General features: G+C 43.4%; 176 protein-coding genes and 1 pseudogene (1 of these 177 cut by a window edge). 101 read left to right on the top strand and 76 right to left on the bottom strand.

The features are described 5' to 3' along the window. A protein-coding gene (locus DSL64_RS01580) for an ABC transporter permease (protein WP_262512400.1) crosses the window boundary here: on the top strand, nucleotides 1-2,311 show its 3' portion. 347 nt of this gene lie to the left of the window's left edge; the window shows 2,311 of its 2,658 coding nt (coding positions 348-2,658); its start codon lies off the left edge, out of view; its stop codon occupies nucleotides 2,309-2,311. A gap of 103 nt (nucleotides 2,312-2,414) precedes the next feature. After that, entirely contained in the window at nucleotides 2,415-2,753 is a 339-nt protein-coding gene (locus DSL64_RS01575; RefSeq protein WP_229216915.1) for an alpha/beta hydrolase, read from the top strand. Nucleotides 2,754-2,846: 93 nt separating this feature from the next. Here DSL64_RS01575 and DSL64_RS01570 read toward each other — a convergent pair whose 3' ends face one another. From DSL64_RS01570 to DSL64_RS01560, 3 genes are all read right to left on the bottom strand, one after another. Next, nucleotides 2,847-3,731 (bottom strand): hypothetical protein, encoded by an 885-nt coding sequence (locus DSL64_RS01570; RefSeq protein WP_229216914.1) that lies wholly within the window; start codon nucleotides 3,729-3,731, stop codon nucleotides 2,847-2,849. A 313-nt stretch (nucleotides 3,732-4,044) separates the two neighbouring features. Next, nucleotides 4,045-4,368: a nuclear transport factor 2 family protein gene (locus DSL64_RS01565; RefSeq protein ID WP_115828875.1), complete on the bottom strand. Its 324-nt coding sequence runs from the start codon at nucleotides 4,366-4,368 to the stop codon at nucleotides 4,045-4,047. 21 nt (nucleotides 4,369-4,389) lie between these two features. Continuing rightward, entirely contained in the window at nucleotides 4,390-5,181 is a 792-nt protein-coding gene (locus DSL64_RS01560) for an SDR family oxidoreductase (protein WP_115828874.1), read from the bottom strand. A 141-nt stretch (nucleotides 5,182-5,322) separates the two neighbouring features. Here DSL64_RS01560 and DSL64_RS01555 point away from each other — a divergent pair, with 141 nt between their 5' ends. Together DSL64_RS01555 and DSL64_RS01550 are read left to right on the top strand one after the other, a co-directional pair. After that, nucleotides 5,323-5,703: a winged helix-turn-helix transcriptional regulator gene (locus DSL64_RS01555; RefSeq protein ID WP_115828873.1), complete on the top strand. Its 381-nt coding sequence runs from the start codon at nucleotides 5,323-5,325 to the stop codon at nucleotides 5,701-5,703. Nucleotides 5,704-6,365: 662 nt separating this feature from the next. Beyond that, complete coding sequence (locus DSL64_RS01550; protein ID WP_115828872.1) at nucleotides 6,366-7,304, top strand: TraB/GumN family protein; 939 nt, start codon at nucleotides 6,366-6,368, stop codon at nucleotides 7,302-7,304. Nucleotides 7,305-7,310: 6 nt separating this feature from the next. Here DSL64_RS01550 and DSL64_RS01545 read toward each other — a convergent pair whose 3' ends face one another. After that, entirely contained in the window at nucleotides 7,311-7,739 is a 429-nt protein-coding gene (locus DSL64_RS01545; protein ID WP_115828871.1) for an EthD family reductase, read from the bottom strand. Between the two features lie 319 nt (nucleotides 7,740-8,058). On the opposite strand from DSL64_RS01545, the gene DSL64_RS29235 reads away from it, so the two are divergent. From DSL64_RS29235 to DSL64_RS01510, 8 genes and pseudogenes are all read left to right on the top strand, one after another. After that, nucleotides 8,059-8,307 (top strand): hypothetical protein, encoded by a 249-nt coding sequence (locus tag DSL64_RS29235; RefSeq protein WP_229216913.1) that lies wholly within the window; start codon nucleotides 8,059-8,061, stop codon nucleotides 8,305-8,307. Continuing rightward, nucleotides 8,238-9,556: pseudogene (locus DSL64_RS29460) on the top strand (choice-of-anchor I family protein). Before DSL64_RS29235 ends, DSL64_RS29460 begins: the two are co-directional and overlap by 70 nt. 174 nt (nucleotides 9,557-9,730) lie before the next feature. Next, complete coding sequence (locus DSL64_RS01535) at nucleotides 9,731-10,993, top strand: YdcF family protein (protein WP_199539313.1); 1,263 nt, start codon at nucleotides 9,731-9,733, stop codon at nucleotides 10,991-10,993. 475 nt (nucleotides 10,994-11,468) lie between these two features. Then, complete coding sequence (locus tag DSL64_RS01530; protein ID WP_115828869.1) at nucleotides 11,469-14,831, top strand: SusC/RagA family TonB-linked outer membrane protein; 3,363 nt, start codon at nucleotides 11,469-11,471, stop codon at nucleotides 14,829-14,831. Nucleotides 14,832-14,841: 10 nt separating this feature from the next. Next, nucleotides 14,842-16,383, top strand: a complete 1,542-nt coding sequence (locus tag DSL64_RS01525) for a RagB/SusD family nutrient uptake outer membrane protein (protein WP_115828868.1) — start codon at nucleotides 14,842-14,844, stop codon at nucleotides 16,381-16,383. A 308-nt stretch (nucleotides 16,384-16,691) separates the two neighbouring features. After that, the gene (locus tag DSL64_RS01520; RefSeq protein ID WP_115828867.1) at nucleotides 16,692-17,261 is read left to right on the top strand and encodes a Crp/Fnr family transcriptional regulator; all 570 of its coding nucleotides are present in this window, start codon (nucleotides 16,692-16,694) and stop codon (nucleotides 17,259-17,261) included. Between the two features lie 77 nt (nucleotides 17,262-17,338). Then, the gene (locus DSL64_RS01515) at nucleotides 17,339-18,202 is read left to right on the top strand and encodes an SDR family oxidoreductase (protein ID WP_115828866.1); all 864 of its coding nucleotides are present in this window, start codon (nucleotides 17,339-17,341) and stop codon (nucleotides 18,200-18,202) included. A gap of 391 nt (nucleotides 18,203-18,593) precedes the next feature. Continuing rightward, nucleotides 18,594-18,923 carry a DUF2834 domain-containing protein gene (locus DSL64_RS01510; RefSeq protein ID WP_115828865.1) on the top strand — a complete coding sequence of 110 codons (330 nt, stop codon included), beginning with the start codon at nucleotides 18,594-18,596 and terminating at the stop codon, nucleotides 18,921-18,923. Nucleotides 18,924-18,998: 75 nt separating this feature from the next. Here the strand turns inward: DSL64_RS01510 and DSL64_RS01505 are convergent, their stop codons facing one another. The 5 genes from DSL64_RS01505 to DSL64_RS01485 form a co-directional block, all read right to left on the bottom strand. Further along, a complete protein-coding gene (locus DSL64_RS01505; protein WP_115828864.1) occupies nucleotides 18,999-19,460 on the bottom strand; it encodes a VOC family protein in 462 nt (153 codons plus the stop codon). 12 nt (nucleotides 19,461-19,472) lie between these two features. Next, nucleotides 19,473-19,847 (bottom strand): DoxX family protein, encoded by a 375-nt coding sequence (locus DSL64_RS01500; protein WP_115828863.1) that lies wholly within the window; start codon nucleotides 19,845-19,847, stop codon nucleotides 19,473-19,475. Nucleotides 19,848-19,856: 9 nt separating this feature from the next. Continuing rightward, nucleotides 19,857-20,264, bottom strand: coding sequence for a VOC family protein (locus tag DSL64_RS01495; RefSeq protein ID WP_115828862.1), 408 nt, complete (start codon nucleotides 20,262-20,264; stop codon nucleotides 19,857-19,859). Between the two features lie 133 nt (nucleotides 20,265-20,397). Continuing rightward, on the bottom strand, nucleotides 20,398-20,952 hold the full coding sequence (locus DSL64_RS01490; RefSeq protein ID WP_115828861.1) for a DJ-1/PfpI family protein: 555 nt from the start codon (nucleotides 20,950-20,952) through the stop codon (nucleotides 20,398-20,400). A 62-nt stretch (nucleotides 20,953-21,014) separates the two neighbouring features. Then, nucleotides 21,015-25,136 (bottom strand): hybrid sensor histidine kinase/response regulator transcription factor, encoded by a 4,122-nt coding sequence (locus DSL64_RS01485; RefSeq protein WP_115828860.1) that lies wholly within the window; start codon nucleotides 25,134-25,136, stop codon nucleotides 21,015-21,017. A gap of 604 nt (nucleotides 25,137-25,740) precedes the next feature. On the opposite strand from DSL64_RS01485, the gene DSL64_RS01480 reads away from it, so the two are divergent. The 11 genes from DSL64_RS01480 to DSL64_RS01430 all read left to right on the top strand — a co-directional run bounded on the left by DSL64_RS01480 (nucleotide 25,741) and on the right by DSL64_RS01430 (nucleotide 47,966). Further along, on the top strand, nucleotides 25,741-28,881 hold the full coding sequence (locus tag DSL64_RS01480) for a SusC/RagA family TonB-linked outer membrane protein (protein ID WP_115828859.1): 3,141 nt from the start codon (nucleotides 25,741-25,743) through the stop codon (nucleotides 28,879-28,881). 12 nt (nucleotides 28,882-28,893) lie between these two features. Next, entirely contained in the window at nucleotides 28,894-30,849 is a 1,956-nt protein-coding gene (locus DSL64_RS01475; protein WP_115828858.1) for a RagB/SusD family nutrient uptake outer membrane protein, read from the top strand. A gap of 205 nt (nucleotides 30,850-31,054) precedes the next feature. Further along, nucleotides 31,055-32,095, top strand: coding sequence for a glycoside hydrolase family 43 protein (locus tag DSL64_RS01470; protein WP_115828857.1), 1,041 nt, complete (start codon nucleotides 31,055-31,057; stop codon nucleotides 32,093-32,095). 153 nt (nucleotides 32,096-32,248) lie between these two features. Further along, nucleotides 32,249-34,723, top strand: a complete 2,475-nt coding sequence (locus DSL64_RS01465) for a glycoside hydrolase family 95 protein (RefSeq protein WP_115828856.1) — start codon at nucleotides 32,249-32,251, stop codon at nucleotides 34,721-34,723. 35 nt (nucleotides 34,724-34,758) lie between these two features. After that, nucleotides 34,759-36,444, top strand: coding sequence for a glycoside hydrolase family 43 protein (locus tag DSL64_RS01460; RefSeq protein WP_115829140.1), 1,686 nt, complete (start codon nucleotides 34,759-34,761; stop codon nucleotides 36,442-36,444). A 128-nt stretch (nucleotides 36,445-36,572) separates the two neighbouring features. Next, the gene (locus tag DSL64_RS01455) at nucleotides 36,573-38,498 is read left to right on the top strand and encodes an alpha/beta hydrolase-fold protein (protein ID WP_115828855.1); all 1,926 of its coding nucleotides are present in this window, start codon (nucleotides 36,573-36,575) and stop codon (nucleotides 38,496-38,498) included. A gap of 240 nt (nucleotides 38,499-38,738) precedes the next feature. Then, nucleotides 38,739-39,827 (top strand): endo-1,4-beta-xylanase, encoded by a 1,089-nt coding sequence (locus tag DSL64_RS01450; protein ID WP_115828854.1) that lies wholly within the window; start codon nucleotides 38,739-38,741, stop codon nucleotides 39,825-39,827. Nucleotides 39,828-40,000: 173 nt separating this feature from the next. Continuing rightward, nucleotides 40,001-42,667: a sialate O-acetylesterase gene (locus tag DSL64_RS01445; RefSeq protein ID WP_115828853.1), complete on the top strand. Its 2,667-nt coding sequence runs from the start codon at nucleotides 40,001-40,003 to the stop codon at nucleotides 42,665-42,667. A gap of 81 nt (nucleotides 42,668-42,748) precedes the next feature. Further along, nucleotides 42,749-44,878 (top strand): alpha-glucuronidase family glycosyl hydrolase, encoded by a 2,130-nt coding sequence (locus DSL64_RS01440; RefSeq protein ID WP_115828852.1) that lies wholly within the window; start codon nucleotides 42,749-42,751, stop codon nucleotides 44,876-44,878. Nucleotides 44,879-45,191: 313 nt separating this feature from the next. Next, nucleotides 45,192-46,808, top strand: a complete 1,617-nt coding sequence (locus DSL64_RS01435) for a sodium:solute symporter family transporter (protein WP_115828851.1) — start codon at nucleotides 45,192-45,194, stop codon at nucleotides 46,806-46,808. A gap of 339 nt (nucleotides 46,809-47,147) precedes the next feature. Continuing rightward, nucleotides 47,148-47,966: a hypothetical protein gene (locus DSL64_RS01430; protein WP_115828850.1), complete on the top strand. Its 819-nt coding sequence runs from the start codon at nucleotides 47,148-47,150 to the stop codon at nucleotides 47,964-47,966. Between the two features lie 120 nt (nucleotides 47,967-48,086). Here DSL64_RS01430 and DSL64_RS01425 read toward each other — a convergent pair whose 3' ends face one another. Continuing rightward, entirely contained in the window at nucleotides 48,087-51,122 is a 3,036-nt protein-coding gene (locus tag DSL64_RS01425) for a T9SS type A sorting domain-containing protein (RefSeq protein ID WP_115828849.1), read from the bottom strand. Nucleotides 51,123-51,614: 492 nt separating this feature from the next. Between DSL64_RS01425 and DSL64_RS01415 the strand changes: the two genes are divergently transcribed. Then, entirely contained in the window at nucleotides 51,615-51,950 is a 336-nt protein-coding gene (locus DSL64_RS01415) for a tRNA-binding protein (RefSeq protein WP_115828847.1), read from the top strand. 36 nt (nucleotides 51,951-51,986) lie between these two features. Here the strand turns inward: DSL64_RS01415 and DSL64_RS01410 are convergent, their stop codons facing one another. The 3 genes from DSL64_RS01410 to DSL64_RS01400 all read right to left on the bottom strand — a co-directional run bounded on the left by DSL64_RS01410 (nucleotide 51,987) and on the right by DSL64_RS01400 (nucleotide 53,783). Beyond that, nucleotides 51,987-52,337: a DUF4260 domain-containing protein gene (locus DSL64_RS01410; RefSeq protein WP_115829139.1), complete on the bottom strand. Its 351-nt coding sequence runs from the start codon at nucleotides 52,335-52,337 to the stop codon at nucleotides 51,987-51,989. 73 nt (nucleotides 52,338-52,410) lie between these two features. Further along, entirely contained in the window at nucleotides 52,411-52,992 is a 582-nt protein-coding gene (locus DSL64_RS01405; RefSeq protein WP_115828846.1) for a Crp/Fnr family transcriptional regulator, read from the bottom strand. A 53-nt stretch (nucleotides 52,993-53,045) separates the two neighbouring features. Further along, entirely contained in the window at nucleotides 53,046-53,783 is a 738-nt protein-coding gene (locus DSL64_RS01400) for an NUDIX hydrolase (protein ID WP_115828845.1), read from the bottom strand. A gap of 198 nt (nucleotides 53,784-53,981) precedes the next feature. On the opposite strand from DSL64_RS01400, the gene DSL64_RS01395 reads away from it, so the two are divergent. The 8 genes from DSL64_RS01395 to DSL64_RS01360 all read left to right on the top strand — a co-directional run bounded on the left by DSL64_RS01395 (nucleotide 53,982) and on the right by DSL64_RS01360 (nucleotide 64,014). Then, entirely contained in the window at nucleotides 53,982-54,941 is a 960-nt protein-coding gene (locus tag DSL64_RS01395; protein ID WP_115828844.1) for a TolB family protein, read from the top strand. Nucleotides 54,942-54,963: 22 nt separating this feature from the next. Further along, complete coding sequence (locus DSL64_RS01390) at nucleotides 54,964-56,364, top strand: Gfo/Idh/MocA family protein (protein WP_115828843.1); 1,401 nt, start codon at nucleotides 54,964-54,966, stop codon at nucleotides 56,362-56,364. Nucleotides 56,365-56,538: 174 nt separating this feature from the next. Next, a complete protein-coding gene (locus DSL64_RS01385; protein WP_115828842.1) occupies nucleotides 56,539-57,114 on the top strand; it encodes an RNA polymerase sigma factor in 576 nt (191 codons plus the stop codon). 27 nt (nucleotides 57,115-57,141) lie between these two features. Next, nucleotides 57,142-57,801, top strand: a complete 660-nt coding sequence (locus DSL64_RS01380) for a hypothetical protein (RefSeq protein ID WP_115828841.1) — start codon at nucleotides 57,142-57,144, stop codon at nucleotides 57,799-57,801. Beyond that, nucleotides 57,801-58,988, top strand: a complete 1,188-nt coding sequence (locus DSL64_RS01375; protein WP_115828840.1) for a DUF4374 domain-containing protein — start codon at nucleotides 57,801-57,803, stop codon at nucleotides 58,986-58,988. The genes DSL64_RS01380 and DSL64_RS01375 overlap by 1 nt, the downstream gene beginning before the upstream one ends. Before the next feature lie 84 nt (nucleotides 58,989-59,072). Beyond that, the gene (locus DSL64_RS01370; RefSeq protein WP_199539312.1) at nucleotides 59,073-60,377 is read left to right on the top strand and encodes a PepSY-associated TM helix domain-containing protein; all 1,305 of its coding nucleotides are present in this window, start codon (nucleotides 59,073-59,075) and stop codon (nucleotides 60,375-60,377) included. Nucleotides 60,378-60,382: 5 nt separating this feature from the next. Beyond that, nucleotides 60,383-62,764, top strand: a complete 2,382-nt coding sequence (locus DSL64_RS01365; protein WP_147300312.1) for a TonB-dependent receptor — start codon at nucleotides 60,383-60,385, stop codon at nucleotides 62,762-62,764. An 11-nt stretch (nucleotides 62,765-62,775) separates the two neighbouring features. Further along, the gene (locus DSL64_RS01360) at nucleotides 62,776-64,014 is read left to right on the top strand and encodes a DUF4374 domain-containing protein (RefSeq protein ID WP_115828838.1); all 1,239 of its coding nucleotides are present in this window, start codon (nucleotides 62,776-62,778) and stop codon (nucleotides 64,012-64,014) included. Between the two features lie 81 nt (nucleotides 64,015-64,095). Here DSL64_RS01360 and DSL64_RS01355 read toward each other — a convergent pair whose 3' ends face one another. Further along, nucleotides 64,096-65,394 carry a M20/M25/M40 family metallo-hydrolase gene (locus tag DSL64_RS01355; protein ID WP_115828837.1) on the bottom strand — a complete coding sequence of 433 codons (1,299 nt, stop codon included), beginning with the start codon at nucleotides 65,392-65,394 and terminating at the stop codon, nucleotides 64,096-64,098. Between the two features lie 239 nt (nucleotides 65,395-65,633). On the opposite strand from DSL64_RS01355, the gene DSL64_RS01350 reads away from it, so the two are divergent. The 4 genes from DSL64_RS01350 (at nucleotide 65,634) to DSL64_RS01335 (ending at nucleotide 69,944) form a co-directional block, all read left to right on the top strand. Then, nucleotides 65,634-66,203 carry a Crp/Fnr family transcriptional regulator gene (locus DSL64_RS01350; protein WP_115828836.1) on the top strand — a complete coding sequence of 190 codons (570 nt, stop codon included), beginning with the start codon at nucleotides 65,634-65,636 and terminating at the stop codon, nucleotides 66,201-66,203. 166 nt (nucleotides 66,204-66,369) lie between these two features. After that, complete coding sequence (locus DSL64_RS01345) at nucleotides 66,370-67,755, top strand: TolC family protein (RefSeq protein ID WP_115829137.1); 1,386 nt, start codon at nucleotides 66,370-66,372, stop codon at nucleotides 67,753-67,755. A gap of 26 nt (nucleotides 67,756-67,781) precedes the next feature. Further along, a complete protein-coding gene (locus tag DSL64_RS01340) occupies nucleotides 67,782-68,741 on the top strand; it encodes an HlyD family secretion protein (protein ID WP_115828835.1) in 960 nt (319 codons plus the stop codon). A 24-nt stretch (nucleotides 68,742-68,765) separates the two neighbouring features. After that, entirely contained in the window at nucleotides 68,766-69,944 is a 1,179-nt protein-coding gene (locus DSL64_RS01335; RefSeq protein ID WP_115828834.1) for an ABC transporter permease, read from the top strand. 38 nt (nucleotides 69,945-69,982) lie between these two features. Here DSL64_RS01335 and DSL64_RS01330 read toward each other — a convergent pair whose 3' ends face one another. Continuing rightward, nucleotides 69,983-70,858, bottom strand: a complete 876-nt coding sequence (locus DSL64_RS01330) for a helix-turn-helix domain-containing protein (protein ID WP_115828833.1) — start codon at nucleotides 70,856-70,858, stop codon at nucleotides 69,983-69,985. A gap of 173 nt (nucleotides 70,859-71,031) precedes the next feature. Between DSL64_RS01330 and DSL64_RS01325 the strand changes: the two genes are divergently transcribed. The 6 genes from DSL64_RS01325 to DSL64_RS01300 all read left to right on the top strand — a co-directional run bounded on the left by DSL64_RS01325 (nucleotide 71,032) and on the right by DSL64_RS01300 (nucleotide 77,980). Further along, nucleotides 71,032-73,215, top strand: a complete 2,184-nt coding sequence (locus DSL64_RS01325; RefSeq protein ID WP_115828832.1) for an alpha-galactosidase — start codon at nucleotides 71,032-71,034, stop codon at nucleotides 73,213-73,215. A 90-nt stretch (nucleotides 73,216-73,305) separates the two neighbouring features. Further along, on the top strand, nucleotides 73,306-73,647 hold the full coding sequence (locus DSL64_RS01320; protein ID WP_115828831.1) for an L-rhamnose mutarotase: 342 nt from the start codon (nucleotides 73,306-73,308) through the stop codon (nucleotides 73,645-73,647). A 30-nt stretch (nucleotides 73,648-73,677) separates the two neighbouring features. Next, a complete protein-coding gene (fucP, locus tag DSL64_RS01315; protein ID WP_115828830.1) occupies nucleotides 73,678-74,931 on the top strand; it encodes an L-fucose:H+ symporter permease in 1,254 nt (417 codons plus the stop codon). Between the two features lie 44 nt (nucleotides 74,932-74,975). Next, complete coding sequence (locus DSL64_RS01310; RefSeq protein WP_115828829.1) at nucleotides 74,976-75,764, top strand: SDR family oxidoreductase; 789 nt, start codon at nucleotides 74,976-74,978, stop codon at nucleotides 75,762-75,764. A gap of 28 nt (nucleotides 75,765-75,792) precedes the next feature. Continuing rightward, nucleotides 75,793-76,809 (top strand): zinc-binding alcohol dehydrogenase family protein, encoded by a 1,017-nt coding sequence (locus DSL64_RS01305; protein WP_115828828.1) that lies wholly within the window; start codon nucleotides 75,793-75,795, stop codon nucleotides 76,807-76,809. A 91-nt stretch (nucleotides 76,810-76,900) separates the two neighbouring features. Then, nucleotides 76,901-77,980, top strand: coding sequence for an AI-2E family transporter (locus DSL64_RS01300; protein WP_115828827.1), 1,080 nt, complete (start codon nucleotides 76,901-76,903; stop codon nucleotides 77,978-77,980). A 16-nt stretch (nucleotides 77,981-77,996) separates the two neighbouring features. Here DSL64_RS01300 and DSL64_RS29220 read toward each other — a convergent pair whose 3' ends face one another. The 7 genes from DSL64_RS29220 to DSL64_RS01265 all read right to left on the bottom strand — a co-directional run bounded on the left by DSL64_RS29220 (nucleotide 77,997) and on the right by DSL64_RS01265 (nucleotide 88,989). Beyond that, nucleotides 77,997-82,352: a PAS domain S-box protein gene (locus DSL64_RS29220; RefSeq protein WP_115828826.1), complete on the bottom strand. Its 4,356-nt coding sequence runs from the start codon at nucleotides 82,350-82,352 to the stop codon at nucleotides 77,997-77,999. A gap of 242 nt (nucleotides 82,353-82,594) precedes the next feature. Continuing rightward, complete coding sequence (locus tag DSL64_RS01290) at nucleotides 82,595-84,469, bottom strand: monovalent cation:proton antiporter-2 (CPA2) family protein (protein ID WP_115828825.1); 1,875 nt, start codon at nucleotides 84,467-84,469, stop codon at nucleotides 82,595-82,597. After that, nucleotides 84,466-85,065, bottom strand: a complete 600-nt coding sequence (locus DSL64_RS01285) for an NAD(P)H-dependent oxidoreductase (RefSeq protein WP_115828824.1) — start codon at nucleotides 85,063-85,065, stop codon at nucleotides 84,466-84,468. The genes DSL64_RS01290 and DSL64_RS01285 overlap by 4 nt, the downstream gene beginning before the upstream one ends. A 26-nt stretch (nucleotides 85,066-85,091) precedes the next feature. Next, nucleotides 85,092-86,087 (bottom strand): bestrophin family protein, encoded by a 996-nt coding sequence (locus tag DSL64_RS01280; protein WP_115828823.1) that lies wholly within the window; start codon nucleotides 86,085-86,087, stop codon nucleotides 85,092-85,094. 129 nt (nucleotides 86,088-86,216) lie between these two features. Continuing rightward, entirely contained in the window at nucleotides 86,217-86,990 is a 774-nt protein-coding gene (locus tag DSL64_RS01275) for a LytR/AlgR family response regulator transcription factor (protein WP_115828822.1), read from the bottom strand. Continuing rightward, entirely contained in the window at nucleotides 86,987-88,033 is a 1,047-nt protein-coding gene (locus DSL64_RS01270) for a sensor histidine kinase (protein WP_115828821.1), read from the bottom strand. The genes DSL64_RS01275 and DSL64_RS01270 overlap by 4 nt, the downstream gene beginning before the upstream one ends. Further along, nucleotides 88,030-88,989: a GAF domain-containing protein gene (locus tag DSL64_RS01265; RefSeq protein WP_115828820.1), complete on the bottom strand. Its 960-nt coding sequence runs from the start codon at nucleotides 88,987-88,989 to the stop codon at nucleotides 88,030-88,032. Before DSL64_RS01265 ends, DSL64_RS01270 begins: the two co-directional genes overlap by 4 nt. A gap of 530 nt (nucleotides 88,990-89,519) precedes the next feature. On the opposite strand from DSL64_RS01265, the gene DSL64_RS01260 reads away from it, so the two are divergent. The 23 genes from DSL64_RS01260 to DSL64_RS01150 all read left to right on the top strand — a co-directional run bounded on the left by DSL64_RS01260 (nucleotide 89,520) and on the right by DSL64_RS01150 (nucleotide 120,525). After that, on the top strand, nucleotides 89,520-90,347 hold the full coding sequence (locus DSL64_RS01260) for a type 1 glutamine amidotransferase domain-containing protein (protein WP_115828819.1): 828 nt from the start codon (nucleotides 89,520-89,522) through the stop codon (nucleotides 90,345-90,347). Then, a complete protein-coding gene (locus DSL64_RS01255; RefSeq protein ID WP_115828818.1) occupies nucleotides 90,337-92,043 on the top strand; it encodes a thiamine pyrophosphate-binding protein in 1,707 nt (568 codons plus the stop codon). Before DSL64_RS01260 ends, DSL64_RS01255 begins: the two co-directional genes overlap by 11 nt. A 95-nt stretch (nucleotides 92,044-92,138) precedes the next feature. Next, nucleotides 92,139-92,564, top strand: coding sequence for a hypothetical protein (locus DSL64_RS01250; protein ID WP_115828817.1), 426 nt, complete (start codon nucleotides 92,139-92,141; stop codon nucleotides 92,562-92,564). 83 nt (nucleotides 92,565-92,647) lie between these two features. Further along, nucleotides 92,648-93,493, top strand: a complete 846-nt coding sequence (locus tag DSL64_RS01245; protein WP_115828816.1) for an MBL fold metallo-hydrolase — start codon at nucleotides 92,648-92,650, stop codon at nucleotides 93,491-93,493. A 30-nt stretch (nucleotides 93,494-93,523) separates the two neighbouring features. Next, the gene (locus tag DSL64_RS01240) at nucleotides 93,524-93,916 is read left to right on the top strand and encodes a nuclear transport factor 2 family protein (RefSeq protein ID WP_115828815.1); all 393 of its coding nucleotides are present in this window, start codon (nucleotides 93,524-93,526) and stop codon (nucleotides 93,914-93,916) included. Nucleotides 93,917-93,937: 21 nt separating this feature from the next. Next, nucleotides 93,938-96,823 carry a molybdopterin-dependent oxidoreductase gene (locus tag DSL64_RS01235; protein ID WP_115828814.1) on the top strand — a complete coding sequence of 962 codons (2,886 nt, stop codon included), beginning with the start codon at nucleotides 93,938-93,940 and terminating at the stop codon, nucleotides 96,821-96,823. Continuing rightward, nucleotides 96,820-97,650 carry an FAD binding domain-containing protein gene (locus DSL64_RS01230; RefSeq protein ID WP_115828813.1) on the top strand — a complete coding sequence of 277 codons (831 nt, stop codon included), beginning with the start codon at nucleotides 96,820-96,822 and terminating at the stop codon, nucleotides 97,648-97,650. Before DSL64_RS01235 ends, DSL64_RS01230 begins: the two co-directional genes overlap by 4 nt. 18 nt (nucleotides 97,651-97,668) lie before the next feature. Continuing rightward, nucleotides 97,669-98,010 carry a hypothetical protein gene (locus DSL64_RS01225; RefSeq protein ID WP_115828812.1) on the top strand — a complete coding sequence of 114 codons (342 nt, stop codon included), beginning with the start codon at nucleotides 97,669-97,671 and terminating at the stop codon, nucleotides 98,008-98,010. Between the two features lie 93 nt (nucleotides 98,011-98,103). After that, nucleotides 98,104-98,859: a DJ-1/PfpI family protein gene (locus DSL64_RS01220; RefSeq protein WP_115828811.1), complete on the top strand. Its 756-nt coding sequence runs from the start codon at nucleotides 98,104-98,106 to the stop codon at nucleotides 98,857-98,859. A 99-nt stretch (nucleotides 98,860-98,958) separates the two neighbouring features. Continuing rightward, nucleotides 98,959-99,528 carry a DJ-1/PfpI family protein gene (locus DSL64_RS01215; RefSeq protein ID WP_115828810.1) on the top strand — a complete coding sequence of 190 codons (570 nt, stop codon included), beginning with the start codon at nucleotides 98,959-98,961 and terminating at the stop codon, nucleotides 99,526-99,528. 10 nt (nucleotides 99,529-99,538) lie between these two features. Beyond that, nucleotides 99,539-99,961, top strand: coding sequence for a VOC family protein (locus tag DSL64_RS01210; RefSeq protein WP_115828809.1), 423 nt, complete (start codon nucleotides 99,539-99,541; stop codon nucleotides 99,959-99,961). A gap of 64 nt (nucleotides 99,962-100,025) precedes the next feature. Beyond that, entirely contained in the window at nucleotides 100,026-101,849 is a 1,824-nt protein-coding gene (locus DSL64_RS01205; RefSeq protein ID WP_115828808.1) for an AGE family epimerase/isomerase, read from the top strand. A gap of 54 nt (nucleotides 101,850-101,903) precedes the next feature. After that, nucleotides 101,904-102,242 (top strand): STAS domain-containing protein, encoded by a 339-nt coding sequence (locus DSL64_RS01200; protein WP_115828807.1) that lies wholly within the window; start codon nucleotides 101,904-101,906, stop codon nucleotides 102,240-102,242. 3 nt (nucleotides 102,243-102,245) lie between these two features. After that, a complete protein-coding gene (gene glgX, locus DSL64_RS01195; RefSeq protein WP_115828806.1) occupies nucleotides 102,246-104,366 on the top strand; it encodes a glycogen debranching protein GlgX in 2,121 nt (706 codons plus the stop codon). Nucleotides 104,367-104,450: 84 nt separating this feature from the next. Further along, nucleotides 104,451-104,771 (top strand): anti-sigma factor antagonist, encoded by a 321-nt coding sequence (locus DSL64_RS01190; protein WP_115828805.1) that lies wholly within the window; start codon nucleotides 104,451-104,453, stop codon nucleotides 104,769-104,771. A gap of 11 nt (nucleotides 104,772-104,782) precedes the next feature. Further along, a complete protein-coding gene (locus tag DSL64_RS01185) occupies nucleotides 104,783-105,208 on the top strand; it encodes an ATP-binding protein (protein ID WP_115828804.1) in 426 nt (141 codons plus the stop codon). Between the two features lie 97 nt (nucleotides 105,209-105,305). Further along, complete coding sequence (locus DSL64_RS01180; protein WP_115828803.1) at nucleotides 105,306-108,482, top strand: WD40 repeat domain-containing protein; 3,177 nt, start codon at nucleotides 105,306-105,308, stop codon at nucleotides 108,480-108,482. 11 nt (nucleotides 108,483-108,493) lie between these two features. After that, nucleotides 108,494-111,154, top strand: coding sequence for a TonB-dependent receptor plug domain-containing protein (locus DSL64_RS01175; RefSeq protein WP_158547838.1), 2,661 nt, complete (start codon nucleotides 108,494-108,496; stop codon nucleotides 111,152-111,154). A gap of 41 nt (nucleotides 111,155-111,195) precedes the next feature. Continuing rightward, entirely contained in the window at nucleotides 111,196-111,750 is a 555-nt protein-coding gene (locus DSL64_RS01170; RefSeq protein ID WP_158547837.1) for a GNAT family N-acetyltransferase, read from the top strand. A 1-nt stretch (nucleotide 111,751) separates the two neighbouring features. Beyond that, nucleotides 111,752-114,592 (top strand): MFS transporter, encoded by a 2,841-nt coding sequence (locus DSL64_RS01165; RefSeq protein ID WP_115828800.1) that lies wholly within the window; start codon nucleotides 111,752-111,754, stop codon nucleotides 114,590-114,592. Nucleotides 114,593-114,622: 30 nt separating this feature from the next. Continuing rightward, nucleotides 114,623-118,378: a sensor histidine kinase gene (locus DSL64_RS01160; protein WP_115828799.1), complete on the top strand. Its 3,756-nt coding sequence runs from the start codon at nucleotides 114,623-114,625 to the stop codon at nucleotides 118,376-118,378. 29 nt (nucleotides 118,379-118,407) lie between these two features. After that, nucleotides 118,408-119,310 (top strand): sensor histidine kinase, encoded by a 903-nt coding sequence (locus DSL64_RS01155; RefSeq protein WP_115828798.1) that lies wholly within the window; start codon nucleotides 118,408-118,410, stop codon nucleotides 119,308-119,310. A 33-nt stretch (nucleotides 119,311-119,343) separates the two neighbouring features. Further along, nucleotides 119,344-120,525, top strand: coding sequence for a PP2C family protein-serine/threonine phosphatase (locus DSL64_RS01150; protein ID WP_115828797.1), 1,182 nt, complete (start codon nucleotides 119,344-119,346; stop codon nucleotides 120,523-120,525). A gap of 64 nt (nucleotides 120,526-120,589) precedes the next feature. Here the strand turns inward: DSL64_RS01150 and DSL64_RS01145 are convergent, their stop codons facing one another. Next, nucleotides 120,590-122,404, bottom strand: coding sequence for a glycosyltransferase (locus tag DSL64_RS01145; RefSeq protein ID WP_158547836.1), 1,815 nt, complete (start codon nucleotides 122,402-122,404; stop codon nucleotides 120,590-120,592). Between the two features lie 301 nt (nucleotides 122,405-122,705). On the opposite strand from DSL64_RS01145, the gene DSL64_RS01140 reads away from it, so the two are divergent. The 3 genes from DSL64_RS01140 to pgi all read left to right on the top strand — a co-directional run bounded on the left by DSL64_RS01140 (nucleotide 122,706) and on the right by pgi (nucleotide 126,613). Then, nucleotides 122,706-123,908 (top strand): DUF5009 domain-containing protein, encoded by a 1,203-nt coding sequence (locus tag DSL64_RS01140; protein ID WP_229216910.1) that lies wholly within the window; start codon nucleotides 122,706-122,708, stop codon nucleotides 123,906-123,908. Nucleotides 123,909-124,013: 105 nt separating this feature from the next. Next, nucleotides 124,014-124,856 carry a sugar phosphate isomerase/epimerase family protein gene (locus tag DSL64_RS01135; RefSeq protein ID WP_115828795.1) on the top strand — a complete coding sequence of 281 codons (843 nt, stop codon included), beginning with the start codon at nucleotides 124,014-124,016 and terminating at the stop codon, nucleotides 124,854-124,856. A 107-nt stretch (nucleotides 124,857-124,963) separates the two neighbouring features. Continuing rightward, the gene (gene pgi / locus DSL64_RS01130; protein ID WP_115829135.1) at nucleotides 124,964-126,613 is read left to right on the top strand and encodes a glucose-6-phosphate isomerase; all 1,650 of its coding nucleotides are present in this window, start codon (nucleotides 124,964-124,966) and stop codon (nucleotides 126,611-126,613) included. On the opposite strand, the gene DSL64_RS01125 is transcribed toward pgi, so the two are convergent. Then, nucleotides 126,592-126,966: a VanZ family protein gene (locus DSL64_RS01125; protein ID WP_115828794.1), complete on the bottom strand. Its 375-nt coding sequence runs from the start codon at nucleotides 126,964-126,966 to the stop codon at nucleotides 126,592-126,594. The two genes, pgi and DSL64_RS01125, sit on opposite strands and share 22 nt — an antisense overlap. A 143-nt stretch (nucleotides 126,967-127,109) precedes the next feature. Here DSL64_RS01125 and DSL64_RS01120 point away from each other — a divergent pair, with 143 nt between their 5' ends. Further along, nucleotides 127,110-127,760 (top strand): response regulator, encoded by a 651-nt coding sequence (locus tag DSL64_RS01120; protein ID WP_115828793.1) that lies wholly within the window; start codon nucleotides 127,110-127,112, stop codon nucleotides 127,758-127,760. On the opposite strand, the gene DSL64_RS01115 is transcribed toward DSL64_RS01120, so the two are convergent. The 15 genes from DSL64_RS01115 to menB form a co-directional block, all read right to left on the bottom strand. Then, the gene (locus DSL64_RS01115; protein ID WP_115828792.1) at nucleotides 127,757-130,702 is read right to left on the bottom strand and encodes a ligand-binding sensor domain-containing protein; all 2,946 of its coding nucleotides are present in this window, start codon (nucleotides 130,700-130,702) and stop codon (nucleotides 127,757-127,759) included. The two genes, DSL64_RS01120 and DSL64_RS01115, sit on opposite strands and share 4 nt — an antisense overlap. A gap of 343 nt (nucleotides 130,703-131,045) precedes the next feature. Next, complete coding sequence (locus DSL64_RS01110; RefSeq protein WP_115828791.1) at nucleotides 131,046-131,873, bottom strand: SDR family oxidoreductase; 828 nt, start codon at nucleotides 131,871-131,873, stop codon at nucleotides 131,046-131,048. Then, nucleotides 131,870-132,082, bottom strand: a complete 213-nt coding sequence (locus tag DSL64_RS01105; protein ID WP_199539311.1) for a hypothetical protein — start codon at nucleotides 132,080-132,082, stop codon at nucleotides 131,870-131,872. The genes DSL64_RS01110 and DSL64_RS01105 overlap by 4 nt, the downstream gene beginning before the upstream one ends. A gap of 188 nt (nucleotides 132,083-132,270) precedes the next feature. Beyond that, nucleotides 132,271-134,178 (bottom strand): molecular chaperone DnaK, encoded by a 1,908-nt coding sequence (gene dnaK / locus DSL64_RS01100; RefSeq protein WP_115828790.1) that lies wholly within the window; start codon nucleotides 134,176-134,178, stop codon nucleotides 132,271-132,273. 266 nt (nucleotides 134,179-134,444) lie between these two features. Then, complete coding sequence (locus tag DSL64_RS01095) at nucleotides 134,445-136,964, bottom strand: phosphocholine-specific phospholipase C (RefSeq protein WP_115828789.1); 2,520 nt, start codon at nucleotides 136,962-136,964, stop codon at nucleotides 134,445-134,447. Between the two features lie 191 nt (nucleotides 136,965-137,155). Next, nucleotides 137,156-137,770 carry a hypothetical protein gene (locus tag DSL64_RS01090; protein ID WP_115828788.1) on the bottom strand — a complete coding sequence of 205 codons (615 nt, stop codon included), beginning with the start codon at nucleotides 137,768-137,770 and terminating at the stop codon, nucleotides 137,156-137,158. Nucleotides 137,771-137,870: 100 nt separating this feature from the next. Further along, nucleotides 137,871-138,215: a 50S ribosomal protein L20 gene (gene rplT / locus DSL64_RS01085; RefSeq protein ID WP_115828787.1), complete on the bottom strand. Its 345-nt coding sequence runs from the start codon at nucleotides 138,213-138,215 to the stop codon at nucleotides 137,871-137,873. Nucleotides 138,216-138,320: 105 nt separating this feature from the next. After that, nucleotides 138,321-138,515, bottom strand: coding sequence for a 50S ribosomal protein L35 (gene rpmI / locus DSL64_RS01080; RefSeq protein ID WP_115828786.1), 195 nt, complete (start codon nucleotides 138,513-138,515; stop codon nucleotides 138,321-138,323). 134 nt (nucleotides 138,516-138,649) lie between these two features. After that, nucleotides 138,650-139,201 carry a translation initiation factor IF-3 gene (infC, locus tag DSL64_RS01075; protein ID WP_115828785.1) on the bottom strand — a complete coding sequence of 184 codons (552 nt, stop codon included), beginning with the start codon at nucleotides 139,199-139,201 and terminating at the stop codon, nucleotides 138,650-138,652. Nucleotides 139,202-139,316: 115 nt separating this feature from the next. After that, a complete protein-coding gene (gene thrS, locus DSL64_RS01070; RefSeq protein ID WP_115828784.1) occupies nucleotides 139,317-141,260 on the bottom strand; it encodes a threonine--tRNA ligase in 1,944 nt (647 codons plus the stop codon). 122 nt (nucleotides 141,261-141,382) lie between these two features. Next, complete coding sequence (locus tag DSL64_RS01065; protein WP_147300311.1) at nucleotides 141,383-142,591, bottom strand: tetratricopeptide repeat protein; 1,209 nt, start codon at nucleotides 142,589-142,591, stop codon at nucleotides 141,383-141,385. 1 nt (nucleotide 142,592) lies between these two features. Beyond that, on the bottom strand, nucleotides 142,593-143,480 hold the full coding sequence (locus DSL64_RS01060) for a class I SAM-dependent methyltransferase (protein WP_115828782.1): 888 nt from the start codon (nucleotides 143,478-143,480) through the stop codon (nucleotides 142,593-142,595). A gap of 74 nt (nucleotides 143,481-143,554) precedes the next feature. Further along, the gene (locus tag DSL64_RS01055) at nucleotides 143,555-145,075 is read right to left on the bottom strand and encodes a hypothetical protein (RefSeq protein ID WP_229216909.1); all 1,521 of its coding nucleotides are present in this window, start codon (nucleotides 145,073-145,075) and stop codon (nucleotides 143,555-143,557) included. A 52-nt stretch (nucleotides 145,076-145,127) separates the two neighbouring features. Next, nucleotides 145,128-145,535, bottom strand: a complete 408-nt coding sequence (locus tag DSL64_RS01050) for an EVE domain-containing protein (RefSeq protein ID WP_115828780.1) — start codon at nucleotides 145,533-145,535, stop codon at nucleotides 145,128-145,130. 138 nt (nucleotides 145,536-145,673) lie between these two features. Then, nucleotides 145,674-146,498: a 1,4-dihydroxy-2-naphthoyl-CoA synthase gene (gene menB / locus DSL64_RS01045; protein ID WP_115828779.1), complete on the bottom strand. Its 825-nt coding sequence runs from the start codon at nucleotides 146,496-146,498 to the stop codon at nucleotides 145,674-145,676. 201 nt (nucleotides 146,499-146,699) lie between these two features. Here menB and DSL64_RS01040 point away from each other — a divergent pair, with 201 nt between their 5' ends. Then, nucleotides 146,700-147,797 carry an AMP-binding protein gene (locus tag DSL64_RS01040; protein ID WP_115829133.1) on the top strand — a complete coding sequence of 366 codons (1,098 nt, stop codon included), beginning with the start codon at nucleotides 146,700-146,702 and terminating at the stop codon, nucleotides 147,795-147,797. Then, entirely contained in the window at nucleotides 147,790-148,563 is a 774-nt protein-coding gene (locus DSL64_RS01035) for a hypothetical protein (RefSeq protein WP_115828778.1), read from the top strand. Before DSL64_RS01040 ends, DSL64_RS01035 begins: the two co-directional genes overlap by 8 nt. A 43-nt stretch (nucleotides 148,564-148,606) precedes the next feature. Here DSL64_RS01035 and DSL64_RS01030 read toward each other — a convergent pair whose 3' ends face one another. Then, nucleotides 148,607-149,617 (bottom strand): helix-turn-helix transcriptional regulator, encoded by a 1,011-nt coding sequence (locus DSL64_RS01030; protein WP_115828777.1) that lies wholly within the window; start codon nucleotides 149,615-149,617, stop codon nucleotides 148,607-148,609. A gap of 167 nt (nucleotides 149,618-149,784) precedes the next feature. On the opposite strand from DSL64_RS01030, the gene DSL64_RS01025 reads away from it, so the two are divergent. From DSL64_RS01025 to DSL64_RS01015, 3 genes are all read left to right on the top strand, one after another. Beyond that, nucleotides 149,785-151,194 (top strand): aldehyde dehydrogenase family protein, encoded by a 1,410-nt coding sequence (locus DSL64_RS01025; protein WP_115828776.1) that lies wholly within the window; start codon nucleotides 149,785-149,787, stop codon nucleotides 151,192-151,194. 85 nt (nucleotides 151,195-151,279) lie between these two features. Then, the gene (locus DSL64_RS01020) at nucleotides 151,280-151,858 is read left to right on the top strand and encodes a 2'-5' RNA ligase family protein (protein WP_115828775.1); all 579 of its coding nucleotides are present in this window, start codon (nucleotides 151,280-151,282) and stop codon (nucleotides 151,856-151,858) included. 4 nt (nucleotides 151,859-151,862) lie between these two features. After that, nucleotides 151,863-152,252: a DUF1801 domain-containing protein gene (locus DSL64_RS01015; protein WP_115828774.1), complete on the top strand. Its 390-nt coding sequence runs from the start codon at nucleotides 151,863-151,865 to the stop codon at nucleotides 152,250-152,252. A gap of 322 nt (nucleotides 152,253-152,574) precedes the next feature. On the opposite strand, the gene DSL64_RS01010 is transcribed toward DSL64_RS01015, so the two are convergent. The 5 genes from DSL64_RS01010 to topA all read right to left on the bottom strand — a co-directional run bounded on the left by DSL64_RS01010 (nucleotide 152,575) and on the right by topA (nucleotide 160,694). Next, a complete protein-coding gene (locus DSL64_RS01010) occupies nucleotides 152,575-154,980 on the bottom strand; it encodes a serine hydrolase (protein WP_115828773.1) in 2,406 nt (801 codons plus the stop codon). A 93-nt stretch (nucleotides 154,981-155,073) separates the two neighbouring features. Beyond that, nucleotides 155,074-155,655 (bottom strand): helix-turn-helix domain-containing protein, encoded by a 582-nt coding sequence (locus tag DSL64_RS28875; protein WP_158547835.1) that lies wholly within the window; start codon nucleotides 155,653-155,655, stop codon nucleotides 155,074-155,076. 573 nt (nucleotides 155,656-156,228) lie between these two features. Next, entirely contained in the window at nucleotides 156,229-157,110 is an 882-nt protein-coding gene (locus DSL64_RS01000; RefSeq protein ID WP_115828771.1) for a bifunctional 5,10-methylenetetrahydrofolate dehydrogenase/5,10-methenyltetrahydrofolate cyclohydrolase, read from the bottom strand. 292 nt (nucleotides 157,111-157,402) lie between these two features. Then, complete coding sequence (locus tag DSL64_RS00995) at nucleotides 157,403-158,092, bottom strand: SIR2 family NAD-dependent protein deacylase (protein ID WP_115828770.1); 690 nt, start codon at nucleotides 158,090-158,092, stop codon at nucleotides 157,403-157,405. A gap of 178 nt (nucleotides 158,093-158,270) precedes the next feature. Then, nucleotides 158,271-160,694 carry a type I DNA topoisomerase gene (gene topA / locus DSL64_RS00990; RefSeq protein WP_115828769.1) on the bottom strand — a complete coding sequence of 808 codons (2,424 nt, stop codon included), beginning with the start codon at nucleotides 160,692-160,694 and terminating at the stop codon, nucleotides 158,271-158,273. A gap of 435 nt (nucleotides 160,695-161,129) precedes the next feature. Here topA and DSL64_RS00985 point away from each other — a divergent pair, with 435 nt between their 5' ends. Together DSL64_RS00985 and DSL64_RS00980 are read left to right on the top strand one after the other, a co-directional pair. Beyond that, nucleotides 161,130-163,901 (top strand): bifunctional aconitate hydratase 2/2-methylisocitrate dehydratase, encoded by a 2,772-nt coding sequence (locus DSL64_RS00985; protein WP_115828768.1) that lies wholly within the window; start codon nucleotides 161,130-161,132, stop codon nucleotides 163,899-163,901. Between the two features lie 127 nt (nucleotides 163,902-164,028). Continuing rightward, nucleotides 164,029-166,296 (top strand): aconitate hydratase, encoded by a 2,268-nt coding sequence (locus DSL64_RS00980; protein ID WP_115828767.1) that lies wholly within the window; start codon nucleotides 164,029-164,031, stop codon nucleotides 166,294-166,296. A gap of 100 nt (nucleotides 166,297-166,396) precedes the next feature. On the opposite strand, the gene lspA is transcribed toward DSL64_RS00980, so the two are convergent. Further along, nucleotides 166,397-166,909: a signal peptidase II gene (lspA, locus tag DSL64_RS00975; protein ID WP_115828766.1), complete on the bottom strand. Its 513-nt coding sequence runs from the start codon at nucleotides 166,907-166,909 to the stop codon at nucleotides 166,397-166,399. Between the two features lie 16 nt (nucleotides 166,910-166,925). Next, a complete protein-coding gene (locus DSL64_RS00970) occupies nucleotides 166,926-167,414 on the bottom strand; it encodes a GNAT family N-acetyltransferase (RefSeq protein WP_115828765.1) in 489 nt (162 codons plus the stop codon). A 100-nt stretch (nucleotides 167,415-167,514) separates the two neighbouring features. Here DSL64_RS00970 and DSL64_RS00965 point away from each other — a divergent pair, with 100 nt between their 5' ends. Continuing rightward, nucleotides 167,515-169,335: a M61 family metallopeptidase gene (locus DSL64_RS00965; RefSeq protein WP_115828764.1), complete on the top strand. Its 1,821-nt coding sequence runs from the start codon at nucleotides 167,515-167,517 to the stop codon at nucleotides 169,333-169,335. A 306-nt stretch (nucleotides 169,336-169,641) separates the two neighbouring features. On the opposite strand, the gene DSL64_RS00960 is transcribed toward DSL64_RS00965, so the two are convergent. Next, entirely contained in the window at nucleotides 169,642-170,415 is a 774-nt protein-coding gene (locus DSL64_RS00960) for a TIGR03915 family putative DNA repair protein (protein WP_115828763.1), read from the bottom strand. Then, nucleotides 170,415-171,671: a putative DNA modification/repair radical SAM protein gene (locus DSL64_RS00955; protein WP_115828762.1), complete on the bottom strand. Its 1,257-nt coding sequence runs from the start codon at nucleotides 171,669-171,671 to the stop codon at nucleotides 170,415-170,417. The genes DSL64_RS00960 and DSL64_RS00955 overlap by 1 nt, the downstream gene beginning before the upstream one ends. 153 nt (nucleotides 171,672-171,824) lie before the next feature. Here DSL64_RS00955 and DSL64_RS00950 point away from each other — a divergent pair, with 153 nt between their 5' ends. Then, entirely contained in the window at nucleotides 171,825-172,550 is a 726-nt protein-coding gene (locus tag DSL64_RS00950; protein WP_229216908.1) for a TlpA family protein disulfide reductase, read from the top strand. Nucleotides 172,551-172,559: 9 nt separating this feature from the next. On the opposite strand, the gene DSL64_RS00945 is transcribed toward DSL64_RS00950, so the two are convergent. The 5 genes from DSL64_RS00945 to DSL64_RS00925 form a co-directional block, all read right to left on the bottom strand. Then, nucleotides 172,560-173,288: an alpha/beta hydrolase gene (locus DSL64_RS00945; protein WP_115828760.1), complete on the bottom strand. Its 729-nt coding sequence runs from the start codon at nucleotides 173,286-173,288 to the stop codon at nucleotides 172,560-172,562. 111 nt (nucleotides 173,289-173,399) lie between these two features. Continuing rightward, entirely contained in the window at nucleotides 173,400-175,817 is a 2,418-nt protein-coding gene (locus DSL64_RS00940; protein ID WP_115828759.1) for an ABC transporter permease, read from the bottom strand. Between the two features lie 254 nt (nucleotides 175,818-176,071). Then, nucleotides 176,072-177,163 carry a T9SS type A sorting domain-containing protein gene (locus DSL64_RS00935; protein ID WP_115828758.1) on the bottom strand — a complete coding sequence of 364 codons (1,092 nt, stop codon included), beginning with the start codon at nucleotides 177,161-177,163 and terminating at the stop codon, nucleotides 176,072-176,074. 25 nt (nucleotides 177,164-177,188) lie between these two features. After that, nucleotides 177,189-177,875: a hypothetical protein gene (locus DSL64_RS00930; protein WP_115828757.1), complete on the bottom strand. Its 687-nt coding sequence runs from the start codon at nucleotides 177,873-177,875 to the stop codon at nucleotides 177,189-177,191. 51 nt (nucleotides 177,876-177,926) lie between these two features. Next, nucleotides 177,927-179,297: an immunoglobulin domain-containing protein gene (locus DSL64_RS00925; RefSeq protein WP_147300310.1), complete on the bottom strand. Its 1,371-nt coding sequence runs from the start codon at nucleotides 179,295-179,297 to the stop codon at nucleotides 177,927-177,929. Between the two features lie 454 nt (nucleotides 179,298-179,751). Between DSL64_RS00925 and DSL64_RS00920 the strand changes: the two genes are divergently transcribed. After that, nucleotides 179,752-180,663 carry a sugar phosphate isomerase/epimerase family protein gene (locus DSL64_RS00920; RefSeq protein ID WP_115828755.1) on the top strand — a complete coding sequence of 304 codons (912 nt, stop codon included), beginning with the start codon at nucleotides 179,752-179,754 and terminating at the stop codon, nucleotides 180,661-180,663. A 61-nt stretch (nucleotides 180,664-180,724) separates the two neighbouring features. Here the strand turns inward: DSL64_RS00920 and DSL64_RS00915 are convergent, their stop codons facing one another. From DSL64_RS00915 to DSL64_RS00900, 4 genes are all read right to left on the bottom strand, one after another. Beyond that, nucleotides 180,725-181,420 carry a 3-keto-disaccharide hydrolase gene (locus DSL64_RS00915; protein ID WP_115829132.1) on the bottom strand — a complete coding sequence of 232 codons (696 nt, stop codon included), beginning with the start codon at nucleotides 181,418-181,420 and terminating at the stop codon, nucleotides 180,725-180,727. Nucleotides 181,421-181,490: 70 nt separating this feature from the next. Then, nucleotides 181,491-182,033 carry a pyridoxamine 5'-phosphate oxidase family protein gene (locus tag DSL64_RS00910; RefSeq protein WP_115828754.1) on the bottom strand — a complete coding sequence of 181 codons (543 nt, stop codon included), beginning with the start codon at nucleotides 182,031-182,033 and terminating at the stop codon, nucleotides 181,491-181,493. Between the two features lie 11 nt (nucleotides 182,034-182,044). Continuing rightward, nucleotides 182,045-184,030, bottom strand: a complete 1,986-nt coding sequence (locus tag DSL64_RS00905) for a heavy metal translocating P-type ATPase (protein WP_115828753.1) — start codon at nucleotides 184,028-184,030, stop codon at nucleotides 182,045-182,047. Nucleotides 184,031-184,190: 160 nt separating this feature from the next. Next, complete coding sequence (locus tag DSL64_RS00900; protein ID WP_115828752.1) at nucleotides 184,191-185,654, bottom strand: aminotransferase-like domain-containing protein; 1,464 nt, start codon at nucleotides 185,652-185,654, stop codon at nucleotides 184,191-184,193. Nucleotides 185,655-185,751: 97 nt separating this feature from the next. Between DSL64_RS00900 and DSL64_RS00895 the strand changes: the two genes are divergently transcribed. The 3 genes from DSL64_RS00895 (at nucleotide 185,752) to DSL64_RS00885 (ending at nucleotide 187,718) form a co-directional block, all read left to right on the top strand. Beyond that, a complete protein-coding gene (locus tag DSL64_RS00895; protein ID WP_115828751.1) occupies nucleotides 185,752-186,648 on the top strand; it encodes an EamA family transporter in 897 nt (298 codons plus the stop codon). A gap of 18 nt (nucleotides 186,649-186,666) precedes the next feature. Next, nucleotides 186,667-187,128: a DinB family protein gene (locus tag DSL64_RS00890; RefSeq protein ID WP_229216907.1), complete on the top strand. Its 462-nt coding sequence runs from the start codon at nucleotides 186,667-186,669 to the stop codon at nucleotides 187,126-187,128. Nucleotides 187,129-187,259: 131 nt separating this feature from the next. Continuing rightward, the gene (locus DSL64_RS00885) at nucleotides 187,260-187,718 is read left to right on the top strand and encodes a GNAT family N-acetyltransferase (protein ID WP_115828750.1); all 459 of its coding nucleotides are present in this window, start codon (nucleotides 187,260-187,262) and stop codon (nucleotides 187,716-187,718) included. Between the two features lie 96 nt (nucleotides 187,719-187,814). Here DSL64_RS00885 and DSL64_RS00880 read toward each other — a convergent pair whose 3' ends face one another. From DSL64_RS00880 to DSL64_RS00840, 9 genes are all read right to left on the bottom strand, one after another. Further along, nucleotides 187,815-188,117: a hypothetical protein gene (locus DSL64_RS00880; protein ID WP_115828749.1), complete on the bottom strand. Its 303-nt coding sequence runs from the start codon at nucleotides 188,115-188,117 to the stop codon at nucleotides 187,815-187,817. Between the two features lie 5 nt (nucleotides 188,118-188,122). Further along, nucleotides 188,123-188,887: a ParA family protein gene (locus DSL64_RS00875; RefSeq protein ID WP_115828748.1), complete on the bottom strand. Its 765-nt coding sequence runs from the start codon at nucleotides 188,885-188,887 to the stop codon at nucleotides 188,123-188,125. Between the two features lie 330 nt (nucleotides 188,888-189,217). Continuing rightward, nucleotides 189,218-190,471, bottom strand: a complete 1,254-nt coding sequence (locus DSL64_RS00870; RefSeq protein WP_115828747.1) for an MFS transporter — start codon at nucleotides 190,469-190,471, stop codon at nucleotides 189,218-189,220. A 39-nt stretch (nucleotides 190,472-190,510) separates the two neighbouring features. Continuing rightward, the gene (locus DSL64_RS00865; protein WP_115828746.1) at nucleotides 190,511-192,037 is read right to left on the bottom strand and encodes an HsdM family class I SAM-dependent methyltransferase; all 1,527 of its coding nucleotides are present in this window, start codon (nucleotides 192,035-192,037) and stop codon (nucleotides 190,511-190,513) included. Between the two features lie 79 nt (nucleotides 192,038-192,116). Further along, nucleotides 192,117-192,785: a hypothetical protein gene (locus DSL64_RS00860; protein ID WP_115828745.1), complete on the bottom strand. Its 669-nt coding sequence runs from the start codon at nucleotides 192,783-192,785 to the stop codon at nucleotides 192,117-192,119. Beyond that, nucleotides 192,767-193,267 carry a hypothetical protein gene (locus DSL64_RS00855; RefSeq protein WP_115828744.1) on the bottom strand — a complete coding sequence of 167 codons (501 nt, stop codon included), beginning with the start codon at nucleotides 193,265-193,267 and terminating at the stop codon, nucleotides 192,767-192,769. Before DSL64_RS00855 ends, DSL64_RS00860 begins: the two co-directional genes overlap by 19 nt. Before the next feature lie 94 nt (nucleotides 193,268-193,361). Next, a complete protein-coding gene (locus tag DSL64_RS00850) occupies nucleotides 193,362-194,378 on the bottom strand; it encodes an acetate and sugar kinases/Hsc70/actin family protein (protein ID WP_115828743.1) in 1,017 nt (338 codons plus the stop codon). Between the two features lie 50 nt (nucleotides 194,379-194,428). Then, a complete protein-coding gene (locus DSL64_RS00845) occupies nucleotides 194,429-195,445 on the bottom strand; it encodes a coiled-coil domain-containing protein (RefSeq protein ID WP_115828742.1) in 1,017 nt (338 codons plus the stop codon). Nucleotides 195,446-195,453: 8 nt separating this feature from the next. Continuing rightward, complete coding sequence (locus tag DSL64_RS00840; protein ID WP_115828741.1) at nucleotides 195,454-196,131, bottom strand: hypothetical protein; 678 nt, start codon at nucleotides 196,129-196,131, stop codon at nucleotides 195,454-195,456. Between the two features lie 339 nt (nucleotides 196,132-196,470). Between DSL64_RS00840 and DSL64_RS00835 the strand changes: the two genes are divergently transcribed. Beyond that, nucleotides 196,471-197,391, top strand: a complete 921-nt coding sequence (locus DSL64_RS00835; RefSeq protein ID WP_115828740.1) for a sugar phosphate isomerase/epimerase family protein — start codon at nucleotides 196,471-196,473, stop codon at nucleotides 197,389-197,391. Nucleotides 197,392-197,522: 131 nt separating this feature from the next. On the opposite strand, the gene DSL64_RS00830 is transcribed toward DSL64_RS00835, so the two are convergent. Next, nucleotides 197,523-198,686 (bottom strand): MFS transporter, encoded by a 1,164-nt coding sequence (locus tag DSL64_RS00830; RefSeq protein WP_115828739.1) that lies wholly within the window; start codon nucleotides 198,684-198,686, stop codon nucleotides 197,523-197,525. A 408-nt stretch (nucleotides 198,687-199,094) separates the two neighbouring features. Here DSL64_RS00830 and DSL64_RS00820 point away from each other — a divergent pair, with 408 nt between their 5' ends. Further along, nucleotides 199,095-199,727: a hypothetical protein gene (locus DSL64_RS00820; protein ID WP_199539310.1), complete on the top strand. Its 633-nt coding sequence runs from the start codon at nucleotides 199,095-199,097 to the stop codon at nucleotides 199,725-199,727. Nucleotides 199,728-199,963: 236 nt separating this feature from the next. Then, the gene (locus DSL64_RS00815) at nucleotides 199,964-200,587 is read left to right on the top strand and encodes a DUF6134 family protein (RefSeq protein ID WP_115828737.1); all 624 of its coding nucleotides are present in this window, start codon (nucleotides 199,964-199,966) and stop codon (nucleotides 200,585-200,587) included. On the opposite strand, the gene DSL64_RS00810 is transcribed toward DSL64_RS00815, so the two are convergent. From DSL64_RS00810 to DSL64_RS00785, 6 genes are all read right to left on the bottom strand, one after another. Then, the gene (locus tag DSL64_RS00810; protein ID WP_115828736.1) at nucleotides 200,584-201,711 is read right to left on the bottom strand and encodes an efflux RND transporter periplasmic adaptor subunit; all 1,128 of its coding nucleotides are present in this window, start codon (nucleotides 201,709-201,711) and stop codon (nucleotides 200,584-200,586) included. The two genes, DSL64_RS00815 and DSL64_RS00810, sit on opposite strands and share 4 nt — an antisense overlap. 24 nt (nucleotides 201,712-201,735) lie before the next feature. Further along, nucleotides 201,736-204,996 (bottom strand): efflux RND transporter permease subunit, encoded by a 3,261-nt coding sequence (locus DSL64_RS00805; RefSeq protein WP_115828735.1) that lies wholly within the window; start codon nucleotides 204,994-204,996, stop codon nucleotides 201,736-201,738. Nucleotides 204,997-205,058: 62 nt separating this feature from the next. Continuing rightward, nucleotides 205,059-206,447, bottom strand: a complete 1,389-nt coding sequence (locus DSL64_RS00800; RefSeq protein WP_115828734.1) for a TolC family protein — start codon at nucleotides 206,445-206,447, stop codon at nucleotides 205,059-205,061. A 304-nt stretch (nucleotides 206,448-206,751) separates the two neighbouring features. Beyond that, the gene (locus DSL64_RS00795; RefSeq protein ID WP_115828733.1) at nucleotides 206,752-207,174 is read right to left on the bottom strand and encodes a hypothetical protein; all 423 of its coding nucleotides are present in this window, start codon (nucleotides 207,172-207,174) and stop codon (nucleotides 206,752-206,754) included. A gap of 402 nt (nucleotides 207,175-207,576) precedes the next feature. After that, nucleotides 207,577-208,458 carry a bestrophin family protein gene (locus tag DSL64_RS00790; RefSeq protein WP_115828732.1) on the bottom strand — a complete coding sequence of 294 codons (882 nt, stop codon included), beginning with the start codon at nucleotides 208,456-208,458 and terminating at the stop codon, nucleotides 207,577-207,579. Next, the gene (locus tag DSL64_RS00785) at nucleotides 208,455-209,042 is read right to left on the bottom strand and encodes a 3'-5' exonuclease (protein WP_115828731.1); all 588 of its coding nucleotides are present in this window, start codon (nucleotides 209,040-209,042) and stop codon (nucleotides 208,455-208,457) included. The genes DSL64_RS00790 and DSL64_RS00785 overlap by 4 nt, the downstream gene beginning before the upstream one ends. Before the next feature lie 128 nt (nucleotides 209,043-209,170). Here DSL64_RS00785 and nspC point away from each other — a divergent pair, with 128 nt between their 5' ends. From nspC to DSL64_RS00755, 6 genes are all read left to right on the top strand, one after another. Next, nucleotides 209,171-210,328 carry a carboxynorspermidine decarboxylase gene (gene nspC / locus DSL64_RS00780; RefSeq protein WP_115828730.1) on the top strand — a complete coding sequence of 386 codons (1,158 nt, stop codon included), beginning with the start codon at nucleotides 209,171-209,173 and terminating at the stop codon, nucleotides 210,326-210,328. A gap of 429 nt (nucleotides 210,329-210,757) precedes the next feature. Next, the gene (gene pyrG, locus DSL64_RS00775) at nucleotides 210,758-212,404 is read left to right on the top strand and encodes a CTP synthase (protein WP_115828729.1); all 1,647 of its coding nucleotides are present in this window, start codon (nucleotides 210,758-210,760) and stop codon (nucleotides 212,402-212,404) included. Nucleotides 212,405-212,505: 101 nt separating this feature from the next. Beyond that, nucleotides 212,506-214,332, top strand: coding sequence for a membrane protein insertase YidC (gene yidC / locus DSL64_RS00770; RefSeq protein WP_115828728.1), 1,827 nt, complete (start codon nucleotides 212,506-212,508; stop codon nucleotides 214,330-214,332). A gap of 117 nt (nucleotides 214,333-214,449) precedes the next feature. Further along, complete coding sequence (locus DSL64_RS00765) at nucleotides 214,450-216,168, top strand: ABC transporter substrate-binding protein (protein WP_115828727.1); 1,719 nt, start codon at nucleotides 214,450-214,452, stop codon at nucleotides 216,166-216,168. A 90-nt stretch (nucleotides 216,169-216,258) separates the two neighbouring features. After that, entirely contained in the window at nucleotides 216,259-217,554 is a 1,296-nt protein-coding gene (gene hemL / locus DSL64_RS00760) for a glutamate-1-semialdehyde 2,1-aminomutase (RefSeq protein WP_115828726.1), read from the top strand. Between the two features lies 1 nt (nucleotide 217,555). Continuing rightward, the gene (locus DSL64_RS00755) at nucleotides 217,556-218,578 is read left to right on the top strand and encodes a glycosyltransferase family 2 protein (RefSeq protein WP_115828725.1); all 1,023 of its coding nucleotides are present in this window, start codon (nucleotides 217,556-217,558) and stop codon (nucleotides 218,576-218,578) included. 90 nt (nucleotides 218,579-218,668) lie between these two features. Here the strand turns inward: DSL64_RS00755 and DSL64_RS00750 are convergent, their stop codons facing one another. Next, nucleotides 218,669-219,448 (bottom strand): class I SAM-dependent methyltransferase, encoded by a 780-nt coding sequence (locus DSL64_RS00750; protein ID WP_115828724.1) that lies wholly within the window; start codon nucleotides 219,446-219,448, stop codon nucleotides 218,669-218,671. A gap of 58 nt (nucleotides 219,449-219,506) precedes the next feature. Between DSL64_RS00750 and DSL64_RS00745 the strand changes: the two genes are divergently transcribed. Further along, complete coding sequence (locus tag DSL64_RS00745; protein WP_115828723.1) at nucleotides 219,507-219,881, top strand: hypothetical protein; 375 nt, start codon at nucleotides 219,507-219,509, stop codon at nucleotides 219,879-219,881. A 41-nt stretch (nucleotides 219,882-219,922) separates the two neighbouring features. Here the strand turns inward: DSL64_RS00745 and DSL64_RS00740 are convergent, their stop codons facing one another. Beyond that, entirely contained in the window at nucleotides 219,923-220,147 is a 225-nt protein-coding gene (locus DSL64_RS00740) for a hypothetical protein (RefSeq protein ID WP_115828722.1), read from the bottom strand. 156 nt (nucleotides 220,148-220,303) lie between these two features. On the opposite strand from DSL64_RS00740, the gene hisS reads away from it, so the two are divergent. The 9 genes from hisS (at nucleotide 220,304) to DSL64_RS00695 (ending at nucleotide 230,515) form a co-directional block, all read left to right on the top strand. Beyond that, the gene (gene hisS, locus DSL64_RS00735; RefSeq protein WP_115828721.1) at nucleotides 220,304-221,662 is read left to right on the top strand and encodes a histidine--tRNA ligase; all 1,359 of its coding nucleotides are present in this window, start codon (nucleotides 220,304-220,306) and stop codon (nucleotides 221,660-221,662) included. Between the two features lie 73 nt (nucleotides 221,663-221,735). Then, on the top strand, nucleotides 221,736-222,596 hold the full coding sequence (gene hisG, locus DSL64_RS00730; RefSeq protein WP_115829130.1) for an ATP phosphoribosyltransferase: 861 nt from the start codon (nucleotides 221,736-221,738) through the stop codon (nucleotides 222,594-222,596). Nucleotides 222,597-222,640: 44 nt separating this feature from the next. Then, nucleotides 222,641-223,909 (top strand): histidinol dehydrogenase, encoded by a 1,269-nt coding sequence (gene hisD, locus DSL64_RS00725; RefSeq protein WP_115828720.1) that lies wholly within the window; start codon nucleotides 222,641-222,643, stop codon nucleotides 223,907-223,909. Nucleotides 223,910-223,975: 66 nt separating this feature from the next. Further along, nucleotides 223,976-224,404 (top strand): Xre family toxin-antitoxin system antitoxin, encoded by a 429-nt coding sequence (locus DSL64_RS00720; protein WP_115828719.1) that lies wholly within the window; start codon nucleotides 223,976-223,978, stop codon nucleotides 224,402-224,404. A 38-nt stretch (nucleotides 224,405-224,442) separates the two neighbouring features. Then, nucleotides 224,443-224,895, top strand: a complete 453-nt coding sequence (locus DSL64_RS00715; protein ID WP_115828718.1) for an RES family NAD+ phosphorylase — start codon at nucleotides 224,443-224,445, stop codon at nucleotides 224,893-224,895. A 48-nt stretch (nucleotides 224,896-224,943) separates the two neighbouring features. After that, a complete protein-coding gene (gene hisC, locus DSL64_RS00710; protein WP_115828717.1) occupies nucleotides 224,944-226,017 on the top strand; it encodes a histidinol-phosphate transaminase in 1,074 nt (357 codons plus the stop codon). A 52-nt stretch (nucleotides 226,018-226,069) separates the two neighbouring features. Next, nucleotides 226,070-226,600, top strand: coding sequence for a hypothetical protein (locus DSL64_RS00705; protein WP_115829129.1), 531 nt, complete (start codon nucleotides 226,070-226,072; stop codon nucleotides 226,598-226,600). 96 nt (nucleotides 226,601-226,696) lie between these two features. Next, complete coding sequence (locus DSL64_RS00700; RefSeq protein WP_115828716.1) at nucleotides 226,697-230,014, top strand: UvrD-helicase domain-containing protein; 3,318 nt, start codon at nucleotides 226,697-226,699, stop codon at nucleotides 230,012-230,014. Nucleotides 230,015-230,026: 12 nt separating this feature from the next. After that, nucleotides 230,027-230,515 (top strand): GNAT family N-acetyltransferase, encoded by a 489-nt coding sequence (locus DSL64_RS00695; RefSeq protein ID WP_115828715.1) that lies wholly within the window; start codon nucleotides 230,027-230,029, stop codon nucleotides 230,513-230,515. Nucleotides 230,516-230,686: the final 171 nt, after the last annotated feature.

Here is a 230,686-nt window from a genome sequence, read left to right as displayed (position 1 = left end):
TTTTACGTTTGTACAAACTGAACTCTCATACGATACGTATCATACCAAGCGCGATAGGATATACCGCGTTACGCATGGATCAAGGATATCTGAGGATCCAAAGAATCTGTCGAAAGCAGCGCCTTCCTGGGTGTGGGGCAATGCACCTATCGGACCGGCACTGAAACGCGACTTTCCTGAAATAGAAAAAGTAGTTCAGTTTTCCGGCAGGGCAGACATTCTGCTGACTCACGATGATACAAAGTATCAAGAGAATGGCGTTTTCTTCATGGACTCAACTGTGTTTGATGTATTCAGTTGGAATTTATTGCAGGGTGATCCCAAAACTGCATTGGTAAATCCATATAGTATCGTACTGACACAGAGCACGGCCCGAAAATATTTTGGCAATGAAAATGCGCTTGGTAAAACGCTAAGAGGCACTGATGCGCCAGGCAGAGCCTATGCGGGAGAATATTTGGTGACCGGAATCATGGCTGATCTTCCTGACAATTCTCACTTTAAGTTTAATGCCCTTCTGTCCCTGAGTACGTTTAAAAAATCTTTACCTGAAATATTCGATAACTGGGACTACGCTGATTTCTATACTTATTTTCTGGTAAACGAAAAATTCGATGAAGCTGCCTTCAAGCAAAAGCTTCCTGGTTTTGCACAGCGTCAGCTCAAAGACCCGAAAACAAGATATCTTATCGAGTTGGAGTCGTTAAACGATGTATATTTAAAATCCGATGCGGACCGGCAGCCGGGAGAAACCGGAAGTTTATCGAATGTATATGTGTTCTCTATTATCGCGCTTTTCATTCTGGTGATTGCGATGATCAACTTCATGAATTTATCTACGGCGCGTTCTATGGAACGTAGTAAAGAAGTCGGCATCAGAAAGTCAATCGGTGCAGCCAGAGGCAGCTTAATCTCTCAGTTTTTAGGGGAATCGTTTGTGATCGTTTGCCTTTCCATGATTACTGCCGTGTGTCTGGTAGTGATCTCGTTACCCTTTATGACAGGCTTTACCGGAAAAGAATTCAACATAGGTCTTCTGGTTAATTGGAAAAGTATTCCTATCATTTTGGGCGGCATGGTGTTGATTGCTTTTGTGGCAGGTTCTTATCCTGCACTTGTTCTCTCAGGATTCGATCCGGTGCATATCCTAAAAGGTATAAATAAGTCTGCGGCAGGCGTGAACCTCAGAAGAGGCTTGGTAGTTTTTCAATTCAGTCTTTCTATACTGCTCATTGCGGTAACGATTATTGTATATACGCAGATGAATCATTTGCTGGACAAGGATCTGGGTTTTGACAAAGAAAGTATGTTAGTCATCGACTATAATAATGATGAAGCTGTGAATGCTAAATCGCAGCTTTTAAAAACAATCCTGGAGTCAAATCCCTCTATTCTTTCAGCTGCTTTTTCGCGAAGTGTTCCCGGAAGCCATTTTCCTAATGCGGGTACAGAGATAGAAACAAAGGACGGAGAAATGAAAATGATGACACAGCCTATCTTTGAGGTAGGAATTGACTTTATACCTCATTTCGGCCTGGAGCTTGTTGCCGGAAGATCCTATTCCAGAGAGTTTGCTTCGGACTCCAGCAGGGCATTGGTTATCAATGAAGCTGCAGCAAAACAGTATGGATATAAGAATGCCAGAGAAATAATAGGCAAAAAATTCAGTCAGTGGGGTAGAACAGGTGTGGTGATTGGTGTTGTAAAAGATTTCAATTTTACATCTTTGCATCAAAAAATTGAACCGCTGACCCTGCCTTTCCAGGCCTATTCAAGCCGCTACCTTTCAATTAAATTTAAGTCGCAAAACGTGACAAAGACGGTTGAGCAGGTTCGTGCAGTTTGGAGTGAAATAGCGCCGCAGCGGCCTTTCCTTTTCAGTTTTCTCAATGAAGATTTTAATCGCCAGTATCAGGCTGATTTCACCTTCAGAAAGCTATTTACCACATTTTCCTGTCTGGCTATCGGTATTGCCTGTCTGGGGCTGCTTGGATTGGCTACATACATGGCAGAACAGCGCACAAAGGAAATCGGTATACGGAAAGTGCTTGGAGCTGATTTTCGAACCATCGTCATGTTGCTTTCCAGCGACTTCATTAAATTGGTTGTAATAGCTATTTTGATTGCGACTCCGGTGGCCTGGTATGTGATGAACCAATGGCTTGAAAGCTTTGCTTACCGGGTGGAGATTAGTTTCTGGGTTTTTATTTTAGCAGGGCTGATCGCCTTTTTGATTGTTGCACTCACCATCAGCTACCAATCTGTAAAATCGGCATTAATGAACCCGATATCCTCACTTAAGAGTGAATGAAATAATGCGTCCGGTTGTATCAAGGCGACACGGACTGATACAACCGGACCGCTTGCAGCTGGGGCTTGGGTAAACTCCCCTTACTGATGAGCAGATTGCTAAAATGCCGTTTGAGCTGTACCGTGAAGGATATATTTACTACGGTAAAACCCATGCACATCCCAATTCCAGCGGAAAGTACACGATGAGTAGTCTGCTCGATTTAATGACCTTCGATGCTGTTGCCAACATGGATCTTATCCGGCAGCCATTGTTAATGATTGCAGGCAGTAAAGCCGATACCTATTACATGACCGAGGAAGCGTTTAAAAAAGCTCCGGACACAAAGAACAAAGAGTTGTATCTTATTGAAGGTGCAACCCATATTGAAACATACTGGAAACCAGAGTATGTGAATCAGGTAGTTACAAAGTTGGTTAATTTTTTTAATGCCCCTTTATGATCTCAAATCTGACCTTGCAAAGGGAGCCGTTAAAGCAGCTCAGAAAATGGATAAGAGGCAATGCGTCTTGTACATTTTTTCCTGTAGGTGAAATCAGGATTTGTAAAAGGCCGAAAGTTGATCCAATCGCTGCCTGACAAGTGCATTTTTCATAGGTTCAAACCGTGCCAGTTCCACATTGTTTTTAGTAACGACAATATAAAATGGCTGATTTAATTTTGTCGTGAGGTGGTAAATAGTGGCGAGTTCGGCAATATCCTCGGACCACGCCGCCATGGAATACAAAGAAGCAAACGGCGTTTTCGAGAGCTGGCTATAAACATAAGGCGCCATGCTGATCGGTACTGATTTCCCGCTCCGAAAGCGGGTTTGTTCCAGCAGCGTATCTATGTATGCTTCTGCGGGTCTATTCGCTGTATGCCAGATATTTTTTGTGTAAAGAGTCGGCTCGACAATTGTATCGTTTTCGGCAGGATGGGGGGTAATCCCAGTCACTGCATCCACAATGTGCGTGGCCTCGTGCATGAGCACATAAACAATCGCATCCATACTGCCGCCTTCAACGCGGAGCTGATAACTGGAATCGGCAGTAGGGGTGAAGCAGGAATTCTCTTTCCAGGTCGCCCATTGAGAAATGTTTTCTTCCAACAAGCTGGCCCGAAAAGTAATGTTGAACATTTTTGTTGCACCAGAGGTGTCCAGCTGTGAGGTTAATGCCGTGTTTGGCATGTTATCCATGAAGCTGATACTGAGCAAATGTTGTTTCAAAATACGCTGATGCAGTGGTGTCAGATGTGCAAAAGCATTAGATACTTTTTCTTTTTCTGCTGTGGTCAGCGTGCGGTTAACCGGTTTCAGCCCGGCTTCCCGGAACATTTTGAATACGCTTTCCGGCGCAATTTTTACCCTTTGGGACGGCTCTGTTTTGACTAACAAATCTGCAGTTTGTGCCCGGGAAACTGTTTGCGATAACAGCATTGAAAAAAAAGACATTGAAAGTATAAAACGCAATTTTGTGGTCATAAGTGGTTTTATTTTTTTGAGCTGAAAAAGATTCTCAAAAATGTTTGAAACAGATTTTTCAAAAGTATATCTGCGAATTTAAGTACTAAGGTATTATTACATAATCTTCTGCAAACTGATCGCAGAGGCATCCGGTTCAAGATGATAATTCCTGACCAGATGGCCAAATGTTGCCTGCGTATTTTTCATGGCTGTACAATAAATATTATATACCTACCTTCCTGTTGTTATCAGATAAAAAAGGATGGCTTAAATTAGCCATCCCCAGTTATCCGGTAATTCTCAATGACTGTATCAATTTTTCCGTTATTTCCAGATGATAAGTTAATACAATAGGGCTTCCGGGAAAATTTCCCGAAGTTTCAGTTTTTAAAACGCTTTCCGTTTCTTTTTCTTCGAAGCCGAGGGGATTCATTGTCGCCTGGTAACGCTTGTTGGCATCGGCAATCCATTGTTCGATTTCTTTTCTCCCATTGTGCGTTTTGCCCTCATCAAAAACTACGGCTGTTTCGGAGAAACAATTTGCATAGGCGAAGCTGTCAAAGTTGTTTTGCGCTATTACTAAATCTGTTATTATTTTCGGTAAATCCATTTTTCTAAATTTTAAATGTTGTTAAACTGTTGGTACTGTACCGCCATCGATCACGAATTCGGTCCCTGATAAATAACCGGCTCTTGGCGAAACCAGAAAGCCGACAAATTCTGCAACTTCTTCGGGTTCTGCCGGTCTTCCGAAAGGTATTCCACCCAATGCATCCATCACACTTTGCTGGGCTTCTTCTACGGTACTATTCGCGTTTCTTGCAATTTCATCCAACCAGGCTTTTGATGCTGTCGTATTGATCCATCCTGGCGAGACAGTCAGCACCCGGACACCTTTCGGCGTAACTTCATTTGATAAGCTCTTACTATAATTGATCAGTCCTGCCTTTGCAGCAGCGTAAGGCAAAGTAGATTCAAATAGGGGTAGTTTGCCCTGAATGGAAGCGATGTGAACAATAACGCCACTTTTTTGATCTATCATTTGTGGTAAAAATCCTCTGTCTAACCGGACAGGAGCGAGTAGGTTAGCTTGCAAGGTTGATTCCCAATCCTGATCACTTAACACTGCAAAACCGCCAGCGGGTGTTGCCGAAGAACCAAGGTTATTGACGAGAATATCCAGCCGCCCGTAAGTTGATAGTACCTGGTTTACCACTTTTTGCGACCCCTCTGCTTTACTCAAATCGGAAGAAATGAAGTGCAACTTGCTGTTTTCTTTTTCCGGTTCGTTTCTTGCGGTAATAATAACAGTTGCACCTGCTTGTAAAAGCCGTTCTGCAATCGCTCTTCCGGCCCCTTTTGTACCTCCTGTTACCAAGGCAATCTTGCCTGTTAACTCATTGTTGAAATTGAACTGTTCCATTTTTTTTGTCCTGCTTTTTAGAATAATTATAGGACAAAATTGGGGTATAAAAGAAGTTTAGACAAGTACGGAATTACGATTCATATAGGGATAAATTAATCCCCTATTGCAGTGAATGAGGCATAGGTTTAACTTTGTAATATGTATGAAAGAAAGATAATACCTAACCTGAATTGTGGACTTGACCTGATCGGTGAAGTACTTTACGGCAAATGGAAAATTCGTTTGCTGTGGTTTATTCATACCGGTCATAAACGGCCTAGTGAACTGCAACGCAAAATCCCCGATGCTTCACGCAGGGTTTTGAATGTACAGTTGAAAGAATTGGAAGAACACGAACTGGTTACCAGAAAAATTTACCCCGTTGTACCGCCAAAAGTGGAATACAGCCTTACCGAATTTGGTAAAACGGTAATCCCCGTGATAGCCGCCCTGGGGCAATGGGGCGACGAACACGAAGGTCGGTTACGGGATGTTATTTTGAGACAAGTTGCAGGTACTGATGTGGAAGTACCTCTTTAATTAGCGTGATTCGTCAGTTGCGGTTCATCGCTATCACTGTACTCCAGATTGAGGTCAGCGGATGTCTTGGTATTTATTGAAAACTATATTCCACAAATATTAAGAAGAGCGTAATTCTGAAGCAGGGTCATTTGATACTGCCCTCTTTCCCAGAATGCATACAATGAAAAATACGATCAGGATTGCTGCAAAACCGGGTAATGCTAGCAGCCAGACGGTACCCACAGATAGCCCAATGATGTTAACAATGGTAAATGGCCTGGTTTCCCAAAGGTGTCGAAAAGCTATTTTTAGAAATATTCTGAACATTGTTGAGGTTTTAGCCGCTCGAAGAGCATTTCTACTTCATTCATTTTTTTGCGTAAGCAGACATGATTTCTATCCCCTGCATTCGTTCTGAATAGTTAGGAACGTTGAAATTTATTACCACTTCACCGGACTATCTCAGGTCGTTGGTAAAACTTTGTAAATGAATCGTAAAAGATGTTAAATACAGAGATGACAGCGAGAATTGAAATTTTATTGATTGCTCAAATTCCAAAAGCTGCTATTTTGCGTTCGGGCAGATAAAGTTTATTTATTGATATAAGTCTGTTTGATTCACTTTGGTTATTTTTTTGTCTTTATTGTGATGAAAGAATTAATTCCTGTAGCACATTCTTATGCATAAGCGCTTTTTCTTGATTCTGTTCTGGATATTTATCGTTGTTTTACAATCAGCATTGGGGCAGAATATACAAGTTGCTGCGCGTGACTCTGAGCTCAAAACTATTTTGTGGAAGATTACGGGTTTGGATTGTAAACAGCCTTCCTATCTTTTGGGAACGATGCACCTTGCGGATGCTGAATGGTTGCTTGAATATCCGGAATTCCAAAAAGTTATTGACAGCACAGAGTTCATTTTAACGGAGGCTTTTACAACTCAGCCGGAAGTAATGCAACCAAAACGAAAGGATATTTTAAAGGCGATTCCCTTGTTGTCCGTACAACAGTATCAGACTCTCGACTCGTTTTTTGTTGCCAGAGTGGGTGAGGGGATTGTTGGTAACCGTGATGCTGAAAACATGACAGTGGCAGAGATGGGTTCTGCAATACTAACGACGCTTGTTTCGGAAACAACAGGTGCTAACGGGTTGACTAAACTGATGGATCTTGACTTATTCCATCTTTACGGAAAGCTTGGCAGGCAAGGTGATCGTCTGGATCGCGTTGCACCCACTGAGTTTGATTCTACAAATATAGCCCACGCCAAAAATCATCTCGCCAGATCTCTGAATTACATTAAAAACAGTGATAAAGCTGACTGGAACATTTACCAAATGCCGGATCTTGATCAGACTGTCGCAAAATTTAAAAAAATGGACGTTGATTATCAGCTGGATGCCCCGGCCATGACTGTTACTGTTTCGGACGATTTCGATTTTATACCTGTTGAAACACGTAACAGGAATTGGATGGATAAAATAATCAAATGCATCACAACAAAACCTTGTCTGATTGCTGTGGGCCTGGGTCATCTCTATTACAATACCGGAGTAGTGTCGTTATTAAGACAGAAGGGTTATCAGGTGGAACCGGTTCTTTTTAATAATTTACGTTAAGGTGCCTTATCTCACGACCTCACTGACCAGAATAACCGGGGCTGTATTGGTGTAATTTGCAAAATCCGCACGAATTGCCTCTCTGTTGGGAGCTATTGCAGCCTGATATTCGCTCAGGCTTTTTACATAAAATGTGCCAATTGCCATATAAGGTAGGGGTTGGTTTGGAATACCGCTGGCGACTCCCTTTTCAATCGTATATTTAACAAGGTTTGGTCCCAGAAATCCAGCCACCATAGGCATGTGTTTGGTTTCGTAGTATTCCATGTTGAAAGTCTTGCCTTCGGCATAAGGATACATGACTGCTATTTTTACCAGGCCTTTTTCTGTTGATGCAATCCTGTGTTGATGCTCTTTATGGGCCGGCCTGTCCTGACTAAATGCAGCAAAACAAGTGTTTAAAAGTAACAATGTCAATACGGGTTTGAATTTCATGACGTCAAAGCTTTAAGTGATGTAATGTGTAAATTGTTTTGAAATATATATAATAAATCACATTGTTGAGCTATGTCGGGATTGCAGCCTGGCAGATAACGTCTCTTATTTTCAAATGTCTGTTTGTCAAGTGGTTATTTCTGATTAGACCCGATAGATAAAACAAAAGGTAGCATTTTTTCATGTTTAGTCTAAAATGTTTGCTCAAATCTGATGCGGGTCAGGAACGATATGTTATCAGATTGTTAAGCTTAATGTCTTCTCGCTTAGTGGATTACAGTCTTTGGTATTTTTGGGAAAATCTCAATCCCAAACTTTTATGAAATCTCAGTACTCCATTTATGCAGGCGCATTGCTTGCTTTGCTTTTGAATAGCTGTATCAAGGATCATCCGCCTCAGGTGCCCTTAGAAAATGCCAGCGCGTTTACAGAAATCGCCTCCATTGATCTGGGAGGAGCTGCGGCTTCCGAGATTTCGGCTTACGATCCGGCCAAAGATTGTTTACAGTTAATAATGAAAAAAGTCCGTTGGTTGAAGTTCTGGATCTTTCAGGATTACCAGTCATAACAAAGCTTCAGCCCATTGCGGTTTCGTCATTGGGAGGGCTTGCAAACAGCGTTTCGGTATCAAATGGTAAGCTGGCAATCGCTCTGGAAGCCGACAACAAGCAGGCCAATGGCAGTGTTGTGGTTGTGAACACGAGCACCTTATCTGTAATAAAGAAAATTGAAGTAGGTGCTTTGCCTGACATGGTTACGTTTAGCCCTGATGGCAGATATATCGTGACAGCCAATGAGGGCGAACCCAGTGCAGATTACAAGACAGATCCGGAGGGTTCGGTATCGATTATTGATATGCAGAATGACTACAGTATTAAAACGCTTACGTTCGGTGCATTTGCCGGATCTTTGCCACAGCTTGCCGCAGAGGGTTTCCGCATATTCGGACCTGGTGCCAGTTTTGCACAGGATATTGAGCCTGAATATGTAGCAATCTCGGATGATTCAAAAAAGGCTTATGTAACGCTGCAGGAGAACAATGGTATTGCTGAAATTGATCTGACAAGTGGCACTATTCTAAAAATAAGACCGCTGGGCACCAAAGATATGAGTCTTGCGATAAATGCAATGGATCCCAGCGACAGAGATAGCAAAATTGAGCTCCGCTCTGCTGCTGTTAAGTCATTTTATCTTCCGGATGCGATTTCTCATTTTCAACTGGTGGTGCAGCTTATCTGATCACGGCTAACGAAGGAGATGCGCGTGAGTATGCAGCTTTTGATGAGAAGGCGAGGGTAAGTTCGCTGAAGCTTGATTCGAAAGTGTTCCCTAATGCAGCTACCCTGCAATTGCCTGCAAACCTGGGGCGTCTGCGTGTGACTAACACGCTGGGTGATATCGATTCAGATGGAGATTTTGATGTGCTCTATGGTTTTGGTGGACGTGGATTCAGTGTTATCAACGCCGCTTCCGGCCAACTCGTTTATGAATCTGGTAAGAGCCTGGAGCAAGAGGTGATCAGCGCAGGAATCTATGACGACGACCGCTCTGACGACAAGGGTATTGAACCTGAGGGAGTAACTGTCGGATGGATGAACAATAAGCCTGTTGCTTTCATTGCTCTGGAGCGGGTAGATGCCGTTGCTGTATATGATCTCACCAATCCTGCAGCTCCCAAATTTTTACAGATGATCAAAACTGGTGATGCGCCTGAGGGAGTTTTGTTTATATCCGCGGCCAACAGTCCAAATGGAAAGAGTCTGCTTGTAACCAGCAATGAGGGAGATGGTACGGTAAAATTGTATCAGCCTATCTAAATAAAAACGGGTAAAAATTTTTTGAGTTGAAATGGGTGGCATTGTTGCTGCCCATTTTCATTGTTCGTCATTACTATTTTTAAAGGATCACGCCTATTATCCCCGTTTTTTAACGTGTGGGTAATATTAAGGTAATTACAAGCAGCGACATTTATGGTTTTATCAAAAAACCTTATGCGCATAATTCTTCTTCTCTTTTTCTTTCTGATACAGTTTCAGAAAGGATACACGCAGCAAAACAAACTGCCTGATCCAAATTATAAACTCGTTAGCCCGGGTTCTTTCGTTCAATCCAAAAACTACTACCTGCTCACGCTCTTCCAGCAGGTTAAAGACGCCCGCATCATGCTGGAAAAGGATGATTTACTTCAGAAAGTAGCTCAATCAAAATTGAATCACCTCCGGTCATCTGTCAAAGAGTGTAAAACTGATTATCTCTGTTACACTAGTGGAATGAAGTTCTCAGACCAGGAGATCAAGGAGGTTGGAAAACGGTTGAAGGAATTGTACAATCCTCAAAATGCACTCGGAAAAATTGTGAAGGAACACCTTCTTCGATCAGGAAGCTACATTCTTTTATCGGGCGCAAAGCCTGACGAGTTTTTAAGAAAGGTCTGGGAACAGGATGCCAAAGCCGTTAATCATGCCATCGAGGTGTATGCAGAGGGTAAAAGACCCAATTATCCGGCTATTGATTCTATCGCTTTCAATCGCTACCGTAAAAGTTACCCGGTGCTTGTTTATGACTGTGCCGATGTAGTGCGGCAGGAATCCAAGGATACGAGCTTGTTTTTTGGATCCGCGATGCACTTTGCGTTGCAGTTTCTGGAGATCAATGAGCGGAGTGAGGCAGCAGATTATGAACCGATGGAATCCACAGTCAATAAGGCTGCTTTTGATCAGATAAAGAAGACAGATTGGAGCCGCTATAAATATGCCGTGATTCTGGTTCCCGGAGCAGGTCCGGATACCTACGAGCGCGCTTTGAGCGAAGGCGGTATTTTGCGTTGCCGGGTAGCAGCGAAGCGTTATTTCGAAGGTCAGGCCCCTTTCATCATTGTATCAGGCGGTAGAGTACACCCTTTTAAAACGAAATACAGTGAAGCATTTGAAATGAAAAAGTTTTTGATCGAAACGCTGCATGTACCTGAAAATGCCATCATTATGGAACCCCATGCCCGCCATACCACAACCAATATACGGAACGCGGTGCGGTTGATGTTTCGCTATGGCATGCCTATGGACAAACCTTCCCTGGTGTCAACCATGCGCTCTCAGAGTTATATGATCACAAGTGACTCCTTTGCAAAGAGATGCATGCGTGAGATCAATCATATTCCATACAAATCCGGCAAAAGAATCTCTGACACTGATTCGGAGTTCTTCCCTGTGCTGGATGCTTTACAAATTGATGCAGACGAACCCATGGATCCCTGATCATTCTTAAAACGGTTGGTTAAGGCGGGCTGGTGCTATTGTAGCGTCAGCCCGTTTCAGTAATAGATAACATTTTTTACAACTTTAAGTCGTCTACCTTCATATTGGAAAAGTGCATTTTTTTAAATTAATCTGTATTTTTTGTAACCGGTACAGACCAATGGCTTCATTGGTGGTAAGTACGCTCACAACAGTAGTTATATGATTCCTTGAACTGTGCGCCAACATACAAAACCTTACTATTTGCTTATTTCATAAGATTCACATTTATAATAAATTATGCTGTGCGGATAACAGATGGAGCACCTTTTTAAGTACTTCCTTCAACTGTCAAGTTTACATTTTCGTAACATTCCAGTCCTTTTGGCTTAATAGTGCGAACCTACCTTTGCGCACTGTACTAGGCTGCCTGTGTTTCTATTTCTATACCGACCTTTTAAGGCATCCTTAAAAAAATTCAATTCTAAATTCAATTATGAAAAAAAGATTTCTATCAATCATTCCGATGGTAATGGCTGGTGCGATGGTCCTGTATGTGGATCAGCCCTCATGGGCAGCCAGGCCAACCATTTCCGGGGCAGTGCGTGGTGCAAAGATGCATCAGGCGCCAACTATCACTGTGAGAGGAAAGGTAATCGATGATACAGGCGCTGCTTTGTTAGGGGTTACTATTTTGGAGAAAGGGAATTCTAACCGTGGTACAGTAACTGATGCCGATGGTGTTTTTTCCATTGAAACTGCTCAGGGAAATACACTGATTTTTTCTTTTGTGGGCTTTATGGCCAAAGAGGTGGTGGTAACAGATAACAAGCCGCTTACAATTCAGCTTCAGCCAGATGCTATGATGCTCAACGAAGTGGTGGCTGTAGGTTATCAGACTTTGCGTAAAAGTGATCTGACGGGTGCTATTTCAAGTGTAAAGGCGAAAGAATTAAACCTGACTACACCAACTGTAGGGCAAGCGCTTGTCGGAAAAGTAGCAGGGGTACAAATCTCGCAAGTAAGCGGAGCGCCGTATCAGGGAACCAAAATTCGTGTTCGCGGTGTGGGTTCTATTAATGCAAGCTCGGATCCTTTATATGTAATCGACGGATATCCTGCCGGAAACGATGTTTTTATCAATCCTAATGATATCGAATCCATTGATATTCTGAAAGATGCTGCTTCTGCAGCCATTTACGGATCGCGTGCTGCGGGTGGGGTAGTGCTTATTACTACTAAACGTGGTAAAGAAGGTAAAGGTAAATTGGAGTATGATTACCAGTTTGGTGTACATCAGCTTGCCAAAAAAGTGGATATGCTTAATTCCTCTGAATTTGCACAGCTGTTGATCGATGGTCGTAATAATACCTATCGCGATCTGATGGTGAATGGTGGTAAGCAATGGAACGATGCGATGTTCTCTGACGACAATGCAACCAGGATCAGAAATCTTGGAGGAAGTGCGGGTTCGGTTAGTATCCCTACTGATCTTTACGATTTTGCCAATCAGCAACTTATTACGCCCAAGTATAATACCGACTGGCAGAATGAGCTTTATCGTAATGCTCCTGTGAGCCGTCATAATGTCGCTTTCAGTGGAGGGCAGAAAGGACTTCGTTATGCAATCAGCGGAGGGCATTTAGGACAGGAAGGTATCATCCTGAGTACAAAACAAGAGCGTACCAACTTCCGCGCGAATCTGGATGCCGACGTAAATAAAAGACTGAAAGTAGGGGCAAATCTTGCTTTTACGTACAACGAGAACCGTGAAGTTCAGGAAGGTCGTTTTAACCAGGGTCCTATTCTGGGAGCTTTGGTATACATGCCGATCTTCAAAGCTTATAACGAAGATGGTAGTCTTGCTAAAAATGAAGCGGCCGCTTTGAGCTCCGGATACGGTCTGCAGTCTATAGAAAATCCGGTTGCCCTGGCTACAGAAACGCATATCAATCGCCGTGGTCAGCGTGGCACCTACAACGGGTTTGCTTCGTTTGAAATCATTCAGGACCTTGTCTTTAAAGTAAACCTTGGTCTTCAGACATTCAATGAGAAGTATGAATACTATCAGCCTACCAGTTTGAGTTCAGGAGCCAATCCTCCGGGATCTCCTCAGGCGCAGGCTGCAGCATATGCACTTTCGCGCAATGCAGGTTTTATGGACAGACTTGCCGAATTTACACTGAACTATAAAAAAGCATGGGGTAAACACAGCCTGGATGGACTTGTTGGTTACACCAGCCAGAAAAATACGCGAGATGTAGTTTCTGTAACTGCACGTGGTTTTCAGAACGACAGAATTGAAGAGATTACGAGTAAGGGAGCAGATGCAATTTATTTCGGCCTGAATACCGGAAATCCGGAAAATACAGGAACGGGAAAAACCAATTGGACAATGTTGTCGTACCTGGCAAGAGCAGTTTACAATTTTGATAACAAATATTACCTGACCGCTTCGTTCAGAACAGACGGATCTTCGCGCTTCGGCCCTAACAACCGCTGGGGAAATTTTCCGTCCATATCAGCAGGCTGGAACATCTCAAACGAATCGTTTTATGGCGATTGGCTGGGCAAATCTTCAACAATGAAATTACGCGCCAGCTGGGGGCTTAGCGGTAATAACAATATTGGTAACTATAACTTCCTGCAAACGATGGCTACACCTGGCGGAGTAGTTTTCGGAAATGGGACTGTCAACACAGCCATGTGGGCAGAGAGCATCAAAGACCAGAGTTTGGGCTGGGAATCTACTTCCCAATACAATGTCGGACTGGATCTTGGTTTGCTTCAGGATCGTTTGTCAATCATTGCCAACTATTACCTGAGTCGTTCTTATAATCTGCTTTTCAATCAGCCACTTTCCGCAATTTCAGGAACTTCTACAATCCTGACGAACCTGAGAAATTCAAAAGTACAAAACACAGGGTTTGATATTCAGGCAGATGCACGTTTGATCTCTAAGCGCGATTTTCATTTGAATCTTAACGCGAACTTCTCACTGAACCGTAACAAGGTTTTGGATATGGGTGGTGCGAGCACTATTTTTTCAATGGGAGCGGAGCGTTCTTACATCACTCACGTGACCCAGCAGGGCCAGCCGATTGGTATGTTCTACGGTTTTAAAGTGAAAGGTATGGTGCGCGAAGCTGATATGGAAAACCTGGCAGCTGATAACGCAGTCTATAACTCATCTACGCAGAAATTCCCTGAAGGCTATGTGTTGAAAGGGCCAGCGCGCTCTACCGCTTCAACAAACCCAATGCGTCCCGGGGATTTGTATTTTGAGGATGTAAATGGAGATGGTATTGTAAACGATGCTGACAAACAGGTAATTGGTACGCCGCATCCGAAATTTACATATGGCTTTGCCATCTCTGCAAGCTATAAGAATCTGGATTTCAGCTCATCATTCAACGGAGTGTATGGCAGCCAGGTGCTCGACGGACAGGATTATTACATATTCAACATGGAAGGGTCGGGTAACCAATATTCCAAAGTACTTAACAGATATCGCTCCGAAGCACAGCCTGGCGATGGGAAAATCTACCGTGCAGCGCGTGGAGGAACTCAAAGCAACAGTACGCGTCTTTCCACTTTCTATCTGCAGGACGGCTCGTTTCTCAGATGTACGAATTTGACTGTCGGTTATAACTTCCCTGAGATTGCAAAAGTTAGTAAAAATGCGATCAGTAACCTCAGACTGTATGTGGGTGTAGATAACGCTTTCACACTGACCAAATATCTGGGCTATAACCCTGAGGTAGATTACAACGATGGAGCCAATCTGACGCCAGGTGTTGATTACGGTAAATATCCATTGGCACGTGCCTACAATATCGGAGCACGAATCACTTTTTAATTGAGCACTTATGTTTTACAAAAGATATAAAATTAACACAATCATTGCAGCGCTCGGTCTGTCAGTACTCAGCGCTTGTTCTACTGACTTTATTGACCTGGAAGATCCTAATGCAGTTTCGAATGCGTCGTACTACCAGTCGCCTACAGATGTGGAAGCAGCGGTGAATGGCATTTACAATGCTTTGAGGAGCGGTAACGGTATAGGTGAAACGAGCGGGCTTTACAATGAAGAACGCTCCGACAATACCGGAAGGAATGATAACCAGTCTAACGCCGGAGAGCCTTTTCAGTTCAACGATTTCTCATTGTTGCCAAGTAACGCTTATCTGAAAACGCACTGGCTTGCGTTGTATCAGGTAATTTCCAGAAGTAATCAGGTTTTGGAGGGTATCGAAAGGGTTACGTTTGCCGATAACAATCAGAAAGAGAATTATAAGGCTGAAGCCAAGTTCATGCGTGCGATGATTTACTTCAATCTGGTTCGTAAATGGGGAGATGTGCCGTTGGTTACCAAGCCTCTTAACTCTCTGGGTGAAGTACAGGCTAATACTTTCCGTGAAAAACAGGATGTGGTTTATCAGCAGATTGTACAGGATCTGAAAGATGCAGCAGGCAGCACATTGCCAAACACACAAACTGCTGCAACGAAGGGTAAAGTAACCAAAGCTGCGATCAATGCACTGCTGGGACAGGTTTATCTGACAATGGCTACAACTCAGGATCAGGCTAACCGCAATGCCAATCTGAACGAAGCCAAAACTTACCTGACGGCTTGTTATAATATGCGCTCATTTGGGGTGCTGAAAGAAATACCTTACGCTGATGTGTTTGATGTAGCCAAGAAATCGACAGTTCCTGAAATTATCTTCCAGATCGTTAACCGCCAGGGGGATATCAACTTTTCATCTTCCATTGCAAGGAGCAACCAGGCAATCGGGGAAACTGTGAATTCTTTGTTTGCGTCGACTGGTGCGGGAGGAAACGTTACGCCGGATCTTGTTTTGGATTATGAAGAAAAGGATGTGAGAAAAGATTTTTCTGTAAAGTTTGCCAATGCATCCATTGTACGTGATTACTTTATTACCAAATACCGTGATGCGAGCACTGCAGCCGGTGTGCAAGGTTTTGGAGGCAATGACTGGATTTTGATCCGTTATGCAGATGTAATCCTGATGCTGGCAGAGGTGAATATGTATCTTGGCGATGAGCAGACGGCTATCGGATTTCTGGATCAGGTGCGTGAGCGTTCGGGACTTCCTTTGTATGCAGTGTCCATCCAGAATCAAACCTACCGTGCCAAATATCCGACATTGAAACTGGCCATTTTGCACGAGCGTCGTACTGAGTTGGCATTCGAAAATCATCGCTGGTTCGATTTGCTCCGCTTCTTTAACAATGACGAGTTGGTAGCCTACTTCAAAGCGAAAGATCAGGCTAGTTTTGGTCTGGCGAAACTCTCTAATTTCGGCACGAAGGACCGTTACTATCCGATCCCGTTTGATGAACACAAACTGGATCCGATCAAAATGTACCAAAATCCGGGTTATTGATCCGGTTGACTAAAAAAATGAAAAGAGGGTGTTTCAATTCAAAACGGAGACACCCTCTTTTTTTTATGCTTACCTGTAGTTTTGGACACAGCGAAATCCCAGGTACTACTCAAAGCCTGGAGATGTAACGAATGAAGTAGCAAATTTGAAACAGAAAGTTACTCTATTTGAAAAAGCAATTGTACTGTTGTGCTTATCGTTAAGGAAATTACCACTGTTCCGCCTCAGTAATTAATGATTCGGAAATCTGAGCATGCTTTTTACCAAATGTTAAATAACCTGAACTTAATAAATTCGATATTTAGCTCATGGAAGAGTTCATCAATTACATCCTGCAGTTCGGAAATTTGAACAAGCAGCAGACAGATTTCATTATGAGCAAAGCAAAAACGCTGGAGCTCCACAAGGACGAGTATTTTTCTGAGGCAGGAAAGATTCCCAGATATGTCGGTTTTATCCTCGAAGGTGTCCTTCGTTTTTGTTATTACAATAACAGAGGCGAAGAGATAACCCATTCTTTTGTTGATGAAAACAATTTTGTTTCGGATCAGCAAAAATTCGAAGCACAAATGGTTGCTTCTGAATATGTACAGGCTGTGACTAATTGTAAACTACTGGTTTTTTCAAAAAAAGATTGGGATGAAATCGGCAATACCATTCTTGGCTGGGACGCTATTGCAGGATTGATAATGAAAAATTGTCTTTTAAAAACGATCGAAAGAAGAAGCCCTTTGGTCTCAGAGGATGCAACGACCCGCTATTCACTATTCAATGAACATTTTCCAGGCCTTGTAAATCGTATACCGCTTTCGTATGTCGCTTCTTACATGGGTATCACGCAGCAATCGTTGAGCAGGATAAGAAAAAATATTCGTTGAAGTCTCATTTTACCAAATGTTAAATGTTTTTGTTTTTGAGATTCCAAACTTTGCATCACAATCTTTAATCAAAGAAAATGAGTAAAAAAGTAGTTTTAATAACAGGAACAAACAGTGGTTTTGGCTGGCTTACAGCACATAGTGTTGCAGCCCTGGGGCATCAGGTTTATGCTACCATGAGGAATACTAAGGGGAAAAATGCGGACAGAGCCACTGCATTAGCAGCATTAGCTAACGTGACGGTTCTGGATGTTGACCTGACAGATGACGAAAGTGTAAAACAAGCCGTGGAAGGGATTGTTGCAAAGGAAGGCAGAGTCGATGTACTGGTCAATAATGCTGGTGTGTCAATGAATGGTGTTGCAGAGAGCTTTACGTCGGCTGATGTACATGCTCTGTTCGACGTGAACGTCTTTGCACCTTGGAGGTTCATCAAGCAGGTATTGCCTGCTATGCGCCAACAGCAAGAAGGTTTAATAATTAATGTGACCAGCGGGTTCGGGCGCGTATCTTTTCCATTTGCTGCTGTGTACAGTGGATCCAAATTCGGTTTGGAAGGCATTAGTGAAGGCCTGCATTATGAAGTGAAAAGGTTGGGAATCGATGTGGCCATTTTGGAGCCCGGCGCTTTTCCGACTGAGATGGGCCAGAAAACCCAACCAGCCTCGGATCAATCCGTTTTTGAAGGTTATGGTGCAATCGCTGATATGCCGAACAAAATGATCGGTGCAATAGGCGGACTGATAGCAACAAAAAATCCTGATCCGCAGATCGTTGCAGATGCTATTGTCAAACTCATAGAATCGGAAAAAGGAAAAAGACCATTACGAACTGTGGTAGATCCAATAACCGGGGCATATATCGAAGCGGCCAATCAGGCTGTAGCAGAAGAGTTCGGTAAAGGTTTAACATTGTTTGGAATGGGGGAATTGTTAGTCTGACCAGTAGAGGCTATCAGGCTCCTTTAGTAAAGAAAATTAATAGCCAGATTACTTCTGTCAGGCCTTCAAATAAGATCTGGCAGAAGTAACAAAATTAATGAGTAGAAAATCGCCTTCACGCTGTATGCGCTAAATAAATCAGACGCGAAGACTATCTGATTCCATGCAGATTGACAATCAACAGACTTTCTGTTACCCTCCTGGAATCAACCTTTCTCAACTGTCGGATTCCCGTCCGGCTCCTGCAATTCCGATCTTGCAATATTGGGATTAATCAACTTTTGATATATTCTTCACAGGCATGCAGTTTTATCTTCTCGCGTAAATCTGACAATGTTTTGTAATTTCGTCACGATGTTTTCTACTTTACCATAGTCAATAAATCCATCCTATGAAGAATTTGTATCTGCTGTTAGCCATCGTTGGAACTGTGTTACCTCTCTCTCAATTTTACGGTTTTTTGACAGAATTCGGACTGGATTTTCACTCCTTTTTTGAGCAACTATTTGTCAATCACATCTCTTCCTTTTTTGCCTGGGATGTACTGATCTCAGCAGTCGTGGTGATTGTCTTCATCCAGGCGGAAAGGCAAAAAAACTTTATTGGTTATTATTGGATTGCTTACATAGGTTTATTTTTAGCAGGAGTTTCATCAGGTTTACCCATGTTTTTATATCTGAGAGAGCTGAGTAGAAATAGACACAGTTCTACTCAGATGTGATGTTACTGAAAAAATGAAATCGCCAGCCGGAAGGGAAATTATTATGCAGATTCAGCCTTGCCTGTCAAGCCGATTTTAAAAATCGGCAATGACAATTTTTTTCATTCCCATCATTTTTTTGAATGCACCTGGTTTGCTGTTCAGTTCTTCCCAGTTTTCGGGGCACACCTGCCAGCTCAATCCATATTTGTCTTTCAGCCATCCGCAAACACTCTCCTCGCCGCCATTGGCGGTGAGAGTGTCCCAGTAATAGTCTATTTCAGCCTGGTCTTTACATGGTATCATAAAAGAAACAGACTCATTGAATTTGAACAGTGGCCCCGCATTAATACCGATAAACCGCATACCTGCAATTTCAAACTCAACAGTGAGTACCTTACCGGCAAAGTCCTTCTGAAAGTCGGCCAGCCCCTCGGCTTCAGTGAGAGGGTAGTAGGTGGTGTTGATCAGTTTTCCATCGGAAAAAACAGAAACATAATAATCCGCAGCCTCCTGCGCATTACCGTCGAACCAAAGGTTAGGAACTATCTTTTGCATGGCCTGGATACTTTAGATGCTTGAATGAATCTTTTTATTGTAGATGTAGGATACTGCCAGAATTCCAAGGAAAGCCAAAGGCATGAGCATGTAGCCGATATTTTGATCGACACACGCGTGGCTTATGAAAGCGAAAATCAAAGTGTAGGTGAGTCCTGCATAAGCCCATTCTTTAAGCACTGCCGGAGTTTTCGGGTATACAATCGCTATTACTCCCAGCACTTTTGCTATTGCAACAGAGAATCCGAAGTAATCCGGATATAAAAGTGCTCTGGTTCCAACTGTCATGTACTCAGGCGCAAATAGCCAGGTACTTACAGGCATCACAGCCTCCCACAACGCAATGATGATGGTCGCTGTCCAGAAGATAGTTTTATTTCTTTTCATTGGAATGTTCTATTCTGTTGGAAATTTTGACATATCCATAAAGAATATTTCCCAGGTGTGCCCGTCGAAATCTTCTATGGTGCGCTGCTGCATAAATCCGTAATCCCTGATTTCGTTCGGCTCTGTTCCGCCGGCGTCAAGCCCTGCCTGGGTGATACTGTTCACCTCATCGAGGCTGTCAACAGACAGAGAAAACAAACCGGCAACGTTCGACTTTGTATCGGCAATGGGTTTGGTAGCGAAGGATGAGAACTTTTCGTGGGTCAGCAGCATGACATAAATTGCCTCACTCCATACCATGCATTTACCACTGTCATCTGAAAATTGCGGATTATTCGTAAAGCCCAGTTTCGTATAAAAGTCAGTAGACTTAACAAGATCCTTCACTGCCAAATTGATGAAAATTTGCTTTGCCATTTCGTTAAGTGTTTAGATTATGTTGTTTGATTGTCACAAATATATATGCAAGTCATCGTACTTACCTGCCGTATATCTGACAACTTACAGGGGCATTTGAGACAAAACGAATCCCGGAACACAGCCGTATGGTTTATTGCTCCTTTAAACAAGAGAATACTTCCCTGTAAAAGTCGGGGTGCGACTGCCAGGTTTGCCCTGTAACCATGTTTCCGTCGCGAATCGCCTGCTGCGTAGAATATGTGCCTCCACCCATTTCAATTTCTGTACGGACATGTTCGTAAGCAGTCAATTCTTTATTTTTGGCCAGTCCGGCGGTAACCAGAATCTGAATACCGTGACAGATGGCAAAGATCCATTTTTCCTGCCTGTTGAATTCACGAACCACTTCGAGCAGTACTGCGTGGTTACGCAGGTACTCGGGAGCACGGCCTCCCAATAGCAAAATTGCGTCATAATCACTTACTACCACCTCGTCGATTGTCAGATCAGCGTCCAGACAATATCCCGCACGCTCGACATAGGTATCCCAGCCAGGTTCAAAATCGTGCATCACCAGATTAAGTCGCCTCCTGGATGGAGCCGCAATGACGGCAATGTCACCTTCTTCCTGAAAGCGGTGAACGGCATACAGTGTTTCGTAACTTTCGCCACCATCTCCGGTGACCAGTAAAATTTTGCGATTCATTGGAAAAAATATTTAAGATAGTTGGTTAATCATAAGCTGTTTGACACTGGAAGACTCAAATACTATGAACTGGCCGTTGATCCCTGGGAGATCAGCCTTTTCTTTTTAGTCTTATACTCTGTCGGAAGCATATTAAACTTGGCTTTAAAAGACTTTGCAAAGTAATTAGGGGCAGTGAAGCCGGTCATGTATGAAATCTGTGAAATGCTCAGATCGCTGTTTTCAAGTAACACCGCTGCTTTTTCAAGTTTAATTGACCGGATAAATTCAATAGGGGTTTGTCCGCTCATTTCCAGAACTTTGCTGTAAAGTGTACCCCGGCTCATGCCCACATGTTTGCTTAAATTTTCTACGCTGAGCTGAGTACTATGAATGTTATCTTCAATGTAGGACAACATATCTTTGAGAAGTTTCTCCTGGCTGGATTGTATCTGAGGATCCTGCCCTGAGATTTTGATTTGCCGTGAATAAACGCCTTTCAAAAGCCGGTTGAGCAATATCAGGTTGTTAATTTTTGCATTCAGAATGTCAAAATTAAAAGGCTTGGTCAGGTAGTCGTTGGCACCCGAATTGAGACCTTCCAATTGCTGCTGTTCACCGGATGATGCCGTCAGTAAAATAATCGGAATGTGCTTGGTCCGTTTATCTGCTTTGATTTTTTGGCTCAGTGTAATCCCATCCATTTCGGGCATTGCGATGTCGCTCACGATCAGCTCCGGATGATGGCTGAGCGTTTTTTGCCAGCCCTCTTTACCGTTACCAGCCTCAATTACATTGTAATACGGGGTCAGATTTTCTTTAAGATAGTTTCTGAACTCGTCATTATCTTCAATGATCAGTACATTGGAAGGGTCTTCAACATAAGGTTTATCCTTTTTGATACTAATATTTTCAGTACTAATCTTAGATTCAGTACTTTCCTGATCAGAGTGTTGAAGGGCTGGTACCGGTTTGCATTCAGGGCTTATCGGTAAGCTGACTATGAATGTACTTCCGGATCCGGGCTCACTGGTAACGGTGATGGTTCCATTGTGTAAATGAACAAATTCACGTACAATCGAAAGGCCAATCCCGCTGCCCTGATTAAGTACGGACAGATCTGTTTCGTTTTGAAAGAACCGGTCAAATATTTTGTCGTGCTTGTCCTTTGGAATACCCACGCCTGTATCGGAAATGGTAATGGTTAGTGATTGGTTATTATTTTCGTGAACTTGCTGATCGATAGTTAATCTTACCTCACCACCTTTGGCCGTGAATTTAAACGCGTTGGATAGCAGATTAAAAAGTATACGCTCCAGTTTGCCGGTATCAAAATCCATTACAAGCTGACTCAGGCTGTTGTCAATTTTAAACTGAATTCCCTTTCGTATAGAAAGATCACTGAACTGCTCGCAGGTATCCCTGATAAAGGAGACGATGTCTTTTCGGCTCAGATCAAGTGTAAGTTCCTGCTGCTGCATGTTTTTAAAATCCAATAGCTGATCCACCAAATTCAGAAGCCTTTTTGCATTCCTTTTAATGGCTGCCGCAGATGCATGAAGTTCGGTAGCCCTGGTTTTTACCAGAAGGTTTTCAGTGGGCGCAAGAATTAAGGATATTGGTGTTCGGAACTCATGACTTAAGTTGGTAAGAAACTTGATTTTCATTTTGTCCATCTCTTTCGCTCGCTCTGCTTCGGCCTGCTGTTGCTGCTGTTGAAATTGTTTTTTAAGCTTTTGTATACCACGTCGTCTCATGTAGTACACAATCGCGAATGGCGCCAGAAAATACAGCACGTACGCATAAACCGTCAGATAAAACGGTGGCTCTACATGTACAGCCACAGATTTGGTTTGTGGTCCCCAGTTGATCCCATCAGAGCTCGCCTGGACTTCAAATACGTACTTTCCCGGACTCAGGTTGGTATAGCTGGCAATGTTACTGGCGGCGGATTCAGTCCATTCTGTCTGCATTCCCAAGAGCCTGTGACGGTAGTGGACTTGTCTGGGATTGGTGTAATCCAGCGCTGTATAGCCGACAGAAAAATTCTGTTTATAGTCAAGATTGATTGTTTTGGCCACTGAAATATCAGCATCAATAAAGTTTGAATCTGCCGGAGTGATGGTTTTGTTTCCTATTCTGAGATCTTTGAGAATGATGGGCGGAAGGCTTTTACCAGACGGAAGTATGCGTGTGTCAATGTCATTAAAACCAGCAATTCCTCCAAAGAAAAGCATGTTGTCCGATGTACGGATACCGGAACCCAGCACAAACGTTTTGTTTTGAATACCGTTAAAAGAGGTGTAGTTGGTAAACTTTTTACTTTTCGGGTCAAACGTGCTGATTCCCTGGTTAGTACTAAGCCATATACGGCCCTGAGCATCTTCAAGCACCTTATTGACAATGCCGCTAGCCAGCCCTTCCCGCTCCCCGTAAGTTGTAAATTTCCGGGTTTTCGGATTATACAAAGCCAGCCCTTCACCCGATGTCCCAACCCAGATATTGCCGTGGCTGTCCTGTAGCAGCGAGAAAGCAATATTGGTGGGTAAGTCGCTTGTCTGCTTGTTGAGCAAAACAGACTTCTTTGTAGCCGGATTAAAAACCGCAATACCTGTACCGTGAGATGCAATCCAGAGCTGGCCACTGCGATCCTGCATGATATCTCTGATGTATCCGTTAAGAGGGATTATCCTTTGGGAAATAGGGAGGTCAGGTCTGTGATAACGTACTATCTGCTGCGTTTCGCGGTTATAGCGATGCAGACCTCCTCCGTTGCTGCCAATCCATACATTACCATTTCTATCCTTCTGAATACAGAAGATATCATTGTTGGCCAGACTGACAGAGTCTTTGCCACGGGTAAATTGTGTGTAGGCGCCTGTTTGAGGATTGAACCGCAAGAGGCCATCTTGAAATGTGCCAATCCAAAGTTCATTTTCCGAGGCGAGTTCAAGCGCTAAAATAGCAAGACCAGACGAAGCACTTTTGTTTTTTGGATTGATCCGGAATTTTTTAAACAGGTTTGTCTTACGGTTGTATAAGTTGAGCCCTCCGCCATCTGTACCCACAAACAGTTCACCGGATGCCGTCTGTGCGAACGATGTCACAAAAGGTGCGCTCAAACCGTATGGGTCGTTGACGTCTGATCTTGTTAAGCCGAAAATGGCCAGATTTCTGTCATATTTGTTAACTCCTCCTTTGTAAGTCCCCAGCCAGCAAATCCCTTCATTATCGATAAGTATGCTCCTTATCGATTTGTTATTCAGGCTGAACTGTGTTCTGGGGTCAGGCCCGTGCCGTGTAATGGATCCTGTCGCAGTGTCCAAAATATCCAGCCCTGCATCGGTGCAGACCCATAAATACCTGTTGTTTTCCCTGGCCATGGCGAATACCATGTTACTGCTGAGGGAATTCTTGTTCCCTGCTTCGAACCGGAATCTTTGAAGTATCCGTCCGTCTGCATTGAGTTTAAACAGTCCGCTGAAGGTACCTACCCATATGTTGCCCTGGTGGTCTTCCAGGATGGATTTTACAGAGCGTGAGCCAGCCTCATCTGGTAGTGATTGCAGGTAATTCACATGCTCTTCGTATTTATCAAAGGTGTCGATTCTGAACAGGCCTTTGTCTGAGCCTATCCAAACTCTTTGTTTTCTGTCGATGGCTACACTCAGAATCAAACCCTTCGAAATCTGATCGGGAATATGGGCTGAAGAAGAAAAAGTGGTGATCTGACGCGTCCGGGGATTTACACTGATTAGCCCGCCCGAAGTGCCAGCCCATAACCTGCCTTTTGCATCACTGGTTAAACTTGTTACACTATGGGGAGAGGCGATACTTTCAAACGAATCCTTATTCCTGTTATAAAGATGCAGGCCGCCTTCAATTGTACCGACCCAGATACTGCCATGCGCATCCTGATGAAGGCTTGAAATCTCACTCGCTCTCAAAGACGTTGAATCCTTTTTATTATGTCTGTACACCAATACGTCCGTTCCGTCAAATCTGTTCAGGCCGTCTTCGGTCGCAAACCACATCAGACCGTAACGGTCCTTGAGAATAGCAGTAACTGTATTGGAAGACAACCCATCCATGGATGTCAGAGAGGTAAACTTGGGCTCACGGCGTTGCGCCAGAGTAGCAAAAGTAACCCCGATCATTATTGACAGCAAAGAAAGGAGGCGGATGTATGAGTTATTAAAGCACATGGAAAAGATGGGTTAAAATATTACCCGAAAACAAGACAACAGTACCCGCCTGAGCCCGAAAAAAAGTTTAGAATTAATGATGATGTGAAATCCGGATGTTTGATGTCCAAATCCACTGCAAAAACGGTAAATAAATCCAAAAAATGCAAGTTTGTCTCCGAATCCGGCATTTTTTAGTCCAATTTGAACAATAGTACCGTTAAAATGAACAAATGTGCTCACACGGCAGCCTCAATGAATGCTACTTTTGTAGGAAATAAATTAAATAATATCTCAGAAAAGTCATGAATTAAATTTGGTACGGCTGGCAGGTTCATGCTAACGGACAACTGATAAAGGAACACTGAAAAGCAACCGCCCAAAGCGCACCACACGGGGTTCGTCGTGCCAAAATTTAGTATTGTCAAATTGACACTAATTGAGCGGCGTAGCCATAAGTTAATCCTAATCGAAACCATCATCTTAATAATAATGAAATGTTCCTCACCAGTTTATTAAACCCTAAAATCTATGACAAAACCCTGATTGACTCAGCAAATACCGGCTTGCAGAAAGCCCGGCTCTCAAATAAAATTTATCCCAAACATCAAATCATACATCAATTATGCATGACTGTTTATTAAACCGAAATACACTGGCCAGGATTATGGGGCTTTCAAGCCTGCCTATTCTACTGCTGGGTGCTGCCCGGGCAGATGTAATCGCTGCCAGCACAAGCCTTGGCCGGCAGAGTACGCTATCTGTCGCAGACACAGAGATTACAGGTAAGGTAACCGACGAAGACGGCGTAGGTTTGCCCGGCGCGAGCATTCTTGTGAAAGCTACAACGACCGGAACAATTACCGATGCTGACGGAAGTTTCAAATTGAGGGTGACAGAAGGCGCAGACGCCGTTCTGGTCGTATCTCTGGTTGGCTATGTGCCCCGGGAAATAGCGGTGGGTTCACAAAAGACTGTCAATGTTGTTCTTAAATCTGATAGTAAGGTACTCAACGAGGTTGTCGTTGTAGGCTACGGAACTCAGCGCCAGGAAGCTGTGACAGGATCGGTGGTATCGATCACCGGAGACATTATGCGCGAAGTGCCTTCTGCAAACCTGTCGCAGGCCTTGCAGGGACGGGTAGTGGGTGTAGATATTTCACAAACGTCTACCAAACCAGGATCTGCCATGCAGATTCTTATCCGGGGACAACGTTCTTTGCGGGCTGATAATAATCCGTTAATCGTTTTGGACGGTATCCCTTTTGCCGGATCGCTGACGGATATCAACCCCAATAACATCAAGAGTCTTGATATTCTTAAAGATGCATCTGCTACGGCAATCTACGGATCAAGAGGAGCCAACGGTGTAATTCTGATAACAACGAATTCTGGAAAACGTAATCAGAAAGCACTTTTCAGCTATAATGGATTTCACGGGGTCACTTCGGTTTTTGCCAAGTATCCGATGATGAATGGTCCTGAGTTTGCCGCGTTGCGGGCTGCCAGTCTTCAGAGATTTCAAAATACAATCGATGAATCCAATGATGTCGATACTGACTGGCAGGACATGATTTACCGTAACGGTATGATGACCAGCCATGACCTGAGCGTATCGGCAGGTACCGAAAAGGGAAGCTATTCTTTTGGTCTGGGTTACTATAAAGAAAATGCTGTTGTGCCGTTGCAGAACTTTACCCGGTACACACTGCAGGGCTCGGTAGATCAGGATGTTAACAAGTACATCAAACTTGGTTTGTCGACCAACTCAAACTTCACAATTAACAATGGGAATAACATGCCGGCAGTAGGCATGGCGCTTGGAAGAACACCAATAACAAATCCCTACAATGCCGACGGAAGCATGAAAACCCTTGTTCAGGAGCAGACTTCAGGTCCGCAATGGGTTCCTTCACTGGACCGGTTTAACGCGCTGGGAGACAGCTACATTGACCAGTCAAAAGCTTATGGTTCCTACAATACGCTATTCGGAGAGCTGAAGATTCCCGGGGTGACAGGTTTGAAATACCGTGCCAATCTCGGACTTAATTTCAGACATACTACAGGTGGAAACTACCGGGGACAGGGTGTTTTCAGCGGAAACCCGCTTAATGTGTCAGAAGGAGGGATTAATAACTCTCTGACTACAAACTGGGCCATCGAGAACATCCTTAGTTATGATAAGACTATAGGTAAGCACATTATCAACGCAGTAGCTCTTTATTCAGCGCAGCAAAATACATCCAACAATTCCTCTGTTGGTGCCCGCGATATTCCGGCAGATGCTTTTCAGTTTTATAACCTGGGCCGTGCGGATGGTATCATCACTGTCAATCCCGCCAACCAGGGTTACAATCAATGGGGGCTTCTCTCTTACATGGGGCGGGCTATGTATTCCTATGATGATCGTTACATGTTGAGTGTAACCTATCGTGCTGACGGATCATCCCGTTTGGCTTCCGGACACCAGTGGAATGCATACCCTGCTTTTTCAGCTGGCTGGAATATCTCAAAGGAGAGTTTTATGTCCGGAATATCCCAAATAAATCTTCTAAAGCTGAGAGCAGGATATGGGCAGACGTCCAATCAGGCTGTGAATCCTTACGAAACATTAGGTTTACTCTCTACACGACCTTACAACTTCGGAGATGATGTTTATTCAACGGGATTCTATGTTTCCAATGCGCCTAATCCACGGTTAGGATGGGAGTTCTCTAACACTACTAACTTAGGGCTGGACTTTAAACTGCTCAGCAACCGTTTGTCGGGTACTTTCGAATATTACTCTCAGCAAACCAAAAATGTACTGCTTGGAGTAGGCTTACCGGCAACATCAGGTGTGGGCAGTTATACAGCCAATATCGGACAGACCCAGAACCGGGGTATCGAATTTAACCTGAACGGGACAGTTCTCGAAAATGTAAACGGCTGGAGCTGGGATATAGGATTCAATATTTATGCAAACCGCAACAAACTCGTTTCACTTTCATCTGGTCAGCAACGCGACGAAGGAAACTGGTGGTTTGTAGGCCATCCGATTAACTCCATCTTTGACTACGAAAAGGTAGGACTGTGGCAGGAAGGTGATGAGCACCGAAATATCTTAGAGCCGGGCGGTAACGCTGGCATGATCAAAGTGAAATACACAGGCGATTACAATAGTGATGGTGTGCCCACAAGGCCTATTAACGGTACAGACAGACAGATCATCAGCATGCAGCCTGATTTTCAGGGAGGTTTCAACACACATGTTTCTTACAAAGGGTTTGATTTGGGAATCGTTGGTGTGTTCAAAAAGGGTGGATTACTGAATAGTACGCTCTATGGCTCTTCAGGTTACCTGAATAATCTCAATGCCAGAGCGGGCAACAACGTAAAGGTTGACTACTGGACACCGGAAAATACATCCGCAAAATACCCTGCTCCAGGCGGAATAGGAGGTGACAACCCAAAATATGGCAGCACCCTGGGTTACTTCGATGCTTCCTACCTGAAGATCAGAACAATGACATTAGGCTATAATTTTGATTCCCGGCAGTTGGAAAAAGTGGGTATTACCAGACTAAGGATATACTTCACAGCACAAAATCCATTCGTCATGTTTTCTCCTTACCACAGAGAGTCAGGTATGGATCCTGAAACAAACTCTTATGGAAATGAGAACGCAGCAGTTCCGTTGTCAGGTGCACTCAGACGTATACTTACGATCGGAACGAATACGCCCTCAACAAGAAATTACCTTCTTGGAATCAATTTGACATTTTAAATAGTATTTTATATGAAACGGATACAATCTTTGAGCCTGAGGGGGATGATGCTCCTGGTGCTCTTTTCAATAGGATGTACAGATATTCTGGAGGAAAATCCGCGTGCGATATATACGCCGGAGTATTTTAAAACCGAAAAAGGAGTTTATGGCGGGCTAACAGGCATGTATGCCCACTTGCGGTGGATCTTCGGAAACGCTTACTATTACAACTCATGCATGACAGGTACGGATGAAGCGACCTGGGGTGCGAGTGGGGGCGGTAGCCAGTTCCAAATCCACGATTTGACAGGTGGCGGACTGATCATGGCCAACAATAGTGATGCAAGTAATGTCTGGTTTAATGCTTTTCCTAACATCAATACAGCAAATGGTGTTATTGAGAATGCAACTGCTGTTGGAATTTCTGAAGCATTGATTGCCGAAGCACGTTTCTTCCGTGCGTTCGATTACTTTTTGCTTGTTCAGGCATTCGGCGGTGTACCACTTGATCTTGGTTCGGGTGAGCTTGCGTTCAATATCTCGACATTGAGAACATCGAAACGAAACACAGTACCTGAGGTGTATACAAGAGCTATTTTTCCGGATTTGGTAAAGGCTGTCAGTGATTTGCCGGCAACGGGCCGTGTGAAAGGCGGGGTAACTAAAACGCTCGCAAGACTGTACCTTGCAAAGGCTTATCTTACCTACGGTTGGTGGCTTGAAAACCCGAACAACATCCCGACTTATCCGGTAGCTCAACGCACTGATCCGGACGGACACAACGCACAGTGGTATTTTCAGAAAGCTTATGACGTGGCTACCGAAGCCATCGCCGATCCGGGGCCGTTTAAACTTCAGGATACCTATTACGATGTCAACTGGGGACCTAATGACAGAAACAGCGAAATGCTGCTTTATGCTGATCATACTGAAACCAGTGAGCTTTTCAATGGATCAAGCCTGACTTATGCAGGAGGAGGAGATGCAGATAACTTTGCTGTTTGGATGCTCACATGGAACTATACAAGTATTACAAGTTCAAAGACCAATTGGAGTGCACCACAAACAGTTAACTCTGTTCAACGTGAAGCAGACCAGTCTCTGGGACGTCCATGGGTACGTATGGCGCCTCCTCATGAGGTTTTTAAAAATACATTTGCCGATAAAACAAATGATTCAAGATACGACGGAACTTTCACAACCGCTTACCGCGGTAACTGGCCGAAAGCTGGTGTCACAAATGAATTTTTGTACAATGCTAACAATATGCAGGTGCGCCCCGGGCAAGCGATTCTCACATTTCTGAACGAAGATCCTGCGGAAACAATTGACTATTCTAATTCAGTCTACAAAAGTAGCGTGGGACTGGGCGTTTTGCCGGGAAGAGCTGATTATGTTGTCGCACCAAGTGCAATAAGCCGTCTTGTATACCCTGGTCTGTGGAAACTGGGAACTTACAGAACTGATAACGGAACCGGTTTGGGGCAACCGAATGCAGCCAATACCCGTCCGTTTAATATCGCCAAATTCTCAGAACTTTATTTCGTAGCGGCTGAAGCAGCTGTAAAAGGTGCTACAGCAAAATCCGGCCAGACTGCACGGGATCTGGTTAACGTAATCCGTGGTCGCGCAGGAAAATGGCGCTGGAACAATCAGGGAAATGTAGAGAAAATTGCAAACAATAGCGCTGCCATGATTGCGGCTACGCCTGCAGCAATCACTGTTAATTACATTCTGGCAGAACGTTCACGTGAATACTATGGCGAGGGATACCGCTGGTATGATCTGGTACGTACTCAGACCTGGAAAGAGATTGCTGCAAGCTACACGATATGCGGCACTGGGGTAGGTGATCATAAGCCGGTTACTTACAAACGAACTATTGAAAACTATCATTTCCTCAGACCTATACCGCAGGGTCAATTGGATAATCTGGATATTACTGCTGAAGAAAAGGCAGCTTATCAGAATCCCGGGTATATGTAAAACAAAGTGCAGATCAGCCGGTTGCATCATGATAATCGGTTGACTGCAAAGTGAATGCGGATGTAAGTGATTAACCATTAGTTACTTACATCCGGGTTTTGCTTCAAATTTATTGAGATTCAGATGTCAGATGGTTGGAGAGTAGATTCAGTATTCGTTGACTTACTCATTTGATTACCAACATAACTTAGCTTTTAAATTGAATATGATTTCTTTCAACAAACTCATTTTTGTATTTGCAGCCGGAATTGGAAGCGTTTATGGCCAGCAAACACCATCCCAAATTCAGCCATTAGTTAAGGACCTTTATACAGCAGATCCATCTGCACACGTCTTTAACGGAAAAATATATATCTATCCCTCTCATGATGTAGAGGCCGATGTCCCCCAGGATGATGAAGGCGGACACTTTCAGATGCGCGATTACCATGTATATTCCATGGATAAAATCGGTGGCAAAGTAACAGACCATGGCATGGCGCTTGATGTTAAGGATGTGCCCTGGGCCGAAAAGCAGATGTGGGCTCCGGATGCAGCTTACAAAAATGGTACCTATTACCTTTATTTTCCTGCCAAGGATAAAGATGGCGTATTCCGGATCGGGGTTGCTACCAGCAAATCGCCGGCAGGTCCTTTTAAAGCTGAGGACAAACCCATACCGGGAAGTTACAGCATAGATCCAGCTGTATTTACTGACACTGACGGTAAATCTTACATGTATCTGGGAGGGATCTGGGGCGGACAATTGCAGCGCTGGCATACGGGGACTTATGACAAAACGCTGATGATGGATCTTGGGAAAGGCCATGAAAATGAACCTGCTCTAAGCGCCAAAGTAGCCAGGATGAGTGGCGACATGCTGACTTTTGATGAGCCGTTACGCGATGTACAGATTCTGGATGAAAACGGAAACCCTTTACTGGCTGGTGACAATAGCCGCAGATTTTTCGAAGGCGCGTGGGTGCATAAGTATAACGGTAAGTACTATTTTTCTTACTCGACAGGCGATACACATTTGCTGTGTTATGCCGAAGGAAGTTCGCCATACGGACCTTTTACCTACAAAGGGGTAATCATGAATCCGGTTGAAGGTTGGACAACCCATCACTCTATCGTTGAATTCAAAGGCAAATGGTATCTGTACTACCACGATTCAGAGCTTTCAGGTAAAACCCACCTTCGCAATGTAAAGGTGAGAGAGTTACAGCGCGACGAAAAAGGAAGTATCAAAACGATTACTCCCTGATAACCATATCCAATCACCTTGCCCCTGTCTGACAACCGATACACGATACATGCATATTGATGAGAAAAACCCGACTTCCCTACCGTGGGAGCGGGTTTTACAAATCAGTTGCCAGCGGGAATAGTGTCAAAGTCCAGATCAATCTGTTTAAATATGTTCGCAATCTATATACGACGCTCCGTTTTGTTTTTTCTGTTGACGTGTCCGGCGTTTGTTTATGGTCAAAACAACCGGGTACAGAAACTGTGGTATAACCAACCCTCCGGTAAAACCTGGGAAAATGCGCTTCCAGTTGGGAACGGAAGGCTGGGAGGGATGGTCTATGGAAACGTTGTCGATGAAATTGTTCAACTCAATGAGCACACACTTTGGTCGGGTGGACCCAATAGAAATGATAATCCTGATGCATTGGCAGCTTTGCCCGAAATTCGCCAGTTGATTTTCGATGGAAAGCAGAAGGAAGCTGAGAAGCTGGCCAACAAAGCTATCATTACAAAGAAGTCGCATGGACAGATGTTTCAGCCTTTGGGAGAGCTACGGTTGAATTTTTCAGGACACGATAATTTTACCAATTATTACCGCGAACTGGATATCGAGCGGGCACTGGCTAAAACCACTTATCAGGTGAACGGCATAACGTATACCAGAGAGGTGCTGGCATCTTTTCCCGACAGAGTTATTGTGATCAGACTGACCGCAGACAAACCTGGCAGTCTGTCTTTTGATGCTTCGTTTGCTTCACAGCATACAAGGAAGGAAGTAAAGATTACATCCGCGAAGGATTTGACTATTTCAGGAAACAGCTCGGATCATGAAGGCGTTAAAAGTGCTGTTAGGTTTAAAGGAATTGCACGCATCAAAACCGAAGGTGGAATCCTATCCGCAAGCGATACTTCATTGAATGTCAAAGGAGCCAATGCAGCCACTATTTATATTTCCATTGCTACAAACTTTAAAAACTACAACGATGTAAGCGGTGATGAAAACGCACTTGCTCTATCGTATCTGAATAAGGCATCCGCCAAGCCATATAGCGCTATCCTCAATCCTCATATAGCTGCCTATCAGAAGTACTTTAATAGGGTGAAGTTCGATTTAGGTAAAACCGACCAGGGGAAATTGCCTACTGACGAAAGGCTTAAAAACTTCCGGAATGTGAATGATCCTGAACTTGTAACGCTTTACTATCAATACGGTCGTTACCTGCTGATTTCCAGTTCGCAGCCTGGCGGACAGCCTGCCAATTTACAGGGTATTTGGAATAATAAAATGAGACCGCCCTGGGATAGTAAGTACACCATTAATATCAATGCCCAAATGAATTACTGGCCTGCAGAGCGCGCCAACCTGAGCGAGTTACATGAGCCGTTTTTTAAAATGGTAGAAGAACTGGCCCACACCGGTAAGGGAACTGCCAGGACCATGTACGGAGCCAGGGGCTGGATGGCACACCACAATACAGATATCTGGCGGGCAACCGGAGCAATTGATGGAGCATTCTGGGGAATGTGGATTGCAGGAGGTGGCTGGACCAGCCAGCATTTGTGGCATCGCTACCTCTACCAGGGAGATAAGGCCTATCTGGCCAAAGTATATCCGATTTTGAAAGGTGCCGCTACTTTCTATGCTGACTTTTTAATTGAACATCCGAAATACAAATGGTTGGTTGTCAATCCGGGGAGTTCACCGGAAAACGCGCCGGCTGCTCATGAGGGATCATCGCTGGATGCTGGTACAACAATGGACAACCAGATTGCATTTGATGTTTTAACCAGCACAATCCGTGCTGCTGAAATATTGAAAAGAGATGCAGCATTTGCAGATACACTCAGGCAGATCAGAAAGCGTTTACCACCCATGCATATTGGGCAGCATGGCCAATTGCAGGAGTGGCTCGACGACGTGGACGATCCCAACGACCATCACCGCCATGTTTCCCACTTGTATGGATTGTTTCCGTCGGATCAGATATCTGCGTACCGGACACCAGAACTTTTTTCTGCTGCCAGAACCACACTAATGCATCGGGGTGATGTTTCGACCGGATGGAGTATGGGATGGAAGGTGAACTGGTGGGCGAGATTACAGGACGGAAACCATGCTTTCACATTGATTAAAAATCAGCTTTCTCCGTTAGGAACATCGAAAGAAGGAGGAGGCACCTACAACAATCTTTTTGACGCGCATCCTCCGTTTCAGATTGATGGCAACTTTGGCTGTACTTCCGGTATTACGGAAATGCTTATGCAAAGTGCCGATGGAGCGGTCCATCTACTCCCGGCTCTTCCAGACGTGTGGCCGGCAGGAAGCATTGGCGGATTGCTGGCTCAGGGCGGGTTTGAGGTGGTGAATATGAAATGGAGCGAAGGAAAACTCACAACGCTTGAAGTGAAATCCAGGCTGGGTGGAAATCTTCGCCTTCGTTTGCCCAATGCACTCAAATCTGTGAATGGAAAACCAATGCAAAAAGCATCCGGAGAAAATCTCAATGAGTTCTACCGTAGTGTGGAAGTAGCGGATGTCGTGGTTTCGCCTAAGGCAAAACTTACAGAAACAAATCTCAAACCTACCTTACTTTATGATGTGCCCACTCAGGCGGGTAAGTCTTATGTATTTGCAGGACAATAACTTGTTGGGTCCGCTTGTCGAAAAATATGAATATAATGATTAAAAAAATTATCTCCACAATCCTGATCGCATCCGTGTTCTTTGCGAATGCTTCGGTGGCTCAAACCACCACGATAGTAAATCCAATCTTAACCGGTTTCTATCCGGATCCAAGCGTGGTGCAGGTTGGAACAGACTATTACCTTGTCAATTCTACGTTCTCTTACTTTCCCGGTATACCTGTTTTTCATAGTAAGGATCTCAAAAACTGGAAGCAGATCGGTAATGTGATTGACCGTGCTACTCAGATGGATTTTATGGGTGAAAAGCTGACAAGAGGTTTGTTTGCTCCCGCAATCAGCTACCACAACGGAACCTTTTATGTTACCTGTACAGATATTGATCATGAAGGAAATTTCATAGTTACGGCTAAAAATCCGGCTGGTCCGTGGAGCGATCCGGTACGTGTTCCTCAGGTGAAGGGTATCGATCCGTCTCTTTATTTTGACGATGATAACAAAGCTTACATCATCTACAACAGCGATGCTCCCGACAGAAAACCACTGTATTCTGGTCACAGAACCATCAGGATGTATGAGATTGATCCTGTCAGTCTGAAAGTGATTGGAGAGGAAAAGCAGTTGGTGAACGGTGGGGTCGATCTGAGCAAGAAACCGGTTTGGATTGAAGCACCTCATATCATGAAAAGAAATGGCTGGTACTATTTGTACGCGGCAGAAGGCGGAACTTCAGTGAATCATACAGAGGTCGTTTTCCGTAGTAAGTCAGTTTGGGGACCTTATGTAGCTTACGAAAATAACCCCATACTCACGCAAATGGGATTGCCCGACGACCGCGAGGACCCTATCACATCGGCCGGTCACGCGCAGTTTGTCGACGGACCCGACGGTAAAACGTATGCCATTTTTTTGGCGGTTCGCCCGTATGAAGGCAATTTCTACAACACAGGCCGCGAGACTTTCATAGCACCAGTGGAATGGAAAGACGACTGGCCCATTATCAACCCGGATAGTAAGGAAATTAAGTATAAGTATACTGTGAATTATAAGGAAGAGAAGCAAAAGGATGCGCTTCCACAAGCTGGAAATTTCCAGTATACCCTCACTTTCGATAAAAAATTGGATCCGGCGCTTCTCTTTATGCGCACGATCGACAGCAGCTCGTTCTCGCTTTCCGGTAAACGTGGTTTAACCATGAAACTGAAACCGGAAACAATTATGGAAATGGGCAACCCTTCTTTCATTGGAAAGCGCCAGCAGCATTTGTATTGCACAACAGATACCGAGATTGATTTCTCAGCAAAATCTGAGAATGAAAAAGCAGGGTTGACTGTTTTTCAGGATGAATCCCACTTTTATTTCATTGGTAAATCGTTGGAGAATGGCAAGCCGGTTATGCAGCTTTACAAAAGCGGAGCAGATAAGAAAAGTATGGAGCTATTGGCTCAACAGGCTCTCACGGATGGCAGCAAGCCGGTGAAACTTCGCATTGAGGCGAAAGGGGATACCTACAGCTTTTATTTTTCCAAAGGGTCGCAGTGGGAGTTACTTCAAGATAAAGTGGATGCAAAACTGCTGAGTACACAGGTGGCAGGTGGTTTTATCGGCTGTCTGTTTGGTATGTATGCCACATCATCTGGTGAGCAGACCAGTAATTCGGCTTCCTTTAAATATTTGAAATACAGTGGTAACGATCCGATGTTTCAACCTGCCGGAAAATAAATAAAATTACTCAGCTGTTGATACCCGGCCCGGTCATAACTCCCGGTATGGCTATCTGGTCCGTATCACAGCTGAGCCTTAACATTATAAAGGACGGAATATTTGATAATCCCTAACATTTTTCAATCATGAAACGATTTTTATTTTTAATGATTTGTTTGGTAATCCATTCGTTATCAGGTGCGGCTCAGCAAATCTTAAAAGAAATGCCTACAGGCTATGATGCTGTCCGGAGTGACGCGCCAGCTGGGAAAATTGATACCATTCAATATCAATCCAAAACAGTGGGAAGCGAGCGTAAAGCGTTGGTGTACACGCCGCCCGGTTTTAGCAAGAAGAAAAAATATCCTGTGTTGTATCTTCTGCATGGCATTGGCGGGGATGAGAAGGAATGGCTGAAGGGTGGTAATCCGCAGCTTATTCTGGATAATCTCTATGCTGAAAAGAAAATAGAACCGATGATTGTGGTCATGCCCAACGGGCGCGCCATGAAAGACGACCGGGCAACAGGGAATATCATGGCGCAGGATAAAGTGGCTGCTTTCGCAACATTCGAAAAGGATCTTCTCAACGATCTGATCCCATTTATTGAGAGCAAATATCCAGCCTATACTGACCGCGAACATCGTGCTATTGCTGGCCTGTCGATGGGAGGCGGGCAGTCGTTGAATTTCGGGTTGGGGAACCTGGACCGATTTGCCTGGGTAGGCGGATTTTCCTCTGCACCAAATACAAAAGTTCCCAATGAGCTGATGCCGGATCCAGAGGAAGCCAAAAAGAAGTTGAAATTGCTTTTCATCTCCTGTGGCGACAATGACAGGCTGATTACTTTCAGCAAACGTACACATGATTACATGTTCGAGCATCAGGTTCCTCACATCTACTACATTGAGCCGGGTGTGCATGACTTCAAAGTTTGGAAAAATGGCTTGTATATGTTCTCGCAGTTTCTTTTCAAACCAGTTGACAATAGCTCATTATCCAAATACACCATTCTGGGAACACGTGCTGAAACCAATATTCGTTCAGCGCAATACCCGCAGATTCTACCCGACAACCGGGTCGTGTTTCGTGTGAAAGCGCCGGAAGCTCAGAAAGTTCAGATTGATCTTGGCAAAAAATATGAAATGAAAAAAGACACCGGCGGCTATTGGATGGTAACAACTGATTCAATCGGGAAAGGCTTTCACTATTATTCACTTATAGTTGATGGCGTAGCGCTTGCTGATCCAAGCAGTGAGACGTTTTATGGAATGGGAAGAATGGCCAGTGGAATTGAAATCCCCTACAGAAACGGCGGCTACTATGCGCTGAAAGATGTCGCTCACGGAGATATCCGAATCCGCAAATACCTCTCCAAAACTACAGGCACATGGCGTGAAATGTACGTATACACGCCTCCCGGCTATGACCAGTCTACAGAGAAATATCCGGTTCTTTATCTGCTGCATGGTGGAGGTGAAGATCAGCGAGGCTGGGCAACACAGGGGAAAACGAATCTTATTCTTGATAATCTGATTGCAGAAGGGAAGGCAAAGCCGATGGTCATCGTCATGCTCGATGGTAATATGGGTGGGGCAGGTGGCATCGCAGGATTTAATGAAGGTGTGCTCAAAAGCTTTGAAAATGAGTTGAAATCAGGTGCTATTCCGTTTGTTGAAAGCGCATTCCGTGTACAAACTGATGCGAAAAACCGGGCTTTGGCAGGACTTTCCATGGGCGGTATGCAGACGCTTTATGCAGGAATAAGAAACTCGGAAATGTTTTCTTCATTGGGGGTTTTCAGCTCAGGCTGGTTTGCCAACAATACAGCTCTTACTGCTCCCCAATATGAATTCATGAAAGACAATTCTGATAAGATAAACGGCAATATCAAAAATCTGTGGATTTCGATGGGTGGTCAGGAAGATATCGCATTTAACAATTGCAAAATCATGCGTGCGAAGTTTGATGAACTGGGCGTGAAATATACGTACAGCGAATATGCGGGCGGGCACACTTGGCCGGTTTGGAGACATGATTTGTTTCAGTTTTCTCAGCTGCTGTTTAAATAGAGCTGTTAGCTGTTAGCCATTAGCGGGATGAGTGCGTGGGCTCGGCAAAAAAGCGGGGGTGTGCGATGGGTAGGCGTATGGAAGCATTTTTTGCCTTGGGTTTTTGCGGTCGCCGCGCGGTTACTTTGTTACCAAGAAGAAAGTAAGGCAACTGGAAGCTTTATGATGGATTAACAATAAAATGAGGCTATCAAATAGAATCTATTGTCACAAATAATTCAATTTCAATCAATGTAATTTATGACAAAGTCGAAAGGAATAAAATATTGGATTAGCTGTGTGGCCTTTTCAGTAACGTTACTCTCTACAAACGATCTTTTAGCGCAAAAAACGCTTAAAGACGTATATAAAGACTATTTTTCCATTGGGGTAGCAGTGGCTCCACGCAATCTTTCCGGACCCGAAGCGGAGTTAATCAAACAACAATTCAACAGCATCACACCTGAAAACGCGATGAAAATGGGACCTGTTCATCCGGAGGAAAACCGCTACAACTGGCAGGATGCGGATGCGATTGTGGAGTTTGGTCAAAAAAATGGAATCATGGTCAGGGGGCATACGCTGTGTTGGCACAGCCAGGCGCCACGGTGGTTTTTCACAGATACAGAAGGTAAGCAGGTTTCGAGAGAACAGTTGTTAGCCCGCTTAAAGCAACACATTACTGACGTGATGAGCCGTTATAAAGGTAAAATCTACGCCTGGGACGTGGTTAACGAAGCGGTTCCTGATACGGGTAAAAGCATCTATCGCCAATCGAAATTCTACGAAATTATTGGTGAGGATTATATTGAGAAGGCATTTGAATTTGCACACGAAATTGATCCTTCTGCAAAACTGTTTTACAATGATTATAATACTGAAAGTGCTGCAAAGAGGGAAAAGATTTATCAGTTGGTTAAAAAACTGAAAGATAAAAAAGTCCCGATACATGGTGTAGGATTACAAGGACACTGGTCTATTTATGAACCGACGCAGCAGCAACTGGAAAAGTCAATTGAGCAGTTTGCCAGCTTGGGACTACAGGTGCAGATCACCGAACTTGATGTTTCCGTTTATCCGAAAGAACATGAGCGCAGACAGAAAAAGGATACAGATCAAAGTGTCTATACCGAAGAAATGATCCAAAAGCAATCGGCACATTATAAAATGCTTTTTGATACCTTCAGAAAATACAAGGGCACAGTAACTGGTGTGACGTTCTGGAATGTATCAGACAAGTCGAGTTGGCTGGATAATTTCCCGGTTGCAGGCCGCAAAGACTATCCACTGCTTTTCGATCAGAATTACAAACCAAAAAAGGCTTTTAAAGGGGTGGTTGATTTTAAGTAATACGGGCAAATAGTGTCAGGTATCGTAATTGATTGTCATGCATTGTCACACAGGCTTGTCGAAGTGGCTTGTAAATAAAAATGCCACCCAGCTTGTCGAAGTGCGACATCAACCATTTTACCGCGTTCACACAGGTCCATACCAATTTTAATACACGTTACAACCACCAGTTAATGAAATTTTTCAAGTTTGCATTTTTGCTGTTTTTCTTATCTGCTGATTTGTTTGCAGATATCCGTTTACCGCAGTTGATTTCTGATGATATGGTACTGCAACGGGATCAGTCCATTACGATTTGGGGCTGGGCAGATCCGAAAGAGAAGGTTACGGTCACTCTGAAAAACAAAAGTAATAGTGCAGTTACAAGCGCCGGCGGGCGGTGGGAAATGCAGTTGCCAGCCCAACCGGCAGGTGTTGGCTTTGAGATGCTTGTCAAAGGCAAAAATCAAATCAGGATTAAAAACATTGCCTTCGGGGACGTCTGGCTTTGCAGCGGTCAAAGCAACATGGTTATCAATATGGAAAGAGTCAAAGAGCGTTTTGCTCAGGATATCGCATCCGCTGATTACCCGGATATCCGCAATTTTTTCATTCCCACTCTTGCAGATCTGAATGGGCCGAAGCAGGATTTACCCGAATCACAGTGGAAAACAGCCAATGGAGCTGATGTATTGAGCTTTGGCGCTGTCACCTATTTTTTCGCCAGAGATTTGTATCACCAATACAAGGTTCCTATCGGTATTATCAACAGCTCAGTAGGAGGAACACCCATTGAAGCATGGATCAGTGAGCAGGGGTATAAAAACTCCGATGATATTCAGAAAGTGATCAGCCTGAACAAGGATAGTAGTTACGTCAGATCCCGAACATTTCGGCCTGTTATCATTCCTGGAAATAGCGACGCATTTGACCATGGGAAAAAGGAACATTGGGAGAGTGAAAGCTATCAGCCAAAAGGATGGCGGAATTTCAATATACCCGGCTATTGGGAAGATCAGGGGCTTAAAGACCTGGATGGGGTTGTATGGTTTAGAAAAGAATTTGAGGTTCCACAAAATTGGATAGGAAAGCCAGTCAAGCTTTTCATGGGCCGTATTGTAGATGCAGACGAAATGTATGTGAACGGAAAAAGAATTGGCGGAACAACTTATCAATATCCGCCACGACGATACGAAATTCCTGCTGATTTACTCAAAGAGGGTAAGAACACGTTTGTAATACGTGTCACAAATCAGACAGGAAAAGGCGGTTTTGTAGCCGATAAACCCTATTTCATGACAACCAAGGATCAGGAAATTAATCTCAAAGGAACCTGGCAGTATAAGGTTGGTCAGGTATATAAATCCTTAAATGCAGGCGAACTAGCCACTACACCGTTGGTAGCCCAAAATCAGCCAACGGCTTTATACAATGCAATGGTTGCGCCACTCTTGCCAGCCAAAGTGAAAGGCTTCATCTGGTATCAGGGCGAATCAAATGTGATGACTGCAAATGCGTATTACAAACTTATGCCGGTGCTGATTAAGGACTGGCGCAGTCTTTGGAGAAACGAAAACCTGCCTTTTCTGGTAGTGCAGTTACCTAACTTTCAGGATATAAATTATAAGCCTGCCGAGAGCAGCTGGGCTGTGATCAGAGAGGCACAAAACCAGGCATTGACATTGAAAAACACGTCGGTCACGGTAACGCTGGATTTGGGGGAATGGAACGATATACATCCTTTGAACAAAAAGGATATAGGCAAACGACTGGCACTTTCTGCCAGAAACCTGGCCTACGGTGATAAACAAGTAATATATAGCGGCCCCAGGCTTAAGTCACAAAGCATTCTGGGCGATAAAATTCTGCTTACATTCAGCGATGTGGGTGAGGGAGTACAGTCTGGCGATGGGGAGGATTTACGCTGGTTTGCTGTGGCGGATTACGACAAAAAGTTTGTATGGGCAAAAGCAAAGATATCAGGCAAAGACCAGATTGAATTAGCAAGTGAGGCTGTGAAAAGTCCGAAATATGTCCGTTATGGCTGGCAGGACAATCCCCAAGGAATTAACTTTTATAATTCGGAAGGTTTGCCGGCCTCGCCGTTCAGAACTGATGCGGAAGTTTTGGATGAATCAAAACCCTGGAAAGGAAAGAAAGCGGCCGTGGTGCTCACTTACGACGACGCGCTGAATGTACATCTGGATAATGTAATTCCGGCTTTAGATTCATTAAGTCTGAAAGGTACTTTTTACCTGACAGCTTCTTCAGAAGCCGCCAGAACAAGAATTAAAGACTGGCGAAATGCAGCAGCTGGTGGCCATGAACTTGGCAATCACACCTTGTATCATCCCTGCGATGCAACGGGGCCTGGCATGAATTGGGTAAAGCCGGAGTATGATCTGAGCAAGTATAGCTTAGGCAGAATTCAGGATGAGATCAGGATGTGTAATGCTTTTTTGAAATCCATTGACGGTCGGGACAAACGTACCTTCGCTTTTACTTGCGGCCACAAGAAAGTCGCTGAGGGGGAGTTTATAGAATCCCTTTCTGAAGATTTTGTGGCTGCCAGATCTGTCCGTCATGAAATGCATACGTTTGATCAGCAGAAATTGCTGGACATTGATTGTTATTCGATGGTGGAACAAACTGGTCAGCAGATGATTGACCTGGTAAAAGAGGCGCAAAAAAGTGGGAAACTATTGGTTTTTCTTTTCCACGGCGTAGGAGGGGAGCACGCACTGAATGTGTCGAGCCAGGCGCACAGTGAGTTGCTGCATTATCTGAAAGAACAGCAAAATGACATTTACATTGATACCATGCTCAATGTAGCTGAGCATATCAAAAGTCTGAATAAATAGCTTTGAAGCGCATAACATGACCTGTTATAGATCGTGAATTTTGAGAGATTAAAGACATAAATCAAATTTTGAATAAGTGAAATGAAACAATTCCTACTATTATTAACCCATTTTATTCTGATCGTTGCGACGTCATTTGCCGCTGCTCCGGTAACCTCTGATGGGGATGATGGCTACCGGCTTTGGCTAAAATACGAGCCTGTCACCATTCCGGCTATAAAGGCCGATTACCTGAAATATTCCGGATTTATCGGGCAGTCATCAAATGGTGAAACTATTGGCAGCGCATCCAAGGAGTTGCAGCGGGGGATGCAGCAACTCCTTGGAAAAAGCATTTCTGTTGTGAGCTCGCCGGGTAATCGTGCAGGCGGAATCGTCTTCAAACTAAAATCTGAAACAGCTGATAAACAGGACCACGAAGGGTATCAGATTCAGTTATCAGCTGGTAATATCGTCATTAGTTCCGAATCTGAAAACGGCCTGCTTTATGGGGCATTCGCTTTGCTCAGACGTTTGCAGATGCAGCAGCCATTAAAAAATCTTAACATTGCCAGCAGACCTAAGGTACAGTACCGTATGCTGAACCATTGGGATAATGTGGATGGAACCATTGAGCGGGGCTACGCCGGCTCATCTCTTTGGAAATGGTATGAATTGCCCGAGCGTGTTGATCCGCGCTACGAAGATTACGCCCGTGCCAATGCGTCTTTGGGCATTAATGGCACCGTGCTCAACAATGTGAATGCCAGCGCCAGGTTTATGTCGCAGGAATACATAGTCAAAGTAGCTGCGATTGCTAATGTAATGCGGAAGTATGGGATTAAGACCTATTTGTCTGTATACTTTGCAGCTCCCAAAACCCTGGGCGGTTTGACCACTTCTGATCCTCTGGATCCAAAAGTCCGGGCGTGGTGGACAGAGAAGGTGGCTCAGATTTATAAAGAAATTCCTGATTTCGGAGGTTTTCTTGTGAAGGCTAACTCGGAAGGTGAACCCGGCCCTCAGGATTACGGCCGCACACATGCGGATGGTGCCAATATGCTCGCTGAAGCATTCAAGCCCTATGATGGCATTGTGATCTGGCGAGCGTTTGTGTACAAAGCGGATCCGAATGCGGACCGGTTCAAAGCGGCCTATGAAGAATTTGTCCCTCTGGATGGTAAGTTTGACCCGAAGGTGATCGTGCAGGTGAAAAATGGTCCGATCGATTTTCAGCCGCGCGAGCCTTTTTCGCCACTGTTTGGTAATATGCCCAAAACGCCATTGGGAATGGAATTTCAGATCACGCAGGAATACCTGGGATTTGCAGCGCACGCTGTTTATGAAGCTCCGCTATTCAAGGAATGCCTTGATTCAGATACCTATGTGAATGGGCAGGGTTCGACCGTTGCGAAGGTTATTGACGGAAGTCTGCATGGTTACACAAAAACGCTGATGGCCGGAGTAGCCAATACCGGCAGTGACAGAAACTGGACAGGCCATCCGCTTGCGCAAGCCAACTGGTATGCATTCGGCAGGCTAAGCTGGGATCATCAGTTAAGTGCTGAGCAAATCGCAGACGAATGGACGCGGCTCACATTGACACGCGATCAAAAAGCGCGGGGGCATGTTGTGAATATGCTGCTCAGGTCACGTGAGATTTATGTCGACTACAATACGCCTCTTGGCCTTTCGCGCCCGTGGATGGGCGTACACTTTGCGCCAGAACCCTGGCAGAGCAGGGGCTCGCGTCCGGACTGGACAGCTACGTACTACCACCGCGCGGATTCTACAGGCCTGGGTTTTGACAGAACCACAGGTGGTAGTAATGCATTGGCTCAGTACCAACTGCAGGTTCAGAAGCAATGGAACAACCCCGATAAAACTGCTCTGCCGTACCTTTTGTGGTTTCATTACGTAGGTTGGGATAAAAAATTAAGCACGGGAAAAACGTTATGGGGCGAGCTTTGTACGCGTCTGTACGCCGGAGCGGATTCTGTGTTATGGATGCAAAAGCAATGGGATCTTGCAAAGGTAAATCTTGATCCGGAAGTGTATACCAATGTTGCCCAAAGATTAAAAGTGCAGCATAGGGAAGCACTCTGGTGGAGAGATGCCTGGGTACTGTACTTACAGTCCTTTGCCCGCCAACCGGTACCGGCAGAATTTGAAGCCCCTAAACAGACTTTGGAGGATGTGAAAAAGTCTGTAAATGTATATCTGATCAGGTAAAAGTAGCATTAAGTAGCCGCAACAAAACCCGCACTTACACATAAATGCTCCTAATTCAGACAAAATTGCTAACACCGGACATATTTGCACTTTTAACTTTGCGTGTGACGTATAGCTATCAAGCGTGCAGCCCCCTGTTTGAATGGGGGTAAAATGAGATCTTATTGGTTAGAGTAATTCTGGTTTATTTCCCGGCGAGCTTTCGCCGGGAAAACTTATCTGATGATTTGTCTTGCCCCATCTCGTATTTACAGTTTTATCAAGGAGTTCAATACGTCATATTTCACCTTATTTAAACAAAAAAATACTGTCAATGAAACAGTTACAATTTCTGGATTATGTCATTTTCTTTATTTACTTCATTATTGTATCTGCCTATGGCTACTGGATCTACAACAGGAAAAAAAGTGAAGCCGCTTCCACCAAAGATTTCTTTCTTGCGGAAGGATCACTTACCTGGTGGGCGATAGGTGCTTCCCTGATTGCATCCAATATTTCGGCTGAGCAGTTTATCGGTATGTCGGGGAATGGCTTTTCAATGGGTCTTGCCATTTCCAGTTATGAGTGGATGGCAGCGGCGACTCTGGTCATCGTTGCGTTATTCTTCATGCCGATTTATCTGAAAAACAATATTTTTACAATGCCTCAGTTTCTCAGTCAGCGTTACAATCCTACGGTGAGTCTGATCATGGCAGTATTCTGGCTCGGCTTATATATTCTGGTCAATCTAACCTCAATCCTCTACCTGGGAGCATTGGCAGTATCCGGTATATCCGGACTTGACTTTGATTTATGCATGTGGGGGCTGGCCATATTCTCTATTGTAATCACGATCGGCGGTATGAAGGTGATCGGTTTTACAGACGTGATACAGGTGTTTTTTCTGATCATCGGTGGTCTTGCGACCAGCTACATTGCGATCAATCTGGTATCAGATAACTTTGATACGTCTGGTCTGATGAACGGATTGAAAATGATGAAAGAGAATCATTCTGACCACTTCCACATGATCTTTAAAAAGGATAGTACACACTACATGGAGCTTCCCGGACTTACTGTGCTGCTTGGTGGTATGTGGATTGTAAACCTGAACTACTGGGGTTGCAACCAGTATATTACCCAGCGCGCTCTGGGAGCTGATCTTAAGACTGCCCGTAACGGACTTTTGTTTGCGGCTTTCCTTAAACTTCTGATGCCGGTGATCGTAGTTTTGCCAGGTATTGCTGCCTACACGCTTTATAATCAGGGATTATTTCAGCAGGAAATGACAGAAAACGGCGTGATCGTTGCTGATAAGGCCTATCCTGTCTTGCTCAATTTGTTACCTGCCGGACTGAAAGGTCTTTCCTTTGCCGCACTAACTGCAGCAATCGTAGCGTCACTAGCAGGTAAAGCCAATAGTATATCTACCATTTTTACGCTGGACATTTTCAAAGTGTATATCGGCAAGAATAAAACCGAAGCACAGCTGGTGACAATTGGCCGCATCGTAATTGTAATATCCATGATACTTGCTATCGTGGTTTCACCTTACATGGGTATTGATAAAGCGGGTGGTTTCCAGTTTATACAGCAAATGACAGGACTTCTTTCTCCGGGAATTTTCGCTTCGTTTATTATGGGCTTTTTCTGGAAACGCAGCAATTCGGCCGGCGCGCTATTCGCCATCGTGGGCGGCTTTCTGATCGCACTGAGTATGCACAACAACTGGCTTCCCTTTGCGGACTGGTCTCAGGTTCCGTTCCTTGACCGGATGGGTTGGGTCTTTGTGATTTGCGTTGCAGGAATGTTTATACTGAGTTATGTTCTACCCGACGAGAAAAAAGGACTCACTGTTGACGCATCTATGTTCCGCGCTCATAAAGGCTTTGTATGGGGTTCTGTTGTTATATTTATTATGTTGATTTTATTGTACGTTTATTTTTGGTAGGATAATCAGGTCAATTATCTCATCTACGTCCCCGGGAGCAATAGCTTTTCGGGGACTTTTTTTGCGTGAGCCTACCGTTATATATGATTAATAAAAAAATGTAAGAATAAGCCTGAAGCGTAGGGGTAGTCATGCTCATATACCTCATTGCTGCAATTAAGTTACATAGCGGTGACAAATGTTATTTGTTGACGATAAATGATTCTAATCCCGAGAGGTCATTTCTATGATGTAGGTCAAAGAATCTGACTGGTGATCTGCTATAACAAACTTCACAGATAGCTTAGCTGAATAAATCTATATATTTGTAACCAGTTTAAACCTTATCTCTCATTAATTTTGAATAAATATAGTTTTCGTTTTATTCCAATTTTTATTATTTGTGCTGCTATTGCAGGTTGTAAAAAGGATAATGCTCCTGAGCCCAAAAATTTTGGATATTTTACCCCTGACTGCAAACTGACATCTTGGAACGAATTTTCCGCCAGGTACAATGCCGATAACCAGATGATAGAAATATACAGGCACATGGTTTATTTTGGCGCAACTAAGGTTACCGAATTATACAGAACCCTGGTGTATGAAAATGGAGAGCTTAAAAGGATTGTCGTGCCTAAGATTGAGCCAACAGAGCTTTTTAAAGAAGGTAGAGAAGCGTGGACGGAAGTAGAATACGAATATGGAGAATATGGTGTGACGATCATTCGAAAATTTGGATATGAGGGTATTCGCAACGGTCAGAGCGCACGTGTTGAGACAGGTCGCCATGAGTTTAAATATGCTAATTCTCGTAAGCCAGTGGAGATGCTTACCTATGTACCTTTTAACCGAGAAATCGATGATTTGAGAGTGCGTGGTAAAAGAACATTCGAATATGATAGTAGAGGTAATGTGTCGAATGAAATAAGTGAATCCATAATAAATGGACAAGTCCAATCAAGGCTCCCTATCAAATATTATTATGATGATTATCCAAATACGGTCAAGGTGTTGAATTTTATTAACTTTGAGTATTTTTCGGTTCAGAATGTTTTCTCCGTAAACAATCCGGTCAAAACTGAGTATCCGGGTTCTGTGTTGGATACGCCGCTAGCCTACGATGATCACTTTAATGTAATAGGTCGAATCCCCGAAGCGGTTGTTTGGGACTGCAAATAAATCCGATTTCGGAGCAGATTGAATAAAAAAACATCCTTCCACCTGCTATTAATCAGAGCAGGTAGAAGGATGTTTTGCGTATTAAATAAAACCCAACTTGTTTGTGAGAAACTTATGCAGCTACTGTCTGACAAATGAGCCTTTGAAGTTTCCGATACTGTAAAAGTAAATGCCAGGGCTTAATCGGGAAACATCAATATCAGTTTTCTCGCTTCTGATCAATTGTGATTGGATCACCTTTTGTCCCATTACATTCAGTATGGATAATGCCCCTTCCGTTCTGTTACCTTTCAGGTCCAGTGTCAGGATATTTTTTACCGGATTAGGGTAAATAATAACAGGCTGTGCATGTCCATTTTTAACTGATCTTATAATTGAGTAAGCATATTTACCATCAAGGTCATTTTGTTTTAAACGGTAGTAATTTATACCGTTAAGCACTGAGGTGTCAGTCCAGTTGTAATGATTATCAGTCTGGCTGTTTCCGTACCCTTTCACAAACCCGATTTTTGTGAATCTGACCGCATCGCTGCTGCGCTCTATATCAAAGCCTGCGTTGCCTGTCTCATTGTGCGTGGTCCAATCAAGGCGTACGGTGTTTTCAATCGCTTTGGCAGTGAACATTCCCAGGCGTACGGGAAGTGCACTTTCATCCAGGGTAAGCTCCAAACTGGAAGCTGTTGTATCAAGGCCGGGTGCCAGGTAAGCATCAAACGGGCTGACACTACGCTGAGAAGCGCTGGTAATCCGGTTAAATACCGGTGTGCCGGTAGTCGTAGTCAGGTAATAGCTGCCAACAGGAGCCTGAATGCCTATGTAAACCCCGCCCGTAATGCCAACTTGCATGGTGCGGGCAGTGGTGATAGCTAGTCGTAAATTCGGTGTTGCGGCAACCGGCCCGGACCCTTGGAATACGAAGCTTCCATTACCATTGACAAGCACAGGTGTGTTGGCAGGTATTTTTCCGCTGATAATCACCTTTCCCATTATTTCCGGATCTGTGTATTCAAGCGTGTAGGCTTTTACTCCGGCGGGAATATTAGCTTCAAAAGGAAGTACCAACATTTTCAGGCCGTTTAATGTGCAGCTGTATGAGGCCATGGTGGCAGTGAAACCAGTTGGCGGATAGAAATCTGTTCCCATATCGCTAAGTTGCAGGTCTGCACAAATGCCACCGTAGACAACATTTGTTTTACCACTGAGCCCGGCATCCTGGGTGTAGAACACGGCATTTTTGTTAACAGCACTCGTATGCCAGTCTGTTTGCGCGGCGATATTGGTTACGCTGCCAAAATCGAAGGAAGTATAGCTTTTATCGTCCATGGCATCCAGGAGATAGCTGTCTGTACTGGCGTAGGGGCCTGAAAAACGATAGCCTCTTTCGCTGCCTACTGAGAAATAAACATTGGCAAATTTGAATGTCAGGATAGAACTGTAATTTCCATTACTGATTCCGATAATACCGCTGCACCCGTCCGTAAGCACGTTTTCTGAAATATCGAATACCCAGTCGAAGTTTTGTCGCCTGCTGAAATTAACGCTTCCATAATTATGTGAACTCAAAGCGCCGGCGCTGTTTACGTAATAAAGCGTTGTGTTACTGGATGAATACTGGTTGGTAGAGGTGAGATTTTCAACCCGGAAGACCAGCTTGTTAAACTTGCTGTTTAACTGTACATACCCGTTATCTGCCGTTTTGTTGGGGCTGATCAGTTGCTGGTCAAATTTAATCGTTGCTGTTTTGCCACTGAGCTGATATGCCGTTCCGAAGGCCGGATTTGTGACATTCTGGTTTTCTATTTTTCCAAAGTTAATCAGCTCGCTACTCATCTGAGAAACCTCGCGCTCGCCACTTTTGTCAAACACCAGCGTGGTAATACTCGAAGGAGCTATCGTTACCTTCGGGCGGGCTGTTTCTGTGGTAAATGCAATGCTGGTTTCAGCCATACTGGTTGAGCTTGTAGTCGTTACCGCTTTGCCGGAATTGGAAAGGAATGGCAGATCGACTGATAAATTGTAGGTGTTGGCCGATGAATTAATTACGACTACAAAAACCTTGTTGCCTGTTTCAGAAATATAACTTGAACCGTTCAGGAGACTTGTGTTGTCGTTCCAGATGTTTTGAATACGCTTTGCACCTGTAACATATTTGGCATAATGCGAAAGGACATGTCCCCGTTTGGTGATCTCGCCTGCCACTGTGCCAAATTGCCCGTCACCCATTTGCCCGTAATAACGCTTGGTGGCATAATGCACCCATGCATTGATATTGGCCAGCATTGCATCATTCAACCTGTTGGCAAAGTCGAATGCGTCGCGCTGCCAGTCATAGTTACGCGCGCCTCCATCAGCATTCCAATTGATCAGGTACTCAGTCATCCACACCTCTTTTCCCTGTGCCTGCACATTCAGGTGTCCTGTTTGAACGGCTCCGTATTGATGTCCGCCAAAGATATCAAAGTTGGCCAGCACTGCCGGGTCCATGAAAGCTGCTGCATAGTTGTCTGTAATACCGACACTCTCAGGGGCAATGATTTTGCAATTGATTTTGTCCGCATGGTTTTTGATAAAATTAGCCATCTGAGCGGGCGTCCAGATACATCCTGCATAATCGACCTGGTAATCCGGCTCGTTTTGCAATGAAATGGCCTCTAACTCCACGCCATTGGTACGCATATAAGTGACAAAATCGTCCAGGTATTTGGCGTAGGTGGCATAGTGCTCTTCTCTGAGATAAACCGGTCTGACAACACCACCATCATCGGTATATCTGGAGGCGATTGTGTTGTAGGTTTTCCATTCAGCAGGCATAGACCAGGGAGATGCGAAGATTTTCAGACCCAATGACTGTGCAAGTTGTGCTGTGGCAAGAGACTGCGGCCAATTGGTTTCTCCTACGGGAATGTATATACGCATTATATTGTAACCCGCTTCACTGCCTGCGCCCCACATTTTTCGGATCTCAGCTTCGCTAATATGATTGTAGCCAAACTGAGGACTGTTGACAAATCCGCCGAAACCGGTAATCTTTTGGTAGGAAATGTCTTTGTTTAACTTGACAGTTGCATTGACTGCCTGAGCACAAACATGCTGGTAACCGGAAATCAGGCCGGTAATGAGCAATACTTGTAATAAACTGAGTAATTTTCTTTTCATTTTTTCTACAAATTTGGATGGTTGAGTGCTGATCTGACGATGCGGTATTGCTGGTTGTACACAACAATGAGAGTAGGATCAAACGCCACGGGGCCGGTATCTGGGGAATTGAAAATGAGCATGATGTTTTGTGATTTACTTAATAAATAATATAATTTTATTTAGCAAAGTAAGTGAGCCGGAATCTGAATCGTGGACACAAATCGTCAAATTTGTAGCACTAATGTTCGAGGGTAAAAAAAATCATGACACTGATGTTTTCCCGATGAAAGGTCCTGAACAAATTTGTGCAGAGATGTTTATGGTTCGTCACCTTGGATAAAAAGCGAGGACGTATTGTTCATTTCAAGAAGGATATCTCCATTTAAAGTGTAAATGCTGACATGCCGGATATGTATGGCCTTCAGGAGATCAAATGTTAAAAAGTAAGTCAGTGATGGGTAACTTATGGATTGCGGCGACTAACTTTGGGGAAAAATTGAAAGACTTAGTATGCAAGAGATTTCCTGGGCAGATTTTGAAAAAGTAGAGTTAAGGGCAGGCACTATTATGGAAGCTTTCGTATTTCCCGAGGCCAGAAAACCTGCCTATAAAGTAAAAGTGGATTTTGGAGAATTTGGCATCCGGATGAGTAGCGCGCAAATCACCACGCACTACACCATCGAAGAGCTGGTAGGAAAACAAATCGTTGGGGTGATTAATTTTCCAAGAAAACAGATTGGTAAATTCATGTCCGAATTCCTGGTAACGGGCTTTGCAGATGCTGATGGGGCTATCGTGCTCACTACACTAGCGGGTAATGTCCCCAATGGAAGTAAAATGTGCTGAAATTGGTATTGAGAATTGCAGCACATTTTTATAACGCTACCTGCCGATTTCCCCCAAATGGGTAAATTTAAAACCAGTATTAAGTTTTAAGCCATATCCGAGCATTCTATCCATACTCGAATGTGCGTAGAGAATGATACCCGCCAATAGCAATTGATCACTCACCAGCCAGTAACCAACCAGGCCAATAACTACCGCTAATGCCTTGTGGTGGAATAAATTATAGAAAAAAGCTCCTGCTTTGTTGCCCAGTGCGTACCCGAGCATACTCAGGTCAGGCGATAGTAGTAAGGCAGGAAATATCCACCAGGCAAATGGTAGTTGATTAAACAAGATAATGGTAACGATAAACTGGGCTGCTTCTTCGACTTTGATCAGCGTTTTCATGATTTGATACATTAGATGATGATGCAAAGGTCAGGCGGGAAAAAGTCTTAAATTGTTAACTTAAGATAAGAAATCAGGAAAAAATAATACGCCGGCGGATGCGGCTCAGCGAAACAGGTGTGATACCCAAATAGGAGGCGATGTATTGCTGAGGGATGCGTTCGATGATCTTGCGCTTGATGGCAGTATTCATGAATTTGAGATAGCGCTCTTCCGGAGTAAGTGTAAGAAGTTCTGCCAGGCGCATATCCAGACCTGCAAACAGATACTCAGCCAGTTTCCGTCCGAAAACCTGATAGATCGGGTGACTTTCGTATAGATCTGTTAAAGTCTGATATTTGAAATAAATTAATTCACAGTCTTCCAGGGCTTGTATGGACATACTGCTGGGATTGTCGGTTACACATCCGAGATAATCAGCGATCAGGTTATTCTCAAAAAAGAAATAAGTGGTTTTTTCCTCTCCGTCCTTTTCGTAATAGAGCCTGCAGGAACCGCTGATCATGAAATAAATATCTCTGGAGATCTGCCCTTGCTTTACCAGAAACTCCTTTTTACGGATTGTTTTTACGACCATTTTCTCTGCAAGCGCCTGCCACTGCTGATCGTTCAGCTCAACAAAACGGCGCAGATAGGTTCGGAATTGATCAGTCATTGATAGGTGAGTTAGAGCAGAATATTCATGTCATTTTGATCCCGTACCTGGGATCAGGCCACGCTTTCTTTTTTGAATTTATAAAGATAAGGTGCGGTATTGGAAGCGCCGGTGTACTTTTTATGCAGTTTTTCCAATACATTCAGATCCATCATTTTCTTTTGGAAATTGTTGATTGGAAACGATTTCTCGTACACCGTTTCATACAACTGCTGTACTTCTTTTATCGTAAAAGTTTCAGGCAGGAGCTTAAAACCTATCAGTTTTTTATCCAGCCGTTCACGAAGTGCCTCCAGTGCATAGGTGATAATCTCCCTATGATCATGCATCATAGCCGGTATGTGATTGATACTGCACCATTCAAGGTAGTCGTCGAACTCACCGGGTTGTGTCTGTACTTTACTAATGTCCACAAGAGCGTAATAACCAACACATACAAAACGGCCTGTTATCCATTCAATAACCTCTTCACTGTACCGGTCACTGTCAAGTTTCCTTAACTCATTACTCAAATGGGCGTTGTTGGGGCTGTTAACAATCCGGTTTTCATCTCCGAAAATGCGGAACTGTTCCAGGTAAATATCCTCCAGACCGGTACGGTGCTTCAGTACCCTGCTTGCTGCTGCATCCACGCTTTCCGTCTTTTTGATATAACCGCCCGGCAACGACCAGCTTCCACCGCCCAATCTGTAATTGGAGATCAGGACTTTCAATTCTTTGTTTTCATAACCAAAAATCACACAGTCAATCGAAAGATGTGGAATGTATTGGTCGTAAGCTGATTTTTTCATTATTCACTTTTACCGGTAAGGTTGGCTACACGCAGCCGTGCTTCTGCAAATGTAATCAAATCTGAAAAACTTCGAATTCTTCAATATGGTATAATTTAAAGTTAGTTAAGGAATAAAATAATTTATATTCTTTTTTTTAGAATGTAAAAGTTTGTGTCTACATTCGCTTCTGCTCAATCACTTAAACATCTCTCAAACATGATCAGACAACCCATTTTACACCGGCATTTTCTTTCAGGTTGTTGCAAGCGGGTTCTTGCAGCTCTTTTGGTATTTTATGCATTGGATTCCTCGGCTCAGGTGAAAAAGGACACCACCAGTTATGTACAGACACTCGACATTTACAGCGGTAAAACAGATACTGTCATGGCGGTGAAAACCCATTTTGAAGCTCCCAACTGGCATCGGGATAATTATCTGATTTTGAATAGCAAGGGTAAAATCTATACGCTTGATCTGCCATCGAAAAAGCTGGCACAACTGAATACAGGATTTGCGGATCAGTCAAACAATGACCACGGTATATCGCCGGACGGCAAGTGGCTGGTGATCAGTCATAATGATAAGAAAGATCCATCTCCAAAGCCATATAAATCGGCCATTTATGTTTTACCGATAGAGGGGGGAGAACCACGCAGGATCACACCTGAGGTACCCTCGTTCTGGCATGGCTGGGCACCCAATGGTAAAACACTTGCTTACTGCGCAGAGCGGAACGGGAATTTTGATATTTACACAATAGGTATTGACGGCGGAACTGAGAAGCGGCTGACTACAGAGGAAGGCCTGGACGACGGACCTGACTATTCACCGGATGGAAAATACATTTACTTCAATTCCTACCGCACAGGGCACATGCAGATATGGCGCATGCATACGGATGGATCCAATCCCGAACAGCTGACTTTTGATACCAATTCCAATTGGTTTGCGCATCCTTCCCCGGATAATAAATGGATCGTATACATAGCCTATACCTCGGATCAAAAGCAAAGCCATCTCTTTGGGAAGGATGTGAAACTACGTCTGATGAATCTGCAGACCAAAGAGATCAAGGATCTGACACCCGTATTTTATGGCGGTCAGGGAACAATCAATGTGCCTTCATGGAGCCCGGACAGCAAGAAATTCGCATTTGTAAGTTACTCAGTTCAATAATCTTTTTTGCAAAAGTCATCTTATGGAAAAGCATAACAAGAATTCAAGAAGACAGTTTCTGGAACGCATCGGAGCTGTAGGTTTGGTAGCAGCCTCGTCACCACTCTCGTCTTTGGCTGCGCGTGAAAAAGCAGAGGAGCGTATCATGCATTATGAAAGACCAGGTTCGGCAAATGATAAAATCCGGATTGGAGTCATTGGTTACGGCGTGCAGGGGCATTTTGATCTTGATACAGCCCTGAAAGTCCCTGGCGTGGAACTGGCCGGAATCTGTGATTTGTACACCGGAAGAATTCAGAATGCCAAGGAGAAGTTTGGTAATCAGCTTTATACAACAAGGAACTACAAGGAGCTTCTGGACCGTAGTGATATTGATGCGGTGATCATCGCCACAACCGATGTGTGGCATGCCCGTATTACCCTGGACGCACTGGCGAAAGGAAAACATGTATACTGTGAAAAGCCGATGGTGTATAAAATCAGCGAAGGACACCAGGTAATTGCTGCGGCAAAAAAGTCGGGGAAGGTGCTGCAGGTGGGGAGTCAGCGGGTGAGCAGTATTGGTTACGCCAAAGCAAAGGAATTACTGGCGGCGGGCGAAATAGGAAAGCTCAACATGGTCAATGCGGTGTACGACCGGCAAAGTTCTATCGGTGCGTGGGAATACACCATTCCCAAAGATGCAGATGCCTCGACAACCGATTGGGATAAATTTATAGCAGTAACTGAAAAGATGCCTTTCGATGCCAGGAAATTTTTCTGGTGGCGTGCATTTAAAGAAGTAGGGACTGGCGTAGCAGGTGATTTATTCATTCACCTGTTGAGCGGGACGCATTTTATCACGGGCTCTAACGGACCTGAAAGCATATACAGCACGGGGCAGTTCAGTTATTGGAAGGATGGACGAAATCTGCCTGATGTCATGTCCGGAGTGATGCAATATCCCGATTCGCCTCAACATAACGCTTTCCAGTTGACACTACAGGTGAATTTTATCAGTGGGACGGGAGGGCAGGAGGTAATCAGGCTCGTTGGTTCAGAAGGAGTAATTGATGTGATGGGAAATGACATTAAGGTAAAGCATAGCTTGCTTCCAGAAGCACCAGGTTTCGGAGGATATGATTCTCTGTTTACTTTCCAGAAGAGCATGCAAGAGGAGATGAAAAAAGACTATGAAGCCAAATGGACTACGGAGCAGCGGAAAAGAAAAACAAAGGAAGATATAGTGTTTAAAGCGCCTGCCGGTTACGATGATCATCTGGACCATTTTACCAATTTCTTTGATTCAATCCGTACCAACAAACCGGTTATTGAAAACGTAGAATTCGGTTTCAGAGCTGCTGCGCCGGCTTTGGCATGTAACGAAAGTTATTTCAGCAAGAAGGTCATTCAGTGGGATCCTGTAAAAATGAAGTTGGGTTAAACGAGGAATTCTGGTATTCTTATCCATTCATTATCAATTGCTTGATGGTAAATGGATAAGAATGCTATGAAATTTTAATTCTCGTCGAACAAAGATTTTGAACACTTATTTGTAATTGTTCTATTTAAAATATATTACTTTGCGCTACGATCCTGAATATTCCCACTTCCTTCTATGTCCGATCCGCATATCATATCAGCAGCCGTTCAGGAGCAGCGTGCTGCGATTGTGAGTCAGCGGGATTTCGAAAATCTTTACAAACAATACGCCCCTTTTCTGTTAAGGGTTTGTCAGGCGTTATGCCATGATGAAAACCTTGCAGCCGATATGATGCAGGAGGTTTTTTGCTCCATATGGGATCGTAGGACTACTATTTCAGTAAAAGGTTCGTGGGAGAATTACCTTTACAGATGTGCTAAATATCAGTATTATAACCATCAGCGTAGTCTCTCCCGCTTCCGGACTGTACAGGACAGTGTATTTGCTGCAAGTGACGAAAGTGATGACAGCACCCAGGAGCACATCGAATACCGGGAGCTGACGCATAATGTTAATCAGCTGGTTGAGCAGCTTCCTGACCAGTGCCGGAAAGTGTATCAAATGAGCAGGGGCGAAGGATTAAATACCGCTGAAATTTCTAAAGAACTTTCTCTGTCAGAAAAAACAGTCAAAAATCATCTTACCAAAGCGCTGGGGTTCCTCAGACGGAATATTGAAGCTCTTTTTGCATTCATTTTTTTGATCAGCTAAAAAATATTTTTTTCTCACTAGGACTAAATGTCTGTTCAGGTTACTGGTTATTATACAAACCTGAACATGGACGAGGATTTACTGGATAGATATTTTGCCGGAACATGCACACCTGAGGAAAAAGCCCGTGTAGAGCTTTGGCTTCGGAAACCTGTTGCGGATGAAAAACGGCTACTATCCGAATCGTGGCAGAATGTATCGTTCTATATCCGGCAAGGATTAGTTCGTTCCTTCAATCCGTGGTCAACATATCTGGCCGCGGCATGCATGGTACTGGTGACACTGGGTGGTATTGGTTGGAAAATCGTGACACAGGACTACGTAGTGCGCAATGTATCTCAGCACTATGAGGCTTTTGATGCCAATGGCCTTCAGCTGAACCTGCCTCCGCAAGCGGCAGCGCGGGTTGTGCCCGGCGTGGTTTCCAATAGCGCTAATCTGGTATTCTGCGGAAATGTGCGTATTCACAATACTTCGAAAGAAGATATTGACATGAGGTTGAACCTGAGCTGTGTTAACGATAGCCATCAAAACAAGTCTATACTTTTAAAAGCAAGAAAGGATACGCGTTATGTCGCCTTTCAATATCATTTTAAGTCTGATGAACTCGTGGTTGTGGAAGAAGACAGGATTTTCGATCTGCCGCTTCCGTTACAGCAAAAAGCACTTGAAGTTTTAGAAATCTGATGCGAAAGAATTTTTTACTTCCCTGTTTTTTGGTGGCCTTGCTCATGAATTCCTGCGGGCAAAGTAAAACGGATAATACGTCGCATGATCATGAAGGGCAATATATTTTGTCGTTGAGTTTGCCTGCTCAGTCAGCATATCCATTTCAGGTAGTTCGCACTCCGGAAAGCGGTGTGGCGGATATCAGTAATGCAAGACCTATTCCCCAAGTTCCTAATAGCGTATTGGTTGCGGGAAAAGATGGTTTCGTTTATTTAAATTCGAAAGAGAAGCTCACCCGTTATGCGGTAAGAGCTGACAATAGTCTGGAAGAGAAAGGCTCCGTCCCTAATACAGGCCTTTTAGGAGGTCCAATATCGGCTTTTCTGGATCAGGATCGCCTTTTGGTGAGCACAGCTCCACGGCAGGTAAGCGACAGTCTTTTTGCTTATCAGATTATCAATACTTCTGATATGACAGAGGTGGTCAGCGGGAAGATAAAGCTTCCGGTTACGAAAGGGAGCGTGGCTTCACCCAGCATGTATATCGTGAAGGAAGGAAAAGTGCTGGTGCCGTACATTCACGCTGATGAGCAGAATCATGCTTACGGCAAGGCGAATTTGGCTATTTTTAATGCACAGGATATGACGTATGAAAAGACCATATCCACTGAGAATACGGCTTGCCTCGGCTATAGCGTAGTGTCTTCCCATGCTTTTACGGAGCATGGTGATCTTTATATTGTTTCCTCCAATTCCAATTACTGGGGTGGTAATGAATCTCTGCCATCTGGTATTGTTCGGATCAGAAAGGGGGAAACGGATTTCGATAAAAGCTATTTTTTGAATCTGAGTGCGCAATTGAATGGCAACCATTCAGGCGGGATGATCTATGCGGGGAGTGATAAAGTGGTTGTTCAGGTTTTTGAAAGCTCTCTTGTGAAGGCATACAAGGATTATCAGCAAGGCTATGTGATCAGTTATTACGAAGCAGATCTTAAATCAAAATCGCTGAAAAAGCTGGATGTGCCATTGAGTAAATATCCCAGAAGGGCATTGGAACGACTAAAAAACGGGAAAGTGGCTATTGCCATCAATGCTGAAAACGGAGAAAATGCCTTGTACATCTATGATGCAGATACAGGAACTGTGAAGAAAGGCCTCGTATACCATGGTGCAGAATACCTGAGCGGGCTGTTGGCCTTTTAAATATCCAATTCAGATAAATTTTTGTTTTGAGACGAAACCATTAGTTTCTGTCAGGATAAGTGTGTGTGAAATTGAAAGAAAATCATGAGTTCTGATTTTAAGCAGATGCGCAATACAGCGCCAAAAAAGTCCGGAAAAACAGCTCTGCGAAGAGTGAATAAGTGGCTGCATTTATGGCTTGGTCTGGCTTCAGGCATTGTGGTGTTTGTGGTATGCCTTACTGGTGCCATCTGGGTTTTTAATGAAGAAATCATGCGCTGGTTTGAACCTTCCATGCGGGTGGAGGTTCGCAATGAGGCAGTTGTCGAGCCTTCGAAAGTGTTATCAATAGCTGCAACCGCGTATCCTGAAAGCAAAACAACCTACGCTTACTACCAGCAAGGAACAGCGGTGAGAGTGGGAGTGGGAACGGAAGCCGATTCTGAAAGGTATATACTTTATCTGAATCCCTACGACGGACATATTCAGGGAAAAACAACTTATAAAAAAGGCGAAACAGCTTTTTTTGATTGGATTTTGGTTGGTCATCGCCATATATGGTTACCCCACGAAATCGGGCAGCCATTGGTCAATTATGGAACGTTGGTCTTTGTGATTTTGCTGATTACCGGGCTGATCTGGTGGTATCCGGCCAAATGGAATGCGGCTTCTCGTCAGAAAAGTTTCAACATCAAATGGAAGGCTGGCTGGAAAAGAATTAACCTTGATCTCCACAACGTTCTTGGTTTTTATGCATTGCTTGTCTCACTCGCGCTGGCACTCTCCGGAATGGTTTATGGAATCGCGTGGTATAGCAAAGGGCTGTACTGGGTTACTTCAGGCGGTGAAAGCGAACCGGAGTGGAAGCGCGTAAGCTCAGACACAACGCAGCAGGGAAAGCATTATTCCTATAATCAGGCGCTGGATCTGGTATGGGAAAGAATGATCACTGAGAATCCTTCATCAGGAGGATTTTATTACGCTTTTCCGGATTCTACACAGGCGCATTCCACCATCAGCATACGTACCTATCCCGCACCGGGCAGGTTTTATGATGTGGCCCGTCACACATTCGACAGGCATACTTTGAAGCGGTTAGAGTTCTTTGAGGTATTCGATAAAAGCTTTGAACAGGCTTCTGCGGGAGCAAAGCTTCGCCGAATGAACTACGACATTCACATTGGAACCATATTGGGTTTGCCTGGTAAAATCCTGGCGTTTGTCTGTTCGCTGATCGGCGCTTCTTTGCCGGTAACAGGTTTCATTGTCTGGTTTAACAGAAAAGGATTTGGTAAGAAAAATCGCAAGTCTAAATCACAGGTGAAGCCAGGAGCTATGCAGATTTCGACAAAAGCGATCTGTTTGGCGCTGCTTTTTTTAATTGAAAACATTCTTTTGTCTATATCGTGATTCGTTTGAGCCAACATAGTATCCTGTTGTTCACTTTCTGCATTATATGTTTAGGGAAAACATTCGCACAGCAAACGCACTCTTTCACTGGCAAAGTGCTGGACGAAGCAGAAAAGGCTGTTGTGGGAGCGTCTGTAAAAGTGCTGGATGGTAGGCAACATACGATTACGGATACTGATGGTACATTCAGTTTGCCACTTTCTTTCGGGAAATTCACATTGATAATCAGTAGTGTAGGTTTTAAAACCGAGCGCGTAGAGATCAGTGTAAATCATGCTACTTCGGGTGAAACCTTCAGATTACAGGCAGATATGAAAAATTTAGGTGAGGTAACGGTTCTTGGTAAAACAGATATCAGCCAGGTAAAAGAACGGGTCTTTGCAGTGGATGTACTGGATTTGAAGGGCATCGCGGGAAGGAACCTGGAAATTAACAGGCTTTTGGACGCTATGCCGGGAATAAGAGTAAGAGAAAGCGGAGGCATGGGTTCGGAGTTTAATTATTCTATACATGGTCTATCGGGAAAATCGGTGCGATTCTTTGTGGACGGTATACCTATGGAGGCGTATGGAACAGGCTATAGCATTCAAAACTTTCCTGTTAACTCACTCGACCATATTGAGGTTTATAAAGGAGTAACGCCCATAGAACTCAGCGGGGATGCACTTGGAGGCTCTGTGAATCTGATCACTCGAAAGGATCTGGGCGACTATCTGGATGTGTCTTACAGCATCGGATCTTTTCAGACGCATAAGGCGGAGCTCTCCGGAAAATGGCGTCAAAAAAACGGGCTCACTTTTCAGTTGAGCAGTTCTTACCGCTCTTCTGAAAATAATTACAGAGTATGGGGGCCTACTGTTGAAGTCGCCGATGAATTCGGGAAGCCCATTGCCGGCAAGAAATACAGACGCTTTAATGATGATTTTCGTGCAGTCAATGTAAAGGCAGAAGCCGGCATCACCGGTAAGCCCTGGGCAGATGCGCTGATGTTCGGAGTGATCGGTTCTGACATGGATAAAGGCGTGCAGACCGGCCGTACGATGGCGTTTGTATACGGTGAGGTGCGTTATGCAGAAAAGCTTCTGGCTCCCTCTATCAGGTATTCCAAAAAGAATGCGAAAGGTTTTAGTCTGGATATTTACGGTGTGATGAACCGGATGCAAGCGCAGACCACCGATACAAGTTCGAGGAAGTACAATTGGGCTCAGACCATTATAGGGCAGACACCGGGAGAACTGAACGGTATACGTGCTCAGAAATCCCGGTATGAGTTTCGAGATCGTAATGCCATGCTGATCTCCAGCGGCTCCTATGTTATTAATCCGCATCACACAATCGCAGCAAGTTTCTCTTTCAACACGACACGCAGGACGGGTAATGACCCTCTCGAAACAGCCGAATGGGCAATACCTTTTCGGGAGCCGCAGCACCTGAACCGGCATGCCGCGGCGCTGTCGTACCAAGCAGTTCTTTTAGACCAGCGTTGGACTAATTTGTTTTTTGTCAAGAATTTTGGCTACTCAGCTCGTACGAACATATACAATTACAATGGCGGCGCGCAAAAGGAACTGATTCCTTATTTCTCAGAAAGCAACAATTGGGGAGCGGGTTTGGGATCTAAGTTTCAGTTGAATCAGAGAAGTCTGGTGAAACTCTCCTTTGAAAGTACTGCACGTATGCCCGACGGCGTGGAGCTGATGGGAAATGGAAATACGATTCTGAATGCGCCTGGCCTCAGGCCTGAAAAAAGTAGCAATGTGAATGCAGGCATATCCCAATCATTCCGAACGGATACTGATAAATGGAGCTATGAACTCGGACTATTCTTCCGTGATACCCGTGATCTGATATGGTTGGGAGAAGGAGATCTGTATGGTACTGCGAGGTATGAGAATATTGATAAGTTAAGAAGTAAGGGAGGCGACCTGTCTGTCAGGTATGCCCGTAAGAACTGGCTGGAAGTCAACGCAGCAGTAACCTATCAGGATGTCCGCAACAGACAGCGTTTTACTGCATCAGGTGCCCGCAACATTGTCTACAACGACAAAATGAAAAATATGCCTTCGCTGATGGCGAATGGAGAAATCCGGCTCAAATATCCATCCGCTTTCGGAGCTTCCGGCGATCTGAGTTTTTATGCAGGCACCGATTATGTCCAGGGCTTTTTTCTTAGCTGGCCAAGCCTGGGCGACCGGTCTACTAAAAAAAGAATTCCTACACAATTTCTTGGCAATGCCGGAGTGACCTACAGTGTGTTGCAAAATGCGTTGAGCGTGAGTCTGGAATGCCGTAATATTTTTGATCGCCAGGTTTATGATAACTATTTACTGCAAAAGCCAGGGCGTTTTATGAGTTTGAATATCAGGTACTTTTTACATAATCAATAAATCAATTAATAATGAAAAAGAACATAATCAGGTTGTGGATGCTTGTGGGGATTGCCAGTTTTGGCCTTCTCTCTTGCAGTAATGATGACAATAAATCTGAAGAAGTAGCACCCTCAGAGCAGCACTTTGCTATATCAGCATGGTTGCAAAGCCCGGATCAATACATAGCATCTGTGCCTTCTTTGATGAACGATAAGGATAGTCTCACATTAAAAGGGAAGGGGATTGAAGCGCAGGGATCGAGGTATTTGTGGCATAAGCAATATGTTTATCAAATGAATATACTCGAAAAAAGATTCATTCAATATGAGATGAAAGCTGATGGCACAATCTCGCCTAAATCTTACATACTCACCGACGGTATCGTTCCTAACTATTTCATGTCTTTGAATGTAGTTGATGACAATACGCTGCTTGTATTAGGTGCTTTGGATCCCAATAAAGGTCAGGCAGGATGGGCCAGAATACGCGTGAGTGATTTCTCTGTTATTGATAAAGGTACTTTAACAGTTCCTTACGATGCTGCCAAACCGGACGTTTCCTTTTCCCTGGGACGTGGATTCGTTGATAATGGAAAGTTTATCATGGGGGGGTACTTCTACGACGCGGCAGCCAAGGGGTACGTTGTTGATGGGGTAAAAGCTTTGGTATACGATTATCCTTCTATGACCAATATGAAAGTGATTACTACAAACGTGACAAACGGAAGTGTAGGTTACGATTATCTGCATTCTGTTGACAAGGATGAAGAAGGAAATCACTATTTCGTAGTAAGTGCTGGTAAATTCTGGACTGGTTTGGGAGGTAAATCGGGCGTAGTGAGAATCAAAAAAGGTGCTGCCGAATTTGATAAGGATTATTTCTTTGATGTAACCACACCGGTAGGTGATCAGGCTTGTCTGATGGGATTGAACTATGTTGGAAACGGGATTGCATTCGGTACGGTTCAATACGAAAATAAAATGACTTCGGTACGTGACCGGTTGAACGATGTAGCGCAGGTAGTAAAGCTGAATCTAAATACGAAGGCGGTGACAGTTATGACTACCCCTTTGAGCCCTGTGGGTATGGTCAGATCGCCGTTGGTGTTCAACAACAAATATTACACGGGTATCAGTCCGGTTGGCAAAAAGGCATACATCTATGAGTTTGATCCTGCCGGCGGAGCGGATGGTTTCAAAAGAGGCCTTGCTTTGGATGGAGGAGGATCAGTGCAGGTGCAGTTGATCGCGCCTCATCCTACGAAATAAGTTTAGGGTATAAACAAACAAAGGAGATCGCTTTAACCGGCGGTCTCCTTTGCTTTTATATAACTCCTTATAATTCAGATCTTATTTGGCGAAGCCAGCTTCAGCTAACAGCAGCAAAAGCGCATTCTGAATTGCCAGATGTCCTTTGTCGTTATACCACCATTCGTCCAGCGCGTGCGCATTACCGCCCGTGCCGCCACCGCCAATCGTTACACATGGAATGCCCAGAGACAAGGGAGTATTGGCATTGGTAGAACTCATGCCAAGCATTGGTACCGAGCCAAAAAAGTCCGCAACCGCAGCTGCTCTTTGAACCAGAGGTGCTGTTTCAGCCAGAAAGCCCGTCGGACGGTCGCCTACATTTTTTACATCCACAGTCAGGTCTTCGCCCATTCTTTTGATAGCATTCTCTTCAGCAAGGCCGCGTTTGATGGCGGTTTGCAAAAGCTGATTAATTTGTTTCAACTTTTCAGGACTCTCTGAGCGCATATCCACTTCCATCCAGGATTCAAAAGGGATGGCATTCACCGAAGTGCCACCGCCGATTACACCAATATTATAAGTAGTTTTCTCACCTGTTTTAGTGAATTTATCGGCTTCCACTGTAAAGTAGTGAATTGCTCTTGCCAACGCGTTATGCGGATTCACCAATCCGAAAGCACCGTAGGAGTGTCCGCCCGGACCTTTGAATGTAACTTTGTAACGAAGTGAACCCACGCCACCGTTTACGATTCTTCCAACACCTCCGCCATCAACAGCAATGTGCGAGTCAATCTTCAATCCATCTTTACTGTAGAGCTGCTTCACACCGCGTAAGTCGCCGAGGCCTTCTTCTCCCACAGTACCAATTACATATACATCGGCCTCTGTCTGAATTTTATTTTTGTTTAAAGCTTTCAAGACTGTAAGTACAATAGCAAGTCCGCGCGTGTCGTCTCCGATGCCGGGAGCCTTCAGCGTATCCCCCGCATACCTGACTTTTACATCAGTCCCCTCAGGAAATACTGTGTCCAGGTGCGCATCAATCACTACTTTCTTTTTGCCCGACTTGCCTTTCCGCAATGCAATCACATTCCCGACAGCATCCGTCCATAATGAATCAACACCGATCTCAGAAAGCATTTTACCATACTGTTTTCCACGGACTTCTTCAGCAAACGGAGGCGCGGGAATCTCGGTGAGCAGTATATGGTCTTTTCTGGTTTCGGGCTCTAGATCCAGAATGGTTTGCAAAGCAGCCTTTACCTGCGGTTTTGAGCCGAGTGCAGTGATTTCCTCTACGAATTCCTTTTTCAAACCGACTCTCTGAGATTTAGGTTTCTGGGCAAAAACGGCGGTCGATGCAATGCAAAGGCAAACGGCAAGTATTGTTTTTTTCATTTTGGAATAACAATTAGGTAGCAAGAGACACTTTCAATATCAGATAGGTCAATCAAATGAAATATTGAATTAAATCCAAATAATGCAATTTGATTCCTGTAAATACTTTCTTTTGTGATATAGTGATCTGTATTTTCTGTGATTATATTGATATTATTCTGTGGTCAGAATGAGTGTAACAGCACCTGTTTTTGGACATGTCCTCATAGTTGAACATATTACAGAAGAAACAAGTACCTATGGATTTACTCACCTACTTCAAACTGATCACGACCATTTCTGCCGAAGCGGAGAACGGAATAGTGACCGGGTTTAAACAGCAACAGCATCCCCGCAAGCATCACCTTTGCAAACAAGGACAGGTGGTCAATCAGCTATATTATATTCAGAGTGGGCTGGTTCGCATGTACTATATCAACAAACAAGGCAAAGATGTTACCTATGGTTTTTATACCGAACAGCAGTTTGTGACCGTTCCAGATAGTTTCTTCGGTCATTCGGCAAGCCGCTATTATCTGGAACTGCTCGAAGACTGCGCTTTATATGCAGTGAGCTATCAGGAAATGACACGGCTCAGGGAGAAACACTCCGAATTGCAATTGATTGAAAACCATGTATTAAGGGAGCTTTTGTTAAAGGTCTCAGATAGGATTGTAGCACTACAGTTTTTAAGCGCAGAGGAGCGGTATATCAAACTTGAAGAATCTCAGCCCTCTATTTTACAGCGTGCTCCATTGGGCGCTATTGCCTCTTATCTGGGCATAACCCAGGAAACACTTAGCCGGATCAGAGCACGGCGGCTTTCCTAGTAGTACCATTCTTTAAAATTTCTAAAATGGCGGTTTTACTGCCGCAATACTTCTTTAATCAATACATCACTTTTTGCTCTCTTTCGGTGCTTTTTGATCTATGTCAAAAGAACTGAGGGCAGGTATGGGGAAATTTGTATCATCAAAAAATGCAAATCGAACCATTATGAAAAGGATAATGAAATTGGGGTTAGGTTTTGTGGCAGTACTCGGAGCAACAGACGTGTTTGCCCAAAACGCACCCGGTCTGGAAGAACTGGTTTCCGCAGCACTTCAGAAAGATCATGGTCTGGCCGTGAAGCAACTGGACATCGACCTTACCCACATAGATCAGCGAAAATTATCGGAAACATATCTGCCACATATGGACTTGTCGGGTAAGTACGCATTTCTCGCCTCGGGAGTTAATCTGAGTGCGCCGGTGAACGCCGTACCGGAACTCGGTATTGCTTTGCCAGCTATGGACGAGTCATTTACCAATCGCGCCAATCTGGTTACAGGTGGACTAAAAGCGGAAATGCTGTTATACTCCGGTGGCAAAGTACCTGCCCTTAAAAGAGCATTGAATCAAAAGCAAAATGCACAGAAGGCTCTGCTCGAAACTGACAGACAGCAAATTATATCCGACGTAAGCACAGCATACGATCAGCTTGCTTTACTCAAACAGGTTAAAGTGGTGCTGGCCGAAAGCGGTAAAAGACTGGATGCCACCGCTGCGATCGCCGACAAAGCTTTTGAATACGGTCTGATTACCAAATTTGAACATAAGAAAATAGATGTGAGCAGGGCTCAGCTTGATGCCAAACGTCAGCAGTATGAAGGAAAACGCACCCTGCTTATCCATTTGCTGCATAAGTATACGGGTATAGAAACAGAAAGACTGGAATTGATACATCATGATCTGAATGCTTTCTATCAAAATCAACCCGCAGCTACTATAGAAGGCAGGGCGGAGCTGGCTGCACTTGACGCAGGTATTTTGGGACAGCAATATAAAATTGAAGCAGCCAAAAGTTGGTGGAAACCCAAAGTGGAAGCGTCTGCTTCGCTTGGTTATCTGAACCTGTTTGGCATGCAACTGAAAGCAACAGAGCCATTTCCAACGGGAAATACGATGACTTTAAAAACAAACAAACTGGAGCTAGTGCCCAATTTCAATGTGGGTGTCGGATTTAAATGGGATTTGTTTGATGGAAATAAAGGAAAAAGAGAGGTGCAGCAATCTAAAATTGAATTGCAGAAAGCCCGTCTTGAAAAGGAAGAAGTAGTTGAAAAACTGGAGCTGAACCTGATCAGGCAAAAAACAGAGCTGGCACAAGCCGGGGCAGAGATGAGCGCTCGTGAAAAGCAGAAACAGGTGGCTTTTGATGCGCTTACTCAGGCTTCCAAAGAGTTTAAGACAGGTTTAATAAAAACGTCGGATCTCGTTGGTGCTGAGACAGATTATCAGAATGCTGCGCTGGATTATCTGCAGGCAGTATTTGACCAAAGACGGGCCGGTATAGAGCTATTGAAAGCAACAGGGAGCCTTACCACAGAAGCTTTGAAATAAAATATCAAACTAAAAAATTTAAAAACATGAATACGAAATCAATTTTGCCATATACACTGATAGTGAGTTTATTAATAGCCGGCTCGGGCTGTTCTGAAAAAACACAGAAACCTGTTGAAGGAAAGGTGAAGAGAGAAACTTTAGCATTTGCCCCAAAGGTTACCGGAAGGATCTTGAAAATTTATGTGCAGGAGGGCGACTTGGTGCAAAAGGGCGATACTCTGGCTATGCTTGATGTTCCTGAAGTGAATGCGAAACTGGCACAGGCCAAAGGAGCTGTGAAAGCTACCGGAGCGCAACGCTCACTGGCGAGAAACGGTGCTACAGACAACCAGATCAAACAGTTAAAAGCCAAACAAGCAGGTACAAAAGAGCAATACCATTTTGCTGAAAAGTCATTTGCAAGGGCAAAGGCTATGTTTGCCGACAGTATGATAACGCCTCAGGCTTATGATGAAATGGTGGCCAAGTTTCAGGGAGCACGCGCGCAGCTGGATGCAGTAGATGCCGAGCTTGCAGAAGCGCTGAGAGGTGTGAGAACAGAAACACAAACCGCATCGCAAGGACAGGCCGACCAGGCCTTAGGTGTACTGCAGGAAGTGGAAGTGGCTTATTCTGAAAGATATATCATCGCGGCCAACGCTATGCAGATCGAAACCATCACACTGCGCCAGGGGGAATTGGCAACAGCCGGTTATCCTGTTTTCAGCGGTTATTTGCCGGGAACTACCTATTTCCGCTTCACCGTTCCTGAAAGCCGTATCGCGGCCTACAAAAAAGGTGAGGAGCTCACAGTACATATTCCTTACACCAAAGGTGAGTTGAAAGCTACCATTCAGAATATCAAGCAGCTGAACCGCTATGCCGATGTTACAAGTGCCTACCCGGATTACCAGATTGAAGATGCTGTGTATGAGCTGAAAGTACAGCCACGGGACGCGCAATATGCCGAGAGCCTGCTGGCTAACGCAACAGTGGTTTTGTAATCTTACTTTTTCATGACCTACACTATGAAAACTTTCAAAGAATTAGTGCAAAGAGAATTCAGGTTGTTTTTCGCCAATCGTACGTTGTTGTCCGTGATGATCTTCGCTCCGATCATATATGCAGTCCTGATCGGATTTGTATACAAAGAAGGAAAGGTGACAGAATTGCCGGTGATCGTTGTTGATCAGGATAATTCACCACTGAGTAATAAGTTGACAGATATGATTGAAGACAGCGAAAGGCTGCATATCAAACAGATCAAAAGAGAAAACACAGGCACACAGGAAGACTTGCTGAATTCACAGGCGGTGCTGGTGGTAACAATCCCTGAGCGTTTTGAAGCAGATGTATTACAGAAAAGGTATCCTGAGGTAAATACCTTTATCAACACGGCTAATCTGCTTACCGCTAATATGGCATCTCAGGGAATTCAGTCAGTATTAGGCACTTTCAGCGCAGGAATAGAAATACAGGGGTTGATGAAAAAGGGCGTTCCTCAGGCGGCAACGCAGTATGAGCCTTTTAAGTCGAATTATATCCGCCTTTTTAACCCAACCGGAAATTACTTCACTTTCATGTGGCCGGCAGTTTTGGCAGTGGTTTTACAACAGGTATTGCTCCTGGCATTTGCCGTAAGTTTTGCTTCTGAATTACAAAACCGAACTTTTCAGACAGAGCTGATGAGCTATACGCGTAATTCTGTGCTGGCTATTTTTGTAAAAGCGCTTCCGATTTGGTTGTTAACGATCGGTGTATTGGGATTCTATTACGTGATGCATGGTGTATTTCACGCGCCTATGCCCGTGTCGCTGCAGCCCTTTGTGATTACAACATCTATGTTTGTGCTGGCTATTACATTTATGGGTATACTCTTTAGTGTTGTGATTCCGGACGCACTGAAAGCTACCCAGATCCTGATGATGTTTTCAACTCCGGCGTTCCTGATCGGCGGTTTTAGCTGGCCTTTGTCTTCCATGCCTGAAGGAGTTCAGTTTATTGCCAATCTGATTCCGCTAACTCCGTTTTTGAATGCGCACAAAATCCTGCTGATCGAACAGGGAAGCCTGCAAAATGTGCTGCCATTTGTAAAACACCTCGGGATTCAGATCATAGCGTACGGAGTATTGGCCATCGCTGCATTACAGTACAAAATGAAAGTGTGGAGTAAAGCGGAAACGGGAGTAGTTTCGGTTGAGGGTTAAAGGGTTAAAGGGTTAAGGGGGGGGGGCAGCTGATCGCCCTAAACAATATGATTATTAATCTTATAATGGGTCGGACTGAGTCCGGTAACATTTTTGAATATTCGGGAAAAGTAAGAAAGACTTTCAAAACCTGTTTCCGAGGCTATTTCAGAGAGGGGGAGAGATGTAGTTGCAATCAGAAACTGTGCTCTCTCCACTCTCTTTTTTTGTAAGTAGCTCAATGGTCTTTCTGATGTGTAGCGCTGAAAAAGCCGGGAGAAGTAATTGGGATGCTGGCTGGCACGCTCCGCAAGCTGTTCGACGGTGATGTTGGTGTGCAGGTTGGTTTGCATAAAATGAATGGCCTCCAGAATCCTGGATGGAATTTTTGTATCCTTTTCATTATGAAAGTCATTTCTATTCATAAACCTTGACATCAGTTGCAGGATTAACCCCTGTGTTTCAATATAATCGGCAAATGGTATCAGGTTATTTCGTTGACGGAAACCGGCCAGTGTAGGCTGCTTGTCATACAATTTGGGATTGTCCGTTTTGCCCAGGTCCCGCCCGGGATTGAGGCTGAGAATTCTTTTGAAAATCACCATGTCCTGTTCGTTGGAAGCTATCTTATGGATCTTTCTGCTGGTGGCAAAAAGAGAATTCCCGTCTGCACTTTCTTCCAGTACATGGATATAATACTGACTCAGAAAATCGCTGCAATGATGATTACAAATTGTAAAACTGGGAACCAGGTACAAAAAACCTTTTTCCAGTATCAAATCCTGACTACTGTCTCCGAGTGAGCCCGCGCCGTCATCAATCAGGTAAATACGGTAAAAAGGGCTGATTACATTGTGGTAATTCCAATTTTTGTTCAACCGGATGTGGTCCGCATTTAATAAGGAAAAACTGCCTTTGAAGTCATTATTCTGCATAATCCAGTATTCAGTATCTTTTTTGACTTCTTCTGAATCCTAAAAAAAGTCTGATTTGTTCAAATGTAAGCTAATTTTGTACAATTACTGCAAATAATTATACTATACATTTGTCTGGTAAAATGCTGACATGCATTGCTAAACCTTGATCTCCATATATCTCCCAGCCGTCTATGAGATTTTTTCTTACCGGTATTCTGATTTTGTGCAGCCTTTCTTTGTCAGCTCAGAAACTGTCTGGCTGGAATAAGGCTTTTGAGACGGCAAGTCCGGTAGACTGGTTGATAAAACCGGTTGAGACAAAAGCAGGGATATATCAGTCTGCAGATGGGAAAGATATCATTCTGTATAATGGACTTTTGCAAAGGACGTTCAGAAATACGCCTGATCTTGCCTGTATCAGTTTCAAAAATCCAACTACGAAGCAGGAGCTGGTACGCTCGGTGCAGCCGGAAGCCAGAGTTGTGATCAATGGCAAAAATTATGCAGTTGGTGGCCTGACGGGACAAAAGGAGAAGGGCTATCTGCTGACCGGATGGGTCGACAAAATGAAAATAGCAGACAGTGCTTTCCACTTCAAAAAGTATGCTGTTTCAGACATTCAAGACGAGATACAATGGAAAACGTCGATGTGGACAGGTAGTTCAAAAATGCCAACTGGAAAGAGAATAAGTTTCTACTTCGAATCAAACTTTCCTGCTTTAGAAGGAATTCTGGTACAGGTGCATTACGCTGTGTACGACGGGATACCGTTGCTGCGTAAATGGGTGACAATCCACAATAATGGTAACGTAAAAATTGTTGTTGATCAGATTGTTAACGAGATTTTGGCAGTTGCTGAGGAAGAAAGTGCGGTTGTAGGAAGTCCTGAAAAGATGAGTAAACCCAACGGTATTTATATAGAAAACAATTTTGCTTTTAATAACGCCATGCGCTATCCGCTGAGTGATCAGGCGACTCATTGGAAGATTGATACCACGTATACATCTCAGGTAAATTACGATTTTCAGACTCCCTGTTTACTCGAAGTTCACCCGAAAGTTCCGGTGGGTGTAAGTTTGAAACCAGGTGAATCGGTCGAATCTATCAAGACCTACGAACTACTGCAGGATTCCTATGACAGGGAGCGAAAAGGGCTGGCAATTCGTAGAATGTACAGGACTATTGCTCCCTGGGTTACGAGCAATCCGATATTTATGCATCTGATAAGTAAGAATGATCAGCAGGTCGTCACTGCCATTGACCAATGTGCGGCAACGGGTTACGAAGCGCTGATCCTGAGTTTTGGAAGTCACTGCAATATGGAAGACACTACAGCTGAGAATCTGAAGAAGTGGAAAAAGCTTGCTGAATATGCACACAGCAAGAAGATCTTTATTGGCAGCTATTCTCTGTTTAGTTCGAGGAAAATCAGTGATGAGGACGATGTCATTGATCCTAAAACAGGAAAACCCGGAGGCGCATTTTTTGGAAACGCACCATGTATGGGAAGTAAGTGGGGGCTGGCGTATCTGGAAAAGCTTAAGATTTTTATGAAATATACCGGGTTTAGTATCTTCGAAAATGATGGTCCTTATCCCGGGGATGTTTGTGCTTCACAGAGTCATCCTGGCCATGAAGGTCTTCATGATTCGCAGTGGAAGCAGATGGAATTGCAGAAGAGCCTTTACCGCTGGTGTAACGAAAATGGGGTGTACGTCAATGCGCCTGACTGGTACTTTCTGGATGGTACCAACAAAATTGCTCTGGGGTACAGAGAGGTCAATTTTTCTCTTTCCAGAGAGCAGCAGAAAATACTGAACAGACAGAATATTTTTGATGCTACATGGGCTGAAACGCCATCTATGGTCTGGGGTTTTGTACCACTTACAAAGTATCAGGGTGGTGATGCTGATGCAATTCTGGAGCCGCTGTCAGAACATTTGGATGCTTACGAGCAGCTTATGATGCAGTATTATGGTGCAGGAATTCAGGCTTGTTACCGTGGTCCGAGGCTTTACGACACAGAAAAAACGAGGACGACTGTATCCGGTGTGATCGATTGGTACAAGAAATACAGGAATATTCTTAATTCAGACATTATTCACCTGCGCCGTGCAGACGGGCGGGACTGGGACGGTATTATGCATGTGAATCCTGCTTTGAAAGAAAAAGGGCTGGTGATGTTGTATAATCCCTTGAATGAAGAAATAACCCGCGATATCAAAATTCCTGTCTATTTCAGCGGGCTGCACGATTATGTGAAAATCCGGGAAAAAGAGGGCGAGGCGAAAAGTTACAAGGTAAGCAGGAATTACGAGGCGGGTATTTCGGTCAAAATTCCTGCAAATGGCTATACCTGGCTTGTCTTAGAATGAATTGATATTGAACGAAACGAAAAGATATCTGAAACATCGCATTGCGGAGATTCCGCCAACTTTAATTAAACACTTGCTTAACCCAAGATTATGAAACGATTTTGCCTTGCAGTGGATCTGAAAGACGATCCGAAACTGATTGAAGAGTACGAAAAATGGCATAAGCCTGAGCACGCTCGTCCGGAGATAACCAAAAGTATACTGGATGCCGGAGTGACCAGTATGGAAATTTTCAGGTTAGGGAATCGCCTCTTCATGATCATGGAAACGGAGGATGATTTCACATTTGAAAACAAGGCGAAAATGGACCAGGATAACGAAAAGGTGCAGGATTGGGAAGAGTTTGTCTGGAAATTCCAGCAACCACTGCCCTGGGCTGCTCCGGGCGAGAAATGGATGCTGATGGATCAGATATTCAAACTCACCAACTAATTAAACATCTCATTCTCTAATCATAAACACATGGCTGATCGTAAAACAAGACTGGCTGTCATACTGATAACTTCTCTGTTTTTTCTCTGGGGCTTTGCCCTCAATCTCAATCCTATATTGATTCCGCATCTGAAAAAGGCTTGCCAGTTGAGTGATTTTCAATCTGCACTGATTGATTCCGCTTCCTACATCGCTTATTTTCTGATTGCCTTGCCAGCCGGTCTTTTTATGAAACGATTCGGGTATAAGGCAGGTATCACTTTAGGACTTTTGCTTTTTGCATTCGGAACGTTTCTGTTTTACCCAGCTGCAGAAATGCGACATTTTGGTTTCTTTTTGGTGGCCCTGTTCATCATCGCCAGCGGACTTACCATGCTTGAAACAGCTGCTAATCCGTACATCACCGTATTAGGTGATGCTGATTCTGCCACGCAACGGCTCAATTTTGCACAGTCTTTCAATGGGTTAGCTGCATTTCTGGCTCCGCTCATGGGAGGCACATTTATACTTTCCGGAAAGACACTTTCAGAACAGGATCAGCAAAGTATGTCTGTTGCACAACTCAATGATTATCTGGATATGGAAGCGGCTTCCGTACAAATGCCCTTTGTTGTAATTGGTATTGTGGTACTTGTGGTGGCCATTCTGATATGGAGAACCACACTTCCTGAAATTCAGGACGAAGAAGAAGAGTCTGCGCAGGTTTCCGGTTCGATCATGAGTGAAAGAAATCTTATCCTGGGTGTAATCGCTCAGTTTTTTTACGTGGGAGCTCAGGTATGTATCAGCAGTTTTTTTATACGCTTCGCAGATCACGTGGCGGGTATCGAAGAGAAAACGGCAGCGTACTTGTTGTCGGGGGCTTTCCTGAGCTTTATGATCGGGCGCTTTATCGGGACTTATCTGATGAAATTTATCGCACCTCCAAAGCTGCTTGCCTTATACAGTCTGATCAATGTTGTGCTTTTGGCTGCGGCGGTCACTACAACAGGGATGTTGTCTGTGTATGCGTTGGTGGGTGTACAGTTCTTTATGTCGATTATGTTCCCGACTATTTTCGCGCTTAGTATCAGAGGTCTTGGCGCAAAAACCAAAATGGGATCTTCACTTGTCATTATGGCAATAGTCGGAGGAGCGATTTTTCCCGTAATCATGGGACAGGTTTCGGATGTATCCACGATTCAGGTTGCTTACATTGTTCCGGCTGTTTGTTTCCTGGTTGTATTCTATTTTGCGATCAAAAATAATTCTATCAAAAACGTAAAGCTCGGAGCATCACACTAGTTGATCGCTGTGAGTTTATCTAACATTATTAAATTTTAAAAAAAATGAATCTGAATCTGAAAGATAAGGTGGTTATTGTAACAGGCGGGGCCAAGGGAATCGGAGAGGGGATAGTGCAGGTACTTGCGGCAGAAGGCGCCATACCGGTGATTATAGGAAGAAACGCTGCTGATAACCAAAAAGTAGTGGATGAGCTGAGTGCAAAGGGTTTTAAATCATTCCAGGTTGCTGCTGAACTGACACGCCCCGAAGAATCTAAAAAAGCTGTAGATGCCGTTCTCGCAGAGTTTGGCCGCATCGACGGACTGGTTAATAATGCAGGAGTTAATGACGGTGTGGGGTTGGAAAATGGCAATTATGAGGACTTTATAGCTTCATTGCATAAAAATGTGGTGCATTATTATCTTATAGCCCAGCACGCATTGCCTGCCTTAAAAGCATCTAAGGGAGCAATTGTAAATATCAGTTCCAAAACTGCAGAGACTGGTCAGGGGGGCACTTCGGCTTATGCGGCTGCAAATGGTGGAAGAAATGCGCTGACACGTGAATGGGCAGTTGAACTGCTTAAATATGGAATCCGCGTAAACGCGGTGATCGTGGCAGAATGCTGGACGCCTCTTTATGAAAGATGGATTGAAACACTTCCGAATCCTACTGAAAAACTGGCTTCGATCACAGCTAATATTCCTTTGGAAAACCGGATGACTACCGCTGAGGAAATTGCGAATATGACTGTGTTTTTGTTGTCCGAACGTTCCAGCCATACAACAGGCCAGCTCATTTATGTAGACGGCGGCTATGTGCACCTGGACAGAGCACTGGCTAACTCCTGATTTTAACATTCTTTTTGAGTACTGATAAATGAATACATTAGTTTGTACAACGCCGGGGCAGTTTGACTACGCGCAAATATCCCGCCCGACCCTGCAGTCCGACCATACAATTATTCGTATCCGCCGTATTGGTATCTGCGGAACTGATTTACATGCTTATGAAGGCACGCAGCCATTTTTCAATTATCCCCGGATATTAGGGCATGAGCTTGCCGGGGAGATCGTAGAAACACATGGAGCAGAAGGGTTTGAGGTGGGAGAATCTGTCACTTTTATTCCCTATTTCAATTGTGGTAAATGTGTCGCATGCCGCAACGGGAAGCCTAACTGCTGTACGGATATCAAGGTTTTTGGAGTGCATATTGATGGAGGGATGACCGAGTATGTTTCCGTTCCTTCTTATTCGCTCGTTCATGGCAACGGATTAAGTTTTGATGAGCTGGCTTTGGTAGAACCCCTGGCCATTGGGGCACATGGCATTCGTCGGGCGGCTGTTTCGTCCAACGACACGGTGTTGGTAGTTGGTGCCGGACCTATCGGTTTGGGAACGATGGAGTTCGCACGTATTGCGGGAGCTACAGTTATTGCCATGGATATCAACGAAGACCGGCTAAAATTCTGCCGGGAGAAATTGGGCGTGTCTCATACGGTGAATGCTTTGACTGACAATGTGCATCAAAAACTTGCTGAGTTTACAAATGGAGATATGCCCACGGTAATTATCGATGCGACGGGAAATCAGAGAGCAATCAATAACGCATTTCAATATCTGGCGCATGGAGGCACATATGCGCTGATCGGTTTGCAGAAAGGAGAAATCAGTTTTGTACATCCCGAGTTTCATAAACGGGAAGCTACGCTAATGAGTAGCCGTAATGCAACCCGCGAAGATTTCGAACATGTGATTAGCAGTATGAAAGCGGGCTTTATAGATCCGACAACCTATATTACGCACCGTGTGGCGTTCGGAGACGTGAAGGCAAATTTCGAAAACTGGCTGAATCCTGACTTTGGAGTAATTAAAGCGATGGTTGAAGTACTTTAACAACGGACTTTAATATAATCCCGGGTACAATCCGTAAGCGCCTACCACTTTGTGGAATGATTTTTGGATACTATTCAGAAATCATTGATATATGGATAATCAAATTACTAAAATCCTCCGTTGGGTAATGCTGCTTATCGCTTTGCCAGCCGGATTGTACCTGGGTAAAACTTTCCTTGCGCCGCTTGCTATTGCCGCTGTGCTTTCCATGATGCTTATTCCCGTCATGGACTGGCTGATGAAAAAGGGACTGGGACGTGGATGGGCTGTGGCTGCGAGTACCTTTGTTCTGATTCTTTTCTTTCTTTTTCTGGGAGGACTGATCACGATTCAGGTTAAAATGATCGCTAAGGATTGGCCGGAGATTGAAAAAACTTCTGTGAAACTTCTTGAAGACGCGCAGGCTTTTATTGAAGACAAAGCAGGTGTGGATCCCGATCAGCAGCTTGAACAGGCAAAAGGAATGCTTGCAAGCCTTGGCAAAGGGGGACCGGCCGCGCTGGGAACTGTGGGAGGAGCCATTGCCAGTACCATTCTTGTAATTGTGTATGTAGTGCTGGTACTTTCTCAGCGCGAGCGTTTTAAGGAGTTTATTTTATTGAATGTAGAAGCCGGCGAACAGACCCGGGTGCGCAAAGTGCTGAAGGAAATCCGTAAAACCTCAGGCGGATACTTTTGGGGAATGTTTAAGGCGATGCTTATTCTTGCTGTTCTGTATGGAACCGGATTTCTGATCGGAGGGATCAAATATGCGCCTCTTCTCGCTTTGATTGCCGCTGTTTTCTCATTTATTCCTTATCTGGGCAATGCTATCGGAGGAGGGCTTGCTGCGATGCTGGCGATGGTATCGGGTGGCTTTACGGCAGTTCTGGTAGTGATCGGTGTTATGTTCGCAGCTCAGATGATCGATAACTATATCACACAGCCGTATGTGGTTGGAAAAGAAGTCGATCTGAACCCGTTTATGACGATTGCCTCAGTGATCGGTTTCGGGCTCTTATGGGGTGTAGCAGGAGCCATTATCGCTATTCCGATCACCGGCATACTCAGGGTGAGTTTCCACCATTTTAAAGAAACGCGCTCTTTTGCATTTTTGATGGGTAATGAAAAGCCCGATTCTGCGCCGGAAGGTATCCGGCAACAGAGAGCTAAAATCAAAAGTATCGACTAGCGCCTAAGTGCTGCTCTTATTTAACTGAGGCAATCATGGGCATTAACACCTGTGATTCCTGCTGAAGTTCGGAAACCAGATACTCGATACGGTTTTTATCAAAAGATGTCATGTGCTCCAACTCCTGGGTGATTGCTGTTACCTGGTTCATGAAGGCAGACGCAGATGCACCCTTAAGTTTATGGGCAGCATTTTTGATACCTGAAAGGTCGTTGTTTTGGTAGTGCTTATTCAGATCAATAACACCCGCTTCCAGCGCTTCCTCTGTAAGAGTCAGGAATTCAGTGATGAATTCCTGGTCGTCCATGTAGGTTGTTTTTAGTAACGCAATGTCGAAATGCTCTTCCTGGTTTTGTTGAGTTACTTTTGGTGTTTCTTCCCGGTGTGCACCAGGTTGGGCGTATCGGGAAATAATCGTTCTGATAGAATCCTCAACAAACGGTTTTGCCACAAAATCATTCATTCCCGCATCAATACATCTGTCTCGTTCACCTTTCACATTCCCTGCTGTGAGCGCAATAATGGGAACATAGCTATTGCTGAAAATATTACGGATTGCAAATGTTGCTTCATAACCATTCATTTCCGGCATCTGAACATCCATAAATATCAGATCCGGTTTGACGCGCTTGCAATGTTCAACAGCTTCCAGGCCATTGGCTGCTTCCAGAATTAGCCCTGCAGGAACAACCTTGGAGATAATGGTTTTGGCCAGGAACATATTCACTGGATTATCTTCTGCGATCAGGATAGTCAAGATGTCCTGATTGATGTCAATAGGATCCGTAGTACCGGCTGGCTCGTTAGCGTATTCCTTTTGCGACAGCCTTGATAAGCAAAGATGTATATCGTTGATTTTTAGGGGTTTCATGAGTCGGTAATTGACCTTCAACTCCTCACACCCTTTGATCACAGTAGCGTCGTCTGCAGAACTGTTCAGCAAGACAATCGGAATATTCTCCGTTTTCAAGGGAAACGTATTCCGGATATGCCTGATCGTTTCCAGCCCATCCATATAAGGCATATGGTAATCCATCAGAATGGCATCGTAAACTGCTTCCGATTCGAGTACTTCCAGTGCTTCAAATCCATTGGTAACCTGATCCGACCGGATATGCATCAATTGCAGCATCCGTTCCACGATAAGTCTGTTGTTCTGGTTATCATCTACGATCAGTACACGTCTGATGGATTCTGCATTGTCCCAGATGATTTGCTCACCGGGCTCTGATGTCATAGTCAGGTCAAAGAAGAACGTACTCCCTACACCATGCACGCTGCTAAGCTGCAGGTGACTGCCCATCATAGCGAGCAATTTGTTGGAGATGGTCAACCCGAGCCCGGTTCCGCCGTATTTCTTGGTTGTCGAGCCATCCTCCTGAAGAAATGCGTCGAATATCTTCGCCTGTTTTTCTTCTCTGATCCCGATCCCTGTATCGCGTACAATGAAGCGGCAGGTAATGTGATCGCTTTGTTCAGGATGGTAGTTTAGTATTTCAATTTTTAATTCTATTTCCCCGCTTTCGGTAAACTTTGCCGCATTACTCAACAGGTTAATCAGTACCTGTTTCAATCTGATTTCGTCTACCCATACAAAACGAGGCAGTTCCGCGGGAATATTCAGCAGCATTTCCAACCCTTTATTCTGTATCGGGAAAGAAATGATGTCTGCCGATTGAGACGTAATATCGAAAATATCACACTTGTCAATATCGAGCTCCAGCTTACCGGCTTCTATCTTGGAAAAGTCAAGGATGTCGTTGATGATACTTAAAAGCGCATTGGCCGATTGATTGACAATCGTCAGATACTGCTTCTGCGTATCATTCATATTGGTTTTTAGTACCAGATCGGTAAACCCGATAATACCATTCAGCGGTGTTCTGATCTCATGGCTCATATTGGCCAGGAACTCTGATTTGGCAATGCTTGCCTGTTCTGACTGTATTTTCGCCTGTTTCAGTTCGTGGCGCACCAATGTGGCTTCTGTGATGTCTTCTGTAAACATCATAATACCACCTACCGAGCCGTCATATTGGTACCAAGGCCGCACTTCCCACTTCAGATACTGGTCAATATCCCAACCTGGAGGACGCCACAGTTCTTCATCACAGGAGATAGTTTCACCTTTTAATGCCTGTTGGTGATGCTTTTTCCAGTGCTCTTTTATGTTCGGGAAAATGTCGTAATGGGAAATTCCGATAATGTTTTGTTCTGTGAGCCGATACTCTTCCATCCATTTCCTGCTCACGGCTATGTATTGTATGTCTCTGTCGAACATTGCTACAGCTGCCGGGGCGTGTTCAACGAAAGCAAGTAAGCGGGCTTTTTCGTTAAAGAGTTCCTGCTCAGCTTTCTTTCTGGCTGTCAGGTCGGTAGCTACGCCAAGGTAACCAATCACTTCATCGTTATGATCCCTGATTGTTGTAGTAACAAGCGTAACTGGCTTAAGCTCACCTGTTTTGGTGCGGTAGGTCCACTCCCGCACTTCGGATTTATTAATTTCTGCTTTATGTACAAATATTCTGAAACCTTCTATCGGGGATCCAAACTCCTCAGTCAGCTCCCTGGAACGTATCTGCATTTCAGAAAGCAGGTGCAACATGCCAGGCTGATTAATCCCCACCATCTCATCAGCGCTGTAACCAAGCAGATTCTCCGCTCCCTTATTGAATACAGTAATAAGCCCGTCGGTGTCTGTTGCGATAATACTTACCTCAGAAGCTGCATTCAGAACATCGTCGAGAAGTTTTTGAGAATTGGCAGTTGCCAGTTCGGCTCTTTTCTTTTCGTCGATGTCCTGGTACATACCGTAAAGTTTTAAGCCCTTTTGTCCATCCGACTCTGCGTGTCCGATGGTCCTGAGCCATTTACTTTCTCCGGTATGGGTAGTAATTTCCAGTTCCAGATCATAGCTTTTTCTTTCATCAATAGCAATCTGAACGGCTTCAGTAATTTTTTTTAACGTTTCTTCATGTTTGTACAGATGCCTGATACTATCGACATCAGGAATATAATCCTGATCTACTCCCAGAATAGATTTAGTAACATCCGACCAATATACCTGGTAATTACTCATGTCGACCTCCCAGCCGCCTACACGTGCCATCTGACTGGTTTGCACAAGCATGTTTTGCACCTTTGCAAACTTTTTAGCCAGCTTCTGACTTTCGGTAACGTCAATCGAATTGCCTACAATATGGTGTTGTCCATTCTCGGTGGTTACAAGAATATTTTGATAGTTCCATATTCTATGCGAGCCGTCCAGGTGGCGGGTAGTCATCAAACCGCTTGATACGCCGTTTTCCTGAATATCGATCAGATATTGTCTGAGTATAACATGATGCTTTTCCGGAATTATATCAAACAGGCTCATTTTCAATATCTGTTCCTTATCATAGCCTAAAAGCTTGGCGCCTACTGTATTGACAGTAAGAAATTTTCCCGCAAGGTCATGTGTGCACATGAATCCCTGTGAGTTCTCAAAAAATGACCTGAAATTATCTTCGCTGATTTTAAGCTTTTCCTCCTTAAGTTTTTCTTCTGTTACATCCCGGCCAATACAGAACAGGTTTCCGGTGCTCTGTTCTGTGGTTGTAACCCATTGAATATATACATAACTGCCATTCTTGTGCCTAACCCGATGTATTGCTGTAGTAGTAGTCTCACCATTTATCAGGCTGGACAAATCCTCGTTCGTCCTGATCTTGTCCTCAGGATGTACCATGTCCTGGAAATGGGTATTGAGGATATATTGTTCATCCCAACCCAGAACATTCGTAAATGCAGGGTTTATTTTCTTAAAATATCCGTCAAAGCTTGCGATGCAAATCAGATCATTACTGAGATTGAACAGCCTGTCGAAATTTCGGCGCTCATCCTTTTTTCTTTGTTCGAGAATCAGCGAAGTAGCCTGATCCGACAACAGTTTCAGTGCCTGCAACTGATCGTCTGTAAGTTTCTTTTTCTCAGAACCTGAGACACAGAAAGCGCCGAGCGTGTAACCGTTAGGATCTATAATGGGATATCCTGCATAAAATCTTACAAAGGGCTCCCCGATAACGAACTTGTTGGTTGCAAAGCGCTCATCCTGAGTAGCGTCCTCAATTTGCATTAATTCTTCTGTCAGAATGGTATACTGACAAAATGAATCCTCTTTGGGAAGCTCTGCCAGATCCATTCCGTATCCTGATATAAACCACTGGGTTGTATCGTCGATCAGGGACAACATCGATATCGGCGTACCACAGATAAGGGATGCCAGCTCAGTCAAACGATCAAATTCACGTTCTTTGACAGTAGCAAGCGTTTTATATTCACGAAGGGCCTGAAGCCTTTTAGCCTCATGATCATTAAGAGGAGAAAAGTTCATTTCGATGTTGAGTGTCGCATTCTAAATGCCATAAATCTCCGTATTTTTTTCCAATAAATAAAGTGACAACACTTTCACGTAAAATGCCGGTAATCAGGATCAGTTCACAATAGCTACTTAGGTGCTGTGTAGCTGTAAAGTAGGCTAATGTTTAATTAACAAGCGAGATGGTTTTTAATCAGCGACAAAAAAATACCTCCTGTTTTTTGAAAACGGGAGGTAGTATACTGACTCAAAATGAATTACTTTTTGCCCATTAAGGTTTCTTTGACAAAATTGCTGTCCCAGCTGTGATCGCCTGTCGAGAAATCAAGGAGAAGATCATCCTGCAGCAGTTTTTCCTGCATTTCAATCTCCCTGCGGGCATGAATCGCATACTCCTTCATGTCACTTCGGGAGCCGGCCAGTCTTTCGAGCGCTTTTTCATCGTAAGTAATAAACTTTTGTCCCTGGCGGGTGGCTGTGTATTTTCTGAAGCCCAACTCCTGCAGTGCATCAATAGCCAGATGAACGGAGGTGTAAAGTGTTTCCCTATAGATATTAGTAACACCCATTTCCATAATCTCGTGGGCATCAAAGCGATTCCTCGCCCTTGCCAGTACTTTCACATGTCCATAATGTTTTTTGACTGTTTTAATCAGTTCTCCGTTGATTTCAGGTGAGTCGAAAGCGGCGATGAGCAGTTTGGCATTTTCTATCCCCGCCGATTTTAACAAGTCTGTTCTGGTGGGATCTCCATAATAGACATTGAAACCCATTCGCCTTAATAATTCCACCTGATCCGAGTTATTGTCAAGAATCGTCGCCTCAATGCCGTTGGCACGCAGTAACCGACCAATGGTGCTTCCAAAGTGACCAAAGCCGGCAATAATTACCTGATGCTGCTGATCTATTGCGTCCGCAGCGCGTTTTTCAGGAACTTCATTTGTACCAAAAAAGCGTGTGATCACTTTTTCGTTGAAAAGCAGCAGCAATGGTGTTGTCATCATACTGATGGCTGTTACAGCAGTAAGTTTGCCGAGCCATTCTTCGTTGATGATATGAAGTTGTCCTGTAAAAGAAAGTAAAACGAAAGCGAATTCGCCAACCTGACTAAGCCCCAGAGCAAACATGAAATTCTGGTCATTTTTTAGTTTGAAGGTTTTTCCAATTACAAACAACACCGCAAACTTGATCAGGATTACAGCGCAGACAATCAGTGCTATTTGTCCGGGCGATTCAGCCAGTAACTGAAAGTTGATGGATGCGCCAACACCCATAAAAAACAGTCCGAGAAGCAAACCTTTGAACGGCTCTATATCACTTTCAAGCTCATGACGGAATTCGCTGTTAGCCAATACTACACCGGCAACGAAAGTTCCAAGGGCAGGACTCAATCCAACGGTTTCCATTAGAAGTGCCACAGCTACAACCAGTAGCAGGGAGGAGGCAGTAAACATTTCTCTCAGACCCGTTTTGGCGATCATGCGAAGCAGAGGCACAACCAGATACGTGCCGATCCCATAAATGGAAGCAACTGCTCCGATTACGATCACAGTTTGCAGCCAGGGATCAAGTCCTCCAAGTAAAGAAGGATGTGCTGATTCGGGCGCTATGCTCGTGGTGGCAAGCAATGGTAAAATGGCCAGGATGGGGATGACCGCTATATCCTGAAAAAGCAACACTGAAAATGATGCCTCACCGGCCTGGGATTTGGAAAGCCCTTTTTCCTTTAATGTCTGCAATACGATGGCCGTTGACGACATGGTCAGCGCCAAACCAATGGAAAAAGACATGGTCCATTCCCACCCCAAAAGCATAAACAGGCCAAAAATAAGTATTGTAGTGCCGATGAGCTGAGAAAATCCGAATCCGGCAATTGCTTTTCGCATTTCCCAGAATGCTTTGGGTTCGAGTTCAAGACCTATCAGAAACAACATCATCACTACCCCGAATTCGGCTACATGCATAATTCCCTCGCCCTCCTGGCCAATAAAGCCGAGTATAAAGGGACCGATGATGATGCCGGAAATCAGATAGCCGAGTACTGAACTCATTCCAATTTTTTTGGCAAGGGGCACGCATACAACTGCTGCCGAAAGGTAAACCAATGCCTGTGGTAGAAAGTCGCTGCTCATGCAATTTTATCTTTTAGTAACCAGTCGTTTAAGTATTCAAATGTCTGAAATTCAGCTACATCCAGTCTGTTGTGCTGAAGATAATCCAGAAGATGCGCATAGTTCCGGCTGAGTGTCAGCAGTTCATCATCACTTATTCTGTGCGATCCCTGTCCTGCAAAGGGCGGCAGATACTGCATATTGCACAAGGTGGTGGTACGGTTAAAAGGCGTCAGAAATTCCTTTAACGTGAAATGATGGTAACCTTCCGGCTGATAGGTGGATCTGGCTCCTCCTGTAGATAAAACCTGCATGACAACCTTGCCTTCCAGTGCTTTCCCGTTAGGTCCGTACGCCCAGCCTGCTTCGAGAACAATGTCTATCCATTGCTTCAAAAGCGCCGGACAGCTGTACCAGTAAACGGGGTGTTGCCAGATAATAATATCATGGTTCAGCAGTAGCTTCTGTTCTCTTTTTATATCAATGTTAAAATCGGGATACTCCTGATAGAGATCATGTACTGTGACACCCTCCGGAATGTGATTGACGAGGGATTTATGCATCCTCGATTTTTCGAAAAGGGGATGTACAAGCAGAACAAGTATGCGGTTTTGCATGAATCAATAGGGTAAGATTATAAAAATTACATCAGGATGTTGTCAACAGGGGTAAGAGCAGGGGGAATCGCGGTTTCTTCGAGCATTTCCCGAAGATCAATTTCAATAGTGCGGCAAATCGCTGTCATCGGTATATCGTTGATCGCATTTTCAAATGGATTTTCGCTGGTGTCGCCAACAACTTCCATGGTATTGAAAACCCAGGCAATCACCATGTAGGCGGGTACTGCTACCCATGCCATTTCCGTTCCGAGCTTAAGGAACTCATTGATGAGGCCAAAAGGAAGAATCAGAATGAAAAGCCACACAAATACTTTGCTGAAATAGGCATACTGACGTGGAAAAGGAAAGTTTTTGATTCTTTCAGCGGCTCCTTGCTGATTGTAAAACTCCTGGATAAGTGCCATCATCTGCACGTAAAAACGCTCATTAATTCCGCCGTTACGAAATATCTGATCAAGTAGTTTTGCCTGAGCTTTAAGGATATGCGTCGCGGGATTCTTTTTGGATAGGAAATATTTGACCTCGGATTCAGCTAAAAATACACTTAATGACAAATGAAGAGGAGCATTGTCATGGCTTCCTTTCAACACGGCGTGAGCGGTGGTATTACTGTCGTTCCAGACACTTTTTTGCCTTAATTGTATTCTAACCGCATTAATATAGGCAATCAGTCCGTGTATGAGTTTTGTCTGAAGTTGTCTTTCAGTCAGTCCCGAAATGTCTGTTTCCGTTTTTACATAGGAAACTGAGTATGTGCCCCATGTACGGCTGGCGTTCACGATGGCACCCCAGATCCTTCTGGCTTCCCATAGCCTTTCGTAAGATGAGTTATTTTTGAAGCCGACATAAAATGCAACCGCCGTGCCGATCAGACCAATGGGAACAAACGAAAATCCGACAGGGATATGGCCCCAGTAGGTGAGGCTGCACAGACAAACGGAATAAATCAGATAAAACAGAAGTGACGGCCAGGCAAAGGACAGGATAATGGACGGCTTGATTTCTCGGGCTGTATACATTGCTTACTCAGAAAGGGGGTAGGTTTCAGGCGTAAGTTTTAAAAAATCAGACAGCCGGGAAATGCAACCTGATGTGAAACGGAAAATTTCCGGCATCAAGCTGAAAATACGCCGCTTAAAATTTTCTAATCATGAAAGCTCTTCAAACCACTTTTTAAATACCGGCACACGCTCTTTGCTGATCAGGATCTGATTGGCTGAAACGGGCAATGTACGAACCAGAAGCCGGCCGTTGAAGTAAAGTTCTATTTCACTGATACTTTCCCGGGCGATGATAAATTGTCTGTTGGCTCTGAAAAAACTTGCAGCGTCGAGCTGGTTTTCAAGTTCTTCCAGGTTTTTGTCAATCACAAAATTACGGTCATCATGTAAAGTTGCAACCACAACACTGTTACGGATAGTAAGCCAAGCGATATCCGTATCCTTCAAAGGAATGAGTTTGTCGCGAAAGGGTACTAGAAAACTTCGCCTAGGATTTTTCCTTTGCAGGATCTGCGAATGCATCAGCTCTTCAAGATACTTGATTTTGGTAATCGCATTTTCTTCATTGAGCTGGTAGTATTTGTCAAGAGCGAATTTGAGTGATTCCTGCCGGATTGGTTTCAGCAGATAGTCGATACTGTTTAGTTTGAAGGCGCGCATGGCGTACTCATCGTGCGCGGTCGTGAATATAACCGGACAACTGATCGAGATCTGTTCGAAAATCTGAAAGCAGGTTCCGTCACCGAGCTGAACGTCTAAAAAGATAAGATCCGGTATAGGATTAGATGAAAGCCAATCCACTGCCAGTTCAACGCTTTCAAGTATATCAAGAATTTCAGCTTTCGGATTAATCCGCTGAATCAGCTGAGTAAGATATTGACCTGCCGGAACTTCGTCTTCTATGATGAGTATTTGTGTCATGGAGCTTCAATGAGGGGTACCTTTACGGTAAATTGTTCGTCCTTCTCCAGATGTGAAGGGTTAATGCCAGTTTGAATTTTATATCTTTTATCCAGATTTTTCAGACCAATTCCCGTTCCGGGAACATCAAGTTTTTTGTTTACCGAGTTCTGAACGATCAATGACTTTTCACTTTCGTTTAATTTTATCTCAATAAAAAGTACCTGATTGGAAGTAATTACATTGTGTTTAATCGCATTTTCGATCAGGATTTGAAGCGATAACGGAATGATGAACCATTCTTTGGTTGTACATACATCCTCAAAAAAGAAAAGAAGCTTTTCGCCAAAGCGTGCTTTGTACAGGTCCAGATAAGATTTGGCTGCTGCCAGCTCGTCGCTCAGGAGCACCAGACTCTGGTTTTGCACTTTCAGGTTATATCTGAGAATGTCAGACAGATCCAGCACGATACGCTGAGCAAGGTCCGGGTTGGTGAAAATAGAAATGTTCAGAATGTTGAGCGCATTAAAAAGAAAATGGGGGTTGAGCTGATTTCTGAGCGCTTCGAGTTGCGCCTTGATTTGCTCTACTTTAAGCAGCTCATTTTCCAGCGCAACGCGGTAATAGGCCTGAGAGGCAAGCAGAAAATTGCGGTAGCCCAGAATAGCAAGCAGTAACAGAAAATGATAGAGGTAGTATACAATCCTGAAAATCAGAATATCGCTGTTGTCTTTATCCAATGCCAGTTTTAACTGAAAGAGGATTTCATTGAGCGAAAAAAAAAGAATGATCATCAGTGCCATCTGAACATATATTTTCTGATCGTTGAACCAGCTCGGAATTTTATAGGTATAATTCAGACATATGTATAGAAATATCCAGGCGAACTCGAAACTGATTACAAACTGTATCAGAATATCCAGGATGCTAATACCATACTGCCCATCAAATGACAGAGCCTCCCATACAAATATCAGTCTGGGGATGGTTGCCAGCAGGCTCAAAATAAAGCAGAGACGCCAACCTAATGACATCCCTTTGCTGTAATCGACATTTGCGCTCATACCTGAGTGGTATAAAGTCGGTTCTGACCGAATGCAGGCAGGTTTTGATGGAGTTGATTTTGCTGGATTAACCGGGCAACAGATTCAAGCAGATTAACTTCCGCCTCTGACCATTGCCTGGCGTTCATCATGTCTTCCAGACCGATAAAGCCGTTCCAGGTGTCGTTGTTGTGCAGTGGCACAGCCAGCACGGATTGGGCATCACGTTGGTTAAGCCAGTGTTTTTCTTCGGCAGGAAGCGACTTAAGATCTCCCTGAACATGTTGTTTGGATACAAAAAGGTTATTCCATCTTTTGAAATTAGGGATATCCGTAGTTTTTACTGTACGGCTGTTAACCCCGGGAGCGGACACCTCATTTTGCTGAACGATAATTTCTTCTCCATCCGGCGTTGATTTTTTTGTATACAGATAAATCCTGCTCAGATCCAGCGCTTCGAGAATGATCGTGAAGACATTGGCTATAGAATGGTCAGCCTGTTTTTTATCTAAATTTTCTACTGATAATTCTTCCTCACAAATCGCAAGAACCTTTCTGTGCAGGCTGCTGCTGTTCTGATGAATTTTTTCAATATTCTGCCTTGCGTTGGATTTCCACTTGGAAAGCGTGTGCTCCATCGCCGACAGCCAGGAACTCTGTTCAGAGCTGGTAATGTAAAAGTCGGTTGCCAGTAGTGACAACGCTTTTTCTGAGGTGGTAGGGCAGTGGCCTTCTGCCATTACAAGACATGGGCTGAGTTTTCCCAGAACAGACATAAGATCAGCAACTTGTCCGTCCGGCAAAGTGCAGTTAGAAATGATCAGGTCAAATTTGGATTGGTGGCAGGCTGCCAGAGCTTGTTGCTTAGATCCCACCTTTGTAGCTTGAAATTGATAACCGGCGTTAGATAGTGATTCGGAGATAAGAGGTTGCCAGTCTTGTCTGATTGCAACGATTAATAAATTTAAGGGTTCCATTGCGAAGTTGTACGTTGAGGGTTGGTTTTAACAATAACGTTTAGCGCTTAACCAGCTTAATTGACGGAGAGAGTAAAGCTCCTGTCCATAAATCCACCTTGACTTTTCAAAACTTACAATCTGTAAGAGATATTACCGTGGATTTTTAAATAGTACTACTTAGGCTGCCAAATTTAGTGCAATATATGTGCAAAATACTATAATTATCTTAGAATAAATTTTTAAAACTACTGACGATCACTCAACTAGCAGGTTGTCGTTACTTTTTAGATGACTATGTGATTTTTTTGAGACACACTTTTACTATTCGTGCCTGTGGCGCATAGAATTAGGGCTACAAAAGTTCACTTCGGGAATTGAACGGTTTAAAGTCTCGAATCAACTGGTTCAAGTCTTTTTTTTACAGTTTCAGTCATGATTTTGAGTTTGCAAGACATTTGATCTGCCAAATTTACTGCATCAATAAGCGGAAACGGGAATATTTCCTTGATGAATCTGGCAATTAAACGTTATAAAAACTTCCTAATCCAATGTCAAAGAAAATTTTAGCTGTTCTCTCGGAATACGGTTACTGGGGAATAGAACTGGTAGGCCCTCTTGAAAAACTTGAAGAAGCAGGTTATGTAGTAGAATTCATAACCCCAAACGGCAAAAAAGCCGAAGCATTACCACCCAGCTACGATACCACTTACGTAGATCCTCCTCTTGGTACTTGCGTAACAACGCCGCTGGCTGCAGAGAAAGTAAAGGCTTTTGAAGCAACCAACAGATTGGAGAAGACCAGAAACCTTTCCCTGGAAATTCCTGAACGCCCTTATTTTTCCACGCCTGATTTCCTGCGGGCATTTGAGCAGTATTTTGCTGATCTGAAAACTGCACAGGAAAACCTGACAGAAGAATATGCAGCATTACTTTTGGTGGGCGGTAGTGGCCCGATCATTGATATGGTGAATAACCAGCGCGTCCACGACCTGATCTTAGGATTTTATAAGAAAAACCTTCCTGTTGCCGGGATTTGCTATGGTGTTGCACCGCTGGTTTTCGCACGTGATTTCAACGAACGCAAATCAATTATTCTCGGCAAGCACGTTACAGGACATTGTATTGAATACGACTACCACGACGGAACCGGCTTCCTGCATACCGATCTGAATATGGGACCTCCTCCCTATGTTCTTGAATACATTTTGAGCGACGCGGTAGGGCCGGAAGGTCAGTATCACGGAAACTTTGGTAAAGAAACTTCTGTAATCGTCGATTATCCGTTCATCACGGCGCGCTCGCTGCAATGCTCTTTTGAGTTTGGCGAACAGTTTGTGAATGTGCTCGACAAAGGTCTGACACGTTATGGCTGGTAAAACAGGGAATCAGAAGATTATCGAGCAGTTTCTGGCCGACGGCATGGATCACATGTTCGGAAATCCGGGAACCGTAGAGCAGGGTTTCCTTGACGCTGTGGAGGAGTATCCGGAAATGAAATACATCCTGACGTTACAGGAAAGTATTGCCGTCATGGCAGCCGACGGATATGCACGTGCCACACAGAAACCGACACTGGTTCAGTTGCATAGTTCCCCGGGTATTGGAAATGCGGTGGGGGCGTTGTATCAGGCCAAACGGGGGCATGCTCCCTTGGTGGTAATCGGTTCTGACGCAGGGACGCGCTACATGAACATGGATGCACAGATGGCCAATGACCTTGTAGGTATGATGGCGCCGGTAACTAAGTATTCAACCATGGTGCATTCTTCCAAATCGGTACTCAGAACCCTGCGCAGAGCAATCAAAATTGCCGCCACGCCGCCGATGGGTCCTGTGTATGTTTGTCTTCCGATGGACGTGCTCGACGAGTTGAACGATGAAGAAGTGATCCCGACGCATATTCCATCGACCAGGGTGTTGCCTTCCGCAGAGCTGATTAACGACATGGCCGATGCCTTGCTGGCTTCACAAAAACCTATGATTTTCGTAGGTGACGGCGTGGCTTACTCCGGGGCGATTCCCGAACTGACTGCCGTTGCGGAGCTTTTGGGCGCAGAAGTATATGGGGTAGAGTTCGGAGATCTGGTCATGGATAATTCGCATCCGTTGTACCAGGGAACCACCGGCCACATGTTCGGCGAATACAGCAAACCGATCACTACAAAGGGGGATGTAAATCTTGTCGTGGGCACTTATATGGTTCCCGAAGTCTTCCCGGATCTGGGTGAGATTTATGCTCCGGACGCGAAAGTCATTCACATAGACCTGAATGCCTACGAGATTGCTAAAAATCACCGCGTTGATATCGGTGTGGTAGGCGATCCAAAGCTTTCACTGGAAGCACTGTATGATGTTTTGAACGACAGAATTACGCCGGCGCAGAAAGAAAAAGCAGCAGCACGGATTGAAGAAATCACTGCTCAGAAAAATAAAAAAATCGCAGCGGAGCTCCAGGCTGATCTTGGCCGGAAAGGAAATCATCCTTTGCAAATGGCGCAGTTTTCCAGTGCCCTGGCAGAAAAATTACCTGCCGATACCATCGTTTTTGATGAAGCGCTTACCAGCTCGCCAGCGGTGACAAGATATATAGTGCCAAAGGTAGCCGGAAATTACTTCGTCACACGTGGCGGATCGCTGGGTGTAGGTTTTCCCGGTGCGATCGGTGCGAAACTTGCTAACCCTGAGAAAACCGTTATTGGCTTTTCGGGCGATGGCGGAAGCATGTACACGATACAGGCGCTTTGGTCGGCAGTCAGGCATAACACCGGAGCCAAGTTTGTGGTCTGCAACAATGGATCATATAAACTCCTTCAGCTCAATATCGATGTATACTGGCAGGAACGGGAGATTCCGAAACATGACCATCCACTTTCATTTGACCTTTCCTATCCTGCGATCCGCTTCGATTTGCTGGCGCAGTCTATGGGAGTAGATGCAGTGAGGGTAGAAAAGGAAGAAGAGATTGCCCCGGCCATTGAGCGTATGCTGGCAGATGACAAGCCGTTTCTGATCGATCTGGTTTTACAAGGTGATCATAAGGCCGACTGGGTCAAAACAAATTGCTCACAATAAGTAACTAATGGCTATGAGCTGTCAGCTTTTTGAGATTACCAGCTAACCACAAAACTGTAAACGCTTAACTCATCATTATTAACTCATAATTTCCAATGCTTACTCAGGAATCCATTGAAAAATTAGCAGAAGTCTGGTATCGTAAACTGGACGTACATGCTCCTCAGGTTGAATTGCTACCCCTGATCATTGATGAAGGTCTGGAAATGGTTTTTCCTGAAGCGACAGTTTACGGCTGGGCTGGATTTGAAGGCTGGTTTCAGCGTGTTGTTCGCATCTTTTTTGACGAAGTACATACTGTAAAATCGGTTGTAGCCGACATTACCGGCGATACTGCAACCGTCAAAGTGGTGGTACAGTGGGAAGCCAGTGTATGGAATGCTCCGGAAGCTTACAGTAAAAGAATTGCCTGCGACGCGTTCCAGACCTGGGAAGTGAAATCCGATGGAAATGGTGGCGCATTAATCACAAAATACATTGTAGACGGATTGGAATACCACGAGGGCTCAGCTACGCTGTAGCAACCTCTTACACAACCTGTTGACCTGATCTGGCGACAGATCCTCACTACTGCAGAAAAGTAGACCCTTCTTTATTTAATGTTATGGAAAATTTCAAGTATATCAAAGTCAATAAGGTCGTTCTCGAAACAGTGACAATCCACTGTGTACAGTCGCCCGAAGACGGAGAACTTACTAATGCCCAATTGATCGAAACTGCTGAAAAACTCATCCTTGTCGATACGCTTCAGCTCAAACCTCATTCAGAAGAACTCCGGACTTACATCGAAAGTATCGGAAAACCGCTGGATAGGATCATTATTACACATCTTCATCCGGATCATTGGATGGGTGCACCAGCATTTGCCGGAACACCGGTATATGCACTCCCGGAAGTAATTGGTGCAATTAACGCGATGGCCGATTATTTCATTGGTTACCACAGAAGCCTGCATCCCGACAACGCAGATCAGGTGATTTTCGCGGAGAAAAACTTGCCGGCCGAAGTGCTTGCAGAAGGAATTCTGACGATTGACGGTGTCGATCTGAATCTTATCAAAGTGCTTGATACAGAGTGTCAGGTGAATTTGATTCTGGAGATTCCGGCAGAGAAGGTACTTCTTGCGCAGGACCTGATTTACAATGAAGTGTATGCCTTTTTTGGAGACAAAACATCGGGTGGTCAATACAGTTTTGATAACTGGATCAGCATACTTACGAGGCTGAAAAGTAGAGACTTTCTGCACGTTTTCCCTGGTCACGGTGAGCCAACAGATGCATCAGTGCTTGACAAACAGATCGCTTACCTGCAATACGTTAAACAGTTGGTATATCAGGGGCTTCAGGGACAGGAACTGATCGGAAAGATTATTTCAAAATATCCTGACTATAAGCTGCCTCTCACGCTGCACATGTCTAATTACATGTTGTTTTTATATCCCAATCCATAATTATTTGTTCCTCAAACCCGACCTTTTCAAATGAAAAATATTCCTGATACTAAGCTTGGTAAAATGTATACCGAGCACATCCAGCATATTCTCGATAAAAACATAGAAGCGCTTCTGGACCAGTATACAGATGATGCCTTACTGATCAGCAGCTTCTCAAAGGCTCCGGTTGTTTATCAGGGGCGTGAGCAGGTGAAAGAACACATGCAGGGCATTCTGGGTATCGACGGTCTGGAGTCCGACATCGTATTCTGGGCTGAAACTGCAGAGCCTGAAACACTGATGATTACAGAACAAATCACCATGACTGTGGGCGGTGAAAAAAGCGAAATGCGCTTTGCCGATAGCTGGGTGTTGAAAGATGGAAAAATCGCCATCCATTTTGCCGGAATGGTTCAGCATCCGGATGGTTCTCTTGCCTAAACATTTACCTCCCCTCACAAAATGAAACTCAGTAATCACGTAAACGGTCACTTCTGTACTTCTGAAATAGAAGGCAGAACTTTATTGATTACCTATCTGCGTGAGCATCTGGCATTAACCGGTACAAAGGAAGGGTGTAGTTCTGCTTCCTGCGGTGCATGTACGGTTTTGGTCAGCGGCAAGGCGACCAAAAGCTGCCAGGTTCTCGCAATTGAAACCGAAGCACAAGAGATCCAAACGATTGAAGGATTGGCCACTGCCGATGGGTTGCACCCGCTGCAAAATGCATTTTGGGAGAATTTTGCTGTGCAGAACGGCTTCTCAACTCCGGGTACGATCATGGCCATGATGGAATTGTTGAACGAAAACACAGCTCCGTCAGATGCAGAAATTAAAGAACGGCTTTCTGGTAACCTGAGCCGGGAGTCTGGTTATGAACAGGTAGTTGCTTCTGTGAAAGCTGCCGCTGCCAAAATGAAAGGGGCGGAAGTGGCAGGCGGTATTTCATCAAACGGGAAATACATAGGCAGCTCTGTCAAAACGCGGGATACTGAAAAACTGATTACCGGTGAAGGAAAATTCATCGCCGATATGGAATTACCAGGCATGTTGCACGCAGCGATATTGCAAAGTCCTGTTGCCCATGCGATTATAAAAGGTGTTGATACCAGCGAAGCGGAGGCCATGCCTGGCGTTGTGCGCGTATTCACAGCGAAGGATACAACAGGCATTATGCCAATGCCGGTCATCTGGATTCCACCATTTACAGAAAGTCATTTTCTGCCACATCCGTCAGGAATCGTGCCAGGTTCGCATACCGTTTTTGCTACGGATCGTGTTCGGTTCGCGGGTGACCAGCTCGCTGCAGTGGTTGCAGAAACACGGCAACAGGCCTACGATGCGCTATCTAAGATCAGAGTAGACTATGAAGCCTTACCAGTCGTGCTGGATGCGGAAGAGGCAAGCCAACCGGGTGCTCCGCAGCTCCACGAAACGGCACCGAATAATATCATGATCCACACCATCTTCGGCGACAGCGAGGCTACCGAAAAGGCAATTGCAGAGTCGGAAGTGGTAGTAGAACAGAAAATTTACAACCAGCGCATGATGCACAACACGCTTGAAGTGCGTGGTGCGTTGGCAAAGTACGACCCTGCTACACAGGATTATACCCTTTGGGCCAATACGCAGATCCCGTATCCGCATCGTTTGCTGATCTCGCTGTATGTGCTGGGCATTCCCTATAACAAGCTGAGGGTGATTGTTCCTTTCATGGGTGAAAGCAATGGTTGCAAGGGTAATCTTTATCCTGATACACCACTGGTGCTTTGGATGGCCAAGGAACTTGGCAGACCAGTCAAATGGGTAGATACCCGTGCAGGATTTGCCCGCAATACAGCCCAATCCCGTGACCAGATCCAATATGTAAAAATTGCCGGAACGGCCGAAGGTAAACTGACGGCGTTAAGCTGCGTAGCATTCAGCAATGTAGGGGCATATCCGGTGATCAATGCACCAGGACAACCGCTTCCGCTGATTGGCAGAAGTATTCCCGGAGCTTATGTGATACCGCATGCTTCGTATGAAGTGAACGTGGTATACACCAACAAAGTACCGACAGCACCAATGCGCGGATCGGGCAGGGCTGAGGCCATTTTTCTGATCGAGCGTGCTATTGAAATGTTTGCAAGAAAAATAGGCAAAGATCCGGCGGAAGTAAGAAGGATGAACATGGTACAATCTGATCAGTTTCCTTATGAAAATGGTCTTGGCTGGACTTACGATTCCGGGAATTATGAAAACACGCTTGATATCGCACTCGAAAAGGCAGGATACGCTACGCTGGAAGCACAAAAGGCCGAAGCGCGCGCCCGCGGTAAGTTGCTGGGACTCGGTATCGGTTCTTATGTGGCTGTGGCAGGAGTAGGGAACTCCGGCAAAATGGGTGGCGAGGGCCTGATGAGCGGAACCTGGGGTAGCGCTTATATTCACATTGCGCCATCTGGCGAAGTGGCAATCACTACCGGGGCACAACCACACGGGCAATCCCAGCAGACCACATTTGCCCAAATCGCTGCTGAAGAATTACAGATACCGATGGAGTATGTGACCATCAAACATTCCGATACGGCCAATCCGCTCTATTACGGGCAGGCAAGTTACGGCAGCCGTTCGCTTAGCGTGGAAGGTGTGGCTGTACAAAAAGCTTGTCAGATGATGGTAAAAAAAGCCAGAGAATTTGCGGCATATCTTTTCAAAATGCCGGTTGATCTGATTGAATATAAAGAAGGCAAAGTAGTAGGAACGCCGGCGCCTGAACAGGCCGTGATGACGCTGCAACAGGTGGCGCTTATGCTTTGGTTTGGCTGGGATCTGCCCGAAGGCATGGATCCGGGTCTGGAAGGTTCTGCTTATTTTGATCCCAAGAATTTCAATTTCCCATTCGGCACGCACATCGCTGTGGTAGAAATTGATGAAGAGACTTGTGAAATTGATCTTGTCAGATACATCGCAGTTGATGATTTCGGAACGGTTGTCAATCCTGAAGTGGTCAACGGACAGACTTATGGCAATATCGTACTCGGTATAGGACAGGCTCTTGCCGAAGAAGTAAAGTATTCACCCGAAACAGGGCAGGTTTTGAGCGACGATCTGGACTCGTATATGGTTCCACGTTCGGGATGGTTTCCCAAGGTTGAATTGTATCGTACTGAAACACCTTCTCCATCCAATTCACTGGGGGCGAAGGGTGCGGGAGATGTGAGCAATCCTCCTGTGGCGCCAGCGATGGTGAATGCCATTTGTGATGCGTTGTCCGAATTTGATGTCAGGCATATCGACATGCCGGTAACACCGGAAAAGATTTGGGAAATTTTACAACAACAAAACTCACCTGTCGAGCTATGATTCAGAATCCTTTTTCATACACCGCACCTGATTCTATTGCCGAAGCGTTTTCGCTATTGAGCAAGAGTGGCTCAGAAGTATTCACGGGTGACCAGGCATTTATTGGCAATACAAAAACGGGTCATGCACGTCCGTCAACGGTAGTAAGTCTGCGGAATATACCAGGCTTAAATTCGATCATTCAACATGGTGATCAGCTCATTATCGGTTCGTCGGTTTCCTTTTCAGCAATGCTTGCTGATGCTGCGATTGGCTCGGTTCCGGTGCTTGTGGAAGCACTCAGAGCAATTAAGGATCCGCATTTAAAAAACCATAGCAATGTAGGAGGAGCACTTTATCATCGATCCACTTCACACGGGCCCCTGCTGGCTGCATTGCTTTCTCTGGACGCAAGTGTGAGCCTGTCAGATCCATGGGGAGACAAAAATATAACACTGGAAAATTACCTTACAGCCGGATCAGGGCAGGGAGAAATCATCAAAAGTGTTACTCTGACTATAAATAGAACTGCCGCGGGCTCGTTCCGTCACATCGACTATCTCAAAGTGGGCGAAATTGTTTGTGGCGCTGCGGTTGTGCTGGCTACCAAAGGAGAAACTATTTCGAAAATAAGTGTAGCTGCCTGCGGTTGTGTTTCAATTCCGGTGAGATTGAGAAATCTGGAAAACTCACTTACAGGGGTTAAAGTTTCGAGAGAGAATATTGAAGCTGCGCTCCATGAACTTCCGACGGACGAGTTGACGCTGTCGAATGTAAATATATCCAATCCGTCCTATCTGTTTCATTTATTAAAGGTTCTGATCAAAAGAGCTGTTTTGAAAAGCTAATATTCAACCATCCGCATTATGACAAATCAGGAATTTTACGACAACCACCTTGTGCTTTTAGGAAATAATGATGTCAACGAACTTGTTGAACATGATTACCACGACGACGCTGAAATGATACTGCTGGTAGCAGAAGAACCGATTTATATAAAGGGAAAGGCTGCACTTAAAGTCCAGCTCGGAGATTACCTGGCCAACATTTACCGTGGCTTTGTTTCCACCCAGAAACTGGCCATTACAGACGACAGTATTCATCTTGAAGCTACCATCATGACTGCCTGGGGAGAATCGAAAGTATACGATGCATTGTATCTGAGGGAAGGCAAAATATTCAGGCATTATTCAGGCTTGAAGGGCTGATTGTCTAAAATAATTTCATTGGTTATGAGTTAGTTATAGTCTTTTTCATGGCCTGCATTTTTAAATCCTACACAATAAACCTTTAACAACAAGATGAGCAAGAAAGTACTTATCCTCGCATCAAACGTAGGCCTGTGGGGCGAAGAATTACAGGCTCCATGGGATGCTTTGAAACAAGCAGGGTTTGATTTGACCCTGGCCACTCCCAAAGGACTTACGCCACTTCCGATGGAGCTGAGCATGGACAAAGATTTTATTGATCCTATGCAAAATTATAACGTGAATCCAGCTGAAGTAGTTGACCGTATCAACCAGATTCTGGATATAGGCGAGTGGGATTCACCCATAAAAATCGAAGATGCCAACATCTCTGACTACGACGCTTTGGCAATTGTAGGTGGTCCGGGCTCGGCGCTGGATATTGTGGGAAATCCATTCGTGCATGAGCTTTGCGTCAATGCTTACAAACAAGGCAAAATCCTTGGCGCGCTGTGCTACGCAGTGGGCGCGTTCGTATGGTCACGTGAAGACGATACGCTGCACAGAAGCATCATATATGGTAAAAAAGTGATCGCCCACCCGCGCGAGTGGGATTTTACAGGACCCATGGGTTATTCACTCGTGCGCGCTTCGGAAGAAAATGAAGGTACGAACCTGGTAAGTCAGGGATTTGCATTTCCCCTCGCGGTTATTGTGGAAGACGCAGTCGGGCCTAATGGCCGGGTTTATTCTGATGCAACTGCCAACAGAACCAAGCCACAGGTGCTTTTCGATTTTCCATTTGTAACAGCACTTTCAGTAGAGTCCTCTATTGCATTTGGTGATAAACTTGTTGAAGTGTTGAGCTAAAGCTGTTCAATGCATTTATAATGAAATGGTTAAGTGTGATGCCTGCGGGCTTACTCAACGTTATTTTGAAATTAATTATATCTCTAATTAAGCATCCTCATGAAACTGGCCGGCAAGAAAATCGGTATTCTCTTTGAAGCTGATTATTACGAAAATGAAATCTTCTATTACCAATACCGCTTTCCTGAAGAAGGTGCTGAAGTACATTTCTTAACCAGGCTTTGGGGACAGGATAAAATTACCTTTCATGGTCACGAATACCGTGCTCCCATGGACTGCCGGAAGTCGTTTGAGAACATGAGTGACGAAGAACTCCGCAGCTACGATGCCATCATCGTTCCTTCCGGAATGGTCTCAGACCGTCTTCGGTATACAGAAGATGTTGAAAAAATTCCGCCGGCAACAGCGTTTCTGAAAAGGGTTTTTGCTGAACCTGCTATTCTGAAAGGTATCATTTGTCACGGTTTATGGCTCGTAGCACCTGCCACAGAGCTTGTAAAGGGACGTAAGCTCGTATGTCATAACAATCTGATCGGTGATGCCAGAGCATACGGCGCTATTTACACCAATGAGGATGTGGTTGTTGACGGAGACCTGATTACAGGCCGGTCGGGTGGGCATGCGCATCTGTTTGCTAAAAAGATTATAGAGACCCTTTCCATCAGCTAATCACACAACTATGAAGACGACCTTTTTTCATCTGGCACTCACTGTCAAGGATCTGGCGGTGTTTGAAGCTTTTTATGCGAAATATTTCGGTTTCAGAAGAGCTCGGGTCATTGAACTGGGGGACGACGCACAGCTCGTTTTTCTGAAAAATGATGACAATTTCTACTTCGAAATTTTTCCGCCTGAGGAACAGCGTCCTTGTCCGATGGCCGAAGCGGACGGACCCCATTATCCCGGACTTCGCCACATGGCATTCTCAGTGGCTGATGTCGATCAAAAGCTTGCTGAAATGGGTGATGACGCAGTTGTTACACTTGGCCCGCTTCACTTTGATGACGTCATCGAAGGCTGGAAAACGGTTTGGCTGAAAGATCCGGAAGGCAATATTATAGAAGTCACACAGGGCTACAGAGATCAGGAAGATTTGGCCTGATATCAAACCCTAACCTTTTACTGAGTTCAACGCTTAAATCAAAACCCTTTTTAATGCTCAAAATATGAATATAAACTTCACCTTTTCAGACACTATCGCCGGTTATGTTACCGGATATAGCCAACAGGAACGCTGGTTTACTCTTGAAACCTCTGATAAGAGAGCTTTTAAGGTGAATCTGATTGCCTCCACTTATGCAAGGAGTGTTCAGAACCTTACCGAAGGCTGGCAGGATCCGGGCGATATCAATAACTTTCTTTCCAACGAAGGCCAATATGTTTTCGCGTATGGCACCTTTTATCCTAATGCTGGAGAAGAAACGGCTACTTTTGAAGCACAGCAGCTCATTTTTCCGGGTAAGGAACCCAAAAAATACCGCCACGAAGAACAGAATTACTGGATCACCCAGATCGACTCAATCGCATCAAGCTATCTGAAATGGCAGTTTGACTACCCAAAGGAGGAAATCAACTACAAAAATTACCGTACTATGCTTCACCTGGGTGGAGCTAAAAAAGGAGATTATCTGCAGGAAACAGATACCATTTCCCGTATGGTTTACGGATTTGCCTCCGCTTATCTGCTTACTGGGAAGGATGAATTTTTGGAAGGTGCTGAGCTTGGAACCGAATACCTGCGCGATCACATGCGGTTCTTTGATAAGGACGATGATCTTGTATACTGGTACCATGGTCTGAAAGTAGAAGGCCAAAAGGAAACCAAACTGCTTACTTCCGAATTCGGCGATGATCTGGATTCACTTCCGATGTATGAGCAGATTTATGCGCTTGCAGGCCCTACGCAAACATATCGTATCACTGGCGACAGACGTATCCGTGAGGATATCGACAAAACGATGGATCTGTTTGAGAAATATTTCAAAGACAATGAAGGGGAAGGCTACTTCTCTCACTTGCATCCGATTACGCTGGATGCACGCGAGGAGTCACTGGCGCACAACCGCGCCCGCAAAAACTGGAACTCGGTGGGTGACCATGCGCCGGCTTACCTGATCAATTTGTATCTGGCAACAGGTGAGAAAGCACATGCCGACTTTCTGGAATATACATTCGATACCATCACCAAATACTTTCCCGATTACGACAACAGCCCATTTGTTCAGGAGAAATTCTTTGAAGACTGGAGCGCCGACCAAACCTGGGGATGGCAACAGAACCGCGCAGTGGTAGGGCACAATCTTAAAATTGCCTGGAACCTGATCCGTCAGCAGTCTCTGACTCCTAAGGAGGAATACCTCGCTTTTGCGAAAAAAATTGCAGAACTGATGCCGGAAGCCGGTTCAGATCAGCAGCGCGGAGGCTGGTACGACGTGGTAGAACGAGCTACTAAAACCGGTGGTAAACACCAGTTTGTATGGCACGACCGCAAAGCGTGGTGGCAACAGGAGCAGGCCATTCTTGCCTATCTGATCATGTATGGTGTTTTGGGTAACGAAGAGTACGAGAAACAAGCGCGCGAAGCAGCATCATTCTATAACGCATTTTTCCTTGATAACGACGATGGCGGGGTGTATTTCAATGTTTTCTCGAATGGGATGCCTTACCTGCTGGGAACAGAACGTTTCAAGGGAAGTCACTCTATGAGTGCTTACCACAGTACAGAGCTTTGCTATCTGTCGGCGGTGTATATCAACCTGTTGATTACCAAACAACCGACGTATTTCTACTTTAAACCCTATCCGAACGGATGGAAAGATAATATCCTGAGGGTTTCTCCGGACATTCTTCCAGCCGGTAGTATTTACATCAGCGAAGTGTTTATTGACGATGTGCCTTATACCGACTTCGATGCGTACGGTTTGACTGTGAAGCTCCCCGAATCGGAGGAACGTTTACGGGTGAAGGTTCAGATCAGTTCTGCGAAATAACAGGGCCGATATCAAAAGCTAATAATTAACAGCTGATAGCTTAAAGCTAAAATTATGAAAGTAACATTGACGGATCAGGAAGAAATCACGGTTGTGGAGGTCACCGGAGATATAGATAGTAAAACCGCGCCTGAATTTGAGCGCAACGCGAAGCTGGCCACCGACCGTAATGACAAGATTGCAATCGATCTGACAGCGGTTGAGTTCATGTCCAGTGCCGGTTTGCGCGTTTTGCTGATGGTTTACAGAAATATCAAATCACAGAATGGAAAAGTCATTCTGGTCGGTGTTTCAGAAGACATTCAGGATGTGATGTCTACCACAGGTTTTATCAACTTTTTCAAAATTGTTGGTACTGTGGCTGAAGCAGTTGTCATTCTAAAACAGGATTAAGAAATGGCAACAGATATCAGAATTGACTATTATCCAACCCACGAACAGGACGGAATTAAATTCAGAAGAGGTCATGTACTGCCTTTCGGCGCTACGATGGTTCCTAACGGAGTTAATTTCAGCATCTATTCCAGCGAGGCGATTGACTGTACTCTTGTTTTGTTTGAACGGGGGGAGGATGCGCCTTATGCAGAAATTCGGTTCCCGGAGGAGTTCAGGACAGGAAATGTGTATTCCATGATCGTTTTCGATCTGGACTATGAGCGTCTTGAATATGGCTACCGGATGGACGGCCCCTTCAATCCTGAACAGGGGAGCCGCTTTGATAAAAACATCATTCTCAGCGATCCTTATGCGAAGGCAATAGGAGGGCGGGATACCTGGCTGGCCACGCCCAACTGGGACAACGTTTATCCATACCGCTCCCGTTTGGTATTTGAAGATTTCGACTGGGAAAATGACCATCCGCTCGAAACGCCGATTGAAGATCTGGTGATTTATGAAATGCATGTCAGAGGATTTACGCAGCATCCTTCATCGGAGGTCAAGAATCCAGGCACGTTCGCAGCTATCAAAAGCAAAATCGCTTATCTGAAAGAATTGGGTGTCAACTGTGTTGAACTCATGCCGATCTACGAGTTTGATGAATGGGAGAACAGCAAGGAAAATCCGGTAACAGGCGGGCTTATTGTCAACTTCTGGGGATACAGTACCGTCAATTTCTTTTCTCCCAAGGCGGGTTATGCTGCCACCGGAAAATTCGGAATGCAGGTAGATGAGCTGAAAACTCTTATCAAAGAACTGCACAAAAACGGAATTGAGGTGATGCTGGACGTTGTATTTAACCATACTGCTGAAGGTGACCACCGCGGACATACGATTTCTTTCCGGGGAATAGACAACAAAACGTATTACATGCTGACGCCGGAAGGTTATTATTTCAATTTCTCCGGTACGGGTAATACGCTGAACTGCAACAATCCGGTGGTTCGGAATATGGTACTCGACTGCCTTCGCTACTGGGCATCTGACTACCATATTGATGGCTTCCGTTTTGATCTTGCAGCGATCCTTGGGCGTGATCAGAATGGTGCGCCACTGAGCAATCCGCCTCTGCTGGAGTCACTTGCGCATGATCCTATTCTTGCCAAGTGTAAGCTGGTGGCAGAAGCCTGGGATGCGGGAGGTTTGTATCAGGTAGGATCCTTTCCGGCCTATGGTCGCTGGGCAGAATGGAATGGAAAGTACCGCGATTCTATCCGTAAATTCCTGAAAGGAGATGAAGGGCTGATCCATGAAATAGGGCAGTGTATTCAGGGCTGGCCGGATCTGTATCAATACCGTGGTCCTACAGCAAGTATCAATTTCATTTCATGCCACGATGGATTTACGTTGTATGACATTTTTGCATACAATGAAAAGCACAACGATGCGAACGGAGAAAATAACAATGACGGTGGCAACGACAACCATTCCTGGAACTGCGGCGTAGAAGGTGAAACAGATGATGAATTCATTAATCAGCTGCGGCACAAGCAAATAAAAAATGCGCTTTCTATTCTGATGGTATCTCAGGGCGTGCCGATGATTCTTTCCGGTGACGAAGCAGGCGTGACAAAGTATGGTAACAACAATACCTACTGCCACGACAATGAACTGAACTGGATGGACTGGTCGCTGCTGGAAAAGAATTCTGATATCTACTACTTCACACAGCGCATTCTGCGTTTCCGCCGTGGACATCCTGTTTTGAGAAGTAAAACCCATTTGCAGCACCGCGACTACGTGGGCAGCGGTTACCCTGATATCAGTTTTCATGGAACACAGGCCTGGCAGCCCGACTTCGCTGCTTCGAGCCGTTGCCTGGCATTTATGCTCGACGGAGCGCACGCAAAGAGCGGCACGATCACCGACGACAGTATCTATGTGGCAATGAATGCGCATTGGGATGCATTGTACTATGAGCTTCCTTCGCTGCCAAACGGGCAACGCTGGCACCTGGCTGTGAATACGGATATGCCTTCCGGCGAGGATATTTACGATATAGGTAAAGAACCTTTACTTGAAGATCAGGTGAGATTCCTCGTTGGAGGGAGATCGACTGTGATTCTTGTCGGGAAATAATATACAGTTGCCGGTATCCCGGGGATTTGATACCCTAACTTTCAGTAAATCAACTTTGTAAAACTTCTTTTAAAAATATTGATCATGGCTTTCAAAATAGAAACAGTTATTGAAGAACATACAGCCAAGATGACCCTGCACGGGGAGCTTGATTCGCTGTCGGCGCGTGTTTTTATGACAGAGATTGAAAAACTGGCCGGCCAGCCCATTGAAGTGCTGGTACTCGACATGGAAGAGCTTGATTTTATGTCATCTGCCGGTCTTCGCGTTCTGATTTTCTCAAAACAAAAAATCGGTACTCACTTGTCGATTTATATCGTAAAACCTCAGGAACTGATCGTCGATACACTCGAAAAAACAGGGCTGCACCACAGCGTTACAATCGTAGATCAATATCCGGTTTAAATTGATTTAAAATGGAATCGAAAAGTTTTCCCGGGGTGGTTGCTTCCCTGGACGGGCTAAGGGACTATGTGGATGAGCTTTCCCGGCAGGCTGGTCTTGCCAAAAAAGCGACGTATGGCCTGAAGCTGGCAGTCGATGAAATCGCCACCAACATCATTTTGTATGGATACGAAAAAGCCGGCCTGGTGGCAGATTTCCGGGTTCTCAGTGAAATTACTGAGCAGGAGCTGATCGTGATCTTAGAGGATGAGGCTGCTGCTTTTGATCCTTTGGCAAACCAAATGCCGGACGCGTCAGACCTGAGCAAATCACTTGAAGACCGGGAAATCGGAGGACTGGGTATTTTTCTGACAATCAAAGGTGTAGATAATTTCTCTTACGAATATTTCAACGGTAAAAACCGGAATGTATTCGTGATGAAAAAGCAGCAATCCTGAGTCTTCGTATCTCAAAAAGTGAAATTATTAACAACAGACTGCCACTTTCCGGCAGAGAACGGGTGTCGCAACCCGATGAACAGATTTTAATTTTAGTATGGTCGATATAACTACCCTTTCTAATCCTTTTCCGGGGCTAAGGAGCTACGAGTACGAAGACCATTCGTTATTTTTTGGCAGGGAATCGCATATTCTGGAGTTACGAAAAAAACTCCTGGATGCGCGCTTTCTTGCCTTAATCGGTTCATCGGGAAGTGGCAAATCCTCTTTGATCAAGGCGGGGCTCATTCCTTCTTTGGAAAATGCAAGGCAGGTGAGAGAGGACTGGAAAGTGATTGTTTTCCGTCCGGGTGGCAATCCGGTCAAGAGTCTGGTGAACGCTCTGAAAGTAAATCTTCGGAAAGAAGATAATGACTGGGAAAACAGAGATATTGAAAAAACAGCACAATTGCTTCTTTCAGATCCTAAAGCAATTTTTAATCTGCTGTCTGTGATCAGGGATAGGAAAATTCTGCTGGTAATTGATCAGTTTGAAGAAATCTTCCGCTTCGAATTCAGTACCAATACAAGCAAAGACAAACTGCAGAGCCCGGCATTTATTAATCTTTTACTTACACTGATCAACCAGCGTGAGTTGCCTATTCACGTAGTCATTACAATGCGGTCAGACTATCTGGACCATTGTACTGAGTTTAAAGGGCTTACAGAGGTGATCAACAGGGGCTATTATCTGCTTCCGAAAATGAATCAGGATGAGATTCGAAAAGTGATTGTCAATCCTGTTGAAACCTATGGCGCAACAATTGAACCTGAACTGGTTACGACGCTTTTACAGAAGTTGTCCGAAAACCCTGACTTTCTGCCCATACTTCAGCATGTATTGATGCGGATGTGGGACCGCTGGAAGCTTACTCAGGCTCCCACAACACCTATTTCGCTGGTTGAGTATCAGGCAATAGGAGAAATGGAGCAATCCATTACACAACACGCTGAAGAAATTTTCACGCAAAGGCTCGACGAGAAACGCCGAATAGCGGCTGAGAAATTATTCAAGACACTGATTGTGCTCGGACCGAGTGATACCTCGTCCCTGCATCCCACATCACTTCGTGAAATCGAAAAAATCTCCGGGGTTCCAGACTATCTTCTGGTGGATGTAGTGCTGGTATTCCGGGAAAATGGCGTATCCTTTCTTACACCGCGCCCCGGTATCAAAATCGATGCAGATTCTATTATTGATGTTGCTGTTGAAAAGGTGCTTACACTTTGGGACAGGTCCAGAATATGGATTGAAGAGGAACTGGAATCTGCCAAGTTATACAAGCAATTAAGTTATTCTGCTTTTCTGTATCAGGATGGGCGCACCGGGCTTTGGGTTAACCCTGAACTGCAGGTGGGTTTGAAATGGATGAAAGAAAGTGAGCCGACCATCGAATGGGCGCAGCGGTATGATCCGTTTTTTGAAAGGGCAATTAACTTTCTGGATTACAGCAAAAAACAATACGAACAGGAGGTTCAGTATAAAGAAGACCGCCAGCGGAGAGAACTTCGTAAAGCCCGCACATTCGCCACTGTTCTGGGTGTGAGTTCGCTTGTGTCTCTGCTGTTTCTGATTGTCGCCATGGTACTCAGAACACAAGCCGAGCAAAGCGAAAAAACTGCTTTGGATAAAGAGAGTCTGGCATTGACAGAACGGAAACGTGCAGAGGATCAGACAAAAGAGGCCATAGCACAGAAAAAGATTGCTGAACAACAGGGCATTATCGCCGAACAGCAAAAGATATTAACCGAAGAGCAAAAAACGATAGCTGTTCGCGAACAGGAGAAGGCCGTAAATGAAAGTATTGCTGCAAAAGCCGCAAGGAAACTGGCTGAGGAACAAAAAATAGAAGCCGATAATGCGCGCAGGATTGCGGTACAATCTCAGAAAGAAACGGAAGTTCAAAAAGAGTTTGCCGTCTCGGCTCAAAAAGAGTCTGACAGGCAGAAAGTGAATGCGCAAAGAGCGCAGAAAGAAGCTGAAAGTTCGAGGAACGATGCATTGCGCCAGCGTTCCAAAGCAATAGCGCGGTTCATTGCCATTCAATCCAATCAAATGCCTGCTGGTGATGAGTTGTCGGCGCTTTTGGCATTGAGGGCATATGATTTCAATATCAAAAACGGTGGCGAAAAGGACAACCCGGAAGTATATGTAGCTCTTTCGAAAGCTGCAGGAGCCAATGCAACCCTTCAGGGACACAACGATATTGTAAGGGTGGTGGCAGAGCCCGCAAAACCGGGCAGTGCTCTTTTTGCGAGTGCCGGTGACGACGGCGTTCTTAATCTTTGGAATTACACAGCTGCTTCAGGCAGGCCTGTACCTTTGAAAAATCCCAAGCAAACCTTTAGGAGTATCCGTTCGATACTTTTCACGCCCGATAACAATGCCGTTTTTGTGGGAACATCCAACGGACAGATCGTGAGATGGGATAATCTCACACCCGGCAGCCTGCCTACCAAAACCCTTATAGCGCATGATGGGATGGTGATCAATATGCTGATCCGTAATCAGGGTGGCAAGCTAGTGCTGATATCAACGAGTTCGACCGGGCAGATAAGACTTTGGGATGTGTCGGACAAAAAATTGGAAGTGCTCAAAAATGTTAGTCTGAATACGGATTTATCCTGTGTGGAGCCCAGCCCGGATGGAAAGTATCTTTTCCTGGCAACCGGCAAGGAGCAGATCCTTCGCATCGAAACAGCCGATATAACCAAAAAACCTTTCAGCTACGACTTTGGCAGGATCAACGGACGCATTGCTACAATGGCTTTCACACCCGATGAATCACAGCTGTTTTTAGGTAGCTCTTCAGGAACACTTTATTCGGTCAAAGTGAGATCCGGTGAGCCGGTGATTGCTACTCTGACAGGTATCCGTGGCACTCATACTTCCGGAATCACGGGAATCGCATTTAATCCTGATGGTAGCCGCATAGCTACTTCCGGTTTCGATTCGAAGATCAAAATATGGAATGTCGAAGAAGACCTTTCCAAACAGCAGCCTGTAGTGCTCAGCGATTTTAACTCGTGGGTGATGGATCTGAGGTTTACGCAGGATGGCAAAAAACTGCTGGCTTCCGGAGCGGACAAGACAGTTCGTATCTGGGATATTAATTCGGCTTCCTTGTTCAACGAAGTGGCCAAAAAAGTAGCCAGGGATTTAACCGAAGAAGAATGGGATAAATATATAGGGAAAGATATCCCGTATGAGAAATTATCACGCAGCGTAAGATGAAAAACTTGACGATGAAAAACACAGTAATCTTTTTGGTTTGCCTGATCCCGCTGCTTGCTACAGCGAAGGTTTGGGCGCAAACGGATTGCGACGCTTCCGTGATTATTCCTGAAGCCGATAGAAAATACCGAAATGGAAATTTTGATGAAGTATTTGAAATTCTGAATCCTTGTTTGAAAACACGTTTCTCTGCGAATGCTCAGGTGCAGGGATATAAGATTGTTGCGATGAGTTATCTGGCACTCGACTCGCTGCCACAAGCTGCTGCTGCTGTGCGAAGTTTGCTGATGGTTAACCAGAATTACGAACCTGAATTTTCGGCTTCTGCACAGTTTAAAGAGCTTGTAATTCAGCAAAAGGATTTGCAGGAACGGATCATTCAGATCACCTCGGTTTCTAAAAAAGCTGAAAACCTGCAACAGGTGCCTGCAACTGTAACGGTTCTTACCAAAGATGATATTATCAAACGAGGTTACCGGGATCTTACGCAAATGCTGAGCGACCTGCCCGGATTTGACGTGATACGTGGCAACGGGCCGGGTTATGTGGTTGTATATCAGAGGGGTTATAGATCTACAGGCAATGATCGCACGATTCTTCTGGTGGATGGCGTAGAGGAAAATGACCTCTCTTCGGACAATATCCAGTTTTCAAGACAATATGCACTGTCCGACATTGAAAGGGTGGAAGTGATCTATGGCCCGGCGTCAACCATGTACGGTGCCAACGCTTTTGTGGGAGTGATCAATCTGGTGACAGTCAAACATATGGAAAAGGCCATGCCGGAGGGCAAAAAGGTTGATATCTCCGGAAATGGCAGTATTCGCTACGCATCCTTAAGAACCGGTCTGGTGGATGGAAGTGTTACAGCCAGAACAAAAGATATTGCAGTAACCGTTACAGGGCGTTACTTCCGTTCGGATGAGCTTGATCTTTCTGTTTACCCTGAGTGGAACTACGATGCAAGACAGCCCGGCGACTACCTGAAAACTGCTCAGAATATAACTGGCAAGGCGGCCAATGGTCAGTATCTGGCTCAGCAATATATTGATGCAAATCAGCTTACTACGCGTTTCCCAAACAGTAATTTGTATGCGGTTAAACTGGCTGAAGATGGGCGGGCGTCAGAAATCTCGCTGACAGAAGCCGGACGGGAAAAGGCAGCCCAGCTTGATAATACGTATTTGTTTAATGCAGATATCAAGGGGAATCCGGTGCAGTATAACGATGCAAGTCGTAACTGGCTTTTCAGAACGAAGATTGAGTTGAAGGATTTTACAATATCACTCTTGAACTGGAAACTGGATGAAGGTGCCGCACCCTGGTATACCAATAAGTCCAGGATTGTAACAAAGGATTTGTCGAGATGGGTGACATTAAACCGTGCGCTGTCGCTGAACTACAACAAGTTTATCAACGACAACCTTCAGTTCATCAACCTTACTTCTTACCGCTTGCATGAGCTGAAAGGCGAGACAAACCTTGCAGGGTATACAGGCTATTACAATAATGGATTGCGGCTGCTCGACTTGCTTAACGAAAAGGCTCCAACTTATTCAATACCTTATTATTACCGTGTTTCTACACAGCTTCGTAACGAAACCAGGCTTCTGTGGACGCCTGTTCCTAATCTGGACATTAACAGCGGGCTGGAATTACGAAACAGTAACATTCAGGGCAATTACATCACTTCTTTTACTGAGATTCCCGACGAGACCGGCAGGATTGACTCTACGCTCGCAGGAGGTGATAATTTCAGGGTTTTTGATCTGGGGATATTTTCGCAAGCGACCTACAGTATTGCAGAGAGGTTGAAAGTAGTTGCAGGTGGGCGTCTTGATTACAACAGAATCCGGAGCAGTGGCGGTTATGGAGCCGTTTTTAACCCGCGTCTGGCTGTTATTTACTACAAAAAGAACCTGGTCTTCAAAGGGATTTATGCTGAAGCATTCAAGGACGCTTCATACCTTCAGAAATATGCAACCAATTCCGGACGCCTGCTCAATAATCCGACGTTGCGGCCCGAAAGAGTTAAGAATCTCGAATTGAGTTTACTGGTTAAAGTTGGAAAGGGTTTCTCTGTAAATCTGGTCGGTTATCATGCCAACTATAGCAACACAGTTGGGTTGGCTCAGGCACCTTCTCCTACTGGCAGCGGAACAACGACTCAATTTCAGGCGCTGGGTAAACAGCGGATTAACGGGCTGCAGGCCGAGGCCAAATATGATAACAAGATGTTCAGTCTGTGGAGCAACTTCACCTACACGAGCCCGATGGATTTAAGTAAGGAGGCTGGTAAAAAGGTACGGGTGAGCGATATAGCCGACTGGATGATGAACATCGGTGGCGTGATGACGATCAGCAAAAACCTGAGCCTCAGTGTAACTAATAACTATGTGAGCGCCAGAAAAACAGGGCTGACTACATCTGGAAGCAGTAATCCGGCGAGCAGCTTTCCGGCCATTTATCTACTCAACTCAGCCCTGACCTATAACAATTTGGTGAAAGGTCTCAGTCTACAGTTGCAGGCATCCAACATTTTTAACAATGAATATTTTGTGCCGGGAACAAGGGCTGCGGAAGGCGTTGCCAATGCGTCCCGGTTTCCACAGGAAAGAAGAACCCTCACGATTGCATTGTTATTTGATACTAATCTGAAGTTAAACAAATGATGAACTCATTGTACGACACTGCTCATTCAACGTTTGAAAGCATGAACCCCCCGACTATTATTGGTGAAAAAGAATTTGAGCTGATCAAGGTGAGCTATCCTGAGCACATGGATGAAATCGGAACCCTGAGAATCAGTTCATGGAAAAATGAACGCGGAATTAATACCGAATTTTTTGCTCAGGAAAAATGGGTGGACGATCTGGATAAAGATTCCCATCACTGGATCGTGATCCATCAGGGACACATCGTAGCCTCAGCCAGAATGAGCTTTCACTATTCGTATCACAGCATTCCCTATACCAGTGCGGCTTATGAAAGTCTGTTCGATTTGTATGGCGGCTTACCGATTGCTTCTATCAACAGACTTGTGGTGGATCCCGAAAGCCGCGGACACGGTCTTGCCAGATTACTTGATGAAACCAGAGTGAATTTTGCTATTGAAAATGGTGCCAGAATGATCACTGCTCAGCCGCTGGAAGGAAGGGTTGCAGCATTAAAGAAGCTGGATTTTACAATGATCGAGCAAATCGTGTCACCTTTTCAGATTCCCGGACGGGAGATTTTTTATATGATTAAAAAACTGGCTGAATACTAGTATGAGTTTCAACGACAGTATATTAAAAGCCTTAAAGGTTAAGCAGGGTGAACAGAATCTTGTTTTCCTGCTGATCGCCTACTCCTTTTTTATGGGAGGAGCTATGGCTGTGTTTTACACTGTGGTTGTTTCGTCGTTTCTGATTCATTTTACAGGTTCAGTTCTGCCCGAAGCTTACATTGCCGGCGGGGTACTCGTGTATGCAACAGGGATATTGATCACCCGTCTTCAGAAGAAAATTTCTTCTGAGAAACTGGGTGAAGGAGCACTGTTTTTGCTGATTATATCCATTGTCGGTATAGTGGTGTTTTACCATCTTACCGGAAACAGTTGGGCATTTTTCGCGCTTTTCATCTGGAACCGGTTTTTCGTACTTGTCAATGGCGTTACGTTCTGGGCAATTGTTGCAAAGCTTTTTAATATGCAGCAATCCAAGCGTCTTTCCGGACTGATCAATACAGGAGAAGTGATCTCTTCGGTGCTTGCCTATTTGTCAATGCCGCTGATTATCAAGTTTGTCAATCCGGATTCACTGCTGTTTTTGGTGGTAGGCCTGTTGATCATATGTGACATTTTTATTCGTCGCATACACCGCCGTTATCTTCAGAATCCTTCGCCGGAGCATCAGGAGAAAGAAGCAGAGACACAAGTAGACAAGCATGAGGAACGTATCAGCAAGCCTTATTACCGCAACATATTCATTCTGGCTCTTTTGCCGGTTTTTGGTTTGTTTTATGTAGAGTACATCTTCTTTACCGAGTCGAGAATTATTTTTCCTGACAAAGAATCACTGGCCAGCTTTCTTGCCATCTTTTTCGGGATTTGTTCAATCATCGAATTTTTTATTAAAACCTTCCTGTATAATCGCCTGCTGACCAAATACGGTATGCGTATCGGAATCATCATGCTTCCGGTAAGTCTGGCGTTCAGTTTTATTCTGGCAGTGGTTTATGGTTTAAGCAGTGGTACTTCTGCTATCTTTTTTGCCTGTATCGTACTTGCCCGTTTCTTTTTGAGTGCAGTACGTAAAGCCATCAGCGATCCTGTGTATCAGATGCTTTATCAACCGATCCCGGCTGTTTTCCGCTTGCAGGTACAGGCAAGGATCGAAGGAAGAGCCAAGGCTGTAGGAGGGCTTATTGCGGGGATTTTTCTGCTGGTGCTCCGTGGCTTAGCCATTATTGACGATCTCGTGCTTTCCGGTATTTTTCTTGTGATTACTTTATACTGGATTTTTGTGGCAGTGAAAGGTCAGGGAGCATATAAAAAGATTGTGCGTGACAGGGTTTTTGCCTTTCCTCAAAAAACGGTATTCAAAGCGACCGTAAAGGAATCAACTGTTGAGCAGCCTGCCTACGAGCGGTTTTCTGATCTTATCACTTCGTCCAGCGAATCGGACCGGTATCTGGCAGCATCAAGCCTGCGACAATCCAGGCGGTTTATGTCATACAAATTCCTGATTCCGCTTTTGCAGGATAGAGATCCGCATGTTCGGGAGGCAGCCATTGTTGCATCGGGAGATCTGAAAAGGAAGGAACTCTGGCCCTATCTGTTTGAACAGCTTGACCAGGATAGATTTTACGCACTCGCTTCGCAGGCCCTGGTCAAATCCGGAACTCCGCTTTTGAAACAAGTCGAAAAATTGTTTGCCAGCCGTACAGAGAACAAGCAGTTTCAGATCAAGCTTCTTGAAATTGTAAAATCGATAGCCGGGGTTGAGGGCATCAGGTTTTTGCGGAAGAATATGTCCAATCCGAACCGGTTGATCAAGGAGAAGGTACTGTTCTCACTGAGAGATTTGGGCTACAGTGCCACAGTTACGGAGCAGCAGTTCTTTCTGCAGGAATTTGAGGATTATATGAGTACTTACGCATGGGCGCTGGCAGTACAGAATGATCTGAGCCACGATTATGCCGACTACAGTCAGTTGATGGTATCGCTGGAGCGGGAAAAGGATCAAATCATACAAAAGGCGTTTATCGTGCTGGAGGTGCTGTATGGCTCAAAATTTAATGTGATTAGTTTAATTAACAGTGATCAGAAAGAGGATGTGCGGGATTATTTGATTGAGATAGCGGATCTGCTGCTTCCTGAAGATGTAAAAAATAAACTGTTGCCCTTTCTGGAAAGCACCACTCCCGACGAAATGCTGGGCCGTTATCGTCTGATTTTTCCGCAAAACAGACTGACCACGGAAGATCGTTTGAAGGATATTATTAACAAAGATTATACGAGAATCTCACGCTGGGCCAAGTCCATTGCATTACTTGAATTAAAGCACTTTAACGTGGACAGTGTTACAGCTGTATTGGTGTCCAATGTTGTATCGACATCCAGAGTAATGTCTGAAGCCGCCTGCTACATACTCAGGATTGTAAATCCTAAGCGCTTCTTCACGTTGCTACGGGTTGTTAGCGAACAAAACGATGTTTTTCACAAAACAATCATGGAATCTTTGGATCTGCTTTCACGTGAACAGGAATTGCTGATCAGTAAACTTCACAGGCTGCACAGGCTGGATCCGCTTAGTGAACTCGGTCATGAGGACTTACAAAGAATCTTTCTTGGTTCAACCTACTTTAACATAGAAAATGGTGGTATAACCGACCTGCGGAAATTTACTGGTGAAAAGGACGTGACACTTATAGTCACGCAGGGCAGCCTGGTATTCTCAGGACATCATATTGCAGCAGGAGAAATATGGGATATTACGGAACATGAAAATGATGGCATCGTGATGATTCCCAATGTGTCTGATGATTCCGAATTCTATATCACAGATAGTTACATTCTAAAAGATCTTTCCATTGAAATGCAGACCAGACCGTCAGTTACGGCCTGATAACAGGGGCAATTTGATACCATTTGTAAAATGAAATTTAATAAACTGATACTGCTGAAAGTGATTGTGTACTGCACCGCTCTGATTGCGCCGGCGGTTACAGCACAACCCATTCTTTCCCGGGATAAGGAAATGGGGCATCCTTTGTCGAAGGTGTATGTCCCGGCAGATTACAACGCGCATGGGCAAAACTTTTCGATTACTCAGGATCGGTCAGGCGTGATTTATCTGGCCAATTTTGCAGGCGTACTCGAGTACGATGGCGTGAACTGGAGGACGATTCTGACAGAGAATATCAGCCGGGTTTCTTCTCTGTTAACAGATCAAAAAGGACGGGTGCTTGTCGGCGCCAACGGAGAGTTTGGCTATCTGGGCTATGATTCTGTGGGTGTGCATAAGTTTGTGAGTTTATCACGGCTGATCAAACAAAAGATAGGACCCATTACGCAAATTCTTGAAATGAAAGATAGGATTTATTTCATCTCTGCGGATGCATGGTATATCTGGGATGGTAAAAAGGTGCGTATACAAAAAAACAATTTTCAGACATCCACTGCTTTTAAACTAAACGATAAAGTAATTGTTTACAGCCGGAATCTGGGGCTGATTAACGTGGATGGCACAACGCTTACCCAGATAAGCAAAGCGCAGGACGTACCCGTGCTGCTGGATGTAGTGGCCTTGATTCCACTCAACGATGCAGGAGCCTTGGTTGTAACGACCAACCAGGGTATTTTCAAATTGGTTAACGACAGACTGCAAATACTTGGGGGCGATGCCAATGCACAACTTATTACCAATAAAGCTACTTACGCTATCCGGCTTGCAGATGGGAGTATTGCTGTTAGTATGCTAACAGGTGGCTTATTGGTGCTATCGAAGGAGGGAAATCTTTTATATCCGTTGTTGTCAGGTGGCGTGATTCAGGACAGTCAGGTTAGTTTTCTTTTCACTGATCGTGATGGATATCTCTGGCTCGCACTCAACGACGGGATCGGGAAAATGAATGTGCCTTCTCCGATTTCACGCTACGATGCCACGAATGGGTTGAAGGGAGAAGTAACCTCAGTTACACGCTTTAACGGAAAGTTGTATGTAGGGACATTGTATGGCTTGTACTACATCGAAAATAACAGAGTTAAGCAGGTTGAAAGTTTTAAAGGCAGTGTTTTGGCTTTTGAAAAAACAGCTGATGCTCTGCTGGTTGCTACCAGCCGTGGAGTTGTACGTTGGAGTCTAGGTGGGGGCAGTCGGCATATATCCAGTGATTTCTCTCTTTCTGTAAGTATTTCGGAATCAAATCCCGATAAAGCCTATGCAGGATTGCAAAATGGGCTGGAAGAAATCACCAAAACAGCGGGTGGATGGGCAGTTTCGAAAGTGAAGGGTATTGACGATCAGGTGGTGGGGATAAAGGAAGAAGGAAATCAGCTTTGGCTGGAGACGTTGTCGAGTGGAATTTTAAAGTGGGACAGGCAAAGTGGTAAGATCAAAAGATATACAGAGAAAGAGGGATTAAAAAGCCAGCTATACAATAAGATTTCGGGATATGGTACCAACCTGATCGTAGCGGACAAAGATGGGATTTTTGTATATAAACCCGAAAGCGACCGGTTTGAACCCTACAATATTCTGAATAAAAAAAGTGATGTTACCAACTCCTGGTACGATCAGCTGATCGAAGATGGTGAGCATAATATATGGGCGACACGCGGCGATAAGCGGGAGATTGCCTTTTTTAAAAATGTGGGTGGCTCAACACCTTCATTTACAAAGATTCAGCAACCATTCATGCCAGTTTCAGGTATTTCATTTCAGGTTTTGTACCCTGATCAGGACGAGGTACTTTGGGCCGGGGGAGATCAGGGGCTGTACAGGATTGATCTGAAAGTAAAGAGGAATTACACGCATAAATATCCAACACTGATCCGTGAGCTTTCAACTTCAACCGGGAAACTAACAAATGGTGGAGTCATTTTTCCTGATTCATCCAATGGAAGAAAGCAGCCGGCAATCGTTATCGATAATGACAAAAACAGCGTTGCTATCGAGTATGCACTACCCAGTTATCACGTCAATCAGGAAGTAGAATATCAGATTTTTCTTGAAAATTTTGACAAGAACTGGTCTGAGTGGAGTGAGCTTACACATAAGGAGTATTCCGGTTTAAGACCCGGGAAATATAATTTTAAAGTACGTGGAAGGGATATCTACGGTAATATTTCACAGGAGGCGATTGTTCCCATTACGATCCGGACGCCCTGGTTTTTTACCTGGTGGATGGGTCTGGTTTATATCAGCGTGTTCTCCTTCATGGTCTATTACGCGGTGCGGTGGCGACTCAGAGCTGTGATCCGCGAAAAGCAGGGACTGGAAAACCTGATCAGGGAGCGGACAGAGGAAGTGGTCAATCAAAAAGAAGAGCTCGAAAAACAATCGGAAGAATTGTCATCTACCAACGATCAACTGGAAAGAATAGATGATCTGGTAAAGTCGATCAACGGAGAGGTCAATACAGGAAAGCTTTTTCAAATGGTTTTGGAACGCCTTTGTCTTTTCCAGAATGTGGACAGCGCCTGCGCACTTATACACAACCGTTCATCGGATTCGTACCAGTTTCTGGCCATGGCAGGAACTGTAGATCCGGCGAGTGTGGAAGATGTCAGGCTCACCTATGACCAGGCAGCTCAGAGGTACGTAGAAAACGGGGTTGAGGTATACGAAGACATTTTTCTGAAGAACAATTTCAGGTACGAAAACCTGAATAATTCGATTGATGACATTTATGCGCCCAAATCGCTGATTACGATTTTAATACGGGTGGAAGGAAGCGTCAAAAGTTTTATTACCCTTGAAAACATGGACTACGAGAATGCTTTCCATGAACGTGATTTTCACATGGTCAAAAATTTAAAGGAGCATCTGATCGGAGCATATATTAAAACCAATATTCTCGAAAACCTGGAAAATACGCTCAGCAACCTTAAGTCCACTCAGGAGGAGCTTATCCGTCAGGAGCGTCTTGCATCTGTGGGGCAGTTGACCAAGGGAATTGTGGACAGGATACTGAATCCGCTGAACTACATCAATAATTTCTCGATGTCGTCGGGGTTGATACTGAAAGAAATTACGGAAGTTACTGACAAACACCATGAGGCGTTTTCGGAGGACGACCGGGATGATCTGGACAGTGGCCTGGATATGCTGAAGAAAAATCTGGAGAAGATATATGAGCACGGTAACAGCACTACCCGTATCGTGAAGGATATGCAGAAATTACTTAAAGGCAAATCGACGGAATTCCTGGTTACCGAGTTGAACCCTTTTCTCGAAACCAAGGCAAGGTCTGCAGTGCAGGAGGTGATGAATGAGTACAAAGGAGCTTCGGTAAAACTCACGTTGGAGCTTGATAGTGAGGCCGCCAAGGTAAGTCTGCTGCCGTATGAATTTTCGCAGGTATTGGTTAACCTGATCAGCAACGCCTGTTATACAGTTATTGAAAAAACGAAGCTTGTCAAGGATTTTGAACCTGAAGTGAAAGTGATTTCGAATTTATGTGATTTCGGTGTACGGGTTGCCGTCCGGGATAATGGCAGGGGAATTCCGGTAAAAGAGACGGAGCAACTTTTCAATCCATTTTTCACCACAAAGCCTACTTCAAAGGGAACGGGTCTGGGCTTGTATATGAGCAAGGACATTATAGAATTTCATAAAGGCCGCATGTCTGCAGACTCGAAGGAGGGCGAGTTTACCCAGATTAATATTTTCCTTCCTATTGTCGGCTAACCACCCGAATGACCAATTACACAAATTAAATGACCAGTATTATGGGGGCAGAAACTACCAGTCAATCAGATTCCCGCAGTGCCGATGATGCGGAGCGTAACAATGTCCTGGAGCTAAATCAGGAGATAGAGGCGTACCGGCAAAAGATATTTGAATTGAATAAACTCGCTGATATCGGTCAGTTGAGTGCGGGGATTTTACACGAGATAAAAAATCCGGTCAGTTTCGTCAATAATTTTTCAAGATTATCCCAGGGATTGGTGGGGGAGATTTTGGAAATTATAGAGAAAGCAGATTCAGATAAGACAGAAGATGATATCGCAGACCAGAAGGATTTGCTCGAAACCCTTTCGAAAAATCTTTTGAAAATCAATGAAAACGGTAAGAGGATTGAAAGAATTATTCAGGGAATGCTGGCTCAGACACGGTCAGACGGGCCTTTTCTTGAACCAACCGATTTGAATCAGCTACTGGAAGAGTATACCAAGCTTGCTTATCAGAGTCTGCGCGGGGAGGACAAAGATTTTAATGTTTCCCTGAATTTTACGCTTGATCCTCAGATTGGCGAAATCAATATTTCCCGTGGGGAATTTGGCAGAGTAATCCTGAATTTGGTTAACAATGCCTGCTACGCAATTAATGAGAAACGAAAGCAGGAAGTCGCAGGATTCGATCCGGTGATCCGTGTTTTTTCGCAGAAAATCGGAGATCAAGTCGAGATACGCATTATAGATAATGGCATAGGCATTCCTCCGGAAATTGTCTCGCGGCTTTTTCAGCCATTTTTCACTACCAAGCCACCGGGCAAAGGAACCGGTTTGGGACTGGCACTCACCTACAGTGCAATTGTAGAAACGCACAAAGGAAAAATAGAAGTTACCTCCACACTTGGAGAAATTACGGAATTCAAAATCACGATTCCGGTCTTATAATCCAATATTATACCCAACTAAAAAACTTCAGTAATGGCAATCAGAATTTTAAGTGTGGACGATGAGCAGGACATGGAGATGCTTATTCTCCAGTTGTTCAGAAAGCAGATCAGAGATAAAAAATACGAATTCGTTTTTGCGAATAATGGGATAGAAGCGCTTGAAAGGCTGGAGGAAGCAGGGGATATCACGCTGATACTTTCGGATATAAATATGCCCGGGATGGACGGATTGACTTTTTTGTCCAAAGTGAATGAGAAGCAGAATCCGCTTTTAAAGTCCATCATGGTGTCGGCTTATGGTGATATGGACAATATCCGCACTGCGATGAACAGAGGCGCATTTGATTTTGTAACCAAACCGGTGAATTTTGAAGATCTCGAAATTACAATTTCCAAAACCGTAGAGCATATTGAAATGCTGGCGGATCTGGAAAAGGGTAAAGAGCAGCTCATTGCTATTCAAAACGATCTGAGTGTTGCAAAGGAAATTCAGATGTCGATGTTGCCTAAAACCGTCCCCGGAAACATAGGAAAGGCCGGGGTAGACCTTCATGCTTTTTTGCAACCCGCAAAAGTGGTAGGAGGGGACTTGTACGATTACTTTATGAAGGACCAGGATCATTTGTTTTTTATGATTGGTGATGTGTCGGATAAAGGCGTACCGGCTGCACTTTTTATGGCTATTACCAAAGCTATTTTCAAAAGTCAGTTTTCCAACCGCAATGGAGATAGTCTGGTGCAGAAGGTGAAAATTGTCAATGAGTTTTTAAGTGAGGACAATTCCTCATTTATGTTCGTGACGGCATTTGTTTGCATTCTGAATGTGAAAACAGGGGAGTTGGAGTATGTTGACGCAGGGCACGAACCACCGGTAATCGTCCGTGCAAACGGTGAAACAGAATTGTTCAAAAAGGAAGGTGGAATGGCGCTGTGTTTTGATCCGGAGTTTGAGTTTACGTCCCGAACCATGAAGTTGAACCCGGGTGATAAGGTAGTTCTTTACACGGATGGCGTTACCGATGCCAACAATATCCCCGGCGACAGGTACGGTTTGCACACATTGCGGGATTTTTTCACTACCGGGGAAGGTTCCCAATGTGTGACTGCCAAAGAAATGAATGAGGCAACACTGACCAGCCTTGTTCAATTTATAGGGCCGGCAACGCAGTTTGATGACATTACAATGCTGTCCATGCGTTATCTGGGCAGCTGAAAATTACAAAACTGAAACCCGCCGGATTGAAGAATTTTCCGGCGGGTTTCAAAATGGCTGACAATCAGTACGATCCCGTATCGGGGTGTAATCTGGTGAAAGCCAGTTTGTATGCTTCATGGTAGCGGGATTGTAAATTTTTCCAGCGGAGTGGCTCAGTTACATAGGTTGGGAGGGTTGCGCGGGGTATGTAGTGCTCCCTTGCCAGCGACTCTGCAAACGAGAAAAGCTGTTCTTGCAGTCCGTTAATGACTTCTTCGTCGGATTGGAATTTGCGGTTGAGCAAATACATTTCTCCTGCCTGATGATTAGGCATCACTTCGGAAAGATAGTGAGCAAACCCGGAGGTATCGCTGGCAATTACCGGTGTTCCAGCCATCGCTGTCTCCATGGGAGCATAGCCCCAGGGATCGTAAAATGATGGGAAAATTCCTAAATTACAACCTTTGATAAATTCCTGATAATCGATTCCAAACAATGATTTGGCACGTTCTATAAAGTCAGGATAATAGATCACTTTGACCCTGTTACTCTCTTTATTATCCAGGCCAGCCGTCTGGCAAAAGCGGGTAATATCATCTTCTTCTGCCAACTGGTGCATGGTAACAGCAGGCAAGGTATAGCTCTTGAAATCCCGAACGGCCTGCTTCCATGTTAGCAGCAATTCATCATCAATCAGGTTATTGAGGTCAGGTAATTTAGATCCACCGGAGTGAGCCACATTAGCATATAGTCTGGGCCCGAGCCGTTGGCTGATCTTTGCGCATATCTTTCTTAGATCCTGGTATTTCTGCTTTGCTTCCAACACTTCAGATTTGATATGATAAAAAGGTCGTTTTGAAATGACGAACAGGACAATTGTCAGATCAGAATTTTCTCTCATAAGCTTTCCGTTAAGCCTTGCCATAGCTTCCAGCGTAATGTCAAATCCTTTGTTCCGGTATTCGTATCGGCCTGAGGTAAAGAAATAGACTGCCTTGTCCGTATTGATAGGATAACTGGGCAAAAACAGCGCTTTTACAAAATCATCTATCTTTTCACGGTGCTGGGTATAGGTTTCGAAAACTTCGTGGCGAAGTACAGCTTTTTTGTTTATCCCGTTGAAAATAATCTGGTCGGGTTTTCGACCAAGAAATATCTCACATTCCAGGCTGATATGCTCACTATCCGTTACCAACACCTGTGCTTTTTTTGCAATCGTTCTTTCCAGCACAAGCCGGTTCTCAATACCATACTCATTAGCTTTCGTTTGCCAGTCATAGTTCTGAAAATTCGAGAAATAATGGCGTTCGTTTGGGGCTACGTATCGTCCCAACAAGGTGGAGTGAGTAGTGAAAACCGTGGCAACGCGAACCTTGTCGTCCGCTAACTCAGGAACGCAGCTTGCGGACATCCATTCATGAAAATGAGCTAAAACGTCCTGGTCCCTGTTTATGCACTCGGTGTAAAGAGAAAAAAACAATCTGAGTATTTCGCCGAAACCAAGTACCTGATCCAGTATTTGATCGGACTGGATTGTCGAGAGCTGATATTTTTCCCAAAGCCGGGCTTTAATAGTGTTGAGTTGTCCGGTATCAATGTCAGGATTGAACAGTAGTACTTTGGGGCGGGAATCGTCGAGTAGCCAATGCCCGTAATGTACCTCAAATCCTGATTCCCGAAGTTTGACAATCGTTCTCGAAATAGCAGAGTCGTCCAGAGCCGCAATAGGCCTGAACTCCGCTTTTTTGTGATCCGGTAGATACGGTCCTATCAGGAGATAATCATCTCCGTAGGTATCGGTCATCACAGGAATTTTGGATTTGAGATACGTGAATATCCCTCCGATCTGGTTGCATACTTCCCATGCAATCTCAAACAGAATGGTACCCGGTTTCAATATTCTGAAGGGTTCGGTAATTAAAGTTTTATGACGTTAAGTATATCCAGCCCTGAAGCAGTTTATTCAAGTAGGATATTTACATTAAATTTAATCACAATAGGAAGTTTTGTTTTTAAAGATGAGTTTAAACAGGAAAATCGAACCTTTAAACCGGGAAAATCGGCAATGAAGTTTTATTCTTCTTCTCTGATGCTATTTGTCACCGTGATATAAAATGTGAGCCGATGTAGTGCAGATTAACTGAAATACATAACTTTAAAACGATTAGCACTTGCCTGTTTTCTCTAAACACTACTTAATGCAGACATCGACATTGCCTTCACAGAGACTGGAATCAATTAATATTTTCCGGGCAGTCACTATGTTTTTGATGATTTTTGTCAATGATTTCTGGACACTCGAAGATGTCCCGGTCTGGCTTTTACACACCGCTGCCGAAGCTGATGCCATGGGTTTTTCTGATGTTATTTTTCCGATGTTCCTTTTTATTGTAGGGCTGTCTTTACCATTTGCTATCAACAATCGAATGACGAAAGGCGATAGTAATCGGGTTGTTCTTCAACACATTGTCGAAAGGACATTTGCACTTCTGTTGATGGGAATTTTCCTGGTTAATTTCGAAAATATGCGGTCCGAAGTAATGATGATCCCGAAATATGTGTGGGAAATTCTTTTGATCGCCGCCTTTTTCCTGATATGGAATGTTTATCCTAATAAGCCTGAGAGAAAGCGCCTTTATACAGCACTGAAAGTTTCAGGTTATGTTGTGCTCATCGTGCTGGCGGCAGTGTATCAGGGAGGTACGAAAGAAGATCCGCGCTGGATGGAAACGCATTGGTGGGGGATATTGGGTTTGATCGGCTGGTCGTACCTCATCTGTTCAGTTGTATACCTGTATTTCAGGCAGCGTCTTTTGCTCGTTATTTTTTCCTGGTTTGTACTCGTGTTGTTCAATCTGGCTGATTTCGCCGGTTGGCTAACCCCTCTGGATGCTATACGCAATACATTCTGGATTGTAGGAAGTGGTGCAATGCCCGCTTTTACAATGGCCGGTGTGGTTGCATCTATGCTCTATCAGCGTCATTTCAGAAAAGACAATGCAACAATCTTCATTGCCATTCTTATTTTGCTTGGAGTGCTGAGTCTTCTATTTGGTTTTGGAACGCGGCCATTTTGGGGTAGTTCCAAAATACGCGCCACACCTGCCTGGCTTGGAATATGCACTGGTGTGAGCTTTATCGTATATGCCTTTTTCTTCTGGCTGGTAGAAATGGCCGACCGAAAAAACTGGGCAAATGCGTTGAAACCAGCAGGAGAAGCCACTTTGACATGTTATCTTATCCCTTATATATGGTATGCCCTCGTCACGATTGCCGGTGTCAGTCTGCCTCTGTTTTTACGCACGGGAATGATTGGTCTGGTGAAATCTCTGCTATTTTCACTTTTCATCATCCTGCTCACAGGTTTGATAAACAGGTTGGGAGTGAAATTGAAAATTTGATAGAAACAGGCTCTAAGTTTGACATAATTTTATTCACAAGAAATGTGGTAAATCCCAAACTATTCGTCTTTAACAGAAATATGTATTTCCTAAACTCAGATTCAAATGAATTCAAGACGTGATTTTGTAAAAAAGACTATTGGTACAATTGCGGCAGGCAGTGCTTTCAGCGTACTCGATGTCAACAGAGTGCTGGCCAATGGTAAGCAGGAAGATCTTTTTAAGCTTGGTGTAGCAGGATTCAGTTTTGTACATTTTAAGCTTGATGAAGCACTGGCGATGATGAAGAAAACGGATGTGCGCTATTTATGCATCAAAGATTTTCATTTGCCTTACAAAAGCACAGCGGAAGAAATGGCGGCCTTTCATGAAAAGCTGAAACAGTCCAACGTGACAGGCTATGCAGTGGGGCCAATTTATGTCAAAACTACGGCAGAGATTGACAACGCCTTTGATTATGCCAAAAGAGTAGGTGTAAACCTGATTGTGGGTATTCCCAATCCTGAACATTTGCCATATCTGGAAAAAAAGGTGAAGGAGCACAACATTCGTTTTGCCATCCACAATCATGGTCCGGAAGATAAGCTGTATCCGAACGCAACGGTGATCTACAACCTGATTAAAAATCTTGATCCACGGGTTGGAATCTGCTTCGATATGGGTCATGATACGAGAGATAATCAGGATGCGGTGGCGGATTTGGGTAAATACAGCAAAAGAATTTTCGATATACATTTAAAAAATGTTACCGCTGCCACCAAAGATGGCACAACGTGCGAATTAGGCCGTGGCGTGATTAATATTCCTGCATTTGTTAAAATGCTCAGAAAGGTGAAGTATGCAGGCTCATGCAGTCTTGAATATGAGAAAGATATGAAGGATCCGCTGGCAGGTATAGCGGAATCCGTTGGTTATTTCAGAGGAGTTTGTGCAGCAAGCCAGGCCTAAAAAGTGGTTTGGCGTGCAGTTATATCCTATTTTTGTAGCAACTGGTAGTAAAAGTACCCCTGCTGCCGTTTATTTTTGATCTTTTAGAAACGTAACACTTAATAATGATGCTTAGCACCACGCCATTTGATAAGACCGCGGCTTACAAAAAGCTGAAAACACATCATAAAACCATCTCTCAAAAAGACATAAAAACCTTATTTGAAGAAGATCCTGATCGCTTCAAAAAATTCTCGATTCGTCTGGGTGATATCGTTCTGGATTATTCCAAAAACAGAATCAACTCCCGTACACGCTCGTATCTTGTTCAGCTGGCAGAAGAGTCTGGTCTTGCCGATGCCATTGAGCAGATGTTCTCAGGTGGTAAAATCAACGCCACAGAAGGACGTGCGGTACTGCATACGGCACTAAGAAACCGTTCTAACACCCCGGTAGAAGTGGATGGAAAGGATGTAATGCCGGATATCAACGAGGTTCTTGAAAAAATGAAAGACTTTTCAGGGCGCGTTCGCTCGGGTAACTGGAAGGGTTACACAGGCAAAGAAATTACTGATATCGTCAACATTGGTATCGGAGGCAGTGATTTGGGGCCGGTAATGGTGACAGAAGCACTGAAGGCTTATGGTAAAAAAGGGTTAAATGTGCATTTCGTATCTAACGTAGATGGCACACATATTGCTGAAACGCTGAAGCCGCTTGATCCTGAGACTACACTCTTCATGATTGCTTCCAAAACTTTCACAACGCAGGAAACAATGGCTAATGCTGTTTCTGCCCGTGACTGGTTCCTTGAAAAAGCGAATGATCAGGAGCAAGTGAAAAAGCACTTCGTTGCGATTTCTACGAACCGTACAGAGGTGGAAAAATTCGGGATTGATCCTGAAAACATGTTTGGCTTCTGGGATTGGGTTGGTGGTCGCTACTCACTGTGGTCTGCAATCGGACTTTCAATTGCTTGTTTCGTAGGATTCCAGAATTTTGAACAACTGCTGGCAGGTGCTCATGATATGGACAAACACTTCCGTACTACCAAGTTTGAGCGTAACATTCCTGTTATTCTTGCACTTTTAGGTGTTTGGTATAACAATTTCTTCAATGCGCAGTCGCATGCCATTTTGCCATATGACCAATACATGCACCGTTTCGCAGCCTATTTCCAACAGGGCGATATGGAAAGTAATGGCAAGTATGTAGGTCGTGATGGCCAACCTGTAGACTATCAGACAGGTCCGGTGATCTGGGGGGAACCTGGTACAAACGGGCAGCATGCGTTCTATCAGCTAATCCATCAGGGGACAAAATTGATTCCTTGTGATTTTATTGCGCCTGCAACAAGCCACAATCCACTTGGTGATCACCACAAAATGTTGCTATCCAATTTCTTTGCGCAAACAGAAGCGCTTATGAACGGTAAAACCTACGATCAGGCTAAAGCAGAATTGGAAGCAGCAGGAAAGAAAAAGGAAGAGATTGATTTCCTTACCCCGTTTAAAGTATTTACAGGAAATAAGCCAACCAACTCGATTCTTGTTAAGAAAATAACACCGAAGGTTTTGGGAAGCCTGATTGCCATGTACGAGCACAAGATATTTGTTCAGGGTATCATCTGGAATATTTTCAGTTTTGATCAGTGGGGAGTTGAGCTTGGAAAACAACTTGCTAATAACATCTATCCTGAGTTGCAAAATGACTGGCCGGTTACCAGTCACGACAGCTCTACAAATGGTTTGATCAATCAGTATAAGCGCTGGAGATAACGATCAATGATCCGCGTTTTGAAGTAATAGCCTAATAAAACACCAACAGCATCTGCCAGTGCGTCCCACCAGTCAAAGGTGCGATCGAACGGCAGAAGCTGTTGGTAAAATTCAAGAGCCACGCCATAGGCTATTCCGGCAGCGACACATAACAAAGCGTTACCCCGTGTTGCAAGAAGCCAAAGCACAATCCACACACAGAAAAGACCTGCATGTACAACTTTGTCAAACCCTATAACCGGGGCTGAAGGGATACTTTTGCCGGGAATTGTACACGCCACAAGGATACACAGCGTCCAAAACCAGGCCATCCATTTTGTTTCGGTGAAAAGTTTGATAAAAGCGTTGAGCATAGGTATGATAATTATAGATTATTGTGGCTGTAAATATAGCAGTCATCAATGGTACATTTATGAATTTGAAATGTCATTAAGATTGCCGGATTTGACACTCATCCCTTCTTATTATCAAAACTTGAAATACTTCTATCAGAAATATGAATAACGTAGAATCTAAGGTGCTTTTGGTGGATGACCACCAGATTGTACTGGATAGTCTGTCTTTACTTCTCTCCTCATTTGAAGGTTTGTCCATCGCCGGAGCCTATACGGATGGGCGTCAGGCGATGCAGTATTATCAGGAACACGGCGCAGATATCGTGATTACTGATATGCGAATGCCCGGATTTTCAGGAGTTGAGCTGTGTTCAGCCATACGCAGGTTTGATCCGGATGTAAAAGTATTGATGCTGACCATGGTTGAAGATGTGAAGCAAATCAGGGAGGCGATCAAAGCAGGAGTGAACGGGTATGTACTCAAAATGGCTGATGCTGATGAGCTGCTGCTGGCGATAAGAACGATACTGGACGGACGCCGCTATTACAGTGATGAAGTGGTGATTGAGCTCGCAGTCGGTAAAGACGAAAATCTGACAACGAAGCCGGGTACATTTGCCAAGCTAACTTTGAGAGAGCTGGAAATACTCAGACTTGTTGGCAAGGAGATGTCTACCAACGAAATTGCGGAAAAACTTTTTATCAGTGTGCCCACAGTGGAAACGCACAGAAGAAATCTGATGCAGAAAATCGGAGCCAAAAGTGTGGTTGGGATGGTACTATTTGCCGTCAAACACGATTTACTTAACTAATCCTTAAGGGGAATATTAAACACATACAGGTATTCTGGCTCGCTGGAAAGTGATCCTCTTAATTTCTTAAGACTTTGCAGAAGCGGTAAGTTCAGATTAGGGAATTCAGCATTGACTAACGTAATGGTAAGGTCTGAAGGGGATATATTAAAGGAGAGTTTACAATTACCGAGGTTAAAGGATTTGGTTACCTCAGAGAATAACAGCTTGTGAAAATTAAGAATTTCGTGACGCCTTTCTCCGGAAATGGCCGTTGTTTCATTTTCGCAGATATCAGCAAAATGATATGAAACACCTGAAGGACGCAGATAAATATCGGCGTTCTTTTTGATATAGGACCACAAGCTTTCCGCATTGTCCTGTTCTGAGTCTGTGATCCAAATCACCTCACTGATCTGATCCGAGATCGTTCGGGAAGTATCCACAATACGTTGCAGGTAGGAATTAGTGTCTTCTTTATTGGACTGATGCATAGCTACCTGCCCCAATAGTTTGAGTCCGAATAATTCAGAGCCAAGGCTATCATTCATATCCCGTGCAATGCGCGCCCGCTCCCTTTCCAGTGAAATTCTCTTTTCAGACTCGATTCGCTGAGCCAGTAATTTTTGATTGAGATAGGTTCTGATAGAAAGAAAAATAACACCTGCGAACAGGAGAATCATCAGAAAAAGGAACCACCACGTTTGCCAGAAAGGTGGTGCGATTACGATCGACAATTTTCTAACTGCGGATACCCAGTTGCCTCCCAAGTCTGAAGCCTGTAGCTGAAATTCATATTCTCCGGCAGGCAGGCGGGCATATCGTACCTGGTCAAGTGTGCCTGCATAAATTGTATCCTTATCGTATCCTTTCATAAAATACCGGAAGCGGTTCAGTCCGGCGCTACGAAAATCTGTGGCTGTGAATTTCAATGTAAAAGTATTGTCTGAGTAGGAGAGTTGTATCGTATCATCTGCAGCAATCTGTTTAGGATTGCTGCCATTTTCTGTTCCATCAAGAACAAGCCCCGTGAAGTGAGCGCTTACTTTGTCTCTGCGCAAACTGAGTAGTCGCGGTCTTATACGGTCAAGACCTCTGGTACTTCCGAAATATAGATCACCAGAAGCAGTGGCAAGTGAGGAACGGGAGTTGTACTCGCGGGGAGGAATTTCCTTAACGAATTCAAATCGTTCGGATTCCGGATTGAATCTGGTCAGTCCCCGGTTGGTGCTGAGCCAGAGATTTCCGGACTTATCCTGTTGGATGCAATAGATGTATTCATGATGCAAACCATCCTTAACGTGATAAGTTTTGATAATGCTGTTGTTAAGTATATTCAGTTTCACCAAACCCTGATCTGTGGCCGCCCATAACAGTCCTTCCGTGGTGGAGTGGTGCAGATCAAGTACATGGTAATTTGTGAAGAGTTTTCGGATCTGCTTTAACTTATTATCTGAAAGCTGAAATACCTCAACACCCCGATAACGGCTGGCAATGTAGATTAGCTGGTTTTTTTCATCGAAATAGGATGCATAACCACCAACAAAAGAATTCTTCTCTGTTTTGATTACCTGCATCTTATGCGTGTCAAAGAACATAATTCCTTTGTTAGTAATCAGAAGCATCAAAGAGTTATCTACCGATAACAAATTGCTTACTTCACAAAAGTTGGGAAGTTCAAACTTTCGAAACCGATCCGCATCGGGAAGATATAGCGCGAACCCGTTCAGAGTGGCAACCCATATTCTGTCCGCCTGGTCCTTCAGTACATAGCGTATTGTGTTATCCGGAAGTCCGTTTGCGGTTGTGTAGTGCCTCACCTGACCGGTATTAGGACTCAGACGGTTAATTCCTGTTAATTCAGTTCCAATCCATATATCTGCATTTTTATCCTCTGCAAGCCCCCGTATTGAATAGCCGCTCAAATTAAAATTATTGTTCTTACCGTAGGTATAGCAAGTAAATGCGGAGGGGACACTCGTAATAATATCAATACCTTGCGGATCGGTATTAGCAAATACATCATTGTTTTCATCAATAAATATCTCGCTTACTTCATTGAATTTCAGGCTATTCGCGATGTCGTCCTCATGTTGGATGTGTTCTGCAATCTTGCCTTTTCGCGGATCGAAAATAATGATCCCGTTTTTCTCAGTAGCCAGCCATAACTTTCCGTGGAGATCCTCGGCAATGTCAAAAAAGTTAATCCCTTGATCCTGCAACAGGTTTGTGTGTACTGTAGTTTTCTGAGTGTTGTATTCGAGGCATATCAGTTGCTGCTTTCCGCCGATCCATACGTTGCCTGCACGGTCGGAACTGATGCAGGAAAAGTCAGAACCTGTTGAAAAAGAGGATGAAGATCTCGAAAAGTACGGGATTGTTTTCTGAGTTTTAACGGCATAGCGAATGACTTCGTGTTCGGGAGTAAGAAGCCATATATCTCCATCGGGAGTTGTGGTGATAAAGTTGTTAAACTGAGACCTGCTGTAAGCTAATTGATCGGTCAGAAGTTTGATTCTACCATTATGTAGAGAAAATAAACCTGTTTCAGTCAGCAGGTATGTATTCCTGTCCCGGTCTGAGAATACATGCACAGACCCGGTTGGAATTGTTTTTGTGAAGCCGGGTTGCAAAAATTTATTTGTTGGCCGGTCGTATTTATAAACGCCTTTATGTGAGCCAATCCATATCTGCCCTTCCTTGTCTTCTGCAATACCCTGTATATTCGTCGATTCTCCTGAAGCTCCGGAAAGATAAACTTCAAAGTTCTTACCATTAAACTTATTGACTCCATCCTGTGACGACATCCACAGATAGCCCCGTGAGTCTTTCATCATATGGTATACCGAACCCTGCGACAGACCATCTTCAATTCCGACATGCCGGAATCTATAGGTTCCCTGAGCAGACACCTGGCCAGCTGAGAGAGCAAACAGAAGTATGGTTACATATATGATACGCATGTCAATGGCTATCCCTGACCCTGAATCTTTGTACGATTCATTAGATTAGTATAAATATCCCCCTGAATGCAGTATTATCCTAGTTTAGAGTACCAATATCATGGCTTTTTGGAGTCAATTTCATGGTTTACCATGATAAAACCTAACATAAAAAATGCAGAAATTTGAGTGTTCAAAAAATAAGCGGTACACACACCATTATCACTTAAAAATTTGAAACCCTCCTCTTAATCCGCTCCCTTATTGTATATGACGCAATAAGGGGGACGGATAGAATTAAAAAGAAAGACATAAAAAAACGCATCAGATTTCTGACGCGTTTTAGATTTGCTCAATTCGAATGTCAACCGTTGTCCGCGAACTCAGGATACAAGGTCATTCCTCCATCAATATAAAGTGTTTCCCCATTTACGTAATCCGACTCATCAGAAGAAAGCCAGGCGACAGCCTTGGCTACGTCTTGTGGGGTACCTATTCGTTTATAAGGAATCAACTGCAATAAACTTTTGTATTTTTCTGGATCCGACCAAACTTCTTTATTGATGGTCGTTTTGATAGCTCCGGGGCTCACAGAATTAACCCGGATCTTATGCGGCGCCAGTTCCTGAGAAATAGATTTCATGAACATCATCACTCCACCCTTGGAAGCCGCATAATTAACATGGCCTGCCCACGGAATAATATCATGTACTGAACTCATCAGGACGATCTTACCAATGGAAAGTTCGCTGTGATCCAGAACATCAGCTTTGTTTTTCTCTTGTGCTACGAATTGCCTGGCTGCTTCCCGGCAGCATAAAAACTGACCAGTCAGGTTGACGTCAATTACTTTCTGCCATTCTTCCAATGTCATATCAAGGAACGCAGCGTCTTTCTGAAGACCGGCATTGCTGATCAGAATGTCAAGCTTCCCGTATTCATTAATGGTTTTATTGAACATGGCTTTCACTTCTTCCTCGCGGCTTACATCAGCCTTGACAAGAATTGCGGTGCCGCCAATTTTTTCAATCTCCTCCATTGTCTTCCTGCCTTCTTCCGCATTGGACGAATAGTTGACAACTACTTTGGCTCCAAGGCTGGCAAGATGAATGGCGCAGGCGCGTCCTATTCCGGAGCTGGATCCGGTCACAATGGCAACCTGATCCTTTAATCTCAAAAATGAATCACTCATATTATTTCCTCTATGGATTTAAGTTTTTTCCAAACTCTCCTGTTTACATTTTTAACGGCCCAGTTTTTCGCAATGAGAATAGCTTTCGAAACAGCTTCTCTGGGAGAAATGTTGTTTGTCTTGAGTAATTCCTGAGCGATGGCTACCGCCTTTTCTCTGGTAGTCGGAGACAGATACATCAATTCAGGCAATGCTAATTTTGCTTCCATACAATGAGTCGTTAAAAAATTTGGAGTTTTGAAGTGTTGATTTTCTTCCTGAGTTTAAAAAATTAATGCCAGTGTAAAGTTTTGATTATAGGTGACATTGTAACCGAAAATGTACCTGTTTTGCCACTGGCGGGTAAAAAAAATCCCCATCTAAAAAGCAGACGGGGATTTTTTTGAGATGATTTCCCTTATTTAACTTCTTCGAAGTTAACATCTGTAACATCTTCTGCACCGGCTCCTTCATTACCTGTCGGATTGCCTTGTGGGTTACCTGCAGGACCTTGCTGCCCTTCGCCACCCTGTGCATACATTTCCTGGCTTGATGCTTGCCATGCAGCGTTCAGCTTTTCCATCGCAGTATCAATTCCTGCAGCATCCTGAGTTGAATGAGCTGCTTTCAGTTCAGTCAGCGCTCCTTCGATAGCTGATTTGTTTCCTTCTGAAAGTTTATCTCCGAATTCTTTCAACTGTTTTTCAGTCGAGAAGATCAGGCTGTCAGCTGCATTGATTTTATCTATTTTTTCACGTTCTGCTTTATCAGCAGCTTCGTTCGCTTTCGCTTCTTCACGCATACGGTTGATTTCCGCATCTGTCAGTCCGCTTGAAGCTTCAATTCTGATTTTTTGCTCTTTACCAGTTCCTTTATCTTTCGCAGACACGTGAAGGATACCATTTGCATCTACATCAAAAGTAACTTCAATCTGAGGAGTACCACGTTGTGCTGGTGGAATATCAGACAGGTGGAAACGTCCCAAAGTACGGTTCTGGTTAGCCATCGGACGCTCACCCTGAAGGATGTGAATCTCAACAGATGGCTGATTATCCGCCGCAGTAGAGAATGTTTCTGTTTTTTTGGAAGGAATAGTTGTATTCGCTTCAATTAGTTTTGTAGAAACACCACCCAAAGTTTCGATACCTAATGAAAGAGGGATAACGTCAAGCAGAAGTACATCTTTTACTTCACCTGTCAATACACCACCCTGGATCGCTGCACCTACTGCAACTGCTTCGTCAGGGTTAACTCCTTTAGAAGGTTTCTTTCCAAAGAATTTCTCAACTTCTTCCTGCACACGTGGAATACGTGTAGAACCACCTACAAGAATAATTTCAGAAATATCGCTGTTTGAGTATCCTGCATTTTTCATGGCTCTTTTGCAAGGTTCCATCATGCGTTGGAACAAGCTGTCAGCCAATTGCTCGAATTTTGCTTTTGTAAGCGTACGAACAAGGTGCTTTGGAATACCGTCAACAGGGAATATATACGGTAGGTTGATTTCAGTCTGAGTTGAGCTTGAAAGTTCAACTTTAGCTTTTTCTGCAGCTTCCTTCAAACGTTGCAGAGCCATAGGATCTTTTCTAAGATCAACACCTTCGTCAGTTTTGAATTCGTCAGCAAGCCAGTTGATGATCACCTGGTCAAAGTCATCTCCACCAAGGTGCGTATCACCATCAGTTGATTTTACTTCGAAAACACCGTCACCTAATTCAAGGATTGAAATATCAAAAGTACCACCACCCAAGTCAAACACAGCGATTTTCATATCGATATGTTGCTTGTCAAGGCCATATGCCAAGGCAGCTGCAGTTGGCTCGTTGATGATACGTTTTACATCAAGACCTGCGATCTGACCAGCTTCTTTTGTAGCCTGACGTTCCGCATCATTAAAGTAAGCAGGAACTGTAATTACCGCTTCTGTTACTTCCTGTCCCAGATAGTCTTCAGCTGTTTGTCTCATTTTTTGCAAAATGAAAGCTGAAACTTCCTGTGGTGTATATAAACGATCTCCGATTGGAATACGTGGCGTGTTGTTAGGACCTTTCTCTACTGTGTATGCAATGGTTTGCATTTCACTATTAACGTCATCATATTTTTTACCCATGAAACGTTTGATAGAGCTAATCGTATGTTTGGGATTGGTGATTGCCTGACGTTTTGCAGGCGCACCTATCTTACGCTCGCCGTTATCCATAAAGGCAACTACGGACGGCGTAGTACGAGCACCTTCGCTATTTGCTATCACGACAGGTTCGTTACCTTCCATCACAGCCACACAAGAGTTCGTAGTTCCTAAGTCTATGCCAATAATTTTTCCCATTTTTTATTTATAATTTATGTTATGATTTTAATTCTTCTTTCATGTCAGATTCAATACATGCTTTCTGACTTTTGAAGAGTTTGCTAAAAAGCTCGTACCAAGACTTTATGAATTATTTATATATGACAAACTGTCATATTCGCCAAATGAAGAAGGTTTTGCTGAGATGAAGATTTTCATCAGCACAAATCAGATAACTGAGATTTGTAAAAACGAAAACTTTCAATCCGGCAAAACCTTTTTAGCTTCTAATAATGGCCTGTTTATCAGATAGTTTGACCCATGTATGGATCACTCTGACTTTCTTTTCCTGTTTCTACATGGCCGGTAAAACGAACAGTGTTTTTGTCATCACCTTCCGTACTGACGGTGAAGTCATACCAGTTAAAGTTTTTCTCCAGATTTAACAAAATAGTAGCATTGCTACCCGCCGCAATAGTTTTTGACTGTTGCAATGCCTTGTAAGCATTATCCGATATCTGAATTTTAACGGGCTCTGAAGACACATTTCTACATTTCAGGACTACATTTCCTGTCGCTTTTTTGTTTTTATCTAATTGGTATTCAGTAGATAATTTAATCCTCTTGTCGGAATTATCCCCCACAAACTCTCGCATGAATCCGTTCGGCCCGTACACTACGAGATGAAATTTCCCGTTTTCAAAATCACTCAGGTTCCAGGAATCAGATAGGGTATCTCCTGCTTTTACAGCATAATTTCTGACAAGAACTTTTTCTTCTTTTATTCCGTAGGCATAAATCATGAAAGGGGAGCCGGCAGACGCCTTGCCAAATATGCCATTTCCGACATGTAATTGAATCTCAAATGCATTTTTGGCAGAGTTTAGAGCACCTGTTGCGTACAGTTCATAGGGTATGGCTGTCGCAGGACGAGTCCCTTTTTCCTGGCGTGGCATCACAGATGATGCAAAAGGATCCTGATTGATCTGCGCGATTTCTGCTTCTGTCAGTACTTTGTAGTCATTCGGGAGCTTTTTGTATTGTGCGTTGTGGATGCTCTCCATAAATTCTGTTCGCTCCACGAACTTGGGAAGAGGAATGCTCTGGCCATTATAAGGTGTAAACGTTGAAGTCAAATCGCCACAGATTGTTCTTCTCCATTCACTAATATTGGTTTCTTTTATTTGCTTGCCTGACTTGTGGCTCACAAATTTTTCCAGAAACTGTAGAATGGAGGTATGGTCAAAAACTTCTGAACACACATTTCCACCCCGGTTCCATGGAGAGGCTATCACCAGAGGAACCCTATACCCAAGACCAATGGGGCTTTCGCGCGAATCTTTCTTCGGCTTTTTGGTCATATCCTGTTCTAAGGTCACGTATTCAACCTTGGTATCAATTCCCTCAGAAGTTTTACCGGTATCTTTCAGATAAGGGTTAGGAACAACGTATGGCGGAACGTGATCGAAATATCCATCATTTTCGTCGTAACAAAGAATGAAAATGGTTTTCTTCCAGACTTCCGGATTTTTAGTGAGAATGTCCATTACCTCTGAAACATACCAGGCTCCGTACCAGGGGGAGCTGGGGTGGTCAGAAAAATTCTGTGGTGCAACCAGCCAGGATACAGCAGGAAGTTTATCACTATTTACATCTGAGCGAAACTGGTGCAGCACGTCTCCCTGCGGAGCCAGTGCTTCATGAATTATATCGCCATCGTGGTAAGGAACGGTAGTGATAGTGCGGTAGTCGGGATCATTTTTATTCGTAGTGAAAGCCTTCTGGTGCAGATTTTTCTGTTTTTGTGTAAGCTTATCGAAATTTTCAGGACTCCACCTGATCACTTCTTCCTTCGCTATTTTAAACTGAGCACGCTTTTCATTCAAATTTTTAGTCAGTTTTGCAGTATCCTTTTCCGGGGCGTTTTTAATCTGACTTTCCAGATCTGCAATTTCTCCGGGCAAAGCGGCGATCCTGTTTTTCAGGTGTGTCTGATAGCCGGTATGAAAACGAACCTGGTACTGCGTAAACCATTCCATGGGGCTGTCTGTATAATTGGCCAGCCAGCTATCTTCTTCACCCTGGAATCCTGTGTCTATACTTAGCTCATTCTGATAAATGCGCCAGGAAATATTGTTCTCTTCAAGTCTTTCAGGAAATGTTTTCCAACTTGCTTCGTGATCCTCATTAACATTCTCATTGCGGATGTTAGCGTAAGAATCAGGGTTTGGCTTTTCTCTGACAGTACCTGTCCATAAATAAAGTCTGTTGGGCGTGGTGCCAGTCAGTGAGGAGCAATAGTTCTGATCGCATACAGTAAATGCGTCTGCCAGGGCATAATAGAAAGGAATATCTTCCCGGTTATAAAATCCTTGTGTTAAAGGCATTTTTTTATAATCCTTATGTCCTGCTTGTTTTGCGATAAGCCATTGATCATACTTTCCGTTGTTGCGCGCGTCCACCTGATTAGTCCAGGAATGGGGCAGGGATCCCATCCAGGTAGCACGGGATTCTTTCATATTAAGCCGGAAGGGAACGTGCGTTTCTCCAAACGCATTTGTTTGCATCCATACACGATTATTGTTAGGTAGCCGGATCGCCCTGGGATCATTGAATCCTCTCACACCTCTGAGCGAACCATAGCTGTGGTCGAATGAGCGGTTTTCCTGCATGAGTATCACTACATGCTCTGCGTCCATATAGGTAGAGCCGGGTGCAGGATTAATGGCAAGTGCTTTCTGAATAGATAGGGGCAGAGCATTAAATAAGCCCGCACTGCCAGTTAACAGTGCTGCTTTTTTTATAAAATCTCTTCTGGATTCCATGATGAATAATAATGGTAGTCTAATCAATACATTTCTCAGAGACAAATGTACTATCGGCTATTTTACGTGATTGTTAAATGATCTTCTGACCTGAGTAGCAAAGATCGCTTCTTAGCTGGATTTACTCAAAAAAAGGGCTGTTGCAAAATTTTCGCAACAGCCCTTTCCTTATTTCTAACCTGGAATTTCTTTTATTTTCCTCCAAACAATCCACCAAGTAAACCACCCAAATCCACACCACCTTGTTGCTGTTTGTCTTGGTCTGCACCTTTGGCACCACCACCCATGAGGCTACCGCCTACGCGGATAAGGTCGTTCATATCCAGTTTGCCATCGGCAAGTGCACTTCCTATTTGGTTAAAATCAAATCCTGATGAGCCCGATTGAGTTTGGTTGCCTCCCAGCAAGCCACCCAAAACGCTGTTGAAATCGAAGCTGGAATCATTAGGGTTGCCCACTTTACTGATCAGGCTGCCAATTACGCCGGGAAGTACAGATGAAACAATACCTCCTGCTGCGCTGTTACTCAATCCGAACTTTTGGACAATTGCACTGATAGCGTTGGTTGCAATGGAAGCTACGATCGGGTTGTTCATCAAACTCGATGCATTGGAACCACTATTGCCGGAAAGTAGTCCCATCAATCCCTGTATGTTGCCAGCCTGCGCCTGTTGCTGAAAGCCACCTGTAATTGAGCCAAGCAAGGTTTGCATTACTTCTGTATTCTGGGAATCGGGGACTGCAGGATTTTGTACAATGGCCTGTTGCGAGTTTTCCTTTATGAGGCCTAAAAGTTGGTCTAACATTGAAGTATCGTTTTTGTTATAATTGCGTTTGGACTACTACATATTATAAAAGTAACGAAACCTATGTGCAAAAAAAATCCCGCCGAAGCGGGATGCTGTTTTATTTTACCTGATCAACGATCGCCTTAAATGCGTCCGGATGGTTCATTGCCAAGTCGGCAAGTACTTTCCTGTTAAGCTCAATTCCTGCAGAATTAAGTTTGCCGATCAGAGCAGAGTAAGATAGTCCGTGAAGACGTGCACCAGCATTGATACGCTGAATCCACAAGGCACGGAAGTTACGCTTTTTCTGTTTACGGCCTTTGTATGCGTAAGCCAAACCGCGCTCTACAGCGTTCTTAGCAACTGTCCATACATTTTTGCGACGGCCGAAATAGCCTTTCGCTAATTTTAATACTTTTTTACGTCTTGCACGTGACGCAACGTGGTTCACTGAACGTGGCATAATTTAACTGTTTTTGATGGTCGGCGCTCTGTTGAGACTTTAAAGCCTTCTATCGGGTTGAACAAAAAACCTGAATGGTATTTGATTTTGTACTGGTTTCGGAAATTACTTTCCTAGCATTGCCAATACTTGCTTTTCATTAGACACATCTATAAGACCAGTTTTCACCAAACCACGCTTACGCTTGTTTGATTTCTTAGTCAGGATGTGGCTGTGGAACGCATGCTTGCGCTTAATTTTTCCTGTACCAGTCAGCGTAAAACGCTTCTTAGCACCAGAATTGGTTTTCATTTTAGGCATAATACAAATTGAAAAAATTGATAATAATAAAACAGCCTGCAAAATTAGTAATTTCCTGTTAAAACAAAAAATGCTCAGATGGATATAAAAATCCACCTGAGCATTTTGTATATCGTTTACTTACGCGTAGAAGATTATTTCTTGGCTGCAGCAGGGGCAAGAATGATAGTCATTCTCTTTCCTTCAAGCTTTGGCTCCATTTCCAGCTTTCCATACTCGGAAAGTGCTTCAGAGAATTTTTTCAAAAGGTTAACTCCACGTTCTTTGAACACGATCGTACGACCAACAAAGTGAACGTAAGCTTTTACCTTAGAACCCTCTTTCAGGAAGTTGATGGCATGTTTCAGCTTAAATTCGAAATCGTGATCATCAGTATTAGGTCCGAAACGAATCTCCTTGATGACAACTTTCATTGCCTTCGCCTTAATTTCCTTTTGCTTCTTCTTTTGCTCATACTTAAACTTCGAGTAATCGACAACCTTACATACAGGCGGAACTGCAGTAGGAGCGATTTCAACAAGATCAAGGTTCTGCGCTTTTGCAATAGCTTTCGCTGTAGCAATGTCTACAACGCCTGCTTCAATATTTTCACCTACAAGACGAACTTCTCTGGCGGTGATGCGATCATTTATTTTATAAGGTTCTTCGACAACTCTGAAACGTCCACTTGGGGGTCTTAATGCCATATAACTTGGGATTGGTGTTTTTTTGGGTTTTTTGGTTGAAAATCAAAAAAGTTAACATCGTCAGCACAAAAATAGTGCCTTCGAGGCGGAATAATAACAAAAAACGCTAAAATGATCAAATAATTTTTGCTGCTTCTTTGAAATAGGTCACAAATTCATCAACAGACATACTTCCCAGATCGCCTTCTCCTTTTCTGCGGATTGACAATTTGCCTTCTGCCATTTCCTTTTCACCTACAACAAGCATGAACGGAACTTTCGTAACTTCCGCATCTCTGATTTTTCGGCCGATTTTCTCATCCCGGTTATCTACAAATCCTCTGATGTCCTGATCCTGCAACTGCAAGAATACTTCCTCAGCATACTCAGCGTACTTTTCCGAAATAGGAAGAATTGCTATCTGATCCGGTGATAACCATAGCGGGAATTGTCCGGCGGTGTTTTCAATCAGAATTGCGATGAAACGTTCCATGGAGCCAAATGGTGCACGGTGAATCATTACAGGTCGGTGTTTCTGGTTATCAGAGCCGGTATATTCAAGGCTGAAACGTTGAGGTAGCTGATAATCAACCTGAATGGTTCCAAGTTGCCACTTTCTGCCCAATGCATCACGCACCATGAAGTCCAGTTTCGGGCCATAGAATGCAGCCTCACCCAATTCGGTCACTGTATTCAAACCTCTTTCGGCAGCAGCTTCGATGATTGCGCTTTCTGCTTTTTCCCAATCTTCGTCTTTACCAAAATATTTTTGCTTGTCGCTTGGGTCTCTCAATGAAATCTGAGCGCTGTAGTCTTCGAATCCAAGCGATTTGAAAACATGTAATACAAGATCAATTACACGGATAAATTCTTCTTTCACCTGATCGGGGCGGCAGAAAATATGCGCATCGTCCTGCGTAAAGCCGCGTACACGAGTCAACCCGTGCAACTCTCCGCTTTGCTCATATCTGTAAACAGTTCCAAACTCTGAGTAACGAATCGGAAGATCCTTGTAAGAGCGTGGAGAGGTTTTGTATATCTCAATGTGGTGAGGACAGTTCATCGGTTTGAGCATATACTCTTCGCCAATATTCGGAGTTTTAATGGGTTGGAACGAATCCTTGCCATATTTCTCCCAGTGCCCCGAGGTCACATATAAATCCTTGCTACCAATATGCGGAGTTACGACAGGTACATAACCAGCTCTGGATTGTGCCTTGCTCAAAAATGATTGCAAACGCTCACGTAGCATAGCACCTTTCGGCAGCCATAGTGGTAAGCCTTGACCCACTTTTTCCGAGAAAGCAAAAAGTTCAAGCTCTTTTCCAAGTCTGCGGTGATCACGTTTTTTGGCTTCCTCCATCATGGTCACATACTCTTCCAGCTCTTTCTGCTTTGGAAAAGTGATACCATAAATACGGGTAAGCATTTTGTTTTCCTGCTTGTTGCGCCAGTAAGCACCAGCAATATTGGTAAGCTTTACAGCCTTAATAATTCCTGTATTGGGAATATGCGGTCCGCGGCAAAGGTCTGTGAAGTTACCTTGTTCATACAGGGTGATAGAGCCATCTTCCAAACCGTCAATCAGTTCGAGTTTGTATTCATCACCTTTTTGAGTGAAAAATTCAATGGCTTCTGCTTTGCTGATTGGTTTACGAACATATTCATTTTTCTGGCGAGCCAGTTCAAGCATTTTCGCTTCGATCTTCGGGAAGTCATCCTGAGAAATGGATTGCTCTCCCAGATCAACATCATAGTAAAACCCTCTTTCCAATGAAGGTCCCGTTCCAAATTTGATACCCGGATACAAAGCTTCTAACGCCTCTGCCAATAAGTGGGCAGAAGAATGCCAGAACGTTGATTTTCCATCTTCATCGTTCCATGTGAGTAGTTTTACGAGTGAATCCTCCGTGATCTCACGTGTAGGATCCCAGACTTCACTATTCACTTTTGCTGCGATTACATTGCGCGCAAGACCTTCACTGATGCTTAATGCGACGCCCATAGCAGTGATACCCTTCGGGTAAAAACGTTCGCTACCATCGGGCAGGGTAATTTTAATTTGAGACTCGTCTTTCATTCAAAGGTGTACTATAAGCGTTATAATTACTCCGTGGTGTTATTCTTTTTTGCTCGTTTCGGGAATTTTTGTCTGTATCAGAGACTGAAAAGACAATCGTTCCAATACGATCATCTGCAAATCTATTGAATTTTAACCTTCCGAGAAGAATCTACAGGTATATTTATCGTTCTGCGGGGTTGAATCAGATCAAGTTTAACACGGGATGTGTCCAGGAAGCGGTAATTGTCCGACTCTTCCTGAACCCCATATTGTGACTCTCCGCTTTCATCTCTCTTCATTCTCCAAAGTCCGTTGTGAGCCGGGCGATCGTTAGGATCATTTGCGAGCGTTATGCCGTAGAATTCACGTGCCTTTGCAAAATCGCCTGTTTTTTCATAGCAGTAGGCAATCAGATTGTGGATCTGAGGATATTTGGGATCGACTTTCAGTAATTGACTTAAAGCCACAAGAGACCTGTTGTAATATCGGTTTTTCAATCCCAGATCAGCCATTTGCATGAGCGCCTCGCGGTATCTGGGATTAACAGTAATGGCCTTTTGGTAAAAAATCATAGCGGTGTCAGGTTTTGCCAAACCATCATAAATTTGCCCCCTTTCATAAAAGAGTTCTGCAACTTGCGGGAAACGCTGGATTGCTTTGTTGTTGATAGCCAGTGCCTGAGGTATATTTTGCAGCTTTCTGTTGATGACGATACTCTGCACATACGCCCGCAGCATTCTCGGATTATTTTTCATTGCATAATCCAGACTTACCAGGCTCGCCAGTGAATCACCTTGCTTTGCCTGTAACATTCCTTTTACATAATAGGCTGATGCATCATGAGGTGCAAGGCGCATGGCGTGATTGAGATACCGGCCTGCTTCTGCAAAACGTCCGTTGGCCTGTAGCAAATCGGAGAGCAAAACATACAGTTCTGGAGTTCCCTGCTGCAATACTTCTGCCCGTTCCGCATCTTCAAGTCCTGACTCCAGCTCGCCCAATTCGCGATATACTTTGCCCCTGAGCAGAAAATACTCGGCTACATTGTCCTGCTCTTCAATAGCGGCAGTAATGTCTTCCAGAGCCGGTTTATATTCTTCCTGTTCAAAATAAATGCGCGCCCGTTTAAAATAGTTGGCATCTAAATCAACTCCCCTGGAAATAAGATCAGACAGCGACTGAACGGCATCTTTTTCCCATTGAGCCCTGCTTTTTTTGACAACGGGGGGAATACGGGTATTGTTACGCGCATCGCTCTGGCATGATGCCAGAGCGATGCTCACGCCTAAAAATACGATTCCGATAATATGCTGCCAACGTCTGTCCCGCATGAAATTCCTATCTGTCAATTTAGATATTTTGGTCTGAAAAACGAGAGAATACACCCAATGGTAATTTTTTCCCAAATGAGTCAGGAATGAAAAGTTCGCCAAACTGGTGGTTAATCTGATCTCCAAAATGGGCCTTGATCAGGTTTTCGACAATTAGTGCAGAGAAGCCTAAGGAATAAAGATTGATGATAAAGAAAAAGTTTTCTTTCTTCAGCAATTGAGAGCACAATCTCAGAATTTCATTCAGATTTTCCTCCAGCAACCATTTTTCTCCATCCGGGCCGCGTCCGTATGCCGGTGGGTCAAGAATGATTCCGTTATACTGGTTGCCGCGTCTCACTTCGCGCTGCACAAATTTAAGCGCATCCTCAACCACCCAGCGAACGTTATTGAGTCCACTCAGCTCCATATTTTCTCTCGACCAGCTAATCACCTGTTTCACAGAATCCACATGGGTGACATCCGCACCGGACGCTCTTGCTGCCAATGACGCGATCCCAGTGTAGGCAAATAGATTCAGTACACCGGGTTTTTCTTCAGGGATAGCCTTTAATGCTTTGGAGATATAATCCCAATTGGTGGCCTGCTCGGGGAAAACACCAACGTGCTTGAAGGACGACAATGCAAGTTTCGCTCTCAAATGAAGTGAACCCGCCCTGTATTGAAAGGTCCATTTATCGGGCATGCCTTCCTTAGAAATCCACTGTCCTTTTTCCTGTGAATTTTTATCGCGCTTGAATGTAGCATGAGCACGATTCGCCCATTCCTGATCAGATAAGGATTTATCCCAGATGGCTTGTGGCTCAGGACGTGAAAGAATATACTGTCCAAAACGTTCCAGTTTTTCAAAACCTCCGGAATCTATAAGTTGGTAATCGGTATGCTGATCAGGCGATAGTAGAAGCACTTTTATAATGGTTAATGATCAATTGTTAATTGTAAATGTGGAACGACAGTCGTTCCTTTTGGCTCTCGCAATAGCTAGAACGCGATTTTGCTCAGATAGAACACATTTCGCCTTCCTCTGGTTTGCGGATCGCCGGCTGCGTTGACGATCCGTTGTTCGCCCCATGCAAGGTAATATTTGCCAAACCAGTAATCGATATCATCTGTACTGGTCTTTCGTACTTTATCTCCTTCAACGTTGGTGTCATTAGCAATCACCTTATTGTTGTCTACCACCTGGCTGCCTTTGATAATTTTACTTCTGATAGCACCCTGGTGGCTGTAAACCAATTGCGTATTACCATTGGCTTCCGACTGCACTTTAATCTTCTCACGAAGCTCCATGCTTTTTACATTGTCGAAGTTGATGCTGTTGTCCCAGAGTAATTTTCCGTTTTGATCCACATCGGCAAGAATGGCGTGGGTGTAGGTAAATCCGTCAAAAACCTGCTGATTGTAACCACGGCCTCCGTACATGGGATTCCAAAGGTAGGGATTATACAACCCCATTCCGAAAGGGTATCCCATCATACCTCCATAACCCAGCCCACCCATCATGTTGGGATTCTGATAACGGTATTCCGGATAGAAAACCTCAGCGACAAGAAGGAAGTTATCGCCTCTGGGTACAACGTCATGGACAAGTAATCGGTAGTTGAGTTTCACATCGTCACCACTTTCCTTCTTTTTACGAATGCGCCTTTCCATTTTTTCCTGTTGGCGTTCATTCATAAAATTAAAGAAATTTTTGAAGTCCGTGAAGCTGTGGTATTGTGTAAAGGCAATTTCATCATTGATGATTTTACTGATATACAAGCCCTGCGAAGCCGCGTTGGTAGAACTCTGCATATTCCTGTATCCGTAGGTACCGATCACCATACGAACTGAGTCATTGAGAACCTGGAGCCGTCCATTCAAAAGTGAAAAATCGTCTTCCGGATCGACAGAAACCTGAGCATACAACTCGCCGGTTTCTTCATAGGATTTTGCTACAATTTTGGTTTGTCTTCCTTTTTTTACCGCAAAACAGACATTAACCAAATGATTAACCGTATCCACTTCAACGGTCTGGATCGCATTGGATCCTTTAATGGCTGAAGGTAACACGCGTGTTTGTCCGGTTGTAAGAAGTGTATGCATCAGAACTGGTTCATTACGAACCATACCAGCCATAAAAACCGAGTAGCCCAAGGTTTTGAAATCAGTAATTTCAAAACGATCCAGCGTATTGATCATAAATGTTTCAACAAATCCGGGACCAATGTTTACTTTCACAATCTGATAGAGATTGCTTCGGTATTTACTGAACAGAAGAAAGACAGACTGTCCGTCATATGAAGCAGTAACGTAATCCAGATTGTCCTCAACGGGGCCATCTATTGACCAGATTCTGTCGAGATTACTGTCAAATTTTTGAACATTAAAAGTACCTCTGTCTGGTTTAGAAATCAGCAGAACACCTTTTTCACCTAAGGGCATAGCCTGATAAGCCGAATTATTGCCGGCAAGAGGTAATTCAATTCTTTTGACACTCTGAGCAAAAGCCGTTGTTGTCAAGAGAATTGATAAAAAAAGTAAAAGCTCTCCTGATCGGGAGCGAAAACCCTGGTTAGTCATGTGCCAGTTGCATGATAAAATCGTATTCCTCAGGTTTAACAGGTCCTACCGACAAGCGCGACAGACGTACAAGTGCCATGTCTTCAAAGCGTTTATCAGATTTGATCTGTTTTAATGTAACAGGCTTCGGGAATTTTTCAACCGGAACAAACTCCACAACCACCCATCTCGGATCGTCTGCAGTAGGGTCTGGGTAATGCTCTTTTGAAACTTTCGCTAATCCTACAATCTCTCTGCCTTCATTGCTATGGTAAAAAAGAGCAAGATCACCTTCTTTCATAGCGATCATATTGAGGCGGGCAGCATGATTGCGCACACCATCCCACATTGATTTTCCTTCTTTTACAAAATCGTCCCAGGAATAAGTATCTGGTTCAGATTTGATCAGCCAATAATTCATGTTGATATTAATAATATGAATGAAGAGTTATTATGGAAATTAAGAATGAAGAATTAAGAGTGAGGAATTACTATCAGAAGTTTGGATCTTCAAATAACTCTTCACTTTTAACTCTTCATTTTTCACCTTGACTCTTCGTCACGGGAATTTAGTGAATTTGCTGAAATCAGGCTGGCGTTTTTCTACAAACGCATTTTTACCTTCTTTCGCTTCTTCACTCAGGTAATATAAAAGTGTGGCATTTCCAGCCAGTTCCTGAATACCAGCTTGTCCGTCAAGCTCTGCGTTAAACGAGCTTTTGAGCATGCGAATAGACAGAGGACTTTTCTCCTGTATCTTTTTGCACCATGCCACTGTAGTTGTTTCCAATTCTTCCAGCGGTACTACTTTGTTTACCAAGCCCATTTGAAGCGCTTCCTGAGCGTCATACTGATCGCAAAGGAACCAGATCTCCCTTGCTTTTTTCTGACCAACGACTCTTGCCAGATAAGATGCACCAAATCCACCGTCGAAGCTACCTACCTTAGGGCCAGTTTGTCCGAAGCGTGCGTTTTCTGCAGCAATAGAAAGATCACAAATTACATGTAGAACGTGTCCGCCACCAATAGCCCAACCTGCTACCATAGCGATTACGGCTTTAGGGATTGAGCGAATCATACGTTGAAGATCAAGGACATTTAAACGTGGTACGTGGTCATCACCTACATATCCACCATGTCCGCGGACAGACTGATCGCCGCCTGAGCAGAAAGCTCTACCTCCTTCACCGGTAAGTATAATCACCTCAATACGTGTATCTTCCCGGCAAATATGCATGGCGTCAATCATTTCAGTCACCGTCTTAGGCGTGAAAGCATTGTGTACATGTGGACGGTTAATGCTGATTTTTGCAATTCCCTCGTGAAGAGTAAATAGAATTTCTTCGTATTCTTTAATGGTTTCCCATTGAATTGGACTAGACATATTGAGCAATAAAAGATTTGTGATAGAACGGACTTCAGCATTAAAGCGGCAAAGTCTGTATTAAATCCCGAAATTACAGATTGTTTATCTTTCCTTCAAAAAGGATTGATAACTTTCGTCCATGTTTAACGTCGATTTCAGCAGGAATTGTAATGTTAAGCATAAATTTACCGGGACAGATTGAAAGAGTTGGAACAGAAAATGAATAAGCAAACAGAATCAGAGAACGGAGGCTGGAATACTAATCGTAATAAAATACTTACTGAACTCAGGCCTGTCCATCCCTATATGGCTCGTGCGTACGATTTCATGCAGCGTTGGATAGCGGGAGAGCCGGATTTTACCTTACACACCTCCGGATCTACCGGCATACCTAAGCCTATTCATATTCTCCGCAGCCAGATGCAGGGTAGTGCTGCTATGACAGGTAAAGCTTTACAGTTAGGAGAAGGTACCCGTGCACTGGTATGTCTTCATACCGAATATGTGGCGGGGGTGATGATGCTGGTAAGAGGTATGGAGTTGAATTGGAAATTGACGGTCGTGGAGCCAACTTCTAATCCCATTATGAATCTGGATCAACAGTTCGACTTTACTGCGCTGGTTCCGATGCAGTTGGCTGCTTGTCTGGAGAATGAATTGACACGCAACAGAGTTGGCTTATACGGAACAATATTACTGGGTGGCGCACCGGTGGGATTACCGCTGCTGAATCGCATCAAAGAGTTAAATCAACCCGTGTATCAGAGTTATGGAATGACGGAAACGGTTTCGCACGTCGCGCTGAAAAGGCTGAACGGCGTGGATGGCGCTACCGATTTATATACCTTATTACCATCGGTAAGCGCAGGAACCGATGAGAGAGGTTGCCTCTTTGTAGCCGGGCCAATGACTAACGATGTGCTTGTTCAGACCAACGATCTTGTTGAATTTGAATCGGAAAATAGATTTCGCTGGTTGGGGCGTGCGGATAATGTCATCAATTCCGGCGGCGTCAAAATCCTGCTCGATAAGGTGGATGAAGCTGTAGCCAAGGTCTTATATGAATTTGGTGAGGACGCAGCTTTCTATAGCTGGTATGAGCCCGATGAAAAATTGGGTCAGAAATTAGTGCTTTTTGTAGAGCTGGAGACCGGAAAATTGGAATCAGAAAAACTTTTGATAGAAATAAGAAGACATCTTTCCGCATTTGAAACGCCAAAACATGTTTACTTTGCAGACCGGTTTCAAAAAACCGCCACAGATAAAATAGACAAAAGGCAAACAGCAAATACGTATTTCAATAGTTCAAATGGATAAGAATCTTCAGATACCAGGTTTATATACATTACGCTACCAGACAGCACCGGTAGTTCCTGCACCATTTTCAAACTTCTACAGTCTGGATATTCATCTGATTTCCCGCGACGAAGTAGAAGTTGATTTTTCGATTACCTATACCGACCGGGAAGATATGTCGGAAGACGAGATCATTGACGAAGGTTTTACCAAGAACGATGATTTCAAATGGAAAGGGTCAATACCTGCGTTATGGATTAAGGAATTTGACTCGATTTTTTCATCTTCAAAGATCATTCGTCAGCGTGAAGAAGAAGAATATGAAGACTTTATTGAAATTGAGCTGGAGGAAAATGGCAAGCGTGTGACTGTATATCCTGTAGATAAAGATCGCTGGAATTACTTTTTGCAGGAATTTATGCAAGCTATTTTTGAAAAGGCTGGAAGAGAAAAAGCTTTTGAACTGAATTACCTCAGCATAGATGGCGCAGATAAAACGTCGATAGATTTGATCGCATCGTTTGCAAGCAAAGAATTTTCTCTTGTGAAGAATGGTGAAGCAGCCAAGCCGTTGAAATGGTCCCAATTAGAGAAAGTAATGGATACGGTTTACAAAGCTGAATTTCTTGAAGACAATGCTGCAGAATCAAAGCCTACTAAGAATGGAACTTACATTTCTGCGGGCGATGGACTTTGGTTTCAATTGGGTGTAGCGGTGGTAGAACCGACGTCAAAAAGTAAAGAGTTACAAAAAATCGAAGCGATATTCAAATCGCTGGCATCATAAAGAATAAATTCAGAGAGAGCTTGTTAAAGAGCTCTCTTGTTTGTTACTTCCTCTGAAGTTCCTTTGTTAATTCATCTACCAGTTGCCCAATCTTTTCCATGGAGGGGATTACAGCAGGCATTTGTATACTTACAAAGGCTTTCACTTCCCAAACTTCCAGTATATCTGACAACCGCGCATGTATTGCTGGTATGGTGTTCAAATCAGAGATCAATCTGAAACTACCATTTGCCTGAACTTCGTTTATCGCTTTCCTGTAAACGATACCTTCATTTTTTAACAAAAAAATATAATTTACATCCGGTCGGATATCGTACCAGTTACGGATAAATGAGCCTACGAGTAATGCTCCCGGATAGGTAAAATCATTTCCGATTTCAAAGGCACGGTAATAATCCCAGGGAAGATTCGGCAGTTGAAAAGGAGGGAGAGAAGCTACAAAAGACGGATTTTGATGATGCCTGATGTATTCCTGTTGCTGCTGAACAGACACCAGCTGAATAATAGGGAAAGTTTTAGCAACGGGTAAAGCAGACTGATCTGCTGAATAGCTGTTATTGAAAACCGGGACTTGCCCCTCATTGTTTGCTTTATAAGATGCTTGTCCTCCGTCCCGGGCAGCATCAGGAATCTTTGTTTCTTGTCTGTGAACAGGATCTGGCAGGGGCTGAGACAACTGCTTTGCTACCTCTACGGTTGATTCATTTTTTAATATTGCCTCTGGTTTTTCCTGTTGCCTGAATTCAGTAACAACAGGTTTCCTGGGAGCAGATACCATACCGGAATGAGATACGGTCATTTGCGTGGAGCGGGTAAAAGGCAACGATAATTCCGATTTCTCGGCAGATTGTCTTAAATCACTTTTGATCAGATTGTCAACACTGATACCAAAGGCCGAAGCCATGTTTTCCAGATTGGTCAGATTCGGATTGGCACGCGCTTCTTCATAGGCACCCAGCAACGATCTTTTAATATCGATTTTGTTGGCAAACTGCTCCTGTGTCAGTCCGCTCAGTTTGCGAAGGTACTTGATATTATTGCTGACAATACTCATGAAAAACGATGCGGTTGTGAAACTGACTACTAAATGACAACATTTTTAGTAATAAATCAATTTTAGCAAGAGTAATAAAGCGGTTTTCTTGTGATATTTGGCTGCATTGCAATGAGCGTTGCAGGACATGAGGGTGAATCATTCCCGTTTTCCTAAACAATTGATTAATGATGACAGACCTGGAATTAAGTGCTATTTTCAATCGGCAATGGGAAAATAGGCACGTAATAGCTGCCACTGATTCCCATGTCAGAATAGCAAAGTTGAAAAAGCTGCGGGAATATTTACTTGCTCGTGTAGATCAGGCATGTGAGGCCACGAAACAGGATTTTGGCAAGCCCGCTGCGGAAACAATCATAGGTGAATTGCTGGTGCTGATCAATGAGATTACTCATACAATAAAACATCTGCACCAGTGGATGAAACCTGAACGTCAAAGCACTCCTTTAACGATGATTGGGACATCAGCATATATTCAGTATGAACCTAAGGGATGTACCTTAATCATAGCTCCCTGGAATTATCCCATTGCTCTGGCTTTGAAACCTCTCGTATCAGCCATAGCAGCAGGCTGTACTGCGATTGTAAAGCCGTCGGAGATGACTCCCTATTCGGCAGACTTTGTCAGTCAAACAATCCAAAGTCTGTTTAATGATAATGAAGTTGTTGTAATTCAGGGGGATGCAGATACCGCCAGCGCCTTACTGAAATTACCATTCAACCATATCTTTTTTACAGGTAGCCCTGCCGTTGGTAAGATTGTGATGAGAGCTGCAGCTGAACACCTGGCTTCTGTGACGCTGGAGCTTGGAGGGAAATCCCCTTCCATTGTGGATGCTACAGCCGATGTTAAAGCAAGTGCCGAACGGATTGCCTGGGCCAAATTTTTCAATAATGGTCAGACTTGTATTGCTCCGGATTACGTTTTGGTTGATCAATCTGTGGAGCCGCAATTGGTATCAGAACTAAAAAGGGTAATTCTGAAAATGTATGTTGTTAATGCGCAGACAATTGAAGAATCTGCTTCCTATGGTAGGATTGTGAATACCAAACATTTTGAAAGATTACAGGCTCATTTACAGAATGCAAAAGAGCTGGGGGCAGTTGTGGAAACCGGAGATGATTGTAATTCTAAATCCCGCTACTTTGCACCGACCTTACTAACCCACGTTACGAGGGAAATGAGTGTGATGAATGAAGAAATATTTGGTCCTGTTTTACCAGTTATGACTTTCCAATCGGTGGAACAGGCAATCAACATCGTCAACGATGGAGAAAAACCTTTGGCTCTATACATTCATTCGAAAAATAATGCTACAATTGAGCAGATTTTGAAAAATACCAGCTCCGGAAATGCACTTGTGAATGAGATGCTTACGCAGTTCGGACATACACAGATTCCATTCGGCGGCGTCAATAACAGCGGAATTGGTAAATCGAATGGATTTTACGGATTTAAGGAATTTTCAAATGCCAAAGGCGTGATGAAACGCAGGTTTGGTACGATGAAGTTTTTATATCCGCCTTATTCAGCCAGATTGGAAGAGTGGCTGAAAAAAGGGTTAAGGTGGGTTTAAGTAGGGGCGAAGGGCATGGGGACGGGAGTGATGAAAAGGGCTCAGGGCGCAAGTATTAATATTTTTGGACTAAATTTTTAAATAAATGGCGGGTGTAGATTTTGGTCAGACTGATCTTTTTGGAGCGGTTCCTGTTCGTTGTGAATATTATCCTGTTTTGTTGCCTGACGAAGCTGGTCTTACAGAGATCGCCGATATATACCGCTTGCTCACTGACTTGGGCGTGAAGCCTTCTCAGCTAACTAAACTCTCGCATGTGTCGATTGATGGCGTAGTTTGTCCGGAAAATGATGAGAGAGTTACAATGGCAATCCGTAACTTTCTTTCTACTCAACAACCACTTTTAATTGAATTTTCTGAGCTGGGCTATTTTCCGGGCAGAGGAGGATTGACTTTGAAGCTGGGCATAGCGAATAGTGAAGCGATCAAAGATTTTAATAAGGAATTTATGACTGCTATTGGTGGTAAAGTTACTAAGCTTCCTGATTTGCACCTGACCCTGGCCAGGTATGTTAGTTCTGAGATATGGGATAAGATGAAGGACACAGAAATCAATTTGCGGCACTGTTTGTGCAGTAGTGTAGCTATCTACAAAAAAGAATATAAAGCCAAAGGTGCTTATCAGGTGAGTGGGAAAGTGAATTTTGGAGAAACTAACTTCTGATAAAATGAAGAAGGAAATAGCTGAATATAACAGTACACTGTCGCAAGAGGATAAACGTATTTGTGATTTGCTGGCCACGGAAATAGACAACCTATTACCGGAAGCCGAGAATAAAATCTGGCATGCACATCCGGTTTGGTTTTTGAATGGGAATCCTGTTGCCGGATACAGTAAACTCAAAGACAGTGTCCGGCTTCTATTCTGGAGCGGACAAAGTTTTGAAGAGGAAGAATTGAAAACTGAAGGAAAGTTTAAAGCAGCGGAAAAGCGTTATACTTCGCTTGAACAAGTAGATATTCCGGCATTGCACGGATGGCTTACAAAGGCGAGGGATATTCAATGGGATTATAAGAATTTGGTCAAGAGGAAGGGTAAACTGGAGCGGTTGAAATAAAGTTGAACCAAGTCTGACTTATTGGAAACGCATAAATGTTGTTGCTAATATATAAATCCGGTAGCTCATGTGAATTGTGCTTATCACCATTATCCCAACCACAATCGCGTTTCTGAAGTGGTTAACAATGGATGATGTTAAGCTAAAGAAGAATACAACAACAGATAGGGAAAAGATTAAGCATTATTTGAAGAAGCATTATTTGTAAAATCACCATGAGCTTACAGTCCATGGTGATTTTAACTTTTTACAGATACCTTAAAGGTTCTAACAGGTTGATAATATTCTACTTATATTTTTTTTAATTCTACATATTTTGAGGCTATATCGTTATTTTTTCAAAGTGCAGATTCCTGATCCTATCAGAATTGACAGAAAAACCAGTGATCTTATTATTCTGGTCCCGGACAAATTTAATACTTCCTAAATTTCTATTCTTGCTCAGAAACAAGTCGGGCTTTATAGCGCAAAATTCGATGTTATTTTGGGCTCTGCTGCTTGTAATTATAGTATTGTTTGTTTCTGATAAATTATAAGTGGCGTTTATTGACTCGCAGTAGTAGGTACCAGTAAAATCTTTCAGATCAGCTTCTGAATATACTGTAGAGGTGTAGCGTTCGTATACATGGTCATCACTTTCTCCGGAAGTATAAATCATTTTTAAATTATTTCCTTCTTTACGAAATCTGAACTTGATCACATCGTCGCTATCGATTACCATTTGAAAGATATTTTCATCAATAGGAACCAGTGAGCTTTCATTCACACTATTTAATACTTGAAAACGTAAAGTGTCATTTTTTACATAGAACCTAAGTCCGGATGCTCTCTCATTATCCCAGTAATTACCTGCGAAGGCGCTGAGTTGTTGCGAAGGAATTTTAACTGTCTGCAACTTACTAAAGTCGATGCTGGGAGGTTCAGGGAAAATATCACCTAGTACTTCAGCAGCCATATTCATAGCCAGACCACCATTATACCTGTTATTATTTCCGAGTACAAAAGATATTATTTTTTGATTGGGGAATATGAAAATATTGCTGGCATAGCCACCTTCCAGACCGTATGTCCATATTTTAGGAACTCCGCGCTCTGCGTGAAGGTATTGCTGGCCGTATAAAAGTCTTCCTGCGGTTGGATTGAAAGTGGTTGTGCCATCATTTAATGTCACAGGAGTCGTTAGTTTTTCAATCAGTTTTCTACTGCCTACTTTGGGGTTTTCAAAATTGAGATACCAGCGGCTCAAATCCGCTGCCGAAGTGTATAGATTGGTGGTGCCCACAATAGAATAGTTGATCGGATTATGTTTCAAACTATTTTTGGTGACCTGATAGGAGAAGGCAATATCCGGAGTAATCATTTCATTGTCGTCATGGAAAAAAGTATTTACCAATCCCAATGGTTGGAAAATATGTTCCTGAGAAAATGCAGCAAGTGTTTGACCTGTCACAGTTTTGATTACCTCCGTCAGTAGAATAATTCCGGAAGAAGTTTGAGAGAATTTTGTTCCAGGGATAAAATCTAATTCCTTTTGCCGGAAAATCAAACCCAATGCATCCTTCTGTGTGAAAACATCCTTTTCTCGCCAACCTGCGATTTCTTTTATTGCCATAATGTCATGCAGACCGCTCGACTGACTTAATAAATGTTTTATTGTAATGGTTTGCTTATAATCCGGAAGCTGAGGGATATATTTACGCACATCATCGGATAATGACAATTTTCCTTGTTCTTCCAGTAGAAGAATTGCAAATGCTGTGAATTGCTTTGACATGGCACCTATTTGAAATTTAGTATCTGCATTAACAGGTACTTCCCGGCTTACATCAGCATTTCCAAAGCCTTTCAGGTAAACAATTTTTCCATCTTTCAACAATCCTGCGGCAACTCCTGGCTTATATATATTATCATCCCATTCAGCAAATACTTTATCCAAGTTTTTAGTATTTGCTGAATGTATAGCTGAATTACTTTTTTCAATGAGCGTAATAATCTCTTCAGTCATTTTCAGTGCAGAACTTGGGTCCTGACCCGTTACAAACCGTTCGTCTACTACGTAAAAACCTTCTCCTAATTTATCTGTGTGTACAAAATTACCTTCGTTTTTTCTGATCGCTTCGTCAATAGTAAAAGGAAATGTTTTGTAATATTCCTCTTGCTTATCTTCAAATTTATCAGCAAAGCCGGTTATTTTTTTGCCACGATAAATCGATTTTCCATTTTTGTCTTTTAAATAAGCCAGTCCCGCGGTGCCGTGGCAAATAGCCGCGATTATTCCATTTTTAAAGTAGATTTGCTTTGCCAGATTTTGAATGTCTTTGTTTTCTGCAATACCAAACATGGCTGCTCCGCCACCACCATAAAAAATTGCACTGTAATCTCCGGCAACAATTTTGTTTGGTAACATGGTTGTTTTGAGTTTGTTCATAAAAAAAGTATCGTAGAGATATTTTTTATGAGTACTGTCGGAAGCATTTATATAGCCGATTGGAACAGCACCACCATTTGGACTTACAAAGTCAACAGTGTATCCGGACTTGGTGAACATTTCATAAGGTACCACAATTTCACCAAAATGATTGGCGGTTCTGATCTGAGATTTTCCGTAGTAATCCTGATTAGAAACTACAAACAGAATTTTGTTTTGCGAAAAGACTGAGATAGAGGATAAGAAAAAACCAATGCTCATCCATAGCATTAACCGAAACTTTGAAAATGATTTGTACATATTTGCTTTTTTGAATGTCTGCAAATATGTGGTTACAGCAGGTGTGGAGGGTTTTGGTTTACGGTTTTGGAGTTCGGATTTATAAAATTGAACTCATTTTGAATGATTTTTCTGGTATTCGGTTGGGGTTAGGCCTGTCACCTTTTTGAAAGTTGTAAAGAAAGTGGATTTGGAATTAAATCCGCTGTCATATCCAATACTCTCTACAGTATGGCTCTTTTCATTTCTCAGCAATTCCTTTGCTTTCTCTATCCTGTACTCATTGATAAGATTTGAGAAAGACTTTCCTAATTTTTCATTCAGATATTGGGAAAGTATGTGCTTCGTTACCTTTAGCTCCTTTGCTGCATCTTCAAGTGTGAAATTAGGATTTACGAATAGTTCGCGATCAGCAATGATGGATAGCTTCAGGTCAATATGCTCCTGTGTTTCCAGTGGAATGAGTTTGTTTTTGTATTTTTCTTTTTCCTGAAAGAAGGCCGGCTCGTTGTTATTTCTGAAGATCAGCAACAACGCAATCAGGTATAATATAAAGCTGAATGACAATGCCCCTACAATGTACGAAGTGTAATTGGCAGTATAATACGCTATCCATATAATTGTCACTCCCAGGTAAATACTCAACAACCATATATCTATCTTTTTCAGACTTTCTTTTCCTTTTATTTTTAGCAAAATGGGATGTATGAATTTATAAGCAACGATTATATATGCTAACCATTGGGCGTAGATTGCCCATACGATCCACACCCAGATTTGACGATTTTCTACATAGGGATAAACAATTCCTAAAGTGGTAATCAGGGTCAGATACGAAAAAAAGTGAATTGACCAATTGACTTTTTTCTCTTTAACGGATGATTTTAAATATAGAAACAAGAACGGCCCTATCAAAATACAGGCAGAAAGCCCGATTTGTATAAATATATTTCCTAATTGAGGATTGAAGTAGAAGAATACAGATTTTATAATTCTAATACTAAGCACAAATAATAATGCTGATAAAAAATAATTAGATGTGTTCTTTTTCCTGGCCTGAACCGCAAAGTATAATGAAAGTAATAAGGCGTTAAATCCTCCCAATGCACTGAAGAAAAACAAAAATTGATTTTGCATGAAGTGTATGATAAGCTTGTCTACGTGTCGGATTTACTTGGGTTCTAATTCAATATGTATTAGCAAAAAAAGCGGTTTGTGGGGACACAAACCGCGGTAAAACTAGTGTATTAGTTGAAATATAGAAACAAACTACCCGTAAATCTCTTTCCGTGCCGCCTTTAAAGTATTTGTCAACAAACCACAAATTGTCATTAATCCAACACCTCCAGGTACCGGAGTGATATAGCTGCTTTTAGGTGCTACGTCAGCAAAGTTGACATCACCTTTAATTGCGAAACCACTTTTCTTGCTCGCATCTTCCACGCGGCTGATACCCACGTCAATTACCACTGCTCCCTCTTTTACATAGTCCGCTGTAACGAATTCCGGTCGGCCTAATGCGGCAATCAGAATATCTGCTGATTGACAAACTTCTTTCAGATTTGACGTTTTGCTGTGGGTTATTGTCACCGTACAGTTGCCCGGATAGTCATTGCGCTGCATCAGAATGCTCATTGGCAATCCAACGATCTGACTGCGACCGATAACCACACAATGTTTTCCGCTGGTTTCAACACCTGCACGGATCAACATCTCCAGTATTCCGAAAGGTGTTGCGGAAATATAAGCAGGTAAACCTTTACACATTCTGCCCACATTAATAGGGTGAAATCCGTCAACATCCTTTTTAGGATCGACAGCTTCCATAATGGTGTTTTCGGAAATATGCTTTGGCAACGGAAGCTGAACGATGAATCCGTCCACATCCGCATTGTTGTTCAGCGAAGCCACAGCTTCCAGCAATTCCGCCTCACTGATAGTTGCGTCGAATTTGAGAAGGGTAGAAGTGAATCCGATTTCTTCGCAGCTACGGATTTTGGAAGCTACATAAGTTTCACTCGCACCATCCTGACCTACCAATATAGCCGCCAAATGGGGTTTTTTACCTCCACCAGCTACCCAGGTTTCTACCTCAGCTTTAATTTCAGATTTGATTTGGGACGATATCGCTTTTCCGTCTAGTAATTGCATCGTATTTATTGTCGTTATTTATTTTAAATGTTGTATTCTATATTGATCTGGTCATTTGTAGTCAAGGGTTATCATCAATTATGGTCAGAGATTGTCAGGATTCGTCATTTTTAGTCAAAGGTTGTCATCGGTGGTTATGTTATGGTCGTTTATTGTCAGGTAGAGTCATTTATAGTGGAAGAGTTCTCGGCAACTTCTTACAATTTATGTCCACTTTTAAAAACTACTTGAAAATCCCTGACTACCGCATGACTAAACCTGACCATTCCTGACCAATCTTGACGATTCCTTTCTATTTATATCCTTCCAACTTTTCCTTCAAAACACTCATTCCTACTGTGGCTTTTTCCTGAATGAAGGTCATAGTCGGTTTAAATCTGATATCTGGTTTGGCCGGATCTATCAGGAAAATGGGCTTGTTTTGTCTTACGTAACTGACTAGTCCTGCCGCCGGATATACAGCCAGCGAGGTACCGATTACCACAAATATATCCGCGTCTTCCACAATGTCCATGGCGGTTTCCATCATCGGAACCTCCTCCCCGAACCATACAATATGCGGCCTGAGCTGGCTGCCCAATTCGCATAAGTCGCCGGTCTTCAATTCCCAGGAATCCATGTCATAAACCAATTCCGGATTAGCTGTACTTCTGGACTTGAACAGTTCACCATGCAAATGTACCACTTTGGACGAGCCGGCAAGCTCGTGCAGATTATCAACGTTTTGCGTGATGATCGTAACATCGAAATACTGCTCCAATTCTACCAATGCCTGGTGAGCCGTATTTGGTTTTACCGATTGTGCCTGTTTTCTTCTCTGGTTATAAAAATCAAGAACAAGTTCCTGATTCCTCGCCCATGCCTCCGGAGTAGCTACGTCTTCAATCCTGTAATTATCCCATAATCCGCCGTTGTCGCGAAAAGTGCTGATCCCGCTTTCTGCACTAATGCCTGCTCCGGTAAGAACGACAAGTTTTTGCATGGATTAAAAATTGGTCACCGTGAAAATTTTACACAAAGTAAAAAAAGAAAAGCGCAAAGAGCGCTAAGAAATTTCAGGTTTAATAAATATGCCACGGATGCACGAAGGAAACACAAATTTAGTTTAAAGGTTTTTTAAACTTTCGTGCTTACTCGTGCATCCGTGGCAATTCGATATTTTAATCCTTTTTTGCTGCTTTTTTAGCTGCCGGCTTTTTGGTAGTGGTTTTCTTGGCAGCCGCTTTTTTAGGTGCAGCTTCCTTTGCAGGAGCCTCAGATTTTGGAGCTGCTTTTCTGAATCCGCGACCCGCCGGTTTTTCAGGCTGCTCTGCCGCCAGCTTTAATACATCTTCGTACGTAAGGCTCGCAGGTTCTGTTCCTTTCGGTATCTTTAGATTCCTTTTTTCAAAAGCTACGTAAGGGCCATATCGTCCGTTCAATACCTTCGCATTTTCATTTTCAGCGAATTCCTTGATCGTCTTATTGCTGTCGGCGATGCGTTTGGCCTCAATAATTTCAATCAATCGATCATCTGTAACGGCCATCGGATCGTCATCTTTGGCAAGCGAATAGTATTTGCCTCCATGTTTTACGTACGGACCAAATTTACCAATACTCACAACCATGTCTGAATCCTCAAAAAGTCCGACAGTACGTGGAAGTTTGAATAATTCAAAAGCTTCTTCCAGCGTAATATTTTCCATAAGCTGGCCTTTTTTCAGACTCGCAAACTTCGGTTTGTCTTCATCCTCGGCGTCACCGATCTGAACATAAGGGCCATATTTCCCGATCCGTACCGTTACTTTTTTGCCTGTTGCAGGATCTTCCCCTAATTCGCGGGAGGTCAGACTTCTGTCAAATTCCTCTTCCTTCACTTCCGAAACACGTTTCTGAAAAGGAGTGTAGAAGTTTTTGATCATTTGCTGCCACGAAAGTGAACCGTCAGCAATATGATCAAAGTCTTTTTCAACGTTCGCCGTGAAAGAATAATCGACAATTCCTTCAAAGTTATTGACAAGGAAATCGTTCACAACCATTCCTGTACTTGTCGGGAATAGTTTAGATTTTTCCGAGCCGTATATTTCTTTGTTTACTTTACTTACAATCTTATCTGAAGCTAATGTCATCTCGCGGTATTCGCGTTCAATACCCGGACGGTCTTCTTTGACTACATATTCTCTTCTTAATATAGTAGATATGGTTGGCGCGTAGGTAGAAGGACGGCCAATCCCCATCTCTTCCAGTTTTTTTACAAGACTGGCTTCCGTGTAGCGCGGCGGATTTCTTGTAAAACGTTCAGTTGCCTTCATATCTGCAAGGCTGAGAATCTGACCGATGTTCAGAGGAGGAAGCATTCCTTTTTGCTCTTCGTCGCCTTCATCATCGCTGGATTCCAGGTATACTTTCAGAAATCCTTCAAACTTAATTACTTCACCCTGAGCTACAAGCTCTTCCGAAGTCATAGAAATGCCAATGGTTGCAGTTGTTCTTTCGAGCTGAGCATCCGACATCTGGGAAGCAATAGCTCGTTTCCAGATCAATTCATATAAGCGCTGCTCATTTCTGTCGCTGCTTCCGACTAGTGTATGGAAGTCGGTTGGTCGTATGGCTTCGTGAGCCTCCTGAGCAGATTCGCTCTTGGTTTTGAAAACCCTTTTGAAATAATATTCCTGACCGTATTCATTCACAATCTGAGTTTGCGCTTTTTGCAGAGCTTCTTCAGATAAGTTGGTCGAGTCGGTACGCATATAGGAAATTTTCCCGGCTTCATACAGGCGCTGAGCGACTGTCATGGTTTGGGATACAGAAAAGCTGAGTTTTCTGGACGCTTCCTGCTGTAATGTAGAAGTAGTAAATGGCGGAGCCGGGGATTTTTTAGCTGGTTTTACTTCAAGATTTTTAATTGAAAATTCTGCACCGATGCATTTTTCCAGAAAGGTCATTGCATCCAATTCAACTGCAAAATTCTTGGGAAGTTCCGCATTCAATACGCGCCCATTACCCAGATTGAAATGCGCGGTAACCTTAAAGCTCCCCTTACTATTGAAAGAGTCTATCTCTCTTTCACGCTCTACTATAATACGTACAGCTACCGATTGAACCCTTCCCGCAGAAAGATTAGATTTTCCGATTCTGATTTTTTTCCAAAGTACCGGAGATAGTTCGTATCCAACCAGGCGATCCAGAATACGACGAGCCTGTTGCGCATCTACCAGATCAACGTCAATGATACGGGGCTTCTGAATAGCGTTTTGCAAAGCAGTTTTCGTGATCTCACGAAAAACAATTCTTTTGGTATCGTCCGGCAGCCCTAATGCTTCCTTCAAGTGCCAGGAAATAGCTTCTCCTTCACGGTCATCATCCGTTGCCAGCCAAACCTCCGCATCTTTCGCAAGCTTTTTGAGTTCGGAAATGACTTTCACCTTGTCGGCGGAAATCTCGTAAGATGGCTGAAAACCATTCTCTACATCGACGCCCATGTCATGCTCTGGCAGGTCACGAACGTGACCAAAACTTGACTTGACAGTGAAGTCAGCGCCCAAATAATTTTCAATGGTTTTGGCTTTGGCAGGTGACTCAACGATCACCAGATTTTTAGACATAATATTCTATTTAGTATACCGGGTAGCACTTTGGATGTCCAAATATAGGGCAGAAACAAGCAAAAAATCAAAGTACTTCTTAAAAGGTAACGTATAAAACTATTCAGAAGGGTGGGTTCAACCCCGTTTTTGCCGTCCTATTTTAGTAACATTTGAATACTATACGAAGAAACCAAAAGTAGGTGACAATGGTTATTTATATGTCTTCTAGTTCATAATAATACTAAATAAGGTGAATTACGTATAGAAGACGATTTGACATTTGGTAATTTCGTATTTTCGCACGATTTAATGACACAGATAATCCCATTATTGATTAATTACTATGGCTTTAAACTTAGACATGATTAAGGGTTTATGTACCCACATGCCAGAGCGGGCAGTAGTGGCCCGTAAAGTAGTTGGACAACCTTTAACATCGAAAAGACTTCTATTATGAATATTTATCAGGATTACATCAAGGAAATTGAAGAAAGAAAAGCACAAGGGCTTCACCCTAAGCCAATTGACGGTGCTGAATTACTAACGGAGATTATAGCGCAAATTAAGGATACAGCTAACGAGTACCGCGCCGATTCTCTTAATTTTTTCATTTACAATACTTTACCGGGAACAACAAGTGCTGCGGGCGTAAAAGCAAGATTCCTTAAGGAGATCATTCTGGGAGAATCTGTGGTTGAAGAAATATCGCCAGCTTATGCACTGGTATTGTTGTCTCATATGAAAGGTGGCCCATCGATTGAAGTGTTGCTGGATCTTGCTTTGGGAGATGATTTAGCCATCGCAAAAGAAGCTGCAGAAGTTCTAAAAACGCAGGTTTTCTTATATGATGCAGATACGGACCGTCTGAAGGAGGCGTTCAAAAATGAAAACCCGATTGCAAGGGAAATTCTTGAAAGCTATGCTAAGGCGGAGTTCTTTACGAAGCTGCCTGAAGTTGCTGAAGAAATAAAAATTGTAACGTTTATTGCTGGGGAGGGAGATATCTCAACAGATTTACTTTCTCCGGGCAATCAGGCGCATTCGCGTTCTGACCGTGAATTGCACGGTTTGTGCATGATCACACCTCAGGCGCAGGCAGAGATTAAAGCTTTGCAGGCAGAGCATCCTGACAAGAGCGTGATGCTGATCGCTGAAAAAGGTACTATGGGCGTAGGGTCGTCAAGGATGTCAGGTGTGAACAACGTGGCGCTTTGGACTGGCAAGCAGGCAAGTCAATACATTCCATTTGTAAACATCGCTCCGATCGTTGGGGGAACCAATGGTATTTCACCTATTTTCCTTACTACAGTCGACGTGACAGGTGGTATCGGTATTGATTTGAAAAACTGGGTGAAAAAGGTAGATGCGGAAGGTAATACTGTTCGCAATGAAAATGGTGATCCGATTTTGGAAGAGGTTTACTCTGTTGCTACGGGTACTGTTCTTACCATCAATACGAAGACAAAGAAACTTTATAATGGCGAGCAGGAGCTGATCGATATTTCAAAAGCACTTACTCCTCAAAAGAAAGAGTTTATAAAAGCAGGTGGATCTTATGCAATTGTATTTGGTAAGAAAATCCAGACAATTGCGGCTAAGATTTTAGGTATTGAGCCTACCCTTGTATTTGCTCCTTCAAAAGAGATTTCTAACGAAGGACAGGGACTTACAGCGGTTGAGAAAATATTTAACAAAAACGCGGTTGGTATCACGCCAGGCAAAGTCCTGCATGCTGGTTCTGATGTTCGTGTAGAAGTTAATATCGTAGGTTCTCAGGATACTACCGGTTTAATGACTGCCCAGGAGCTGGAATCCATGGCTGCCACAATTATTTCTCCAATCGTTGATGGTGCCTATCAGTCAGGTTGTCATACAGCATCTGTCTGGGATAAAAAAGCGCAGGCTAATATTCCAAAACTGATGAAGTTCATGAACGACTTCGGTTTGATCACAGCTCGTGACCCGAAAGGTGAATACCACTCCATGACGGACGTAATTCACAAGGTTCTGAATGATATTACGATCGACGAGTGGGCAATTATCATCGGCGGTGATTCGCACACAAGGATGTCGAAAGGTGTTGCCTTCGGTGCTGACTCGGGAACGGTTGCATTGGCGCTGGCTACGGGTGAGGCGTCTATGCCAATTCCTGAATCTGTGAAGGTGACGTTCAAAGGGGACATGAAAGACCACATGGATTTCCGTGACGTGGTTCATGCTACACAAGCGCAAATGCTTCAGCAGTTTGGTGGAGAAAACGTATTTCAGGGAAGAATCATTGAAGTGCACATCGGAACACTTCCTGCTGACCAGGCATTTACATTCACTGACTGGACGGCTGAGATGAAAGCGAAAGCTTCTATCAATATTTCTGAAGACGATACGCTGATCGAATCACTTGAAATTGCAAAGGGCAGAATCCAGATCATGATCGATAAGGGCATGGATAATGCTAAACAAGTACTTCAGGGATTGATCAATAAGGCTGATAAGCGTATCACTGAAATTAAATCCGGTGAGAAACCTGCTTTGGTACCAGATGCAAACGCGAAGTACTATGCGGAAGTGGTGATTGATCTTGACGTAATTGTTGAGCCGATGATTGCTGATCCGGATGTAAACAACAAAGAAGTTTCGAAGCGTTACACGCACGATACAATTCGTCCGATTTCTTACTACGGCGAAGATAAAAAAGTTGACCTTGGATTCGTAGGTTCTTGTATGGTTCACAAAGGAGATTTGAAGATTGTTTCTCAGATGCTTAAGAACCTGGAAGAACAACAGGGCAAGGTGGAATTCCATGCACCGCTGGTAGTGGCTGCTCCTACTTATAATATTGTTGAAGAGCTTAAAAATGAAGGAGACTGGGATGTATTGCAAAAATACTCAGGCTTTGAATTCGATGACAAAGCTCCGAAAGTGGTAGCGCGTACGGAATACGAAAATATGATGTATCTGGAGCGTCCTGGTTGTAACCTTTGTATGGGTAACCAGGAAAAAGCGGCCAAAGGGGACACTGTTTTGGCAACTTCAACCCGTCTTTTCCAGGGAAGAGTTGTTGAAGATTCAGAGCGTAAAAAAGGAGAGTCACTCTTGGCATCCACGCCAGTTGTTGTATTGTCAGCTATACTTGGCAGAATTCCAAGCGTAGAGGAATACAAGGCAGCTGTTGTTGGTATTGATCTTACTAAGTTTGCTCCTCCTACAAAGCAGCTGAGCAGATAATAAAAGTTTGGGATGTTCGACGGTTTTTCTTCCATATCGGCGAACATCCCAAATATACTGGCACCGGATCCCCGCTGGTGGTTCAGTTTTTGATAAGTGGAATGTATAGACATTAATTTTAATTACTATGGCGTTTGACTTAGATATGATTAAGGGCGTATATGCCCGAATGCAAGAGAGAGTAGAAGCTGCCCGTAAAGTTGTAGGCCGTCCGCTCACCTTATCCGAAAAAATTCTCTATTCTCATTTGTGGGAAGGCAATCCCACTCAGATTCACGAGAGGGGAAAATCCTATGTTGATTTTGCTCCCGACCGCGTGGCTATGCAGGACGCAACGGCGCAGATGGCTTTGCTGCAGTTTATGCAGGCTGGACGTCCGCAGGTTGCTGTTCCATCTACAGTTCACTGCGATCACCTGATCCAGGCTGAAGTAGGAGCAGTTCAGGATTTGAAAAATGCTGAGGATAAAAACAAAGAAGTTTACGATTTTCTGTCATCTGTATCCGATAAATATGGCTTAGGCTTCTGGAAAGCAGGAGCTGGTATTATTCATCAGGTTGTTTTGGAAAACTACGCGTTTCCTGGTGGCATGATGATCGGTACTGACTCCCACACGCCTAACGCGGGTGGCCTGGGTATGATCGCGATTGGTGTAGGCGGCGCTGATGCGAGCGACGTGATGTCCGGGCTTGCGTGGGAACTTAAAATGCCACGTCTGATCGGTGTAAAACTAACGGGGAAACTCAGCGGATGGACAGCTGCCAAGGACGTTATTCTTTGGGTGGCTGGTCAGCTAACCGTAAAAGGTGGTACAGGCTATGTGGTAGAGTATTTTGGTGAAGGTGCCGAAAGTCTTTCTGCAACTGGTAAAGGGACAATCTGTAATATGGGGGCGGAAATTGGAGCTACAACTTCAATCTTCGCTTATGATGAAAGAAGTGCCGCTTACCTGAAAGCTACTGATCGAGCTGATGTTGCTGAAGCTGCCGATGCGGTTAGGGAATATTTACGTTCTGATGATGAAGTGTATGCTGATCCGGCATTGTACTACGATCAGTTAATTGAGCTTGATTTATCCACTCTGGAGCCTCATGTGAACGGACCATTTACTCCGGATCTGGCATGGCCGCTTTCTAAATTTGCTACTGCTGTAAGAGAAAATGGATGGCCTGAAGTGCTTTCTGTGGGACTTATAGGCTCATGTACGAACTCTTCTTACGAGGACGTAAGTCGTGCTGCTTCGCTGGCACAACAAGCAGTTGATAAAAAATTGAAAGTTACATCTGAGTATACAATTACCCCTGGTTCTGAACAGGTTCGTTACACGGTAGACAGAGATGGATTCCTTGATACTTTTGCACAGATAGGTGGGGTTGTACTGGCTAACGCATGCGGTCCATGTATCGGGCAATGGGCACGACACGGGGCTGAGAAGCAGGAGAAAAACTCGATTATTACCTCCTTCAACCGTAACTTTTCGAAACGTGCAGATGGTAATCCTAATACGCACTCATTCGTTGCGTCACCGGAAATTGTAACTGCTTTGGCTATTGCAGGTCGGCTTACATTTGATCCACGCGTTGACAAGCTGGTAAATACGGATGGGGAAGAAGTGATGCTGGATGAACCAACCGGGTTTGAATTACCTGCCAAAGGTTTTGCAGTGGAGGATGCAGGTTACCAGGCTCCTGCTGAAGATGGTAGCACGGTTCAGGTGATTGTGAATCCAACGTCAGATCGCTTGCAACTGCTGGAACCGTTTGCGGAATGGGAAGGTACTGATTTGAAAGGCCTGAAGTTGCTTATTAAAGCAAAAGGAAAATGTACTACTGACCACATTTCTATGGCTGGTCCATGGCTGAAGTACAGAGGTCATTTGGATAATATTTCCAATAATATGCTGATCGGTGCACTTAATTTCTATAATGAGAAAACGAACAGCATCAAAAACCAGCTCAATAACCAGTATGCTGGCGTTCCGGATGTTCAGCGTGATTACAAGGCGCATGGAATCGGAACGATTGTTGTGGGTGACGAAAACTATGGCGAAGGTTCATCACGTGAACATGCAGCTATGGAGCCTCGTTTCCTTGGTGTACGTGCTATTCTGGTAAAATCATTTGCCCGTATTCACGAAACGAACCTGAAAAAACAGGGCATGCTTGCGCTTACCTTCGCAAATCCATCTGACTATGAGAAAATTCAGGAAGATGATACCATTGATATCGTAGGACTGGAAACTTTCGCTGAAGGAGAACCATTGACTATTGTGCTTCATCACAATGATGGAACAACTGACGAATTCCCTGTGAATCATACATACAATGCTCAGCAAATCGAATGGTTTAAAGCTGGTTCAGCACTGAATATTATTCGCAAGTCTGTAGGTGTGTAAGTTGTTATACCTGAATATTATTGATAAAGGGCTCTCAGGAGCCCTTTTCTTTTCCCGGTCTGAACGGCGAAAGCCGGTCTGCACGGTAAAGATGCAACGATTAACCATTAATCATTGATCGCTTCTTTTTCTCTCTTAAATAATTCTGTAAAACAAAAAGTATCAACGCGACAGAAATTGATACATCTGCCATATTGAAGATTCCTGTTTGGAAAAAACCAAGGTCGATATGAAGGAAATCCGTTACCGAACCATGGATAATCCGATCATAAATATTACCGATTCCGCCCCCAATAGCAAAGCTTAACGCAATTGCGCTTAGTTTAGTCAGGTGTTTTCTGGTAAACAGATATACTATGCCATAACTTAAAGCAAAAAGTGGAATAATAGACAGAAGAATAAACTTCAACAGATCGGGGAGGGCACTCCCTATACTTAGAAATGCACCGGCATTTTCTACTTTTGTCAGAATAAAATAATTTCTTATAATACTGATTATTTCATTATCAGTAAGCTGCTGCCGCACAATCGTTTTAGATACCTGATCACAGCCGATGTTAGCCAATAAAACGAGTAGGTAAAGAATATTTCGTCCCAATCTTTTTGTATTCATAAAGTGTCAGAAATTATTAGAGATCGAGGGTCATCAGTAAAGAATTGTGTTCTGTTCCGTCCGGAGCTTTTATCACCAGGGTCACATTTTCTTTGAATCTGAAACCTATCCGCTCATAACACCTTATAGCGTCCACATTATCTTCAAAAACAAACAGGTGTATATATGGTTCTGTATTTGTTTTCCTAAATTCCTCAATCGTCAAATTGATCAATTGAGTACCTATTCCTTTTCCCCGGTTCTCCGCTCCGCCTACTAGTAACCTCCCCAAGCGTGGCGCATGAGCTTCTTTTGTAATAAGTTCAGCGAACGCTAGAGGTTTTTCCGAATCATCACAAAGAATGTAGGATTGTTTGTTGGGATGTGAGTCCTGATAAGCTTTGACCTCATCAAAAGACAATGGGAAAGCCCAGTTGTAGCTGGCAAAACGGAACAAGAGATCAGGGTCAGTGACCCAACTTTGTAAAGCTGGAAAATCCGCGTCAATATATTTTCTTAAAAACAATGTGCTGCTATTTTTGAATTAACAATTTCTGACTGTAATATTAGTTAAAACTATCTTAAACCAGCAGTTTTTGCACTTACCTTATTCATAACATTAATTCATGAAGAGAAATTTAATTCTGGCATCATTATGCCTGCTTCCTTATCTTACCGAAGCGCAAAAATTGTCTTATAATATATCCTTTCCCAATGCTGCGCATCACGAAGCGCACGTTGCTTTGGAAGTAAGTGATTTTTCTCAAAAGGAGTTGGTTGCAAGAATGAGCAGATCTTCTCCGGGCAGATATGCAACGCACGAGTATGGCAAGAATGTATATGACGTCAAAGCGTTTGATAAATCAGGAAAGGCTCTGGAGGTAATAAGGCTGGATGGTGACATTTATAAAGTTGCAGGACTAACCGGTTTTGTGAAAATTGAGTACACCTTATACGCTAATCACCCTGACGGAACCTATGCTGGAATTGATGCAACCAGTATGCAGCTCAATGCACCTGCTACCTACCTTTGGATAAAAGGTCTTGAAAAAGCTCCTATTGATGTGAAGTTTCAAATCCCTGCCGGGAAAAACTGGCAAATCGCAACGCAACTGAAACCTTCATCTGATAAGACGAAATTTTCGGCTCCGGATCTCCAGTATCTGATGGATTCCCCTGTTAAAATCGGAGAGCTTAAAGTAAAAGAATGGACCTTGAAAAATCCGGATACCAAATCTTACCAATTTGAATTGGCGCTGGAAGCGGACGGCCCTGATGTACTGGTGACGGAATTTGCGGGTAAAGTCAAGAAAATTACAGAGGAAACGTTACCTGTTTTCGGAGAATTACCTGCGTTTGATTATGGTAAGTACATATTTATCGCCAGCGTAAATCCATATGTAAAAGGTGATGGAATGGAGCATCGAAACAGCACTGTTATTAATCGCCCTGCTCAATTTGATGGTGCTGACAATCTGCTTGGCGTATATGCCCATGAGTTTTTTCATGCCTGGAATGTGGAACGTCTCAGACCCAAAAGTCTGGAGCCGTTTAATTATGAAAAAAGTAACATGAGCCATGAACTATGGTTTGCTGAAGGCTTTACGCAATATTACGGCGGACTGATCATGAAAAGAGCAGACTTCATAACGCTTCCCAGTTTTCTGTCCACTACAAGTTCACTGATCAATACGAAGGAAAATACAGCAGGAGCAAAGCGTGTATCGCCGGCCCAGGCTAGTAATCAGGCTATATTTGTAGATGCTGGCGTGGCTGTTGACAAGACCAACTATGCCAATACCTATACATCCTACTATCCATATGGTGCATCCATCGCATTGGCGTTGGATCTGGAACTCAGGGCTCGCGGACTCTCTCTGGATACTTATATGAAAGCATTGTGGCAGCAATATGGAAAGCCAGAGAAGCCGTATGTAATATCAGATCTGGAAAAGGTATTGGCGCAGGTATCAAAGGATCAGGGGTTTGCAGCATCATTCTTTAAAAAGTATGTAAATGGCACTGAATCATTTAATTATGCACCTTTACTGAAAAAAGCAGGTTTTGAGTTGGTTAAAGAATTTCCTGGTCAGGCGTGGTGGGCAGATACGCCTCTTGAATATACAGATGCTGGTTTGAGAATAATAAGTGGTACCCGATTTGATACGCCGTTGTATCAGTCAGGGCTCGATGTGGATGATTTGATTATATCCGTTGATGGGAAAAAGACTGTCAACAAAACAGATTTGGATAAAATTCTTGCCGAACACAAGCCCGAGGATCAGATCTCTATAGAATTCAGTCATAGAGGGATTGTTCAATCGGCTGTGTTGACTCTCAAAGAAAATCCCCGTTTAATTGTTAAAACCAACGAAGAGCTGGGTTTACCGGTTACCGAGGAAATGAAAAAGTTTCGGGCTTCCTGGCTTGATAGTAAGATCAAGTAATTGGAAATTGATGTTTGCCCTTAGGTAAAAATCGGAATACCGATGCCATTAAATGATATGACGAAAGAAGTGCCGTAGGTATGTAGCAATCGCGTTGCATGCCTACGGCATTTTTTTCATGCGGGTATTGGCTTTGCATCTGCCGAAATTTCATCCCTCCGGGATTTGTAAAAGCCCCAATTTTATTCCAGATTGACGAAACCTAAATCCCGTTAGGGATATAATTTCGGTAGAACCATATTAATCCAAGAGAACAGAAGTGCCGTAGGTACGTAATATCTAGTACTAAAAATTATAGACCAACATTTAAAACGTCTGTTTTTCAGACAAATATTTCCAATACCGGCGCGGTACATGTTGAATGTGTAACTTCATATTTTTCCGCGCCGGAATATTGATGCTTCGGAAATAGTCTTTCCACAGAATAGAATAAAGTTCTTCTTTTTCGTCCAGTACACTTGCGGGCAGGGTGTTTAGAGCCGGAGACATCTCCTGAGAAAAATCAAAAGTGATTTCCTCTACTTTTTCCAAATCATAATAGAGACCATACTTTCTTTTCAGGTCATAAATGATCCACTTCTGATCGGCATAACGTTTTTTGAAATGGTCTGAAATAAGGGGCAGTACGTTGAAATCCGGCTCTATGTGCGCGTAGAATATCCTATCGGACGTCTCTTGAAAACGAATGAAGGCTTCCATGCGATGTTTTTCCCGATGTACTTTTCGTGACATTTGCGCAACCGCTAGCACAACCGGATTGCCAAAGTTTTCTTCAGCCCCTTTCGGATTATCGAACACATATCGGATAAAATCAAAGATATACTGGTACATTTCAGCCTGTTCCGATAAGAAAGCTTTGTAGATATCGTGAAGCCATGATGAGGATAACTTTTTCCTAAGCCCGTTCCACACGCGGTTTGCTTTGACATCATTGCTGACAACTGAAAAGGCTTCATTGAAAGCATCAGGCATGTACCGGGCTGAATCGACGATTTTTACCTTTTCCGCCTTTTGTTGATATCTCTCAAAAACAGCGGTAAGCAGCCCCTCAAACGATCCATCGAAAATATATAATTTCATCAGAAGAGAGATAACTGATTGGTAGCTTGTTTGCTATACTTACTAGTGCTTTCTGAAAGAATCAGATTTTTAATGTGTCCGCCTTCAAACTCTTTTAATTGGAGTGGGCTATCCGCATATCTGATAAAATGCCTGGCCCGGTTAAAGGCGATACCTATCTTTTTTAATTGATTTTCATATAATCTGCCGAATTTCCGGGACTGCACAATTTTCAGTGCTGAAGTAACTCCTATCCCCGGTACGCGCAGGATTTGTTTATAGTCAGCGGTATTTACATCCACAGGAAACTGATCCAGATTTCTCAGTGCCCAGCTGAGTTTCGGATCTATATCGGCATCCAGATTTGGGTTCGCATCATTAAGGATTTCTGTAATATTGAAACCATAAAATCGCATGAGCCAGTCTGTCTGATACAGCCTGTTTTCGCGAATAAGCGGCGGTTGACTTCCTATAATGGGTAAACGATTATCATTACTGATCGGAATATAACCCGAATAATAGACACGTTTCAGATTAAATTTCCTGTAATAATGATCCGCTGTATGCATGATTTCCTTATCTGATTCAGGTGTAGCCCCAATGACCATTTGCGTACTTTGCCCGGCAGGCACAAATTTGGGTGTACTTTTGATCAGCGCTTTTTCATTATTCAGCTGCTGAATTTTATCTTTTATCAAGCCAAGCGGAGCTTTTACATCTTCATGAGATTTGTCAGGAGCCAATAACTTCAAACCCAATTCTGTCGGCATTTCCAGATTAATACTCATCCGGTCCACATAAAGACCTGCTTCCTGCAACAATTCAGCACTAGCACCGGGAATTGTTTTTAAATGAATGTAACCGTTGAATCTTTCTTCTGTTCTGAGTTTCTTAACAATATTCAGAAGACGCTCCATAGTGTAATCGCCATTTTTGAAGATTCCGGAACTCAGGAAAAGTCCCTCAATATAATTGCGTCTGTAGAAATTCATGGTGAGGGAAACCACTTCATCCACGGTAAAAGCTGCCCGCTTTACGTCATTGCTTTTTCTGGAAACGCAAAATGCACAATCATAAATGCAATGATTGGTCAACAAAATTTTGAGGAGGGAAACACATCGTCCATCCTCTGTATATGTATGGCATATGCCAGAGCCCTCAGCGTCGCCGAGACCCTTATTATGATTTTTCCTGTTACTTCCACTGGAGGAGCATGAAACATCATACTTTGCAGCGTCGGCGAGTATCTCCAACTTCTCACGAATCCTTTCAAACATACAGGCTTTTCAAAATGTTGAGTTTCTAAAATAAACGGTTGAGCTTTCCAGTTATATAAACGATTAAAATCAATTTTTAGATCGCATTTTTCCAAAATTATTTTTGGATTATTTCCAATTTTAAAAAACCGACATAGATTTATGTCCTTCAAAATGTTTACCCCTTTTTTTCTGGGAATTTATATTGCCTGCAATACAACGGGTTACGCACAGATTAGTAGCTACAAGGGGAAGGTAAGTCAGCAAATAGTGATGAACAGTTCGTCCGTTATCATTGACAAATCCTCCGGAAGAAAGCTCACTTATGCGACCTACGATCAAATGCTGAAGAGCAATCCTGGGAAGTATCGCACCCAGCCGGTATTTGACAAGTATGGGAAACCTTCGTCTTTTGAAGTGATCGTTAAAAAAGCAAGCGATGTCAGACCGGATGGTTCTGTAATGATGAATTCAGATCTGATGCCTGAGGTAGGGGAAACGCTGCCGCCATTTGTAATGACCGGACTTGATGGCATTGAATACAATTCGGATAAACTTAAGGGTAAATACGTGTTGCTTTGTTTTTGGGTAAAGTTTGAAAAACCCCTGTACACCCTGGCAAGCACAAAGATAATCTCCTCTTTTATTGAGGAAAACCGAAAAAAAGGTGTCGAAATTGTTTCATTGGGCACCACGCTTAATACCGAGGATGAATGCCGGGAAGCAATCCCAAAGCGGAATTGTGGTTTTATTCCTGTTCCGGATTCCTATGGTTTCAATCACAGATATAAAATTGGCGAGACTCCTTACTTTATACTATTGGATCGAAAAGGTGTAGTGAAAGCAATGGCTCCGCATACAGAATTTGTTGCAACAATAGGTGAATTGAACCTTAAATGATGAGGCTATTTAAGGCTCATTTATAAATTGTAAAATTGAAGAGAGCGCCATCTGATGTTGCTTTTCCCTGGAAATGGTTGCGGATTCGTCTCCTAACTGGAAACCATAATAGCCAAATTGGGAATGATTCGCTCCCTCAATTCTCTTGTAAAATGTGCTTTCGGGTAATTTTATCTTATTGACTTCAATATCTTTTTCTTTCGCCACACCGTCACAGCTTCCATAGATTTTCATAAATCGGGTTGAGCTTTTTGAGAGATCAATATCTCTTGGGTGTGTGGTTGCCAGCAAAACAGCTTTGTCGATCAATCCTGGATTTTCATAAACAAACTGAGCAGCCATTTTTGCACCCTGAGAGTGGCCTGCCAATATGTAAGTCAGAGATGTATCTGCCAGGATTTGCAGATCTTTTACTTTATTGTAACCAAGTTTGGCTTGCCTCCATGGCATTTTGATCAGATACGTTTTAATTCCATTTTCTGCCAACTGATAGCAAAGAGGAACATAGGCATCAACATCCACCAAAGCGCCGGGAAAGAAAATCAAGATGTTCGGTGACTTTTGTTTGGTGGCAAACGATATAAAATCATCCTCCTCTTCGACGTCCACTCTGCTACTACTTTGAAAATAGGCTGGCTCAACCCCATGCGCCTGCATAGAATAAATGAGCCAGCCAGTAAATCCTATTCCCCCAAGTATCCAGATTCGCTTTAATATTTTAAAAAACGATTTGTTCATTCTTTTAAGTAGTAGCGAAAAATGAATTTATATTATTTACATTTTATAATGTACTATTAATCATTTACTTACAAATAGAATAGCTTATGGTTATTTGCCTAAGGCTACTTTTTATTCTGATCTTAAGCTTTTGACGGGATTTGTCAAAGCAGCTTTGATGGATTGGAAGGAAACTGTAAATAAGGCTATTACCACGGACAGTAATGAAGCCGTAGCCAGCATCCACCAGGCAACTGTGATTTTATATTCAAACTCTTGTAACCATTTGGTCATCATCAGCCAGGCAACCGGGAGGGCAAATGCGATGGCGATCAGAACCAGTTTGATAAAATCTTTGGAAAGTAAGCCTACCACGCTAAGTACAGAAGCTCCCAATACTTTACGAACACCAATCTCCTTGATACGTTGTTCGGCTGTGAAGGTCGCAAGTCCGAATAGACCGAGGCATGCTACGAAAATGGTAAGGCCTGTAAAAATACCCAGGATTTGGCCTGTACGTTGTTCGGCTTTATAGGTTTGATCGTACCGCTGGTCGAGGAATGAATAGGAAAATGGTTCTTCCGTCTTGTATCCTGCCCATACGGATTTCAATTCGCCAAGAAGTTTTTCCGGTTTGTCAGTTTTTACTTTTACGATCAGATTACCTGCTTCTCCGCCAAGCGTCATTACCAACGGCGTTATTTTCTCGTGAAGGGATCGGAAATGAAAATCTTTTACAACTCCAATTATAGTATAGGTTGCCTTATTACCCTGATTATCATTCCTACTGATCGTGTGATTGATTGGGTTATTCTTTAAACCAAGCATGTTGGCCGCAGTTTGGTTGATAATCACCGCAGAAGAATCCGTACCGAAATGATCCGAGAAATTTCTTCCGACAACTATATCCATACCCATCGTATTGATATAATGATAATCCACTTCATAACGGATGCCATTCACGAGCTCATCTGCTTTCTGATCCGCATACATCATATAGTTGTTGTTATAAGAAGGACCTGCCGGAATGTAGGAGGACGAACTTGCATCAAGGATTGCAGGATTTTGCAATAACTCGTTCCGAAAGGTATTTTGCTGTGTTCCAAGAGCCCAGGTGTCCAGTATGAGTACCTGATCTTTATTATATCCCAGCTTTTTGTTTTGTATAAATTTTAACTGCTGATAGACTACAGTTGTGCCGATCATCAGTGTTACCGATATGAAAAACTGAACGACAACCAAACCGCTTCTGAGACCGATACTGTTTTTGTTAGATATAAATTTACCTTTCAGAATGGTTATTGGCTTAAATGACGAAAGGAAAAATGCCGGATAACTTCCCGCGAATATGCCTACTAGTAGTCCAAATACAAGCAAGGATGGAATAAGCACAGGGAGCGTTTGTACTTCAAGAGCAAGATCTTTGCCGGATAGTTGATTGAAAAGAGGCAAACAAGTGTATGCCAGAATGGTGGCCAACAACATGGCGAAGGCGGTCAGTAAGATTGACTCCATCAGGAATTGCCAAACCAGCTCGCTTTTCTGTGAACCCATTACTTTCCTTACACCCACTTCACGGGCTCTTTTAGAAGAGCTTGCTGTCGATAAATTCATGAAGTTGATGCAAGCGATGATAAGAATTATAGCTGCGACGGCTCCAAAAATGTAAACATATCTGATATCGCCGGCCGGACTAAGGTCATATACAAAATCTGAAAAGAGGTGAATATCGCTGAGTGGCTGAAGTTTCAGTATTAAACGATTACCACTTTTCTCAAATTCGGACATCGTTACGCCCATGGCTTTTTTTAGCTGTGGGCCCATGTATTTTTCTACTGTTTGCGGAAGTTTGGCTTCAAGCTGCTTGTAATCGGTGCCTTTGCGGAGTAGTAGATACGTAAAAAACTCGGATGTCATCCATGAATCAGATTTTGAATCCTGAAGACTTTCCATTGACATTAGCAGGTCGGCATGAAAGTGTGAGTTGGACGGCATATTGTGCATCACGCCGGTAATCTTAGCAGCTTTATCCGATCCTTTAAATTTGATAACATTGCCCAATACATCTGTTTTTCCAAAGTATTTATTGGCTAGTTCTTCGCTGATTACCACGTTACCAGGTTGAATCAGCGCAGTTTTAGCATCGCCTTGTATCAACGGCAATGTGAAGACCTGAAAGATGTTAGCATCAGAGAAAAACATGTTATCTCCGTTGTATTGCTTATTACCAACAATCACTTTCTGTCCGCCTGCTTGTCGAAGCCGTGTTGCTTCCAGTACTTCGGGATATTCTGATTTCAGTGTAGAGGCTGTGGGGGGCATCACATGCGCTTCATTAATTTTTGAACCATTCATATCGCCTTTGAAAGTAACGCGAACGATACGATCGGCATTTTCATTGAAGCGGTCGAAGCCCAATTCATCCAGTACATACATACTGATGAGCATACATGATGCCAGTCCGATGGACAGTCCGGTGATATTAATGGCTGAAAAAGCACGGTTTTTCAGAAGATTCCGCCAGGCGATTTTTAGATAGTTTTTAAACATGGTTGCAAGAATTTAGGGTGATGGGCAGGGGGTAGAGGTGATTTCGCTAACCTCTGATCCCTTGCCTTACCCTCAGGCTAATAGATCATACAAAGTTACACAACATTTCCGGTACATTGTATAACATAGTTCTTTGTATAAAAATATATACCACAACAAAAAATGGCCTGTTAGGGCCATTTGATGCAATTTGTGAGAAGTGAGATGTCCGTATTCGAACACTTTTGTACGAAAGTGGTCAGATGAGCAGATTGCTATTCATGGAATATTTTGAAAATAGATACCAATCCGTTTTCCTGTTCAAGATGCACAAAGAATACACCTGAGCTGTAGGGCTGCATATTCAAATCCATCTCTTTTGAGGTAACTTCAGAACTGAAAAGTACTTTACCTGTCGGATCAATAAGCCGGAGTTTTCTTACTTCCTTGTTTCTGATGCTGATATGCAATGTATTGCTTACAGGGTTAGGATACAGGGTTGCCCAGGAAAATTCCGGGAAATGGACAGACCGGATAATACTGTATGCGAAGCTGCCATCCAGATCAATCATTTTAAGTCTGTAATAATTTACTCCCGATTCCGGCGAATTGTCTGTAAAGGTATAATCTTGTTTCTCCGATGAATTGCCGGTAGCATTTACAGCACCTATGGTGATCCAGTTTTTACCATCTGTGCTTCTCTCAACCACAAATTTTTCACTGTTACTTTCAGAAGTAGTTGACCATGTAAGCAATGCGGTCGATTCCTGTTTCACTGCTTTGAAATTGGTCAGTACCACCGGTAGCGCCCCTGAATAATCCAAAGTGACTGTAGCGAGGTTGGATTCTTGTCCGGTTTTGTCTTTGACTGTATACTTGAATTCTGTTTGATTCGAAAAATCTGTAACAGGCTGATAAACAAACTGTCCGTTTACAATACTGACCGATCCATTTGCAGGTTGTGTTTTGATGACCAATGATGCCGGATCCAGCTCTGCGCACGAGGTAGCGTCATTTTCCAATGGATTGATATAAGCAGCCGTATTCCTGATCCCTTTTACGTAATCATTAACAGCAATTGGTTTTCGGAATTCAAGTGCTATAATTACCGATTGATCGGACGCACACCCGTCAATATTTAACGCAACGGCAGCGTAGGTTCCTTCCTCAGAAATGAGTAGATCACTTCCTGAAAAACCGGGTAGAATTTGCCCGTCTTTACTCCATTCGTAACCATTTGCACCTAACGAAGTAGCTCTTAGTTTTACGCTAGTGCCATTACATATCAAAACTTCCTTTCTCCCGCCTTGCCCAAAGGCAAGACGGGAAAGGAGTAACAATAACGTGACTGTTATTAAGTTTTTCATGTAATAAAAGGCGAGCCAAGGAGAATTAAAGAAGTTGGATGTCTGGCGTATTTGGAACAACCTTATCTTTCTTGATCTCTGCGGATCCTAGTATAGCATTGGCGACCTTTCCTCCGTCTGATTTAAAACTTCCATCTGTAGGCAGGTTATAAACTCTTTCTGATCTGTATGTTCCGATATCAGTCACAGTAAGTGTCGGGCCTGTTTCTGACAATAATTCCTCTCCCTTAAACCATTTGTATGTCGAAGCAATGGTGACTCCGTAGGTAGCTAAGCTTGCGGGAATATCAGTCAGTGAAGCCGTAATTGTAGTACTTATTGTGGTAAGATTGTTACAAAAGTCGCTTATAGCTGGGGTTAAAGTAAGTAATAACTTAGGCAGCACAACTACGGTATGATTTACCAAGTTTGAAAGACAGCCACCCACTACATCCAGAATCCCAAGAGATAGTGTCTTTGTTACGGCTGCAGTTGTGCCAGTAGCCAGATCAAAAGTGTAAGTAAGTGTCCCGTCTGCTGCAATTCCTGAAGTAATATCAGTTCCGTTGTCTTTCCATACGTATCCAGCCAGGTTTCCTAATGCCGGCTTCAATTGAAATGACTCGCCACTTAGAACATAGTAGATTTTACCAGCTGGATTTTGAGCACTGGCATTAAACGCTGTCATCAATAGCATGATAGCAAAGCAGATGGAGGTAATTTTCGTTTTCATAAAATGAACTGTTAATTGTGATAGATATATAAAAAGTTTATGGTATTCATGTTAGGGTATTAAGTTTATAGGAGGGGTTGATGGCGCATTTACAACGTTAAGATTGACCTGATGTCTGGCTGATGGCAAAGGGCAACCTGGCTTAGTTACATCGACGTAGTAAGTCCTGCTTCCTGTAGCTGTCATACCGGTTGGTGTATATTGTTTATTTGTGATGAGTGAGTTGCCTCCTCTCAGACCAGTATACCAATTGAAAGATAAACTATTAACAACTCCTTCCAATGCGGATGCTGCGGTGAGCAGAATCGAACCAACATTTGTGCAAACTGTATTGGTTACCGGTACCGAAGGCGCACCAGGAACTCTTCGTACATCGTGTACGTTGAGAGCATTGGCAGCGAGATTTACACCAAGAACTGCCACATTCAGACTAAGTTCTAATCGATCAAAAATAAACGCTTGCCCATTAGTTTGTTTAGGGTAATAATAGAATGTCACTCTTTTATCATTATTCAACAAACCTAACAGATCGGCACTCAATAAATCATTGGCAAGTTGGGTTGTGCTTACTAACGTTTCACCATTATACGCTTTTAATTCTATGTTAGTGGCTAAGTTTAATGCCACGAGTGAGCCACTGCGAGATATAACGATTCTTACAGCATCGCTTTCATTTGAGTAGCTGTTGAAGAAAAAAGTCTGCCGTATTTTTGTGTTACCAAGCGAAAGCCCATTTGTAGCGAATGATGAATGGGTTACGGTGTCCCCGTCTATGGCATTTACTGGATTATTGACTGTAAATCTCCCCAGTAAAACTGCTGCATCTTCCTTTGTTGTCACATTAGGTAAACCGCAGTCCCCAGCGTTGAAAGGATAAGGATTAGATGTGTTGGTAGCATTTTCGGAATGGAAAGCATAATAAATCCTAACCAAATCGTTCGTTCCTGTATTATTCAATGTGATTTTTACCGCCTTAAAGCTTTCAGTTAGCGTAATCGCCAGGAAAATGGTGCCATCGGCTAGTGAGTAGTTTTTGAACGGATTTGTAGTAATAGCTGTTCCTGTAGCCCTGAAGCCTACAACAGAAATAACGTTCGAATGTGTAAGGGCATTGATGTCTGTCCTTACATAGATCGTAACAGGCGCTGCAGGAGTCGCGAGTCTTTCGTTTGTAAAACTCAGAAGTATGGCGGCACTTCTACCGAGCCCATCCGCCCTGAGCGTGGCCGAGTTATTATTAGGTTTATTGCCGACTGCATCATTCGGAGTACCAATTGTTCCATAACCAAGTAAAGTAGTTCCACCCGCTTCCGGTGAAGCAGCTGTAGCATAAGTCGCTCCACTTGGCTGAGCACTTAGACTGTCAGCGAAGACCCCCATTACCATCAAGACAGTCAACCAGATTGAGCTAATGAATCGCATTGGAACTTGTACTTGAACGTTGAGTAAATGTTTGTTTTTTTCTTGATTCCTGGTGCAATTATAAATAGAATTAGTTTTACAAAACAAATATTATTTTCGTTGGTGCAATAAAAATTACCAAAAACCGTTAATCTGGTTTGTTTTGGCGCACTCGGTTACAAAAATATTTTTCATATGTGTTTAATAAAGTTTATTCTATACTGAATTATGTTTGTTTTGTGGTTAATTATATTTACACCGAAATGGGTTGAAATTTATTCTAGAGTATGATCGATATTCGTGATTTTATATCATGGATATATTTCTGTTTTATAGAAATTGTTTGATTTTGATTTAACTTAAACGGCGTCATGTTTGGCGAATGTCATTATTGTCATGGTGCTATTTGGTAGATACTACGAAAATTCTGCTTTGATACGTTAGTAAAGCAAACATATTAACAAGAACGCAGGAGATGAATCGTCGAAATGCAATAGGAGCGGTGCTGGCCGCGTCTGCAGCAACAGTGTTGCCAGTTCAGGCATCTGTCAAAAAGGAATCATTTATATATTCTCTGAACATGAGTACCCTCAGGGGCCACCAGCTTGGATTTAGAAAAGAGCTGGAAGTAGCTGCCAGGGCAGGATATGGCTCTGTGGAGATATGGATCAATACTTTGCAGGATTATCTGAAAAATGGCGGGACTTTATCTGATGCCAGGAAAATTATTGACGATTTGGGGCTGCGTGTGGAAGATGCGATCGGATTTGCTCCCTGGATTGTAGCAGATGCTACTACCAGATCAAAGGCAATTGAGCAGTTGAAACTGGAAATGGATCAACTCGCTGCTATTGGCTGTAAGCGAGTTGCAGCTCCTCCGATGGGTGCAACCACAGGAGATCAACTGGAGTTATCCGCTGTTGCAGAGCGATACAGGACGATTCTGGAACTCGGCGATAAAACAGGCGTAGTACCTCATCTGGAACTCTGGGGTTTTTCGAAGAATCTGAGTCGGGTGGGAGAGATATTATTTGTGGCAGCGGAAACTTCCCATCCTTCGGCAAGAGTACTGATGGACGTGTACCATTTGCACAAAGGTGGGTCAGGAATGGATAGTGTCAAAAATGTAGGTAAACCATTGGTAGAAATCTTCCACATCAATGATTACCCTGCCGCACCAGCCACTGATAAAATTACGGATGCGGATAGGGTATATGCAGGAGATGGAGTAGCTCCTTTGAAGGATTTGTTGAAAGCACTTAAAAATCCTGAGAGACCAATTATACTTTCATTCGAAGTGTTTAACAAAGACTATTACGCACAGGATCCTTTGCTTGTGGCAAAAACCGGATTGGAAAAAATGAAGAAGGTGGCTGCGGGAGTTTAAGGGAATATTGCGCAGATATGCATAGAGAGAAACTCAATGCATATCTGCATAATTTTCATTTTCAGTTGGTTAGCTTGCTAATCGGCGTAAGTTCAATTTTTCTGAATTCTACCTCAGAGCCCTCTGCTTGCAGAGCAAGCTGGCCTTTATGAGCAGTGGCATTAAAGCCATGGTTTACCAATACGCCGTTCAACCAGACTTTGATCGTATTTCCTACACATTCAATGTGCATGGTATTCCAGTCGCCCAACGGTTTTTCGGTTCCGTCTGTAAGATTCGGGATTCTTCTTAGCTTGTCGCCATTCACTCCCCATTTCTCTTTCGGCCCGCGGCGTTTCTCCATATCAGGTACGGTAATATCCTCCTGAATACACCAAAAGTCGCCGGCATTTTCATGCATCATCTGAACTTCAATAGATTTTGGAAACATATCGTAAAGTGCCCTGGGCGTTGACACAAACACAAGTGCACCGCAATTTCCCGGTTTGCCGGCAAAGCGATACTGAAACGTCCATTTGAAATTTTCAAATTGGGAATCTGTAATGAGGTGCCCACCAGGAGTACCGAGGCTCACCAATAGTCCGTTTCTGATGATAAACGGAGTTTGCAACTTCGGATTTTTATCCATCTCCGGCACATCGGTATGCCATCCTTTCAGGTCTTTGCCGTTGAAAAGTTGTTTGGTTTTGCTTTGAGAAAAGGTTTGTGTTGAAAAAGTCGCAACACTGACAAGGGAGAATAGAAATATCTTTTTGATCACGTATATAAAGATTAAGAATTTACAGAATAAGGTAAAAGTTGCAGAATTCTCATGATCAGATTAGCAATCAGCCAAAAATCCCTGTTTCAAAACCATCAAAGCTCTTCACATTTTTTTCTTCCCAATACTTTTGAATGCCATCTTCACCCTTTTTGGAAGCCCACCTATTCAGCTCTTCTCTTTCTCTGTCATAATCCATAAACGGAACTGACATGCCGCAGGAGGTCTGCACGATATCCACTTTAACATCAAAAATTTGTCTGGTTCCGGGAAACTCCGGAAACAATGCAAGGTACTCACTCCATTCTTTGTCAAAAGGATGATAGGCTTTTCCATGTCCATATAATCTCAGAATCAGAGGTTTCCCTTCGAATGCACAGAACATAATTGTGATCCTGTCATTTTCCAGGAGATGCGTCGCCGTTTCATTTCCACTTCCTGTCACATTAAGCCACAGCACGTGATTTTCATCCATAATCCGGAAGGAATCCATTCCTTTCGGAGACAGGTTAACCGTGCCGGTACTCATTGCCGTTGCAACAAAATATATTTTCTGTTTTTGAATAAATGCCTGTAATTCAGGTGTGATGTGATCAAATTTCTTTCCCATTTTTTTCTAATCTATATTCTTTTACCCTGTATTCGGAATGCATTGAGAATGGCAAGCAATGCTACGCCAACATCAGCAAACACTGCTTCCCAGAGAGTAGCAATTCCGCCTGCTCCTAAAATCATCACAAGGATTTTTACCCCCATGGCTAGCCCAATGTTTTGATATACAATTCCTTTTGTGATTTTTCCGGCTTTTATAGCCGATACAATTTTTGATGGTTGATCATTCTGAATCACTATATCCGCAGTTTCAATTGTCGCATCAGATCCCAAGCCACCCATAGCTATACCTACATCCGCCAGTGCTACTACAGGTGCATCATTAACACCGTCACCTACAAATGCTATTCTTTTACCCTTATTTTTCAATTCTTGTACAATTGCCACCTTTCCTTCCGGCAAAAGATCCCCGTGAGATTCGTCTATACCAAGCTCACTAGCCACCTTACTTGCTACAGCCGATTTATCGCCGGATAGCATGATTGTCCTGATACCCATTTTCTTCAGTTCCTGAATAGCATTGTGGGCATCATCTTTGATTTCATCTGCAATAATAATATGTCCTGCATAACTTCCGTCAACAGCAACAATGACAACTGTTTCAACGATTTCTTCCAATGAAGAAGGGAAAGCGATATTGAATTTCTTCAAAAGTTTCAGGTTTCCTGCAAGAACGTCCTGCCCGTCAACAATTCCTTTGAGCCCATGTCCTGCTATTTCCGTGACTTCTGTAGGACGGGATAAGTTTAAATTTTCTGCATGATTCAAAACTGCACGTGCTGCAGGGTGTGTAGAGTAGCTTTCCAAAGATGCTGTTAATCTTAGAAACTGATTCTCGGTCAGCGTCGTTTCAACCTTGCGAACTTCGAAAATTCCTTTCGTCAATGTTCCGGTTTTATCTGTTACAACAGTGTCAAGCCGGGTTACTACATCAAGAAAATTAGACCCTTTGACCAATATTCCGTTTCGCGAAGCCAATCCGATTCCTCCGAAATATCCCAGTGGAATAGAGATTGTCAGGGCGCACGGGCAGGCAATCACCAGAAATACCATTCCTCTGTAAAGCCATTCTTGAAAATTATAGTTGTCTACAAAAACTGCCGGAAGCAGGATAATAAACATTGCTAATCCGAAAACAGCAGGTGTGTAAATTTTAGCCAATCGGCTGATCAGTAACTGTGTAGGGGCCTTTCTGCTGGTTGCATCCTGCACCATTTCCAGGATTCGGGATAACTTTGAATCTTTGAAAAGTGAACTGACTTTTATTTCAACAGACCGATCCGTATTAATCATCCCGGCCAGTACAGTTTCATCTTTTCTTTTCAAATCAGGTTTAGGCTCGCCGGTTAACGCAGCAGTATTGAATGTTCCTGTTTCCGAAATTAGTATCCCATCCAAAGCTACCTTTTCTCCGGCTTTCACAAGAATGATCTCGCCGGGTTGAACTTCTTCAGGCTTAACCAGCGTTTGCTGATGATTTCTCAAAACAGTTACCGTATCCGGACGAATATCCAATAATGCTTTAATAGAACGTTTGGAACGGCTTACTGCCAGATCCTGGAACAGCTCACCAATCTCATAGAATATCATCACTGCCACACCTTCACTGAATTCACCTATGTAAAAAGCACCCAGGGTAGCTATCGTCATCAGTGTGAACTCGTTAAAAAAATCACCACGACTTGCTTTACGAAAAGCGAGCGCTACAGTCTTGTGTCCGGCTAATACATAAGCAGTTAGCATTAATGTAATTTCCAATGTCCGGCTAACAGTCACATCAGTACCAAAATTCAGTATGAGAAATGTAGCAAGTATAGTCAGGCTCAGCCACAGCGGCCATCGGCTGATAAACAGTCCTGAGTTTTCATGCGAATGATCATGGTCGTGGTCATCGTGATTATGGTCGTGACTTTTCTTTTGTGTGGCGGGTGCGTGATCGTGATCACAGCAACCATGTGCAGTGTCCGGCTTAGTTTTCAGTTCGTTGAGTTTCATAGGAGTTGGTGTTAAAGGATTTACTTTTTTGCTGATGCCTGAGTATTAAAAATGACTTGTTGGCAAATGTATCTAAATATGTAGTGCAACAGGGTGTCATGTATTGAAAATCAGATAGTTGCATTCTTGTTGCGATTTGTAGCACCGTTGCAGCAGGATATCAATCTGCCTCATTTGCAGCCGGTTGTTTGTTGTAATCCTGTATCAGTTGTCCTAATATTTTTATTTTCGATTCAATTTCTTCGGTAATGGGTTCACCTATACTTATTCTTATAAAGTTACTGTATCGCCCGTCGGTCGTGAATATTTGTCCGGGTGCTATACTGACGTTTTCTACCAGTGCCTGGCTGAACAACCGGAACGAGTCAATTCTATTATCAAGCTCTATCCATAATACATAACCACCTCCAGGTCGGCTGATCCGGATTCCAGCCGGAAAGTGATCTGTAATGAGCTGAGTATATTGCAGATACTGTAAATGCAACGTTTTTCTCAAATTCCGAAGATGCAGGTCGTACCGGCCTGTTTCAAAAAACAGTGCAATTGCGGATTGGGTAGGAGTAGCGGCGGAAACTGTATGCATCAATTTCAGACTGATAATTTTGTCGAGGTGTTTTCCCGGAATACACCAGCCTACGCGGTAACCTGGAGCGAGCGTTTTACTTACAGACGAACATAACATCACAATACCTTCCCGGTCAAAGCTTTTGCAGGTTCGCGGCCTGCTCTTGCCGAAATACATTTCTCCGTAAATATCATCTTCAATCAATGGTATATTGTTGACAGTCAATAAATCTACCAGCTGTTTTTTTCTTTCATCAGGCATGAGCGCGCCCACAGGATTACAAAAATTAGGCACAAACAGGCATGCTTTCACCTTCACATTTTTCATCGCATTTTCAAGGTACTCAATATCCACACCCGTTTCCGGATCAACAGGGATTTCCAAAACATTCAAACCCAGACTTTTCATTACATTAAAAATCCCAAAGTAGGTAGGACTTTCAATGGCCACAGTATCTCCCGGTTCTGTTACTGCTTTCAGGCAGAATACCAATGCCTCCATACATCCCTGCGTCGTAACAATGTCATGTTCGGTAATCTGTCCATTCCAGTTGAAAGCGTGTTTGGCGATTTGTTTGCGTAGATTCGCATTTCCCTGAATATTCTCGTACTGTGTGCAACTGGTCGGGCTTTTGCGTAGTGCCTCCGCCATGGCCTTGTTTAGTTTCGCTTCCGGAATAAGTTTGGAAGAAGGGGATGCGAGCGATAACCTTACCAAACTTTCCTGCGTCAGAGTCTCGTAGACCCGCCTGATCAGCTCATCCACATTGGTAGTTTCATTTTGCAGAGGAGCTATGTTTGTAAGTTTTTGTTTCTCATTTTTCTTGTAAATGTGTCTCACAACGTAACCCGACTTGGCACGCGCTTCAATAAATCCTCTGTTTTCCAATTCGGCGTATGCCTTGTAGGCAGTACTTATGCTCACACCCTGTTCGCGGCTCAATGCGCGAACGGACAGTAACTTATCGCCGGATTTAAGAATATTGGTTTCTATCTGTCCTATGAAACGTTCCGCAATCCGATTGTACAGAAAATCCTCAGTAACGTTGCCCTTCTCCATATGAAATTTGATCTGTTATGCTCAAAATATCAAAAACTGAATCTGTTTTGTTTTTTTCAAAGCTAATAGTTTTGCTGCACAATTAAATGCATTGGTAATGAGTAATACAACAAAGGGGTATATCGCGCTGGGTTTGGTTTGTTTTTTCTGGGGTACTACTTACCTGGCCGCCCGTATTGGCGTAGCTGGTTTTCCGGCGCTTATCTTCATGGGGATTCGTAATGTGCTGGCAGGTTCTATACTCCTGGGTTTTCTGTTCCTGCGCGGAGCCGGAAAAAACTGGACATGGGCGGATGCCCGGCTGCAGATTATCCCGGGACTTTGTATGATCACTTTCGGTACAGGCATCGTGGGTTGGTCGGTTCAGTTTATTCCCAGCGGACTAGCTGCTTTGCTTTGTTCGCTCATTCCGGTTCTCACCATCATGATGAACCTGGTTGCGGAAAGAGACGAGAAAATCAACTGGCAAATTCTCGGCGGTATACTTTTCGGTCTCGGCGGCGTAACACTCATTTTCGGAGATAATCTTGATCTGGTCAATAAACCCGAAACTTTGACCGGTATTATTGTAGTGCTCGTATCTGTTGTGTCGTGGTGTTTTGGAGGATTATATACAAGGAAGTACCGGGCCAAATCAGATTCTTTTTTCAACGCGGGAGTGCAAATGTTTGTCGGAGGGTGCGGTCTGTTTACACTTAGCGCGCTCAATGAGGACTGGAGTGCGCTGCCTTCGATGAATACCACCTCCGTTGCGGCCTTAATTTACCTTATTTTTTTCGGATCTATTCTGGCTTTTGCATCCTATTTATATGCAATGTCAAAACTTCCCGCGGGGCTCGTTTCCATCTATGCATATGTGAATCCGCTCGTGGCAATTCTGCTGGGCTTCCTTATCCTGGGAGAAAAAATAACCTGGTTCACAGTTCTGGCTTTTGTTGTAACCATGACGGGCGTGTATCTTGTCAGTTCCGGATATAAATTGCAGCGGAAATAAAATATTTCAAAATACAGTATGATAACCAATCAGGAATTCGCTACTCTCTACAGTAGAGAGCTGAACAAACTAGTAAATGAGGTAAAAGCCTACGGCGCGGAGGACGACATGTGGATCGTTTTACCGGGAACGATTAATTCCGGCGGTAATCTCGTTCAGCATCTTATCGGAAATCTCAGAACCTACATTGGCCTCACTTTAGGTAAAAACCCGTATGTCAGAGATCGTGATGCGGAATTTACGAAACGGCTATTTGCAAAAGATCGCCTCATTTCCGAATTGCAGCTTTTGGATTCGATCATCAACGCTACCCTGAATGGCTTGTCGGAGCAGGATTTGCGAAACGAGTATCCGCATCATGTTCTGTCTCTGTTTCCCGAACAAACCGTAAAAATGATTCTCTTACATCTGCTCAATCACCTGGGTTATCATTTAGGACAGATTAACTACCACCGGCGTTTTGTTAGCCAGTCAGAATAAAAGAGAAATTGGGGCGTGCCCCCGAAAAGGGGTCGGGCTATCCCCTGCAAGTCCTCGCACGCAAAAAAGCGTGCTCCGGGCTTTCCGGTACTATCCCTCACGCAAAGTCGCTTATAACAATATCACAAAATATGAAAATCGAAATACTGGATTACCAACCGGAGTACGCTATCTACTTTGAAAAAATCAACAAAGCCTGGCTGGAAACTTATTTTACAATCGAGCCCATTGATAAGTATGTTTTGGAAAATCCGCAGGAGGCAATTCTTGATCACGGAGGAGTGATCCTTTTTGCTAAATCAGAAAAAGACATTTTAGGGGCTGTTGCTCTGAAATACGTCGAACCCGGAATTTACGAACTCACAAAAATGGGTGTTGATTCCGAATCGAGAGGGAAGGGAATAGGCAATCAGCTCTGCGCCGGAGCTTTGTTGAAGGCAAAAGAAATGGGGGCCACCAAAGTGATACTTTACTCCAACCGCGTTCTTGCCAATGCTATTCACATTTATACAAAGCTCGGTTTCCAGGAGGTTGCTCTCGATACAGTCTATAAAAGATCTGACATCAAGATGGAGCTCAGTCTTTCATAATTAAAAAACTCCCGTTCGAAAATGGATATATAAATTGGCTTCCTTTTCGAACGGGTTCTGAATTTTTGTTCAGTGTGCGACTAGTGCTTGGCAGGGTCAGTCATTTGCGTTTTTTGGCTTGCGGCCCACTTTGGTTTTGTTCCGGATCTTATCGGGACGCGGACGAATCTCTTTGTTCTGAAAATACAGTTTCAAAGATTCCAGAATAATGTCCTTCTGAGTAAGACCTTCCCAGTAACCATAATCCTTCATGTTTTCCATCAGGATATAGTCACAGTCAAATGTAACTTTGGTAGGAGCAGTATCTACCACCTGTGATGGTATATCCAGTTCCATATCCTCCTGCACATCTGCTACAAGTGGAAGTGGTGCAAAATCAAATTTCCTTTCCTTAGCCATATCTTTTAGTTAGTTATTCGTTCCAAAATTTCTTTGGTCAGTTTGTAGTAATCTTCTGCCCCGTTACTATTCGGTGCATATTCAAAAATAGTCTGTCCGCTCGCTTGTGCTTCCGATAGGGAGATGTTGTCCCGGATGAAAGAATTCATAAACGATTCTCCCAGTTGTTCTCTTGTGGCACTAATTAATTCGTGACTTATTTTCTTTCTGATTTTAGGATTATACCGTGTTGCAAAAACTCCGCCAAGGTTCGTGCTCGGACTTATTTTTTTGATTTCTGCCGAGTAAACAAGAAAGTTTCTCAAACCTTCATAGCTTAAAAATTCAGCCTGAAGAGGTACATAATATTGGTGACAGGAAACCAGTGCCAGACGCGTATTTCCATAAAGTGCCGGAGGGCAATCTATGATTACGAAATCATATCTGTCTTTCACTTTTTCTAACGCGATCCGCAGGTTGAAAGGAAAGATAGGAGCCGACTTAATCGTGTCTTCTCTATGTATCATTTCAGCTGATCCCGGAAGGATATCTATGTCACCCACCTTCTTGACGATTTCGTCAAATTCGTATTCGCCAGTAATAAAGGAGCCACTGTCTTTCTTCAGCCCCGCATGTGTGATACCGAAGCTTTTTGTTAAGCTTGCCTGTGCATCCAGATCAATTACGAGTACACGGGCATTGGCAAATTTGCTAAGTCCGGCGGCGATGCTTTGCGCAGAAGTGGTCTTTCCAACTCCTCCTTTGTTGTTGACAATACTTATGATTTTCATTTAAAAAGTATTATAAGTATAAAAAGTTAAATGTTTATTTAAAGATTGATATGTAAATAAACATAAAATATATTTATGACTTATCTATTTAAATAAAAAGTGTTAAAAGTTTATTACTGGTGTAAATGTAGTAAACTTTTAAAAAGTATTCTAAATATAAAAAGATAAATATTGTAAAATTTTACAAGTAGCTCATAATGAGTATATGTTATGCGATCGTTATCTTTAAATTATTTTTCTGATCGTTACTTCTGGTGAGGCTACCAACAAAACGGACTTCCCGTGTGGAAAGTCCTTCATTCAATTTGCTATAGAAAACCGGAAAACTGTTCAGCCTGGATTTCCTGAGCTAACGTCTCTTGCTAATTTGCTGCTCACGTATAAATGTATCTGATACATCAGTAGTACTGCAATGGCAACCGCCACAATCACTACGTTTCCGAGCAGAGGATAATTTTCAATATATCCGGTTGCTGTTTCGTGTACGATCAACCCGGCTATCAGTGAAGCGATACCCCCGGATATTTGTTGCACCGAAGAGTTGATACCCATGAAGGCCCCACGGTCGGAAGCTTCGGGAACAGCTGTCATCAGGGATGATGCGGAGATCATACGACCCGTAATTCCGACAAACAGAAATACATTCAACACGAGGATGATCCATAGGGGAGTGACACCCAGATTACAATATATGTAAGTCATGATGGCTGTGATTACCGAACCGATCACGAACATTTTATATTTTCCGATCTTATCACTCAAAATTCCGATCATCGGGCTGAAAAACAGCATGCACACTCCCGTAATTGCATAGAGGAGAGGCAGTTGTTCTAATGATATCCCAAGGTTGTGCACACCGAAAGCGCTTCCAAAAGGCATAAGCATAAAACCACCGGTTGCCAATAGAGTTGTTGCCAGAAAAGCCCGTTGGTAAGGTCCTTTTCTAACCACTTTCCAAAGGTGCGAAAATGCGCTTTCTTCAGTTTGAATTTTGAGATGGGCGGTGATAGGTTGTAGATATAAAAATATGATTATTCCTATAATGGTACTAAGTCCAACGATCAGCAGAAATGGAGCATGCCAATTGAAAATTCCGGCAAGATATAAACCCACAGGTATCCCCAAAACCTGGCTCGCGCCAAACGCTAACTGTACGAACCCCATTACTCTGCCCCGGAATTCCAAAGCAAAAACATCCGTAATAATTGCGAATCCGATAGAGCTGATCACTCCTCCGAATATACCGGTAACGATTCTGGCGGCCAGCAATGAATAGTAATCCGGGGCTAATCCGCAAAGCAAGGTGCCAATTACAAAACCGGTATAGAAAAATAATAATAACTTTTTTCTGTCAAACTTGTCCGCAAAGCCGGCGGCGAGCAGACCTGATGCTCCTGCGCTGAAAGCATAAGCGGAGACTACCAGCCCGAACTGAGCTGTAGAAATCGATAATTCTGGCATTAGTATGGCTCCCAAAGGGGACAAAACCATAAAATCCAGTACAACAGTGAACTGGATGAAGGCAAGAATGGCAATGACAAAGTATTGGTATCCGGTAAATCCGGATTTGATTGTTTCTTTCATTGGTGATGAATATTTAATAACGCATTGATTTTAAGTGTGTTAATCTGAAATGTGATGCTTGTTGATATCATGGCTCATGGCATAAGAAGCTGTCAGTTCTTCTACAACAAAATTCTCAATTACTTTTTTGTTGTATCCTTTATATCCACCCTGAAAGTCGCGGCCGGCAACAGCAACAAAATCCGCCATTCGTTGAGAATTAAGCTGTTGCAGCAGCTTTTCGTAATCACCTGAGAATTTCAGAAAGTAGCCTGAATAGACAGTACAGTCAGGATTATCGTATAAAATGAAGTTAGGATAGTTGTTGATAGGAGAGAAGATAATCTTTCTGCCAAAGGCACTGTCAAGCCCCTGAGACCGCCCAAACGCGTACCATGCGACCTTGTTTATCTTACCATTATCCCTGTTTAAAAGCTCCGATTTCATGCTCAGCAGGTAATTGTAAGCTCTTGGGAAGCGGATTGCCATTTCTTGCTCCGGAATGATTTTGTATTTGCCTTTTTCGTCTTTTTGATAAGGGAATAGAATCATTTCAGAGATAGTATCGTCACTTGATTTCAGCTTGGACCCTTTAACAATCGGCTTTAAAATTTCATTCTCCAGCAGCAGAAAATGACCAGTTTTAGTAATTGCTTCTGTAAGTTTTACACCTTTGGCTATCGGTTTTAGCAAATAAATGTGATCAGCAAGGGTAGAAATTCCGATTGAAATCTGGCACAAATCCCCCAGTCTGACGCCACTCATTTTTTGAGCCTGATCTATTGATAAATGCCATTGATTAGCGTCTTCGATTTCCCCGTATTGAATATTTCTTTGTCTGGAAATATCCTTAGGATCAACCAGTTCGTAAAGGAAATTGTCCTTTTGGGTATTTCCAAAGATGGTTATGGCTGCATAGGTTCCGGTATTTTCAAAAATCCTTTGCGTACCATAGTTTGTGATCTGTCTCAGAACTTTACTATCGCTGAAAAAGGAACGAAGTGACAGTGCTGTTTGCGAAGTGAGAAATGAATTTGAAGTAACGAGTGCACATAATCCGTTTATTTTCAGAAGGCTATGGGCTAATTGAAAAAAAGCAACATAAATATCTGTAGAGCCGGACTTGCAGAAACTGTAGTTATCCTGCACAAATTTCCTTTGCTGAGGCGCTACATTCTGTATCCTTACATAAGGAGGATTCCCGACTATCAGGTCGTACTTTTTCCTTCCATTCAGGCCACGCAGGGCATCTTTTCGTTTCAGGTTCCAGTTGATCGGGGTGGATATTCCGTCTAGAAGTGCGTTTAAATTATCCCTGCATAGAGCAATAGCGGAAGGGTCGATGTCCCAGCCTTCTATACGTTCGAGCTTTTCTTTGAGCTTATCCTGAGGTGTTGTTTTGATATAATGCTCTGCAATAGGAACGAGAAAACGGCCGTCTCCGCAAGCTGGATCAAGAATACTTATTTTGCCGGAGGACAAGTCGTAAAAACCTGTATCCAAAAGCATTTTTTCTACGATGAAGGATGGAGTATAAATCTGACCGAGGAGTTTTCGCTTCTCGAAAATACGTGTTTTTGAGGCCATTCGTGTGTCGCAGAGTAGCTTGCGCCCACTATTAATTAAAGGTGATCTGACTGTAAAACGTCAAAGATACCGGTATAATTCAGTTTATCAAATCACAGATTTTAAATCCGGGAAGTCTCGTAATGTAATCTGTAATAACCGGCGGTGCTATTTCCGAAAGCATGATTTCATAGGTGTCGGCACGCAGGACAAAGGAAGAGCCATCGGCTCTGGCGCGGATAGTTCCGGCTTTAAAGAGAGAGCCGAGGTGACCATCTTCCAAAGATTGTTTATCGACGAAGCCCAGCAAAGACGCTATAGTACCCTCTTTTTCTGATTGATGGAATGAGATACAAAAGTAGTGTGAGGTTTTGGAGTTATTCCTGTGTAACTGAACAGCTTGAATGTTGAGCACGTAGTGGCCTGATAATACACCCGAATGCCGTTTCATTGATTTAATATCAATGGAAAATTTGTGAGAATCTGAAGATGTGATTTCAAAATCCTGACCAAGGTCTTGGCCGCTTGAAGCACCGAAGGAATGAACAGGGCGAGGAAGGTGATAGGCATCTGCGAAGACAACCTCTCCTAAGGTGCCGGTGTATCGCATGAGTCTGCTTTTTGAAAATTCGCTTAGCTGCCTGTCCCAGATGTTCGCCACTTTGTGATGATGAAGTGAATGCTCTACCAGCTGCCGGGCAAAAATCTTCTGATTTTCACTTACAGAGATTTGAACGTACGTCCCATTGTTCAGAATAGTTTGCTCCATGCGAATCTGATCGCTAGTAAAGTGAGAATAAAGCCTGTTAAAATGACACTAAACGGAACGTAAGTGAATGCTACTAAGCGTATTCTGTCAAAAAACCACATCACTCCAATAAGCGCCGCAATGAGGGTAAGAAAACCGGAAATTTTGCCAAAACCTGGTATTAGCTTGAATGGAATCTTATTTTTTATCAAAATCAGCGAAATCGCCATGGATAGAATGGGTAGATACTGGAGAATGATGTTCGCCTCCCAGATACTCTGCCTTTCGAACAAAAATAGATAGATATTCAGGATTACGGCAAAAACGCCCGGAATGCACACAGCATAAACCAGTACTGCATATATGTAACTCCAGAATTTCACATCTTTGCTACCTGTTGCTACTATGCCAATAAACCATGTTACAAATGGCAACAAAATAAAATAAAAAGCCGCGGGCCAGGGGTGCTGTGAAATGTAACTGAATAGCTGCGAAAGTGTCATGTTCGTAAAATAGGAAAAGAAGATATAAAAATGGGGAATTTAAATATGTTATAAAATAACAATCTAAATTCCCCCTATAACCGGTACTCTTAAATTAAAGCCCTAATAAAAACCCAATTGTAAAGTTGGCGTCCCAATCAAACACGAACTGCTCACAGTCAGTCGCATCAGCTATTGATTTATAAATGTTAACTCCTGATTTTGACTTAGCATTTGTTAGTTTATTATATGCAATTGGAGCGCTAAGTGTTGTAAACCTCTCTTTCCCTTTCCTTACTTCCTTCGCCATCTCAAATGGAACACCTCCGATAATGAAGCATGTTTTTCTGAGATTAGAAGGTACCTGTTTTGCTTTTGCATTTACTTCCTGATACACCTTTGAATCATCCGTACCCTCCTGGAAATATTTTGCACCGTAAGTCTCAATAGCAGTAACTTTTGAACCATTCAGCCAGGATATTTTAGTATTTCCTGAGCCAATATCCACTACGAATGCTTTGTCGGTATATTCTTGTGGTAGAACTGATTTTAAAGCCAACTGACCTTCCTGTTCAGGAGTTACCTGATTAACAACATAGTTCAGCGATTTCAAAGCCTTCGTAATTTTCTGAGTTACTTCTGCCTTCGCGGCTCCTGAGCTCACTACAAAGTGAATTTCACGTGCTCCAACGCCGTAATCAAGCATTGTGCCTATGTATTTTTTTAAACCGATTCTTACATCTTCGTCAGTTGCCATGTTTTCAGTAACCAGACTGTTCCCAAATTCAGCCTTCTCCAGACTCCATCTTTTCTGGTTGTCAACCTTTATTATAAAGGAATTGAAACCACTGGCGCCAAGTTCAACCACTCCTTTTAACTTCCCATCAACAGGGGCGGGTGGTGTGTAGGTAAATGAACCCTGCCGGTCGTCAGTAGCTTCATTGTCTGAGCTCGTACCAGACGCACTCGATTCAGTGTCAGATGTGGTCGCTTCCGTTTGTGGAGCTTGTGCCCTGTCAACGGCCATCTTGTCTACCACTTCCTGCCCTCCAAGATACTTGTAACCCAGGAATATTGCTCCCAGTATCAGTGCTGTAATTAATAATCGGCCTGCTACAGTTAGTCTTTTCATATTTACTATTGTTAATTGTTTGTTTATTTTTATAAATTTAAATAATTAAATCAATCAAGTAGTCCTTTATAACCTGATTCTTTGGGTACATCCACGCTTCTCGAAGAAGGACTTTGCGGAGCATCAAGCCGAATAAGTTTAAACTCTCCATGATTATAAGCTTCTAGCATGGCCTGGCCCTTATCCGAAAGAAGTCCATTCTGTACATCCACGCCATTGATAAAGTCCATGGATAGATCCATTGCTCTTTTCATTTCACCCAGCTTTTGGCTCATATCATCCTGGATATATTCCATTGATTCGTCGAAGTAGAACTTTTTGTCGGGGTTTCCTTTGAAGATACTCACCGCAGTTCTTAGTGCATTGGAGCTTTCCTTGACAATCCTGTATTCAGCTTCTTTCAGTTTAACTTTTATCTCGGTCTCTTTAATAATGTAATCTGCACTTTTATTCACTTTCTCCATAAATTCCAGTACCGTTTTCATATTACGCTGAAGTGGGAAAAGCTTTTCGTTCATTTCCTGTAAACCAGCGCCTTCTATGGTTGCAAGAGATGCAACTTCCTTCATTCCCGGACGGTCGAGCATAGTACCTGCCTTGTTAGCTTCGGCAAATTTCTGCTTTATCTGCTCGTTGTTCTGATTGATATTCTTGTTCAGTTTCACCAATTGTCCTGCAAGGGTATCGATTTGTCCCTGCATCTTTTGACGCTTCTCTTTAAGATCATCAATATAAATTTTCATAATGGCGATCGGATCCAGCTTAATAACGATGCCGGTTATTTTTCTCATCAGCGTTTTGAAGAGAAAGAAAACAGCAGTGCGTACATCTTTGCTCGTAAAAAGGAAAATCAAAACTGCTAACACGGCCATCAGAAAGCCAAGGTACAGTGTATTTTGAGTTACCTCAATGAGAAAACCAGCGATTTTGTTCCAAAAATAGAGCGCCGCGGCACCTGCTGCACCCATAAACAGAAGGGAAGTAACTCCTTCGGGTTTGCTCCAATAGGATCGTCGGGAGCCATCGTCCTGAGGACCGCCTATCTGACTAAAATCTGGTGTTGACATGTGTTGTTTTATTTGAGGTACGTATTAATATGGTTTAAATCTGTTTTGATCTGTTCGGTAAAAGTGGCGTAAGTCTGTTCGAAACCATCGCGGTTCTGATTGATTCTTGCGCTTTGTTCTGTTATTTCTCCTGAGATCTGCCCCAGCCGGTTGTTATTGTCGTCTATTTTCTTTTGTAAATCTGCAATTTGCTGACTCATTGCCGTATTCCCGTCCTGAAGTTTTTTGTGTTCATCCCGCAGTGAACCGACCCGGTCATTCAATGCTTTTTCGGCATCTTTCAGAAAGGCAGCACGGTCTTTGTCCAATGCAGCCAGGTATTGATTGGCAGACGTGGTAAGAATGCTGGTATCACTTTGGTTTGCCATAGCCTTAAAACTAGCCCAGGCTGCCTGAAATCGCTTTTCCTCAGAGAGTCCGAGCTGATCCATGCTTTTCAGCGCCTGTTTGTATTCGAAGTAATCCGGGCCCGGCAGATTTGCCTTTTCAAGAAGCTGAACAAAGTGTTCAATGAACTTTTGTCTTTCATCCTGCGGGATATCGTTTTTGGGTGCCGGGGAGCCCGGAGAAGAAGGCACAGGGAGTGCAGTCTTCTGCTGAGCCGGTATAACTTTTTCTGTTTTTTCTTCCTCGTTAATGAAAAAGCTCAGAATCTTCTTGCCAAAACCTGGTTCAGAGTTATTCATAGTTGCAATAAAGTGTTTAGATTCATCAATATCTTATCTCAATATTAGCAAATATTCAAGGATTTCATTGCCTTGGATAGTTACAAATGGTACAGGTCAATGATGAAGTGTCGTACGGTGTGATGAACATGTTATGATTCTACTCAAAATGTACTTTTTTGACACTCACGCAACATTCTGGTCATATTTATGAGAAAAATCATCGCTTTTTGCATGGACTTTGGGGATATTGCACAGCAGCATGATCATCCTATTGCCCATTCCGATCATATCATTGGCAATGAGTAAATATGGGAAGTGTCTGCATTATTCATTTAGTATTCATCATCTACTTTTCTTATGCTTAAATTAGGTTTTAACAGCGCTATTCTGGCAGACTTTGGGTTTGAACATGTGATCAGGTTTGCTTCAAGCCATGGTTTTTCTTGTGTAGAGCTGATGTGCTGGCCGTCTGATAACAGTGATAGCCGCAGATATGCAGGGGTGACGCACATCGACGTACGGTCACTTAATGATAAGAGGATATCGGAAATTAAGTATACACTCAAAGAGGCAAATGTTTCCATATCAGCGCTGGGCTATTATCCTAACCCCCTGGATCCGACGCCGGGGCGTTCTGAGTTCTACATTGAGCATATCAAAGAGGTTATCCGTGCTGCCCACAAATTAGATGTACCGGTTGTAACGACTTTTATCGGACGTGATCCTGGCAAAAGCATTAAGGAGAACCTGGCAATATTTGCTGATGTATGGCCGTCGGTTATCAAGGTTGCCGAGGAATATCAGATTAAGGTGGCTATTGAAAATTGCCCGATGTTTTTTACAGACGATGAGTGGCCGGGAGGGAAGAACCTGGCAATTAGTCCTGCTGTGTGGGACAGAATGTTTGAAATTATCCCAAGTCCTTTATTCGGGCTCAATTATGATCCTTCACACATGATTTGGCAAATGATGGATGAAATCAAGCCTATTTATAACTATAAAGACAGGCTACATCATATTCATCTTAAGGATGTGAAAGTATATAGAGATAAGCTTGACAGGGTAGGAATTATGGCCAATCCGCTGGAATATCATTCTCCGAAACTTCCGGGCTTGGGGGATGTCAACTGGAGAGGTTTTTTTGCTGCGCTTACAGACGTAAGATACCGCGGTCCTGTGGTCATTGAGGTGGAAGATAAAGCATATGAAGGGAACGTTACAGATGTTACAACGGCGATACTCACAAGTCGTAATTATGTGAAACAATTCTTGGGTTAAGTCATTGTAAAATCATATATCTTTCGATGTTATATTAATTTAACAATGTTAGAATACTATCTTGACACATTAAAAAAGGACATCTATTAGAGATGTCCTTTTTTAATGTACAATTTGATAAGCAATCAATTTTATTTGATCAGTCGGGCTTTCGAAGAGAGAATGGCGGTCAGAGAAGCCAAAATACCAACTATTCCGAAGGACCAGCGAAGGTCTGCAAACTGAGCAACGATTCCGATCAATGGTGGGCCTATAAGGAAGCCAATAAAGCTAATGGAGGAAACTGCCGCCAGGGCCATACTTGCCGACATGGAGGTAGACTTACCAGCCGCGCTGTAAACAAGAGGAACTACAGAAGATACACCAAAACCTACCAGAAGAAATCCAATTGTTGCGGTGATAAGGTGCGGAAAAAGTACAGCAATGGCTAAACCCAATCCCATGCACAACCCGCTGATTTGCAAAATTTTCTTGCGACCCAAGCGGTTAGCAAGCCAGTCACCAGTAAAACGACCGCCAGTCATTGTAAACATAAACGCTACATAACCCAAAGTTTTCATGGATTCCGGAACATGTACAGCTTCCTGAAAATAAACGCCACTCCAATCGAACATAGCACCTTCACATACCATTGCGCAAAATCCGATTAAGCCAAGAATCAGCAAATCCCTGTCTGGTTTTACAAACATCGGCTGCGATTCTCCGGCTTGCTTTTCGCTGTCAGGCATGGTGTGCTTGTAAGCAGTAAACATGATAAGAAATGCAAATGCTGCGATTACACTGAAATGTATTTGCGGAGGAATATTGTAAGAAATGAATCCGTAACCGATTACCGCACTCACAAAACCTGCAAGGCTCCACAAACCGTGAAATGACGCCATTATAGACTTTCCGTAAACCTGCTCGACAGCAACCGCCTGTGTATTAATGGCGATGTTTGTAAGATTTCCCCATAGTCCGAACGCAAAAAGTACTATTACCAATTGCTCGGTTCTGGTCACAAAGCCAATGAAAACAAGTGTGATTGCGTAAAGTACCGCTCCGATCAGTACCATTTTTTTACTTCCGTAATTGGTAACTACCCAGCCCGAAATGGGAAGACTTGCCATCAGTCCCAGAGGCAATGCAAGAAGTACAGTTCCAAGTCCACCTTCTGTGAGGTGTAACATGTTTTTAATATCCGGAATACGGCTAGCCCAGGCGGCGAAACTTAATCCCTGAACAAAGAAAAAAGCTGCGACGGCAAGTCGTAGATATTTTCTGGAGTCGGACGGTGCTAATATTGAATAATTCATAGGAGTGAAAATTGTTCCTGTATGTGGTGATGGTGTTGATTCTATATAAATTGATATAATTTTTTCCAGATCGGGTTATGCCCGTTTGATTTGAATATCAGTTAAAATAGCTGTTTCGATATTCTCCGATGCAAAATTAACATAATGTCAAATAATTAAATTCAGTTTAATTGTACTTTTTTAATAAAAGAAGAAAGTACTTGTTGCATATTTCCAAGAAACTCATCATTTGTAGAAAAAGAAGAATGGCAATTGATGAAAAGGTGCCGCAGTATGAACGTTATATCATCACATTATTTACTATTTCTACGGCAACAGCGACGGATCGGGCTAGGTGTTTTAATATTTTTTTAGATCTGATAGGGGGTACATCCACTATGGATTGTCAGAGCTCTAAACAATCACTTTATGAAAAATCAGATATATAGAATTCTAGTTGTCGCCATGGTGGCCGTCAGCATTTCAGCCCGGGCCCAGCAGAATGAAACAATTTTCCGCAAGTCGCCCGTTCGCCATTCAGGAGGTTACGCAGCTATTTCCAACAAATTCACGACGATTAACGGAGATTTTGCCAATATGGTCGGGGTTTATGGAGGTTGGTTTGTCAACAGGAAGTTTATGCTGGGTGTAGGAGGGGCGGCTACTACCAACTACATTCCTGCTCCCTGGAATGTGAATCAGTTTCCGGGTTCGAAAATGACGTACCAGTATGGTCAATTCGGCTTAATGACGGAGTATGTTTTTGCGTCTACAAAGAAGGTACACTTTAATGTCAACTTGCTTACCGGAGCAGGTTTCACTACTCAGTATGATCGCAGAGACTGGGACGACTGGGATTGGGATGACTTTGAAGATCGGGATGCGAATTTCTTCTTTGTGATGGAGCCGGGTGTTCAGGTTGAATTTAATCTGTTGAAATGGATGCGTTTTAGTCCGGGGGTGTCCTATCGCAGAGCGTTCGGCAATAGTGGCAACGGACTTTCCGACGCCGATTTGAGCAATCTGTCTTATAACCTCACATTGAAGTTCGGAGCATTTTAGACTTTACTAAAGAAATTAGCATCTATTAGCCATGAAAACCGCTTGTTCCCAATTTGGGGCAGGCGGTTTTTTTATTCATACCTGGCAGGAGATAGTAGAAAAGGGTACAATTATTCTTGCTCCGTTATTCATGATGAATAGTTTCTTATTCGTTTTGAGTAATTTGAAAAATTAATTGTGCAGGTATAGAAATTGTAATACCTGAAAAAGTTCGAAATCTCTAATAAAATCAACGTATGATCAGGCTCCTGGTTTTTTGTTTGCTATTAAATGCCGAAGCATCATTTAAAGACGCGGAAGCACAGCATAATGTGTATGATGTAATTGTAGCGGGCAGAACGATCGGGTCGCTGAAAGTCTTTGACAGTGAAGTTGGTAACGACAAGGATATGCACCGCATCGAATCAGATTTCAAAATACTCTTCTATTCGGGGAAGTATTCTACACAAACCAACTTTGAAGATGGAAGGCTGGTCACTGCAGTATCAGCACATCATGTAAACGGGGATTTAAAGGAACGTACGCAAACAAAAAGCATCAATAAATCAGCCTATTCAGTTTCATTTTCCGGAGACGATGGAGAAAAGAAAAAGAGCAAAGAATTCAACGAGCCGATTTTGAATACAGTTACAAGCCTGTATTATAAGGAGCCTGTTAAGATATCAGAGGTTTATTCGGAAAGGTATGGCCAGATGTGCAGCGTGAAAAAGCTGGCCGATGGGAGTTATGGAGTCTCCCTACCTGATGGCAAGCAGGGAGTGTATTCCTATAAGAACGGTATATGTCAGGAGGTAAAGACTGATCTTGCAGGTTTCAAACTGCGTATTGTGCTTAATCAGAGTAAAACCTCGCTGTATTAGAGAGAGACAGTTTTCAGATTTTTGACTTCCGTATGGTTTCGCACTTCTTCCGTCACAGTTTTGATCAATATATCTCCTTCTTTAATATCGCCAAAGATTTCAGTTTTACCATCAGCGCTTGCCCCTTCACGAATACTAACCCAATTTGTTTTATTGTCTTCAACTCTGATAACAAAAGTGCCAAGAGTTGAGTGAAGAATTGAAGACTTAGGTACCGCATAGGTCTCTTTGCCACGCGTCAGTGGAATTGATACTTCTGCGATCATGCCTGGTAAGAGTTTTTTGCCATTATTAAGAACATCCATTTCTACACGTTGCGATCTCAAACGGGTGTCCAGCGCCCCGGACATACGCGCTACTTTAGCGGGAAAATTCTGATCAGGAACCGCTTTCACCCTGAAGTTTACCTCACTTTGGTTGTTCAAATAGCTGTTGTAGGCCTCAGGTACGCTTACAACCAACCTTAACTTACGTTGATCTGCCAGAGTAAATAATGGGAATTCTGACCCTTTTCCCGACGGACCCACATACGCACCTGTACTCACATTTCTGGTAGTAATTACGCCGCTGAAGGGTGCCCTTATTTCAAGGTAATTGCGTGTATCACTGATCTCTTTTGTGACAGATTTTGCGGCTTCAAGCTGCGCAAAGTCAGAATTTTGCTTTGCCAGAGCCAGGTCCAGCTCATTTTGAGAGACAGTGCCCGGTGTTTTACTGGTTTCCAAAAGACGGTCATAACTTGCCTTGCTGGCTATGTAGATCGCCTCCTGAGATTTAAGTCTGGACATGCTGCTGGCATATTGGGAAGATAATTCGGGTGCTTCCATGGTGGCCAGAAGTTGTCCTTCTTTTACCTCTGAACCAACATCCACATACAATTTTCTCACAAAACTGCTGACTTTGGCATACAAATCCACCTGCTGAAAGGCGATGAGTTCGCCGGGAACCTGTAGTGAGCTGGCCAGAGCACCTTTCTGTAAAACGAACCCTTCTGTAGTTACTTCTGCAACCACTTCCTTCTTTTCCTTCGCCTCTTCCTTTGCATTTCCGGTTCCGCAGCTTTGCGAAATGGCTATCATACCAATAGCTATAAGTGCAGTGTTTATGTTTGATATATGTTTCATAAGTGTCAATTTTCGTTTAGCAGGTTATTTTTTGGTAGGAACATAAAACTGGCTTTCTTCATCCTCAGGGTCAAGAGAGACACTTTGCGTAGAAGCTTTTTCCTGTCCCCATGCGAAAGCAAGAGGCAGGATGAACAAGGCTGCAAAGGTGGAAGCAATCAGTCCGCCTACCACCGCCCGCCCAAGCGGAGATGATTGATCACCGGCATCGCCCAAACCGCTCGCCATGGGGATCATACCAACTACCATGGCTACGGCTGTCATCAAAATAGGTCTCAAACGTAGCGAAGCGGATTCCTTAGCCGCATTAATAGCGTTACCTCCAAACCTGCGCAGGTCTTCCGCATTGGTAACAAGCAGTACTGCATTGGAAATCGACACCCCGACCGACATGATAATTCCCATGTAGGACTGAAGATTTAACGTTGATCCGGTTAGCATCAGCAAAGCGAGAGAGCCGAGTATTACGGCAGGCACTGTAGCAAGTACAATGGCTGATACTTTAAATGACTGAAAATTAGCAGCCAACATCAGGAATATTACAATGATGGCTACAACAAGCCCGTTTTGTAAGCTGTCCAGTGTATCTGTTAAAGTCTGACTCATACCAATTAACTCCACATTCAGACCGCGTGGCAATTCACCCAGTGATTCGATAGCCGCCTGTACATCTGCTTTAGCAACACCCAGATCCTGGTTATTCAAATTGGCTGTTACCGTAAGGATGGGTAACGAACCAAGGTTATCGTTTTCTCCGTAGGTAGAGTCAGGAGTAAGCGTTGCGACATCATGTAGTATCGGGCGGGTGGCATTTTTGAGGAGAGGTATTTCTCCAATATCATTAATGCTTGCCATTTTGCTTTCCGGCACCTGCACCTGAACAGAATAGCTGAATCCGCCTTTTTCGTCCACCCATATATTTTTATCCGTATAACGCGAAGACGATGTGGATGCCACCAGCGAACGGGAAATGTCATTCATGTCCACCCCGAGCTGTGCAGCACGTATTCTGTCGACCTCAATGTTAATGGAAGGATACTTGTTGCTTTGCCCTAATTGTACATCACGCAGGTAAGAAATCTCTTTAAGTTTGGCAATTATCTTTCTCGCATATTCTTCGTTTAAAGGCTTGTTTCTTCCCGACATTCTTACCTCAATAGGAGTAGGGGATCCCTGGCTCAGTATTTTGTCAGTCAATTCAATAGGTTCAAAGGATAGTTTCAGACCTGGAATCGTTTCACCGACACGTTTCCTAATTTGTTCTTTCACATCATCCAGGTTCAGATGTACACCTTCTTCCAACGCTACCTGTACTACTGCTTCCTGCGGTCCTGCCATCCAGAGATAGATCGGGCTGATCGAGAACAAGCCAGGGTGCTGACCCACATAGGCTGAAGTTACAGATACATTCTCTTCACCCACAACCTCTTTGATGAGGTCAATGGTTTTCAGCGTTTTTTGCTCAGTTTGCTCTATCCTGGTACCTTCTTCAGCGCGCAAACGTACCTGGAATTGACCTCCATTGACCTTAGGTAGTACATCTTTACCGATTTTTGTAAGCATAAATCCTGCGACTAATGTAGTTACCAGCAAGTAAGAAATCACAACAGGTCTGCGGTAGGGCATCATCCGATTGATAAAGCGGTTAAATCTGCTTCTTACCTTTTCAAAGAATCCTATCTTTCCGTTGTTGTCTAAATCCTGCTTATGGGCAAGATGCTCTTTCAGCTCGGCACTGTTTGTACTTAAGTCGGCAGATGCAAATTCTTCCGCATCGGTCATGTCTGTACCATCTGCCTTTTTATGGTGTTTTACCTTCATGATCCAGTTGGCCATTACTGGTACGAAAGTCTGGGCAAGAAAGTAGGAAACAATCATACTGAAACCGATTGCGAGTGCCAGCGGAAGGAAGAGCGATCCGGGAATTCCGCCCATTGTAAAGGCTGGTGCAAAAACGGCAAGGATACAAAAAAGAATCAGCAACTTTGGAAAAGCGATTTCCTGACAGGCATCCCAGATAGCAAGTGCTTTGGGTTTGCCCATGTCGAAATGCTGGTGTATGTTTTCAATTGTCACCGTACTTTCATCCACCAGAATACCAATCGCCAGTGCCAGACCGCTAAGGGTCATGATATTGATGGTTTGTCCGAATAAATTAAGGAATAAAATGCCTGCGATGATGGATGTTGGAATGGTAAGAACGACAATAAGTGCTCCCCGCGCATCTCCCAAAAACAGCAATACCATAAGTCCGGTCAGCACGGCGCCAATTGCACCTTCGTGAAGCAGACTCATTACTGAGTTCATCACATACACCGATTGATCGAACTCGTAGCTCACATGTACGTCTTCGGGAAGCGTACTCTGAATTTTTGGTAGCGCCTTTTTAAGATTCTGTACAACTTCCCACGTAGAAGCATCCGCACCTTTGGCAATGCTCAGATAAACAGACCTTTTACCATTCACAAGTCCGTAGCCCGACGTGATATCTGCTGCATCCTCCACGGTTGCCACGTCACGTAAATACAGATTTTGAACGCTACCTTTGAACAGGGGGATATTCTCAAAATCCTTTACAGTGCGAATCGTGGTATTGGTGGGGGTGATATAGTTCTTATCGCCTATACGAACGTTCCCGGAAGGGGCGGTCTGGTTATTGAGTTTGATGGCTTCTACCAACTGATCAGTGGTCATGTTGTGCGATCTGAGCAGTTCCGGATCCGCTTTCACTACAATCGTTCTCTGGTTACCTCCGAATGGCGGGGCAGAGACAAGCCCCGGTATTGATGTGAAGGAAGAACGTACATAAACGTTCGCAAGATCCAGCAATTCATTGTTAGATCGTGTTTCACTTGACAATACAAGCTGACCCACCGGCAGGGTTGAGGCATCAAACCGTATGATAAAGGGAGGGTTGGACCCCGGCGGAAATATGGCCTGTAGCCGGTTTGTAAACGCACTAAGCTCTGCAGAAGCCTGGGCCATATTGGTACCCGGATAAAAGCTTAGTTTCATCAATGTCAATCCTTGTGTATTTTTTGTTTCAATGGTTTTGATCCCGTTGACATACAAAAGAATATTGACATACTGCTTTCCAAAGAAAGTTTCCATCTGGTTGGGCGTGTAGCCACCAAACGGGTGAGCGATGTACATGACCGGCAAATCAAGTTTAGGGAAAATATCCACCTTGATTGATCGCACCGCATTAATACCAAAGAAAAACAAACCAGCCACAATCACAATAATTGTGATGGGTTTGCGGAGTGCGAAACGTATTAAATCCATTGAAATATATTAATTAAAGGAATAGGCCTATGATGGTTTTGACAGCGTTTTACAAATGAAACTTACTGATTGGCAAAGGCAGATAAATCTCCCGAAGCAGCTGCTTTGAGCAGGAACGCCTGCCACACGTTGATAAATGCCACATCTCTGCTCGTTTCGGCGCGGTTCAACAGATACAAAGCCTGGGTTATGTCTACAATATTGCTCAGACCATTTTTATACAAAACACTCTTTTGCAGGTAGGCGTCGGATGCGGACTGAACCTGAATGGGTGCTTCTGTAAAATTAGAGATGGCATTTCTGATTTTATTATCCGAGAGTATCAACTGATTTTTAAGCTGATTGTCAATCATATCGTACTCTTCCTTATAGGCCTGGGAGATAAATTTTTGGGAAGTTACCTGCTGCTTGATACGCAGAATGTTCGTAACATTCCAGGTAGCACCTACGCCAATCAGATAGTTGGCTCTCACAGGCTTAATCCCTTCCAGATAATTCTGGGTATAGGCATGCTGATTGGTAGCATAGCTGGCCGAAAAGCCCGCACCACGCCCCTGAAATACACCAAACATGGAGAGCGTAGGCAAGCCCAGCGTATGGAAGTATTTAACTTGCTGATCACTGAAAGCAATGCGACTGCTGTAGTACTGAAGCAGGGGATGGTTGTTTATTTTTGAGGGATCGGAGGAAATGTCAGGAATTGCTTTTACAAAAGCCGAATCGAGCGCAAATTCCTGTTCGGTAATGCCCATGAGCTGAGCCAGCCTCGCACTGAGTTCCTGTTCCTGATCATGTGCCTGGGTCAGTGAAATTTTTGCATTGGAAATCTCTGCATTGGCAAAGGACGAATCTACACCAGGAACAAGCCCGTTTTTTGATTTGGCCGCTACTACGTTTTTAATGGCCGTAGCACGTTCCAGATTATTCTCCCATGAACGTATCAGTCTTTGGGCTGCCAGCAGGTTTAGGTAAGCTCCGGCAACGCGAACACCATGCTGAAACAATTCCTGATCAAGATCGTTCTGATCTCTGGAAATAGCCGTTTCGGCAACTCTTATTTTTTCCCTTGCCCTGCCGAATGCATAAAAATCCCAGTTGACGTTGGTAAGGTACAGAGCTCCGAATGCTGAATTCCAGTTCTGATCAGGAAGGGGTAGGCCTGAAGAAGCAACAGCAAGTCCCATACCATAAAGTGGACCATTTTGTCCATTAATGGTTCCGAAGTCCTGCTGGAGTGAAAAGTTAAGATTAGGCAGGTAATCTTTCCGTGCCTGTGCTGCTGATGCCTCAGAAGCCTTAACGATACCTGATTTGGCTTTGATAGTTCCGTAGTTGGTTTGCCCGGTACGGATCGCTTCTCCGATACTTAAAACCTGGCCATTGCCGGTATTGGGGAGGAGGCAAAAAGAGAGTTGCAAGGCTAAAAGTCCGGCTATGCCCTGTTTGTACATATTCTGAAATAATTACTGAATTGAGAAAAAATAACTGTGAAATACGGTAAACACTATTTGAGATGATTGAGTTTACCGTATGCTCAGTTGATTGTTTGGTTATACAAAAATAGAAATGTAACTAATGGTAATCTATATGTTTTTCAAACAAATCATTACAAATTTCACACGCGTGACTTTTGTTGGATATTCCTAAGAAGTTGCTGTGTTTGAGGAGTATACGTGTAAATGATTTTTAAAAATCGGGCACAAAAAAAGACCGGTACAATCGTGTACCGGTCTGATTCGTAATGCCTGAAACGTCCTAATCTACTGTAGGAAGCGTCGTGCTGTCTTTGGGATTGTAGTAATCAGCCACTTCGGTGTTCGGTTTTGAAACCGTGTTGCCAGCCGGAGTTTTGTAATTACGCGGAGATACCAATGGGTTAATATCAACCCCTTCCTTTTGATAGGTCCTGGTTACCACCAGACTTGCAGGACGTGGAGCATACTTTGGTGTAGTACTCACGTTTGTTCCTCTGTTTTGTCTTTTGTAGTAGCCTTCAACGGTATTCATATTGGCTACACGAATGGTTTTTTCTCCCTGAACCGCTTTTGCTTTTGCAGCTTTGTTCGGGTGTTTGTAATTATATACTGAGACGCCTGGATCTACAATTGACTGTGCATTTACTGCAATTGTTCCAAAAACGGCTAATACGATTGCTGAGACAAATTTTGATTTTATCATGATCTAAAAGTCTTTTTTGAACACATTTATTAAATCCTTTTTTAAGGGACATATGCAATAAACAACTTTTTGTCAGACCTCCAAAATGTCCTAATTTCCTTCTAATTGTTATATTTTATCAATTCAGGTGTGTATTTTATGATGATACCGGGTATTTTTTACCGAATCGTGTAAAATGCGTTTGTTTTTTTCTGTATAAATAGAATAATTATGTAAAAACATTCATTTTTTGGCTAAAAATGAATGTTTTGATAAATTTCAAATTCTAATAACTTTTTGCTGTATTCTAATGGTTTGCTAATTAATAGCACCCTTGGATGACCTTTTTAACACTTTTTGCAGACAGTATGTATCGCCCTATGGGCAACACTTTCGGAAATCCGGAATGTGATTAAGCAAACATCAGTTTAATAAAGCATGGGAGGTTGTTCTGATACCGCCACATATCCGTTCAACAGGCAAATCGTTTGAGTCGTCTCCGAAAGGGTCTTCTATTTCTTCGGCAATCACTTCCAGACTCGCCAGTATATAGAACACAAACATGACAAACGGGACAATCAGAAAATGGAGTACAAAAACATATCCTATGGGCAGTGTAATACAGTAGGCAAAAATGAATTTCTTGATATAAGAACTGTAGGATAGAGGAATGGGCGTGTTTTTGATACGCTCACATGCGCCGCAGATATTGGTGAACGATTCCAGTTCGTGGTTCAGCAGCAGAACATGCTCTGGCAATAAGAGTCCACGTCGCTGTAATTCAATAGTTTTCGCAAACATCAGAGAGGCGATCTGATTAGGTATATGTTCTTTCACGTCCAGGTCAGCTGATTTCATCCAGTCGGAATCTTCGAATTCGGCAGAAACATATTTGCCACGAAGGTGGTTTTTCATGGCATATGCGTAGTTGGGCACCATATGTTTATAAAAATGCCTTTCAGCTGTATATTCTCTGGGAATAAGGCCATTTATTTTCAAACACAGGTTCCGGCTGCTATTTACAAGGCTTCCCCATTGCTTGCGTCCTTCCCACCACCGGTCATAAGCAGTGTTAGTTCGGAAAACGAGCAAAAGAGATAATACAAAACCCAGTAAGGAGTGCATGATCGAAATATTTTTCAGATCACTGTTATCGCTCAGATTCAGATATACGAGAATAAAATAAGCCAGCGCGCTGGAATACACGCCGATGGTAACAATCATGGGAAGCAACTTCCTGGTGGTATCGGCTTTCTGAAAATAGAAAATGTATTTGAACCACTCCTTAGGATTGTAATCGATCATACCAGTTTTACCTGATCAATAAGTTTGAAAAACTCCTTAAAGCATTTCGCAGTGAGTTGAGCGTCTTCCAGTGCATTATGCGTATCTTCTTCACGGTCAAATCCGAAGTAGGCAGAAACGGATCCCAGACTAAGCGAGCGCGGAACCTGCTTTCCGTTTTTTTCCAGAATCTGAAAAAACAAATAGGATACAGTGTGCAGATCAAGCATTTTATTGGAGAACGACCATTTCATCTTTTCGTTTTGATACGAGTACCTCAGAAAATTAATGTCGTTAATCACGCTTTGTCCGCAGATGATGACATTAGATAAGTTCGGTTTGCCTGAATTAAGTTTCTTAATCCATTTCTCAAACTCCGGCAAAACATCATAAATCATGGGAGCATCTTCCAGGTCATCCATCGATAAACCGTGAATTTCTTCGGACCTTGATGAAAACGCCTCTTCGTTTTCCGGGTATACATTTTGCAGATACGTGCCGCGTGACTGCCACTGGTCATCAAAAAATTCGGCTCCGATCTGAATGATTTCATTCCAGCCAGGCTCTGGTCCTGTCATTTCTACATCCAGCACTAAAAAGGCCATCCGATTATGAATATGTTATAAAATGAAAATGAATTGATATTATCGAACCTCAATGCTCTACTTTTGTTGTAAAAGTAAAGAAACAATGTCTTTCGCTGTTGTCTCATCATTCTATTTATTTTTGAAAAATGTCATTTGATTACAACCAAATCCCGTCCCCCTGTTTTGTCTTGCAAGAGAACCTGTTAAGAAGTAATCTGGAACTCATTGATTCTGTGCAGAAGCAGGCAGGGTGTACTATCATTCTTGCGTTGAAGGGCTTTTCTATGTACAGCGCGTTTCCTATTGTAAAGGAATACCTCAGAGGAGCAACGGCAAGTTCATTGAATGAAGTGAAGCTGATCAATGATTTTATGGGTTACAAGGCGCACACCTATATGCCTGCTTATCTGGATCAGGAGTTTTCTGAAATATTGGAAAGAAGCAGTCATATTACCTTCAATTCTTTAACGCAATGGGAACGTTTTAAAGATCGCGTTGAAGATTTCAAAAAGCAGAATCCTTCCCATTCACTCTCATGCGGTATTCGGGTGAACCCGCAGTACTCTGAAGTAGCTACAGATATGTATAATCCTTGCGTACCTGGTTCACGTTTGGGAGTGACAAGAGATAAGTTGCCGGACACTCTGCCGGCAGGGGTGGAGGGAATTCATTTTCATACCCTATGCGAAAATGGTTCTGATACGTTAGAACGTACACTGGCTGCGCTGGAAGATAAGTTCGGAGACTTGCTTCATCAGGCGAAATGGCTCAATATGGGCGGTGGTCATTTGATGACGCGCGAAGGTTATGATATTGAAAAACTGATCGGTTTGGTTAAATCGATTCGTGAGAAATATAATCTGGATGTAATACTGGAACCAGGTTCTGCCATTGCCTGGAGGACTGGTGAATTGGTGACAACTGTGCTGGATGTGATGGACAGTCAGGGAATTGAAGTTGCGATTTTGGATACATCGTTTGCAGCTCACATGCCTGATACATTGGAAATGCCTTACAAGCCGGTAATCAGGAATGCCCATCAGGAAGCTGTTGCGGATAAGCCTACCTATAGACTGGGGGGGATGACCTGCCTTGCTGGAGACTTTATGGGTGACTATTCTTTTGACCAGCCATTGCAGGCAGGAGATCAGTTGATTTTTGAAGATATGATCCACTATACCATGGTGAAAACAACAACATTTAACGGTGTTAATTTACCTTCGATTGGTATGGTGACTAGAAACGGTGATTTTAAGCTGATCCGATCGTATGGATACGAGAGTTTCAAGGATCGTCTTTCTTAAGATAAAGATTTAAAATCCGGTTGAAAGGATTAAAGACAGCCGCTCTGTTCACAAATTTTTGTGAACAGAGCGGCTGCTTCTATTGCTGACCAGTATCAAATTTACTTTAACGTGATTTGAACGCAATGCGGAAAAGTACAAAAATGAAGTCGGGGCGACTTGTTGTTGAAAGTTAATCTGTGACGATTTTTGCCATGCTTTCATGAAAATTGAGTCATTTTGATCTGCATACCAACAGTATTTATGTACTATTTGCTGGTATTAAACCAATGGAATTACCGCTTTGGAAAAAATATTTCGTGGGTTAACAGTATAGACTTACAATTCATTAAGCCCGCAGAAACAAATATTTCGTGAAGACAGCTTAAAAATCTACCATTTTTTGCTGTACCTTTGTATCCCGTAATCATAGAAAAAAAGCAAAGTCTTATGGCTTCCAAAGCACGAAAGACCGCTAAGTACATTTTCGTTACGGGCGGTGTAACATCCTCACTTGGCAAAGGAATAATTGCCTCCTCATTGGCCAAATTGCTGCAAGCCAGAGGTCTCTCAGTCACAATTCAAAAGTTTGATCCATATCTGAATATTGATCCGGGAACAATGAATCCTTACGAGCATGGTGAGTGCTACGTAACGGACGATGGTGCCGAAACAGATCTTGACCTTGGGCACTACGAGCGTTTTCTTAATGTCCGCACTTCACAGGCAAACAATGTTACTACAGGCCGGATTTACCACAACGTAATCACAGCTGAAAGAAGGGGAGACTTCCTTGGAAAAACAGTTCAAGTTGTTCCGCATATTACGGATGAGCTTAAAAGAAACATGCTTCTTTTGGGGCAAACCGGTGATTATGATATTGTTATTACAGAAATCGGTGGCTGTGTGGGTGATATTGAATCTCTGCCATTCCTAGAAGCTGTCCGTCAGGTAAAATTTGAAATGAATGAAAAGGATACACTGATCATTCACCTGACACTTATTCCTTATCTGAACTCAGCAGGAGAACTTAAGACCAAACCAACTCAGCACTCGGTAAGAATGCTTCAGGAAGCAGGTATTCAGCCTGATATCCTGGTTTGCCGTACTGAACATCCGTTACCTTACGATATCCGTAAAAAAATTGCATTGTTCTGTAACGTACAGATCAACTCGGTAATAGAGGCAATGGATGCTGATACTATTTATGCAGTACCACTTTTGATGCTAAAGGAGAGATTGGATCAGCGTGCATTGTATATGCTTGACATCTATAATGACAAAGATCTGGATCTGGATGCATGGAAAACGTTCCTTTCAAGACTTAAAAATCCGCTGGATTCGATCACTATAGGGTTGGTTGGTAAATACGTTGAATTGCATGATGCCTATAAATCAATTGTAGAATCATTCATTCATGCAGGTGCCGCCAATGAGTGTAAGGTAAACATCAAATGGATTCATTCTGAGGGTCTTACTGAAACTAATGTTTTAGAAAAACTGGATGGGCTGGATGGAGTGCTTGTTGCGCCGGGCTTCGGAGAAAGAGGTATTGATGGTAAAATAGCGGCAATTCAGCATGTTCGTGAAAACAAAATTCCATTCTTCGGAATCTGTCTCGGAATGCAAATGGCAGTGATTGAGTTTGCCAGAAATGTAATTGGTTGGGACACGGCTCACTCTGTTGAGATGGACTCAGCTACTGAATTCCCCGTGATTCACCTTATGGAAGATCAGAAAGACGTTTCTAACAAAGGAGGAACGATGCGTTTGGGATCATATCCGTGTAAGATTAAGAAGGATTCACTTGCGAACCGCATCTACGGCAAAGTGAACATCAAAGAAAGACACCGTCACCGGTACGAATTCAATAACGCCTACCTTAAGAATTTTGAGGAAAAAGGGTTGCTTGCTACAGGGATTAACCCTGAAAACAACTTGGTGGAAATGGTAGAAATCCCTGAGCATCCGTTCTATATGGGTGTACAATTTCACCCTGAACTGAAAAGCACCGTAATGAATCCACATCCAATATTTGTGAGTTTCGTTAAAGCAGCTCTGACTTATTCTCAGAACAAGAGATCTGTAATTTCCTGAACAGTGGAGTAATCCGCTGTTTTTAAACGGGCAGTCGGGAAAAACTTATTACCTTTGCGCTCCCAAACAGGGTTTACTTTTTCAATAATTTAAAGTTTAGAATGGATAAAAATTTTATAGTTGGCTTAGTACTCATCATGCTAATGCTGATAGGTTACCAGATGCTGGTTCCAAAACCCGCGGAGCCGACACCTGTAGCCCAGGTAAAAAACGATACCCCCAAATCTTCAGTAGCAAATGCAGCCAGCGCTGACACAGCAGTTGTTCAACTCACTGGTGCTGATTCCGGAGCTGTGGCACCGGTTGCTGCAAAAGATATAGTTTTTGAAACAGAAGATGCCCGCATCGTTTTCACCAACAAGGGTGGAGTGATGAAAGAGGTGATGTTGAAAAAATATAAAACATTTGATCAGAAACCACTTTATCTGATTGCTGAAAATCATAACAAATTTCAGATTGACCTGCCTACCCAAACGGGTGATGTAAGACTTACTGATTTGTTTTTTACTACAGAAGCACAAGGTAAGACATTGGCTGCCAATGATTCGGCAGTGGTGACTTACCGTGCAACATTGCCTAACAATCAGGTTGTAGAGCAGACTTACACTGTACGTGGAAGTGGGTATGTGATCGGTTATGGTATCAAATCCAACGGAGTAGGACAGGCTAACAAATTCGTTCAGTTCGACTGGAAGAATGACCTGTTGCAATTGGAAAATGATATGCACAAAAACCGTGAAGTAGTTACGATTAACTACTACACTGATGAGCTGAATAGCCTTGCAACAAGCCCAACCGCTGCTGAGCAGGCGCAGACGGCTGATCCTGTGAAATGGTTTACCATCAAACACAAGTACTTCCTCGCAGGTCTGATTGCCAACAAGCATCCGATGTCAAATGTATCTTTGAAGGCTGATGTAAATCCGGCTGATTCTGTGGTTGTGAAAACCATGGGTGTGATGGCAGGTATTCCTTTGTCGGCTGTTCAGAGCGGAGAAGCTAATTACCAGTTCTACCTTGGACCGAACGAATACCATGTCATAGATAAGGTTCAGGCTGAAAACTTTGACCAGAACGTTTATCTGGGCTACGCTTTCCTTAAGCCTATCAACAAGTTTATCCTTGTACCTCTTTTCAACTTCCTGGAAACATTTATTTCCAACTATGGTTTGTTGATCATCTGCCTTGTGTTATTTGTTAAAACATTGCTGATGCCGCTTACATACAAATCGTATATGAGTATGGCAAAAATGAAGATGCTAGCACCTGAGTTGGAAGAGATTCGTCAGAAAAACCCTGATGATATGGCTAAACAGCAGCAGGATCAAATGCAATTGTATCAACAGGTGGGAGTAAGTCCTTTAAGCGGATGTATTCCGGTACTCGCCACAATGCCTATTTTGTTCTCTTTGTTCTTCTTGTTCCCGAACCTGATTGAATTGAGACAAGAGCATTTCCTGTGGTCAAATGACTTGTCTACTTATGACTCGTTCTTTAAGTTACCGTTTACAATTCCTTTCGGAATAGGAAACCACATTAGCTTGTTTACGATCATGATGACCGCATCAAGTATCGGTTATGCGTATTACAACAACCAGATCACGCCAACACAGCCAGGTCCGGTAAACATGAAAATGTTGAGTTATATCATGCCTTTGATGTTCATGTTCATTCTGAACTCATTCCCGGCAGGTTTGACTTTCTACTACTTTGTTTCGAACATTGTTACCATCGGACAACAGCTTCTGATCAAGAAGTTTGTGAATGAAGATAAAATCCGTGCTATTCTGGACGAAAATCGCAGAAAGAATGCATCGGGAGAGAAGAAGCAAACGAAGTTCCAGAAGTATCTTGAAAAGTCTTTGCAGGCTGCTGAGGAGGCTAAAAGAAAACAAGCTGAACTCGAAAAGCGCGCTAAAAAGAAATAATTTTAAGTATTAGTTGTTGTAACGGGCAATGTTTCTGCAATGAAACATTGCCCGTTCTTTTTTCGGTATGATCAGTTTTTGTAATTTTCCGGTCAAACCAGTAATGTATACAGGCCAATGAAATTGAGGATTTTTTTAATATTGATATTACCACTTTGCTATATCGGAGAATCGTTTGGACAGCGGACTTCGCAGGCAGAAACTAAATACAAAGCAGCATTGAGTGATTATGCGCAGCAACGCTATGGAGCTGCAATGGAAAAGCTGTCGCCATTAACCATTGCGAACCCTGACGCGTCGTATGCCGCTATGGCTCCTTACGCTCATTATTATTATGCTTTGTCGGCTTTTCAATTGAAGCGTTACCGGGAAAGTAAGCAAATGTTGCTACAGCAGGTGAGCAGATATCCGGGATGGTCCAAAATCGCAGACTCCTATTATCTGCTGGGTGCGCTTAGCTTCGAGAATAATCAAACAAAAGAGGCTATGTCGTATCTGGAAAAAGTGAAGGATTCTTCACTGGGAAAAGATGTGCAGTCTTTAAAGCAATATCATTTCTACAAGATGAATGACATTGCCAAACTGCGTGATATTCAAAAGCTATATCCATCGGACAGAGAGGTCGCGGTCGTATTGGTGCAGCTGATTGAGGCATCTCCCAAATCCTCGAAAACAGATTTGCAATATGCGGCACAGTTGGAGAAGGATTTTAAGATAAGCAGAAAAGAAAAGGCTGTGGTTGCCGATGCGCCTAAAAACACGATTCCGAAAAATGAAAACCAATGGAAAAAAACGGGTTTTGATGTTTCAGTGTTATTGCCGTTCCGTCTGGATGAATTCAGTGCATCTAAGCGTCGTACCAACCAGTTTGCTTACGATTATTATCTGGGATTGACTTTGGCAAAAGAAAAGCTTCATTCTGAGGGAATTGAGGTGAATTTGTGGGCCTATGATGTGAGTAATGATCCTAAACCTATGAAGGATATTGTTGAAAATTCGTCGTTTCGTCAGTCAGACCTTGTTATCGGGCCGTTATATACCGGAACCTTTGATGTAACAGCACAAGCAACTTCCGGTGCAGATATCCTGATGCTTAATCCGCTTTCAACTGATGCGACTTTGCTTAATGCAGGACCGAATGTTTATCTGGGACATCCTGCGATTCCTTATCAGATTCAGAAGGGCGCTCAATGGATGAAAACGATCGCTCCCGGATTATCTGCGGCCATTTATTACGGCACCAGTTCCAAGGATTCTGCTATGGCATTTTCGTATGCCAATGAATGGAAAGCAAAAGGTGGTAAAGTCATTGAAATGCTGAAAATCCGTCCGGAAAGAGAATGGCTGGAATCTAAAATGGGTACTTTTGAAGTAACAAAACCCGCCCATATTGCCTTGTTTGCGACAGATATGAGTACTGGTGCAATCGTGATTGATGTGCTAAATGGGCGTAAATTATTGACGACACCAATATTGGCGACATCTACCAGTTTCAATCTGCAGCAATCGAGAGTGGCTAAATACGGCTCACGCCTGTATCTGATTGAGACGGACTATGTAGATCGGGATAAAGAAGGCATCAGGGAATTTCAAAAAACCTACTGGAACGCTACCAATACCTTTCCATCAGTTTATTCTTATCAGGGATACGATCAGCTTCTGTTTTTTGGCCGTATGCTCAATCAATATAAAAGCGGCGTAAAGAAAGGCATTCAGATGCGCAAACATACAGAAGACTATCTGTTGTCTGGTTTCGATTATACGAAATCCAACGATAACCAAATGACTCCGGTTCTGAAGCATAATGGTGGAGGAAAATGGATTCCCGTTAACTAGTAAAGAGTTTCAACAAATAAGTAAAATAGAGTCAAAGTTTGCAATTGGATACTGTTGAAGTATCGCAACAGCTATAGAATCAGTATAGAAATGAACAGAGAAACAAGTAAGAACCTTTTCGAAAGAGCACAGAAATTTATCCCGGGTGGAGTGAATTCGCCGGTACGAGCATTTAGAGCTGTAGGTGGTTCGCCCGTTTTTATTAAATCCGCAAAAGGTCCTTACGTATATGATGAGGATGGAAATGAATATATAGAACTGATCAACTCATGGGGGCCGATGATTCTTGGTCATGCCCACGAATTGATTCAAAAGGCTGTTTCGGACGCAGTGCAAGGGTCCTTTTCTTTCGGCGCTCCTACGCGCAGGGAAGTAGAGATCGCTGAACTCATTACGAGTATGATGCCTTCCATTGAAAAGGTGAGAATGGTTAACTCGGGAACAGAAGCAACGATGTCTGCGATCAGAGTTGCCCGTGGATTCACAGGTCGTGATAAAATCATCAAATTTGAAGGGTGTTACCATGGTCATGGAGATAGCTTCCTGATTGCTGCTGGAAGTGGCGCTATTACGCATGGAGCGCCGGATAGTCCGGGAGTGACCAAAGGAGTAGCCAGCGATACACTGACGGCCCCATATAATGATTTGAATGCTGTTCAGCAGTTGGTAGATGCTAACAAAGGAAATGTGGCAGCTTTGATCCTGGAACCCGTTGTAGGAAACATGGGATGCGTGTTGCCTGAGCCGGGTTTTCTGGAAGGTTTACGTCGCATTTGTGATGAAGAAGGTATTGTTTTGATCTTCGATGAGGTGATGACGGGTTTCCGTTTGTCAAAAGGAGGAGCGCAGCAGCGTTTCGGAATAATACCTGATCTTACTACGATGGGTAAAATCATCGGAGGCGGAATGCCTGTGGGAGCTTATGGGGGTAAAGCTGAAATCATGAATTGGGTTTCTCCGCTAGGGCCTGTGTACCAGGCAGGAACATTGTCGGGTAATCCTATTGCTATGGCGGCAGGTCTTGCTATGCTCACGTATCTGAATGAGCATCCTGAGGTATATACTACCCTGGAAGCATCGGGAGAGAAACTGACGAATGGATTTAAGAACTCTATTGCGAAGCTGGGGCTGGATTACACCGTGAACCATATCGGCTCTATGTTTACACTGTTTTTTACCAATCAAACTGTAACCGATTTCCCGTCGGCCAAGTCTTCGGATCTTCCTGCATTCGGAAAGTATTTCCATGCTATGCTTGATCAGGGTATTTATATGGGGCCATCTCAGTTCGAAAGTATGTTCTTGTCTACCGCTTTGGAGGATCAGCATATAAACAGAATTATAGAAGCCAATGAAGTAGCGCTTAAAGCGTCATTAAACAGCTGATATGCAACTGACGGATCGTAAATATTCTGTAATCATTCCGGTTTATAACCGACCTGATGAGCTCAATGAGTTGCTGCAATGTCTGTCTGTTCAGACCTACCGCAACTTCGAAGTGGTTATTGTGGAGGATGGTTCCAAAATAACAGCCGAGCATGTGGTAGCTTCTTACAGGGATAAGCTGGATGTTCATTATTTCTGCAAAGTGAACGGAGGGCAGGGGTTTGCCAGGAATTACGGTTTTGAAAGAGCGTCAGGAGATTATTTTATTCTGCTTGATTCAGATGCCCTCATAGAACCGGATTACCTTGCTCTGGTGACAAAACGGCTCAATACAGATTATGTAGACTTGTACGGTGGTCCGGATACGGATCACCCTTCTTTTACTCCCATACAAAAAGCGATCAGTTATTCGATGACTTCGTTATTTACCACAGGAGGGATCCGCGGTAAAAAGAATAACATGGGTGGCACGTTTCATCCGAGAAGTTTCAATATGGGACTTTCCCGCAAGGTCTGGGAAGCTACAGGAGGTTTTTTAACCAGCCGAATGGGAGAGGACATCCTTTTCAGTATTGCAGCTATACGGCTCGGTTTTAAATCAGCATTGTTTCCGGAAGCATTTATATATCATAAGCGAAGAACGCAGTTTGGACAGTTCTACAAACAGCTTAAGTTTTTCGGAAGAGCGCGTATCAACATTGCGCGTTTTTACCCGGATGAGTTAAAGCTGGTTCATACATTTCCTTTGCTGTTTACATTAGGCGTTTGCAGTATACCATTATGGTTCCTGATCTATAAACCGTTTTTTTTACTCGGAGTAACAGGCCTGGCGACCTATGTACTGCTTTTGTTTATTGATGCACTCAAAAATACGGGGAGCGTACATGTGGCCGTTTTGAGTATCGGAGCTGCATTTGTACAACTTTTCGGCTACGGGGTGGGCTTTTTACAGGAAGGCTGGAAGCGGATCTGGGAGAAGAAGTCGCACCGCGAAACGGGAGCAGCTATTGAATATCCTTCTTAGGGAATTGGGAGTTAAGAATTAGGAGTAAAAAGTTAAGAATGAAGAGTTGACTGCAGCTTGTTTTAACTCTTCATTCTTAATTCATAACTCTCAATTATCCAGCTTCTGGCAGAAATAGACGATTTCTTCGGAAGGCAAAGCATATCTTTTTACTTCATCCTTCGAAAGTTCATCCATCACAAAGCGGTCTTCTGTTACTGTAAATCCGCCTTTTTCAAGTTCACGTCCGTAATCCCTTCCGAACAACCTCAAATGATCGTTCTGAAGGAAATGCTTTTCTCTTTCTTTCGGATCTGTAATCGTCGGATCTTCATAGGTGTGTTCAAATTTCATATCCTGCGGAGACTGGATCAGCGCCCATCCTCCTGGTTTCAATACTCTGTGCAGTTCACTCATCGCCAGTACATAATCATCAACGTGCTCCATCACGTGGTTACAGAATGCTACATCGAACGTATTGGCTTCAAAAGGAATTTTGTGAATATCCATTTTAACCTTTGCTAACGGCGATTCAATATCTCCTGTTATGTAATCCAGATTCGGCATATTTTCAAAGCGGTCGATGAAGCAATATTCCGGAGCTACATGTAATACTTTAAGGTTGGCATTGAAAAAATTGGTTTTACGTTTCAGATAAAGTCCCATCAGACGGTGTCTTTCAAGCGACAGGCAACCAGGACAAAGTGCGTTTTCACGGCTGCTTGTGTTTCTGCCGTAGGGAAGAAATTTGCGGTACTGGCTATTGCACACCGGACATTCCACTTTATTTCCCAAATAGAACAAACTAAGGAAACGGGCAGCCCAATGTCCTACTAATTGAAGGTATGGACGGGGAATATATCTTAAAACTAAACTTATGATGGCTTTCATTAAACCAATTTGATTAAAAATTAATAATTTTAGGATCGTTAAAAGGAAAACAAAGTACATGATTCCATCGATAGACCCAAAACCACCTGGCAAGAAGCTGATCAAACGTATGTCAACAAGAACTAAATGGATGATACTCGCTCCATTCGGATTGTTGCTTTTCAGTTTTGGTCTGACCGTCCTCAGCGAAGCTGCGCATCAGCGTCGTACTGGTGAGCCTACACAGGTATGGGTTCTTCTTGGCTTGTACAGTCTTGTTTTGATCAATGGCGGTCTCGTACTCTTCGGAGAGGCATTACGGTTTCGGATATTGCTTGATGTTCGTCGCGAGACCCGTCGCAGCATGCGTCAGTTATTACGTAAAGTGAATTCCAAGACAGCCCGCAAGTTACTCCCCGAGAAGAAAACAAAAAGCCCTACCAAAAGAGATTGACAGGGACTTGTTTGATAACATTGTATCGGAAAGGCTTGTGACTATTGCTTATTTGCTTCAAACTGAGCTTTAATTGCCTCAACATCGACGTTCCGTACTTCTGGCTTACGCAAAAGGTTTTTGATTGTAGCGGTACGATTGTTAGCTACTGCTTTATTTCTGCGACCTTTACGTTTTAATTCCGTAACTCCCATTTTAAAATTATTGTTTTGTGAAAGAGCCGCAAAATTAATGATTTGTGCGTAAATAATGAAGATAATAATCATAAATATTGCACAAGCTCTCCTAACTTTACGGTTTTAAACGTTTCCCCGAACGATTTTTACATCTTTTACGTGTTTATTTCAGGATGTACGGTTCATTTAGCCGTCTCTGAATGGAGGGAGGGAAACCAACCAGTTTTTTTGATCTAATAATTATCAATGAGTAAACCATCACTTGCCCGTGGAACCCGCGACTTCGGTCCGGAGCAGATGGCAAAGCGCAACTTCATATTTGAAACCGTTCGGCGCTCTTTTCAACGTTACGGCTTCTTGCCATTGGAAACCCCCGCATTTGAGAACCTGTCAGTATTAATGGGTAAATATGGAGAAGAGGGCGACCAGCTGCTTTTCAAAATCCTTAACTCAGGCGATTTTACCAGCAAACTTTCAGATAAGGACTATACCGATGGTTATAAACCATTAACTTCCAAAATCTCCGAAAAGGGCTTGCGTTATGATCTTACCGTACCGTTTGCAAGGTATGTGGTTATGAATCGTGGTACATTGGCGATGCCATTTAAGCGTTATCAGATCCAGCCTGTCTGGCGCGCCGACAGACCTCAGAGAGGACGTTACCGGGAGTTTTACCAATGTGATGCAGACGTGGTAGGTACCGATTCGCTGCTTTGCGAGGCTGAAATCGTTAATTTGCTCCATGATATTTTACCGGCACTTGGTATTACAGATTTCACCGTCAAAATAAACAACCGTAAAGTATTAACCGGTATTGCGGATGTGATTGGTGCGACCGGTATGGAAGGACCACTTTGTGTTGCTATCGATAAACTTGATAAAATAGGACAGGAAAAGGTAGAGGAAGAATTGGCTGAACGTGGCTTCTCAGCAGATAGCATTCAGGCATTAAATCCGATTTTTTCCCTTTCAACTACTGATAATCCTTTTGAAGGACTTAAACAGTGGCTCAGTAGCTCTGAAATAGGTCTGAAAGGTATTGCGGAATTGGAAGAAGTCTGGAAGATGGTTTCCTTGCTCGGACTGGAAAATCCTAAAATTCAGTTTGACGTAACCTTAGCACGTGGACTTTCTTATTACACAGGTGCTATATTTGAAGTGAAAGCGAATAATGTGCAGATCGGTAGTATATCGGGCGGAGGGCGTTACGATAACCTTACTGGTACTTTTGGCGTGCCTGGTATATCAGGCGTTGGTATTTCTTTGGGAGTTGACCGGATTTACGATGTGATGGAAGAACTGAACTTGTTCCCGGACAGCCAGGCGACCAGCACCAGGGTAATGATCTCTAATTTTGATAAAGATGCTTTTGAATATGGTCTTACGATTTTACCAAAGTTGAGACAGGCGGGAATCAATGCAGAAATGTATCCCGACTCTGTAAAGCTTAAAAAGCAACTGGATTATGCAGACAGAAAAAATATTCCGTTTGTGATTCTGGTAGGATCTGATGAGATAGAGTCTGGTAAGCTGACATTGAAAAATATGATTACAGGTGAGCAGCAGAAGTTGGAGATTGAGGAGATTGTAGCTATTCTTGGCTAATTTTTGAATTGAATAAAATATAAAACTCTATACTAAATAGCCGGGGTAGATAATACCGCAAGCTGAAATGAACATGAACGATATTTTAAGAATTGCAATACAGAAATCAGGACGATTGAGTGAAGATTCACTGAAACTGATTAAAGAATGCGGAATCCGTTTCGACAATGGTGGTGGTAAATTGAAAACTGCCGCAACCAATTTTCCTGCAGAAATCCTCTTTTTAAGGGATGACGATATACCCGGGTATGTTGAAGACGGTGTTGCGCATTTGGGTATTGTTGGTGAAAATGTATCGGAGGAGTCGGACAGAGATGTGGATACGGTTCACAAGCTTGGCTTTTCGAAATGCCGCCTTTCTATTGGCGTGCTCAGAGAGCAGGAGTACCATGGCGTAAAAGATCTGGATGGCAAGAGCATTGCAACTACCTATCCAAGATTGCTCGACAAATACCTGAAGGAGCATAATGTTACCGCTCAGATTCACGAGATAAGTGGCTCTGTTGAAATAGCACCAAGTATTGGTCTGGCTGATGCAGTATGCGATATCGTAAGTTCAGGAAGTACGCTACTAAGCAATGGTCTGAAAGAGGTGGAAACGATTTTCAGATCTGAGGCGGTGATGATCGCAAGCAAGCATCTCTCGCCAGGCCAGCAGGAGCTGCTTGACCAGTTGCTGTTCCGTATCAAGTCGGTACAGGTTGCTAAAAATAACAAGTATATTTTGTTAAACTGCCCAACCACAGCTGTTGATGAAATTATTAAATACCTTCCGGGTATGCGTTCTCCGACGATTTTACCTTTGGCAACTGAAGGCTGGTGTTCTTTACATTCGGTAATTAACGAGAACGAATTCTGGGAAAATATTGAGAAGATCAGACAAGCTGGTGCTGAGGGTATCCTTGTGATTCCAATCGAAAAGATGATTCTTTAAATGGCTGCCGGCAGTTGGCCGGACAACGAATACAATCTTCAATTATGAATATTATTGCATTTCCTGACAGATCCGAATGGGCATCTTTGCTGGCTCGGCCTGTACAGGATTCAAGTGTTATAGAACAAAGAGTATTGCCTATTCTGGAGCAGGTAAGGACACAGGGCGACGAAGGCTTACGTGAACTTGCGCGTAGATTTGACAATACTGAGCTTTCAAATCTGGCTTTTGATCAGGCTGAAATTGAGCAGGCGGAAGGCTTGCTCGACGAAGAACTTAAAGCGGCTATTAAGCAGGCTTATCAGAATATTTATACTTTCCATCAAGCTCAGGTACAGTATCCTGAGAAGATTGAAACCATGCCGGGTGTAACCTGCTGGCGTAAAAGTGTTGGTATAGAGAAGGTTGGTATTTACATTCCCGGCGGAACCGCACCTTTATTCAGTACCGTTCTGATGCTGGGCATACCGGCTCAGCTGGCTGGTTGCAAAGAAATCGTACTTTGTACACCTTCCAACCATCCGGCTATTTTGTATGCTGCTCAGTTAGTAGGCGTTACAAAGGCTTTTCGTATTGGTGGAGCTCAGGCTATTGCAGCCATGGCTTACGGGACAGAAAGTGTACCTAAAGTATATAAGATATTCGGTCCTGGTAACCAGTATGTTACCTCTGCCAAGATGTTAGTAAGCAAGGAAGGTGTAGCTATTGATATGCCTGCCGGACCATCAGAGGTGGCAGTATATGCTGATGACTCCGCTGTTCCTACATTCGTAGCTGCTGATTTGCTTTCGCAGGCTGAGCATGGTGCAGACAGCCAGGTACTACTGGTTTCGACCAGCAAAAAATTCCTTTCATCAGTAAATCTGACTTTATCTTCGCAACTGGATAAACTTCCGCGAAAAGAACTGGCAGCGCAGTCTATCGCTAACAGTAAGGCTATTCTGGTAGGTTCGCAAGAGGAAGCACTTGATATGCTGAATGAATACGCCGCAGAGCATTTAATACTAAGTGTAGAAAATGCAGAGGTGGTTTCTGAAAAGATCATTAATGCAGGTTCCATTTTTCTTGGAAATTATACACCTGAATCATGTGGGGACTATGCCTCGGGAACCAACCACACATTGCCAACCAATGGGTATGCAAGAGCTTACAGTGGCGTTTCGGTAGACAGTTTTGTTAAAAAAATCACAGTTCAGCACATTACCGAAGAGGGAATTAAAGTGATTGGACCTACTGTGGAAGCCATGGCAGAAGCGGAATCCCTTGACGCTCACAAACGTGCAGTCCATATTCGTTTGCAAAGTTTGCTGTAAGATACATAGTTTGGAAAAATGTCGTATATTTGGGGACATATTTCTAATCTCTAAAATGCAGAGAATATGACAGCAATAATGGTTAACGAAAGGTTAGGGGGCTACGGAGTTCTGAAACATACCGTAAAAGATAATTTTGATCTTGCATTCCTGGCCGAAAACGGAGTTCCCAAAGCCGCAATTCAGCATCTTGCCGATTCTGCGGGTTTGGACGTAAAAGAGATTATTGCACTTTTACCCGTAACGCCGCGTAATTTGCTGCGTTATGAGGATACCGATTTGCTGAGCAATGTAGTTTCTGATCATCTGATAGCTCTGGCTGATGTGATGTCGGTAGGAACAAGGGTTTTAGGAAAAGAGTATCTGCTCGAATGGCTCAATAGCAGGATTATAGCTTTGAGCAACGAAAGGCCACTTCACTTCCTGCGAACGCATGCAGGAATAGAACTGGTCAAAACGGAGCTCGGGCGTATTGAGCACGGTATATTTGCCTGATCTATTTTTCAACTTAAATCCTGATCAGCTTATCGTTCATGGAATTATTCAGAATTACAAGGTCAGAATATCAGAATGATCTGAGTGGAATGGGGGCGTATTACTATGGAGGAAGGTGGAATTCCCCCCGAAATGCCATGTTATATACCTGTTCAAGAAGGTCATTGGCTATGCTTGAAGTCCTTGTACACTGGCAAAAGCCGACACCACCTCCTGATTATGTAGTTGTGGTACTATATGTTCCTGATTCACTGAAATATACCCAGGGAATCGAAGTGAAGAACAACTGGCAAATGGAGCCGTATTGGACCAGGGAAACGGGAGATAAATGGATCAGTGAAAAGAGGTCACTGTTACTTCAGGTTCCTTCGGTCGTAGTAAAGAATGAATCCAATTACCTTATTAATCCTGCTCATCCTGATGCGGAAGAGGTAAAAGTGATTGATATAGAACCTTTTCAGTTTGACAGCCGGCTTTTCAGAGCCGGGTAATCAATTTAAATAAACAAGCCCTTTCCGGTAGGGAGAATTAACGAATCGATGAATACTTCTTTTGATTTAAATAAAATATTAAGGCCGCACATTCTTAATCTGGCTCCTTATTCATCAGCAAGAGATGAGTATACGGGCCATGTAGGGATTTTTCTGGATGCGAATGAGAATCCTTACGGATCAGTGACTACACAAGACTTTAACAGATATCCGGATCCGTATCAGGCTGACATCAAAAAGAAGCTGTCACCTATCAAAAACATTGGTATTCAGCAGATTTTCCTTGGTAACGGAAGTGATGAGCCGATAGACTTACTGATCAGAGCTACGTGTACACCTGGAAAAGACAGGGTAATTATTATGCCGCCCACTTATGGTATGTACGAAGTAAGTGCTTCCATCCATGATGTACATATAGATAAGGTTTCCCTGACTGTTAATTATCAGCTTGATGTACAGGCGGTATTGGCTGCCGTTACACCCGATACCAAAATCATATGGATTTGTTCTCCGAATAACCCTACAGGTAATGTGGTTGCGGATAGTGATATTGAAACCATATTGGAAAATTTCTCAGGTCTGGTGGTAGTGGATGAAGCGTACATTGATTTTACAGATAAAGCCTCCTGGATTCCCCGACTTGCAGATTATCCGAATCTGGTTGTTTTGCAGACTTTTTCTAAATCATGGGGACTGGCAGGTTTACGCGCAGGTATGTGCTTTGCTTCTGTTGAGCTCACCCGTATCCTGAATAAGATTAAATCTCCCTATAACATCAGTCAACCAGCACAGGCAGCATTATTGGCCGGTTTGGACTCTGTAGACAAAATGGAGGCGATGGTGAAAGAAATTCTGGAAGAAAGAGCATCTTTACGTACCATGCTGGAAAATTTATCGTTGGTGAATAAAGTATTCCCATCTGATGCTAACTTCCTTCTGGTGCATTTCGATGATGCGCGGTCTGTGATGGATTATCTGCTCAAAGAAACGATCATCGTTCGTGACCGTTCACGGGTACATCTTTGCGAAGGTTGCCTGCGTATTACAGTGGGGACGAAGGAAGAGAACGAGGCATTAATTGACGCTCTGAAGGTATATGAGCAAAACAATGTGAATGCTTAAAGCACAGTTAACTAACAAACACTTTTTCAAATATCCAACAAACAGAAATACAATGAAGAAACTGGCACTAACCGTTATCTGTACGCTCTGCTTTGGCTTTGCTCAGGCGCAATACGACAATTGGGCTGTAGGGTTTAAGCTGGGTGAGCCTACGGGGATCAACATCCGTAAATACTTTAACAATATCAACGCCTTCGATGTTACTATCGGGACGTATGGGGGTATCATAGCCAACGATCGGGATTACAGACGAGGCAAGTATAAGAATACGGGATTGTCGGTGCAGGCACACTACCTGTGGCATACACCACTGTTCAACTCTGAGGCAGTACATGTTTACTACGGATTAGGAGCGCAGTTCAATAGCAGAAACTACTATCCTGATAACAAGCAGAATTTACCGTCACCGGGAGATAAAGAAAGACCGATTTCATTGGGTGCATCTGCCTTGGGTGGTTTTGAATATTTTATTCCGGATAACAGAATATCCGTATTTCTGGAAGGCGGGCTCTATTCGGAGCTTCTTCCAAGACCGTTTTATCTGAGTCCTAATATTTCGGGAGGAGTAAGATTTAATCTCTAATAAAGCTTACCACATCAGAAGTAAATTGCAAAAGAGCAGGCGCGAGCCTGCTCTTTTGCGTAAATTAGCCCTGGAAAACAATCTAATTGACAGCACGTGTTTAAAGTATACAGTTCATCGGCCGGTTCAGGAAAAACATATACACTTACCAAAGAGTACATTAAGTTGGCCCTGCATTCCAGTTCAGATACTTATTTCAGACAAATTCTGGCAGTAACGTTTACCAATGCAGCTGCCAATGAAATGAAGGACCGTATACTGCTGATGTTGCGCACTTTTGGTGCATATACTCCTGCTGTACAGTTACCTCCGATGCTCAGAGACGTTGTTACAGAACTTTATCCTGAAACGGCGACAGACGAAGCTTTGTTTGCTCAGGGATGTGAATTAATCTCAGGACGTGCGCAACTGGTTTTCCGGCAGATTCTGCATCGCTACTCGGATTTTTCAGTCATGACGATCGATAAGTTTACACAACGACTGATCAGCAGCTTTACAGATGAACTGGGTATTCCGTTTGGCTTTGAAACACAACTGGATAGTGAGCAGCTGGATGGTGCTGTAGACAGGCTTCTGGCACGGATAGGACAGGAAGGAGAGGAAGTACTGACAGACATCGTCGAGAAATATTACCGGGAAAACGCTGAGGATGGAAAAAGCTGGGGTTCGTTGCCACAGAAAATCCGCGGAACTGCCGGCACATTACTAAGCGAGCAGAACTATCTGCAAATGCAACGCGTAGCTGGTTTAAAGATGGAAGACTGGATCACGGTTAGAAACCAGATGAGGCAGTTTGTCAAAGATAAAGAGGCACGGATTACTGATCTGGCCGGCGAGGCATTTGCAAATATTACGAACAACTCTCTGGTAGACAAAGATTTTTTTCAGGGAAACAGGGGAATATTCGGCTTCTTTAAAGACCGGTCAACAGGTAAAAATCTATGGACTGCCCCTAATTCCTATGCGAGTAAGACTATTGGTGAGCAAAACTGGTACAGTGCAAAAACACCGGCTTTTGTTCAGGAAACCATAGATAAGATTCAACCGGATATTGAAAATATCTTTCACCAGATTGAGAATATCAGGCAAACTGACTTTGAAAGAATTACGCTGTATCAGCTACTGGAAAGACACATCTATAATTTGTCGCTGCTTGGAGAAATCCGTAAGGAGTTTGATGTGCTGCTAAAGCAGAATAATCAAGTTCATATATCGGATTTTAATAAGAAGATTCTTGAAATCGTTGCTCAGGAACCGATCCCGTTTATTTTTGAAAGACTCGGCGAAAAGTACAACCACATTCTGGTAGATGAGTTCCAGGATACATCAAAATTACAGTTTGCAAATCTTCTACCACTGTTAGAAAATGCGCTGGCTGATGGCTATTTTAATCTGATTGTAGGCGATGCGAAGCAATCAATTTACCGATTCCGTGGCGGAGACATGGATTTACTGCTGAATCTTGCTCAAAACCAGGTGATGCAGCTTACCACTGTGCTGGGTGAAAACTCATTTAATGAAGAGCGTCTGCTTAGTCTGAACAATTACCTGACTGTAGACCACCTCCGTACTAACAGAAGAAGTTTCAGAGAAATTACTGAATTCAACAACCGCTTTTTTGCCTTTGTATCTGACGAACTTAGTCAGGAATATCCTTTGGTGGGAGAAGTGTATGATCAGCATTTTCAGCAAGAAATCCCGGAAGGCGTATCAACAGGCGGCCATGTACAAATGGAATTCCTTGATAAAAAGGCACAAGGAAGTGAAACTCCTGAGGATGCCCCTGAAGTAATGGTTACCAGGGTTGTAGAAATCATTGAAGAGTTGAAATCTACAGGCTACAACTGGCGGGACGTGGCTATTTTATGCAGAAAGAAGTCTGAAGCTGCAGCAATTGCCAATATGCTGAAGGAAAAAGGATTCCCTTTGATTTCCGACGACGCACTGCTACTGGCTTATTCTAGATCTGTACATTTCGTGATCTCTTTCATGAAAGTGCTACAGTCGTCTGATGATAAGCTGGCCCGATACGAAGCTGCCTATCTTTTTCACCACGTAATTCGCAAGCAAAATCCCGCATCTTCTGAATATGAGGCTATGCGAAAGGTTTGTACCGAGCCGGGACTGGATAGTTTTCTTACCTATTTTTCCAAATGGGGCATTGAACTCACAGCTTTCCGTTTGAGGCAATTATCTGTGTTTGAGCTAAGTGAAAAACTGATCCAGACATTTGGCTTGTTTGAAGGCAATTCGGATAAAGAGTACTTGTTCCGTTTCCTTGATGTGGTGCAGGAATTCGGAACACGCAGAACCAACCATCTTGGCGATTTTCTAACACACTGGGAATCTGCGAAACATAAATTGTCGATTACAATTCCAGCGGATACAGATGCAATCAGGATCACTACCGTTCACAAATCCAAAGGGCTGGAATACCCCGTCGTTATTGTACCTTACGCGAACTGGAAGTTTGCTCCTCAACCTAGCCTGGATCGTATTTGGGTAGATCTGGATGATGTTGATTATGAGGAGCTTTCTTTGTCAGGAGTCTCGGAAGAAACGAAAGCCAACCGGAAATTGAGGAGTTCAATGGTGTCGGTACAGAAAGATCTGGAAAATACGCTGGTCGCAGATCAATACGAAAGTGAGAAGACCAGAAAGCTTGTTGAAGCGATGAATTTGCTTTATGTAGCGTTCACCCGTCCTATTCAAAGGCTGTACGTACTGGCTACAAAAGAAAGCAAATGGGAGGGAGCGCCCAACACGGCAACCTGGCTGCACGACTATTTGTGTCAGCCGGATTTCCAACCTGCCTGGGACGATACCGCCGTCAAGTATGTATTGAATGAAAGCAGTGCAGCATGTCGGCATGCCCATGTAAGAAATGACACCGAGCCGTTTATACTGAAAGAAATCCTGAGCAATGACCGGACAAGCACGCTAAGGCTTCGGAGAATGGCGGACAGGATTTTTGACATAGAAACCTTTGAACCTAAATATGATCGTCTGCAGAAAGTCAGGTATTTCCTCACACGGCTATGTAACATCTCAACAATGAGGGAAACCCTGACCAGTTTGATCACAGAAGGGATTTTTACCAGTGTAGAAGCAGAAGAAATCCTCCGTCATGTCGATTTTTTGCTGCAAAATCCCGTCTTGCAGGATTTATATAATGACGAAAACCTGGTTAGAAATAACAAAGATTTACTGTTACCGGGTGGCAAAATGTTACATATCGACAGACTCGTTCAGAAGGTCGACGGAAACTATATCTTTATGTCTTTTATCGGAGGAAATGGAACCGATGAAAATAAAAGACATTTGCGAAGGCTGATCCAGACATTCAAAAACACGGGTAAGGAAGCCCGGGGAGTTCTGGTAACGCTTGAAAATGAAATGGTTGAATGGGTTTAAAATATTGAACGGATGCAAATTGAAATAAGAGAAATTGTTGAAACAGATAACAAAGCACTGGCAGATATTATAAGAAACACTTTGCTGGAGTTTAATGCTGCGAAGCCCGGAACAGTCTATTATGATGAAAGTACCGACCATCTGAGTGATTTATTCCAAAAAAAGAACAGCGTTTATTACGTAGCGTTGATAGATGGGAAGCTGGTAGGAGGAGCTGGATTATATCCGACCACAGGTCTGCCCGATGACACCGTAGAGTTGGTAAAGATGTATCTTTTACCTGAAGCACGAGGGCTTGGTCTCGGTAAAAAGATGATTTTAAAATCTCTGGATACTGCATCATCGTTAGGTTATTCGAGGGTATATCTTGAAACGATGGCAGAACTGTCTGCCGCTGTACAAACTTACCTGCACCTTGGATTCAGGAGTCTGCCGGAACCGTTGGGAAACAGTGGACACCATTCCTGCGAAATATGGATGCTCAAAGATTTGAAAAGCTAATCAAATTTTGATCTGTATTCATAAAGTACAATTTATTCCGGATGTTCCTGTACGGATACAGAGTCAATAGGGAGTCACCGGAGTTGTACTATTTTGTTATGATTGAACCTATAAGATTTATTCTGTTAGGTAAAGACTGGTTTACTAATAATTGATGTAATAATTATTGCA

It is taken from the genome of Dyadobacter luteus (assembly GCF_003383615.1).
GTDB lineage: Bacteria > Bacteroidota > Bacteroidia > Cytophagales > Spirosomataceae > Dyadobacter > Dyadobacter luteus.
This window is presented reverse-complemented; position numbering and strand designations above follow the sequence as displayed.

What these genes read in the sequence shown, in the direction of transcription:
- DSL64_RS01575 (WP_229216915.1), top strand. Translation starts at nt 2,415, where the DNA reads ATGCCGTTTGAGCTGTACCGTGAAGGATATATTTACTACGGTAAAACC.
- DSL64_RS01570 (WP_229216914.1), bottom strand. Translation starts at nt 3,731, where the DNA reads ATGCTGTTATCGCAAACAGTTTCCCGGGCACAAACTGCAGATTTGTTA.
- DSL64_RS01565 (WP_115828875.1), bottom strand. Translation starts at nt 4,368, where the DNA reads ATGGATTTACCGAAAATAATAACAGATTTAGTAATAGCGCAAAACAAC.
- DSL64_RS01560 (WP_115828874.1), bottom strand. Translation starts at nt 5,181, where the DNA reads ATGGAACAGTTCAATTTCAACAATGAGTTAACAGGCAAGATTGCCTTG.
- DSL64_RS01555 (WP_115828873.1), top strand. Translation starts at nt 5,323, where the DNA reads ATGTATGAAAGAAAGATAATACCTAACCTGAATTGTGGACTTGACCTG.
- DSL64_RS01550 (WP_115828872.1), top strand. Translation starts at nt 6,366, where the DNA reads ATGCATAAGCGCTTTTTCTTGATTCTGTTCTGGATATTTATCGTTGTT.
- DSL64_RS01545 (WP_115828871.1), bottom strand. Translation starts at nt 7,739, where the DNA reads ATGAAATTCAAACCCGTATTGACATTGTTACTTTTAAACACTTGTTTT.
- DSL64_RS29235 (WP_229216913.1), top strand. Translation starts at nt 8,059, where the DNA reads ATGAAATCTCAGTACTCCATTTATGCAGGCGCATTGCTTGCTTTGCTT.
- DSL64_RS01535 (WP_199539313.1), top strand. Translation starts at nt 9,731, where the DNA reads ATGCGCATAATTCTTCTTCTCTTTTTCTTTCTGATACAGTTTCAGAAA.
- DSL64_RS01530 (WP_115828869.1), top strand. Translation starts at nt 11,469, where the DNA reads ATGAAAAAAAGATTTCTATCAATCATTCCGATGGTAATGGCTGGTGCG.
- DSL64_RS01525 (WP_115828868.1), top strand. Translation starts at nt 14,842, where the DNA reads ATGTTTTACAAAAGATATAAAATTAACACAATCATTGCAGCGCTCGGT.
- DSL64_RS01520 (WP_115828867.1), top strand. Translation starts at nt 16,692, where the DNA reads ATGGAAGAGTTCATCAATTACATCCTGCAGTTCGGAAATTTGAACAAG.
- DSL64_RS01515 (WP_115828866.1), top strand. Translation starts at nt 17,339, where the DNA reads ATGAGTAAAAAAGTAGTTTTAATAACAGGAACAAACAGTGGTTTTGGC.
- DSL64_RS01510 (WP_115828865.1), top strand. Translation starts at nt 18,594, where the DNA reads ATGAAGAATTTGTATCTGCTGTTAGCCATCGTTGGAACTGTGTTACCT.
- DSL64_RS01505 (WP_115828864.1), bottom strand. Translation starts at nt 19,460, where the DNA reads ATGCAAAAGATAGTTCCTAACCTTTGGTTCGACGGTAATGCGCAGGAG.
- DSL64_RS01500 (WP_115828863.1), bottom strand. Translation starts at nt 19,847, where the DNA reads ATGAAAAGAAATAAAACTATCTTCTGGACAGCGACCATCATCATTGCG.
- DSL64_RS01495 (WP_115828862.1), bottom strand. Translation starts at nt 20,264, where the DNA reads ATGGCAAAGCAAATTTTCATCAATTTGGCAGTGAAGGATCTTGTTAAG.
- DSL64_RS01490 (WP_115828861.1), bottom strand. Translation starts at nt 20,952, where the DNA reads ATGAATCGCAAAATTTTACTGGTCACCGGAGATGGTGGCGAAAGTTAC.
- DSL64_RS01485 (WP_115828860.1), bottom strand. Translation starts at nt 25,136, where the DNA reads ATGTGCTTTAATAACTCATACATCCGCCTCCTTTCTTTGCTGTCAATA.
- DSL64_RS01480 (WP_115828859.1), top strand. Translation starts at nt 25,741, where the DNA reads ATGCATGACTGTTTATTAAACCGAAATACACTGGCCAGGATTATGGGG.
- DSL64_RS01475 (WP_115828858.1), top strand. Translation starts at nt 28,894, where the DNA reads ATGAAACGGATACAATCTTTGAGCCTGAGGGGGATGATGCTCCTGGTG.
- DSL64_RS01470 (WP_115828857.1), top strand. Translation starts at nt 31,055, where the DNA reads ATGATTTCTTTCAACAAACTCATTTTTGTATTTGCAGCCGGAATTGGA.
- DSL64_RS01465 (WP_115828856.1), top strand. Translation starts at nt 32,249, where the DNA reads ATGTTCGCAATCTATATACGACGCTCCGTTTTGTTTTTTCTGTTGACG.
- DSL64_RS01460 (WP_115829140.1), top strand. Translation starts at nt 34,759, where the DNA reads ATGATTAAAAAAATTATCTCCACAATCCTGATCGCATCCGTGTTCTTT.
- DSL64_RS01455 (WP_115828855.1), top strand. Translation starts at nt 36,573, where the DNA reads ATGAAACGATTTTTATTTTTAATGATTTGTTTGGTAATCCATTCGTTA.
- DSL64_RS01450 (WP_115828854.1), top strand. Translation starts at nt 38,739, where the DNA reads ATGACAAAGTCGAAAGGAATAAAATATTGGATTAGCTGTGTGGCCTTT.
- DSL64_RS01445 (WP_115828853.1), top strand. Translation starts at nt 40,001, where the DNA reads ATGAAATTTTTCAAGTTTGCATTTTTGCTGTTTTTCTTATCTGCTGAT.
- DSL64_RS01440 (WP_115828852.1), top strand. Translation starts at nt 42,749, where the DNA reads ATGAAACAATTCCTACTATTATTAACCCATTTTATTCTGATCGTTGCG.
- DSL64_RS01435 (WP_115828851.1), top strand. Translation starts at nt 45,192, where the DNA reads ATGAAACAGTTACAATTTCTGGATTATGTCATTTTCTTTATTTACTTC.
- DSL64_RS01425 (WP_115828849.1), bottom strand. Translation starts at nt 51,122, where the DNA reads ATGAAAAGAAAATTACTCAGTTTATTACAAGTATTGCTCATTACCGGC.
- DSL64_RS01415 (WP_115828847.1), top strand. Translation starts at nt 51,615, where the DNA reads ATGCAAGAGATTTCCTGGGCAGATTTTGAAAAAGTAGAGTTAAGGGCA.
- DSL64_RS01410 (WP_115829139.1), bottom strand. Translation starts at nt 52,337, where the DNA reads ATGAAAACGCTGATCAAAGTCGAAGAAGCAGCCCAGTTTATCGTTACC.
- DSL64_RS01405 (WP_115828846.1), bottom strand. Translation starts at nt 52,992, where the DNA reads ATGACTGATCAATTCCGAACCTATCTGCGCCGTTTTGTTGAGCTGAAC.
- DSL64_RS01400 (WP_115828845.1), bottom strand. Translation starts at nt 53,783, where the DNA reads ATGAAAAAATCAGCTTACGACCAATACATTCCACATCTTTCGATTGAC.
- DSL64_RS01395 (WP_115828844.1), top strand. Translation starts at nt 53,982, where the DNA reads ATGATCAGACAACCCATTTTACACCGGCATTTTCTTTCAGGTTGTTGC.
- DSL64_RS01390 (WP_115828843.1), top strand. Translation starts at nt 54,964, where the DNA reads ATGGAAAAGCATAACAAGAATTCAAGAAGACAGTTTCTGGAACGCATC.
- DSL64_RS01385 (WP_115828842.1), top strand. Translation starts at nt 56,539, where the DNA reads ATGTCCGATCCGCATATCATATCAGCAGCCGTTCAGGAGCAGCGTGCT.
- DSL64_RS01380 (WP_115828841.1), top strand. Translation starts at nt 57,142, where the DNA reads ATGTCTGTTCAGGTTACTGGTTATTATACAAACCTGAACATGGACGAG.
- DSL64_RS01375 (WP_115828840.1), top strand. Translation starts at nt 57,801, where the DNA reads ATGCGAAAGAATTTTTTACTTCCCTGTTTTTTGGTGGCCTTGCTCATG.
- DSL64_RS01370 (WP_199539312.1), top strand. Translation starts at nt 59,073, where the DNA reads ATGAGTTCTGATTTTAAGCAGATGCGCAATACAGCGCCAAAAAAGTCC.
- DSL64_RS01360 (WP_115828838.1), top strand. Translation starts at nt 62,776, where the DNA reads ATGAAAAAGAACATAATCAGGTTGTGGATGCTTGTGGGGATTGCCAGT.
- DSL64_RS01355 (WP_115828837.1), bottom strand. Translation starts at nt 65,394, where the DNA reads ATGAAAAAAACAATACTTGCCGTTTGCCTTTGCATTGCATCGACCGCC.
- DSL64_RS01350 (WP_115828836.1), top strand. Translation starts at nt 65,634, where the DNA reads ATGGATTTACTCACCTACTTCAAACTGATCACGACCATTTCTGCCGAA.
- DSL64_RS01345 (WP_115829137.1), top strand. Translation starts at nt 66,370, where the DNA reads ATGAAAAGGATAATGAAATTGGGGTTAGGTTTTGTGGCAGTACTCGGA.
- DSL64_RS01340 (WP_115828835.1), top strand. Translation starts at nt 67,782, where the DNA reads ATGAATACGAAATCAATTTTGCCATATACACTGATAGTGAGTTTATTA.
- DSL64_RS01335 (WP_115828834.1), top strand. Translation starts at nt 68,766, where the DNA reads ATGAAAACTTTCAAAGAATTAGTGCAAAGAGAATTCAGGTTGTTTTTC.
- DSL64_RS01330 (WP_115828833.1), bottom strand. Translation starts at nt 70,858, where the DNA reads ATGCAGAATAATGACTTCAAAGGCAGTTTTTCCTTATTAAATGCGGAC.
- DSL64_RS01325 (WP_115828832.1), top strand. Translation starts at nt 71,032, where the DNA reads ATGAGATTTTTTCTTACCGGTATTCTGATTTTGTGCAGCCTTTCTTTG.
- DSL64_RS01320 (WP_115828831.1), top strand. Translation starts at nt 73,306, where the DNA reads ATGAAACGATTTTGCCTTGCAGTGGATCTGAAAGACGATCCGAAACTG.
- fucP (WP_115828830.1), top strand. Translation starts at nt 73,678, where the DNA reads ATGGCTGATCGTAAAACAAGACTGGCTGTCATACTGATAACTTCTCTG.
- DSL64_RS01310 (WP_115828829.1), top strand. Translation starts at nt 74,976, where the DNA reads ATGAATCTGAATCTGAAAGATAAGGTGGTTATTGTAACAGGCGGGGCC.
- DSL64_RS01305 (WP_115828828.1), top strand. Translation starts at nt 75,793, where the DNA reads ATGAATACATTAGTTTGTACAACGCCGGGGCAGTTTGACTACGCGCAA.
- DSL64_RS01300 (WP_115828827.1), top strand. Translation starts at nt 76,901, where the DNA reads ATGGATAATCAAATTACTAAAATCCTCCGTTGGGTAATGCTGCTTATC.
- DSL64_RS29220 (WP_115828826.1), bottom strand. Translation starts at nt 82,352, where the DNA reads ATGAACTTTTCTCCTCTTAATGATCATGAGGCTAAAAGGCTTCAGGCC.
- DSL64_RS01290 (WP_115828825.1), bottom strand. Translation starts at nt 84,469, where the DNA reads ATGAGCAGCGACTTTCTACCACAGGCATTGGTTTACCTTTCGGCAGCA.
- DSL64_RS01285 (WP_115828824.1), bottom strand. Translation starts at nt 85,065, where the DNA reads ATGCAAAACCGCATACTTGTTCTGCTTGTACATCCCCTTTTCGAAAAA.
- DSL64_RS01280 (WP_115828823.1), bottom strand. Translation starts at nt 86,087, where the DNA reads ATGTATACAGCCCGAGAAATCAAGCCGTCCATTATCCTGTCCTTTGCC.
- DSL64_RS01275 (WP_115828822.1), bottom strand. Translation starts at nt 86,990, where the DNA reads ATGACACAAATACTCATCATAGAAGACGAAGTTCCGGCAGGTCAATAT.
- DSL64_RS01270 (WP_115828821.1), bottom strand. Translation starts at nt 88,033, where the DNA reads ATGAGCGCAAATGTCGATTACAGCAAAGGGATGTCATTAGGTTGGCGT.
- DSL64_RS01265 (WP_115828820.1), bottom strand. Translation starts at nt 88,989, where the DNA reads ATGGAACCCTTAAATTTATTAATCGTTGCAATCAGACAAGACTGGCAA.
- DSL64_RS01260 (WP_115828819.1), top strand. Translation starts at nt 89,520, where the DNA reads ATGTCAAAGAAAATTTTAGCTGTTCTCTCGGAATACGGTTACTGGGGA.
- DSL64_RS01255 (WP_115828818.1), top strand. Translation starts at nt 90,337, where the DNA reads ATGGCTGGTAAAACAGGGAATCAGAAGATTATCGAGCAGTTTCTGGCC.
- DSL64_RS01250 (WP_115828817.1), top strand. Translation starts at nt 92,139, where the DNA reads ATGCTTACTCAGGAATCCATTGAAAAATTAGCAGAAGTCTGGTATCGT.
- DSL64_RS01245 (WP_115828816.1), top strand. Translation starts at nt 92,648, where the DNA reads ATGGAAAATTTCAAGTATATCAAAGTCAATAAGGTCGTTCTCGAAACA.
- DSL64_RS01240 (WP_115828815.1), top strand. Translation starts at nt 93,524, where the DNA reads ATGAAAAATATTCCTGATACTAAGCTTGGTAAAATGTATACCGAGCAC.
- DSL64_RS01235 (WP_115828814.1), top strand. Translation starts at nt 93,938, where the DNA reads ATGAAACTCAGTAATCACGTAAACGGTCACTTCTGTACTTCTGAAATA.
- DSL64_RS01230 (WP_115828813.1), top strand. Translation starts at nt 96,820, where the DNA reads ATGATTCAGAATCCTTTTTCATACACCGCACCTGATTCTATTGCCGAA.
- DSL64_RS01225 (WP_115828812.1), top strand. Translation starts at nt 97,669, where the DNA reads ATGACAAATCAGGAATTTTACGACAACCACCTTGTGCTTTTAGGAAAT.
- DSL64_RS01220 (WP_115828811.1), top strand. Translation starts at nt 98,104, where the DNA reads ATGAGCAAGAAAGTACTTATCCTCGCATCAAACGTAGGCCTGTGGGGC.
- DSL64_RS01215 (WP_115828810.1), top strand. Translation starts at nt 98,959, where the DNA reads ATGAAACTGGCCGGCAAGAAAATCGGTATTCTCTTTGAAGCTGATTAT.
- DSL64_RS01210 (WP_115828809.1), top strand. Translation starts at nt 99,539, where the DNA reads ATGAAGACGACCTTTTTTCATCTGGCACTCACTGTCAAGGATCTGGCG.
- DSL64_RS01205 (WP_115828808.1), top strand. Translation starts at nt 100,026, where the DNA reads ATGAATATAAACTTCACCTTTTCAGACACTATCGCCGGTTATGTTACC.
- DSL64_RS01200 (WP_115828807.1), top strand. Translation starts at nt 101,904, where the DNA reads ATGAAAGTAACATTGACGGATCAGGAAGAAATCACGGTTGTGGAGGTC.
- glgX (WP_115828806.1), top strand. Translation starts at nt 102,246, where the DNA reads ATGGCAACAGATATCAGAATTGACTATTATCCAACCCACGAACAGGAC.
- DSL64_RS01190 (WP_115828805.1), top strand. Translation starts at nt 104,451, where the DNA reads ATGGCTTTCAAAATAGAAACAGTTATTGAAGAACATACAGCCAAGATG.
- DSL64_RS01185 (WP_115828804.1), top strand. Translation starts at nt 104,783, where the DNA reads ATGGAATCGAAAAGTTTTCCCGGGGTGGTTGCTTCCCTGGACGGGCTA.
- DSL64_RS01180 (WP_115828803.1), top strand. Translation starts at nt 105,306, where the DNA reads ATGGTCGATATAACTACCCTTTCTAATCCTTTTCCGGGGCTAAGGAGC.
- DSL64_RS01175 (WP_158547838.1), top strand. Translation starts at nt 108,494, where the DNA reads ATGAAAAACACAGTAATCTTTTTGGTTTGCCTGATCCCGCTGCTTGCT.
- DSL64_RS01170 (WP_158547837.1), top strand. Translation starts at nt 111,196, where the DNA reads ATGAACCCCCCGACTATTATTGGTGAAAAAGAATTTGAGCTGATCAAG.
- DSL64_RS01165 (WP_115828800.1), top strand. Translation starts at nt 111,752, where the DNA reads ATGAGTTTCAACGACAGTATATTAAAAGCCTTAAAGGTTAAGCAGGGT.
- DSL64_RS01160 (WP_115828799.1), top strand. Translation starts at nt 114,623, where the DNA reads ATGAAATTTAATAAACTGATACTGCTGAAAGTGATTGTGTACTGCACC.
- DSL64_RS01155 (WP_115828798.1), top strand. Translation starts at nt 118,408, where the DNA reads ATGACCAGTATTATGGGGGCAGAAACTACCAGTCAATCAGATTCCCGC.
- DSL64_RS01150 (WP_115828797.1), top strand. Translation starts at nt 119,344, where the DNA reads ATGGCAATCAGAATTTTAAGTGTGGACGATGAGCAGGACATGGAGATG.
- DSL64_RS01140 (WP_229216910.1), top strand. Translation starts at nt 122,706, where the DNA reads ATGCAGACATCGACATTGCCTTCACAGAGACTGGAATCAATTAATATT.
- DSL64_RS01135 (WP_115828795.1), top strand. Translation starts at nt 124,014, where the DNA reads ATGAATTCAAGACGTGATTTTGTAAAAAAGACTATTGGTACAATTGCG.
- pgi (WP_115829135.1), top strand. Translation starts at nt 124,964, where the DNA reads ATGCTTAGCACCACGCCATTTGATAAGACCGCGGCTTACAAAAAGCTG.
- DSL64_RS01125 (WP_115828794.1), bottom strand. Translation starts at nt 126,966, where the DNA reads ATGCTCAACGCTTTTATCAAACTTTTCACCGAAACAAAATGGATGGCC.
- DSL64_RS01120 (WP_115828793.1), top strand. Translation starts at nt 127,110, where the DNA reads ATGAATAACGTAGAATCTAAGGTGCTTTTGGTGGATGACCACCAGATT.
- DSL64_RS01115 (WP_115828792.1), bottom strand. Translation starts at nt 130,702, where the DNA reads ATGCGTATCATATATGTAACCATACTTCTGTTTGCTCTCTCAGCTGGC.
- DSL64_RS01110 (WP_115828791.1), bottom strand. Translation starts at nt 131,873, where the DNA reads ATGAGTGATTCATTTTTGAGATTAAAGGATCAGGTTGCCATTGTGACC.
- DSL64_RS01105 (WP_199539311.1), bottom strand. Translation starts at nt 132,082, where the DNA reads ATGGAAGCAAAATTAGCATTGCCTGAATTGATGTATCTGTCTCCGACT.
- dnaK (WP_115828790.1), bottom strand. Translation starts at nt 134,178, where the DNA reads ATGGGAAAAATTATTGGCATAGACTTAGGAACTACGAACTCTTGTGTG.
- DSL64_RS01095 (WP_115828789.1), bottom strand. Translation starts at nt 136,964, where the DNA reads ATGGAATCCAGAAGAGATTTTATAAAAAAAGCAGCACTGTTAACTGGC.
- DSL64_RS01090 (WP_115828788.1), bottom strand. Translation starts at nt 137,770, where the DNA reads ATGTTAGACCAACTTTTAGGCCTCATAAAGGAAAACTCGCAACAGGCC.
- rplT (WP_115828787.1), bottom strand. Translation starts at nt 138,215, where the DNA reads ATGCCACGTTCAGTGAACCACGTTGCGTCACGTGCAAGACGTAAAAAA.
- rpmI (WP_115828786.1), bottom strand. Translation starts at nt 138,515, where the DNA reads ATGCCTAAAATGAAAACCAATTCTGGTGCTAAGAAGCGTTTTACGCTG.
- infC (WP_115828785.1), bottom strand. Translation starts at nt 139,201, where the DNA reads ATGGCATTAAGACCCCCAAGTGGACGTTTCAGAGTTGTCGAAGAACCT.
- thrS (WP_115828784.1), bottom strand. Translation starts at nt 141,260, where the DNA reads ATGAAAGACGAGTCTCAAATTAAAATTACCCTGCCCGATGGTAGCGAA.
- DSL64_RS01050 (WP_115828780.1), bottom strand. Translation starts at nt 145,535, where the DNA reads ATGAATTATTGGCTGATCAAATCTGAACCAGATACTTATTCCTGGGAC.
- menB (WP_115828779.1), bottom strand. Translation starts at nt 146,498, where the DNA reads ATGTCTAGTCCAATTCAATGGGAAACCATTAAAGAATACGAAGAAATT.
- DSL64_RS01040 (WP_115829133.1), top strand. Translation starts at nt 146,700, where the DNA reads ATGAATAAGCAAACAGAATCAGAGAACGGAGGCTGGAATACTAATCGT.
- DSL64_RS01035 (WP_115828778.1), top strand. Translation starts at nt 147,790, where the DNA reads ATGGATAAGAATCTTCAGATACCAGGTTTATATACATTACGCTACCAG.
- DSL64_RS01030 (WP_115828777.1), bottom strand. Translation starts at nt 149,617, where the DNA reads ATGAGTATTGTCAGCAATAATATCAAGTACCTTCGCAAACTGAGCGGA.
- DSL64_RS01025 (WP_115828776.1), top strand. Translation starts at nt 149,785, where the DNA reads ATGATGACAGACCTGGAATTAAGTGCTATTTTCAATCGGCAATGGGAA.
- DSL64_RS01020 (WP_115828775.1), top strand. Translation starts at nt 151,280, where the DNA reads ATGGCGGGTGTAGATTTTGGTCAGACTGATCTTTTTGGAGCGGTTCCT.
- DSL64_RS01015 (WP_115828774.1), top strand. Translation starts at nt 151,863, where the DNA reads ATGAAGAAGGAAATAGCTGAATATAACAGTACACTGTCGCAAGAGGAT.
- DSL64_RS01010 (WP_115828773.1), bottom strand. Translation starts at nt 154,980, where the DNA reads ATGTACAAATCATTTTCAAAGTTTCGGTTAATGCTATGGATGAGCATT.
- DSL64_RS01000 (WP_115828771.1), bottom strand. Translation starts at nt 157,110, where the DNA reads ATGCAATTACTAGACGGAAAAGCGATATCGTCCCAAATCAAATCTGAA.
- DSL64_RS00995 (WP_115828770.1), bottom strand. Translation starts at nt 158,092, where the DNA reads ATGCAAAAACTTGTCGTTCTTACCGGAGCAGGCATTAGTGCAGAAAGC.
- topA (WP_115828769.1), bottom strand. Translation starts at nt 160,694, where the DNA reads ATGTCTAAAAATCTGGTGATCGTTGAGTCACCTGCCAAAGCCAAAACC.
- DSL64_RS00985 (WP_115828768.1), top strand. Translation starts at nt 161,130, where the DNA reads ATGAATATTTATCAGGATTACATCAAGGAAATTGAAGAAAGAAAAGCA.
- DSL64_RS00980 (WP_115828767.1), top strand. Translation starts at nt 164,029, where the DNA reads ATGGCGTTTGACTTAGATATGATTAAGGGCGTATATGCCCGAATGCAA.
- lspA (WP_115828766.1), bottom strand. Translation starts at nt 166,909, where the DNA reads ATGAATACAAAAAGATTGGGACGAAATATTCTTTACCTACTCGTTTTA.
- DSL64_RS00965 (WP_115828764.1), top strand. Translation starts at nt 167,515, where the DNA reads ATGAAGAGAAATTTAATTCTGGCATCATTATGCCTGCTTCCTTATCTT.
- DSL64_RS00960 (WP_115828763.1), bottom strand. Translation starts at nt 170,415, where the DNA reads ATGAAATTATATATTTTCGATGGATCGTTTGAGGGGCTGCTTACCGCT.
- DSL64_RS00955 (WP_115828762.1), bottom strand. Translation starts at nt 171,671, where the DNA reads ATGTTTGAAAGGATTCGTGAGAAGTTGGAGATACTCGCCGACGCTGCA.
- DSL64_RS00950 (WP_229216908.1), top strand. Translation starts at nt 171,825, where the DNA reads ATGTTTACCCCTTTTTTTCTGGGAATTTATATTGCCTGCAATACAACG.
- DSL64_RS00945 (WP_115828760.1), bottom strand. Translation starts at nt 173,288, where the DNA reads ATGAACAAATCGTTTTTTAAAATATTAAAGCGAATCTGGATACTTGGG.
- DSL64_RS00940 (WP_115828759.1), bottom strand. Translation starts at nt 175,817, where the DNA reads ATGTTTAAAAACTATCTAAAAATCGCCTGGCGGAATCTTCTGAAAAAC.
- DSL64_RS00935 (WP_115828758.1), bottom strand. Translation starts at nt 177,163, where the DNA reads ATGAAAAACTTAATAACAGTCACGTTATTGTTACTCCTTTCCCGTCTT.
- DSL64_RS00930 (WP_115828757.1), bottom strand. Translation starts at nt 177,875, where the DNA reads ATGAAAACGAAAATTACCTCCATCTGCTTTGCTATCATGCTATTGATG.
- DSL64_RS00925 (WP_147300310.1), bottom strand. Translation starts at nt 179,297, where the DNA reads ATGCGATTCATTAGCTCAATCTGGTTGACTGTCTTGATGGTAATGGGG.
- DSL64_RS00920 (WP_115828755.1), top strand. Translation starts at nt 179,752, where the DNA reads ATGAATCGTCGAAATGCAATAGGAGCGGTGCTGGCCGCGTCTGCAGCA.
- DSL64_RS00910 (WP_115828754.1), bottom strand. Translation starts at nt 182,033, where the DNA reads ATGGGAAAGAAATTTGATCACATCACACCTGAATTACAGGCATTTATT.
- DSL64_RS00905 (WP_115828753.1), bottom strand. Translation starts at nt 184,030, where the DNA reads ATGAAACTCAACGAACTGAAAACTAAGCCGGACACTGCACATGGTTGC.
- DSL64_RS00900 (WP_115828752.1), bottom strand. Translation starts at nt 185,654, where the DNA reads ATGGAGAAGGGCAACGTTACTGAGGATTTTCTGTACAATCGGATTGCG.
- DSL64_RS00895 (WP_115828751.1), top strand. Translation starts at nt 185,752, where the DNA reads ATGAGTAATACAACAAAGGGGTATATCGCGCTGGGTTTGGTTTGTTTT.
- DSL64_RS00890 (WP_229216907.1), top strand. Translation starts at nt 186,667, where the DNA reads ATGATAACCAATCAGGAATTCGCTACTCTCTACAGTAGAGAGCTGAAC.
- DSL64_RS00885 (WP_115828750.1), top strand. Translation starts at nt 187,260, where the DNA reads ATGAAAATCGAAATACTGGATTACCAACCGGAGTACGCTATCTACTTT.
- DSL64_RS00880 (WP_115828749.1), bottom strand. Translation starts at nt 188,117, where the DNA reads ATGGCTAAGGAAAGGAAATTTGATTTTGCACCACTTCCACTTGTAGCA.
- DSL64_RS00875 (WP_115828748.1), bottom strand. Translation starts at nt 188,887, where the DNA reads ATGAAAATCATAAGTATTGTCAACAACAAAGGAGGAGTTGGAAAGACC.
- DSL64_RS00870 (WP_115828747.1), bottom strand. Translation starts at nt 190,471, where the DNA reads ATGAAAGAAACAATCAAATCCGGATTTACCGGATACCAATACTTTGTC.
- DSL64_RS00865 (WP_115828746.1), bottom strand. Translation starts at nt 192,037, where the DNA reads ATGGCCTCAAAAACACGTATTTTCGAGAAGCGAAAACTCCTCGGTCAG.
- DSL64_RS00860 (WP_115828745.1), bottom strand. Translation starts at nt 192,785, where the DNA reads ATGGAGCAAACTATTCTGAACAATGGGACGTACGTTCAAATCTCTGTA.
- DSL64_RS00855 (WP_115828744.1), bottom strand. Translation starts at nt 193,267, where the DNA reads ATGACACTTTCGCAGCTATTCAGTTACATTTCACAGCACCCCTGGCCC.
- DSL64_RS00850 (WP_115828743.1), bottom strand. Translation starts at nt 194,378, where the DNA reads ATGAAAAGACTAACTGTAGCAGGCCGATTATTAATTACAGCACTGATA.
- DSL64_RS00845 (WP_115828742.1), bottom strand. Translation starts at nt 195,445, where the DNA reads ATGTCAACACCAGATTTTAGTCAGATAGGCGGTCCTCAGGACGATGGC.
- DSL64_RS00840 (WP_115828741.1), bottom strand. Translation starts at nt 196,131, where the DNA reads ATGAATAACTCTGAACCAGGTTTTGGCAAGAAGATTCTGAGCTTTTTC.
- DSL64_RS00835 (WP_115828740.1), top strand. Translation starts at nt 196,471, where the DNA reads ATGCTTAAATTAGGTTTTAACAGCGCTATTCTGGCAGACTTTGGGTTT.
- DSL64_RS00830 (WP_115828739.1), bottom strand. Translation starts at nt 198,686, where the DNA reads ATGAATTATTCAATATTAGCACCGTCCGACTCCAGAAAATATCTACGA.
- DSL64_RS00820 (WP_199539310.1), top strand. Translation starts at nt 199,095, where the DNA reads ATGAAAAATCAGATATATAGAATTCTAGTTGTCGCCATGGTGGCCGTC.
- DSL64_RS00815 (WP_115828737.1), top strand. Translation starts at nt 199,964, where the DNA reads ATGATCAGGCTCCTGGTTTTTTGTTTGCTATTAAATGCCGAAGCATCA.
- DSL64_RS00810 (WP_115828736.1), bottom strand. Translation starts at nt 201,711, where the DNA reads ATGAAACATATATCAAACATAAACACTGCACTTATAGCTATTGGTATG.
- DSL64_RS00805 (WP_115828735.1), bottom strand. Translation starts at nt 204,996, where the DNA reads ATGGATTTAATACGTTTCGCACTCCGCAAACCCATCACAATTATTGTG.
- DSL64_RS00800 (WP_115828734.1), bottom strand. Translation starts at nt 206,447, where the DNA reads ATGTACAAACAGGGCATAGCCGGACTTTTAGCCTTGCAACTCTCTTTT.
- DSL64_RS00795 (WP_115828733.1), bottom strand. Translation starts at nt 207,174, where the DNA reads ATGATAAAATCAAAATTTGTCTCAGCAATCGTATTAGCCGTTTTTGGA.
- DSL64_RS00790 (WP_115828732.1), bottom strand. Translation starts at nt 208,458, where the DNA reads ATGATCGATTACAATCCTAAGGAGTGGTTCAAATACATTTTCTATTTT.
- DSL64_RS00785 (WP_115828731.1), bottom strand. Translation starts at nt 209,042, where the DNA reads ATGGCCTTTTTAGTGCTGGATGTAGAAATGACAGGACCAGAGCCTGGC.
- nspC (WP_115828730.1), top strand. Translation starts at nt 209,171, where the DNA reads ATGTCATTTGATTACAACCAAATCCCGTCCCCCTGTTTTGTCTTGCAA.
- pyrG (WP_115828729.1), top strand. Translation starts at nt 210,758, where the DNA reads ATGGCTTCCAAAGCACGAAAGACCGCTAAGTACATTTTCGTTACGGGC.
- yidC (WP_115828728.1), top strand. Translation starts at nt 212,506, where the DNA reads ATGGATAAAAATTTTATAGTTGGCTTAGTACTCATCATGCTAATGCTG.
- DSL64_RS00765 (WP_115828727.1), top strand. Translation starts at nt 214,450, where the DNA reads ATGAAATTGAGGATTTTTTTAATATTGATATTACCACTTTGCTATATC.
- hemL (WP_115828726.1), top strand. Translation starts at nt 216,259, where the DNA reads ATGAACAGAGAAACAAGTAAGAACCTTTTCGAAAGAGCACAGAAATTT.
- DSL64_RS00755 (WP_115828725.1), top strand. Translation starts at nt 217,556, where the DNA reads ATGCAACTGACGGATCGTAAATATTCTGTAATCATTCCGGTTTATAAC.
- DSL64_RS00750 (WP_115828724.1), bottom strand. Translation starts at nt 219,448, where the DNA reads ATGAAAGCCATCATAAGTTTAGTTTTAAGATATATTCCCCGTCCATAC.
- DSL64_RS00745 (WP_115828723.1), top strand. Translation starts at nt 219,507, where the DNA reads ATGATTCCATCGATAGACCCAAAACCACCTGGCAAGAAGCTGATCAAA.
- DSL64_RS00740 (WP_115828722.1), bottom strand. Translation starts at nt 220,147, where the DNA reads ATGATTATTATCTTCATTATTTACGCACAAATCATTAATTTTGCGGCT.
- hisS (WP_115828721.1), top strand. Translation starts at nt 220,304, where the DNA reads ATGAGTAAACCATCACTTGCCCGTGGAACCCGCGACTTCGGTCCGGAG.
- hisG (WP_115829130.1), top strand. Translation starts at nt 221,736, where the DNA reads ATGAACGATATTTTAAGAATTGCAATACAGAAATCAGGACGATTGAGT.
- hisD (WP_115828720.1), top strand. Translation starts at nt 222,641, where the DNA reads ATGAATATTATTGCATTTCCTGACAGATCCGAATGGGCATCTTTGCTG.
- DSL64_RS00720 (WP_115828719.1), top strand. Translation starts at nt 223,976, where the DNA reads ATGACAGCAATAATGGTTAACGAAAGGTTAGGGGGCTACGGAGTTCTG.
- DSL64_RS00715 (WP_115828718.1), top strand. Translation starts at nt 224,443, where the DNA reads ATGGAATTATTCAGAATTACAAGGTCAGAATATCAGAATGATCTGAGT.
- hisC (WP_115828717.1), top strand. Translation starts at nt 224,944, where the DNA reads ATGAATACTTCTTTTGATTTAAATAAAATATTAAGGCCGCACATTCTT.
- DSL64_RS00705 (WP_115829129.1), top strand. Translation starts at nt 226,070, where the DNA reads ATGAAGAAACTGGCACTAACCGTTATCTGTACGCTCTGCTTTGGCTTT.
- DSL64_RS00695 (WP_115828715.1), top strand. Translation starts at nt 230,027, where the DNA reads ATGCAAATTGAAATAAGAGAAATTGTTGAAACAGATAACAAAGCACTG.